Consider the following 224,451-nt stretch of genomic DNA (forward strand, 5'->3'; position numbering starts at 1 on the left):
TCAGTTCCGCCTACGGCACCATGGTCGACGGGTCGTACCGGCCGGAGAAGGACTCCGCCTCCGGTCGGATGCTCATCGTGGCCGACGAACCGGCCCACGGCATCATCAAGAAACCCATCAAGACCAGCGGTTTCAGTCGGGCGATGCTGGCCCGCATCGGCGAGACCGTCCGGCGCAACATCCGCGACGCGCTGGGTCAGCTGTCGGTGGGCGACCGCCTCGACTTCAGCACCGTCGTGGCGCCCGCGCTGCCCAAGGGCGTGCTGGAGGTGCTCTTCGGCATCGGCCCGGACGACGCCACCACCCTGCTGGACCACACCCGGGTGATGATCGGCTACCGCGACCAGGCCTACGTCGGGGACTCCCCGTTGGACTCGCTTGTCGACGCCCAGCTCGACGTCCTGGACTTCATCGACGACCTGATCGGCCAGCGGCTGCGCACCGGCGACGACCAGGACATGATCGGCTTCCTGGCGCAGTGCGTCGCCTCCGGCCAGCTGACCCGGGACGTGGCGCTGCTCAACGGCCTGAACGTGGCCGTCGGCGGCAACGAGACCACCCCGCACACGGCAAGCCTCTGCGTGAGCACCATTCACGACGAGCCCGCGCAGTGGCGCAAACTGGTCGACGGAAACGTCTCCAGCGACGTCGCCACCAACGAGTTCCTGCGCTGGACCTCGACAAACAGTTATGTCCAGCGGTTGACGGTTTCCGATGTCGAGATAGGTGGGTACACCATCCCCGCCGACAGCTTCGTCACCCTGTGGAACATGTCGGCCAACCGCGATTCGACGGTGTTCGACAACCCCGACTCGTTCATAATCGACCGACCCGACAACAAGCAGATCGCCTTCGGCGCGGGGGTGCACCGCTGCATCGGCGCACCGGCGGCGACCTTGGAGATTCAGATGTTCCTCGAGGAACTGGCCGCCTGGGACAAGGCATTCACCGTGGTGGGCACCCCGCAACGGTTGCACTCCAACTTCATGCTGGGCCTGACCGAACTGCCGGTCGAGGTGGTCAAGGCCCGGGACCTCGGCGCATGAGCCCGCATGCCGACCCCGTGGACCTGGTCGCCGCGTTCCCGGCGGCCGGCTCCGGCGGCACCACCCTGGAGCAGGTGGAGAAACTCGCCGCCCGGCGCGGCCTGGTGTACCTGGCCCTGGCCAACCCCGACTCGGTCGACGCGGTCGAGTCGGGGCGGTGGCGGGCGGCCACCGTCGAGCGGCTGCGGCAGGCCACCGCGGATCACCCGGTCGGCCGGGTGCTGCTGTTCGGCCACTGCATGGGTGGGCTCTCCGCGGTCCGGATCGCCGACGGCCTCGCCGCTGCGCTGGGGCTGCCGGTGCGGGTGCTGGCCGTCAACACCCCCTGCCCGGACCAGGCCGGCCGCATCCCGACCATGACCGACCTCTCCGACGCCGAGATCGGCACCCTGCTGGCCCACGACGGCTTCCCGCAGGACCTGCTCGACGACGAGGACATGCTCGCCGAGATCGCCGACGGGCTGCGCGACGAGGCCCGGGTCGCCGACCGGCTGGCCGAGCAGGTGGCCGCCGGCGACGCCGTCGCCACCCTGCACCTGCTGTCCATGCGCGGCGACGCGTTCATCCCACCCGAGCGGTGCGTCGACTGGTGGCGGCGGGTCGACGGCGACTTCCAGGTGATCGTCACCGACGGCGGCCACGGCATCGACGAGACATCGGTAGGGCTGCTCGAACGGGTGGTCACCGGAGCCCTGACCGACCAGGTGGAGCGGGTGTGAGCGATCTTCAGCGGAGGATGGGCGGTACGGTCGGCACCTTCGTGGCGCTGGCCACCATCCTGGGCAGCGGGATGATGATCCTGCCCGGCACCAGCTACCACGAGCTGGGCCGGTCGGCGTGGATACCCTGGGCCGTCGCGGCGGTCTCGGTCGTCCCGCTGCTCTACTGCTACGCCTGGCTCGGCCGGCACCACCCGTCGGCCTCCGGGGTCGCGCACTACTCCGGGATCACCTTCGGCCCGGCGGTCGGCCGTACCGCCGGGATGCTGGCCGCCCTGGCGCTGGTAGCCGGCATCCCGGCGACCGCCATCACCGGTGGCCGCTACGTCGCCGAGTTCTCCGGCGTGGCCAGCCTCAACTGGGTGTTCCCGGTGGCCGTGCTGGTCGGTGCCACGGTGGTGGCGTGCCTGGGCGCCAACGTGTCGGGCCGGCTGCAGGTCGGCCTGATCGTCGCGCTGTTCGCCCTGGTGCTCTGCACCGCGGTCTTCGCGCTGAAGGCCAACGGGGTGACCGCACCGGCCACCACGCTGCCCCGCTTCGGCACCCTCGGCGCGGTGCTCACCGCCGTGTACGTGGCCTTCACCGGCTGGGAGACGGTGGCGTTCACCTTCGAGGAACACAAGCGGCCCGACCTCATCCCGCGGATCTTCGCCGCCTCGTACGTGATCGTGGTGGCGCTCTACGCGCTGCTGCTGTTGAGCCTCTTCGCCGTGGTGGACCCCGCCGAGAAGGCCCTGGAGTCGGCGCCGCTGCTGATCCTCGCCCAGCACGCCCTCGGTGACCTGGGCCGGCCGATCATGCTGCTGCTGGCCGTCGCGTGCATCACCGCCAACGTCTGCGCCTCGGTGTTCGCGTTGTCCCGGCTGGTCTTCGGCATGGCCCGCAGCGGCTACCTGCCCGCGCCGCTGAGCCGGGTCCGCGAGCACGACCGCAACCCGGTCACCGCGGTCCTGGCGGTCGGGGCGGCCCTGACCGCGATCGTGGTGCTCTCCACCAGCGGACTGGTCGGCTTCCAGGTGCTGTTCGTCGTCTCCGGCGGCATCTACTTCGTGCTGTACGGCGTCGGCGCCGCCGCGTTCGCCAAACTGGCCTCCGGCGAGCTGGCCCGGTGGGTGAGCGTGGCCTGCGCGGTGACGGTGCTCGCCGTGACCCTGCTGGCCGGCCCGCCGATGTGGCTGTGCTGGGCCCTGTTCGCCCTGCTCTGCCTGGCGTTCCTGCGGCTGCGCCGGCGACCGGCGGCACCGGTGACCTCCCCGGCCGGGAGGTGACCGTGGACGACATCGCGATCTTCTGCGGCGCCGGTTCCTTCGGCGGCGAGTTCCAGCCCCTGGTCGACGCGGTCGGCGCCGGGGCGTGGCTGGTGCGCTACCCGGGCCGCACCGGGCGTGGCTTCGGCGTGCCGGCGGAGTCGTTCGACGCCCTCGTCGACGGCTGCGCGAAGCAGATCGTCGACCGGGGGGCCGCCGGCACGGTGCTGCTCGGGCACAGTTTCGGCGCCTACGTCGCGTACGCCACCGCCCTGCGCCTGCCCCCGACCGTGCGGGTCAGTGCCCTGGTGCCGGTCGGCGCCACCGCACCCGCGCTGCTGGAGGTGCCGACGCGGGCCACCGGCACCCCCGCCGACGCGGCGGCGTACCTGGCCGACATCGACCCCGACGCGCTGGCCGCCGCTCCGTCGGACGACTGGCGCGAGATCGTCGCCGAGACGGTGGTGACCGACATGCGGCTGCTCACCGGTTTCGACACCACCGCCGCAGCCCGGCTGCCGGTCCCGATCCTCGCCGCCCGGGGCGACACCGACACGTTGGCCCCGGCCGACGGCGTCACCGCCTGGCGGCGGCACACCGAGCAGCCCTGCACGGTGCGCAGCTTCCCCGGCGGCCACTCCGGGGTCCTGCGCACGTCGGCGTTCGTGTCCTGGCTGGGTGAGCTGGTCGGCACCGGCGAGAGGAGACTGCCATGACCGTCGTGGACCACCCCGACGGCACCGTCGCGCCGGAGCCCCCCGCCGCGTCGGACCGGTCGCTCTGGCACAACCAGGACTTCCTCAAGTTCTGGTCCGGCGAGGCGCTGTCGCTGTTCGGCAGCCAGATCACCAACCTGGCCCTGCCGCTGACCGCGGTGATCTACTTCAACGCCACCGCCCAGCAGGTGGGTCTGCTGCGGTTCCTGCAGTGGGCGCCGTACCTGTTCCTGGCGATGCTCTTCGGCGTCTGGGTGGACCGCTACCGGCGAAAGCCGATCATGCTGCTGGCCAACAGCGTCCGGCTGGTCGCGATCGCGATGGTGCCGCTGCTGGCCTTCTACGACCTGCTGCCCATCGGCGGCCTGATGGTCATCGCCTGTGTGGTCGGGATCTTCTCGGTGCTGTTCGAGGTGAGCTGGCTGTCGTTCGTGCCCACCCTGGTCAAGCACCCGACGCGGTTCGTCGAGGCCAACCAGAAGATGGGCGTCACCCAGTCCACCGCCGACGTGGCCGGCCCCGGCGCGGCCGGGGTGCTGATCGGCTGGCTCGGCCCGCCCACCGCGCTGGTGGTCGACGCCCTGTCGTACCTGGCCTCGCTGGCCATGCTGCTCTGGATCCGGACCCCGGAGCCGGCCCCGCCTCGGGCGGCGCAACGCCACGTCGGCCGGGAACTCCTCGAGGGTGTGCGCTGGGTGTTCGGCCACCGGCTGCTGCGGCCGCTGGCCCTGCTGGCCCCGTTCACCAACTTCTCCCTCACCTGCGTGTCGACGCTGTTCCTGCTCTACGCCGTGCGGGACAAGGGCCTGAACGCGGCCACCGTCGGGTTGATCCTGTCGGTGTCGGCGGTCGGTGCGCTGGTGGGTGCCCTGGTCTCCCGGGCGATCATCCGCCTGTTTCCGGTCGGCCTGGTCTACGGGGTGGCCCTGGCCGCCATCTACACCACCCCGCTGCTGATCCCGCTTGCCGACGGCCCCCGGCCGGTGGTGGTCGGCCTGTTCATGCTCTCGCTGCTGCTGGGCTACCTCGGCTCGGGGCTGTCCAACGTGGTGCAGCTGACCATCCGCCAGACCAGCACCCCGACCGCGCTGATGGGCCGGATGAACGCGGCCTTCCGCACCCTGCTGTTCGGCGGGGCGGCGCTCGGCGGCCTGGTCGCCGGCCTGATCGGTGGCGCGATGAGCCTGCGTGCCGCGCTGACCGTGGTGGCGGTCGGCTCGGCGGCGATGGTCGTACCGCTGGCCCTGTCGTCGGTGGTGCGGCTACGCACGATGCCCGAACCGGTAGGCGACCCCGCGCCGGCCGGCACCGACTGACCCAAGGAGGACGACATGACGGTCGACATCGGATCCGACGACCGCCCCGACACCCGGGTCCGGCGGCTCTCCCTCGCCCAGGAACAACTGTGGTTCCTCGACCAACTCGCCCCCGGCGAGGCCACCTACACCGTGCTGATGGTGTGGCGGCTGCGCGGGCCGCTGCGGGTGGACCTGCTGCGCCGCGCCCTGACGCTGGTGGTGGCCCGGCACGAGGCGCTGCGGGTGACCATCGACCACGTCGAGGGCGAGCCGTACCAGCGGGTGACCCCCGCCGGCGAGGTGCCGCTGCCGGTGACGGACCTGCGTACGCTGCCGCCGGCCGAGCGGGAGCAGCGGGTCCGGGCCGAGATCGACGCCCGCCGCGACGAGCCGTTCGACCTGGCCGCCGGGCCGCTGTGCCGGTTCGCGCTGCTGCGGGTGGCCGACGACGAGTACGTGTTCTGCCAGGGCTTCCACCACATCGTCACCGACGGCTGGTCGGCCGCGGTGGTCAACACCGAGCTGGCCGGGGCGTACCGGAGCCTGCACGCCGGCGGCGAGCCCACCTTCGACGACGCCGACCTGGACTTCACCGGCTACGCCCAGGCCCAGCGGGACCGGCTCACCGGTGCGGTGCTCGCCGAGGAGCTGGCGTTCTGGCGGGAGCGGCTGGCCGGCCTGCCGGTGCTGGACCTGCCGGCCGACCGGCCCCGCCCGGGCGCAGCCGAGCACCGGGGCGCGACGCTGATCCGGCAGTTCCCCGCCGACCTGCGCGGGCTCGTCCAGCGGCTGGCCGACGACCACAACGCCTCGCCCTTCATGGTGCTCGCCGCCGCGTTCGACCTGGTGCTCTCCCGCTACACCGGCGCGGTGGACGTACCGGTCGGGGTGCCCATGCTGGGCCGGCCGGAACCGGAGCTCGAGGCGCTGGTCGGTATGTTCGTCAACATGACGGTGCTGCGCACCGACCTGTCCGGGGACCCGACCTTCGGCGAGCTGATCGACCGGGTCGCCGACGGCACGCTGGAGCTCTACGAGCACCAGGAGGTCGCGTTCAACCAGGTGGTCGACGCGGTACGCCCGGTGCGTGACGCCGACCGCAACCCGTTGTTCGACGTCAGCCTCCAACTGCTCGGCGAGAGCAACTCGGGGGAGAACCTGGACCTGCCCGAGGTGACCGCCGAGTACGTGCCGCTGGAGTCGCGCACCTCCCGCTTCGACATGGCGATCAACCTCATCGACACCGGCGACGGACTGCGGGCCAACGTCGAGTACGCCAGCGACCTGTTCGACAGGTGGCGCATCGAGGCGCTGCTCGGCCACCTGGAGACGGTCCTGCGCGGCGCCGCCGCCGACCCGGACCGGCGGTTGTCGCAGCTGGCGCTGGTGACCGGCGCCGAGGCCGAGCAGCTCCTCGCCGCCGGCCGGGACGCCGACGCGACCGGACCGGTCTACGTCGTCGACCCGACGCTGAACCTGCTGCCCCGGGGGGTGCCCGGTGAGCTGCTGCGCGTCGTCGAGCCGACCGGCACCGACCCGCAGGCCGTCGCCGACCCGTTCCGCCCCGGCGGGTACGTCGTGCGCACCGGTGAGCGGGTGCGGTGGAGCGCCGACCTGCGCCTGGAAACCCTGGAGGGGCCCGGCGACGGTGCCGCCCCGGCTGGTCCGACGGCCGACGCCGCAGACGACGCGCCCCGGACGCCGACCGAGCAGCGGGTGGCCGACATCTTCGGCGAGGTGCTCTCCCGCGACGGCGTCGGCGCGCAGGAGTCCTTCTTCGCCGTCGGCGGCAACTCGTTGCAGGCGATGCGGGTGGTCAGCCGGATCAACAAGGGCTTCGGCATCAAGCTCAGCGTCCGGACGATGTACGGCAACCCGACCGTGCGGGCGGTCGCGGCGGCGGTCGACCAGAAGACGGGGGGCAGCGGGGCGTGACGACGTCACTCGACCTCGACCGGATCGTCCCGCTGGCCACCGGCGGCAGCGGGACACCCCTGTTCTGCGTGCACCCCGGCTCCGGGTCGGCGTACCCGTACCAGCCGCTGGCCGGGATCCTCGGCGACGACCGCCCGGTGTACGGCATCGAGGCCCCCGGCTTCGACGACGACCGCGAGCCGGTGACCTCGCTGCCCGCGCTCTGCGCCGAGTACGCCGACACCCTGCGGGCGTTCCGGCCGGCCGGGGACTTCCTGCTGCTCGGCTGGTCGCTCGGCGGGGTCATCGCCCTGGACCTGGCAAAACGGCTCACCGCGGCCGGGGCGCGGGTGCCCCGGGTGGTGCTGGTCGACGTCAGTGTGCCGCACCTCGCCGCGCTGCCGGACGAACGGGAGATCGCCGAGCGGTTCCTGCACGACCTGCTCGCCGCCGGCGGGACACCACCACCGTCGTTGGACGGCGTCCTGACCGGGCTGCCGGCCGACGCCGACGCGGCGGCGGTCTTCACCGCGGCGGTACGCGCCGGCGTCGTGCCGCCGGATCTGGACGAGGAACTGCTGACCGGGCGGTACGCGGTGTTCCACGCCCACGTCGAGGCGTCCTACGGCTACCAGGTGACCGGCGCGTACCACGGCCCGGTGGTGCACCTGGTCGCCGCGGACTCGGACGGGCCGCACCTGCGGTGGGCGCCGACCGTGACCGACCTGACCGAACACCTGGTACCCGGCACCCACCACTCGATCTGGGCCGGCGACGGGCTGCGCCGGCTGGCCGGGCTGGTCCGCTCGGCCCTGGCGGGCACCTGAGCGACCTCCACGCCTGCCGGGTTGACATCAACCGCGGTTGAGGTCGGAGGCTGGGCGGGTCAGGACACCGGACCGCAGAGGGGACGCCATGCCGCAGCTCGACGCCACGATGATCTGGTTGCGGCCCGGACAGGTGGCCGAGCGGGCCGGGGTGGCCGTCTCGGCGCTGCACTACTACGAGCGGCTCGGGTTGATCCGCAGCCGCCGGACCAGTGCGAACCGGCGCGAGTACCGGCGCGACACGCTGCGGGTCATCGCCTTCATCCGCACCGCCCAGCGGCTCGGGGTGCCGCTGCGCCGGGTCAAGGAGGCCCTCGACCAGTTCCCCGAGGGACAGGTGGCCACCGCCCGGGACTGGGCCCGGATCTCCCGGCAGTGGCGCGACGAGCTGACCGGCCGGATCGAGGAACTCACCGCGCTGCGGGACCGCTTCGCCGACTGCATCGGCTGCGGCTGTCTGTCGCTGACCTCGTGCCCGTACTCCAATCCCGACGACGTGCTCGGCCTACAGGGTGCCGGCGCCCGCCGGTTCCCCGACCACGGCCGCACCGACTGCCGGCCGACTCTCGACGTGGCCGGGACGTGCCGCTGACGACGGCCGGCGGGAGAGTTCCTGGCCGAACAGGTTTGCCCGACCGACGGGGTGGGGCAAGCAGACCGGACAGGACGCGGCAGGGTCGCGGGTCCGGTCGACGGAGGGGGAGCAGGTCCATGACCAGATCCAGATTGGTCGGAGCGTTCGTCGCACTCTCCCTTGTGGGGTTGGTCGGCTGCAGCTCCGGTGAGAGCGTCGACGTCGGGGGAGCCGACCCGACCGGCGGCACCGGAGGGATCCTCAACGCCGCCATCGGCGGCGAACCGGACCAGCTCGACCCGCACCGCACCTCTGCCTACTACAGCTTCCAGGTGCTGGAGAACGTCTACGACACCCTGGTCGAGCCGGACGCCGACCTGAAGATGGCACCGGCGTTGGCGACGAGGTGGACCACCAGCGACGACCAGTTGACCTGGACCTTCACCCTGCGTGAGGGGGTGCGGTTCTCCGACGGCTCACCGCTGACCGCCGACGACGTGGTCTACTCGTACACCCGGATCATCGACGGGAAGCTCAACGCCGCGTACAAGTTCGAGACCGTCCGGTCGGTGACCGCCACCGACCCGGCCACCGTGGTGGTCACCCTGACCGCGCCCACCCCGAACCTGCTGGCCAACCTCGGTGGCTTCAAGGGCGTGGCGATCGTCAAGAAGTCCAACGTCGAGTCCGGCGAGATCACCACCAAGCCGGTCGGCACCGGGCCGTTCGCGGTGGCGAGCTACACCTCCGGCGACAGCATCCAGCTGACCCGCAACGAGCACTACTGGGCGGGCCCGACCCGGCTCGACGGGGTGCGGTTCACCTTCGTCTCCGACCCGACGGTGGCCCTGCAGAACCTGCGCGGCGGCGAGGTCGACTGGACCGACAACCTGCCCCCGCAGCAGGTCGACTCGCTCAAACAGGACGACCGGCTCACCGTGGAGTCGGCGCCCTCGACCGACTACTGGTACCTCGCCCTCAACCAGGGCCGGGCCCCCTTCGACAACGTGGCGGTCCGCCGGGCCGTCGCCTTCGCCCTGGACCGGGAGGCGATCACCCGGGCGGCCAAGTTCGGTCAGGCCACGGCGAACCAGACCGCCATCCCGCAGGGCAGCAACTGGTACTACGAGTACGCGCCGTACCGCCACGACGTCGCCCAGGCCCGTCAGCTGCTGGACCAGGCCGGCGTGCGCGACCTGAGCCTGGACCTGATGGTGACCAGCGAGTACCCCGAGACGGTCAGCGCCGCGCAGGTCATCGCGTCCCAGCTCGGCGAGATCGGGATCGACGTCAAGATCCGCACCCTGGACTTCGCCCAGTGGCTCGACGAACAGGGCAAGGGCACCTTCGACGCGTTCCTGCTGGGCTGGCTCGGCAACATCGACCCGGACGAGTTCTACTACGCCCAGCACCGCACCGGCGGGACGTTCAACTTCCACAAGTACAGCAACCCGGCCGTGGACCGGCTGCTCGACCAGGCCCGTACCCAGACCGACGAGGCGGCCCGCAGGCAGACGTACCAGCAGGCGGCGAAGCAGATCGTCGACGACGCCAGCTACGTCTACCTGTACAACCCGAACGTGGTGCAGGGCTGGTCGACGCAGGTGAGCGGCTACCAGGTCCGCACCGACCGGGCTATCCGGTTCCGCGACGTCGGCCTGACCGGCTGAGTCGGCGGGGAGACGCGACGTGGGTCGGTTCATCCTCCGTCGACTGTTGCAGTCGGCCGTCGTGCTGCTCGGGGTGACGCTCGTCGTCTTCCTGCTGCTGCAACTGGTCCCGGGCGATCCCGTCCGGGTGGCGCTCGGGACCCGGTTCGACCAGGAGACGTACGACGCGCTGCGGGAACGCTCCGGGCTGGACCGGCCCCTGGTGGAGCAGTACCTCAGCTATGTCGCGCACGCCCTCACCGGTGACCTCGGCGTCAGCTTCCGCAGCGGGCAGCCGGTCACCACCATCGTCCTGGACCGGCTGCCCGCGACGCTCTCCCTGGCGGTGACCGCGGTGCTGCTGGCCCTGCTGGTCGCCGTCCCGCTGGGCGTGCTCTCCGCGGTGCGCAGCGGCTCGCTGCTGGACCACGCCGCCCGGGTGTTCAGCCAGTTCGGGGTCTCGGTGCCGGACTTCTGGATGGGCATCATGGCGATCCTGCTCTTCGCCGGCGTCCTCGGCTGGCTTCCCCCGTCGGGGTACGTGGCGTTGACCGACGACCCGCTGCGGTGGGCCTCCCACGTGATCCTGCCGGCGGCCTCGGTCGGGCTGGTGACCGCCTCGATCCTGACCCGCTTCATCCGGTCCTCGGTCCTGGAGGTGCTCTCCGAGGACTACGTACGCACCGCGGAGGCCAAGGGTCTGCGGCCCCGGGTGGTGGTGTCACGGCACGTGCTGCGCAACGCGTTGATCCCGGTGGTGACCGTGGTGGCGGTGCAGGTGGCCAGCCTGGTGGGCGGGGTGATCGTGATCGAGGTGCTGTTCGCCTGGCCGGGCGTCGGCCGGCTGACCTACGACGCGGTCCAGGCCCGCGACTATCCGGTGCTGCAGGGCGCCGTGCTCTTCGTCGCCAGCCTGTTCCTGCTGGTGAACCTGCTGGTGGACATCCTCTACGCCCGCCTCGACCCGCGGATCACCCTCCGATGACCGGCCACCGCGACGCCGCGTCGACCGGCCCCGACGACGGCACCTGGCGCCGGGTGTTGACGGCGCTGCGCCATGACCCGCTCGCCCTGGGCGGCGCCCTGGTGCTGCTGGTCCTGCTCGTGGTCGGGGTGGCCGGGCAGTGGCTCGCCCCGGCCGGGATCAACGAGGTCGACGTGGACCGGATGTTGCAACCGCCCAGCCTGGACCACCCGTTCGGCACCGACGAACTCGGCCGCGACGTGCTCAGTCGGGTGCTGGTCGCCGCCCGGGTGTCGTTGCAGGTCGGCCTGGTCAGCGTGGGCATCGCGCTGACCGTCGGGGTCACCGTCGGGCTGCTGGCCGGGTACTACCGGGGCTGGGCCGACAACGTGCTGATGCGCGGCATGGACGTGTTGTTCGCGTTCCCGGTGCTGCTGCTGGCCGTGGCCATCGTGGCGGTGCTCGGGCCCGGCCTGCGTACCGCGATGGTGGCGATCGGGGTGGTCTACACGCCGATCTTCGCCCGGGTCACCCGGGCCAGCGTGCTGGCGGTCCGGGAGCAGGACTTCGTCCGGGCCGCCATCTCCATCGGCACCTCCGACCTGCGCATCATGCGCCGGCACGTGCTGCCGAACGTGGCGGCGCCGCTGATCGTGCAGACCTCGCTGTCGCTGGCCTTCGCGATCCTCTCCGAGGCCGCGCTCTCCTTCCTCGGCCTCGGCATCCAGCCACCCGACCCGGCCTGGGGGCGGATGCTCTTCGACGGCCGGGGGTTCGTCACCGACGCCTGGTGGCTGGGGTTCTTCCCCGGCGCCGCGATCTTCCTCACCGTGCTGGCGTTCAACCTGGTCGGTGACGCGCTGCGCGACGTGCTGGACCCGCGTCAGCTCACCGTCAACGAGGCCAGAAGGAGCAGCCGATGACGACCACCCGGGAGGTACTCGCCATCGAGGGTCTGACGGTGACCCTGGGCACCCGTCGTGGCCCGGCCCACGCGGTCGCCGGCGTCGACTGGTCGGTACGGGCCGGGCAGACCCTCGCCCTGGTCGGCGAGTCCGGCAGCGGCAAGAGCATGACGGTGCTGGCCGCGACCGGTCTGGCACCCCGCACGGCCCGGGTCACCGGGCAGGTCCGGCTGCTCGGCGAGGAGTTCACCACCCTGCCCGAGCAGCGGCGACGCCGGATGCGCGGTCGGCACGTCGGGTTCGTCTTCCAGGACCCGATGACCTCGCTCAACCCGGTGCTGACCGTCGGCCGGCAGGTCGCCGAGGCCGGCGAGGAACACCTGGGGCTGACCCGTCGGCAGGCCCGCCGACGGGCGGTGGAACTGCTCGACCTGGTCGGTATCCCCTCGGCGGACCGGCGGGTCGACGAGCACCCGCACCAGTTCTCCGGGGGGATGCGGCAGCGGGCCGTCATCGCCATGGCGTTGGCCTGCGAACCGGACCTGCTGATCGCCGACGAGCCGACCACCGCCCTGGACGTCACCACCCAGGCCCAGATCATCGAACTCGTCGCCGACCTGCAACGCCGACTCGGTACCGCGGTCGTCTGGATCACCCACGACCTGGGGGTGGTGGCCGGGGTCGCCGACACCGTGGCGGTCATGTACGGCGGACGGATCGTCGAGCAGGGCACGGTCGACGAGGTGTTCGCCAGTCCGTCGCACCCGTACACCCGGGCGTTGCTGGCCGCCCGGCCCGACCCGGCGCGCTCCGGTGGTGACCTGCCGGCCATCCAGGGCTCCCCACCGAACCCACTGGACCTCCCCGCCGGCTGCGCGTTCTGGCCCCGCTGCCCGGTACGCGGCGACGCCCGCTGCGAAAACGAGCTGCCGCCGCTGACCGAGATCAGCCCGGGCCACCGGGTCCGTACCTTCTATCCACGGTCGGAGGCGTGATGAGCACCGCGGCCGAGGCGGCGCACGTCGCCGAGCTCGACGACCTCAAGGTGTGGTTCCCGGTGCGCGGCGGCCCGCCGGTACGCGCCGTCGACGGGGTCTCACTGCGCATCCGGCGGGGGGAGACCCTCGGGCTGGTCGGGGAGTCCGGCAGCGGCAAGTCGACCACCGGGCTGGCGTTGCTGCGGCTGGTCGACCCGAGCGCCGGCCTGATCCGGGTGGCGGGCCAGGACGTCACCGGGTGGTCCCGACGTCGGCTGCGGGGGCTGCGCCGCCGGGTGGCGATGGTCTTCCAGGACCCGCAGGCGTCGCTGGACCCGCGCCGCACCATCGGCGAGAGCATCGCCGAGCCGCTGGTCGTGCACCGGCTGGCCGACTCCGCCCAGGCGCGTCGGCGTCGGGTCGGTGAGCTGCTGGACCTGGTGGGTCTACGCGCCGAGGTGGCCGGGCGGCACCCGCACGAGCTCTCGGGTGGGCAACGGCAGCGGGTCGGCATCGCCCGTGCCCTGGCCGGTGAGCCGGACCTGATCGTCCTGGACGAGCCGATCGCCTCGCTCGATCTCAGCGTCCAGGCGCAGAGCATGAACCTGCTGCGCAGCCTGCAACGGGACCTGTCGTTGACGTACCTGTTCATCGCCCACGACCTGGCGGCCGTGGAGCACATGAGCGACCGGGTCGCGGTGATGTACCTGGGTCGGATCGTGGAGACCGGCACCCCGGCGCAGCTGTACCGGGCGCCCGCCCACCCGTACACCGCCGCGTTGCTCTCGGCGATCCCGGTCGCCGATCCGCAGGTCGAACGGCACCGGCGGCGGATCATCCTGCATGGTGACATCCCCAGTCCGACGAACCCGCCCAGCGGCTGCCGGTTCCGTACCCGCTGCCCGCAGGCCCGGGCGGACTGCGCCGACACCGAACCGCTGCTCGCCCCGGTGACCGACGGACACCGGGTGGCCTGCCACTACGCCGGTACGGCGGTCGAGGCGATGCGCGCCGACGAGGGCTGAACGTGACCGACGAGTCGCTGTGACCGTGCTTACTCCGGAAAGCGGGAATCAGCGCGCGGGTCGAGGATTTGCAGCAGAGTGTGACTGTTGCGCTGATCCCCACCGGACGCCGGCTTCCCGCCGGTACCCCTGACCCATGGTCGGAGCCGAGCCGATGACCGCACCGAGCAAGACCGTCGGCCCGCCGGCGGCGGCGCCGACCCCGGGTGAGCTGATGAGCACCGGGCAGCGGTTGCGCCTGGTCCTGGTGCTCGGCTCGCTGGTGGCGCTGGGCCCGCTGACCATCGACATGTACCTGCCCGCGTTCCCGGCGATCGTCGAGGACTTCCGGACCACCTCGGCGGCGGTGCAGCTGACCCTCACCGGCACCCTGGCGGGGTTGGCGGTCGGCCAGTTGCTGATCGGCCCGCTCTCCGACGCGGTCGGGCGGCGCCGGCCGCTGATCGCCGGCATCGTGCTGCACGTCGTGGCCTCGCTGCTCTGCGTGGTCGCGCCGACCATCGCGGTGCTCGGCGCGCTGCGGGTGGTGCAGGGTCTCGGGGTGGCGGCGACCTCGGTGGTGGCGATGGCCGTGGTACGGGACCTGTTCGGTGGGGTGGCCTTCGCCCGCCTGCTGTCCCGGCTGCTGCTGGTGATGGGTGCGGCACCGGTGCTCGCCCCGACCCTCGGCGGTGGGCTGCTGCGCTGGACGAACTGGCAGGGCGTGTTCGTCGCGCTGGCCGTCTTCGGGTTGCTGCTGGTAGGGGTCGCCGTGGTCGGCCTGGCCGAGACGCTGCCGCCGGCCCGACGACGGCGTGGGGGAGTGGTGGCGACCGCCCGGGTGTACGGCTCGCTGCTGCGTGACCGTACCTTCGTGGGTCTGGTCCTGGTCGCCGGGCTGGCCATGGCGGCGCTGTTCGCCTACGTCTCCGGGTCGTCGTTCGTGCTGCAGGGACAGTACGGGCTCAACGAACAGGAGTTCGGACTGGCCTTCGGCGCGGGCGCGGTCGGGTTGATCGGGGCGACCCAGTTCAACGTGCGGCTGCTGCGGTGGTGGTCGCCGCAGCGGATCCTGATGGTGGCCCTGGGCGTCGGCACCGGCGCCGGATTGGTGCTGCTCGCGGTGGCCGCGACCGGGTTCGGTGGGCTGCCGAGTCTGTTGGTGTCGTTGTGGGTGGTACTGGCGGCGGCGGGTCTGGCCATGCCGAACGCGCCGGCCCTGGCGTTGTCCCGGCACGGTGAGGCGGCCGGCACCGCCTCGGCCCTGCTCGGGGCGGTGCAGTTCGGGGTGGGCGCGCTGGCGGCCCCGCTGGTGGGGGTGCTGGGCACCGGGGCGACGGCGATGGCCGTCGTGGTGGCCGGCGGAATGCTGGCCGCCACCGCGGTCCTGCTGGTCGTGGTGCGACCCGGTCGGCTCGCCGGCCTGGAGCCGGATCCGGTGGCCGTGCCCGCGCACTGAGCGGCGCGGCACCGAGCCGGCTCCGCCGGGCCGTCCGTGCGCCGAAGGTACCTGGGCGTCGCGGCGGTGCCGGTCAGGCGCCCGCCGTGCCGCCGGCGAGGACCTGGCGCGCCGATTCCCCCATCGGGTCGTCGCGCGTGGGCAGGCCCCGCACGATCGGCAGCATCTCCTCCTGGAACACCCCGTAGAGGCGCCGCAACTCCCGGGCCGGGTCGTCGGCGTCGTCGACCCGCAGGTCCCACAGCGGGTACGGCTCCTCGGAGATGACCGTGATGGTCGCCGAGCCGGCCCCCTTGCGGTCCCCGCCGCTGTCCTCGCCGGCCTCGATGGCGCAGAGCAACCGTTCGACCAGGTCGGCCTCCGGGTCCTGCTGGTAGCCGCGGACGATGGCCGCCAGGGTCTCGGGGCCGGCCAACCGGTTGCCCTGGGCGGCGAAACCGGACCCGACGTGCTGGCCCGACCAGGGCAGCGTCCTGGCACCGGTGAACGCGTGGGAGCGGCCCTGGGCGTCGACGACACCGGCCTGGCGGACGTCCCGTCCCGGGTCGTTGGCCAGCAGTTCGTCGAAGACCTCGCGGGGGGACCGTCCCTCGGCGAGCATCGGCAGGCCGTCGTAGGCCAGGAAGGGGTTGTGGGTGGCCTGGGTGGCCACCGCCCCGGCACCGTTGCGCACGTGGGAGAGCAGCTTGCCCACCCCGGCGGTGGCGGTCAGGGCCGCCACCCCGAGCTGGCCGGTACGGGGACAGCGGGCGACGATGGAGAAGGTCATGGCCCCTCCCTACCCGCCCGGTGGGAATCCCATACGTGGCGGCGGTCCCACCCGGCTCGGTGGGCCGACCGGGATCGGGCAGGATGGTCGGCATGCCCGGTGACCGCAGAACCGTCGTCGACCCGGCCCGGAGCCTGGCGATCCTCTGGCGCACCCGGGAGCCGGTCAGCCGGGGCGGCGGCCCGGCGCTCAGCGTCGACCGGATCGTCCGCCAGGGCATCGAGATCGCCGATGCCGAAGGCCTCGGCGCCCTCACCATGCGGCGGGTGAGCGACGCCCTCGCCGTCGGCACCATGTCGGTCTACACCTACGTGCCGGGCAAGGCCGAACTGCTCGACGTCATGGTCGACACCGTGTACGCCGAGACCGCACGACCGGCCGAGCCGACCGGCTGGCGGGCCCGGCTGGAGCAGGTGGCCCGGGAGAACTGGGCGCTGTACCGACGTCACCCGTGGCTGCTGCAGGCCGAGACGTCCCGTCCGGTGCTCGGCCCCAACCTGATGGCCAAGTACGACTACGAACTACGCGCCGTCGACGGCGTCGGCCTGACCGACCTGGAGATGGACAGCGTGCTCACCCTGGTGCTCGGGCACGTCAAGAGCGCCGCCCGGGCCGCCTGGGACCAGGTGAACCTGGAACGCGACACCGGCCTGACCGAGGGACAGTGGTGGCAGTCGCACGCCCCCTACCTGAAGCGGTACGTCGGCGACGACACCTATCCCACCGCGACCCGGGTGGGCACCGCCGCCGGCCAGGCCCACGGCGCGGCCTACCACCCGGAGCACGCCTTCGAGTTCGGCCTGCAGCGGGTGCTCGACGGCATCGCCGTGGTGGTCGAGACCCGTACCACCGACACCGCGGGCCCGGCGAGCTGAGTCGACACCGCTCGACGCCTCACCGGGCGACGTGCGGGTTCCCGGCGGTCAACCGCAGCGTGAACCCACCGGGACCCCGCTGCATCGTGACGTGGTTGCAGGACTGGTAGGTGATCCACAGGCCGAGCCCACCCGGGGCGTCACCGCCGGCCGGCAGGAGCCCGACGAACGGGTCCTTCGGACCGTCGCCGGCGTCGGCGACGGTGACGACCATCCGGTCGGGGGCCCGCCAGAGCCGGAACCGGACCGGCGGCTGGCCATGGCGCAGGGCGTTGGTCACCGCCTCGCTCACCGCCACCACCAGATCCTCGACGTCGTCGACCGGCAGCCGACCGTCATCGGCGGCGTAGACCGCCGCGCGGGCCTGCACCGGGGTCGGGTCGGTCAACTCCGCGACCGGCGTCGACTGCTGCACCGGGTCGGCCAGCACCGGTCGCGGCTGGCCGAGGTACGTCACCGGGTCCTGGTAACCGGGGCTCGGCACGTGCCGGCCGTCGGCCGTGGCCACCCGGGGATGGGTGCGGGCGACGTCGTCGAGCACCGCGGGGGGAGTGGTGCGCAGGTCGTACGCGCACATGCTCCACAACGGGAACTCGTCATAGGCGTGGTTGATCGCCGACTCGTACCGCGCCCACCAGTCCCAGGTGGGGCCGAGCGCGACCGTCGGCACCTCGCCGACGACGCGGATCTGCCGGGCCCCCTCGGCCACAAACGAGCCGAACAGCCGCTGATAGGACCGGATCGCGGCGGTGGGACGGGCGTACATCCGTCCACCGGGCAGGTAGGTGACCGCACAGTCGGCCGGCAGCTCCGCCCGGACCAACGCGGCGGTGCGCTCGCCCAGGGCGACCATCGTCGGCTCACCCGCCGCCACCCCGCCGAGCAGGAACGGCACCACCACGGCGAGCAGGTCCTCGTCGCCGGCGTAGCGGACCGCCTCGTGGTAGTAGCCCTGGTGTCCGGCCGCCGCCCCGGTCCTCATCGCGCCGTCTCCACCCGGACGCGGGACAGGCTCAGCACCTCGACCAGGCGCGCGGCGGCGGTGCGCGAGGTCCGCAGCACCGCGGTCACCCCGTGCCGGCCGGCGTGCTCGTCCAGGTGGATCAGGGACCGGTGGTCGATGTAGCGCAGCTCGGCGGCGCTCACCTCCAACCGGCCGTCGACGCCGCGGGGATCGGCGTGTGTCAGCGCGGCCCGGAACAACTCGTGGTTGGTCGGATCCAACTCACCCACCAGGGCGCACTCCTCACCGGGCCCGGCGGCGAACAGCCGGAACAGCACCGACGCGTTGGTCTCGGGATGCAGGCAGGCCAGCTCGTCGACCGCCCGGTCACCGAGCACCCGCCGGTCGAAGGCACACAGCGCGGACATCGGTCGGGCCCGCATGTACCGGTCGACCAGGTGCTCGTACCGGGCGAACGCGGCACGCTCCGCCGGCCCCCGCACCAGCGAGGTCACGTCGGCCACCACCCGCAACCCGGTGAAGCCGGCGGCCAGCGCCTGCTCGGTGAGCGCCGCGTAGGCGCTCACCTGGGCCTGCGGGTCGACCCGGCGGGCACCGAGGTAGGTGGTCGACAGCGGGACGACCCGGACGGCGTCGCGTCGGATCGCCTCGGTCAGGCCGGCGAGCCGACGCAGCGCGGGTGGCGGACCGTCGTCGGCCACGTACCAGACGCGTTGCCCGGTGGTCAGCCCCTCGTCGACGAACTCCCCGGCGCGGGCCACGAAGGCGGACGGGTCGTCGTAGGCCCAGCAGAGGTGACCGTACGACCCGGTCGGTGCCTGGTCGATCACCGCGAACGCCTCACGCCCGACAGTTTATGCCCTCACCGGTCGGGACCTCGACGGCCACGTGCCCGGCACCGGTTCAGCCGACGGCCGTGGCGGACGGTTCGGCGCTGCCGCCGCGCGGCGCGGTACCGGCCATCAACGCGACGATCGCGGCCTGGTCGGCCGCCGACGGCAGCCCCCACTCCGGCTGGTAGCCGTACACCTGCCGCAGCGGGGTCGAGGAGGTACGCCCGTCGAGCATCTCCACCGAGTCGGTGCCGATCAGGCCCGGATGCTCCACCCCGCACGCCTCGGCCACCTTGATCAGGTCCCGGCGCAGGGTCCGCAGGTAGTTCGCCGCCCGGACCGCCTTCGACCTCGGGTCCAGGCCCCGGGTCAGCCACCGGTTCTGGGTGGCCACCCCGGTCGGGCAGGAGTCGGCGTGGCACTGCTGGGCCTGGATGCAGCCGATCGCCAGCATCGCCTCCCGGCCCACCGAGACCAGGTCACAGCCGAGGGCGAAGGCCACCACCGCGTTGTCCGGCAGGCCCAGTTTGCCGCTGCCGGAGAAGACCACGTCCTCGTGCAGGCCGCGTTCGGCGAAGGTCCGGTACACCCGGGCGAAGCCCTGCTGGAACGGCAGCGACACCGAGTCGGTGAAGATCAGTGGGGCGGCGCCGGTGCCGCCCTCGCCGCCGTCGACGTTCACGTAGTCCACGCCCCGGCCGGTGTCGCGCATCAGGTCGGCCAGCTCCGTCCAGAAACCCAGGTCACCGACGGCGGACTTGATCCCCACCGGCAGACCGGTCTCGGCGGCCAGCAGCTCCACCCAGTCGAGCAGGCTGTCGCAGTCGGAGAACTCGGCGTGCCGTGACGGGCTGACGCAGTCCTGCCCGGCCGGGATGCCCCGGGTGGCGGCGATCTCCGCCGACACCTTCGCCCCGGGCAGCAGCCCACCGAGGCTGGGTTTGGCACCCTGGCTCAGTTTGATCTCCAACGCGCGTACCGGGGCGCCGGCCACCACGTCCTTGAGCCGGTCGAGGCTGAACCGGCCGCGCTCGTCCCGGCAACCGAAGTACGCCGTACCGAGCTGGAAGACCAGCTCCCCGCCCCGCCGGTGGTACGGCGACAGCCCGCCCTCGCCGGTGTTGTGCAGGCAGCCGGCCAGCCCCGCGCCTTCGTTGAGCGCCGCGACCGCTGGACCGGACAGCGAGCCGAAGCTCATCCCGGCGATGTTCACCACCGAGGCCGGGCGGAAGGCCCGGGCCCGGCCCCGCGCCCCACCGAGCACCTTGGCGCACGGCAGCCGCACGTCCTGGCCGGCGGCGGGCGCTGACGGCGGCGCGGTCCGGCCGAACGTCCGGTGCATGATCACCGGGTAGCCGGAGGTGTGCTCGACGTCGTTGTCGGTGCCGAACCCGAAGTAGTTGTTCTCCTGTTTGGCCGAGGCGTAGACCCAGCGCCGCTGGTCCCGGGTGAACGGGCGTTCCTCGTCGTTGCCGGCGACGATGTACTGGCGCAGCTCCGGGCCGATCGACTCCAGCAGGTACCGGGCCCGGCCGACGAGGGGATAGTTGCGCAGCAGGGCGTGGTCGCGCTGGAGCAGGTCACGGGCGGCGAGCCCGGCCAGGGCGGCGAGGGTGACAGGGATGGCACGGTTGACCCACTTCATGCAGGCCATCCTGCCCGCCATCGCCGTGACCTGCACGGTCACCGTAGGCGGCGCATCGACGGTCGTCGGGCCGGAATGTCGTACCCCGGGCGCACCATGGGGTCATGGTTGCCCACGCCCTTCCCCATGCCGCCGGTCAGCCCCACGCCCTGCCGTTGCGTGAGGTCCGCACCCGGCTGACCCAGCTCGTCGCGATGGCCGAGCTGACCGACACCGTCACGACGATCACCCGGGACCGGGACAGCCGGCCGGTCGCCGCGATCGTCCCGGCCGGCGCGGCCCGCACCCAGGCCCAGGCCCGCGCCGACGCCGAACGCCTCGCAACGGTGACCGCCGGCTGGGCCCGCCGCCTCGACGCCAGCCACCAGCAGAGCGTCCGCCGACACGCGGCCGAGCTGCGGGCGGTCACCGAGGCGCTCGCCGAGGCCTGGGCCGAGCTCGACCGCAGGTCCACACCGGGCGGTGACCCGACGCTGGACCGCCTCCGCGCCGCCCACGCCGACCTGCTGGGCCGGTGATCCCGACCGCCCTACGCCGCCACCGTCGGCCGGCCGGGCGCCGGGCCCCTACCGGTCGCGGTGTCCGGCGAAGAAGTCGGCGAGCACCCGGGTGTGGGTGGAGAAGGCGAGCTCGACCGGTTCGGTGACGACCAGCCACTCGGTCGCCTCCTCGGTCGGCGCCGACGGCGGCAGCTCGTCCGCGTCGCGCTCGGGCAGCGTGCCGAAGATCATGATGGTGCCGCCGGCGGGAGCGCCGTGCACCGCGAAGAGGCGGGCCTGTCCGGCCGGGGCGAGCAGACCGGTCTCTTCCCGCAGCTCCCGGACCAGCGCCTCGGACCACTCCTCGCCGTACTCGATGAAGCCTCCGGGCAGGGCCAGTTCACCCCGGGCCGGTTCGATGTCGCGGCGGACCAGCACCACGCCCAGTCCGGTGGCGGTGCGGACCGGCAGGACGGCGACCGCGACCGGCAGCGGGTTGCGCCACACGGTCTGGCCGCAGGTCGCGCAGACCCGCGGCCAGCCGGCGGCCGCCGGGTATCCGGTGCCGCAGTAGGAGCAGTGGGAGAACGGTACGGCGGTCACGCCGCAGCACGTTACCCGTCCGACCCGCCAACGGCATCCGCCCGGCCGTGCCCTTCTCAGGCGGGCTCGGCACCGGTGTAGAAGGCAGCCGTCCGGGCCGCCGCCGCGTGCGCCTTCGCCGGGTCGCTGCCGCCGGCGGCGTCCGCCTCGCCCCACCGCTCGGCGGCCGCGGTGATGAAGCCCCGCCCCTGCTCGGAGGCGGTCCAGGTGGCGACCTCGGCCGGGTCGACGGGCGCGCCGCCGCCGGTGAGGTGCAACGCGAGCCCGAGCAACCCCAGCTCCCAGCCAACTCCCACCGCAGCCGGGCCGAACTGGTCCCACCGCTCGTCGTCGACGTGGGCGATGTGTTCAAGTTCGAACAGGGTGCCCCCGTCGGGGGAGCTGGTGAGGCGCAACTCGATCCAGCTGACTTCGCCGCCCAACTCCCAGGTGGCGGTGAAGCCCTTCGGCGGGTCGCACCGTTCTATGGTGCCCCCGGCGTTGCCCGCGAGCTGGTAGCGGCCGTGCAGGCGTAGGTCACCGGTGACCGGCAGGAACCAGCGGGGGATCCGTTCGGGGTTGGTGCAGGCGTCCCAGACGTCCTCCGGCGCGGCGTCGTAGGTCCGGCTGATGGTGCTCACCCGGGCCTGCCCGGCGGGCAGCGTACGGGTGCCGACCCGCCGCTGGACGGCGCTGACCTGGTACGTCACATCGATCATGATTCTCCTGTCGAAGGTTCGTCGCTGTTCTGCCTGTCGGCCTCGGCGCGCAGCCGGCGTTCCCGCCGACCCCGGGCCAACTCGGTGTCGAGGGCGAGCAGTGGCGGCGTCCAGAACCGGCGGAAGCTGTCCAGCCAACTGTCGATCTCCCGCAGCGGTTGCGGGTTCATCGCGTACAGCCGGCGGGTGCCCTCCGGTCGCACGGTGGCGAAGCCGTTGTCGCGCAGCACCCGCAGGTGCTGGGAGACCGCCGGCTGGGAGATCCGGAACTCCCGGCCGATGGCGGCGCTGACCGCACCGGCGGTCAGCTCGCCCTCGGCGAGCAACTCGAGGATCCGCCGCCGCACCGGGTCACCGAGAACGTCGAACGCGTGCACCCGAGCTTTCTATCACGCACGGCTTATATAAGCCAACCTTGACTCTCGACTCGCGGCCGGTCTGTGCGGGGTCGGGCCACGTTCCGGGGAGTGCCTACTTACCGACCACGGCGGGTCGCTCTCTTCACCTAGTGTCCTAGGATGCCTTAGCGGATATGAGCCCCCGCTCACCAACCCCGGCAGGTTTCCGGCAAGCCGGCACCGGGAACCCAGAACAACAACGAAACAAGCACCCTTGACCAGGGAGCGGACCGAGGGAGGCGACATGGGTTTCACCGACAAGGCGAAGAACAAGGCCGACGAGCTGACCGGCGCCGCCAAGGAGCGCATCGGCGACGCGACCGACAACGACCGGCTGCAGGCCGAGGGCGCCGCCCAGCAGGGTGAGGCGCGGGCCCGGCAGGCCGGCGAGCACGTCAAGGACGCCGGGCGCGACGTACGCGACGCGTTCACGAAGTAGTAGTCACCGCAACGCGGCGGCCCCGGAGGATCGATCCTCCGGGGCCGCCGCGTCGTGTCTGGTGCCGGGTCAGTCGTCGCGGTGTTCGTGCCACCACTGCCGGCCGGTGTCGGGCAGGGTGTCGATCGGGTCGTAGTAGGCGTAGCGCTTCTCCAGGGCCGTCAGGTCGGCGGACTCGATGGAGGTGCGGTAATTCTTGGTCCAGTAGGAGATCCCGCGTTCGCGGTCGTACTCGGTGAGCATGTGCACCCAGCGTTTGCCGACGAACGGGACGTCGCAGACCATCCGTGGGGTGGCGTATCCGGGCAGGTAGCCCATGATGTCGTGCTGGAGCTGCTGGGCCTGCCAGACCGGGACCCGCCAGTGTTCCGCGTTGGGGATCATGTCGCACAGGTAGAAGTAGTACGGCAGGATCCCGGCCTCACCCTGCAGGGCGAAGCAGAGGTCGAGCAGGTCGGCGCTGGTGTCGTTGACGCCGCGCAGTAGGACGCCCTGGTTGCGTACGTCGCGGACGCCGACGTCGAGGGCGGTCTGGGCGGCCCTGGCGACCAGGGGGGTCAGCGACTGGGCGTGGTTGACGTGGGTGTGGATGGCGAGGTTGACGCCGCGGCGGGCGGCGGTGCGGGCGACCCGCTCCAGGCCCTCGACGACGTCGGGCTGCAGCCAGTGCTGGGGCAGGCCCATCAGCGCCTTGGTGGCGAGCCGGATGTCGCGGACGGTTTCGATGCCCAGCAGCCGCATCAGGTACGACTCCAGGTTGCGCCAGGGGACGTTGGCGACGTCACCGCCGGAGACGACGACGTCGCGTACCCCGGGGTGGGCCTTGAGGTAGGTGATGTGGGCGTCGTAGCGGTCGACGGGTTTGAGGGTGAGCTTGAGTTTGTCGACGGCGGGGGTGGAGTTGCCTACCAGGTCCATCCGGGTGCAGTGCCCGCAGTACTGGGGGCAGGTGGAGAGCAGTTCGGCGAGGACCTTGGTGGGGTAGCGGTGGGTGAGGCCTTCGGCGACCCACATGTCGTGTTCGTGCAGCGAGTCGCGGCTGGCGTAGGGGTGTGAGGGCCAGTCGGTGCGCCGGTCGGAGGCGACCGGGATCATGTAGCGGCGGATCGGGTCGGCGTGGAAGGCCTCGGTGGTCGGTGGCGCGGACGGCACCATGGTGTTGAGCATCTGGGGGGTCACCAGCATGGACATGGTGGCCAGGGCGTGTTGGTCGGCGGCGAGGTCGGTGTAGAAGCTTTCGTCGACGGTGTCGCCGAGGACGGCGCGTAGCTGGGTGGGGTTCTTGACGCAGTTGACGCGTTGCCATTGGGCGGATTCCCACTGGTCGCGGGTTACCTGGCGCCAGCCGGGGAAGCGGGTCCAGTCGGGTTCGACCAGGGGGGCGCGGCGGTATTCGTAGGGTTGGCCGGCGGCGGGGGTCAGGTGGGGCCCGGGGATGGTCTCCGCCGGTTGGGTCTGGGTCACGGCCCCTCCTCTGGTGGTGTGTGGCGAGTTCGTAGGGTACTGGAAATTATTCGGTTGAGAAATTAGTCTGCCGTAAGTTTTCCCGCTGTGCGAGCCTGGGGCGGGGTTTCGGTCGGCTGGGGGAGGTTGGCGTGACGTCACCGGTTGGTCTGCACCGGGTCGTGGAGCCGGTGGGCGTGCTGCCGCAGGCGGCGTGGCGGTTGGACGCCGACCCCGCGGTCGGGGCGAACGAGGTACGGGTCCGGGTGCAGCGGTTGAACCTGGACGCGGCGAGCTTTCGCCAGCTCTGGGAATCCCATGGCGGGGATGGGGAGAAGGTCCGCGCCGAGGTGCGGGAGATCATCGCGGCCCGGGGCAAGATGCAGAACCCGGTGACCGGTTCGGGTGGGATGTTGATCGGCACGGTCGAGGAGGTCGGCCGGCGGTCACCGTTGGGGTTGCGGCCCGGGGACCGGGTGGCGACGTTGGTGTCGTTGACCTGGACACCCTTGACGATCACCGACGACCTCGTCGGGTGGGACGGCTGCAGCGAGCAGGTGCCGTGCGACGGCTACGCCATCCTGTTCGCGCGGTCTCTGGCGGCGGTGTTGCCGGCGGATCTCGACCCGGAGCTGTCGCTGTCGGTGTTGGACGTGTGTGGGGCGCCGGCGTTGACCGCGCGGGTGGTCGCCGAGCAGGTGGCCCGGCGGGAGCGCGAGGGGGATGCGCGTCCGGTGTCGGTGGCGGTGATCGGTGGTGCCGGTAAGAGCGGGTCGCTGTCGTTGGCGGCGGCGCGGCGGGCGGGTGCGGGTCGTACCGTCGGGGTGGTGCCGGTGGCGGCGCAGCGCGACGCGCTGGTGGCGGCGGGCCTGGCGTCGGTGGTGGCGGTGGCCGACGCGCGGGATCCGGTGGCGTTGTCGACGGCGGTGACCACGGCGTTGGGGACGCCGGCGGACGTGACCGTGGTCTGTGTGGACGTGCCGGGGTGTGAGCACGGCGCGGTGTTGGCCACGGCGGACGGCGGCACGGTGGTGTTCTTCTCGATGGCGACGAGTTTCGCGGCGGCCGCGCTGGGTGCCGAGGGGTTGGCGGCGGACGTGACGATGCTGGTGGGCAACGGGTACGTCCCGGGGCACGCGGAGTTGGCGTTGGAGTTGGTGCGCGCGGAGCCGGGGGTGCGTGGGCTCTTCGAGGCGCGGTTGGCGGCAGACTGACCGCCATGACGATTGCCTCGACGTTGTACCGCGGTGGAGTGCTGCACTGTCCGGCGGAGCCTGGCGCGACGGCGCTGTTGGTGCGTGATGGTCGGATCGCCTGGTTGGGGGTGGACGCCGACGCGCCGGTGGCGGACCGGGTGGTGGAGTTGGACGGGGCGTTGGTGACGCCGGCGTTCGTGGACGCGCATGTGCACGTGACGGACACGGGGTTGGTGTTGTCGGGCCTGGACCTGTCGGCGGTGCGGTCGGCGGGGCAGTTGTTGGACGCGGTGGCGGTGTTCGCGGCGGTGCTGCCGGCCGACGCGGTGGTGTTGGGTCATGGCTGGGACGAGTCGCGGTGGGCTGACGCGGTGTTGCCGGATGCCGATGCGGTGGGTCGGGCGGCGGGTGGTCGGCGGGTGTATCTGTCGCAGGCCTCGATTCACTCGGCGTTGGTGTCGCGGGCGTTGTTGGCGGCGTGTCCGCAGGTGGTGGGGGTGGCGGGGTACGACGTGTCGGGGTGGTTGCGGCGGGACGCGCATCACGTGGTGCGGGCGGCGGCGCAGGGTGCGGTGTCGCGGGCGCAGCGGGTGGCGGCGCAGCGGGTGGCGTTGCGGCAGGCGGCGTCGGTGGGGATCGCGGCGGTGCACGAGTGTGGTGGTCCGGAGATCTCCGACGAGGAGGATTTCACGGGTCTGTTGGCGTTGTCGGGGGTCGGGGTGCCGGAGGTGTACGGGTACTGGGGTGAGTGGGGTGGTGCGCGGCGGGCCCGGGAGTTGGGTGCGGTGGGTGCGGGTGGGGATCTGTTCGTGGACGGGGCGTTGGGGGCGCGCACGGCGCAGTTGTCGGTGCCGTATGTCGACGGTGGGGGTTGTGGGCACGGTTATCTGAGTGCCGAGCAGGTTCGTGATCATTTGTTGGGGTGTGCGGAGTACGGGTTGCAGGGTGGTTTCCACGCGATCGGTGACGCGGCGTTGTCGACGGTGTTGGCGGGGTTGGCGGGGGCGGCGCAGCGGTTGGGTACGGATCGGGTGCGGGCGGCGCGGCATCGGGTGGAGCACGCGGAGTTGGCGGACCGGCGGTTGATCGCGGGGTTCGTGGAGTTCGGGGTGGTGGCGTCGATGCAGCCGGCGTTCGACCGGTTGTGGGGTGGTGCGGGTCGGATGTACGAGTCGCGGTTGGGGTTGGCGCGGTCGTTGGCGTCGAATCCGGTGGGTGCGATGCATTCGGTGGGGGTGGCGTTGGCGTTCGGGTCGGATTCGCCGGTGACGCCGTTGGATCCGTGGGGTTCGGTGCGGGCGGCGGTGGCGCATCACAGTGCGGCGCAGCGGATGAGTGTGCGGGCGGCGTTCGCGGCGCATACCCGGGGTGGGTGGCGGGCGGTGCGGATGGATCGTGAGGGGGTGTTGGCGTTGGGTGCGCCGGCGACGTTCGCGGTGTGGTCGACGCCGGCGGGGGTGTCCGGTGGTCTGCCGGTGTTGGAGGCGGCGGATCCGGAGGTGCGGGGGGTGGGGGATCCGACGCCGTTGCCGGTGTGTCGGGCCACGGTGTTGCGGGGTGACGTGATCTATCAGGAGGGGGTGTCGTGACGGGCAAGCTGGGGCTGGATCCGGTGGTGGTGGGCCGGGCGCGGGAGTTGGCGCGTCGGGTGGGGCAGCCGGTGGTGGATCTGGCGCGTAGCCACACGACGGTGTCGGTGGAGCGGGCGGTGTTGCGGCTGGCGGGGGTGTCGGGGGCGGATCCGGATGGTATTCCGTGGGTGAACCGGCTGGTGGACGCGGTGGTGGCCGATGTGGGGTTGGGTAGCGGGGTGGCGTTGCCGGTGTTCGACGCGCTGGCGCGGGAGGGCGTCGGGGATGTGACGTTGTTGGCGCAGTTGGCGGCGTCCGGGTCGGTGCGGTTCGAGGTGCCGGTCGGGAAGGCCGCGACGGTGGCGCGGCGGGTGTCGCGGCGGGCGGTGGCGGCGGGGGTCCGGCGGATCGACAGGCGTCGGGTGGAGCGGGATCGCCTGGTCAAGCGGTTCGGGGATCCGCCGCGGCGGCCGTGGATCTATCTGATCGTGGCGACGGGGGACATCTACGAGGACATTCCGCAGGCGCAGGCGGCGGCGCGGGCGGGTGCGGACGTGATCGCGGTGATCCGGTCGACGGGGCAGTCGTTGTTGGACTATGTGCCGGAGGGGGCGACCCGGGAGGGGTTCGCCGGGACGTACGCGACGCAGGAGAACTTCCGGTTGATGCGGGCGGCGCTGGACGAGACGTCGAAGGAGCTGGGCCGGTACGTGCGGCTGACGAACTACGCGTCGGGGCTGTGCATGCCGGAGATGGCGACGTTGGCGGGTCTGGAGCGGCTGGACATGATGCTCAACGATTCGATGTACGGGATTCTGTTCCGCGACATCAACCCGATCCGCACGTTCGTGGACCAGCGGTTCTCGCGGCAGGTGCACGCGCGGGCGGGGATCATCATCAACACCGGTGAGGACAACTACCTCACGACCGCGGACGCGGTCGAGGAGGCGCACACGGTGACGGTGTCGCAGCTGTTGAACGAGTTCTTCGCGCACGAGGCGGGGCTGACCGACGACCTGCTGGGGTTGGGGCACGCGTTCGAGATCAACCCGGATGTGCCGGAGTCGTTGCGGTTGGAGTTGGCGCACGCGTTGTTGGCGCGGGAGTTGTTTCCGGATGCACCGTTGAAGTGGATGCCGCCGACGAAGCACATGACCGGTGACGTGTTCCGGGGGAATCTGCTGGACGGGTTCTTCAATCTGGTGGGTGCCATGACCGGTCAGGGCATCCTGCTGGTGGGGATGATGACCGAGGCGGTGGTGACGCCGTGGTTGTCGGATCGGGACATCGCGTTGCAGAACGTGCGGTACGTGTTGGGCGCGGCGGGTGGGTTGCATGAGGATTTCGTGCCGGCGCCGGGCGGGTTCGTCCAGCAGCGGGCGCACCGGGTGCTCGCCGACGCGGTGGAGTTGCTGGAGCGGATCGGGCAGCAGTCGTTGTTGACGGCGATCGCCGAGGGCACGTTCGGGATCATGAAGCGGCCGGCGGACCGGGGCAAGGGCCTCGACGGTGTCGCGCGGCACGAGGACGGCTACTACAACCCGGCCACGGAGATCCTGGAGTGCCCCTCATGAGTGAGCGCAGCGGGGGTGAGAAGCGGGTGGTGCGGCCGTACGGGGACACCACCGGTGACGGGATGGTGCAGGTGTCGTTCACGTTGCCGGTGGCGCATGACAAGCGGGCCGAGGGTGCGGCGGTGCAGTTGGCCAACCGGATGGGCCTGGACCCGGCGATGTTGGTGCACGCCAAGCCGATCGGTGACGGGTTCACGTTCTTCGTGGTGTACGGGCGGGTGAACCACCTGGTGGATCTGAACGCGGTGCAGGTGGTGGAGCGGGACTTTCCGTTGTTGGGCGCCAAGGAGGTCAACGCGGTGGTGAAGCGGCGGTTGCGGCGCAAGTTGTCGGTGGTGGGGGCGTGTATCGGTACGGACGCGCACACGGTGGGCATCGACGCGATCCTGAACGTCAAGGGCATCGCGGGGGAGAAGGGGCTGGAGTACTACCGGGAGTTGAAGGTGACGAATCTGGGCGCGCAGGTCAGTGTGCCGGAGTTGGTGGAGGCGGCCCGGGTGGAGCGGGCGGACGCGGTGTTGGTGTCGCAGGTGGTGACGCAGCGGGACGCGCATCTGCACAACACGCGGGAGATGTCGGCGGCGTTCCGGGAGGCGATGCCGACGGGGCGGCGGCCGTTGCTGATCGTGGGTGGTCCGCGGTTCGACGAGACGATGACCGGGGAGCTGGGGGTGGATCGGATCTTCGGTCGGGGCACCACCCCGGGTGAGGTCGCCAGTTACCTCGTCCACGCGTTGATCACGAGCAGGAAGGTCACGGCATGAGCGAGCGCACCGAGCGTAGCGAGGGCCACGAGTCCAGGCCCGACCAGCACGGCATGAGCGAGCGCACCGAGGGCCACGAGTCCGTGCCCGGTCAGCACCCCGTGGGTGATCCTCGGCTGGGTCTGACGGTCACCCATCGCCGGTACGTGCCGTACTCGCATGCGCACTATGCGGGGAACCTGGTCGATGGGGCGTACGTGTTGGGGTTGTTCGGGGATGTGGCCACAGAGGTGTGTATCCGTACCGATGGTGATGAGGGGTTGTTCGCCTCGTACGCGGATGTGCAGTTCCGGGCGGCGGTGCGCGCCGGTGACGTGGTGGAGGTGACGGCGACGGTGACGCGGGTGGGTTCGCGTAGTCGGGTGGTGGAGTTCGTGGCGCGGGTGGTGTGTCGGGGCAGTGGTGGGTCGGCGGCGCAGGTGCTGGTGCCGCCGTTGGTGGCGGTGACGGCGACCGGCACGGTGGTCGTGGCGGCGGCGTGAGGGTCGCGGTCTGCGCGGATGTGGGGTCGACGTTCACGAAGGTCGTGGTGGTCGACCTGGATGCCGGTGTGCTGGTGGGTGCGGCGTCGGTGCCGACGACGTCGGGTACGGATGTGCTGCACGGCCTGGACGCGGCGGTGGTGGCGGCGGGTGGGGGCCGGCCGGGTGGTGACGTGCCGTGGTACGTGTGTTCGTCGGCCGGTGGTGGGTTGCGGTTGGCGGTGGTGGGTCACGAGGAGTTGGTGACCGCGCGGGCGGGTCGGCGGGTGGGGTTGTCCGCGGGTGCGGATGTGGTGCACGTGGCGGCGGGGCGGTTGGGGGCGGCGCAGCTGTCGGCGTTGCGGGCGGCGCGTCCGGATGTGGTGTTGTTGACCGGCGGCACCGATGGTGGTGACGCGGAGGTGGTGACGCACAACGCGACGCGGTTGGCGCGGGCCCGGTGGCGGGTGCCGGTGGTGGTGGCCGGTAACGCGGCGGTGGGTGGGGCGTTGGGGCAGCTGTTGGCCGGTGCGGGGGTGCCGGTGACGGTGGCCGGGAACGTGTTGCCCCGGATCGGGGTGTTGGCGCCGGATTCGGCGCGAGCGGCGATCCGGGAGGTGTTCCTGCGGCATGTCATCGGTGGTAAGCGGCTGTCGCGGGGGTCGCGGTTCGCGCGGTTGGTGCGGGCGGCGACGCCGGATGCGGTGTTGACCGGGGTGGAGGTGCTCGCCGGGGTGGTGGGTGGGGATCTGCTGGTGGTGGATGTCGGTGGGGCGACCACGGACGTGTACTCGGTGTTGGTGCCGGATGAGCGGGCCGGTGGTCCGGGGCGGCAGGTGGCGGGGGCGTGGTGGCGGGCCCGGACGGTCGAGGGGGACCTGGGGGTGCGGTGGAGTGCGCCTCAGGTGGTGCGGGCGGCGGTGCGGGAGCGGCTGGTGGACGCCGACGAGCAGGTGGTGTTGGCCGCGGCGGCGCAGGCGCGGGCCGCGGAGGTGGGGTTCGTGCCGGTGGAGCCGGCGCAGCGGGCGGTGGACCGGCGGTTGGCGCAGTTGGCGGCGGTGGTGGCGGTGCGCCGGCATGCCCGGGGTGCCGCGGGTGGGGAGCGGTGGGGTCGGGATCTGCGGGATGTGCGGGTGGTGGTGGCCTCGGGTGGGGTGGTGCGCCATGCCGGCGGTGACGGGGTGCAGGTGGTGGCGGGGGTGCTCGCGGATCACGCCGGGGGGTGGGCGGTGCCGCGGGCGGCGCGGCCGGTGGTGGATGTGGAGTACGTGTTGGCGGCTGCGGGGTTGTTGGCGGTGGATCATCCGCAGGTGGCGCGGGAGTTGGTGGGTTGGGGGTTGCGCCGGTGAGCGGTTCGCCGCGGGCGAAGGTGGTGCGACACGCCGTGGCGCGGCACACGACAGGCCGGTGTGGGTTGACAACGGCGGGGGTCGGGGTCGTACCGTCTTTGAGTCCTACCACGGGAAGCGGCTGTTGTTCGCTTCGTCTCTTCGTCCGCTGGCCGAGCGACACGGTGCGATGTGTCGCGGCGGCCAGGTCCAGCGGGCGGGGGTCGGCGGGGCGGCGCGAACCGGTCGCGGTTACCGGTGTACGGGCAGGGTGAGGTGCACGGCCAGTAGACAACGGCCAGGCGTGGGGCAGCCAGTCCACGTCGGGTCGGTCCGAAGGTCGGCGTGCCGCATTCTCGCCCCACCGGCCGGGAAGGGCCTGGGAGCATCGGGGCGCGGCGTATGCCGCGCCCCGATTTCGTGTCCGTGGGGGCGCTCGGCGGGTGAGGTGGGGGCGGGTAATCTTCGGCCGGTGACGGTCGGGGAACGCGACGCGGTGCGGGTCGGGCGGGATGTGGCGTCGGTGGCGGGTGGCCCGGCGGGTCCCGTGCCGGTGTGGTGGGCGGTGCCGGGTGCGGTGTTGTCCGGGTTGGCGTTGTTGGTGGCGTTCCCGCCGTACGGGTGGTGGCCGTTGGCGCCGGTGGGGGTTGCCCTGTTGGCGGCGGTGACGCACCGGCGGCGGTTGCCGGCGGCGGCGGGTCTGGGGTTCCTGACCGGTGTGGTGTTCTTCGCGCCGTTGTTGGCGTGGACGAACCTGCACACCGGTTATCTGCCGTGGGTGTTGTTGTCGGTGTTCCAGGCCGGGTATGTGGCGGTGTTGGCGGTGGCCTCGGCATGGGTGTCGCCGGTGGTGGACCGGCTGCGGTGGGGTTGGCCGGTGGTGACCGGGGTGTTGTGGGTGGGTCAGGAGGCGCTGCGGGGTCGGGTGCCGTTCGGTGGGTTCCCGTGGGGGCGGTTGGCGTTCGGTCAGGACGACTCGCCGGTGCTGCGGTTGGCGGCGGTGGGTGGTGCGCCGTTGGTGACGTTCACGGTGGCGGTGCTCGGCGGGTTGCTGGTGTGGTTGGGGTGGCGGCGGTGGCCTGCGGGTGCGCGGGCGTGGCGGTCGGTGGCGGCGGTGGCCGTGGCGGTGGTGGCGGTGGCCGGGGTGGGGCTGCTGGTGCCGGTGGGGGTGCGTGGCGGTGGTGACCGGGTGACGGTGGCGATCGTGCAGGGCAACGTGCCGCGGTTGGGGTTGGATTTCAACGCCCAGCGGCAGGCGGTGTTGACCAACCATGTCGAGGCGACGTTGCGGTTGGCCGCGCGGGTCGACGGGGGTACGCAGCAGCGTCCGGACCTGGTGGTGTGGCCGGAGAACTCCAGTGACATCGACCCGTTGCGGGACGCCGGCGCGGGGGCGCGGATCTCGCAGGCCGCCGACGCGGTGGGCGCGCCGATCCTGGTGGGTGCGGTGTTGGCCGGTGACCAGCCGGGGCAGGTCCGCAACGCGGGCATCCTGTGGCGGCCGGGCAGCGGCGCCGATCTGGGGCAGGTGTACACGAAGCGGCATCCGGTGCCGTTTGCCGAGTACGTGCCGATGCGCCGGTTGGCGCGGATGGTCAGTGCGCAGGTCGATCGGGTGCGGGCGGATTTCGTGGCGGGTACGGAGCCGGGGGTGTTGGCCACGGGGCCGGCGGTGGTCGGTGACGTGATCTGTTTCGAGGTGGCCTACGACGCCCTGGTGCGGGACACGGTGGTCGGTGGGGCGCAGTTGTTGGTGGTGCAGACCAACAACGCCACGTTCGACGTGGCCGAGGCCCGTCAGCAGTTGGCGATGGTGCGGTTGCGGGCGGTGGAGCACGGCCGGGCGGCGTTGATGGCGTCCACGGTCGGTGTGTCCGGGTTCGTGACCCCCGACGGGCGGGTACTCGACGCCACCGGGTTCAACACCGAGGCGGTGGTGGTCCGGCAGATGCAGCTCGGTGACGGGCGGACGGTGGCCACCCGGGTGGGGGTGTGGCCGGAGGTGGCGTTGACCGTGTCAGCGTGCGCGGTGCTGGTGGCCGCGGCGGTGCTGCGGCGCCGGGCGGGCCGGGTGCGGTAGCCGACGACGGTGCCGTGCCGCCAGCCCCAGGCGTGGCCGGTGATCGACCGGCGGAGGCGGAGGAGTGGTGGGCGGAACGCACGGTCAGCCGGCGGTGGGCCACCTCGGGGTGGGGCGGGTGTTGGTGGTCATCCCGACCTACGACGAGGCCGACAACCTGCCGTCGGTGGTGGCGCGGCTGCACCGGGCGGCGCCGCAGGTGGAGGTGTTGGTCGCCGACGACAACAGTCCCGACGGCACCGGGCGGATAGCCGAGGCGATGGCGGCGGCCGACCGGCGGGTGCACGTGTTGCACCGGCGGGGCAAGGAGGGGCTGGGGGCGGCGTATCTGGCCGGGTTCGCGTGGGCGCGTGAGCGCGGGTACGACGCGGTGGTGGAGATGGACGCCGACGGGTCGCACGCGCCGGAGGATCTGCCCCGGTTGCTGGCCGCGGCCCGGGACGCCGATGTGGTGATCGGGTCGCGGTGGACCGCCGGGGCGCGGGTGGTGAACTGGCCGGTGCGGCGGTTGTTGCTGTCGCGGGGTGGCAACCTGTATGCGCGGTGGGCGTTGGGGGTGCCGGTGTCGGATGCCACGGGTGGGTACCGGGTGTACCGCAGTGCGGCGTTGTCGGCGCTGAACCTGGAGTCGGTGTGTTCGCAGGGGTACTCGTTCCAGGTGGAGTTGTGCCGGTTGGCGCATCGGGCGGGGTTGCGGATCGTGGAGGTGCCGATCACGTTCGCCGAGCGGGAGCGGGGGGCCAGCAAGATGAGCCCGTTGATCGTCGCGGAGGCGTTGTGGCGGATCACCGGGTGGGCGGTGCGGGACCGGCGGCGTGCTCCGGTCCGGCAGGTGCGGTGGCCGTGAGGCACGGCGTGTCATGCTGGAGGGGCGAGGACGTCGACGCAGATGAGGTGACATGCGCCGAGGACTGAGGTTCGTGCCGCTGGGGATGCTGCTGGTGGTGGTCGCGGAGGTGGCGGTTTTCGTCGCGGTGGGCCGGTGGATCGGGTACCCGTCGGCGTTGCTGCTGGTGTTCGCGGCGTCGTTGGTGGGTCTGGTGTTGCTGCGCCGTGAGGGGATGCGGGCGTGGCGGGGGTTCCGGGCGGCTGCGGAGTCGGGTCAGCCGCCGGGTCGGCAGGTCACCGACGGCCTGTTGGGGTTGTCGGGGGCGTTGTTGTTGGCCACGCCGGGGTTGTTCAGTGGTGTGGTGGGGTTGGTGTTGCTGGTGCCGCCGGTGCGGCGGCTGGCCGGTGTCGGGGTGCAGCGGGCCGCGGAGCGTCGGGTGTCGTCGATGGTGGCCGGTGACCTGTTCGGGCCGCGCAAGGTGCGGGTGTACCGGGGTGCCGCCGAGGAGCAGCCGGTGGCGCCGGAGCCGGTGGTCGACGCGGGTCGGGCCATCGAGGGTGAGATCGTCGAGCCCGGCCGGCACTGAGGCTGGCACCGGGCTGCCTGCCCGCAGATGCGTCTCGCCCCGGACAGCGGTGCTGTCCGGGGCGAGGGTGTGCTGGCGGTCAGGCGCGGCCGCGGCGGGTGCGGACCTCCTGCAGCCGCTCGGCGAGGATGTCTTCCAGTTCGGCGACGGATCGCCGTTCCAGGAGCATGTCCCAGTGGGTGCGTGGCGGCTTGGCCTTCTTCTGCTCCGGCTCGTTGCCGTCGACCAGCCGGGCCACGCTGCCGTCGAACTTGCATTCCCAGGTCACCGGGACCTCGGCGTCGACGGCGAACGGCACCTCGAACTGGTGGCCCTTGGCGCAGAGGTACTCCCGGGTCTGGCGCGGCGCGAGCTCCGTGTTGCGGTCGGATTCGTAGCTGACCGCACCCAGACGGCTGCCGCGCAGCATGCGCTCGCCCATGATCGACTTCCCCTCGTTCGTGGTGCTGGACTTCTCGGTGTAACGGTGCGTGGTCGTCGGGCCATTCCCGCCCACGGTGATGGTCGTCGTGTCGCGCGGGCCCACCCCAGGGTAGCCGGCCCGCGCCGTCGGCGGCGGATCAGCCGGGTCGGGGCGCACCGAGCCGCGCCAGGGCCGAGGCCAGGTCACTGACCTGGTCGACCAGTTGCGCGGTGCGTCGGGTGGCCTGGTCCCGGTCGTCCTCGGCCGCACGCAGCCGGGCCTGCAGGTCACCCAGGCGCTGCTCGGCGGCGGCGGCGGCCTGCCGGGCCAGGCTCAGGTCGGCGGCGAGTCCGTCGGCGCGGGCCGTGGCCGTGGCGACCTCGACGCGGGCCTGCTCGGCCTCGGCGCGGGCGGTGTCGCGGGCCGCACCGGCCTGCGCCACGGCGTCGGTGGCCTCGGCGACGTGCTGGCGCAGCCGGTCGGCCTCGGCGCGCACCGTGGCGATCTCGGCGGTCAGGTCGGCGGCGTCGGTGCGCGCGGCGGCCAGGTCGGCGTGGGCCTGGGTGAGCGCGGCGCGTACCTGCTCGGCGTGGCCGGTGGCCTCGTCGGCCACGGCGGTCACCCGGGCGACCTCGGCGCGGGCGGTGTCGCGTTCGGTGGTCAGCTCGGCGGTGCGGTGCCGCTCGGTGTCGACCTCGGCGCGCACGGTACGCAGCTCGTGGCGGGCGGCGTCACGGTCGCGTTCGGCCTGCACCCGCAGCGCCTGCGCGGCGCTGGTCTCGCGGTGGGCGGTGTCGCGGGCCTGCTCGGCCTGCTCGGCCCGGTCGACGGCCGCGGCGGCCCGGGCGGTGGCCTGGTCGGCGGCCTGGCGGGCGTCGGCGGCCTCGGCTACGGCGGCCTCGGCCTGCTGGCGGGCCTTCGTGGCGTCGGCGCGGGCGGTGTCGGCGTCGGTGCGGGCCTCGTCGCGTTCGGTGTGTGCCTGGGCGATCTGCGCGGCGGCCTCGGCGCGTAGCTGGGCGAGTTGCCGTTCCACGCCGGTGGGGGACAGCTCGGCGTGCAGGGTTTCGGTGAGGGTCGCCACGATCTGGTCGAGGCGGTCGACGGCCTCCCAGGTGCGGGCCACCTGCCCGGGCAGGCCGGGGGCGTGGCGGTGACGCATCCGGGTGTTGCGGGAGGCCCGCTGGCAGGCGCCGTCGTTGTCGCGGCAGTACCGGAACGGGCGGCCCGCGCCGACGCGCTGCGGCACGTCACGTCCACAGTGGGCGCAGGGGCGGGTGTCGGTGGTGGGGTGCGGGTCGTCCATCGGGGTCGAAGTCTAGCGCCGGTGGTCGACGCCCGGGCGGGGCGCGGGTCAGCCGGTGGCCACGGCGGCCCGGGACCGGTCGGTGGCGATGCGGACCGCCAGGGCGGCCAGGACGCTGCCCATGACGTAGCGCTGCACGCGCAGCCAGCCGGGGCGGGTGGCCAGGAAGGCGGCGATGGTGCCGGCGCCGAGCACGATCAGCGTGTTGACGGTCAACGCCACGACGATCTGGGTGGCGCCGAGGATGAGGCTCTGCACCGCCACCGGGGCGCCCTGCGGGTCGATGAACTGGGGCAGCAGCGACACGTACAGGATGGCGATCTTCGGGTTGAGCAGGTTGGTGACCAGGCCCATGGTGAACAGCCGGCGGGCCGGGTCGGCCGGCAGGGGTGTCGGGGTGAACACCGAGGTGCCGCCGGGGCGCAGGGTGCGCCAGGCCAGCCAGAGCAGGTAGCCGGCGCCGGCCAGTTTGACCACCAGGTACAGGGTGGGGACCAGCACGAAGACGGTGGCGATGCCGGCCACGGCGGCGAGCAGGTAGACCCCGAAGCCGGCGGCGACGCCGAGCAGGGAGACCAGTCCGGCGCGGCGGCTCTGGGCCACCGAGCGGGAGACCAGGTAGACCATGTTGGGCCCGGGGGTCAGCACCATGCCGAGGGCGACCAGTGCGATGCCCACCATCGCTGCCGTGCTGACCATCGCGACGCCCCGCTTTCCCCGCCGGTGTGTGCCGGTGGTGACTCTACCGACGACGACCGACGCTTCAGCGTGGCCGCGGCCAACGCCCTGGAGCTGACGGTGACCGAGGCGATCGCCCTGGGACACAACTACGTCGGCTGTGAACACCTGCTGCTCGGGTTGGTCACCGAGCCCGACGGGGCCGCCGGGCAGGTGCTGCGCACCGCCGGCGCCGAGGCGCGACTGACCCACCGGGCGGTCACCGCGGCCCTGGCCGGCTACGCGCACCTGCGCGCCCAGGCACCGGCGCCCACCCCGGCCGGCGACCCGGCGCGGCTGCTCGCCGCCCTCGACGAGCGCCTGCGTCCCCTGCTGGCACGCATCGACGGGCTGGAACGACGCCTGGACTCCCACCGGCCATGACCGACACCGGAAGGGAACTCCGGTGACCACCCGGATCCTGATGCTGGCCACCGGCGACACCATGGCCCACGCCCGCCGTGGCGACACACCGGTGGTGCTCACCGGCGCCGAACTGCTGGCCACGGCCGGCCCACCCCCGCCGGGCACCGAGGTCGACGTGCGGGACCTGACCGTCGGCCCCAGCTGGGACCTCGACAGCGGCGACCAGCTCACCCTGGCCCGGCGGGTCCGCGCCGGACTGCTCGACGACGGCCACGACGCGGTGGTGCTCACCCACGGCATCGACACCGTCGAGGAGACCGCCTTCCTGACCGACCTGCTGCTGGCCCCGGACCTGCCCGGCACGGTGGTGCTGGCCACCGCCGTACGGCGCGCCCACCAGCGTGACGCCGACGCACCGGCCGCCCTGCGTACCGCGCTCACCGCCGCCGCCGACCCGGCGCTGCGCCACCACGGGGTGCTGGTGTGCGCCGACGGTGACCTGCACGCCGCCCGTTGGGTCACCACCGGCGGCCACACCGCCCTGACCTCCGCACCGCACCCACCGGTGGCCCGCCTCGACGACGGCCGGATCCGCATCGTCGGCACGCCGCCGCCACGCCCACCGGGCCCATCCGGGCAGCCTGCCCGCGACGTGGCGCTGATCAGGTGCTACCCCGGCATCGACGCGACCCTGGTGACCGCGGCCGTCGACGCCGGAGCCGCCGGCATCGTGCTGGAGGGCACCGGGGTCGGCAACGTGCCGGTCGGCCTGCTGGGCGCGGTCGCCGAGTGCACCGAGTGGGGCATCCCCGCCGGTGGTGGCCGCCCGCCGCCGAAGCGACGGCCACGACTGGGGCGACCTGCTGCCCCCCGACGGGCTCGCCGCCGGCATGGGTGCCATCCACGCCCGGGACCTGCCCGCCGGCAAGGCCCGCCTGGCGTTGATGGTGGCCCTCGGCGGCGGTGGGGTCGAGGCGGTGCGGCAGTGGTTCAGCCAGCTGTGACCGGCACCGCCGGTGGGCCGGGCCGCACCGGAGCGGCGGTGCTGTCGCGTACGGTCAACCGTGGTGCCAGCAGAGTGGCCGGCGGCACCACCTCGTCACGCAGCTTGCCCATCAGCAGGTGCACCGCCTGACGGGCCAGCTCCTCGGCCGGCACCGGCACCGAGGTGACCATCGGGCTGGCCTGCTCGGCGAACTGGTCCGGGCAGATGCCCACCACCGAGACGTCCTGCGGCACCCGTCGACCCAGCCCCGGCAACGCGGCCAACACCGGGCCGACCGCCGCCTCGTTCTGCACCACCAGCGCCGACAGGTCCGGATGCTGCTCCCACAGCTCCACCAACGTCTGGCGCACCGCCGCCGCGCCCTCCTCGCAGGGCCGGGCCACCGCCTGCACACCACACGCCGCGGCGGCCTCGACGACACCGGCCCGGGTACGGTGGGCAAACCCGGTGCCCCGGTCGTAGACGGCAGCCGGGGCGCCCAACAGGGCGATCCGCCGGTGTCCCAGCCCCGCCAGGTGCTGCACGCAGAGCTGACCGGCCTGGTGGAAGTCCAGGTCCACGCAGGTCAACCCGGCGGCGTCGGCGGGAAAGCCGATCAGCACACTGGGCCGGGCCAGCTCCCGCAGCAGCGGCACCCGGCAGTCGTCCAGCTCCACGTCCATCAGCACGATGCCGTCGACCATGGCGCTGGCCGCGATGCGCCGCAGTCCGGCCGGGCCCTCGTCGGAGGTCACCAGCAGCACGTCGTGGTCGAAGCCCCGGGCGGTGGTCACCACCGCCATGGCGAACTGCATCACCACCGGCACCTGCATCCCGGAGCGCAGCGGCAGCACCAACGCGATCACGTTGGCCCGGCGGCTGGCCAGGGCCCGTGCCCCGGCGTTGGGGTGGTACCCCAACGCCCGGACGCTGGCCAGCACCCGGTTGCGGGTGACCTCGGAGATGGCCCGTTTGCCGCTGAGCACGTACGACACGGTGCTGCCGGCCACCCCGGCGTGCCGGGCGACGTCGGCGATGGTGACCTGGTCGGGTGACTTCACCGGCCGCACCGCCGAGCGGTCGTGGGGCTCACCGCTGGCCGCCGCTGCGCATCGCCGGCACGACCTCGGTCCGGGTCGCCGGTTCGTCGGCCCGGACCGCGACCGTGCCGACCAGCCGCACGTCCCGGCAGGAGCGGCCGACCAGGACACTGTGGGTGGCGGTCTCCACCACGTGGGCCTCGCGGGACTCGTCCCAGTAGCCCAGGTCCGCCGCGCGCAGCCGCAGCCGGACCACCCGCCGCTGCCCGGGATCCAGGCTGACCCGGGCGAAGTCACGTAGCTGCCGCAACGGCTGTTTGACCGCCGAGCGGCGCTGGCGGGTGTAGAGCTGCACCACTTCCTCGCCGGGGCGGCTCCCGCTGTTGGTGACCTCGACGCTCACCACGACCTCCTCACCCACGGTCATCGTCGTCGCGCTCAGGTGAAGATCAGCGTAGTCGACGGTGGTGTAGCTCAGCCCGTGGCCGAACGGGTACAGCGGGTCGCCCCGGTGGTACAGGTAGGTGGCGTCGGCGCCGATGACGTCGTAGTCGAGCAGGTCGGGCAGGTCTGCGGCGTCGGCGTACCAGGTCTGGGTGAGCCGGCCGGCCGGCTCGGTCTCGCCGGTCAGCACCGCCGCCACCCCCGTGCCGTGTTCCTGGCCGCCGTGGGCCGACCAGAGCACCGCCGGCACGTGCCGGTCGGCCCAGCCGACGGCGTAGGGGTAGCTGCTGGTGAGCACCAGCACGGTACGGGGGTTGGCCGCGCGTACCGCCCGCAGCAGCGCCTCCTGCGCCGCGGGCAACGCCAGGTCGACGCGGTCCTCGGTCTCCCGTCCGTTGACCATCGGATGGTTGCCCAGCGCCACCACGGCCACGTCGGCCGTGGCGGCCACCGCGGCGGCCTCGGCGGCGCCGTCGACGAGCAGGTCGACGGCGAACGCGGTGGCCTCGTGCGGCCCGGTGGCGTCGGCGCGCAGCACACCGTCGGTGCCGACGGTGACGTACCGGTCGCCGGCCACGTGGTGCAGCAGGACGGTGTGGTCGGGGCGGCGGTGCCAGCGGAACGTCTCCCGCACCACCCAGCCGCCGGGCCCCGGGCGGTCGTTGACCAGCCGCGCGTCGTCGTCGACGCCGACGTGCCGGCCGTTGGCCACCGACCGCAGCGCCAGCAGCCCGGCACCCCAGTCGAACACGTCGAAGCCGGCCGGGTCGGCGCCGAGGGTCAACGGGCCGCCGTCGGCGCCGGCCGGGCCGCCGACGTGCCGGTCGCCGAGGCGTAACGCGATCCGGTCCGCCCCGGCGTGGGTGGTCACCGCGGGCAGCCGCTGGGCCAGCCCGGCGTAGGTGGTGACCGCGTACGGCGGGGTGCCGCTGTACCAGTCCTGGTACACCGTGTCGGCGAGCGGGCCGAGCACCGCCACCTGACCGGTGGTGGCCGGGTCCAGGGGCAGCAGCCCGTCGTTGCGCAGCAGCACGACCGACCGGGCGGCGGCGGTACGCGCCAACTGCCGGTGCGCCGGACCGTCGAGCGCCTGCGGTGCCGGGTGGGCCCACGGGTCGTCGGTGTCGGGGCCCAGGTCGCCCAGGTGGGCCCGGACGGTCAGGATCCGCCGGACGGCCCGGTCCACGTCGGCCTCGGTGACCAGGTCGCGGCGCAGCGCCTCGGTCAGCCGGTTGATGGTGGGTGCGCTGTCGGTGTCGTCCTCGGTGAAGCTGTCGATGCCGGCGCGTAGCGCGGCGGCGAACCCGGCGACGTGGTCGGGCAGGTGGGCCTGCACGCCGGCGATGTTGGTCACCGCGCCGGCGTCGCCGACGACCATGATCTCCGTCGGCGCCCACCGGCGCAGCTGCTGGGCGATCAGCGGGCTCAGGTGCGCCGGGATCCCGTTGACCAGGTTGTAGGAGGCCATCACCGCCACCGCCGCGCCGGCGGCCAGGGGGGCGCGGAAGGCCGGTAGTTCGTACTCGTGCAGCACCCGGGCGGGCAGGTCGCTGCTGGTGGTGGCCCGGTCGGTCTCGTTGTTGTAGCCGCAGAAGTGCTTCAGGGTGGGTGCGGTACGCCACCGGTGGGGGTCCTCGCCGCGCAGGCCCCGGGCGTAGGCGGTGGCGAGCAGGCCGGTCAGCCACGGGTCCTCGGCCCAGCCCTCCTCGTTGCGGCCCCAGCGGGGGTCGCGCAGCGGGTTGACCACCGGCGCCCACACGTTGAGCCCGACCCTGTCGGGGTCGTGGTGGTGTCTGACGCGTACCTCGGTGCCGACGGCGGCGCCCACGGCCCGGATCAGCTCGGCGTCCCAGGTGCTGGCCAGGCCGATCACCTGGGGGAAGACCGTGGCCGGGCCGAGCCAAGCCACCCCGTGCAGGGCCTCGGTGCCGGTGCGGAACGGCGGCAGGCCGAGCCGGTCCACCGGCGCCTGCCACTGGTGCAGCAGACCGAGTTTCTCCGGCAGGGTGAGCTGGCCCAGCAGGTCGTCGACCCGGGCGGCGGGCCACGGGTCGGTGCTGCGGTCGGTGTGGTCGGTCATGGCGGTTGCCTTCCGTGCTCGCCGCACGTCCGGCGCGGTGTCGAAGCGCTTCGACGGGCGTCGTGACGAGGTGGCATCGCGGTGTGGTGGTCGGACCGTCGACGGTGGACGCGGTGAAGCGCTTCGACGGCCCGGTGGAACCAGCCGACCCGGGTTGCCCGGACGACGGGGCGGCGCTTCGAGGTTGGCACCACCGTGCCGATGTGGTCAAGGGCCGGCGACCGGCGGATCCGGTGCCCCGGCGGTGCCTCACCGCGCCGGAAGTCGACCACTTTCGATGGCTGCGAGTGCGGCGGTCGCCCCACCCAGGGCGGTGGCCTGCGCGCCCAGCACCGAGGCGGCCAACCGGCAACCGCCCACAGCTCGGTCGGCGAGCTCCTGGCGCGCGGTGGGCAGCAGCCAGGCGCCCAGGGTCGCGAAGTGCCCGCCGACCACCACCACCTCCGGATCGACCAGGTTGGCCACCATCGACACCGCGTGGCCCAGGTGCCGGCCGATCCCGGCCAGCTGCGCCAGCACCGCCGGATCACCCTGACGGGCCAGCGTCTCGACCCGGTCGAGCTCCGGCAGGAAGTCGGTCACCGGGCCGTCGGCGACGGAGTCGGGCAACACCCGGGCGATCACCGCGGGCAGCCCGACCCACGCCTCCACACACCCGCTACGCCCACAGGCGCACCACGGCCCCTCGGCGGCCAACGGCAGGTGGCCGAGTTCGCCGGCCAACCCCCGGCCACCCCGCAGCAGCCGTCCGGCGCAGATGATCCCGGCGCCGACCCCGGTGCCGCCGGTGAGGTGCACCAGGTGACCGGTGCCGGCGTACGCGCCGTGGCGGTGCTCGGCCAGGGCGGCCAGGTTCGCCTCGTTGTCCACGCCGACGACGTACTCCGGGTCACCCAGGGCGGCCCGCAGCTCACCGGCCAGGTCGACCCCCCGCCACCGCAGGGCGGTGGACAGCTCGACCCGACCGGCGGCGTCGACCAGTCCGGGCACCCCGACGGTGAGGCCGAGCACCGTGCGGCCCTGACCGGTGACCCGGTTCAGCGCCCGGCGGGCCAACGCGGCCAGCGCGCGCACCGTGTCACCGGGAGCCGCCGCCGGCGCGGCGAAGGCCCGCCGCCAGGTCAGCAGCCGGGTGCCGGCCAGGTCGATCGCGACGACGGTCAGCTCGTCGCCGCCGATCTCCATGCCCAACGCCGCGTACGGCTCACCGTCGAGCACCAGCATGGTGGCGGGCCGGCCGATCCGGTGCTCGGTCAGCCCGGTCTCGCGGACCAGCCGGCCCTCGATCAGCTCGGTGACCAGGCTGGAGACGGTGGCCTTGTTCAGTCCGGTGTGGGCGGCGATGTCCGCCCGCGAGCAGGGCGCGTGCACGCGCACGTGGCGCAGGACCACGGCCCGGTTGGCCATCCGGACGTCACCGAGCTCCGTCGGCTGTGGTTCGTTGTGGACGCTGATCACAGTCTGCCCGCTCCCTGCACCGGTGGGCGCGACCCCGGCGGTGCCGGTACGGCCGTCACCGCTCCCTTGTGGGTCGCATCACCGTCGATTAGTTTGTTCGGCTAGAACACCAACTAATCCTAGCCGGACGAACCTGCTCCGCAAACCCGTCCCCAACCGATGAAGGGAGTGCGCCGTGACACCGTCCCCACCGGGCGCATCCACCGACCGCCGTACCGTGCTGCGTCTGATCGGCCTCGGCGCCGCCGCCACGATCGGTGGCACCACCCTGGCCGGCTGCAGCAAGGAGGTGGGCAGCCAGGGCAGCGCCACCAAGGCCGACGCGATCAAGGCGGTGCTGCCCGCGTACCAGCCCGCCGAGCTGCTCAAGCCGGACATCCCCGGCGAGGGCTCGATCCCCAGCGGCTACCTGAAATACCCCACCGACCTGGTCGACGCGGTCACCGAACAGCCCATCCGCAGCGGACAGCCGATCCGGGCCATCAGCCCCTGGTGGGGACCGACCCCACCGGCCAACGACCGCAACGCCTACATGCAGGCCATCAACGCCAAGCTCGGCGGCGAGATGGTGGTCAGCGTCCAGGACGGCAACACCTTCGCCGACAAGCTCAGCGCCCTGCTCGGCGCCCGCGACGTGCCCGACCTGCTCAGCGTCCCCAACTGGGAGGTCGACAAGATCGCCCGGTTCTCCGACGCCACCAAGGCACTCTTCGAGGACCTCACCGACCACCTGCAGGGCGACAAGGCAGCCGCCTACCCGTACCTGGCGGCCCTGCCCACCAGCAGCTGGGAGTACTGCGTCTGGGGCGGCCGCCTCTACGCCGCCCCGTTCCCACCCGACGGTCCGTTCGCCTGGCTGCTGTTCCAGCGCAAGGACCTCGTCGACGCCGCCGGCCTGGGCACCCCCACCTCGATCGACGAACTGTACGAGTTCGGCAAGAAGGCCACCAACGCCGACCGGGGCGTCTGGGCCTTCGGCACGGTCTTCGACATGGTGCAGCAGTTCCACGGCTGCCACCAGACCTGGCGCAAGAAGCCCGACGGCGGCCTGGAACACAAGTACGAGACCGCCGAGTTCACCGCCGCCCTGGAGTTCACCGCCCGGCTGTTCGCCGAGGGGCTGGTACACCCCGACACCGTGGCCAGCAAGGGCGCCGACGAGAAACAACTCTTCAACGGCGGCAAGATCCTCATGTTCCAGGACGGCGCCGGCGCCTGGGAGGGCATGCAGGGCGAACAGTCCAAGGTCACCCCCGGCTACACCATGCAGCCCGTGCCGCTGTTCGGCGTCGGCGGCAAGGACCCGGTCGTGTGGGGCAAGGACATCCCGGTCTTCTACACCTTCGTCAAGAAGGGCCTGGGCACCGAACGGGTGCAGGAACTGCTACGGGTGATGAACTGGTGCGCGGCACCCTTCGGCAGCCGCGAGTTCGAACTGCGCGAGTACGGCGTGCAGGGCACCCACTTCACCCGGGGCGCCGACGGCACCCCCGCGTCCACCGAACAGTTCCGCAAGGAGTTCGCCGGACAGGTCAACGGCCTGGCCGGACGCCCCCCGGTCAAGATCCGCCGCAGCGACGCCCCCACCTACGTCCAGGAGTACATCGAGTACCACAAGAAGTTCATCGGCCTGCGCGAGACCGACCTGTTCGCCGGGATCAAACTGGAACTGCCGGCCAACTGGTCCAAGCAGCTGCAGCCCACCGACGACAAGATCCGCGACATCCTGCGCGGCCGGCGTCCCCTGACCGACATGGCCCAGGTGACCAAGGAGTTCCTCTCCGGCGGCGGCGAAGAGGGGCGGGCCTTCCACGAGAAGGCCCTGTCCGACAACGGCCGATGAGTCGCACCGACACACCCGCGCCGTCCCCGGTCGACCGGCACCTGCCGGCCGGGGACGGCCCGGCCACCACCACGCCCACCCGGACCCGCCGCACCCTGGGCGCACGGCTGCGCCGGGACTGGCCGCTGCTGGCGATGACCGCCCCGGCCGCCGTACTGCTGCTGGTCTTCCACTACCTGCCCACCCTGGGCAACGTCATCGCCTTCCAGGACTACAACCCGTTCCTCGGCGAGGATCCCCTGGAGGCGTTCCTCTACAGCCAGTGGGTAGGCTTCGGCAACTTCGAGATCCTCTTCCGCGACCCGCTGTTCTGGGACGCCGTGCGCAACACCCTGACCATCACCGCGTTCCAGCTGGTCTTCTTCTTCCCCCTGCCGATCTTCCTGGCCATCCTGCTCAACAGCGTGCTCTCCGGCCGGATCCGCGGCTTCGTGCAGAGCGTGGTCTACCTGCCGCACTTCTTCAGCTGGGTGCTGGTCGTCACGTTCTTCGTGCAGATGTTCGGCGGCGCCGGCCTCCTGGCCCAGGAGATGCGCCAGGCCGGGCTGGAACCCTGGAACATCATGACCAACCCCGACACCTTCATCCTGCTGGTCACCGCCGAGTCGGTCTGGAAGGACGTCGGCTGGGGCGCCATCGTCTTCCTCGCCGCGCTGTCGGCGATCGACCCCAACCTGTACGAGGCGGCCGCCGCCGACGGCGCCGGACGGTGGCGCAGGCTCTGGCACATCACCCTGCCGGGCCTGCGACCGGTGATCGTCCTGCTGCTCATCCTGCGCCTGGGCGACGCCCTGTCGGTCGGCTTCGAACAGTTCATCCTGCAACGCGACGCGGTGGGCCGGCAGGCCGCCGAGGTCCTGGACACCTTCGTCTACCACAACGCGATCGCCACCCAGCAGTGGGGACAGGGCGCCGCCGCCGGACTGTTCAAGGCCGTGATCGGCCTGATCCTCATCGTCGCGGCCAACAAGATGGCCCACAAGCTGGGCGAACAGGGGGTCTACTCCCGCTCATGAGCACCCAGATCAGCCCCGCCGGCCCGGTGCCGGCCGGCCCCACCCCCACCGCACGCCTGCCCCGGCGGCGCACCGGCCGCCCCGCCTGGGAAGAACCTCCCACCGCCGCCGGACAGGCCGGCAAGGGCGCGATGCTCACCCTGCTCGTCCTGGCGGTGCTGTTTCCCATGTGGTCGGTGGTGGTCACCAGCCTGTCCTCCCGCCAGACCATCAACGACACCGGTGGCATGGTCGTGGTACCCCGCGAGTTCGACCCGTCGGCGTACATCTCGATCTTCTCCGGTGGCACCATCACCCAGGCGGTGTGGATCAGCACCCTGGTCACCGTCGTCGGTACCGCCGTCAGCCTGGTGCTGACCGTCCTGGCCGCGTACGGGCTGTCCCGGCCCGGCTCGGTGGCCCACCGCAGCCTGCTGTTCCTGTTCCTCGGCACCTTCCTGATCTTCCCCGGGCTGGTGCCCAGCTACCTGGTCGTCACCGGACTGGGCCTCAAGGACAGCCTCTGGTCGCTGATCCTGCCCAGCGCGATCAGCGTGTTCAACCTGGTGGTGATCCGGGCGTTCTTCATGAACGTCCCCGGTGAGCTGCTCGACAGCGCCCGCATCGACGGGGCGGGGGAGTTCCGCGTCCTGTGGCAGATCATGCTGCCGCTGTCGCGGGCGGTGATCGCCGTCGTCGGCCTCTTCTACGCCGTCGGCTACTGGAACGCCTACTTCAACTCGGTGCTCTACATCGACGACAACAGCAAGTTCCCCATCCAGCGGGTCCTGCAGTCCTACATCCTGGCCGGCCAGTCCCCGAACGTCTCCGGGGCCTCGGTCAGCCTGCCCGGTGTCACCGCCTACCCACCCACCCTGGCGGTCAAGATGGCCGTGGTGGTGGTGACCGTGCTGCCGGCGGTCATCGCGTACCCGTTCGTGCAACGCCACTTCACCAAGGGCGTCATCACCGGCGCGGTCAAGGGCTGACCCGGCGCGCGGGACGCCCCGACGTCCCGCGCGCCGGCCCACCACTCTCGACGGCGGGGTGGGTGAAGGTGAGCCGTCGTCGGGCCAGCAGCGCAGCCGACATGACGATCGCCGCCGCGACGGCCGCGATGATCGCCGCTGTGGCCAGCGTCGTCCAGTCCGCGTTCGGCCCGCCGCCGTACATGGCGATGGCGAGTTGCGCGGCCAGCGGATGCAGCCACAGCATGCCGACCGGGCCGAGCAGCACCAGCAGTGCCCACGCGCCACGAAGGTCGTGGCGCACCGCCAGCCCCACGCCGACCAGCACCGTCACCACGAGAAGTGCCGTCCCGACGCCCGGCAGGACCTGCCCGGCGGGCCAGCCGTAGTACCCACGGAGCAGGCCGCCACCGTCACGGGCGAATGTCACCGCTACCGGTAGCGCCACGGCGGCACCGGCGACGGGCAGCAGTCGTAGCCACCCGGGCGGCCGGCCGGGAACGCCGAGCGCCACGAATCCGAGGCTGACCTGGGCGAGCAGGACGAACAGCGGAGGCCGGGACCGGTCGACGACGGCGGCAAGCGGTACGACGGCGACGGTGAGGACCAGGGCGAGACCGATCGCCAGGCGCGTCCACCGGCCGGGTGTCACCACCTGCACCACCGCGGCGAGCAGCCATGCCGCCCACACGCCGAGACCGATCGAGACCGACGTGCCGTGCTGTGCGAAGCCGAGCCACGGCGTCGTCCACGGATTGAGCTCCAGCATGGCCCAGCCGCCGGCGAGGGTCGTGGCGGTCACCAACGCCAGCGTCGCGGCCAGCCGCACGCCGGGGCCGATTCCGCTGGCACCGGTCGCGCGCAGGCGTTGGCGTAGCCCGCCGCCGGCCACGTCGGTCACGTCGGCGACCGAAGGCCACCGCCGGTCCGGCGAGGACAGCGCGAGGTACGTGCCCACGATCTCGGTGCCGCGCGCGTCACGGTAGCCGGCCGGGTAGCAGATCCTGACCAGTCGCCGGTAGCGGCGTTCCAGGTCGCTCATGCGATCCCTCCACTGAGTCGGGGTGCGCCTCGACGGGTACGTGTGGTCAGCCGGGCGGTTGCCGCCTCGACGTTGCGGCGCATCCGCTCGGTCTCGTTGGCGAGCAGCTCACCGCCGGGCTCGGTGAGCCGGTAGTAGCGGCGCAGCCGGCTGTCCACCACTTCCTCCCGCTCGACGGTGACCAGACCCGCGTCGAGTAGCCGGTCGAGGGCGCCGTAGAGCGTGCCGGGGCGCAGCGACACGCGGCCGTCGGACAGCCGGGCCACCTCGGTGATCAGTCCGTAGCCGTGCAGCGGCTGCGCGGCCAACGCCGTGAGAATCAGAAACGTGGGTTCGCGTACCGGTGTCTCCACGCCCTCAATATATCGGCTGCGAAGGTATACCGGCGGATTGCCGGTTCCGGCCGGTGAGCCCCCGGGTGCACACGCCGAGCGCGTGCTTCCGGGATCCGCGCGGCGAGGGTCGTACCCCGGGCGCGGGGTGGGGATCAGCCGAGGGTGAGGCCGCGTAGGCCGAGCCGCGCCAACGCGGCGGACTCGTCCGGGTCGACCGGTGTGCGGCCGGTGGTCTTGCGCAGCAGGGTCACCGGGTCCCAGTCGAGGGTGTCGACGGCGGACCGCCAGCGCGGGCCGAAGAGCAGCCGTTGCAGGTGGTGGGCGGCCGGTGTGGTCAGCCACGGTGGCTGCCGTAGCGCATCGGCGACGTCCAGTCCGTGTACGGCGACCTCGACCAGGCGGGTGGTGAGGAAGTCGGTCAGCAGCATGGCGTCGCCGTGCCGGGTCCGCACGATCCGGCCGGGAGGTTCCTGACGGCAGGTCGTGACCACGGTGGTCAGCGTCGCGGACAGGTCCCGCACGAGCAGCGTGGGCTCGACATCGGTCGCGCGAGCGCACGCGGTGGTGATCCGGTCGTCGTTGGACGTGGCGCTGAACCGGTGGTCGGGGCGGTAGTAGTCGGTGGCGGTGGTGTCCGGCCGGTGCGGTCGCGCTCCGGCGGTGGCGTCGGCCACCCGGGCCAGCACGGTGACGACGTGACCCACCATGTCCCGGACCGTCCAGGGTGCACAGCGGGTGGGTTGCTCCCAGTCCGGCGGGCCCAGCCGGTCGAGGACCGCGACGAGAGCGGCGGTTTCGGCCCGCAAGGCGGTCAGCACGTCGTCGGCACCCGTCATCGGACTCCCTTCCCGGGGGTTCACCCCATCAGTGTCCCTCCGCCCGTCCCTCCACACCGCCCCGCAATAAACGAATTACCGGTAAAACCAATACGGAAATCAAACCCAACTAAAGCGGACATACCGTCAACACATCATAATGACTGTTCTTGTGCGTAATGACTTACGCTGGTGCATCCGTAGGGTGAGCCGAAGCACCCGCAGGTGCCGAGCACCGCGGCACGCAGCCGACACCGGCCCTGGGCTCACGGTCTCCGCCGGGGCACGGTGTCGGCTGAACAGGGGAGCTAGGACAGGGCTGCCGCAAGGTCGGTGGCGGCCTCGTACGCGGCAGCGGCCCGGGTGGCGTCGTCCGCGCTCAACGCGACATGGTCCACGCGGGCCAGCATCTCGACTGCCGTGGCCGGATCGTTCAGGACCATCGCCACCTCAGCGCGGTAGACGAGCACCTCCACCAACGCGACCGGGTCGTCATCCGCCTCGGGACGAGCCAACGCGCTGTCAAGGATCCGCGCCGCCTGTCGGGCGTCCCCTCGGGAGTCTGACTGCACGACGGCGTTCGCCATCGCCCTGCCCAGCCGCCCGGTCCGCTCCGGCGCGGGGGAGGCCGGGGTTTTCTGGAAGACGCGGATCCAGTTGCCGCCCGGGTCGATGACGCTGAAGCCGCTCAGCCCGTCGGCGTTCCTGCGCGCCCGGGGCCGGGTCATCCGCGGCATCCCGGAGACCAGCACCTTGCCGTACGCGGCGCGCATTCCCGCCGCGAAGGCCCGGTACAGCTGTCCGGTGTCCGGGGTCAGCACGACACACGAACCGTAGGACTGCGCCGGATCGAAGCCCGCGATCTCGAAGAACTGCAGATGCAGGTCCTCGCGTTGCAACCCCACGGCCGGGTTGGGCTTGCGCTGCTGGTAGGTGGTGTGGAAGCCGAGCACCTGGTAGAAGGCGACGATGTCGTCGACAGACGGGCAGGGCAGCAGGGGGACGGTCATCTCGTTGGCCACCCGTACTTCGTAGCCGTCGTGAATGGGCGCCCGCACATGGAAATGGCAGGTTGTCGGCCACCGACGACCGATCGGCCGATGCTGCGGGCGGGCCCCGCCTCGGTCAGGAACCCCGCCCGTACGACGCGCGCGCCTCGGCCACCTGCGCGGCCTGCCGTTCCCGCCACCGCCGCTGGGCCTCCCGGTTGCAGACCCGGCAGACCCGCCGCAGCCGGCCCGTGGCCGGATCGACCTCCCGGTCATGACCGTTGCGGCACTGCGGGCGCTGGGTGCGCTCGCGGCAGTTGTCCGCGTGGGTGACCTGACGCAGGTGGGTCGGCTCGATGCAGTCGGGCACTCCGCAGTCGTGGTGGACCTCCAGGCTCGGGTCGTAGCCGCCGACGAAGACCACGTACGCCGCGATGTGCGCCCACGCCCGGCCGGCGACCTTCTGGTACACCCCGCGCTGGTCGCCGTAGCCGCGCACGACCAGGCAGCCGTTGTCGGCCCGGGTCGCGCGGTCGAGCAGGTACGCCCGCAGGGTGTCCGCGGTGAAGTGGCGGGACAACCCGGTGATCGCAGACAGCACCGGGTCAGGGTAGGACCCGGGTGTGACGCCGGTCGACTTGACGGCGGCGGCGCGGCGCGCTACATAAAGAGGGGAGGACTTGAGTCACCTCGACTCAACTCGACACCTTCGGCACAGGAGAACCGAGGAGGCACCGCCATGCTGATGCGTACCGACCCGTTCCGGGAGATCGACCGGCTGACCGAGCAGTTCTTCGGCACCACCGCCCGTCCGGCCGTGATGCACCTGGACGCCTACCGCGACGGCGAGCACTTCTACGCCGCGTTCGACCTGCCCGGGGTGGACCCGGACAGCATCGACTGCACCGTCGAGCGCAACGTGCTGACCGTACGCGCCGAGCGCCGCCGGCCCGCCGGTGAGGCCGTCGAGATGGTCGCCGCCGAACGGCCGATGGGCACCTTCACCCGTCAACTGTTCCTCGGCGACACCCTGGACACCGACAACCTGCAGGCCAGCTACGACAACGGGGTGTTGACGTTGCGCATCCCGGTGGCCGAGCGGGCCAAGCCGCGCCGGGTCGCCATCGCCGCGGCCGGTAACGGCCGCCGGCAGATCGACGCCTGAGCCGCGACCGCCCCACCGGGCGGACCCGACCACCACCGGTCGGTGTCGCGGGCGACGCAACGGCCCGCGACACCGACCGGCGGGAGGGCACGTACCTCCGGCGGCGCGGCGGATGGCGTTGCGCCGCAAGGGCTGAGAACATTTTTCACATGTGGTCTTCGCATGTTCCGGCGCGCTCGTCGACCCGCCTCGCCGTGGGCGACGGCCCGGCCGACTTCACCGAGGCGTGGCTGCGTAACCGGCGGCTGTCCGACCACACCCGCGACGCCTACCGCCGCGACATCACCGGCTGGCTCACCTGGTGCGCCACCCGCGGCCTGGACCCACTGCGGGCCAGCTTCCTCGACGTCAACGACTACGGCCGGCACCTGGAGTCCACCCTCGGCGCGCGCAGCGGCCGACCGTTGACCCCGGCCACCGTGGCCCGCCGCCTGTCCGCCCTGTCCAGCTGGTACGACTTCCTGGTCAAACTCCGCGCGGTCGAGGCCAACCCGGTCTCCGGCGCCGACCGCCCGCGCATCGACCGCGACCACTCCAACACGGTCGGGCTCAGCCCCGACGAGGTCGACGCGCTGCTGGCCGCCGCCGACGCCGACACCGGACCGACCGCCGCCCGCAACCGGGCCGCCATCGCCCTGCTGGCCGACCTGGGCCTACGGGTGGGGGAGCTGGTGTCGCTGGACCTGGCCGACCTGGGCGCCGAACGCGGCCACCGCAGCATCCGGTTCGTCGGCAAGGGCGGCCGGGCCCGCCGCCGCGCCCTGACCCCCGGCACCGCGTACGCCGTCGACGCCTACCTCACCGCCCGCGCCACCGCCCAGCAGACGACGGTGGCCGAGCTGACCGGGCCCCTGCTGGTCACCGCCCGCGGTGGCCGCCTGGACCGGCACGCGGTGTTCCGGCTGGTGCGCCGCCTCGCCCAGACCGCCGGGCTGCCCGCCTGGGCGAAACTGTCCCCACACTCGCTGCGGCACGCCTTCGCCACCACCGCCCGCGCCGAAGGCGTACCGCTGGAGGACGTCCAGGACGCCATGGGCCACGCCGACCCGCGCACCACCCGCCGCTACGACCGCGACCGGCACAACCTCGACCGCGACCCGGCGTACGTCATCTGGGCCGCCCGCGCCCGCCGCCGCAGCTGACCGGCGCTCAACACACCGCACGTCGAGGCCATGATGGGCCTCGACGTGCGGTGTCGTCGCGGCGCAGGTCCGGGCGACCGGGCCAAGTCGCTGCGCCCGGCCCCGGGGGTTCTCTACGGTCGTAAGGCGTGGGGGAGACCGGCTGGGTCCGACCGGCCCGACGGCGACGGCCGCTGCGGGCCGGTCTGCTGCTGGCCGGCTGCGCGGTGGCGCTGTGCTGCGTCGGCGTGGCCGGACTGGGGCTGTGGAACGTGCAGGTCGTCCGGCAGGCAAGCGGCCCGGCCCGGGAGGCCGCCGACGGGTTCCTGCGGGAGTTGGCCGCCGGCGACACCGACGCCGCCTACGAACGGCTCTGCGCCGAGACCCGTACCCGGTGGAGCCGGCTCGGGTTCGACCAGTGGGTGCGGACCCCGCCGCTGCTCACCGGCCACCAGATCCGGCAGGTGTCGGTGAACACCCGCGACGGACGGCCCCGGGTCACGGTAACCGCCCGGCTGGACCGCGACAGCGGCCGCGCCGAGGACCGGGACCTGACGGTGGTCCGCGACGGCGACGGCTGGAAGGTCTGCGGCGACCCCTACTGACCACCGAGGTCACCGGTGCGGTGGTGACGTCGGCACAGCACCTGGTAGCGCACCTGCCCGGTGGGCACCGTGTCACCGATGACGACCTGCGCACCGGAGCGCACCACCTCACCGTCGACGACCCGGGCGTTGAGCAGCCCCTCCCGACCACACCAGCACAGCACCTCGACCTGGATCCGGGCCACCTTGTCGGCCAGTTCGAACAGCCGCTGCGCGGCCGGGAACAGACACGACCGGAAGTCGGTGGCCAGACCGAAGGCGTACACGTCGACGTCGTACCGGTCGACCAGCTCGGCCATCTGCTCGACGTGCGCCACCTCGTAGAAGCTGGCCTCGTCGCAGATCAGGTAGTCCACCCGTACCCCGTCGTCGCGGGCCTGACGCACCAGCGTGCGCAGGTCGAGGGTGTCGGTGACCTCGATGGCGGTGTGCGCCAGGCCGATGCGGGTGGTGACCTGCGGACCCAACGACCTGTCGATGCGGGTGGTGACCAGACCCCGGCGGCCCTGCCGGGCGTGGTTGTAGTTCATCTGCAACGCCATCGTGGACTTGCCGCAGTCCATCGGCCCCCAGAAGAACGTCAGCGCCGCGGCGTGCCGTGGACGGCCGTCGGCACCCCGCCCACCGGGGTCGCCGACCGAGCCGGACAGCCCTCGGGCCAGGCAGGTCGGTGCGGTGGCGGCGTCGTCGGTCACGGTCGGGCAGCCTAGCTCATCGACGCATGCGGATCGTTCGGGTCGTCACAGCACCCGGGGCGGGGTGTTGCCGGCGGCCAGGATCGCCCGACGCACCGGCACCGCGGCCAGCAGCGCGAACCCGACCACGAAGAAGATCAGCAGGGAGACCAGACCCACCCGGTAGGAGTTGGTGAGCTGGAACACCAGCCCGAAGGCCAACGGACCCAACCAACTGGTGCCCTTGTCGCTGATCTCGTAGAAGCCGTAGTACTCGCCCTCCTTGCCGGCCGGGATGAGCTGACTGAACAACGACCGGCTCAACGCCTGACTGCCGCCCAGGACCAGACCGATCGCCGCACCGAGGACCATGAACGGCACCGGCGCCTCGGCGGGCAACCAGAACGCGCCGAGGATCACCCCGGTCCACAGCACCAGGCTCAGCAGGATCGTCTTCCACGCCCCGATCCGCCCGGCCAATGCCCCCAGCAGCAACGCCCCACCGAAGGCCAGGAACTGCACCAGCAGGATCGTCACGATCAGGGTGCCCTGGTCCAGCCGCAGCTCCTCGGTGCCGTACTGGCTGGCCAGGGCGATCACCGTCTGGATGCCGTCGTTGTAGACCAGGAACGCCAGCAGGAAGAACAGCGTCAACGGGTACGCCCTGATCTGGCGCAGCGTACGACCCAACTGCCGGAACCCGTCGGTGACCGGGTTACCGCCGGCCAGGGCCCCCGCGCTCGGGTGCTCGCGCAGCCAGCGCAGCGGCAGCAGGGTGAACGCCGCCCACCACAGCCCGGCCGACACGATCGAGGCCCGGGCCAGGTCCAGGGTCCGCTGGTCGTCACCGTCGCGGCTGAACATCATCACCACGACCAGGTTCAACGCCAGCAGCAACCCACCACCGAGATAACCCAACGCCCAGCCCCGGCTGGAGATCGCGTCCCGCTCGTCCGGGCCACCCAACTGCGGCAGGAACGAGTTGTACACCACCACCCCGGCACCGAAGGCGATGTTGGCGACCACGAACAGGGCGCCGCCGAGCAGGTACCGGTCGCCGGTGACGAAGACCATCGCGACGGTGGCGGCCGCGCCGGTGAACGCCGCGGCACCCAGCAGCCGCTTCTTGTGCGCCGACCGGTCGGCGATCGCGCCGACGACCGGCAGCACGAACACGGTCAACAACACCGACAACGACACCAGGTACGGAAAGTACGACCCGGCGGCCACCTTGATCCCCAACGGGTACACGTACCCGGTGCAGTCCGGCGCACCCAACGCGCACCCGGCGGCCTGCTTCGCCACCGTGGTCAGGAACGGGCCGAGGAAGACCGTCAACACGGTGGTGGAGAACGCCGACATGGCCCAGTCGTAGAGGTACCAGCCGCTGCGTTCCCGGCGGGTGCTGGCCGGCTCGCACCGGCTGGGGGTGACCGTCTCGGCCATCGGTCTCCTCGGTTCTCTGTGTGGTTCAGCGGGCGCGCGGACGGTACCGGTGGGTGCGGCTGGTGTCGACCGGCCGGCTGGGATCGACGTGCCGCGGGCCCTCGGGCTCGTCGCGGCGCAACGGCACCAGCGCGTCGGTGATCGCGTCGATGATCCGGTCGGTGGCGCGCCGGGCCGCGCCGGGGGAGTCGGCGGGCAGGTCCGCCAGCGCCACCGCGGGCCCGAAGTGCACCCGGATCACCGGCCGGCGCCACAGCGCCCGGGTGATGCCCCGCAGCACCGCCCCGGCGGTGGTGCGGTAGGGCAGCACCTCGTGGGAGCCCCACTGGGCGACCGGCACCACCGGCGCGCCGCTGGCCAGGGCGAGCCGGGCGGTGCCGGTCTTGCCGCGTTCGGGCCACAGGTGCGGGTCCAGGCCGATGCGCCCCTCCGGGTAGACCAGCACCGCCGAGTCGCTGGCCGCCTCGGCGGCGGCCACCAGGGCCCGGCTGACCGCGGCGGTGCCCCGGTCGACCCGGATGTGTCCGGCGTGGCGCATCGCCGCGCCCAGCAGGGGAGCGCGGAACAGCCCGCCGGTGGCCATGAACCGGGGGGCGACCCCCCGGGCGCGGCAGGCCGCGGCCAGCACGATCGGGTCGAACGGGTTGATGTGGTTGGCGGCCAGGATCAGCGGCCCCCGCCGCCACGACTCGGGTACGTCGCCGGTGACCCGCAGCCGGGCGAGCAGGGCCACGACGCAGCGGGCGAGCAGCAGCGCGGCCCGCCACAGCAGGGGCGGGCGCCAGGGGGAGCGCGGGGTGTCCATCAGCGCTCGATGCTGCCATGTCGAGGCACGCGGTGGGCTCGGCCGGTCGTCCGACGTTCACCGGCGCCGGCCGTAGGTGATCAAGGTCATTGGTCCCGGTCGGGTTCGGGACCTCCGCCCCTGCCCAGACTTCTACGACGGCAGGTAGTATTTACTACGTCCTGTAGTAAGCAGACCTGGGGGTCCTGGTGGACGCGTTGGACGTCGCCCGCTGGCAGTTCGGTGTCACCACCGTCTACCACTTTCTCTTCGTACCACTGACCATCGGACTCTCCGTCCTGGTCGCCATCCTGCAGACCCTCTGGCACCGCACCGGCAACGAAAAATACCTCAAACTCACCAAGTTCTACGGCAAACTCTTCCTCATCAACTTCGCCATGGGCGTCGTCACCGGCATCGTGCAGGAATTCCAGTTCGGCATGAACTGGAGCGACTACTCCCGCTTCGTCGGCGACATCTTCGGCGCCCCCCTGGCCATCGAAGCCCTCGTCGCCTTCTTCCTCGAATCCACCTTCATCGGCCTGTGGATCTTCGGCTGGGACCGGCTACCCCGACGCCTGCACCTGGCCAGCATCTGGGCCGCCGCCATCGGCAGCAACCTCAGCGCCTACTTCATCCTCGCCGCCAACTCCTGGATGCAGAACCCCGTCGGCTACCGCATCAACCCCGACACCGGCCGCGCCGAACTCACCGACTTCGTCGCCGTCCTGACCAACAAGGTCGCCCTCATCACCTTCCCCCACACCATCGCCGGCAGCTTCCTCGTCGCCGGCAGCCTGCTCGTCGCCGTCGCCGTCTGGCACCTGGTGCGCCGCCCGGACAACCCCGACACCCCGGCCTACCGCTTCGCCGCCAAGATGGGCGCCCTGGTCGCCCTGGTCTCCACCGCCGGGCTCCTGGTCACCGGCGACATCCAGAGCAAGATCATGACCGAGGTGCAGCCCATGAAGATGGCCGCCGCCGAAGGCCTCTACACCACCGAAAGCCCCGCCGCCTTCTCCGTACTCACCGTCGGCAGCCTCGACGGCAGCCGGGAGGTCTTCGCCCTGAAGATCCCCCACCTGCTCTCCTTCCTCAGCACCGGGGACCCCGACGGCACCGTCCACGGCATCAACGACCTCCAGGCCCAGTACGCCGCCCAGTACGGCCCCGGCAACTACGCCCCGATCATCCCCGTCGCCTACTGGAGCTTCCGCTTCATGATCGGGTTCGGGCTCGCCGCCGCCGCCATCGCCCTCTGGGTGCTCTGGGCCCAGCGCCGAGGCCGCACCCCACGCAGCCGGTGGCTGCTGCGCGCCGCCGTGATCATGCCGATCCTGCCCCTGCTGGCCAACTCCTTCGGCTGGATCTTCACCGAGATGGGCCGTCAACCCTGGATCGTCTTCGGGGAGATGCTCACCCGCGACGGGGTATCCCGCAGCGTCAGCCTCGCCGAGGTCCTCACCAGCTTCGCCGCCTTCACCCTCATCTACGCCACCCTCGCCGTCATCGAGGTCAAGCTCCTGCTCCGCTACGCCAGAGCCGGCGTACCCGAGATCACCGAACCACCCGACACCCACGACACCGACGACGACACCGACCGCCCCCTCGCCTTCGCCTACTGACCCCGGAGCCCCACCGTGGACCTCACCACCGTCTGGTTTCTCCTCATCGCCGTACTCTTCACCGGCTACTTCATCCTCGAAGGCTTCGACTTCGGCGTCGGCATGCTGCTGCCCGTCCTCGGCCGCGACGACCGCGAACGCCGAGTCATGATCAACACCATCGGGCCCGTCTGGGACGGCAACGAGGTCTGGCTCATCACCGCCGCCGGCGCCATGTTCGCCGCCTTCCCCGAGTGGTACGCCACCCTCTTCTCCGGCTTCTACCTACCCCTACTCCTCATCCTGCTCGCCCTCATCGCCCGCGGCGTCGCCTTCGAATACCGCCACAAACGCCCCGAAGCCACCTGGAAACACCGCTGGGACACCGCCATCGTGGTCGGCTCCCTCATCCCCGCGATCCTCTGGGGAATCACCTTCGCCAACATCCTGCGCGGCGTACCCCTGGACGCCGACCACGAATACATCGGCGGCCTGCTCGACCTGCTGAACCCCTACGCCCTACTCGGCGGCACCACCACCGCCGCCCTCTTCCTCACCCACGGCGCCGTCTTCATCGCCCTCAAAACCGTCGGCGACATCCGCCACCGCGCCCGCCGACTCGCCACCCGGCTCGCCATCGGCACCGCCGGACTCACCATCACCTTCCTCACCTGGACCCTCACCATCCGCTCCAGCACCACCGCCGTCATCCTCGCCGTGGCCGCCACCCTCGCCCTACTCGCCGGACTCGCCGCCGCCCACGCCCACCGCGAAGGCCGGGCCTTCACCGGCACCGCCCTGGCCATCGGCCTCACCGTCGCCACCCTCTTCGCCGCACTCTTCCCCAACGTACTGCCCTCCACCGCCGACCCCACCGGCACCCTCACCGCCACCAACGCCGCCTCCACCGGCTACACCCTGACGATCATGACCTGGGTCGCCGTCCTGTTCACCCCGATCGTCCTGGCCTACCAGGGCTGGACCTACTGGGTCTTCCGCAAACGCATCGGCGTCGCCCACATCCCACCCCACTGACCCCGCCAGGCGTCGACACCCACCGCTAGCCTTCGCCCATGAACCACACCTACCAGACCACCGTCACCTGGACCGGAAACCTCGGCACCGGCACCAACGGCTACCGCACCTACCGCCGCGACCACGACATCACCACCGACGGCCGCCCACCCATCCCCGGCAGCTCCGACCCCACCTTCCGCGGCGACCCCACCCGCTGGAACCCCGAACAACTCCTCCTCGCCGCCCTCTCCCAATGCCACATGCTCGCCTACCTGCACCTCTGCGCCGACAACGGCATCATCGTCACCCACTACACCGACCACGCCACCGGCACCATGACCACCGACCGCACCGGAAACGGCCACTTCACCGAGGCCACCCTCCACCCCCACGTCACCATCACCCACACCACCGACACCACCACCGCCACCGCCCTGCACGACGAAGCCCACCGCCTCTGCTTCATCGCCAACTCCGTCAACTTCCCCGTCCACCACCAACCCACCACCCACACCACCTGACACGACGAAGCCCGGGACAACACGCCCCGGGCCCCGCCACACCCTCAACTCAACCCGCCTCGCGCAACTCCGCCAACCGGGCCTCGATCTCGGCCAACTCCGCCCGCAACTTCTCCGCCTGCTGCTCGGCCTCCGACCGCTCCGCCGACAGAATCTGCTCCACCGCCTCCTGCACCCCCGGCACATCCACCAACGCCACCATCCGCAACGCCTCCGCCGGCTTCACCACGTACGGCTTCGCCAACGACTTGCTGCCCTGCTGCGCCGCCACCGTCCACTCACCATCGGCATACGCCAACGTCACCGTCAGCCCCGTCGGCGCCTTCGCCTTCACCGCCTTCACCGGCCGACGCGCCGGCTTCGCCGCCTCCACCACCGGCGACTGCGGCTCCTCCCGCCGCTGCCGGGGCGGCTGCTGATCCAACACGAACTCCGGCTCGACCACCGCAGCCACCACCGCCTCCGCCTCCGGTTCAGCCTCGGCCTCCGCCTTCGGCTCCGCCACCCGACGCCCCGCACCCCGCGGCACCACCGCCACGTCGGCAGGGGAGAAGGGCAACTCGTCCCGCCCGAAGCGCACCACCACGAACTCGTCCGACACCGCCGGATCGGTCAACTCCACCACCTGGCCCACCTGACCGGCGATCTGACCCGCCGACGCGGTGAACACCACCTTCGGCTTCCGCCCCGCCGCCAACGCCTCCCGGATGCCCTGCACCTCGTCAGTGGACAAACCCTGGCCCGCAGCACCCATCAGCAACCTCTTCCGTACACCTGTCTGAACCCTGCCTTGATACCAGCCCATCGCGACACCGGACCCGGCGGGACCACCACGCGCTACATTGGCCTCCCACCACACCGCAGGAGCACAACCGTGGCACCCGTCACCGTCATCACCGGCGGCAGCCGAGGCATCGGCGCCGCCACCGCCCGCCGACTCGCCCACCAGGGCCACGACATCGCCTTCTGCTACCGCCGCGACCACCACTCCGCCCGACAGGTCCTGGCCGACATCCACGCCACCGGCCGACGCGGCATCGCCCTGGCCGTCGACACCACCGACCCCGACCAGGTCACCGGCCTCTTCGACGCCGCCGCCGACCTCGGCGACCTCACCGGCCTGGTCAACAACGCCGGCGTCACCAGCCCCATCGGCCCCTTCACCGACCTGCGCGTCGACGACCTGCGCACCGTCGTCGAGGTCAACCTCGTCGGCTACGTCCTCTGCGCCCAACAGGCCGCCCGCCGCATGAACACCGGCGGTGCCGTCGTCAACGTCTCCTCCGCCGCCGCCACCCTCGGCGGCCCGGGGGAGTACATCCACTACGCCGCCGTCAAAGCCGCCACCGACACCCTCACCATCGGCCTCGCCAAGGAACTCGCCCCCCGCGGCATCCGAGTCAACGCCGTCGCCCCCGGCATCATCCGCACCGACATCCACGCCGTCTCCGGCATGCCCGACCGCCCCGAGCGCGCCGCCGACCGCATCCCGCTGGGCCGCGCCGGCGACGCCACCGAGGTCGCCGGCGCCATCGCCTTCCTGCTCGGCCCGGACGCCTCATACACCACCGGCACCGTGCTGCGCGTCGCCGGCGGCCTGTGACCCGCGCCGGTCGCATCGGCCATCTGCTCGACGGTTGCTCGGTGAGCCGACCCGGACACCATCGAGCCAGGTTCGATAATGCACATTATGTAAAGTTGAGCGGAAAAGGCATCCCCCGGGCCGGGGTTCGCCGGTCCTCACGAATCCCGACCACCGGCGGAGACGACAGACCTCCGGGTGCCGTCCGAACCCGAGGCTTCGTCGGCCGCTCGCACCACGCCAGCGGCCGACGCCGGGCGCGGCAGCCACGACGTCCGTCAGCACGCCAGCGGGACCACCGGGTGCGGCCGGGCTTCGGCGCGGACGTCTGACATGGTCGGCCGTGGGCCACCGCGCCGCAGTCGCGCCCCGCGCTGGCGGGCACCCCGCCGCGCCTCAGACCGTCACGTCCGACCGAGGAGCGCGTGCCACCAGCACCGGCCGGCCCTCCGGCAGGGTCGATCACGCTCGACGGGATCGACTCCGACCCCTGCAACGGCGGGGCCGGTCCCCTGTCGACGGTCTCCCCTTCCACATAAGAATCATGCATAATATCCCTTATGCATGAAGAACGGGATGAATCGGTGGAGCGGCTCATCGAGGAGTTCCTGACCGCCCGGGCCACCCGTAAGCCCTCCCCCCACACCCTGCAGGCCTACCGGCGGGATCTACGTACCGTGGCCGCCCTGGCCGGCGCGCAGGCCGAGCCCGCCGTCGCTCTCGACCAGGTCGTGATCACCGACCTCTCCCCCCGCCTGCTGCGGGCGGCGTTCGCCCGGTTCGCCACTCCCCGGGCGGCGGCGTCGGTGCACCGCGCCTGGTCCAGTTGGAACGCGTTCTTCACGTTCCTGGTCGCTGAGGGCGTCGTGGCCGGTAATCCGATGCCGGCGGTGGGGCGGCCGAAGGCCCCGCTCCCCCAGCCGAAACCGTTACGCGGTGAGGACACCCCCGAGCAGTTGCTGGCGTCGGTGGCGCGCCAGGACGGTCGGCAGCGGGACCCCTGGCCGGAACGGGACGTGGCGGTGCTCGCGTTGGCGCTCTGTGCGGGGTTGCGGTTGGCGGAGTTGTTGGCGTTGCGGGTGGCCTCGGTGACCGGGCGGGACGGTGAGCGGCGGGTGCAGGTGGCCGGCAAGGGTGGTCGGCCCCGGGTGGTGCCGGTCGAGCCGGAGTTGGATCGGTTGGTGGTGGCGTACCTGCAGAGCCGGGCCCGACGCTTCGGGGCCCGTAGTGTCCGTCCGGACTCGCCGTTGCTTGTCGACCGGCGGGGTGCGGCGTTGCGTCGGGGTGGTCTGCAGTATCTGGTGGACTCCTGTTACCGGCGGGCGGGCATCGGTGACCGGGTGCCGGCGGGGGCGCGGTTGCACGCGTTGCGGCACACCTTCGCTACCCGGTTGGCCGAGGACGGGGCGAGCGCGGCGGAGATCATGCGGTTGTTGGGGCATGCGTCGTTGGCGTCGTCGCAGACGTATATCGAGGTCACCGCGGGCCAGCAGCGGGCGGCGGTGCGGTCGAATCGGACGCACCGGGTGTTGTCGGGGTTGTTGGCGGTCGGGGCGTGACGGGGTTCAGGGCTGCGTGCGGGCGCAGGGTGTCCTCGGCGGGGCTGCCGGTGGCTTCGGTGCGGACGTGGTGCCGTCGTTGCCGCTGCGGGAGGGGGCGGGGCTGGCGGGTCGGGTGGTATGTGGAGGGTTGACGGTGGTCAGCCGAGGTCGACGACGAGGGGGCGGTGGTCGGAGATGGTCGAGGGTGGGGTGGTGGTGTGGGTGACCGGTGGGAGGCGGTGGCGGCCGTGGGGGTCGGCGAGGATGTGGTCGAGTTGGACGCGGGGTAGGTGTGCGGGGTAGGTGGGGTGGCGGGCCAGGGGGTGCCAGCCGGTGACGAGGTGGGCGGGGCCGGCGGGGAGGTTGAGGTCGCCGAGCAGGATGCGGGGGGCGGGTAGGGCGCGCAGGGCGCGGACGACCTGGCGGAGTTGGTGGATGTTCCAGCCGGGGACGAAGGACAGGTGGGTGGCGGCGACGGTGATGCGGCCGTGGGGGGTGTCGAGGACGGCGGCGAGGACGACGCGGGGTTCGTCGCGCAGGAGGACGGGTCCGCCGCCGGGGCCGGGTAGGTAGACCGGGGAGCGTACGGGGGCGGGGCGTAGTCGGGTGATGTGCCAGCTGTGGACGGGGTGGCGGGTGACGAGGCCGACGCCGTAGCAGGGTTCGCCGTGTCCGTCGTCGTCGTGGCGTAGGGGGCGGAAGTGGGCGCCGGGGGTGCCGACGAGGGCGGCGGCGAAGCGGTGGTGGTCGGCGTCGAGGGCGTGGGCGGCGACGGTGGTGAGGTCGAGGTGGCCGCTGCGGTGTTGGTCGCGGTCGACTTCCTGGAGGGCGAGGATGTCGGCGTCGAGGGCGGTGACGGCGGCGGTGAGGCGGTCGGGGTCGACGAGGCCGTCGGTGGCGGATCGGCCGTGCAGGACGTTGAAGGTGGCCAGGCGCACGTGTGCACCTTACGTGGCGGTGGGAGGGTGTCGGGATGTTCAGGTTGGTGTGCTGTTCGGTGCTGGTGTTCGTGGCGGTGGCGGGGGTGGGTGTGTGGTTGCGGTCGTGGCGTGGGCGGTGAGGGGTCAGCGGGGGCGGGAGTGGTAGCGGCCGGCGCGGATTTCGCGTAGGGCGCGGCGTCGGGTGTCGCCGTGGAGGGTGTCGACGTAGAGCCGGCCGCGGAGGTGGTCGGTTTCGTGTTGGAGGGCGCGGGCGAGGAAGCCGTTGCCGGTGATGGTGACGGGTTGGCCGTGTTGGTCGAGGCCGTGGGCGGTGGCGTGGCGGGCGCGGCGGGTCGGGAAGTACAGGCCGGGGATGGACAGGCAGCCTTCGTCGTCGTCTTCGGTGTCGTCGGAGAGGTCGAGGGTGGGGTTGACGAGGTGGCCGCGGTGGCCGTCGGCGTCGTAGACGAAGACCTGGGCGCTGATGCCGATCTGGGGTGCGGCGACGCCGGCGCGGCCGGGGGCGCCGAGCAGGGTGTCCATGAGGTCGGTGACGAGGTTGCGGAGTTCGGTGTCGAAGGTGGTGATTTGTTCGGCGGGGGTGCGTAGGACGGGGTCGCCGATGGTTCGGATGGCGCGCATGGTCATGTCTGGGAGGGTATCGCCGGCGTGGTGGTGGGGTCAGGCGGTGGTGAGGGTGGCGCGTAGGGGTGCGGCTTTGGCGGCGGCTTCGGCGACTTCGGCGGTGGGGTCGCTGTGCCAGGTGATGCCGCCGCCGGCCCAGAGGTGGAGGCGGTGGGTGTCGGCGGCGGCGGTGCGGATGGTGAGGCCGAGGTCGAGGTGGCCGGGGGTGATCCAGCCGAGGGCGCCCATGCTGGCGCCGCGGCCGACGGGTTCGAGGGTGGCGATCTGGTGGAGGGCGGCGTGTTTGGGTGCGCCGGTGACGGATCCGCCGGGGCAGATGGCGCGGAGGAGGTCGGCGAGGCCGAGGCCGTCGGCGAGGGTGGCGGAGATGGTGGATTCGGCTTGCCAGAGGTTGCACCAGCGGCGGATGGCGTAGAGGTCGTCGACGGTGACGGTGCCGGTGCGGGCGACGCGGGCGAGGTCGTTGCGTTCGAGGTCGACGATCATGATGTGTTCGGCGCGTTCTTTGGTGGAGGTGAGGAGGTCGTGGCGGCCGGTGGGGGTGGCGGGTCGGGTGCCTTTGATGGGTCGGGTGGTGAGGCGGGTGCCGGTGATTTCGATGAGGGTTTCCGGGGAGGCGCAGCCGAGGGCCCAGCCGGGGCCGGTGAGGGTGCCGCCGTAGCGGGCGCCGGGTAGGGCGCCGAGGCGGGTGAGGGCGGGTAGGGGGTCGCCGGTGTAGGGGGCGCTGGCGTGGCCGACGAGGTTGGTCTGGTAGACGGTGCCGTGGCTGATGGCGGTGCGGACGGTGTCGATGGCGTGGGCGTGGGTGGTGGGGGTCCAGCTGGGTGTCCAGTCGCCGAGGGTCCAGGGGCGGCGGGTGGTGGGGTTGGTGGGTGGGGTGGGGGTGTCGGTGTGGTGGTAGACGATGGCGACGATGTCGGGTAGTGCGGGTATGGGGGTGGGTGCGCCGGTGGGTGCGTGGGCGAGGTGGGCGCCGGCGGCGGCGGAGACGTAGAGGGCGGCGCCGCAGGTGCGGCGGGTGTGGTGGTGGGTGGTGGTGGGGCGGGTGAGGTCGTGTAGGGGTAGGTCGTGGGCGGCGAGGAAGGTTTCGAGGTCTCCGGCGGGGTTGCCGCCGTCGTGTAGGTGCCATTGCCAGCGGGTGTGTTCGGTGAGCCGGTGGCGGCAGTTCACCGGTGCGGCGGGGACGTCAATCAATCGCTGTGGGAGCGTTTCCACGCCAGTCGGCCCGACCTTCCTCGTCCGTTCAGTGGATTTCGGTGGCGCCACGGCGGAAGCCGGTCGATACGGCGCGCGGGGGCTTGGTACTGTGCGTCACTGGTCATGTGAACCATGACACAGTGCCCCCACAGTCCGGAGAACCCGATGTGCCAGCACCAAACCACCTGCCCCTCCGCTGACGCCACCGACCGGGAGGCCGCGCGGGTCATCGCCTGTTTTCCCGAGCAGGGCTGGAGTCTGCTCTGCAACGGCGTCATTCTCTTCGAGGACACCGGCGAGTTGTTGCCTGACGGCAGTTCCATCGCCCCGCACCGTGGCCCGGCCCGACATGCTCTGGTCGCCTGACCGGTCACTGTCGGTGATCGTGGTGTGACGTGGTCCGTTTCGGTCGTGCTCCCCGCCCGGGGCGGCCCGACGGATCGTGGTGTCCTGCGGCGCAGCGTACGTCAGTCCTCGTAGGCCTGGGGTGACGGGCAGGAGCAGACGAGGTTCCGGTCACCGTAGGCGCCGTCGATGCGGCGTACCGGTGGCCAGTACTTGTTCTTGGGGTCCACGCCGTCGGGGTAGGCGCCGACGGACCGTGGGTAGGGGTGTGGCCAGTGGTCGGCGGTGACCATGGCGGCGGTGTGGGGGGCGTTGCGTAGGGGGTTGTCCTGGGCTGGCCATCCGCCGGTGGCGACCTGGTCGATTTCGGCGCGGATGGCGATCATGGCGTCGCAGAAGCGGTCCAGTTCGCCGAGGTTTTCGCTTTCGGTGGGTTCGACCATGAGGGTGCCGGCGACCGGGAACGACATGGTGGGGGCGTGGAAGCCGTAGTCCATGAGGCGTTTGGCCACGTCGTCGACGGTGATTCCGGTGGTTTTGGTCAGCGGCCGCAGGTCCAGGACGCATTCGTGGGCGACCAGGCCCTTGTTGCCGGTGTAGAGCACCGGGTAGTGGGCGCGTAGGCGGGTGGCGACGTAGTTGGCGGCCAGGACGGCCACGGCGGTGGCGCGGGTCAGGCCGGTGGGGCCCATCATCCGCAGGTACGCCCACGGGATGGGCAGGATGCCCGCTGATCCGTGCCGGGCCGCGGAGATCGCCGGCCGGTCGGTGCCGTGGTCGCCGGTGGGGTCGCCGGGTAGGTACGGGGCGAGGTGGGCGCGTACGGCGACGGGTCCGACGCCGGGTCCGCCGCCGCCGTGTGGGATGCAGAAGGTCTTGTGCAGGTTGAGGTGGGACACGTCGGCGCCGAAGTGGCCCGGTCGGGCGTAGCCGAGTAGGGCGTTGAGGTTGGCGCCGTCGACGTAGACCTGTCCGCCGGCGTCGTGGACCTTGGCGCAGAGGGCGGCGATGCCGGGTTCGTACACGCCGTGGGTGGACGGGTAGGTGACCATGATCGCGGCGAGGGCGTCCCGGTGGGTGTCGATCTTGGTGTCGAGGTCGGTCAGGTCGACGTTGCCGTCGGTGTCGCAGCCGACCACGACCACCCGCATGCCGGCCATCACCGCCGACGCGGCGTTGGTGCCGTGGGCCGACGACGGGATGAGGCACACGTCGCGGTGGCCGTGGCCGCGTTGGACGTGGTAGGCGCGGATGGCCAGTAGGCCGGCCAACTCCCCCTGGGAGCCGGCGTTGGGTTGCACGCTTACCGCGTCGTAGCCGGTGACCTCGGCCAGCCAGCCTTCCAGTTGGGCGATGAGCCGCTGGTAGCCGGTGGTCTGGTGGGCCGGCGCGAAGGGGTGCACGTCGGCGAACGCGGGCCAGCTGATCGGTTCCATCTCGGTGGTGGCGTTGAGTTTCATGGTGCACGAGCCCAGCGGGATCATGCCGCGGTCCAGGGCGAAGTCGAGGTCGGCCAGTCGGCGCAGGTAGCGCAGCATGGCCGTCTCGCTGTGGTGGGCGCCGAAGACGGGGTGGGTGAGGAAGTCGCTGGTGCGTAGCAGCGTCGCCGGCAGGGCGGTGGGTGGGGCGTCGGGAAGGTCGGCGACACCGGTGGTGCCGGTGGTGTCGGCGAAGGCCCGCCACACCTGACGCAGGTGCGCGTCGGTGGTGGTCTCGTCGCAGGCGATCCCGACGTGGTCGGCGTCGACCAGCCGCAGGTTGACGCCGTGGTCGGCGGCGGCGGTGACCACGGCCTCGGCCCGCCCGGGTACCCGGGCCAGTACGGTGTCGAAGAACTCGTGGTGGACGACGTGGACGCCGTCGAGGGCACGTAGGCCGGCGGCCAGGCGGGTGGCCGTGGTGTGGGTGTGCCGGGCGATGGCCCGTAGGCCGTCCGGGCCGTGGTAGACGGCGTACATGCCGGCGACCACGGCCAGCAGCACCTGTGCGGTGCAGATGTTGCTGGTGGCCTTCTCCCGTCGGATGTGCTGTTCGCGGGTCTGCAACGCCAGCCGGTAGGCAGGGTCACCGGCGGCGTCGCGGGACAGGCCGACCAGCCGGCCGGGCAGCATCCGTTCCAGGCCGGCGCGGACCGCCAGGTAGCCGGCGTGTGGTCCGCCGAATCCCATCGGCACGCCGAAGCGTTGGGTGGTGCCAGCGGCGATGTCCGCGCCGATCTCACCCGGGGGGCGCAGCAGCGTCAACGCCAGCAGGTCGGCGGCCACGCACACCAGTGCGCCGCCGGTGTGGGCGGCGTCGACCAGCTTCTGGTGGTCGCGGACCGCGCCGCTTGCTCCCGGGTACTGCAGGTGCAGGCCGAAGTAGTCCGCCGGCAGGGCCTCGGTGTCGAGGTCGAGCACGCGTACCTGGATGCCCAGGGGGGCGGCGCGGCTGGTGATGACGGCGATGGTCTGCGGCAGGGTGTCGGCGTCGACGACGTACACCGGGCTGCGGTTGGTCGAGGCCCGCCGGGCCAGGGTCATCGCCTCGGCCGCGGCGGTGCCCTCGTCGAGCATGGAGGCGTTGGCGGTGGTCAGGCCGGTCAGGTCGGCGACCATGGTCTGGAAGTTCAGCAGTGCCTCCAGCCGGCCCTGGCTGATCTCCGGCTGGTAGGGGGTGTAGGCGGTGTACCAGGCGGGGTTCTCCAGCACGTTGCGGCGGATCACCGCCGGGGTGTGGGTGCCGTGGTAGCCCAGGCCGATCATCGACACCGCGACGGTGTTGTCGGCGGCCAGGGCCCGTAGTTCGGCGGTGGCCTCGGCTTCGCTGGCCGCGGGGGGCAGGTCGAGTTGGCCGTGCCAGCGGATGGTCTCGGGGATGGCGGCGTCCATCAGGTCATCGACGGTGGCGTAGCCGACGGCTTCCAGCATGCGGGCTTCGGCGTCGGGGTCGGGGCCGATGTGCCGGTCGGCGAACTGCTCTACGGACATGGGTTGCGCTCCCAGCGGGTGAGGTCGACACGTCGGCCTCCCCCTGAGTCACACCGCCGCGGGCTGCGCTGGTGTTCCACAGTGCCTGCCCACGAGGTCCTTTTGCCTGAGAGGTTCCGGGGAGGATATGCCCCTTCGGCGCCGCCGGTGTTTCTCGGGCGGTCTCTCCCCCGTGGGTGGTACCGGCATGGTCAACGCTACCAGCGCCGTGGTGGCCGGTGCCGGTGCTCCCCCACCGCCGGCTGTCACACGGTTGCGGGGGTGGGTGCCGGGTCGGCGGCGACGCCGGTGGTGAGCCGGTCGGTCAGGGCCGGCAGGACGGTGCCCAGCGGGGCGTTCAGGATGTGCCGGGCGTATCGGTCGCCGCGGGTCGGCCCCTGGTTGACGATCACCACCGGAATGTCCTGTTTCGCGGCCTGGATGACGAATCGGCGGCCGGAGAGCACCGTCAACGACGAGCCGAGCACCAGCACGGCGTGGGCCCGCTCGACCAGGGCCGTGCAGTGGGCCACCCGGGCCGGTGGCACGGTCTCGCCGAAGAACACCACGTCCGGTTTGAGTGGCCCGCTGCCGCAGTCCGCGCAGTCGACGGTGCGGAACGTGGCCACCTGTTCGTCGGGGAGATCCACGTCACCGTCGGGGTTGACCGCCGCGTCGGCGGCGGTGAAGCCGGGGTTGGCCGCGAGTAGCCGCCGGTGCAGCTGGGCGCGGCTGCCCCGCCGGCCGCAGGCCAGGCAGACCACCTGGTCGAGGCGGCCGTGCAGCTCCACCACCGGGTCGCTGCCGGCGGCGGTGTGCAGGCCGTCGACGTTCTGGGTGAGCACCACCGGGACCAGGCCGGCGTGTTGCAGCCGGGCCACCGCCCGGTGTCCGGCGTTCGGCCTGGCCCGGGTCATCAGGTGCCAACCCAGGTGGCTGCGCGCCCAGTAGCGTTGTCGGGCCGCGGGGTCACCGCGGAACGTCTGGTACGTCATCGGGGTGTGCCGCCGGGCCACCGCGCCGGGTCCCCGGTAGTCGGGGATGCCGGAGTCGGTGGACAGGCCCGCGCCGCTGAGCACCACCACCTCACCGGCTGCCAGCAGCCGGATCACCGCCTCGAAGGTCCGTTCCACCCGTCCATGGTGCCTCACGCACCGTCGGCGGTACCCCGGTCACCACGGGCGGTGACCGGGGTGGGTTCACCGTTGCTGGTGGCGCGGCAGGGCCGGCGGGGTCGTCGTGCCCACCGACGCCACCGGCGTCGACTGCTGGTGCAGCCGGTCCATCGTGCGGGCCAGCTGCTGGCTGCCGTCGTCGAGGTGGCGTGCCGCGGCCTGCATGTGCGACATCATCATCTCGCCGAAGATCCGCAGCGCCTCCCGGGTGGCCACCTGGTCGTCGAAGCCCGCCCCGGCCGAGCTGCGGTACTCCTGCACCGCCCGCTGCGCCTCGGCCTTGGCCTCCTCGGCGGCGGCCTGCAGGTACGCCTCGTACTGGGTGCGGGCGTACTCGGCGACCCGGCGGGCGTAGTCGTGGGCCTGGGCGATGATCTGCTCGGCCTCGCGTTGGGCCGCCGAGAGCAGGTTGACCTCCTTGGCCGCCGGTGGTTTCGCCGCGCCCGCGCTGGGGATCACCCCGTGCCGGTGCAGCTCGACGTGGTCGTTGAGGCGTTCGTTCTCGGCGCGCAGGTTCGCGATCTGCGTGGACAGCAGGTCCAGTTCGTCGGCCACCTGCATGCGGAAGCGGTCCACGTCGGTGTGGTCGTAGCCGCGTCGGGTGAACGACGCCGAGCCGAACTCCCACCGGCGTACCCGGTCGGAGGTCATCCGTACCTGCACGCCACCGGACACCTGCACCCCGTCGTAGCTGCCGATTGGGGTCGCACTCACCGCGCACCTCCGGAACTGTCGGGGACGGAGCCTGCCTGCGCGATCCGCCACGTCGGGCCGTACCACTGGGTGCCGAGGCCTTCGTGGTGGACCTGGGATTCGTGGTAGCCCGCCCGGGTCAACGTCGACACCGCGTGCGACACCATCGCGTCGGCGCCGCAGACGAACACCTGCCGGGACCGCCAGTCGGCGTCGGCCAGGGCCCGGTCCACCGCGTGGGTGAACTCACCCGGGCGGCGGGCGTCGGCGGCCACCACCTGGGTGACCGACAGCCACGGGCAGGACGCCGCCAACTTGTCGATGCCGTCGGCGTCGTAGAACTCGCTGGCCGAGCGGGCGCCCACGTACAACGCCACCTGCCGGCCGGTGTCCTCGGCCGCGACCTGTTCCACCAGGGCTTTCACCGGCGCCCATCCGGTGCCGGCGGCCAGCAGCAGCAGGTCCGACGAGCCGGCCGACCACAGGGTCAGGCGCTGCCCCACCGGTGCGGCCAGGTGCAGCTGGTCGCCCACGGCGCAGCCGTACACCAGTCGCGACGACACCGCACCGCCGGGTGCGGCCCGGACGTGGAACTCCAGGGTGCCGTCGGCGCGGGGGGCGTTGGCCGGTGAGTAGTACCGCCACGACCGCACCGCCGGATGTGACACTCCGACCGACTGGCCCGCCGCGAACGGCAGCAGGTACTGCGGGCGGACGGTCAGCACCGCCACGTCGAAGGCCCGCCGCTCGTGGGCGACGATCTCGGCCACCCACCATGGTGGGGTCTGCGCCTCGGCCGCCTGCGCCGCCTCGGTCATCACCTTGGCGATCAGGGTGTACGCCGCGGACCAGTCCCGGGCCAGGTCCTCGGTCCACCGCTCGGCCAGGAAGTGCCGCAGCGTGGCCAGCAGCGCCTCACCGACGGCCGGGTAGTGCTCGGCGCGTACCGCGAACTTGCGGTGGTCGGCGCCCAGTTCCCGCAGGAAACCGACCAGGTGGTCGACCTGGTCGACGTGGGACACGATGTGCCCCAACGCGCCGACCAGACGATCGCGTTGCCCGGCCATGTTGGTCGGGAACATCTGCCGGGTTTCGGGGTGGGCCAGGAACAACGTCGAGTAGAAGTACAACGGAACCTGGTCGCCGTGGGCGGCGACCAGGTTCCAACTCTGTTTGAGTGCCGCCGGGTCCACCGCTCAGACGCCCGGTCGGGTCCCGGTGGCCACCACCTGGTCCTGTACCTGGGCCAGCACGTCCGCCACGTACGCCAGCGTGTCCGCCGGCACGCCCAGCTGCGTCAGCGTCGCCGTCAGGTGCCCGCCGACGGTGGCGTACTGCGCCTCGGTGATGCCCAGCGGCTGGTGGGCCTGGGCCAGGTCACGGCCGGTGTACTCGTTGGGTCCGCCGAGCACCACCGTCAGCATCGCCGCCAGGTGTCGCCGCTGACCGGTCATGTTCACGTCGGTGAAGTATCCGGCCACCTCGGGGTCGGCCAGCACCCGGTCGTAGAACAGGTCCACGGCGGCCTTGACCGAGGCGGCGCCGCCGATGCGTTCGTAGTGCGACGTGGGGGTGGTCTCTTCGGTAACCGTCACGGTGGTTCCTTCCGGAGGAGGGGATCCTGCCCGGTCCACCCGTCGCCGTCGACGAACGGGCCACAGCGGACCGTCGTCGGACCATAGCGTGTCGATCCTTTCCGGCCATCGCCGCCCTATCGGGTTCCCGACAGCATCCTCACCCTCGGTGATTGTGGCTGCTCAGGGAGGCCTGCCGCGGGTGAGACATCATCCACTGCGGATGGACCAGATGGGCAGAAGTCACCGGCGGCCAGCGGCGCGAACCGCGGCGCGGGCCGGTCCCGCCGGCCGGACCCGACGTGGCCGGCGACCATGACCGACGGTCACCGCCGCCGGTGGTGTCTAGCCCGCTCGACGTCGGGCCCGGCGCGCGGCCAGCTCGTCACCGGCCGGCTGCGACACCACCGGCTCCGGATCACCGGTCGCGGCGGGCTCCGCCGGCAGGTGCGACAACGAGCCCTGGATCTCCTTGAACGCCCCGCCGATGGCGATGCCGAAGACTCCCTGGCCGCCCTGCAGCAGGTCGACGACCTCCTCGGTCGAGCGGCACTCGTACACCGTCGTGCCGTCGGAGATCAACGTGATCCCGGCCAGGTCGGCCACCCCACGCGAGCGCAGGGCCTCGATCGCCTTGCGGATGTTCTGCAGGGACACCCCCGCGTCCAGCAGCCGTTTCACGACCTTCAACACCACCAGGTCGCGGAACGAGTACAGCCGGGACGTTCCCGAGCCGGAGGCGTCGCGCACACTCGGCACCACCAACGCCGTACGCGCCCAGTAGTCCAACTGCCGGTAGCTGATGCCCACCGCGTGACACGCCGTCACACCCCGGTAGCCCACCGAACCGTCACCGTCAGCCAGCCCGTCCACCGGCACCACACCCGGGGCCCCTTGCGGACCACCCGGATCGGAATCATGCGGCTCATGCATCCGGCCACCCTCCCCGCCAGTGCGGTGACACGCCGTTTCCACGCACGCGCACCCCTCGACACGGCAACCCTATAGCGACCTTGAAGAGTTACCGTGGAGAAACCGGCGCGACACGCCGCGCAGCGACACTCCCCGGTCGCCGACAGACGACCGGACCCCCGCGCCGGGGGCCGGTCGGACCGGGAGCGGACTCAACCCGCGAAGTCCTCCGGACTCACCTGCTCCAGGAACTCGCGGAACTTCTCCACCTCGTCCTCCTGCTCGTCCGGGATGACGATCCCCGCCTCGCTGAGGACCTGCTCGGCACAACGAATCGGCGCCCCCACCCGCAACGCCAACGCGATCGAGTCACTGGGCCGCGCGGACACCCGCACCCCGTCACCCAGCAGCAGATCCGCGTAGAAGACGCTCTCCTTCAGCTCGGTGATCTCCACCGCCCGCAACGGCGCCTCCAGCGCCGCCAACACGTCCCGCAGCAGGTCGTGCGTCAACGGCCGTGCCGGCTTGACGCCCTGCTGCTCGTAGGCGATCGCGGTGGCCTCGACCGCACCGATCCAGATCGGCAGATAACGGTCGCCCTCGACCTCCCTGAGCAGGACGATCGGCTGGTTGCTGGGCAGCTCCACCCGAACTCCGACCACGCTCAGCTCGCGCACCGCCGCCTCCGTGTCGTTGTCACCTACGCCCGCCCCGCCCTTCGCCTGAACGGTACACGGGCCGCGAACCGGCCGGGCAACGCGCCGCCACCGCCGCCCGCCGCATCGGCGAAGGGTTACCCCGGCAAGCCTACGACACGCGTGCCGGGACAGATCACCGCGCACGAGCCGACGGCACTCAGCGGCCCAACGTCGACCGTAACCCCACCCGCACCAACGCCGCGTGCAACTGCTGCGACAACGTCACCAGCTCACGGGCCGTCTCCGCCGCCCGCGCCCGCGCCGCCGGATCGCTCTGGCGCGCCAACGGCGCCACCAGCTGGGCGAACAACCCGACCTCCCGGTCCGCGGCCGTACGGTACCCGCGCAGGTGACGCGGCTGGATGCCGTACTCGGCCAGCCCCGCCACCGCCCGGGCGATGATCAACGCGTCGCCGTCGTACCAGCCCGGCGGATCGGACACCAGCACCCCGAGCCGCTCCAACTCGCCCAACGTCGACTCGTTGATCCCACTACGCGCGACCAGGTCCACCCGACCCATCCGCACCTGCGACGACTCCGCCGGCGCCTCGACGGCCGGCCGACCCGGCACCGCACCGTCCGGGCCCACCGCCACCAACGTCGGGCGCGGCGGACCCGGACCGTCGGCCGAGGCGTCCCACTGCGTCAACTGCTCACGGATCACCCGCAACGGCAGGTACTGGTCGCGCTGCGCGGTCAACACGAACCGCAGCCGCGCCACATCGTCCCAGCTGTACTTGCGGTAACCCGAAGCCGTCCGTTCCGGCTCCACCAGCCCCTCGGCCTCCAGGAACCGCAACTTCGAGATGGTGATGTCCGGGAACTCCACCCGCAGCTGGGCCAGCACCTCGCCGATGCTCATCAGCGGGTGTGACCGGGCCGCTCCCGGCGCAATGGAAGCCGCAGGCTCGTTCACCCCCGGCCGGCCTCCTCCTCCGGACGCGGACCGGCGATGAACACCACCCGGAACTTGCCGATCTGCACCTCGTCACCATTGCTCAACGTCGCTGCCTCCACCCGCTCGCGATTGACGTACGTGCCGTTCAGGCTACCCACGTCCCGCACCGTGAACGTGCCACCGTCGCGGTGGAACTCCGCGTGCCGCCGCGACACCGTCACGTCGTCGAGGAAGATGTCGCTGTCGGGGTGCCGACCGCTGGTCGTCACGTCGTGGTCGAGCAGGAACCGGGCGCCGGCGTTCGGACCGCGCCGTACCACCAGCAACGCCATTCCCGGCGGCAACGAACCGGACATCCGGCTCGGCACCACATCGGTGTCCGGGCCCTCCAGCACTTCGTCGAGCGAGCCGAGATTGAGCGTCGAAGTGACGTCGAGTGGGGGGAACTCGTCGTCTGGCCGCGTCATGGGACCACCTCACGGATCTTGATCGGTCGGCGTCGGGTGGTGGCGGGTCTGGCCGCCGGGCAGTCACACACCCGGCGGCTGGCTCCCCGTGCCAGGGAAGGCAATTCCACAACGCTCAACTATTGGGTTCTCGGTCGACTGGGCGAGCCTAGCCAGCGCCGAAATGCAGGGCAACCGGACGCGCGGAGACAAGCCCCACCACGACCGGCCGGCAACTCAGTTCTCCGTAAGCTCGCGGTAGGCGTGAGCGGTCAGCAGGGTCCGCACCACCGCCGGATCGTCACACGCGATCTCCACCAGCCAACCCGCACCGTACGGATCGGTGTTGATCACCTCAGGGGTGTCGGCCAACGCGACGTTGCGCGCCGTCACCCTACCGCCCACCGGCGCGTAGATCTCCGACACGCTCTTGGTCGACTCGATCTCACCCAGCGACTCACCGGCGGCGACCACCGCGCCCTCGTCGGGCAGCTGGACGTACACGATGTCCCCAAGGGCATCCTGCGCGAAATGGGTGATACCGATCCGCACCGTCCCGGCGTCATCACCAGCCACCCACTCGTGCTCGGCGGTGTAACGCAGCTGTTCAGGAATCACCAGACGCGTCCTCATCCATCAGTGCACCGGTCACCCGGCGCCAGCCGCGCCGGTCAGGTGACCGGACGGGCGTGCTCCAGCTCGATCGGATCGTGCAGCGCCGACACCTCGACAACCTCACGCTCCTCGACGATCACGTTACCGCCGGCCCGCTCCACCGCCGAGACCACCCCGCCGGGAATCCGCAACGCCGTGCGCATCGTGTCCGGATCACCGATCACCAGGATCGTCAACGGCCCCGACAACCGCCGGCCGTCCACCACCAGACCACCACCGGAGGCATCGAGGAAGTACGTGGAGGCGATCACCCGCACCCCGGCGCCACCGGCACCGGAGATCTGCATCGCCTCGGCCCCGGCGCCCCGAAGCTCCTGCACCGCGTCCAGGATCCGAAACGCCTCCACCGGGCCGGCCACCGACTCGAACCGCACCGACAACCCCGGGCCCTTCGCCGGTAACGTACCCGCCAGGATCCCCAGCTCGTCGGCGCGCCGCCGGGCCTCCTCCAACGCCGCCTGCCTGCCCTCCACGCCCGAGGTCAACTGCCGTTGGCTGTCCTCCAACGCGGCGATGTCCTGCCGCAGCCGGCTCTCCCGCTGGTCCAGGTCCGACAGGATCCGCACCAGGTCCTCCTGCCGGGCCGCCGACAACGACGGATCCGTCGAGGTCGTCTTCAACTGCACCACCAGGGTGAAGCCCAGCAACGCCAGCAGCACCGCGATCACCACCCCGGCCGAGGACAACCGCCGCGACGGCGCCACCGGCGGCGGCAGCACCACCGTCGTGGCCGCGCTGTCGTCGGTGGCCGGCGGTGGCTCGGCCGGCCGCGGCGGATCGGCCGGCTCGGCCTCCGGCCGCGGCGCCGGCTCGCGCGGCGCCAACGGACTCAGCTCGTCCGGGTCCTCGGAGTCCGGCCGGGGATCCGCCGGCGTGGCCGGCGCCGGCCACGCCGGCGGCACCGGCCAACCCGTGCCCGTCTCGGTGTGTTCCTCGCTCACGCCACCAACCTACGCCCGGAACAGGTGCCGGCGGATCGCCGCCACGTTGCCGAAGATCCGCACCCCCAGCACGACCACCACACCGGTGGACAACTGCCCACCCACCCCCAACTGGTCACCCAGGTACACGATCAGTCCCGCGACCAGCACGTTGGAGATGAACGAGATCACGAACTGCTTGTCGTCGAAGATCCGGTCCAGTTTCGCCCGGACCCCACCGAACACCGCGTCCAACGCCGCGACCACGGCGATCGGCAGATACGGCTGCAACGCCGACGGAACGGTGGGATCGAGATACACCCCGAGCACCACACCGGCGAGCAACGCCAACACCGCGATCACCGGCCACCTCCACTGGGGCTGGGAGACGTCCGCGCATCGGACGACTCAGGACTGGTTCGCTCATCCGCCGCCGTCGGCGACGGACCCGGACTCACCGGCGGACGGGCGTAGCGTAGCCGCGGCTCGGCGGCGGCCGGCAGGGTCAGCTCCCGCGCCGTGCGCACCCCGAACGAGATGCCCGTGGTGTCGGCCACCCGGCGCATCAACGCCGCCGTGGTGCTGTCCTCGAAACGCTGCCGCAGGTCCCGCCCGCCGATCGCCGACACCTCGTAGGGCCCCGTCACCGGCCGGAAGTCCACCAGGATCGCGTCACCGGCCGACCGGATCGTCGAGGTGGCCGTCAACCGCTGACCGTTGATCGCCACCGCCTCGGCGCCCACCCCCCACAGGCCGTTGGCGACCCGCTGCAGGTCGCTGTAGATCACCCGGTCCGGACCGTTGGCGCCGTCGCCGCCGGTGACGGCGTTCGGGTTCTCCGGCGGGTCGGCCAACCGGACCACCACCCCGTCACCGCGTACCCGGCCCACCCCGGTGCCCGCCTCCAGCTCCCGCAGCCGCGCCGCGTCGGAGCCGCTCAACGCCAACCCCCGCAGCCGGGTGACCTCGTCGCGCAACTCGTCGGCACGCGTGGTCAACTCGTCGGACTGCTGCTGCCGCTGGTTGATCTGCTCCACCAACCCGGCCCGGGCCTGGCTGCGCCCCGGCTCCTCGGCCACGGTCTGGCGGTAGGCCACCGCGAACAGGAACCCCAACGCCACCAGCACCACCACGCTGACCAGCCGCGCCGACCAGCCGACACCGCCGGTGGGCCGCGGCCGGGCCGCCGCCTCGGCGTAACCCGGATCCAGCGGGTTACGGAACAACTCGGTCAGGAAATCCGGCACGTACACGCGTTCGGTGGCGGGTTCCCGGTCCTCACCGGCCGGCCCGGTCACGACCGGCCCGCCGACCGGGCCCGCACCAGACGCCCCGCCTGCACCACGTACAACGCCCCGGCCACCCAATACAGCACCAGCCCCCACCAGGCAAGCGACCAACCGGCCGCCGCCGCCACGGTGGCCGTGCCCGGCACCGCCGCGGCCAGCAGCAACAGCGGAAACGCCGCGAGCAGCAGGAACGTGGCGGACTTACCCACGTAGTGCACCGGCGGCGGACCGTACCCGTGGCGACGCAGCACCGTCAGCGACCCCAACAGCAGCAGCTCCCGGGCCAGCAGCGCCACGGTGAACTGCCACGGCACCACCTCCCGCACGGTGAACGCCAGCAGGGTGGCCAGGATGTACAGCCGGTCGGCGAACGGGTCGAGCAACTCCCCCAGCCGGCTGACCTGACCCAGCCGCCGCGCCGCCCAGCCGTCCACCCAGTCGGTGGTGCCGCCCACGGCCAACACCACGATCGCGGCCACATCCGCCTCGACGACCAGGAAGAGGTACAGGAACAGGGGCACCCCGAGCAGCCGTACGAAACTGATCACATTGGGCACGGTCAACACCCGACCCGCCGGGCCCAGCTGCCCGGATTCGGCGGTCGGTCGATGCTCCGCCCGAGCGGGCCAACGCGACACCGTGCCTCCCCCCGCGGGCGTGCGCGCCTCGCCCGCGGACAGCGGACACGCGATCGCACGTGCGTGACGCCGCGCCCACCGTGCCTGCCGGCCCCGGGCGGCACCTGCGCCTGAATGCGGCCCACGATCGGTCGATCGCGGGCCGGTGACTTGCGCTGCCACTATAACGGGCGTTGTCGCACCCCCCGGCCGGTGACGGTGACGGTCACCGCGGGTGACAGCACTCAACAGCGAAGGTCAGGCCGTGCGGGCGGTGTTCTCCGGCGCGGCCGCGGGCACCTCGACGGCCTGACCGAAGGCCAGCAACGCCAGCAGCAGCTCGTGCTGGGCCCGCCCCGGCATCCGGTCCAACACCGCCTGCACCGCCCGGTGCCGCCGCTGTTTGACCTCACCCAACAACGTCTCGGCCGCCGCGGTGGGCACCAACCGGACCTCGCGGCGGTCCCGGGGATCGGCCACCCGCCGCACCAGCCCGGTGGCCTCCAACCGGTCACAGAGCCGACTGGCCGAGGACGGCACCACGTCGAGCAGCTCCGCCAGGCGGTTGACGTTCAACTCCGGCCGGGTGCTGATCAACGCCAACACCCGCAGCTGCGTCGGTGAGACGGTCAGGTCGTGCCGGGTCACCGCCGACTCCAGCACACCGACCAACGCCTCGGCTGCCGCCTCGATCGCCACGGCAAGGTTCGGAGGTCGCTCCACCCGGTGTCCCCTGCGATCGTCCCGCTCGTTCTCGACCGACAACTCGACTACCGCCCGCATCAGCCGGCCTGGTCGTGCGTGCCGTGCCAGTCGAGGCAGACCACGACCGCGTCGTCACGCAGATCCGCATCGGCATGGTAGGCGTGCAGCTCCCGCATCACCGTACCAACCGCCTCGGTCGCCGGCTGCAGCCGCGTGGCCCGCATCGCCCGCGCCATGGCCCGCTGCCCGTACGGCTCCGCCCCGCCCGGTGACGCGGCGTAGACACCGTCGGAGACGACGAACAGCCGGTCCCCGGCGACCAGGTCGAACTCCTGCACGTCGTAGCGGGTCTCGGCGAACATGCCCAGCGGCAGCTGCTGCTCCAGGGTGATCGCCGTCACGGCACCGCCGCGTAGCCGCAGCACGTGCGGGGAACCGGCGTCGACCGCCCGCACCCGCCCGGCGCGCACGTCGACCTCCAACAGCAGCGTCGCCACGTGCCGGCCACCCCGGTGCTGGTAGAAGATCGTGTCCGAGGCCAACTCGGCCTGCTCGACCAGCGCACCCCCGGACCGTCGGGCATTGCGCATCGCGTTGACCGTCACCGCCGTCAACAACGCCGACGGCAGGCCACTGCCCGCCCCGTTGAGCACCGTGACCGTCAACCGGTCACCGTCCAGGGACCAGTCGAAGTGGTCACCGCCGACGGTGTACGCCGGCTCCAACTGGCCGGCCAACAGAAACCCCGGCTGGTCGACGCTGCGCCCCGGCAGCAGGTCCCACTGCATCTCCGCGGCCATGCTCAACCGCTCGCGGCGCCGTACCCGCCGGTACCGGTCGGTCTCCCGGTCCGCCGCGCGTAACGCCACCGCCAGCTCACCGGCGACGTCACCGAGCTGCTCGACGGTGTCGGCCCCCGGCACCCGGGGCAGCTCCACCAGCAGCGCACCGAGGCGCTCCCCCCACACCGACAACGGCACGAACACCCGGCACCGGCCGTCCTCACCGGTGTCCAACACCGGCTGTTGGCTGCTGAAACACCGCTGGGCCAGCTGCTGGCCGGCATCGGTCAACGGCCCGCCCAGCACCGGCCACAGGCCGCTGATCTGGTAGTCGGCGATGAACACGTCGGTGCGGCAGGCCGCCAACGCCAGACGGATCGCGGCGTCGGCGGCCTCGGCCAACTGGTCGGGCGGCGCCGCCCGCAGCGCACGCGACACCCCTGCGGGCGCATCCGGCATGGTCGTCCTCCGCACATGTTCTTGCCGTAGGGCAAGCATCATACGGACGGTGGCCCACCGACCGCCGCCGGCACTGGCCGTCTCCGTCCGGGCGTCGCCGGCCGGCCACCCGACACCCCAGGAGGCACCGGTGCCCCGGTATCGGCCCGGCGACACCACGGCGACGGCGATACTGACCCCCGGAACCCAGGTGGGCAGGAGGTGACCGGTGAACTCGGCACACAACGCGGCGGTGGTCGTCGGCGTGGACGGCTCACCGCAGGCACTGCGGGCCGTCGGCCTGGCCGCCACCCAGGCCCACCGCCACCAACGGCCACTGCGGGTGGTACACGCCTTCATCTGGCCGAGGCTGCACCTGCCCACCGGTGGCCCATCCGGCAGCGCACTGCGCCCCCAGGCCGAACAGCTGGTCACCGAGGCCGTCGACACCGCCCGACGCACCATACCGGACCTGCCCGTCACCGGGGAGATCATCGACGGTGAGGCCTCGGCGGTCCTGCTCGGCGAAGCCCCCACCGCGGCGATGATCGTGCTCGGCGACCGGGGTCTCGGCGGCTTCGGGGCCCTGCTCGTCGGCTCCGTCGCCGTCCAGGTCACCACCTACGCCCCCGGCCCGGTGCTCATCGCCCGGGGCGCCGACCACCCCCACGGACCCGTCGTCGTCGGCGTCGACGGCTCACCGGTCTCCGCCGCCGCCGTCGACTTCGCCGCCCAGGAGGCCACCCTGCGCGGCACCGACCTCGTCGCGCTGCACGCCTACCGGCATCCCACCGCCACCTCCCCCGGCGACATGCAACCGGTCGTCTACGACAAGCAACGACTACGCCAGATCCACGACCAGATCGTCGCCGACGCCGTCGCCGACCTCACCCACCGCCTGCCCGACCTGACCGTCCACCGCCACCCGGTGCCCGCCCGCACCCGCACCGCCCTGCTCGACGCCTCCCGGCAGGCGCAACTGCTGGTCGTCGGCGGCCACGGCCACGGCGCGCTCGGCGGGCTGCTGCTCGGCTCGGTCAGCCAGGCGGTACTACACCACAGCGCCTGCCCGGTCGCCGTGGTCCGCGCCCCGCACTGACCCGCGCCCACCACACCCGGGCATGGGTGCGCCCCCGCCGGGTAGACCCACCGCGGCACACGCACACCACCCACGGGGAGGCCCACCATGGCGGGACCACGACCAGGCAGCAACGCCTACGACAAACAACGCGCGCGGCTGCGTACCGCCGTCGAGAACTCCGGACGCGCCACCGACAGCGAGGCCAACGACGTGGCCAACCAGGTGCTGCGCGAGGACCGCGGCCAACGCGGCGTGGTCCGCGGCGACCGCACCTACGGCCCCAAGGGCGAACGGGAAGCCGGCGACCCCAAGTGACCTGCCGTACCGGCCCACGCCGCTGAGCACCACCGACACGGGATACCCGCCGCGGACACCGGCATCGCGGCCGCCCCGGCGGGTACCCACCGGACATGACCGACCCGCACCGCACCGCCCGGGCCCTGCTGGACCGCCACGGCCGCACCTTCGCCGACGACGCCGGCATCACCCTCACCGACCGGCCCACCCCGCTGTACCAGCTACTGGTGCTCACCACCCTGCTCAGCACCCGCATCCGGGCATCCCTGGCGGTCAGCGCCGCCCGGCACCTGTTCGCCGCCGGCTACCGCACCCCGCACGCCATGGCCGCGGCGAGCTGGTCCGACCGCGTCGACGCCCTCGGGGCGGCCCACTACCGCCGCTACGACGAACGCACCGCCACCATGCTCGGCACCGCCGCCACACACTGCCAGCAGCGCTGGCACGGCGACCTGCGGCGGCTACACGCCGACACCGGCGCCGACCGCACGGCGCTGCGCCGCGCGCTCACCGAATTCCCCGGCATCGGACCCACCGGCGCCGACATCTTCCTCCGCGAGGCCCAGAGCGTCTGGCCGGACCTGCGGCCCTTCCTGGACCGCCGGGCCCTCGCCGGTGCCCGCCGGCTGGGCCTGCCCACCTCCGCGCCACAGCTGGCCCACCTGGTCGCACCCGCCGACCTCGGCCGCCTCGCCAGCGCCCTGGTCCGCGTCACCCTCGACGAGAAGGCCGCCACCGACATCAGCCGCCAGGTGACCGCCTAGGCGGCGTTACCCGGCCGGGTCAGATACCACACCAGCAACGCCGCGAGCAGCGCCAACACGATCAGCCCACCGGAGACCCCGGCCGGCTCGTCCGGCCCCCGCCCGGTGGTACCGAAGTAGATCACCGCGAGCCCGGCGAGCACCGCGAAGAAGGTACGCCACCCCCGGTCATTCACCCACCCGACGATACGACTTCACCTGCCACTTCTGTCCGATTCGGCAGAGGTGTCCTCCGGACGGGGGAAACCCGTCAGTCGACCTCCAGATCGTCCAACGAGATCGCATGGGTCATCAACCACCGCGCCAACGCCGGCATCCCGAACAACCACAACGGCGCCGACTCGGTCGTACCGTTGGTCGCCACCACCGCGAACCGCAGATCCGGCACCCGGTACGCCTCGATCCGCCACCGGTGGTTACGGTCCCGCCAGACCGCCGAAGGGTCCACCACCTGACCCTAACCACCACCGCAGACCCCCGCCGGCGAACCTCAACCCACCACCGACCGACTGTCGTCGGCATGCCGACGGGTCACCCCCGTGGCATCCAACAACTCCAACAACGGCACCGCCACCCGACGGGTGGTGTCCAACGCCCGCCGCGCCGCACCGACCGTGAACGGCTGCGGCAGACCCGCCAACACCCGCGCCGCCTCCTGCGGCACCCCCGGCAACAACACCACGTTGCCCGGCAACCGCAGCAACACCCCGGCCCGCACCGCCGCGGCCACCTCCCGCGGCCCCAACCCCCACCCGGCCAACCGGTCGGCCTCCGGCGCCCGGAACCGACACCCGGCGAACTCCACCCGCAACCGGTCCACCGCCCGCGCCACCGGCACCGGCAACCCACCGGCACCCTCGGCCACCACCCGACCGTCGACCACCCGCAACGGCGCCCGCACCAACGCCACCACCAACACCCGCTCCGGCAACCCCAGACGCCGCCGCAGCACCTCCACCGGCGGCCCCGGCTCCAACGGCCGCTCCCGCCCGTACCGCTCGACCTCCACCGCCAACGCCACCCGACACCGCGCCCAGTAGTCGACGTCGGCCAACCAGTCACCGGCCACCGGCACCGCACCCGCCGTCGACACCCCCATCCGGCGCAGGTCCCCCGCCCGCACCAGACGACGCCGCCGCACCTCCCCCACCAGATCCGCAACCCCGTCCACATCGGCCAACACCACCGCCCGGGCCGCCGCCGCACCCCGACGACGCAACACCGGCGGATCGGTGTCCAACACCCGCACCCCGGCGACCACACACCGCCGACCCGGATCCCGCAACAACGCCCGGTCCCCCACCAGCACCGGCAACGGCCGATCCAACCGCAGCCGCACCGTGTCCACACCCAACGGCCGCAACCGCACCGCCACCTGCGCCGACCCGACGTGCACCATCGCCGTCGCCGGCAACTGCGCCACCGGCACACCGCTGAGACGCACATCCCACACCGAGCTCAAGGCGAACCGGCCCGGACTCAACAACGCATCCCCCCGACCCACCCGCTCCCGGGGAACCCCACGCAGGTTCACCGCCACCCGCGCCACCGCCGACACCTCCGACCGCGCCACCCCCAACGACTGCAACCCCCGCACCCGCACCGGCGCGCCCAGCCCCGTCACCTCCAGGACGTCGTCCACCCGCAGCCGACCCGCGGCAAGGGTGCCGGTGACCACCGTGCCCGCCCCCCGCACCGTGAACGACCGATCCACCCACAGGCGCACCGGCGCATCGACCACCGGCGGCGCCATGCCGGCCACCAACCGCCCCAACGCCTCCCGCAACCGTGGCAGCCCCGCGCCGGTCACCGCGCTGACCGCCACCGCCTCCACACCCGCCAACGACGTACCGGCAAGCTCCTCCCGGGCCCGCGTCAACGCCATCCGAGGATCGGCCAGATCGGCACGCGTCACCACCAGCAGCCCCGCCGACACCCCCAGCGCGTCCAACGCCGCCAGATGCTCCGCCGACTGCGGCATCCACCCCTCGTCAGCGGCCACCACCACCAGCACCGCCGGCACCGGCCCCACCCCGGCCAGCATGTTCGGCACGAACCGCTCATGCCCCGGCACATCCACGAACGCCACCGTCGCCCCACCAGGCAGCGTCGTCCACGCGAACCCCAGGTCGATGGTCATCCCCCGGCGACGCTCCTCAGCCCACCGGTCCGGCTCCATCCCCGTCAACGCCCGCACCAACGTCGACTTCCCGTGATCGACATGACCGGCGGTGGCCACCACCCACATGTCAACCCGCCGGCCAGGCCCGCAACACCGCGTCGAGGACCACCCGGTCGGCCTCCACCGGCACACACCGCAGATCCACCAACAACCGCCCCCGCGACACCCGACCCACCACCGGCGGCGACCCGGTCCGCAACGGCCCCGCCACCTGCTCCGGCACACTCACCGCCCACGACTCCAGCCGTACCCCCGGCGCCCCACCACCACCGACCACCGCCACACTCGCCACCACCTCAGCCGGCCGACCCGCCGCCACCAAACCGGCACACAACCCCTGCGACCGCCGCCGCAACACACCCACATCGGCGTGCAACGCCGCCGACACCGGCGTCACCGGCGCACCCACCGTCGCCGCCAACGCCGCCAACGTCAACTTGTCCACCCGCAACGCCCGCGCCAACGGATGCCGCCGCAACCGCTGGACCACCTCCACCGCACCCAACAACAACCCGGCCTGCGGCCCACCCAACAACTTGTCCCCACTGGCGGTCACCAACGTCGCCCCCGCAGCCAGGACACTGGCCGCATCCGGCTCGTCAGGCAACAACGCGTCAGGGGCCAACAACCCCGAACCGATGTCCACCACCACCGGCACACCCAACGAGGCCAACTCCCGCACCGACACCTGCCCGGTGAACCCCGACACCACGAAATTCGACGGATGCACCTTCAACACGAAACCCGTCCCCGCACCCACCGCAGCCGCATAATCGGCCAACGTCGTCCGATTGGTGGTCCCCACCTCACGCAACCGGGCACCCGTGCTGACCAGCAGATCCGGCAACCGGAACCCGTCACCGATCTCCACCAGCTCACCCCGGCTCACCACGATCTCACCACCCGAGGCCAACACCGTCGCCGCCAACACCAACGCCGCCGCCCCGTTGTTCACCACATGCACCGCACCCGCCGCCGGCACCGCCGCCGCCAACGCCGCCACCGCGTCCCGACCCCGCCGCGCCCGCCCACCCGCGACCAGATCGAACTCCACATCGGTGTACCCGGCCGCAGCCACCACCGCCTCCACCGCCGCAGCCGACAACGGCGCCCGACCCAGATTCGTGTGCACCACCACACCCGTGGCGTTCAACACCGCCCGCGGCCCCGCCGGCAGCTCCGCCACCGCCGCCTCCACCACCGCACCCGGGTCGATCTCACCCCGCCGGGCCCGCTGCTGCGCCCGCCCGATCGCCTGCTTGACCCGCTCCCGACCCACCACCGCCACCGCCGCGGCCAACCGCGGCTCCACCAACAACACGTCGGTACGCGGCACCCGACGGCGCACATCACCCACCGCGACAGCACCCCCGAATCACCAGCTGACGGAGACGGACGGGAATCGAACCCGCCTGGCCCGGATCCCGGACCACACCGGTGTTGAAGACCGGGAGGGGCACCAGCCGCCTGAACGCCTCCACGCAGCAGTGAACCACAACCCGACCCGGCCCGCCGCTCAGGAACCCGAACCGGCCCCCGCCACCCGCCGCGCCAACCGCTGCCGCTGCGGCACCACCGTGTACCGCGGATCCCGCGCCGACACCACCCCCGCGTGGAACACCCCGAACCGGGTCGCCACCGACGCCGCCAACAACGCCACCCCCGACACCACCGACACCACCCGGCTACGCCGACCAGCCACCGCACCCACCGCACCCAGCACCGTCAACACCCTGGCGGCCCGCAACAACCGGCCCGCCACCCCCGACCGGTACGGCTCACTGAGCAAACCCAACCGGGTCTCCACCCGATGCGCACCCACCAACTCCAACGCCGCCCCGGCCACCGCCATCCGCCGCGCCGGACCACTCTCACCCGACGGCGCCGCCACCAACCCCACCCCCGCGCCACTGGCCAACGCGCTACCAGCGAAAATCACCGGCAACTCCGGATACGCCTCATGCCACGACGGCACCGCCGTGTCCGCCAACAACACCCCCGTGTACGTCGCCAACGCCGGCGCCGTCACCGCCGCCACCCACCCCGCGGCATGCCCCACCGGCGGCACCACCCGACGCCCCACCCCGGACACCCCCCGATCCGGCAACCAGGGCACCACCTCGGCCACCGCCGCCACCCCCGCCGCCGGACCGAACACACTCAGGATCCACGTCCCCACCGACATCGGCGACGTCGGCTTCACCACCCGCAACATGTGATGGAACCGCGCCGGCCGCCCCAGATCCGCCACCAGCAACACCCCACTGGCCACCACCCCCGCCAACGCCGCCACCCGCCCCACCCGACGCAACGCCGGCCGACCCGTCACCTGCGCACCCGCCGCCAACACCGACGACCCGGCCGCCAACCCACCCGTGAACAGATACGCCGCGATCTCCCACGTCCACACCGGCGGCTTCAACACCGGCCGCCCGTAGTACGAGGTGAACTCCGCCGCCGGCACCGCCAACGCCTCCCCACCACCACCGGAACGCCGCCGCCGACCCGCCCCACCCGACACCGTCACGACGACCCCCCGACAAACGCGGCCACCGCCGCCGCCACCATCGCCAACCCCGCCCACCCCGCCCGCCGCCACATCGCCGGCAGATCCCGCGTCGTCACCCGCGGATCCGGCGGCAACCCGTACACCTCCGGCTCATCCAACAACAGGAAGAACGCACCGTCACCACCCACACCATCCGCCGGATCATGACCGTACAACCGGGCCTGCGGCACCCCCCGCCCGCGCAACACCGACACCCGCTCCGCCGCCCGCTGACGCAACTCCTCCAACGGCCCGTACTGGATCGACTCCGTCGGACACGCCTGCGCACACGCCGGCGTCAACCCCGCACCCAACCGGTCATAACACAACGTGCACTTCCACGCCCGCCCATCACCCGCCCGCCGATCGATCACCCCGTACGGACACGCCGACACGCAGTACCCACACCCGTTGCAGATGTCCTCCTGCACCACCACCGACCCGAACTCCGTCCGGAACAACGCCCCCGTCGGACACACATCCAGACACGCCGCATCCGTGCAGTGCTTACAGACATCCGACATCATCAACCAGCGGAAATCCGTCCGCCCCGCCACCCCGGACTCCCGCCCCGGCGGCCCCGAACCCGGCATCCCCACAAACTGCGCCCCACCCGAGGCCACCGACGCCGACCCCGCAACCGCCGGCTGCTCCACGAACGCCACATGCCGCCACGAATCCGCCGTCAACGCCCCCGTGTTGTCATACGACATGCCCAGCAGGTCGAACCCCGACCCCGGCACGTCATTCCACTCCTTGCACGCCACCTCACACGCCTTACACCCGATACAGACACTCGTATCGGTGAAGAACCCCATCCGGGGCGCGGCACCGGACCAACCCGCCTCCCCCGCCGGATCCCGCCCACCGGCAACCTCAACCATCCCGCCCACCCTCCCCCGCCACCGACCCACGACCACCCCGGTCACTCTCATCCGCCGACCGGGACGTCTCGACCCACCCCGGCCCGGTCGTCAGAACCGGCGGCACCCCCGGCGGCACCAACCCCGCCCGACGCTGGTAGTCCACCACCAGATCCCGCAACCCAGGCCCCCTCGGCCGCCGCCCCGGCCGCACATCACACGTACCGACCTTGCTCTCCTGGATCAACACGTTCGGATCCAACGTGATCCCGAACAGATCATTCGCCGAATCACCCGTCACCAACCCCGCCGACCCGAAGTGATACGGCAACCACACCTGATGGATCACCCGACCATCCACCCGCAACGGCCGCAACCGCTCCGTCACCAACACCCGCGCCTCGATCACCGACCGCGCACTGACCAGATGCGCCCACCCCAGATGCGCCAACCCCACCAACCCCGCCACCTCCGGCGACACCTCCACGAACATCTCCGGCTGCAACTCCGCCAACGGCGCCACCGTCCGACTCATCCCACCCGCCGTGTGATGCTCCGTCAGCCGACTCACCGTGAACACGAACGGAAACACCCCGGCATGCGGCTGCGGCGGACTCGGATTCATCGGATTCACCGGATGGTCGTACACCTTCCGCGTCGGATTCGCCTGCTGGCCGTACAACGGATTACGCAACGGCGACTCCGCCGGCTCGTAGTGCGTCGGCAACGGCCCGTCCAACACCCCACTCGGCGCGAACAACCACGCCTTCCCGTCACCCTGCATCACGAACGGATCGTCACCAGCGATACCCGCCACCCCCGACGCCCCCACCGGCGGCCGGTACGACGGCGGCTTCGTCCGCTCGAAATCCGGCACGTCGTACCCCGTCCACTCCCCACGCCCGGCGTCCCACCACACATACCGCTTACGCTCACTCCACGGCCGCCCCTGCGGATCAGCCGACGCCCGGTTGTACAACATCCGCCGATTCGCCGGCCACGCCCAACCCCACTCCGCAGCCACCCAGTCCTGCTCCCGGCCCGGCCGACGACGCGCCGCCTGATTCACCCCGTCGGCGAAAACCCCGCAGTAGATCCAACACCCCACCGCCGTCGACCCGTCGTCCCGCGCCTCCGCGAACGACGACAACGGCCGACCCGACACCACATCGAAACCGTTGATCTCCCGCAACACCGCCTCCGCGCTCGGCTCCGCGTACGGCCCATGCGTCGGATAGTCCCACGCCAGATCCAACAACGCCCGATCCCTCGGCAACGTCGAGGCCGCCAACTTCTCCCGCAGCACCCGCCCCAGATGGAAGAAGAACCACAACTCCGACCGACAGTCACCCGGCGGATCCACCGCCTTCTCCCGCCACTGCACCAACCGCTGCGTCTGGGTGAACGTGCCCTCCTTCTCCACGTGCGAGGCCGCCGGCAACAGAAACACCTCGGTACGACACTCCGCCGGCACGATCTCCCCGGTGGCCACCTCCGGCGAATCCCGCCAGAAACTGGCACTCTCGATCTCGAACAGATCCCGCACCACCAGCCAGTCCAGATTCGCCATCCCCAGCCGCTGCGCCCGCCCGTGCGCCGAACCCACCGCCGGATTCTGCCCCAACAGGAAGTACCCCTTCACCTTCCCGTCGATCATGTTCAACACCTGCTGGTACGTGCCGTGATCACCGGTCATCCGCGGCAACCAGCCATACCCGAAATCGTTCTCCGGCGTCGCCGCGTCCCCCCAGTACGCCTTCAACAAACTCGCCGCGTACGCCCGCGCGTTACCCCAGAAACCCCTCTGCCCCGGACGGACGATGCTGCCCACCCAGTCGTCGAAAGTCCGATGATCCGCCGCATGCGGCATCGGAAGATACCCCGGCAACAGATTGAACAACGTCGGAATGTCCGTCGACCCCTGAATACTGGCGTGCCCCCGCAACGCCAGAATCCCACCACCCGGCCGACCCATGTTGCCCAACAACGTCTGAATGATCGCCCCGGTCCGGATGTACTGCACCCCGACACTGTGCTGCGTCCACCCCACCGAATACACCAACGCCCCGGTCCGCTCCCGACCCGAGTTCTCCGCCCACGCCCGCGCCAACCGCAGGAACATCTCCTGCGGAACACCACAGACCCGCTCCACCATCTCCGGCGTGTACCGCGCGAAATGCCGCTTCAGGATCTGGTACACACACCGCGGATGCTGCAACGTGTCATCCCGCAACCGCTCCCCCGACACCTCCGCACCATGCGACTCGTGCTCCAACCCCGCCGCCGAATCCCGCTCCTTGGCCGTGTGCCCACTACCCGAGGCCGACTCCTGCCCCGCGTACTGCCAACTGTCCTGCACATAACTCAACGTCTCCGGATCGAACCCCGAGAAGATGCCGTCGTTGTCCTCCGCGTCCACGAACGACTCACTCACGATCGCCGACGCGTTGGTGTAGGCCAACACGTACTCCCGGAAATCCAACTCGTTGTCCAGGATGTACCGCACCACCCCACCCAACAACGCGATATCCGTACCCGCCCGGATCGGCACGAACTCATCAGCCAACGCACTCGTCCGGGTGAACCGCGGATCCACGTGAAAAACCGTCGCACCGCGCTTCTTGGCCTCCATCACCCACTGGAAACCCACCGGATGGGCCTCAGCCATGTTGGAACCCTGAATGACGATGACGTCAGCGTTGACCAGATCCTGCTGAAAATCCGTCGCACCGCCGCGACCGAAGGAAGCCCCCAGACCGGGGACGGTGGCGGAGTGTCAAATACGCGCCTGATTCTCGATCTGCAACGCCCCCAACGCGGTGAACAACTTCTTGATGAGGTAGTTCTCCTCGTTGTCCAGCGTCGCCCCACCCAGGCTGGCCACACCCAACGTACGGTTCAACGGCCGCCCCTGCGCGTCAGCGTCCTCCCAGGTCTGCGCCCGGGCCGCCAACACCCGATCAGCGATCATGTCCAAGGCGACGTCGAGCTCCAGATCCTCCCACTCGGTGCCGTACGGCCGCCGGTAACGAACCTTCGTCACCCGCAACGGACTCGTCACCAGACTCCGACTCGCCGCGCCCTTCGGACAGAGCCGCCCCCGCGAGATCGGACTGTCCGGATCACCCTCGATCTGGGTGACCCGCCCCTCGGAGTGGAACACCCGCTGCCCACACCCCACCGCACAGTACGGACAGACCGACCGCGCCACCCCCTCGGCGGCCTCGGTACGGGCAGTCAACGCCGCCGACCGCGGCGACTGCGCCGCCGCACCCCGCCCCAGCGGATCCGTACCGGTCAGCTGCCGGTAGACCGGCCAGCCCGAGATGAACGTCCGAAACCCCACGACGTCACCCCCTCTGCCACCGGCCGACCCCTCCGACCATAGGTCACCGGACACCAGTACGCGAGCACACCGACCCAACCTGGTTTGCCACCTGCCAGGACGGCAACCCCGCCACCATGTCGGTACTGACCCCGGCCCTGCTCCTGAGCGCCACCGCCCTGGCCACCACCGCCCTGGGCCTGCCCACCGCCCGCCGGCTGCCCCGCCCCTGGCGCACCACCGTCACCGCCGGCACGCTGGGCAGCGCCCTGCTACTGCTCACCACACCCCTGACCGGCACACCCGGGCGCACTACGACGACCCTGCTGCCGATCGGACTGCTCTGGTGGTTCCTGCTCGCCTCGGCCGTCTGCCACACCGCCCGGGACCGACGACGGGGCCGCCCCGGACCACCCCCGCCACCGCGCTGACCGACAGGCCACCCGCGCATCCCACCTGCGGCGCTACCCTGACAGCATGCAGGGCGTCGTACCCGTCGCGGCCGGCGTGGCCCACCTGGCCCGCCCCGGCCGCCCCGCCGTCGTGACCCGGACCCTCGCCGAGCTCACCGGCCCCACCCACGGCCTGGTCGAGCTGCCGGTCCGCCTGATGTGGCACGCCGACCGCACCTTCGACCTCACCGACCCCGACCAGCTGCTCTGGATGTACGAGAACGTCCTGCGGGAGAGCACCCGCGCCGGCGACCTCCGCGAGTTGATCAACGGCGGGGTGCTGCGTCGCCGGTGGCGCGCCCTCAACCTCCCCCGCGGCGTACGCCAGGCGTGGGAGAGCCGGCACCGGACCCTGCGCACCACGTGACCGCCAGTCACCCGCACGATTTCTACCGCGAGGTGGCCCGGGTGGCCCTGACCGCCGCCGGCCCGCACCGCTTCGTCCTCGGCGGTGGCGTGGCCTGGGCGGCACACGGCCTGGTCACCCGCCCCACCGAGGACGTCGACCTGTTCGCCGACGTACCGGGAGCGGCGCTGGCCGCCGCCACCGAGGTCCGCACCGCCCTGCACCGGGCCGGCTTCCAGGTCGTCGACGCCGACCCGGACAGCGACCTGGCCGACCTGTTCGACGGCTTCGCGCAGGACATGAAGGACTTCCTGGTCAGCCGGGACGGGCGACGGATCCGGTTGAGCCTGGCCCGGCTCGACCGGCACCGCAGCCCGGTGGTGATGGATCTCGGGCCGGTGATGGACGTCCACGACCTGGTCGCGAACAAGACCGCCGCCCTGGTCAACCGCCGGGAGGTACGCGACTTCATCGACGTCGCCGCCGCCCTGGACCACTACCCCGTGGGTGAGCTGCTCCGGCTGGCCCGACAGCTCGACCCGGGCCTGGACGACGAGGACGTCCGGGCCGCCGGGCGGTACCTCGACCGGCTCCCCGATCGCCGGTTCGCCCGGTACGGACTGGACGAGGCCCAGGTGCGGCGGCTACGCCGCCGGCTGGGCGACTGGCCTCGATAGGTTCTTCCGGTTTCTGCTGTTGCGGTTCTGGGCGTGACTGGTGGGTGGGGTCACCACCTGTACGGCGTCCTAGGATGCTAGGTGTCTACCGGGCGGCTTGCCGCCGGCGGGCATCTTCGGCACGACACCGGGTACCCGCGCGGCGCGTGCCGCCGGTGCTGCCCGGGCGGCTCGGAGTCGAAGGAGGCGGGGCCATGCCGCAGGTGCAGTTGTCAGACCTCGAACTGCTCGTCTACGAGGCGGTGGCCACGCTGGAGACGCGCGGCCAGGTGCCCTACCCCGAGCTGATCGCCGAGGAGGCGGGGCTGACCGAGGAGCAGGTCCACGCGCCCCTGCGCCAGCTCACCGAGCGCAACCTGCTGCACCGGGAGGACTCCCCGCTGGCCGGCCTGGACTTCGGCCCCCGGTGGTGTGCCCGTCAGCTGGCGTGACCGGCACCGGTACCCGGCCCGACGGGGCCGACCGGCGACGGTGGCAGGCGCTCGGCGTCGGCCTGGTCGCGGCGTTCATGACCCTGCTCGACGTCAGCATCGTCAACGTCGCCGTGCCGTCGATCGACCGCGCGCTCGGTGCCACCACGAGCGACCTGCAGTGGGTGCTGTCGGGGTACGCGCTGACCTTCGGTCTGGTCCTGGTCCCCGCCGGACGCTTCGGCGACCTGCGGGGCCGCCGCGGTGCCTTCGTCTGCGGGGTCGCGCTGTTCACCGTGACCAGCGCGCTGGCCGGCCTGGCCCGCTCCCCCGAGTGGCTGGTGGCCGCCCGGCTGCTGCAGGGCGCCGCCGCCGGGGTGGTGAACCCCCAGGTCACGGGAATGATCCAGGAGCTGTTCCGGGGGCCGGAACGGGCCCGCCCGTTCGGTCTGCTCGGGGCCACCATCGGGGTGTCCACCGCGGTGGGTCCGCTGCTGGGAGGCATGCTCATCGCTCTCGGCGGGGAGCAGCAGGGCTGGCGTTGGGTCTTCTTCGTCAACGTGCCGGTGGGGGTGGTCGCGGTCCTGCTCGGTTGGCGGCTCGTCCCGGGCCGGCCAGCCGGCCGGCCCGAGGGGCGGGGACTGGATCCGGTCGGGGTCGGGCTGCTCGGACTCGGTGTCGTCGCGCTGCTGCTGCCCCTGGTGCAGCGCGAGCAGTGGCAGAGTCCGGCGAAGTGGCTACTGGTGCCGCTCGGGCTGGCGACCCTGGTCGCCTTCGGGTTCTGGGAACGTCACTATGCCCGAACCCGCAGCCCCCTGTTCGACCTGCGTCTGCTGCGGATCCGGTCGTACCTGCTGGGCGCGTTGATCGCCCTGGCCTACTTCGGCGGCTTCACCGCGGTCTTCTTCATCTTCACCCTCTACCTGCAGAACGGGCTGGGCTACAGCGCCCTGGTCGCCGGCCTGGCGATCACCCCGTTCGCGCTGGGTTCGGCGGTCACCTCCGCCCTCGGTGGCCGGATCGTCAACCGGCGCGGCCGGCCACTTGTCGCCGTCGGTCTGGTCGTGGTGGTGCTCGGGCTGGGCGCCGTGCTCGGGTTGTCCCGGCTCGCACCCGACGCGCCCGTGCCGCTGGTACTCGCCGCGCCGCTGCTGGTCGCCGGGCTCGGCAGCGGGCTGGTGATCTCGCCGAACCAGACGCTCACCCTGGCCCGGGTGCCGGTGCCCCAGGCCGGCAGCGGCGCGGGCATGCTCCAGACCGGACAACGGATCGGCTCGGCCACCGGCATCGCCGCGGTCGGTACGGTCCTGTTCGGCAACCTCGCCGCCACCGGTGACTGGACCACCGCCTTCCGCCACGCGCTGCTGTTGGCCACCGGCATCATCGCGGTGGCCCTGGTCGCCGCCCTGCTGGACATCCGGGTCGCACGCGCACACCCGTCAGCGTCGGGTGACAGCGGGCGGTAGCCGGCGGAGAGCGGCACGCCGACGGCGTCCACCACATGCCGTGGTGGACGCCGTCGGCGGTGTTCCGGGCCCTGCCCGGCCTCACCGGGGGAGGTCAGTCACCCGCCGAGCCGAAGCGGCTGCGCCGGCGCCAGGCCAGGGTCAGCAGCATCAGGACGGCTCCCGCGCCGACCAGGCCACCACCGACCTTCACCGGGGTGCCGACGTTGTCGCCGGTCACCGGCAGCCAGCCACCCTTGTGCGGCGGCTTGCCACCGTGGTGCGGCGGCCAGGTGTGGCTGGGCGAGGGCTGCGGTCGGGGCAGCACCCGCAGGGTGGTCGACGCGGTCCGACCGGAGGTCTGACCCACCGCGGTGAAGGTGTACGTGCCCTCGATGGTGGGGGTGTAGGGCACCGAGAACCGGCCGTTGGCGTCGGCCACCACGGTGATCGACGGCAGCACCGGGTTGACCGTGACGCTGATGACCACGGTCTCGCCGGGCAGGAACCCGGCACCGGTGAGGGTGACGGTGTTACCGACGGTGGTGGTGGTCGGGGTCACCGTCAGGGCCGGTGGCTGGGGCGGGTAGTCCGTGGGCGAGACGCTCTGTGACGGTGTCGGCTGCGGCGCTGCCGCGGCCGCCACGGCCGGTGCGGCCACCACGGCCAGACCGACCGTGAGCGCCATGATGATGCGGGTTAGCCGCATGATGGTTCCCTCCTACTAGTGACAGGCTGGTGCGGTATCTATCTGGGTGGTCCACGGGGTGGCGGTGGGTGTGTGCCAGAGGTGCGCCGTGCCGACGGTGGTGTCCACCGCGGTCAGCAGGTCGACCTCGAGGGTCCGGGACTTTCCCGGGCCCAGCTCTACGTTGGCGACGACGACGTGCCGTCCCCGTTCGGTGCCGCTGCCGAGCGCCACCTCGGTCCCGTCGAGCCGTCCGCCCAGCACCGTGCCGCCTGCTGGACTGAAGACGTTGACCAGCGTGCGGACGGTGTACGGCGGGACGTGTTTCGCCGGCCCGAGCACCGAGGAGGTGAGTCCGTCGCGCGGTACCGACGAGTGCAGGGTGAGCCGCAGCCGAAGCGAACGCCTACCGTCGGGACGGCACGCGCCGACCGTCAGGTTCGCCGTCTGCGTGAGGTAGTAGCTGAGCTTCGCGCCCGTGCCGTCGTTGAGGAAGACACCGACGGTCGGCTCCTTCTCCTGCTCCGGCAACGTCCCGGCCACCCGGCTGGTGGTCAGGATCTGCTGCTCCGCTGCCCTGGCACTCCAAAACAATATCCGGCGTTCATGTACGGAACGGCTCAATGCCGACAAAACACCCGGAAGGCTTACCTGGCGCGCCAGCAGGCTGTTGAACACCGCCGACGCCGCGGCCGAGAAGAACTCGTCCTGCTCGACGGTGTCGAGGCGCAGGTAGGCGTCGGAGAGCAGGGTGCGGACCGCGGTCTGCGCGGTCAGTTTCGGGCCGTCCGGCACGGTGACCGGTCCGGTGGCCGCCAGCAGGTACGACAGCGCGACCGGATCCACCGCCAGCACCCCGTCGACAGTGGTACCGGTCCGCCGCCGGACCATCTCCCGGTAGAGCTTCGCCGCCGTCGGGAAGTGTGGGGTGAGGTTCACGTCGCCCGGGAAGACCCCGGGCAGGTCGGTGTACAGGTGCCGCATCTCGGTGCTGAGCAGGTCGACAGGTGGGTCGAACCGCAGCAGGGTCGCCGAGGAACTGCCCTGGGAGACGATGCGTACCCGGCCGTCGTCGGCCCGGATCAACGCGTACGCCCCCAGCATGCCGCCGGTGGCCCGGACCTCGGCCAGGTTCTGGGAGACCAGCAGATAGGACCGCGGCCCGTCGGCGCCCAGCAGGGCGGGCAGCACCCGGGCGCCCTGGCTGGCCGTCGCGGTCAGCTGCGACAACCGGTCCGTCTCCTGCCGTAGCGCGGTCAGCGCGGCACCGACCTGGGGCAGCAGACCGTCGGTGGACAGACCCGCCAACCTGGCCCGGTTCCGCTGTACCGCCTCGTCCCCGGCGGTCAGCGGACCGGCGACCGCTTTGAGCGCGGAGAGGTCGAGTTTCCCGCCCCGGGGCAGTAGCGCGGTGAGGTCCACCCGCAGCAGCGACGGGAACGCGTGCCGGGACAGGTCGTCGATCACCGCCGCGATCTGCCCGACCGTGTCCAGGTCGTCGCCGACGTACGGCAGCCACCCGGCGATCGACCAGGTCGGACCCGCGGTCGCGGCGCGGGCCTGGCGGGCCTGTTCCTGCAGGGCCGAGAGGGTCCGTTGGGCCCGGTCGGTGTCGCCCTGGGTCAGCTGGGCGCTGAGTTCCTGGGCGAGTTCGGCGGCGTTGAGCAGGTGGGCGCGGGCTTGCCAACCACGCAGGCCCACCCAGCCGACGGACACCACCAGCAGGCAGCACGCGACCAGAGTGGCGAGCAGCGCCCGGCGACGCCGGATCCGCCGGCGACGCCGGGACAGGCGTGGCCTCGGGGTCGTCCACCGCACCACCGTCACCCTCCGATCCGAAAAGCATGCAAAAAGTAGTCAGTCAGTCCGCTACTTCATAACATGTCCGGTACGTGATTATCAGTTACATCGGTGACTAATGTTGCAGTTGAGAGCTTTTCTCCATTGACTCGGTGGCGACCTCGTGCAGCAGGCGCTCGACGCGGTCCACCCCGGCCCGCAGCGACATCTGCCGCAGATAGGCGTCCCGACCCCGCCGCCCCATCTCCAGACGGGCGCTGGCCGGGATCGCGGCGGCCAGCCAGAACCGGTCGGCCAACGCCGCCCAGTCCTCCGGCGGGCAGGACAGCCCGGCCCGGGCGGACTCGACGAACTCGGCCGTGTCGCCACCGGCGGAGACCACGACCGGCGCGGCACAGGCCAACGCTGCCGGCAGCTTCGTCGGTACGGTGCCGGACAGCTCGGGCAGATCACGGGTCGCCACGAGCTGGTAGTCGGCGGCGGCGTACCACTCGGGCATCTCCAGCGCCGGCCGGCGGGGCACGAACCGTACGTTGCGCGCCCCCACCTCGGCGGCGAACTCCCGGACCCGTTGTTCCCGCTCCCCCGAGCCGACCAGGACCAGCTCCATGGTCCGCTCCAGCGGCACCGCCGCCCGTATCGCGGTCTCCAGACGCTGCCCGGCGCCGATGGTGCCGGCGTGCAGCACCACACAGCGACCATCCCCACCGACCAGCCGGCGGACCTCCGGGCTCGCGCTGACCGGCCGGAACAGACGCTCGTCGGTCCAGCTGAGCACCACCCGGACCCGGTCCTCGCGAGCACCGTCGGCGACCACCAGGTCCCGCATGGCCGACGTGCCCACCACGACCCGGTCCGCCGACCGGTACGCCCCCCGGGTGGCCGTGGCGAGCCGGTCCGCCCAACGCCCCGGGGTGTCGGCGGCCCACGCCCCCGGCCAGAGCCCCTGTACGTGCAGCACGGTCGGCACCGCGCCCAGTACCCGGCGGACCGCGGCGGTGGCGAACACGCCCGCCGGATGCTGGCAGACGTACAACGCGTCGACGCCCCGCAGGAACCGTCGGGCGACCCCCGCCGCGCTGGCGGCGAAGGAGAGGTGGCTCACCAGCGGGCCCCGGGTCGTGCCGTCACCGGTGAGCCGGGGCACCCGACGGACGGTCAGCCCCTGACTGTGCGTCTCGTGGTGCCACCGCTGCCGCCAGCCCGGGTAGACGTGCCCGCCGGGGTAGTCGGGGAAGCCGGTCAACACCCGTACCTGGTGTCCGCGCGCGGCCAGCTCCTCGGCCAGGCTGCCCGCCAGGAAGGCCGGCTCCGGCGGAAAGTGGTACGACAGCATCCCGATTCTCACCGGTCCGCTCTCCTTCCCGGCGCGGCGGGGCCCGGCTCCCGGCGCGCCGGCGCATACGATGCCGGCATCCCCTCACCGACCGACCGGAGGCCGCCGAGCCACGCCGACCGGTCGACGACGCCTCGTTCGACCGCACCGTGGAGAGGGGCCCCGATGGTCGACCGGATCCTGTTCGTGTGCCACGCCAACCTGTGCCGCTCGCCGATGGCCGAGTACCTCGCCGCCGACCTGCTTGCCAAGCTGCCGGTCGCGGTGGCCAGCGCCGGCACCCACGCCGTCGAGGGCCGGCCGATGCATCCGTACGCCGCCGAGGTCGCCGCCGGCACCGGTGCGGTGCCGGCGGACTTCCGCAGCCGCCGGGTCGCCCCCGGGCAGCTCCTGGAGGCGGCGCTGGTGCTGACCGCCACCCGCAACCAACGCTCGGCCTGCGTCGCGCTGGCGCCCGCGGCGCTGCACCGGGTGTTCACGCTGCGCCAGTTCGCCCGGCTGGCCGAGCTGGCGCCGCGACCGGAGGCCGCCACCGGCCAGCCGCTACGGGCGGCGGTACGCGCCGCCGCCCAGGCGCGGGGGCGGCTGCAGCCGGCCGCTCCCGCCGACGACGACCTGGCCGACCCGCTCGGCGGCCCGCTCGCGGATTTCCGCCAGTGTGCGCGCGTGATAGAGCGGTGCGTGCTGCCGGTCGCGGCGCTCATCGAGGCAGCCGGGTGAGCTCCTGGGTCGGATCGGCGACCCGGTCCGGCCCGAGGAACGCGCCGTGCTGGCCGGACGGGGCCGACCGGGCGGCGGGCACCTCGATCCGGTAGCTCTCGTACCGGTACGCGTCGGCCTTGCCCAGCTTCGCCTGGTTGAGCACGCAGCCGAGCAGCCGCACGGAGACCGACTGCAGGGCGTGCGCCGCCGCACTGACCTGGCCCCGGTCGGTGCGACCGTGCTGGCTGACCAGCAGGGCGCCGTCGGCCTGGACGGCGACCACCACTCCGTCGGTGACGCTGCTCAGCGGCGCGGTGTCGATGATCACGATGTCGGCGGACTCCCTCAGCACCACCAACAGGTCCGCCATCGCCTTGGACCCGAGCAGCTCACTGGGGTTCGGCGGGGTCGACCCGCTGGGCAGCACCAGCAGCGACTTGTCACCCCAGCGCTGCACCACGTCGCCGACCTGCACGTCACCGACGAGCACGTCGGTGAGCCCGACGCTGGACTCCAGGTTCAGGTATTCGGCGACCTTGGGGCGACGCAGGTCGGCGTCGACCAGCGCGACCCGCCAGCCGGCCTCGGCCAGGGCGATCGCCAGGTTGCAGCTGATGGTGGTCTTGCCCTCGCCCTGCAGGGCGCTGGTCACCGCGATGACCCGGGCGGGTTCGTGCACGTCGACGAAGCGCAGGTTGGTACGCAGCTTCCGGATCGCCTCGGCGCGGGGGGAGTTGGCGGCCTCGCCGACGATCAACGGATCGGTCCGGGCGGTGCCGTCGAAGGGGATCTCGCCCAACAGCGGGCTACCGGTGGCGCGTTGCAGGCTGATGGCGTCGCGCAGCCGGGTGTCGAGTTTGGTCCGCAGCACCGCCAGCGCGACCCCGGCGAGCAGCCCGCCCAGCGTGCCGAGTCCGTAGTTGCGCAGCGGTTGCGGGGAGACCGGGGTGGAGCCGACCCGGGGGCCGCCGATCACCTCGACCTTGATCGGGGCGGTGCGCCCCTCCGGTGGGGTCTCCACCTGCTTGATCAGTTCGACGAAGCCCGCCGCCACCGCCTCGGTCAGCCGCAGCGCCCGGGTCGCGTCGGTGTCGGTCACCGTGGCCCGCAGCAGCACCGTGTCGGGGACGGTCTGCGCCGCGATCCGGCTGCGCACCCCCTCGGCCGTCAGGCCCAGCGGCTGGCGCTCCACCACGCTGGCCGCCAACCGGTCGCTCTGCAACAGGTCGACGTAGGACTTGACCCGCTGCTGCATGAAGATGCTGCCCTGGTACGCCTCGCTGACGCCCTGGTTGGGGGTGGTGACGAAGAAGGTCACCGAGGCGGCGTACCGGGGTTGTGCGCGCAGCGTGACCAGGGTGGTGAGGCCCAGCGCCACCATGACCGTGACCAGCACGATCCACCAGTGGCGGCGAACCGCGTGCAAGTAGTCACGAACATCCATCAGCTGTACCTCCTCGAGCCGACACCGGCGGCCGGGAAATCCCCCGGAACACCCCATGTCTATGACAAAGTTCATGACGGGCTTTGATTGATAACTAATGCCCCGTTACCGGACGAAACGAATGTAGACGATGCGGCACCTCACCCGGCCGTAAACCACTCATCCGGGCCTAGAAGCCGAGGGCAGAGCATGGACACCGCAGCACCGACCACACCCGCAGCAACCGGTGACCGGCGCCGTCGCCCGGTCCCGCGCCGCCGCGGTGCCCTGTCCTGGTTAACGCTGGACACCCTCGCCTGGTGCGGGGGACTGTCGACCGCCGCATGGACCCGCTTCGAGTTCACGCTCACCGCCGGCCAGTGCGGGTGGGTGCTGGTCACCGCACTGGCCTGCGCGGCGGTGCACGCCAGCATCGGTCAGGTCCGCCGCAGCCTGCGCGGGCACGACCCGGTGGGCAGCCTCGACGAGGCCCGCGAGCTGGCCGGCACCGCCGCGCTGGCGGCCGCCAGCGCGCTGCTGGTGATCCTGCCGATGCCGGAGCGGCCGGTGCCCGCCACCACCCCCGTGGTCGGTGCGGTCATCGCACTGTTGATCATGGCGGTCGGTCGGTCGGCCTACCGGTACCACCGGGACCGGCACCCGGGGACGAGTCAGCCGGCAACCCGCGCGCTGATCTACGGCGTGGACGCCACCACCGCCCGGCTGGTGCGGGCGCTGCGCGCCGACCCGCTCGGCCGGTACCTGCCGGTCGGGCTGCTCGACGACGAACTCGGCAAGCGGGACCTGCGACTCGACGGCGTACGGGTACTCGGCGGCCGGCACCAGATCGGCGCGGCCCTGCAGCGCACCGGAGCCGACACGGTGATCTTCTGCATGGTCGGCTCCGACACCGGCCTGCTCCGCGACGTACGCGACCGGACCGTGCGCGCCGGCGCCACCTTCAAGGTGCTGCCGCCGCTGCACGACCTGCTGGACCGCCCGCCGGCGGTCACCGACGTACGCGACATCCAGCTCACCGACCTGCTCGGCCGGGCCCCACGGGCGGTCGCGCCGACCCGCGAACGCAACGGTCTGCGCGGTCGCCGGGTGCTGGTCACCGGAGCCGGTGGCTCCATCGGCAGCGAACTGTGCCAGCAGATCGCCCGCTGCGAACCGGGTGAGCTGATGATGCTCGACCGTGACGAGTCGGCGCTGCACGCCTTGCAGATGTCACTGTACGGGCGGGCGTTGCTCGACGGTCCGGAGCTGATCCTGGCCGACATCCGCGACGCCGAGCAGGTCAGTCGGATCATCGCCGAACGCCGGCCGGAGATCGTCTTCCACGCCGCGGCGCTGAAGCACCTGCCCCTGCTGCAACGGCACCCGGGAGAGGCGGTCAAGACCAACATCCTGGGCACCCTGAACGTGCTGGAGGCCTGCCGCGACGTCGCCGAGTTCGTCAACATCTCCACCGACAAGGCGGCCGACCCGATCAGTGTGCTCGGCTACTCCAAGCGGCTGACCGAACAGCTGACCGCCCACTACGCCGCCCGCTCCGGCGCCCGGTACCTCAGCGTCCGGTTCGGCAACGTGCTCAGCAGCCGGGGCTCGGTGCTGACCGCCTTCCGGTCCCAGCTGGCGGCCGGACTGCCGATCACGGTGACCCACCCCGACGTCACCCGCTACTTCATGACCAAGCAGGAGGCGGTGCACCTGGTGTTGCAGGCCGCCACGATCGGCCGGGGCGGCGAGGCCCTCGTGCTCGACATGGGCGAACCGGTCCGCATCGCCGACGTCGCCCGCCGGCTGGCCGACGAGTCCGCCACCAACGCCGGGATCGTCTTCACCGGGCTGCGGCCCGGTGAGAAGCTGCACGAGGACCTCTTCGGCGCCGACGAGATCGACACCCGGCCCATCCACCCGCTCATCTCGCACGTCGGCGTGCCCCCGCTCAGCCCGCAGGACGCCCGGCGACTCGACCCGTACGCGGCGGTCGACGACCTGATCGCCCAGTTGGCCGCGCTCTGCGCCCAGCGGCCCGCGCTGAGTACCCTGGCCACCCCCCGGTGAGGCCGGGTGAGACGAGCCTCCCACGCCGCCCGGCTCGCCCACCCGGCCCCGGGTGGCTAGAGTCTGACCTGGTGTGCCGGGAAGTCTGGTCGGCGATGGCTACGACCGTTCCCGACAGCAAGGCGGCCCACCACCATGACCGAACCCCGTCCGAGTCCCGACCGCCCCCGGGGCATCGGCCGACTGTTCCGACGTACCTCCTGGCCGGAGGCCCGCTTCCTGGCCGACATCCTGCGCACCGAGACCGTCGGCGGCGGGCTGCTGCTGGCCGGCGCGGTGATCGCCCTGGTCTGGGCGAACTCCCCCTGGGGGGACCGGTACGCCGACCTCGGCGCCTGGGTGCCGCTACCCGGCGCGGACGGCCTGCACCTGGACCTGTCGCTGTCCGCGTGGGCCGCCGACGGTCTGCTGGCGATCTTCTTCTTCGTGGTGGGCCTGGAGCTCAAACGCGAGTTCGTCGCCGGTGAGCTGCGCGACCCCCGCCGCGCGGCGCTGCCCGTGGTGGCCGCGGTCGGCGGCATGGTGGCCCCCGCGCTGATCTACGTCGCGGTCAACCTCGCCGCCGGCGGCGACGCGCTGGAGGGCTGGGCGATCCCCACCGCTACCGACATCGCCTTCGCGCTGGCGGTGCTGGCCGTGGTCGGGGCGTACCTGCCGCAGGGACTGCGGGCCTTCCTGCTCACCCTGGCCGTGGTCGACGACCTGCTGGCGATCAGCATCATCGCGATCTTCTACACCGCCGACTTCAGCCCGCTGCCGCTGCTGGCCGCACTGCTGCCGATCGCCGCCTTCGGCCTCCTGGTGCAGCGGCGACGCACCTGGTGGTGGGCGTTGCTGCCGCTGGCGTTCACCGCCTGGACGCTGGTGCACGCCTCCGGGGTGCACGCCACCGTCGCCGGTGTCCTGCTCGGCTTCACCGTCCCGGTGCTCGGCGACCGTCGCGGCAAGGTCGGGCCGCCCGGCGGGGAGCACCGACCCGGGCTCGCCGAGCACCTGGAGCACCGGTGGCGGCCGATCTCGGCCGGCTTCGCGGTGCCGGTCTTCGCCTTCTTCGCCGCCGGGGTGTCGCTGCGCGACGCCGACCTGGCCGCGGTGCTCACCGACCCGATCGTGCTCGGCGTCGTCGCCGGCCTGGTGCTGGGCAAGCCGCTGGGCATCCTCGGCTCGACCTACCTGCTGGCCAGGTTCACCCGCGCCAAGCTCGACGAGGACATCGGCTGGTGGGACCTGCTCGGGGTGGCGCTGCTGGCCGGGATCGGCTTCACCGTGTCGCTGCTCATCGGCGAACTGGCCTTCGGCAGCGGCAGCCTGGCCGACGACCACGTCAAGACCGCGGTGCTGGCCGGCTCGGTGCTCTCGGCGACGCTGGCCGCGGTGGTGCTCAGCCGGCGCAACCGCGCCTACCGGCGCATCGCCCTGCGCGAGCGGGTCGACGCCGACGGCGACGGGGTGCCCGACGTCTACCAGGACCGCCCGAACGGTCACTGACCCGTCGGTGGGGTGCGCCGCCGGCGCACCCCACCGACGGAACTCAGGTCAGCTCCCGGACGGCCTCCAGGATCAGCCAGAGACCGCAGATGGTGAAGAGCGCCGCCGCACCGTACTTGATGGTGCGCTCCGGCAGCTTCCTGCCGAGCAACCGGCCGACCAGGATGGCCAACGCGTCCGCGACGACCATGCCGACGGTCGAGCCGATCCAGGTGCCGAACCAGCCGTACTGGGTGGCCAGGGTGATGGTGGCCAGCATCGTCTTGTCACCCAGCTCGGCCAGGAAGAAGGCGATACCGACGGTGACGATGGCGGACTTGGTCGACCGCTCGGCCTTGCGCTTCTCCTCCTCGGTGAGGCTGTCTCCGCGCAGGGTCCACGCGCCGAAGCCGAGGAACGCCAGGCCGGCGACCAGCGAGATCCACCCGGTGGGCAGGGTCGCGCCCAGGCCGTAGCCGATGGCCACCGAGACCAGGTGCACCACCGCGGTGGCGATGGTGATGCCGATCAACACCGGCACCGTCTTGAACCGGGTCGCGAACGTCAGTGCCATGAGCTGGGACTTGTCCCCCAGCTCCGCGACGAAGATCACGCCGAAGCTGACCACCAGCGCGACGAAGAAGCCTTCCACAGGAACACCTTCCCGATCCAGGCCGGGAAGAGGATCACAGGCGCCCTCGACCCGGCTGCGACAGCCTGAGTCGAAGGTCTCGCCCGCCCTGGGAACAGGGCCGCGTGGCCGGACGCGGAACGCGCCAGTATGTCGACCACGACATTGGGGGCTACTCCCCTTCGCGCCGTCAGCCTAGCCCACCCCGGCCCGCCAGAAGGCCCCTGGGTGAAGGGCGTCACCCCGGGGGCCTGGCGCGAGTCAGTCCGCCCGGGCGAGAGTCACCCCGAACAGCCCTTCGGGATCGGTCCAGTGCTGCTCGGCGGCGAACCCCGCGCCGGTCAGCTCCGCGGCGATGCCCGCCGGACGGAACTTCGCCGACACCTCGGTACGCAGTTCCTCCCCGGCGGCGAAGTCGACGCTCAGGTCGAGCACCCGGACCCGCATCGCCCGCCGGGCCCGCAACCGCATCTCGATCCACTCCCGCTCGGCGTCCCAGAGCGCGACGTGGTCGAAGGCCTCCGGCTCGAAGTCCGCCCCGAGTTCCCGGTTGAGCACCCGCAACACGTTGCGGTTGAACTCGGCCGTCACCCCCGCCGCGTCGTCGTAGGCCGGGACCACCACCTGCGGGTCCTTGACCAGGTCGGTACCGATCAGCAGCCAGTCCCCGGCCTCCAGGCCGGCCCGGGTGGCGGCCAGGAAGGCGGCCCGCTCGGCCGGCAGCAGGTTGCCGATGGTGCCGCCGAGGAAGACCACCAGCCGTCGGCCACCGGTGGGCATCCGGTCGAGATGCCGGGTGAAGTCGCCGACGATGCCGCGTACCCGCAGGCCCGGATAGTCGGTGGCGATCTGCTCGGTGGACTGCCGCAGCGCGCTCACCGAGACGTCCAGCGGCACGAAGGTGCCCAACCCGCCGCGCCGGGTGAACGCGTCCAGCAGCAGCCGGGTCTTCTCCGACGATCCCGAACCCAACTCGATCAGGGTCTTCGCCCCGGTCAGCCCGGCGATCTCGGCGGCCCGCCGCTGCAGGACCGCGCGTTCGGCCCGGGTCGGGTAGTACTCGGGCAGCCGGGTGATCTCCTCGAACAGCTCACTGCCCCGGGCGTCGTAGAACCACTTCGGCGGCAGCCACTTCGGGCTGGCGGTCAGGCCGGTCCGCACGTCGTGGCGCAGACCGCGGTCGAGGTCCCGCTCCTCCAGATAGATCTCCAGTGGCTCCGCGTTCATCTCCGGCCCCTTCCGTGTGGTCTGTGTCGGTTGGACGGCCCGCCGGTGCCGGCAGGGCCCGAAAGCGCAGCCCGCCCGCGGTGGCGAGCACCAACTGCCCGTCCGGCACACCGCGCCAGCCGGGCTCGTCATCGGTGGGTTCCGAGGCCAGCAGCACCGCGCCCGCGCCGGCCCGCACCGACAGCGCGTGGCCGGCCACACTGGCCACCACCTGCCGCCCGTCGGTCAACAACAGGTTCAGCCGGGACCCCGGCGCCGCAGCCGCGACGGCGGCCACCGTGTCGGCCACCGCCCGCGCCGGCTCCTCGCCGGCGCGCAGTCGGTGCCGGACCAGCGCCCAGAGCAGGGCGGCGTCGGTCGGGGCGTCCAGCGTCAGCAGGTCGGTCACCGGCAGGTCACCGGCCAACCCGGCCACCGAGTCCGGCCACCCCCGGACCACCCCGTTGTGGCTGAACAACCAGGGTCCGTCGGCGAACGGGGCGGCGGCGGTCTCCAGCACCGGCATGCCGACCGTCGCCGACCGGACCGCGGCCAGCACCCCACCGGCCGTGGTCACCGCGGCCAACTCCGCCAACGTGGTGTCGGTCCAGAACGGCTGCGCCCGCCGGTAGCGCAGCGCCGCGGTGCCGGCCGACGCCGTCGGGTACCAGCCGACGCCGAACCCGTCGGCGTTGACCGTCCCGCCGCCGCGCATGTCCCGGGGTGCCCAGGACTGGCGCAGCAGGGAGTGCGGCGGGTCGTACAGCAACGCCCGCAGGGTCACCGGCGGACCCAGGTACGCCAGGTGCCGGCACATCAGCGCGGACCGCCGCTCACCCGCGCACCTCGGCGTCCGTGGCGTCGCGGGCACACCGGAAACCGCTGAAGATCTGCCGTCGGATCGGGTAGTCCCAGTTGCGGAAGGTGCCCCGGCAGGCCGCCCGGTCGGTGCCGAACGAACCACCCCGCAGCACCCGGTGGTCCGGTCCGAAGAACACCTGCGAGTATTCCTGGTACGGGAAGGCGGCGAAGCCCGGATACCCCCGGAAGGTCGAGGCGGTCCACTCCCAGACGTCGCCGATCAGCTGGTGCACGCCCAGCGGCGAGGCGCCGGCCGGGTAGGCACCCACCGGCGCCGGCCACAGGTGCCGCTGCCCCAGGTTGGCGTGCTCGGTGGTCGGGTCGGCGTCGCCCCAGGGCCAACGGCGGGAACGCCCGGTCGCCGGGTCCCACCGGGCCGCCTTCTCCCATTCGGCCTCGGTGGGCAGCCGCTTGCCGGCCCAGGTGGCGTAGGCCTGCGCCTCGTGGAAGCTGACGTGCACCACCGGCTCGTCGTCGCGCACCGGCGACCACCGGCCGAAGCGTCGGTACGCCCACCCGCTGCCGTCGGGCCGCCAGTGCAACGGGGCGGTCAAGCCCGCCTCGTGACGGTGCTGCCAGCCGGCCTCGCTCCACCAACGGGGGTCGTCGTACCCGCCGTCGGCGATGAACGCCCGGTACGCCCCGTTGGTCACCGGCGCGGCGTCGATGACGTACGCGGGCAGGTCGACGCGGTGCGCGGGGCGTTCGTTGTCCAACGCCCAGGCGTCGGTGCTGGTACCCATGGTGAACGGCCCGGCGGGCACCAGCACCTCGTCGGCGACCCGGACCCGCGGCTGCGGTGGCGGCGGCGCGGTCAACGCCGGTGCTCCGGCGCGCAGCTGGTGGGTGGCGAGCATGGTCTCGTCGTGCTGCTGCTCGTGCTGCACGATCATGCCGAAGGCGAACCCGTCGGTGACCAACGGACGGTCGGTGAACCGGATCCCGTCCAGCAGGTCGAGGACCTTGTCCCGGACGGTACCCAGGTAGGCGCGGGCCTCGGTGGGGGCCAGCAGCGGCAGGCGGGGCCGGTCCCGGCGGGGCTGTTTGAACGCGTCGTACAACTCGTCGATGTCACACCGGACCGGCTCCCGGCCGCCCACGTCCCGGACCAGCCAGAGCTCCTCCTGGTTGCCCACGTGGGCGAGGTCCCAGACCAGTGGGGACATCAGCGGCGAGTGCTGCCGGGTCAGCTCGTCGTCGTCGACGGCGCTGGTCAGCAGCACGGTCCGGGCCCGGGTGCGGTCCAGTTCCGCGGCGATGCGGTCACGCAGCCGCGCGACGTCCAGGTCGGCGGTGGTCGTCGTCTCGGTCACCGGGGTCCCCTCTCCGCGACGGTGTGCCGCCGCTGGATCGCTCGTTGCATCCGCTGGTGCAGCGCCGCCGGCAGGTCCAGCCGGGGCAGGGCCGTCAGGGCCAGGTCGAACAGGGCGGTCGCCGCCCGGGCCAGTGGCCGGTCACGCAGGCCGTACCGGGCGGCGGCGTGCCAACGGTCGGCCACCGCGGCGCCGGCGACCCGGGCGGCGCGGACCGTGGCCGGATCGGCGAAGAGCGCGGCCAGCACCGTCGCCGGCACCTGCCAGTCCGGGCCCGGCTGGGTGTCCAGGTACCGCAGCTCCAGGTAGCCACGGGGGCGCACCGGTGGGAACAGGGTGCTCAGGTGGTACTCCAGGTCGTCGGTGGTGGGTGGCTGCGGCAACGCGCCGTCGATCCAGTCGGCGAAGGTGACCCCCGCGGGGGGTGTCCAGTCGGGGCCGTCGTGCCGGAGGCAGAGCAGGGGTGCGCCGAGGGCGTACCCGGTCCAGTCCGCCACCGGGTCCGGTCGCGGGTCGTCAGGTGTCCAGGCCGGCCGGGTCCGGGCCGGGTCGATGCCCAGCCAGGCGGCCATCCGGGCCGACGCCCACCCGGTGCGCCGGCCGGCGTGGTCACCGGCGGTGGCGAAGGCGGCCAGCAGCGGCGGCCCCACGGCGTGCGCCGCGGCCCACCGGTCGCCCAGCTCCGCCGGCTCGCCCGCGTCCAGGCAGACCTGCAGGCCGGCGGTGCTGTACATCATGGTGGCCCCGTGCGGGCCGTGGCGGTCGAAGACGCAGCGCATGGCCCGGTAGCGGGGTGTCTCGACGACCGGGCGGGGTGGTCGGTACGGGTCGATGCCGGTGTCACCGAGCATCAACCCGGCGGCGGCGAGCAGGCCACGCACCTGGTCGATGTCGGCGTCCGTGGCGGTGATCAGCGCGCCGACCGAGTCCTGTGGCGCGGTGGATATCTCAAGCTGCCCGCCCGGCTCGACGGTCACGGTGCTGCCGTGCCGGAGCTGTTGGGCGGGGCTGGTCGGATGGATGGTGACGGGGCTGTGGCCCCCCAGTGCCGCCCGTAGCCGCTCCCGGTCGACCGGGCGGGTGGGGTCGGCGGCGTCGTGCACGGTCCATTCCAGTTCGACACCGGTGAATCTCGGTGGCCCGGTCTTGAAACAGATCCGGCCGATGTGCCCGGCGGCGGCCTCCACCTGCCGGATCACCGTCGTGCGGTCCAACCCGGGTGACATCACCACGAGCGGGCCCTCCTCCCCAGCGCTGGTCCGACCTCACCGACCGTTGCCGACCGGAGTGGTCATGGCCCCACCATCTTCTGTCTAGCAGAAGAATTCCGCTGACCCGAGCCGAACCTTTTTCTCCGCCGCGGTCCGCCCGGTCGGTGCGCCGCAGGCCCGCGCGCCGCCGATCCGGGCGCCGCCGATCCGGGCGCCGCCGATCCGGGCGCCGCCGATCCGGGCGCCGCCGATCCGGGCGCCGTGGGGTCCGCGGCCGCAGCTCAGTCGTCGGCCGACGCCGAGCGGGTGGGAGAGGGGCTCGCCGACGCGGACCGGGTCGCGGACGGGCTATCCGCCGAGGGGGCCGCGGGGCTGGTCGAGGTCAGCGCCCGGCAGTACTCCTCGACCCGGTCGGCGCCGCCGGCGGCCGTCACCAGGCCGGCGAAGCCGGGGCTCTGCAGCGCCCGTTGCCGTTGCGCGGGTTTCTTGGACAGGTAGGCGTTGCAGTGACCGCGCAGCTGGCCGACGTTACCGGGGGTCACCGACCCGGTCGGGGTGGGCGAGTCGGTCCGGCTGGGCGCGGGGGTCGGCGACGGCGAGGGGGTCGGGGACGCCGGAGGGCGGCTCGGGGTGGGTTCACCCTCCTGGCCCGCCGTCGACGGTGCGGAGGCGGGCTCCGAGACCGGGGCGCTCGGACGGGGCGGCGGTACCGGTGGGTCGTCGCGGCGGTCGATGGTGGCCGCCGCGACAGCCACCCCCGCCGTCGCGGTCGCGGCGAGCGCGGCGAGCCAGGCCACGATCCCGACCCGGCGGGTCCGGCGGCGAGGACCCGTGGCGACCGGGGCGACATCGCGGGCGGCACGGAAGGCCGCGAGCGCGGCATCCTCCCCGGTCAGCTCGTCGGGACGGGCCGGGGCCGCTGCCGCGGACAGCAACCCGGCCAGTGGGTCACCGGGGCGCGGTGGGTCCCCGGCCCGGGCGGCGTCGAGCAGCCGGTCGGTCTCGGACCGGCTCGCGGGCCGGCCGGACCGGTCAGACCGGCCACCGTTCATCCAGTCTCCCCTCACGTCAACCGTCCGCCGACTCGGCCCGGGAGGCCTCCGGTCGCGGCCGGGAAGCGGTACGTGGGCCCGGCAGCGCCCGCGGGCTGGGAGCTGGTGGGGAGGCCGGCTCGGATCGTTGCAGCAGGGCGGCGAGGCGACGCAGCCCGCGGTGGGCGGCGGTGCGCACCGCCCCCGGACGCCGGCCGAGGACCCGGCCGGCGGTCTCGGCGTCCAGGCCGACCACCGCCCGTAGCAGCACCGCCTCGGCCTCGCGGGGCGGCAGGGTGGCGATCAGCGCCAGCGCGTTCTCGGTGCCGAGGGTCTCACCGACGCGTTGCTCGGTGTCGGCGTCGTCGGCCAGGTCGGTCAGCGCGTGCACCGGCACCGGCAGGGAGGGGCGGCGGCGTTGCCGGCGAAGATGGTCCAGGGCGCGGTTGCGGGCGATGGTGACGGTCCAGGCGCGGAACTCGCCGCCGGCGAAACCGGGCAGGTCGCGGGAGACCTGCAGCCAGGTCTCCGAGGCGACGTCCTCGGCGTCGGCGCCGACCAGCGCGGTGAGGTACCTCAACAGTCCGGGTTGCAGGCTGCGGTACAGGAAACGGAACGCCTCCTCGTCGCCGGCCTGGGCGGCGAGGACCGCCTCGGTGAGCTCGGCGCTCATGACCGGTCCGGTCCCGCCGCCCGGCGGTCCGGGCCGGATCCGGCGACTCGGCGGTCCGGGCCGGATCCGGCCGCCCGTCCCGCGTCGAATCGACCCGGTGTCCGGGCCCACTTCCCCACCATCAGCCCCCCGCTGCCCTGGTCGTGCCCGGCACCGTGCGGACCGGGCGGCGGTGTGCCGGGCGTCTGCCGGGGCGGGTGCCCGTCGGATCCGGTCGTGCCACCGCGTCCTCGGTGGGCCCGGGTCGGGCCAACGGTAGGAGCGGATCGCTGAACGGACAAGGTGGCATGGCTCCGGATGAGAGTGACAAATATCCAGCCGGCTGCGCGGCGAGTCAACGTAACACCAGGTCCGCCGGGGACGCCATCGGCGGTTGCCGTGGGCCGGCGGCTCGGCGCACGGCCGCCCGATGGACAGGTCGGATCACCCTGTGCCGTCGGTTCGTCACCCGCCGGGCGGTATCGTTCGGTAAGGTCGGCACCGCAGGCGCACCGACAGACGTCGGCGGCCACCCTTGCGGGTGCGCCGCCGTCAGCCGCTGTGGGTACCGTAGGGCCGTGTTGTCTTCGGAGGTCGTACTCAGCGGTCGCTACCGGCTGGACGAACGCGTCGCCACCGGCGGTATGGGTGATGTCTGGCTCGCGACGGACGTGGTGCTCGGCCGGCAGGTCGCGGTCAAGGTCCTGCTGCCCGCGCTGGTGTCCGACCCGGACTTCATCGCCCGGTTCCGGGCCGAGGCCCGGATCATGGCCGCGTTGCGCCACCCCGGCATCGTGCAGGTCTACGACGTCGGCGAGGACCGGCTCGACGACGGTGGCCGGGCCGACTACCTGGTGATGGAGTTCGTCGAGGGCCAGCCGTTGTCCAAGCGGATCGAGGCCGCCGGTCGACTCGACGTCGCCGAGACGATGTCGGTGGTCAGCCAGGCCGGCCAGGCCCTGCACGCCGCGCACAACGGCGGGATCGTGCACCGCGACGTCAAGCCGAGCAACCTGCTGGTCCAGGCCGACGGCACGGTCGTGCTCGTCGACTTCGGAGTGGCCCGCTCGACCAACGTGACCAGCATCACCAGCACCAACGCGGTGCCCGGCACCGCCCTGTACATGGCCCCCGAGCAGGCGGCGGGCCGGCCGGTCACCGGCGCGACCGACATCTACGCCCTCGGCGCCGTCGCCTACTGCTGCCTCACCGGCGGCCCGCCGTTCACCGGCGACAACCCGCTCCAGGTGGCCGTGCGGCACCTCGACGACGAGCCACCTCCGCTGCCCGAGGAGATCCCGGCGGCGGTCCGCGCGCTGGTGACCCGGGCCCTGGCCAAGGACCCGGCGGACCGGTTCGACACCGGCGCCCAGATGGCCGAGGCGGCCCGGGCCGCGTTGGCCGGCGACGCGGCGGCCACGGCGGTGGTCGCGGCACCGGTGCGGCTGCGGGGTTCCACCGGGCCGGGCACCCGGGCCGAACGCCCGGTCGGCGCGGCGGTGGCCACCGGTGGCGCCCACAGCCGCCGGGGCACCCTGATCGGCGCGGCCGTGGCCGTCCTGGTCGCGCTGGGTGCGCTCGGCGCGGCACTGGGCGCGACCGGCGGCAACCGCGACGAGTCGCCCCGCGGGGTGGAGATCCAGGACACCGCACCCGCCGTGGTGCCCAGCAGCGCGCCGGAGCAGAGCACCGCCACCCAGGCGCCCACCACCGGCGGGGACCGGCCGGTCCGGCCCGCCGAGCCGACCGGCCGGGAATCAGCCGAGCCCAGCCCGTCGGCCGAGCCCAGCCCGTCGGCGGAGCCGGAGCCGGAGCCGAGCCAGCTCCCCACCCGCCCGCCGACCAGCTCGTCGGCGCCGTCGTCGCCTCCGCCGGCCCCGACCGAGGAGCCGCCGGCACCGTCCACGACACCGCCGACCAACGATCCGCCGCCGACCAACGACTCCGGTGCGGGCTCCGGCGGGGGCGAGTGACCACCCCACCAGCCTCAATAACCCCAAAACCGACATAGGATCATCGACGCCGCTCTAGGGTGAAAAGCAGGATGCTTCACTCCTGCTGCCGGAGGGCTCGGATGAACGCGGACAAGCTGGTCGTCATCGGCCAGGGCTACGTGGGCCTGCCCCTGGCCATGCGGGCCGTCGAGGCGGGGTTGGACGTGGTGGGCCTCGACGTCGACGCCGGTCGGATCAAGCGGCTCACCGTCGGCGAGTCGTTCGTCGAGGACGTCGGTGCCGACCGGCTGGGCCGGGCGCTGTCCAGCGGCCGGTACCACCCGAGCACCGAGTACGCCGACGCCGAGGGCTTCGACATCTGCGTGATCACCGTGCCGACGCCGCTGCGCGACGGCACCCCGGACCTGAGCTTCGTGGAACAGGCAGGCCTCGGCATCGGCCCGTACGTCCGACGCGGCTGCACCGTGGTGCTGGAGTCGACGACGTACCCCGGCACCACCGACGAACTGCTGCGTCCACTGCTGGAGACAGCCAGCGGGCTGCACAGCCCCGGCGACTTCCACCTCGGCTACAGCCCGGAGCGCATCGACCCGGGCAACCCGGTGTGGCGGCTGGAGAACACCCCGAAGGTGGTCTCCGGCCTCGACGACGCGGCGCTGCACCGGGTGGACGAGTTCTACCGGCGGCTGGTGGAGCGCACCGTGCCGGTGGGCTCCACCCGGGTGGCCGAGCTGACCAAGCTGATCGAGAACACCTTCCGGCAGGTGAACATCGCGCTGATCAACGAGCTGACGATGCTGTCGCACCCGCTGGACGTCGACGTCTGGCAGGCCATCGAGGCCGCCGGCACCAAGCCGTTCGGGTTCATGTCGTTCCAGCCCGGCCCGGGGGTGGGCGGGCACTGCCTGCCCATCGACCCCTGCTACCTGTCCTGGCAGGTACGCCGGAAACTGGGTAGGCAGTTCCGCTTCATCGAGCTGGCCAACGACATCAACCACGAGATGCCCGAGCACGTCGCCCAACGGGTGATGACCGGACTGAACCGGACCGGCCGGGCGGTCAGCGGAGCCCGGCTGCTGCTGCTCGGGTTGGCGTACAAGAAGAACACGGGTGACCTGCGCGACTCCCCCGCCGTCGAGGTGGCCCGCCGGCTGCGGGCGCTCGGCGCGCAGGTGCACGCGGTGGAGCCGTACGCCGAGGCGCACCTGCTGCCCGACGGGGTGGTCGTGGTGGAGCTGACCGAGCAGGAGCTGCGCCAGGCCGACGCGGTGGTGGTGGTCACCGACCACGACAGCATCGACTACGACCTGGTCACCCGGCACGCCCGGTACGTCTTCGACACCCGCAACCGCTGCCACGGCCCGACGGTCGAGCGGCTCTGAACCCCCGCACCGGCACCGGAGGCGTCAGCTCATGCTCGATCTGCGGCAGGCCGCCCGACGTTTCGGCCGCCGGTGGGTGTTCGACGGGCTCGACCTGTCGGTGCCGGCCGGCACCCAACTGTTCCTGAGCGGGCCGAACGGGGCCGGCAAGACCACCCTGCTGCGGTGTCTGTCCGGGACGCTCGCGCTGAGCGCCGGGCGGGCCACCGTCGCCGGTCACCCGGTCGGATCGTTGGCCGCCCGGCGGCTCACCGGTGTCTGCCTCGCCCCGGAACAGGGTCTCTACGGCACGCTCACCGCCCGGGACAACCTCGCCCTGGTGGCTCGGCTCCGGTTGCCCTGGCGGGCGGCCCGCACCGCGGTGGCCCGGGTGGAGGAGGAGCTGGACATCACCGGTTACGCCACCGTCCCGGCGGGGCGCTGTTCGGCCGGCATGCGGGCCCGGGTGAGCATCGCCCGGGCCCTGTTGGGCGAACCCGCCCTGCTGATCCTCGACGAGCCCGACCGGTCGCTGGACGAGGGGTCCCGCGAACGGCTCTGGCAGGCCCTGGCCCATCGCACCGGGACGACCTGCGTGATCGCCTCCCACCACCGGGCCCACCGGGGCCCACGCCAGCAGGATCTCGTCCTGACCGGCCACCGATGACCGAACCCGGACCGGGGCTGATCGGGCGCCTACCGCCCGGTCAGGGTTCCCCGGCGGCGGCGAGCCAGGCCGGCGGGGCGGGGCGGCGCAGGATCTCGGTCATCGCCGCCGCCTCGCCGTCGGGTTCCCCGTCCAGCCAGGCGTGGGCGTGGAAGCCCGTGCTCGGCGCGGTCACCCCGATCACCACCGTACGGGCGATGCGCTGACCGCCGTACCAGCGTTGCAGGACCAGCGACCGCTCCAGGCAGTTGGCCTCGCTGCGACGCAGCGCGCCGAGCAGCACCGTCCGCTGCCCGGCGGCTCCGGGCGGCGGCGCCGGCAGGTGGACCTCGGCCATCGTCCGGCGGACGAGCTGCCGCCGGACCAGCCGCACCGACCGGACGGCCGAAGCGCGGTACGCACCGCCGGCATCCCGCCCCGACGATGCATCCGCAGCACCGCCCCGGGTGTCCGCACCATGCGGCGGACCAGGTCAGTCACGACCGGACCATCGGATCAGCTGTCGTACCGGGCACAGCGCGCAGAGCGTCCTAGGCAGCTGGGTCAGTCCGCACCCGGACCGCCCGCTGCCTGGCGCCACCTGTTCCACGCTGGTTCAACGAGTGGAGGACCGTTTCGGCTCGGTCACCGCCGGGCCGACCGGATGCCGGCGGAGCAGGGCGGCTGCCGTCCGGTGGGTGATCTGGTGGTGTTGCGCCGTGGTGAGGCCGGCGCGGGTGAGGGCGTCGACGACCCGGGTACGGTCGGCCGGGCGGTCGGGCACCGGCCAGTCACTGCCGGCCACCACGTGATCCGCGCCGAGCAGCTCCACGGCGAACCGGATCGCCGCCGGGGCGAAGCCCATCGTGTCGACGTACACGTGCCAGCGCTCCGTCGGCGCGACCCCGGCGGCGATCCGTTCCACGGCGTCGGAGCCGGCCGCCAGGTGCAGGCCGGCGGCGCCGAGCATCGGGAAGACCACCCGTAGACCGGGTACCGCGTCGAGGGTGCCGGCCCCCAGCAGCGCCAGCAGGCTCGCCGAGACGGCCGTACCCCGGGCCAGGGAGGTGCCGGGGCGGCCGAGCGGGCGCAGGTCGGCGGCGAGCGCGGCGGGGCTGACCGGGTGGACGAAGACCACCAGCCCGGCCTCGGCGGCGGCCTCCAGGGTGGGCCGGCACCGCGGATCGTCCAGGTAGCGGCCCTGGTGGGCGCAGTCGACCACGATCCCGCCGAGCCCGGCGGCGACGGCGTCGGCCACGGTACGGGCCCCGGCCCGTCCGGCGTAGGCGTCGACGGTGGCCAACCCGGCGAACCGGTCGGGGTTCGCGGCGACCACCTCGGCCAGGTGGTCGTTGAGCACGCCGACGGTCCGCGGGGTGATCGTCGTACCGTCGGGGGTGACCATCGCCGGTGGGGCGCTGAGCACCCGGCGGGTGATGCCGAGGCGGTCCATCCCGGTAAGCGTCGCCCCGACGTCGCCGACGGCCCGGGCCACCCGCCGCCAGGAACGGCGCAACTCGTCGCCGGCGCCGACCGGCACCACGGCCGGTACGCCCGGGGCCACGTGGTGGCTGTGGAAGTCGACAACCGGCACCGGTCCGGTCCCGGTCTCAGCCATCGGTGTGGAACACGTACCGGAAGGCGTCGCCGTCGCGGACGACCCGGCCGGCGGTGGGGACCGGGAAGTGGGCGGGGATGAGGATCGTCGCGGTGTCGGCGATCGAGTCGAGCAGCGCCCGACGCTGCGCGGCGGACCCGTGGCCGTCCACACAGTACCGGGTGCTCCACTCCGGGTGGGCCAGCTGCACGGCGTGGTGGATGCCGTCGCCGGCGTAGACGGCCCGTTCGCCCCGCGAGGCGATCTCGACGAAGAGGTTGCCCGGGGTGTGCCCGAAGGCCGGCACGAGGCGTACCTCGGGGGTGAGGGTGAGGTCGGGGGCGACGAAGTCGAGGACTCCGGCGGTGTGCAGCGGCAGGACGCTGTCGGCGACGTAGTCGCCGGTGCGCTCCAGGCCCGCCCGCCCGCCGGGGCCGGTCCAGAAGTCGAACTCCTGTCGGGTCAGCAGGTAGCGGGCGTTGCGGAAGGACGGCACCCAGCCGTCGCCGTCGGCGGTGGTGGCGAAGCCGACGTGGTCGACGTGCAGGTGGGTCAGGACGACGGTGTCGACGTCGTCGGGGGTCAGGCCGAGCCGGGAGAAGTTGTCCCAGAAGGGCCGTTGTCGCAGGTGGAAGCCGGGCGAGGTGCGGACCTTGCCGTTGCCGCCACCGGTGTCCAGCAGGATCACCCGGTCGCCGGTCAGCACCAGCAGGGGCTGGATGTTGAGCACGATCTGCCCGGTGGCGGCGTCCACGTGCGGTGGCTGCAGGTACCACGCGTCGGCCGGTTGGGGGTCCTCGTCGAGCTGCGGAAAGAACACGTGGGGCGCGGCGAGGTAGCGGGGCTCCTCGACCAGCGGGTGGATGGTGACGTCGCCGATCCGGATCGGGGCGGGCACGTCGAGGCTCATCGGGGTTCTCCTGGTTCGGGTACACTCTCCGCGGCGACGAGCCGGAACACCTCGCTGCGCAGCGCGGCGAAGCGGGCGTCGGCGCGGGTGGTGAGCTGGTCGCGCTCGGTGGGCAGGTCGACGGTGAGGTCGGCGCGGATGGTGGCCGGCGCCCGGCTGAGCACGAGCACCCGCTCACCGAGGTAGACCGACTCGTCGATGTCGTGGGTGACGAACAGCACGGTGATGCCCAGCCGCTGCCAGAGGGCCCGGACCAGGTCCTCCAGGTCGGCGCGGGTCTGGGCGTCGACCGCGGCGAACGGCTCGTCCATCAGCAGGACCCGGGGTTCGCCGACGAGCGCCCGGGCGATCGCCACCCGCTGCTGCATCCCGCCGGAGAGCTGCCAGGGATAGGCGCGGGCGGCGTCGGCCAGCCCGACGGAGGTCAGCGCCGCCTCGGCCCGCCGGTGCCGCTGCGCGCGGGACAGCCGGCGGGGCAGCAACGGCAGGGCCACGTTGTCCCGGACGGTCTTCCACGGGTAGAGGCTGCGTCCGTACTCCTGGAAGACCACGGCGAGCCCGGGCACCGGTCCGGTGACGGCGACCCCGTCGAGCAGGACCTGGCCGGCGGTCGGTGGGAGCAGTCCGGAGACCATCTTGAGCAGGGTGGACTTGCCGCCGCCGGAGGGGCCCACCACGCAGACGAACTCGCCGGCGGCCACGTCGAGGGTGAGCCCGTCGACGGCGACCACCGGCCGGGTGGACGAGGGGTAGACCTTGCGCAGCCGGTCGACGCGCAGCAGCGGCCCGGCGGCGGTCACGACGGGCTCCCGGTGGCCCGGCGCACCCCGTGGTGCCAGGCCAGCACCCGGCGTTCGACGACCTCGAGGGCCTTGGCGAGCAGGAAACCGAGTAGACCCAGGAAGATCATTCCACTCCACATCTCGGGCAGGGCGAAGCTGCGTTGGAAGCGCACCACCGCGTGGCCGAGGCCGTCGGTGCTGACCACCATCTCGCTGACCACCATGAGGATGATCCCGATGCCGAGGGCCTGCCGGATGCCGGCGGCGATCTGCGGGGACGCCGAGGGCAGCACCAGGTGACCGAAGGTGGCCGTGCGGGACAGCCCGCAGACCCGGGCGGCGTCGAGCTGGAGCTGGTCGGTGCCGCGTACCCCGTCGACGGTGTTGAGCAGCACCGGCCAGAGGCAGCCGAACGCGATCACGGCGATCTTCATGGCGTCGCCGACGCCGACGAGCACCAGGAGCACCGGCACCAGGACCGGGGAGGGCAGCGCGCGGAAGAACGCCAGTGCGGGCTCCAGCAGCGTGCGCAACACCCGCGAGGAGCCGACGAGCAGTCCGGCGCCGACCCCGACCAGCACCGCGAGCAGCAGCCCGAGGGCGAAGCGACGCAGGCTGGGCAGGACGTCGAGCAGGAACCGGTCGGAGAACCAGACCCGCCCGAAGGCATCCAGGACGGTCGACAGCGGCGGGTAGAACGGGTTGGTGCTGCCGGCGCTGGCCACCCACCACAGGGCCACCAGGAACACCGGCAGGCCGAGGGCGGTCAGCAGCCGACCGGCCCGGTGCCGCAGCGGGTGCCCCGAGGGTGTCGCGGTCATCCGGTGGCCACCTCCCGACGTACCGAGACGTGCCAGTGCAGCAGCCGACGCTCGGCCAGCCGGACCAGCGCGTTCACGCCGACGCCGAGGACCCCGGTGACCAGGATCAGGCCGTACATGCCGGGGATGTCGGCACCGGCCTGGGCGAGCCAGATCTCCCGACCCAGTCCCGGGGAGCCGATCACCAGACCGGCGGTGACGGTGAGCACCAACGCCACCGACGCGGCCAGCCGCAACCCGGTGACCAGGTACGGCAGCACGGTGGGCCAGACCAGGTGGCGCAGTTGGGCGAGGCGTCCCAGGCCGGCCGAGCGCGCCGCGTCGCGGGCGACCGGATCGACGTCGCGGACCCCGTAGAGCACCTGGATCAGCACCAGCCAGAAGCAGGCGTAGCCGACCAGGAAGAGGGTGGCGCCGAGGCCGGCACCGGCGAGCAGCACCACCAGCGGGATGAAGACCACCGACGGGATCGGGCGGAGGAAGTCGATGGTGGAGGCGGTGGCGGCCCGCAGCACGTCGATCGACCCGACGACCAGGCCCACGGCTACCGCCGCGACGACGGCGAGCAGCAGTCCGAGCGACCACCCTGCGACGGTGGCGCCGACGGTGCGCCACAGCTGCGGCCCGCCGGCCCGCTCGGCGAGTGCGGCGACGACGGTGCTCAGCGGCGGCAGGTGCTCGCCGGAGACCAGGCCGGCGCGGGGCACGACCTCGAAGGCGACCGCGAGACCGGCCGCGCCGAGCAGACCGCGCAGCCGGTCGGCACGCGCGGCACTCACGGCAGTACGAGCGCGGAGAGGTCGGGCTTGGTGGTGATCACCTTGTCCCGCAGGGCGTAGTCGGCGAGCTTGTCGAGCGCGTCCACGCTCACCTCGTCCTGCCAACCGGTGATGGTGATCTTCGCGGCGAGTTCGGGCTTGATGGTGGTGAAGGTGGGGATGATCTCCCGGACCGCGGCCTCGTTGTCCCGGGCGTGGGCGAAGGACTCCCGTACCGCGCTGCGGAAGTCCCGCACCAGCTCCGGGTTCTTCTCGGCGAACGCGCCGGAGGTGAAGTACGCCGAGACGGTCAGGTCGTCGGCGAGGTCGCTGAAGCCCCAGCCGATCTCCTTCGCCCCCTGGCTCTTGGCCAGGGTGAGGAACGGCTCGACCAGCCAGGCGGCGTCGACCTTCCCGGCGGCGAGCGCGGCCGGCGCGTCGGGGAAGGGCAGTTCGAGCAGCTTGACGCTGGACTCGTCGCCGCCGTCGGCGCGTACCGCCTCGCGGGCGGCCGCGGCAGCGATGTTGGTCAGGCTGTTCGCCGAGACGGTCCGCCCGGCGAGCTGCCGGGGCCGGTCGATGCCGCTGTCGGCGGCGACCACCAGGGCGCCGTAGTCCTTGCCCGCGCCGCGCTGGCCGGTGGAGGCCGAGGCGGGCACGATCGCCTTGACGTCCAGGCCCTGCGAGGTGGCGGCGACCAGCGTGGTGAGGTCACCGGTGGCGATGTCGACCTTGCCGGCCAGCACCGACGGGACCGAGAGCAGGTCGGCGTTGGTGGTGTCCCACTCCAGCGCGATCCGGTGTTTGGCGAAGATGCCCTGCTTCTCCCCCACGTAGAGCGCGGAGAGGTGGGACAGCGGCGAGGAGGCGATCCGCAGGGTCCGTACCCCGTCGGCGTCGGCGGCGGCGGTCGCGCCGGCCCCGTCGGCCGACCCGCAGCCGGCGGCCGCCAGGGCGAGCAGGCCGGCGAGCAGTCCGGCGGTACGGCGGCGGGCGGTGGTGCTGTTCATGGTGGGTGTCTCCAGTACGGGTGAGGGGTAGGGGTCTGGTCGGGGATCAGAAGGCGAGCGGCTTCTCGTGCCGTGCGGCGGCCGGCAGGTCGGCCGGGCCACCGAGGGCGGTCGAGGCCAGGGTGGAGACCGCCGCCTCCTCGATGGCGACCACCAGCCGCGCGGCATGTCCGGCGTCGGTGCCGGCCACCAGCAGGCCGTGGTTGGCCAGCAGGACCGCCTGGGTACGCGGGTGCCGGGCGAAGGTGTCGACGATGCCCTGGACCGCCTCGGCACTGCCGCGGGGTCCCCAGGGCGCCACCGGCACGTCCACCGGCTGCCCGTGGACGATCAGTGCCTCGTAGCGGGCCGGTAACGGGGTGGCCGCGATGGCGTACCCGGTGGCCTGCGGCGAGTGGGTGTGGATGATCGCGCCGACGTCCGGACGCAGCCGGTAGACCTCGGTGTGCATCCGGGTGATGCCGGCGGTGAACCGACCCGGTTCACCGAGGACCACCCGGCCGTCGAGGTCGACCACCACCACGTCGGAGCTGATCACCCGCTGCCCGGCGGTCGGGTCACCGGCGGCCGGGGTGACCAGCAGGTCACCCCGGTTGAGCACGACGTGCTCCGGGGAGGCGGCGAGCCGGACGCTGATGTTGCCGTGCCCGCTGTGGGACATCACCCCGGCGGCGAAGAGGGTACGGACGGCGCGGACCAGGTCCGCTCGGGCCCGGTCGACGTCGGTGAGGTCGAAGGTGGTGTCGCCGGGCGACGGCTGCTCCACGGACATGCTTGGCCTTCCCTGCCGGTTCCCCGTACGCGCGTCGGCGCACCGGTCACTGTCGGTGATCGGCGCAGGTCGGCGGCCGATCTCACCGAGGAGGCTAACCCATAAAACCTATCTACTAAATAGGGATTGAAAGTGAGGTGGATCATCTACCAACCGCGCTGACCTGGGCTGGAAGGAGGATTGACGGCGCAGCCGACGGCCGACCGCCGTGCGGATCAGTCGTCGAGCAGCTCGCCCATCCGGACGATCTCGACGCGCTGCTCGGCGACGACCGCGTCGGCGAACTCGCGCAGGGTCCGGTCCACACCGACCCTGAGCAGGTCGCGGGCCATCTCGACGGCCCCCCGGTGGTGCGCACCCATCATCTGCACGAACAACCGGTCGAAGTCCGCGCCCCGGGCGTCGGCGAGCCGCCGCAGCGCCGCCGCCGACTGCATGCCCCGCATCGTGGCGTGGTCGTGCCCGGCCACCTCCCGAGGTAGACCCCGGGCGTCCAGCCAGCTCTCCAGCACCCCGATCTCCGGCCCCTGGGCGCTGCGGACCCGCTCGGCCAGGGCCCGCACCCGCGGGTCGGCCGCCCGCTGCGGGGCCAGCGCGGCCATCTCCAGGGCCTGGCCGTGGTGCGGGATCATCATCCGGACGAACCAGACGTCCAGCGCGGTGTAGCGGGGAGTCGCCGCGTCCCGCAGGGCCGAGCCGTCCATCGTGGCGGCCGGCTCACCGGGCAGACCGGGCACGATCACGGGCCGGTCCCCGCCGGCCGGTGGCGGTGGGCTGACCGACGGCGGGGTGCCGGCCGCCGTGCCGGACGCCGCGCCGGACGGGGCGGTGCCGACGGGTGCCGGTGGCCGGCGCAGGGCCACGAACGCGACCAGCAGCAGGACCGCGAGGACGGCCACCAGCGCCCCGGTACGTCGAGCGGTCACCCGCACCCCTCCCGTCGGGGCCACCACGGACGGAGCCGGTGTCGCACAGTCCGTAACGCGGAGGACACCACATCGATGGCGATGATAGATATGGTGACGATACCGCCACACTCCGCATCGAAGGGTGTCGTCGATGAGCAGATCCTCCCCGCCTCGCCTCCGCCAGCTCCGCGTGACCGGCGCGGCCGCCGCCGGGCTCCTGCTGGCCGCCCTGCTCGCCGTCGCACCGGGCGGCGCCACCCCGGGCAGTGCCGCACCGGGCGGTGCCGCGCTCAGCGGCGCCACCCCGGGCCGGGTCACCGGCGCGTCGACGGCGGTACCGGCGGCCGTCCCCGGCGTCGACGAGATCTCCAGCAGCCCCAACCTGCGCCAGGTGGCAAACCTGCCCAAGCAGGCGCCGTTCGACACCACCTCCGCCCTCGGCACCGACATCGCCTTCCAGGGTCGGTACGCGTTCGTCGGCAACTACCAGGGCTTCGTCATCTACGACATCGCCCGGCCCAGCGCGCCGACGATCGTCTCCCAGGTGCACTGCCCCGGCTCGCAGAACGACATCTCCATCTACGGTGACCTGCTCTTCCTCTCCACCGACGAGGGACGCAGCGACGCCAGCTGCGCCAGCGCGCCGTTGCCCGCGACCGAGCCGCAGTCCTGGGAGGGCATCAAGATCTTCGACATCAGCGACAAGGCCACCCCGCGCTACCTCAAGGCCGTCGAGACCGCCTGCGGCTCGCACACCCACACCCTGGTCCCGGCGCGCGACCGGAGGTCGGTCTACCTCTACGTCTCGTCGTACCGGCCCCGGGAGGACTACCCGGACTGCCGGCCGCCGCACGACTCGATCTCCATCGTGCGGGTGCCGCTGCGCACGCCCACCGACGCCGCCGTGGTGGCCACGCCGAACCTCTTCCCCGACGGTGGCAACCCCGCCGGCGGATACTCCGCCGAGACCAGCGGCTGCCACGACATCACGGCGTACCCGGCGAAGAACCTGGCCGCCGGCGCCTGCATGGGTGACGGGGTGCTGCTGGACATCACCCGGCCGGAGGCCCCCCGGGTGATCAACCGGGTCCGGGACACCGAGAACTTCGCCTTCTGGCACTCGGCCACGTTCAACAACGCCGGCACCAAGGTCGTCTTCACCGACGAGCTGGGTGGCGGCGGGGGTGCCACCTGCAACGAGGCCATCGGGCCACAGCGGGGTGCCAACGCCATCTACGACCTCACCGGCCGGGGCGACGCCCGCAAACTCGTCTTCCGCAGCTACTACAAGATCCCCCGGGTCAACACCGACACCGAGAACTGCGTGGCCCACAACGGCTCGCTGGTGCCGGTCCTCGGACGCGACGTCATGGTCCAGGCGTGGTACCAGGGTGGCGTCTCGGTCTGGGACTTCACCGACTCGACCCGGCCGACGGAGATCGCCTTCTGGGAGCGCGGCCCGCTGTCGGAGACCCAGCGGATCACCGGCGGGGCCTGGTCGACGTACTACTACAACGGGTACATCTACTCCAGCGACATCCAGAAGGGACTTGACGTGCTGGAGCTGCGCGACTGGCGTACCTGGTCGGCCCACCTGACCCGGTACGACGAGTTCAACGCGCAGACCCAGCCGACGTACCTGAGCTGGTAGTCGGCGCGGCGGGTGACCCGGGGCCGGGCACCCGCCGCGACCGCGCCGGCCGGCGGTCCGCCGCGGTCAACGCCGTCACCGGTGGGTCGCCGACGGGCCGTCCGACGGCACCTGCAAGGATCGTCGGACGTGAAGGTCACCGGCGGTACCCCATCCGCCACCGCTGGTCGTGTCCGCCCGCACCCGCTGGACCTGGTGGCGATCGTGCTCGCCGTCGCCGGCGCCGGGTGTGTGCTGTCCGGGCTGCTGCCCCACGCCGAGGCCACCGCGACCGTGCGGCGGATCCTGCCGCTGCTGCTGTTCCTGGCCACCGTGGTGGTGCTGGCCGAGCTGACCGCGGCGGCCGGGGTCTTCGACGTGCTGGCCACCCGACTGGCCATCGCCGCCCGGGGGGACCGTCGGACGCTCTTCCTGCTCTGTGTCGGCTTCGCTGCGGTCACCACCGTCCTGCTCAACCTGGACACCACGGCGGTGCTGCTCACCCCGGTGTTGCTGGCCCTGGCCCGCCGGATCGGGGCGGCGCCCCTGCCGCTGGCGGTGACCACCGTCTGGCTGGCCAACACCGCCAGCCTGCTGTTGCCGGTGTCCAACCTGACGAACCTGCTCGCCGCCGACCGACTCGACCTGACCCCGCTGGCGTACGCGTCCCGGATGTGGGCCCCGCAGCTCGCCGCGATCGCGGTCACCGCGGTCCTGCTCTGGTGCTGGTACTGGCGCACCGCTCCCCGCCGGTTCGACGTCCCGGCTTCGCCGGTGATTCCCGACCGCCCGCTGTACCGGATGACGGTGCTGGGCTGTCTGCTCTTCGTGGCCGGCATCGTCACCGGGGTGGAGATCGGGATCGCCTCGGCGGTGGCCGCCGCCGTGGTGCTGGCCGCCTTCGGCGTCCGGTCCCGGGCCACCCTGCGTCCGGCGCTGCTGCCGTGGCGGCTGCTGCTGCTGGTGACCGGGCTGTTCCTGGTCGTGCAGACCCTCGGCCGGGCCGGTCTGGACGACGTGGTGGGCGCCCTGGTCGGCGCCGGCGGCTCGGCGGCGGCGACGGTACGCGCCGGTGGTACCGGGGCGCTGCTGGCCAACCTGGTGAACAACCTGCCGGCGTACCTGGCCGGGGAGGCGGCGATCGCCGCCGACGACCACACCCGTCTGCTGGCGTTGCTGATCGGCACGAACGTGGGCGCGTTGGCGGCACCGTGGGCGTCGCTGGCCACCCTGCTCTGGTATGAGCGGTGCCGGGCCGCCGGGGTACGGGTGCCGCTGCTGCGGTTCGTGGCGGCCAGTGCGACCGTGGCGGTCACCGCCACCCTGGCCGCCCTCGGCGCGCTGGTGCTGACCGGCTGACGCCCGGGGCCCTACACCCCCATCTCGGCCTCGTAGGCGCGGCGCAGGCGGCGGCGGGCGGTCGGGGCGAGACAGACGTGCCAGGCCGACCCCTGGTCGATCAGGTTGATCTCGCCGGCGGCCTGCCGTGCCCGCAGGATGCCGGCGAGGGTGTCCCGGGCGCCGAAGCGGGCGAACCAGTCGAGTTCCAGGTCGACGGCGTACCCCTGGCTGTGCGCGCCGGAGCGCCAGGTGGGCGCGCCGAGGCGGCGCAGCCGGTGCTGGTGCTCGACGCTGTGCGCCAGGTCGGTTACCCAGAGCGGCGGGGTGCCCGGCGGGGCGCCCGCGGCGAACTCGCGGGCGAGGTCGTTGAGCAGCGCGATGATCTCCCGGCGGCCCCGCCGGAACGGCAGGCCGGCGGTCCGGGGCGCGGCGTGCGGTCGGAGCCCGCGGTGTGCCGCGCGCAGTCCCCGGCCGAGCGGGGAGACCGGCTGTTGCCGGTAGCCGAAACCGATCAGGCCCCGACGGCGCAGCCACTCCAGGTCGACCAGCTCCGGACTGGTGTGCACGGCGGTGTCGGTGGCGAAGGCCGCCACGTCGGCCCACCACACCGCGTCGATCCGGGAGAGCAGGTGGCCACGGACCAGTCCGGCCAGCCCGCTCAGGTCGGCCTCCGGACGTTGTCGGGCCAGCTCCAGCAACAGGGTCTCCCGGGTGCCGACCAGGCCCTGCGGGGTGGCGTCGAGCACCGTGGCCAGGTCGGGTCGGCGGAGCCGTTCGTCGAGCAGCCGCTGCCGGGCCGCACCTGACATGGCGTCGGCCAGGGCGCCCAGTTCGGTGCTCAGCTCCGCCACGGCGTCCCGGTAGCCGGCGAGGTCGGTCGGGGCGCAGGGGCCCGGAGTGGGCCGGGGGCCGTGGCTTCGGCTCGGCACTCGCATGGTCGACCCCCTGTCCCGGTACGCCACGGTGCGGACTCGATGCTGGCCACGATATGCCCACAAAAAGCAGCAAAGTGCGAGAAAGCTTCCCGGTACCTCCAAAGGTCTCCGTAACGACGAACGGCACCGGCCGACCGGGTCCGGCAGGCCCCCGGACGGTGTTTGGCCGGTCGCCGCAACCGGCCGCGAGGGGTGATGAAAAGCTTTACCCATGAGTTCCGCACCCGTGCCGACCGAATCCACCATCCCCGGCGACTCCGAGGAGGCGAACGCCTTCGCGGATCTCGGGCTACGCGCCGAGCTGCTCGGCGCGCTCGCCGCGCTCGGCTACGAGGAGCCGACACCGATCCAGCGGGAGGCCATCCCGCCTCTGCTCGCCGGCCGTGACCTGCTGGGCCAGGCGGCCACCGGCACGGGCAAGACCGCCGCGTTCGCGCTGCCGCTGCTGCAGCGGATGGCCACGGGCGGCTCGAACGCCGGGCCGGTGGCGCTGGTGCTGGTGCCCACCCGGGAGCTGGCCGTGCAGGTCTCCGAGGCCTTCCACCGGTACGGCAAGGACCTCGGCACCCGGGTGCTGCCGATCTACGGCGGCCAGCCGATCGGCCGCCAGCTGCGCGCCCTGGACCTGGGCGTCGACGTGGTGGTGGCCACCCCGGGTCGGGCGCTGGACCACATCGCCCGGGGCACCCTGCGCCTGGGTGGCCTGGCCACGGTGGTGCTGGACGAGGCCGACGAGATGCTCGACATGGGCTTCGCCGAGGACATCGAGGCGATCCTGGAGCACGCCCCGGCGCAGCGGCAGACCGTGCTCTTCTCGGCCACCATGCCGTCGAGGATCGACGGGATGGCCCGCCAGCACCTGACCGACCCGGTACGCATCCAGATCGGCCGGCAACAGCCGATGGCCGGCGAGGCGCCCCTGGTACGCCAGAGCGCGTACCTGGTCGCCCGGGCACACAAGCCGGCGGCCCTGGGCCGGGTGCTGGACGTGGAGTCACCGACCGCGGCGATCGTGTTCTGCCGCAGCCGTGAGGAGGTGGACCGGCTCACCGAGACGATGAACGGGCGCGGCTACCGGGCCGAGGCGCTGCACGGCGGGATGAGCCAGGAGCAGCGGGACCGGGTGATGGGTCGACTGCGCGCCGGCACGGCCGACCTGCTGGTGGCCACCGACGTGGCGGCCCGGGGGCTGGACGTCGAGCAACTCACCCACGTGGTCAACTACGACGTGCCGTCAGCCCCGGAGTCGTACGTGCACCGCATCGGTCGGGTGGGACGGGCCGGCCGGGAGGGGGTGGCGATCACCCTGGCTGAGCCGCGCGAGCACCGCATGCTCAAGACCATCGAGCGGGTCACCGGGCAGCGCATCGTCATCGACAAGATCCCCACGGCGGCGGACCTGCGTACCCGGCGGTTGGAGCTGACCCAGGCGGCGCTGCGGGAGTCGCTGCTGGAGGACGACCTGGACCCGTTCCGGGTGATCGTGGAGTCGTTGTCCGACGAGTTCGACCTGATGGAGGTGGCCCTCGCCGCGGTGAAGCTGGCCCACGAGGCCGCCTCGCCGGGCTCCGACGAGGACCAGGAGGAGATCCCGCAGGTAGCGGTCCGCCCGCAACGGGAGAGCCGCTCCGGCGGTGACCCGCGCGGCGGTGACCGCCGTGGCTCCCGGGCCCGCTCGGGGGGTGCCACCACGCAGGTGTTCATCGGGTTGGGCCGGCGGGCCGGGGTACGCCCGCAGGACCTCGTCGGGGCGATCACCGGCGAGACCGGGATCAACGGACGTGACATCGGCTCGATCGAGATCGCCGACCGGTTCTCGCTGGTGGAGGTGCCGAACGCGGTGGCCGACGAGGTGATCGCCGGACTACGCGGCAGCACCATCAAGGGCCGCAAGACGACCGTCCGCCGCGACCGCGGCGCCGAAACCCGCTGATGGTGTAAGGAAGGGCCCCCTCTTATCGCTTCCGGTAGAGAGGGGCACCCCGCTCACACCCCCCGAACCGACGGGCAGCCAGTTCGGGGGGCGGTGCGGCCGGTGGCTGGGCGGTCGCCCCGTCAGAGCGGGTACGGCCCGAAGCGGCCCCAGGCGACGACCGCCGACAGGATCAGCAGCACGACGGTCATCGCGGTGACCGGGTGCTCCTTGGCTCGCAGGTGCACCACGATCGCGCCGACCATCACGATCGCCAGCCCGACGGCGGCCAGCGGGGTGAGCACCGTGGCGATGCCGGTGAGGCCGGGTAGGACCAGCCCGACCGCGGCCAGCACCTCGGCCGCGCCGAGGGCCTTGACCTGGCTGGGGGGCACGTTCCTGACCCAGCTCATCCGGTCGAGCAGCTTCTCCTTGGGTTGGGTCAGCTTGGTCAGCCCCGCGCCGGCGAAGAGCCCGGCGAGCAGGACCTGCAGGATCCACAGAAACACGTTCACGGGTGAGTCGCCTCCGAGCGGTCAGGCTGGTCTTCGGGAATTCACGCCCAAGGCTACGGGCGCCGACGCCGCGCTCCGCACCGCCCAGCACCGCCGAGCACCGCCCGGCAGCCGCCGAGAACCGCCCAGCACCGCCCGGCAGCCGCCGCATACCGCCCAGCACCGCCGAGCACCGCCCGGCAGCCGCCGCGCATCGCCGAGCACCCGCCGTACACCGACGGGCCGGCAGCCCCGGGCCCCGCCGCCGGGACGACAGGGGCCGGGGAAGCCGGTCAGGCGGCGCTGAGTGGCTGACCGCCGAGGGTCCCGGCGTCGACCCCGCCGAGGGTCCCGGCGTCGACCTCAGCCGGGCGTAGCGCCAGCGCGAGCACGTCGGCGACGTCGGCGAGGACGTGCACGGTGAGCGCCTCGCGGACCTCGGCGGGCAGGTCGTCGAGGTCCGGCTCGTTGCGGGCCGGGATGATCACCTCGGTCAGGCCGGCCCGGTGGGCGGCGAGCAGCTTCTGCTTCACCCCGCCGATGGGCAGCACCCGGCCGGAGAGAGTCACCTCGCCGGTCATCCCGAACTCGGGGCGGACCGGCCGGCCGCTGGCCAGCGAGGCCAGGGCGGTGACCATGGTGATCCCGGCGCTGGGGCCGTCCTTGGGCACCGCCCCGGCCGGCACGTGCAGGTGGATCCGCCGCCCGGCGAGGGCGTTGGGGTCCAGTCCCAGTCGGCGACCGTTGGAGCGCAGGTAGGAGAGGGCGATCTGCGCCGACTCCTTCATCACCTCGCCGAGTTGCCCGGTGAGGGTCAGCCCCGGCTCCCCCGGCATGCTGGTGGCCTCGATGAAGAGCACGTCGCCACCGGCACCGGTGACCGCCAGGCCGGTGGCCACCCCGGCGACCGCGGTACGTTCGGCCGACTCCGGGGTGAACCGGGGGCGGCCCAGATAACGGGCGAGGTCGTCGGCGTCCACCCGGACCGGGGTCGGGTCGGTGGCCAGGGCCACGGCCACCTTGCGCAGGATCTTCGCCAGGGCACGCTCCAACTGCCGGACACCGGCCTCCCGGGTGTGTTCCCCGGCGATGCGGGCCAGCGCCCCGTCGGCGACGGTGACCTCGTCGGCGGTCAGCCCGGCCCGCTGCAGCTGCCGGGGCAGCAGGTGGTCCCGGGCGATGGCGACCTTCTCGTCCTCGGTGTACCCGTCCAGGGTGACCAGTTCCATCCGGTCCAGCAACGGGCCGGGGATCGACTCCACCACGTTGGCGGTGGCCAGGAAGAGCACGTCGGACAGGTCGAGGTCGACCTCCAGGTAGTGGTCCCGGAAGGTGTGGTTCTGCGCCGGGTCGAGCACCTCCAGGAGGGCGGCGGCGGGATCACCGGCGTAGCCGGTGGCCAGCTTGTCGACCTCGTCGAGCAGGATCACCGGGTTCATCGACCCGGCCTCGCGCAGGGCCCGGACGATCCGCCCGGGCAACGCGCCCACGTAGGTGCGTCGGTGACCGCGGATCTCCGCCTCGTCCCGGACACCGCCGAGCGAGACCCGGACGAAGTTGCGGCCGAGCGCCCGGGCGACGGACTCACCGAGGCTGGTCTTGCCGACTCCGGGCGGGCCGGCGAGGGCGAGCACCGCTCCGGAACCGCGCCCGCCGACCACGCCGAGGTTGCGCTCGGCCCGGCGGTTGCGCACCGCGAGGTACTCCAGGATCCGGTCCTTGACGTCGGCCAGGCCGGCGTGGTCGGCGTCGAGCACCGCGCGGGCCGCGCCGAGGTCGGTGTGGTCGGCGGTACGCACGCCCCACGGCATCTCCAGGACGGTGTCCAACCAGGTACGGATCCAGCCCGACTCCGGGGACGCGTCGCTGGCCCGCTCCAGCTTGCCCACCTCACGAAGCGCCGCCTCGCGGATCTTCTCCGGCAGGTCGGCGGACTCCACCCGGGACCGGTAGTCGGCGGAGCCGTCCGGCTCGTCCTCGCCCAGCTCCTTGCGGATCGCGGCGAGCTGCTGGCGGAGCAGGAACTCCCGCTGGGACTTCTCCAACCCCTCCCGGACGTCGGTGTTGATCTGCTCGGTGACCTCCTGCTCGGCCAGGTGTTCCCGGACCCAGCCGACCAGCAGCTCCAGCCGGGCGGTGACGTCGGCGGCGGCGAGCAGCTCGGTCTTCTGCGCCAGGCTGAGCCAGGGCGCGTAGCCGGCCGCGTCGGCCAGCTCGGAGAGGTCGGTCATCCGCTCCATGGCGTCGATGACCTGCCACGCGCCCCGCTGCTGCAGGACCGAGGTCATCAGGGCGCGATACTCACGGGCAAGGTCCCGGGCCCGGCCGGCCGGGGCGGGCTCGGACAGTTCGGTCGCCTCGACCCAGAGGGCGGCACCGGGGCCGGGGACACCGGAACCGATGCGGGCCCGGGACAGCCCTCGAATCACCGCGGCGGGCTCGCCACTGGGCAGCCGGCCGGTCTTCTCGATGGTGGCGACCACGCCGACCGGGCCGTACTCGCCGTCGATGCGGGGTACGGCCAGGAGCTGACGGTCACCACTGGCGCGGGCCGCGTCCACGGCGGCCTGGGTGCTCGGGTCGAGGGTCACCGGGATGACCATGCCGGGCAACAGGACGGCGTCGGTAAGCGGAAGTACCGGAAGAGTAGCCATCGGACACCTGCCATCAGATTGACTTGAGCGTGTCTGACTCAAGTAACCGATCGTTCCTGTTGTTCCGGGGTGTGACCCACGACACCAGCAGGCCCCGGCAGGGGTCCACCGCCCCGCCTGCCTGCGTGGCTATTGCGTCAGCGGCGATGAACTTTCCACGCCCACGTCGACCCGAGGACCCGGCAAACCGCGACCCGCCGATTCGAATACGCCGCATATTGTTGCGGATTTGCCCGGTGGTGGGTCAGACTTTTACCCACACCAGCCACACACAAGGAGTAATCGGCGATGGCCAGGAAAGTAATCACTGTTCTGACCGACGATCTCGACGGCGGAAAGGCCGATCGCACCGTCGAGTTCAGTCTGGACGGCGTCGCGTACACCATCGACGTGTCCGACGAGAACGCCGGGGTGCTGCGGAAGGCGCTCGACCCCTACATCAATGCCGGTCGGCGGGTCGGTCGCGCGCCGGCCGAGGCTGCCCGGACCAGCCGGCGAGCTGGCCGTCCCATCTCCGGAATGGACCGCGAGCAGAACCGGGCCATCCGGGAATGGGCGGCCAAGAACGGCTACGAAATCTCCGAGCGGGGGCGGATCCCGGTCTCGGTGGTCGAGGCGTACAAGAGCCGCTGAGCCGGGGGTTCGACGGCACCGGGGCCGGGGCCAGGGCTGAGAAATCAGCGCTGCCCCGGCGGGATTCGGCGCGCAATTTCCACCGCTGGCGCACTGCGGCCGGCAGAATATCCACCAACCCACTCGCGTACGGTGCGGGCATACGGCGCCGGTCGGACCAGCCAAGGGCGTGAGCCAATCCCGGCCCGGGACGGTTCCGATCCCACTCGCGACGACCAACGGGGCCGTCCGGGGATTCCCCGGACGGCCCCGCCGTCACTACTCCCGGCCGCGCCGGCTCAGTTGACTTCGATCCGGACCACGTCGAAGGCCGGGGTCTGGTTGGCCCGCTCCATCATCGGCAGCCGGTGGGAACCGTCGCCGGCCCAGACCGCACACTGCGCGGTGCCCTGCTGCGGCAGTCCGGCCACCTGGATCGCCACCTCGTCGGGGTTGCGACCGCCGCCGCCGTCCTCGGTCGCCACGAAGAACGCCGGGGCGGGTGCCGGGTCGGGTGCCTGGTCGGTGTTGCCGAGCATCCGGCAGGCGGTGTGGAAGTGACCTCGGGTCAGCCCCTCACCGTTGAGCACCGAGCTCTCCAGGTAGTACCCGCCCTGGCCGGCCGCGAGGAAGCGGTCCCGCACCAGGTTGCGGGTCGAGATCCGCAGGGTGAAGGCCTGGTTGGCCTGCACCTGCTGGGGGAACTCGGTGATCAACAACGAGGGGTTGTTGCCGGCGGCGCCGACCTCACCGAACGCGGTGCTGATGCACCGGTTGCCGTTCTGGAAGCCGTCGTGCGGCTGCAACCGGCTGTTCTCACAGTTCTGGGCCAGCACGTCGAGGCCGTTGTTGGGGTTGTTGTTGCCACCCCCGTTGTTACCGCCCCCGTTGTTGCCACCGTTGTTGTTGCCGTTACCGCCGTTGTTGCCGTTGCCGCCGCCGTTGTTGCCGTTGTTCGGGTTGGCGTTGACCACGGTGCAGGTGGCCAGCTCGTCGAGGCCCTGCGGGCGGTCGGCGACCCGGCCGATGGCGGTGGCGATCCGGTTCAGCGTCGCCCGCCGCTTGTCCGCCAGCGGACCGAGGATCGCATTGTTGATGAAGGCCTGCCCGTTGCGCCCCTCCGCCGCCAGCCGCCGGTTGGCGTCGTTGATCTGGCTGCCGAGCAGGGTCAGGTTGCGCGAGACCTCGTTCTGGGCACGGGCCGGGATCTCCCGGGGCAGCTTCGCGGTCACGTCCGGGCAGCTGATCGTGGACACCGCGTTACCGGCCCGCAGCGAACGGCATTCCGCGACGGACATCTGACCGTCACCCCAGTAGTTGCGGACGTCCCGCCCGTTCTGCTGGTTGACCGTGACCCCCGCGGCACTGCTGGCGGTGGCCCCGGGGCTCGGCGCGACGCACTCGGCAGCGACCGTCCGGGTACGCGACGGCTTGTCTCCGGCGGACGAGATCTGGGTAACGGCGACGATGCCGCCGAAGACCGCAAGCGTACCGACCGCGGCGATCACCCGCTTGCTCCGCGCGTTACCGGATGACCGTCGCGCCCGTGTGGACCTGCGCATCGAATTGTTCTCCTTCTCGATCCGGTAGTTGACTCGTGTCCTCGGCGGACCGACGGGAATTCAGGTGAACGCCGCGTCGAGGAGCACTGCGACACCTCCGGCCGCACGTCGATGACCGACGATGCCCTTTCCGCACCGTCGCCCACGCCTGGGGCGCGGGTGGAAGATCCTGTCCATTCGCGCATGAGTACGGAGCCACGGCGGCCAGGGTTCAACCCGTACCCGCGATCCTCGGAGGAATTTTCGGCGCGCCCGCCGCCGGCCGCGAACGGGCCGGTTCTCACCCCCGGTGACCTGGGACGCTCACCCGGAGGTGGTGATCAGTCCACGCAGAGATGTTCGAAGGCGAAGCCGTCGGCGAACTCGTCCCGCCGCGACCGCAACGCCAGGATGTCGGCCCGCAACTGCGACCGGGAGACCACATCCGTCGGCACGGTGTCGAACCCACGCAGCCGTTCGCCGATCGCCACGGCCGCCAGGTCCTCGGCCAACCGGGCGGTCGGCACCCCCCGGACGACCCGGTGGTCACGCACCGACACCCGTTCCACCAGACAGGAGTCCGGCCCCACCGTGACCCAGCTCCACCCCTCGGCCGGCCCGTCGGTCCACCGCACGTGCAGACCACGCACGATCGGGTCGACCAGGTGACCGCTGACGTACGCCTCGACGGCCGCGGCCCGGGCCAGCGCGCCCAGGTCGTTGACGGGGCCGCTGCGCCCGTCCGGCAGCCGGCCGAGGATGTCGCGGAACCCCACCGGCGGCGGGCTGTGCGGGGTCGGTGTCACCGGCTCCGCGGACGTGAGCGCCGCGTAGTGCCGGGCATCGAGCAGGTACCCGACGATCTGCCGACCGTGCGACCCGGCACGCAGCGTCGGCGAGCTGATCCGCAGCAGCGGCAGGCCGACGGCCGCACAGACCACGTCGGTCATCCGCCGCTCCCGCTGCTGCGCACCACCGGGCACCGCCGGCGGGCCGACCTCGACGGCGAACCTCGGGTGCCCGGTGTCGGCGGCGCAGACGACCAGGTCGAGCCCCGCCCGCACGGCCGCGCTCCACTGGTTACCGGTCACCCCGGGTGGACGGCGGTGCACCAGCTCACCGAGTCGCCGGTCGGTGTGCACCAGGTGCCCGTGGCGGCGCAGCACCGGGCCACGTCCGGTGTCGTCGGGCAGCGCGCGCAACCACGCGCCGTCGTCACTGTCGGTGCGCGCCATCCGCCTGGTCCATTCGTGTGCCGTCGACCGGCCCGAGTCTAGGCCCCGGATCATGGCCGAGGCGGCACGGGCGCGGCGGCCCGTTAGGCTCGCGGGGTGCTGCCCCATGGACCGGTCCCCGATCGACTGACCAAGCGCAGCCTGGTCACCGTTTCGCATGCCATCGAACAGGCCGCGCTGGCCACTGCCGAGGACGGTCCGCTGGTCGTCTTCGCGCTGTTCCAGCGCCTGCCGTACTTCGACCGGGAGCGACGCCGCTACGCGCGGATCGCCGCCCGGTCGGCGGTCACCGTCGTCGGCATGGTCGGTGGCGCCCCACCGCAACTGCCCGCCGGGGTGTCCGGCGTGACTGTCGACGAGCAGCACGAGCTGGCCCGGGAGTGGACAGTGCTGGCGCTGACCCCGCGCTTCGGGGCGGTGCTGGTGGCCCACGACCTCGGTGAGGTGGCCCCGGACGCGGTCACCCTGGAGGCGGGGCGGCTGTTCGCCGGCGGCTGGAGCTTTCGCCGGGACGAGGCACTGCACGAGGTGCTGCGGCTACGCGAACTCTTCGACGACCAACTGCCCGCTCCGGTCCGGTCCGTGGTGGACGAGACGGTCAGCCGGGTCCGGGACCTGCCCGCCACCCCGGGTGAGACCCGGGCCGAGGCGGCGGTACGGCTGCTGGCCGGACGGGTAGGCGGAGCCCGCCCCGCCGCGACGGCGTCAGCGGAGACTACCGACGAGCCGACCCGGCTGCTCGACGAGCCGGCGATGGCCCGCTGGACCTCCGCCGACGGGGTGACCGCCTCCGGCGTCCTGCCGGTGGCGCTGATCGGCGTCCGGGTCGACGATCCGGCCGGCTCACCGGACCGGGTGATCCGACGCAGCGTCGCCCGGGAGACCCAGGCGGTGCTCGGCGCGCTGACCGCCACGCTCGGCCCGGCCGACCGGGCGGTACGCCTCGACGAACGGGAGTACCTGCTGGTCCTGCCGGCGCTGACCGAGGAGCAGGCGGTCGGAGCCGCGCACCGGGTACACGAGTCACTGGCCGGACTGGCCCGGTCGTACCCGTTCGTCACCTTCGCCGTGCACACCGTGGTCGCCGTGACGGCCCGGCGGCCGCTGCCGGTGGCCGACGTGCGGCACGCGCTGCGGTGGGCGGTACGCGAGGGCGTACCGGTGGCCACCGTCGCCGCCGCCCCCACCGGCGTCACCGTCGACGGGCGCTGACGCCGGGCGAGGTCGAGGCGATCCGGACCCCGACGGGGTCGAGGCGATCCGGACCCCGACGGGGTCGAGGCGATCCGGACCCCGACGGGGTCGACTGCCCCGGGAACCACGGGTCGAAGGTCCCGGCGGACACCGGCCCGGTCGGCCCTGCCCGAGGACCCCGCGGCGGCGTGTGATGGGGGTGTGCCACCCGACGTGCGGGGCGCGGCACAGGAAGGGACGTGGAAACCATGACCGCCACCATCGAGCGGACCACCACCGCCAGCGGAGCCACGACGGTCGAGCACCCCCGGCAGCGGGCCGCCCGGTACGTCTTCGCGGGCATCCGGATCGCCCTGGGCTGGACGTTCCTGTGGGCCTTCGTCGACAAGCTGTTCGGCCTGGGCTTCGCCACCGGGTCGGAGAACGCCTGGCTCAACGGCGGCAGCCCCACCAAGGGTTTCCTCGGCTTCGCCGCCAGCGGCCCCTTCCAGGGGCTCTACCAGGGCATCGCCGGTGCGGCCTGGGCCGACTGGCTGTTCATGGCGGGGCTCGCCGGCATCGGCACGGCCCTGCTGCTCGGCATCGGCATGCGGGTCGCGGCGGTCGCCGGTGGGCTGCTCTACGTGCTGATGTGGACCGCCGTACTACCTCCGGAGAACAACCCCTTCATGGACGAGCACCTGGTGAACGCGGCGTTGCTGGCCGGCCTGGCGCTGGTCGACGCCGGTGACACGCTCGGCCTGGGCCGGGTCTGGGCAAATCTGCCCCTGGTACGGCGCCTGCCCTGGCTGCGCTGAACCGGCCGGTGCCCTGCCCGGCGGGGCGGGTTCCGTTCGGTGGTGGGCGTCACCTGCGGGTGGCGCCCACCATCGACGGTTGCCGGGATGCCGCCGGGGATCGGTGGTTCACGATCGGGCAGGATCAACCGTGACGGATCAGACGGATCGAGGTAGGAGGCCCACGCATGGACAAGCCCGAGGTAGGCCCGATCGAGGGCGCGCCACCGGCCGACCTCGTGATCGAGGACATCACTGTCGGCGAGGGGCCGGAGGCCCGCGCCGGACAGACCGCCCGGGTGCACTACGTCGGGGTGGCCCACTCCACCGGCGGCGAGTTCGACGCCTCGTGGAACCGGGGCCAGCCCTTCGAGTTCCCGCTGGGTGGCGGACGGGTCATCGCCGGCTGGGACCAGGGTGTCGTCGGGATGCGGGTCGGCGGTCGCCGCCGGCTGACCATCCCGCCGCATCTGGGCTACGGCAACCAGGGCGCCGGCGGCCTGATCAAGCCGGGCGAGACCCTGGTCTTCGTGGTCGACCTGCTCGACGTGCGCTGAGCGCAGCGAACACCACAAGACGCTGAGCGCAACGCACACCACAGACGCTGAGCGCAGCGAACACCGCAGGTACCGAGCGCACGGACCGGACGGGTCCGATCACCCGCGGCGGTCGGTGGGTCAGGCGGCGGCCAGGGCGCAGTCCCTGGCCGCCGTCGTGCTCGTCTCGATCGGGATGACCCGGTGCAGGCCGGTGGCGCGCAGCACCCGGCTGACCACCGGATCCGGGTCGACCAGCACCAACTCGCCGCCGCGGGCCCGGATCCGCAGGTGCGCAGCGACCAGAGCCCGGACCCCGGTGGCCGAGAGCAGGCGCACGCCGGACAGGTGCAGCCGCAGCACCGGCCGGGCCGGTGCGGCCCACAGCGCGCCGCGCAGCTGGCCGACCGTGGCCAGGTCGACCTCGCCGACCGCCCACACGTCCACCACGTGGTCGCCGATCCTCGTCCGCACGTCGAACCGGTCCTCGGTGCGCTCTGCCATGGCAAAAACCTATCCTCGACCACCGACAGTTCCACCCGTCCACGGGCCGAATTCAGGGTCCACCCCGGGTAGACCCTGAACACCCCCGGTCTCCTCCGCAGGGATGACCCTGGTCAGCAGGCTGTCGGGGTCAACCCCCGCCCCGCCGCCGCAGTCAACGGGACACCGTCGTCCGGGTAGGACCCGCCCGGGTCAGCCGCCGGACGCGGAGGGACAGGACCCGCCCGGGTCAGCCGCCGGACGCGGAGGGACAGGACCCGCCCGGGTCAGCCGCCGGACGCGGAGGGGACCGGTGCCGGCGAGCCGCCGGCCATCTTGCCCGGGTCGCCCTGGCTGGGCGCGGACGGTTGCAGCCCGGCCGGCACCGGCAGGGCGCTGCCCTTGACGTACTCGTCCCAGCTGACGTTCCAGGCGGTCCAGCCGTTGCCGGGTTGCAGCGGCACCTCGGTGCCCTTGACGGTGATCAGGTCACCGACCTGGGTCACCCCCATCAGCCAGTCGGCGGCGCTGGAGGAGACGTTGGCGCAGCCGTGCGAGACGTTGGTGTTGCCCTGGTCGCCCTCGGACCAGGGTGCGGCGTGGATGAACTCCCCACCCCAGGTGTACCGCTGGGCGTCCTCGACGTCGACGACGTAGCCGCCGTCCGGTTCACCCCGGGTGTCGAAGGTGGTGAACTCGTGCTTCTCCATGATCACCATCTTGCCGCTGGAGCTGGGGGTGCTCGGCTTGCCGAGGCTGACCGGGATCCTGCGGGCGAGCTTGCCGTCCTGGAAGACCGACATCTGCTTGGTGGCGTTGTCGACCTCCAGGGAGACCTGCCTGCCGATCTTCGAGGTGGCGGTGCGGTCGGCGTCGCCGACCAGGTTCTTGCCGATCGGCAGGCCCTGCAACGCCGACCGGACGCTGATCCGGGTGCCGGTCCGCCAGAAGTCCGGCGCGCGGTAGTAGACCTGGGTGCCGTCGCCGATCCAGGACCAGACACCGGGTTGCGGGGGGTCGGTCTTGACGAACAACCGTCGTTGTACGTCCGCCCGGGCTTCCTTGGGAATGGGCGGGTCGAATGCCACCGTCACCGGCATCGCGGTGCCGTACGTCCGGTTACCGACGAAATAGAGCGTACTGGTGACCGCCGGTTTCGACGATTCCGCCATGGTGGTGAAAGTGGTCTTCCGGGTGGTGGTCCGCCCGGAGTCGCCTGTCGCGGTGACCTCGGCGGTATAGGTGCGTTTGGGTTTCAGGGGCTGGTTCGGCACCCAGGTCGAGCCGTCCTCGCGGGGCTCGGCAGGCACCTGCCCGCCCTTGTCGTCGGTGATCCGCACGCCGGTGATCCGACCTCCGGTCACGGTGGCGCCCACCTCGGCGGTGACCGGAGTGTCCCGGGACCGGTCGGCCGGTGTCACCTCGCTGACCTCAGGCGGTTTCGCCTCGGCCTCGGCCCGCTCGGCGCCGCCGCGCTGCACGGTGCACCCGGCGACCGCCGACGGTGCGACCACGATCGCCACCGTCAGTAGACCCAACCGCCGCCTCAATCGCATGACATCCCCCCGTCTCACTGCCGTCCCGCTCATTGTCGCGACCATCGGGGGCCACCGTTGCAGGTTTTACACATTTACCGCAGTGATTAGATCCGACAATTGCCCGATTGTCCGGGAAAGCGAGGCGACGACGGTCTGGCGTCACAGGTCCGGTTCGGTGTGGTTGCGGTCCCACCGGCCGCCCACCGGTGGGGTGTCCAGTCGGACGGCCTGCTCGGCGTTGCCGGCCAGGTCGTTGTCCTCCACCCGGCAGCCCACGAAGCTGCCCCGCTCGGTGACCCACAGGCCGTGCGTCTGGGTGCGCTGCGCGTGGTTGTCCCACATCCGGTTGCCCCGCACCGTCGCCGAGTCCACCGGCGCGTTGACGGTGACACCGGCGCGTACCGACGGCGACGCCGGCAGCTCGTACCCGGTGCCGGGCAGCGGGGTGTCACCGCTCCACGCGGTCAGCCCGTCGGGGCGTACCGGGGCGAGGGTCAACTCGGTGCCGGTGTTGGCGGCCACCACCGCGGTACGCCCGCCGACCCGTAGCACCTTGCCCCGGTGGGCGTCGTGCGGCCAGTCCGCCATCCGGTCCACCAGGGAGCGCTCGCTGTAGCGGACCGAGTCTCCCCCACCGGCGTACGCCTGCGCGCACTGCCGGCCGTTGTTGCGGATCCGGTTGTTGAGCAGCACGGTGTCGGTCATCGGGCGGTCGATGCGGATCCCGTCCAGGCCGTTGCCCCAGAGGTCGTTGCTCTCGATCACCACGTCCATCGCCGGGTCCTGGTAGCCGTGGCCGAGGTTGTGCTGGTGGAAGCCGTAGGCTCCGTTGCCGGTGATCCGGTTGCCCCGCACCGTGTACGGCCCCGGGGTGTTGCCCATGCTCACCCCGTCGCGGATGTTGCCGTCGATCACGCAGTCGGTCAGCAGCCCACCACGACCGGCGACCCCGGCGGTGCCCTCGGCGGAGACGTCGAAACCGGCCTCCAGGTTGCCGGTCATCGTGCAGGCCGAGACGATCAGGCCGTCGGCGCCCCAGTCGGAGATGCCGAACCGGTTGCCCTGGCTGTGGCAGCCGATGATCCGGTAACCGCGCGGTGGGGTCCAGTAGTCCTTCTGCAGCTCCAGGAAGATGCCGTTGGTGCCGTTGCCCACGGTGGTGCAGTTGGCGATGGTGAGCCGCTCGGCCGAACCCCAGCCACCGATGCCCACCCCGATGCCCGCGCCGCCCATCTCCTCACCGTTGTCCAGCCGGCCGCAGCCGACCACCACCACCGACTCGATCACGCTGTCCTGCAGGAAGTCGCAGCCCAGGCCGGTGGCGGCGGTGTGGTGGATGTAGAGGTTGCGGAACACCCCACGCGCCACGTACTGCAGCCCCAGCCCCTTGGCCAGGTAGTTGTACTCGGCCATGGCCACGCCGGAGCCGTCGATCTCGAAGTCGGCGAAGGTGCAGTCGGCGATGTGCCGGTCCCGGTCGGCGCCGTGCTGCACGGTGGTCCAGAAGGCCAGCGGGGTCGGCTCGGCGCGGTTACCCTCGTTGCTGAGCAGGAACCGGGTCGCCCCCGGACCGGCACCGACCAGGGACACCCCGCTGCGCCAGATGGTGCCGGCGTCCCGGATGGAGTAGATCCCCGGCGGGCAGTGGATGACCCGGGCCCGTCCGTCGGCGGCGTAACCGTCGCCGAGCCGGTCCACCAGCGCGGCCAGCGCCGGCTGGTCGTTCGTGACCCCGTCTCCGACGAGGCCGTACGCGGTCGCGTCGCAGTACAGCGGTGCCCCGGCAACGGCCGCCCGAAGCTCCCGTACCGACGGGCGCAGTCCCTCAAACGGCATCGACGTGCCCCCTCCCGACGACGCGCGGCCCGGCACGGGCCGCCACGACCGGGTCGGCCGCGCCAGGGGTTTCCCCGCCCTCGTCGCGGGAAACCGACCGCCGACGCCCGGACGACGGCTGCGGTCGACGCCCGGCGGGGCCGACGGCCCGAACGGGCCGTGCGCTCACCGGCCTCGCAGAGTAACGACCATCACCCTTCGCCGTTCTGTCGAACCATTGCCTCGACGGCACCGTTGAGAGGCACGCACACGTCGCGACAACCTGTCCGGCCGGGCAGCCTGGCTGCCCGCCCCGAGGCCCCACCGAAGGAACGAAGGAACACCGCACCGATGACTGACCGTGACATGGACGACTGGACCCCTGTCTCCTCCCGTTCCGCGTACCACCGACCACGGCAGGCCGCGTCGCCCGACGATCGCCAATGGCAGACCTCCCTGGTTGCCACCATGCGGTCGGACCGCCCCGCGCACCCGCGAGCCACCGAGGACAGCCGCCCACGGCGGTCACCGGCGCAGCACCACCAGGAGCAGGGGCGAGGCCGGGGACAGCGGCAAGGCCGGACACTGCGGCCCACGCACTGACGGGTCCGAGCGCTGCCGAGGTGCTCCGGTCCCCCGCTCCGACCCCTGGGGCGGGAGGACGGAACGGGGAACCGGGGGCGCAGGTGGGTCAGACGGCGGCGATCAGCAACGCCGGTCGCTCGACGCAGTCGGCGACGTGCCGCAGGAAGCCGCCGGCCACCCCGCCGTCGCAGACCCGGTGGTCGAAGGTGAGGCTGAGCTGGGTGACCTTGCGGACCGCGAGCTGCCCGTCGACCACCCAGGGCTTGTCCACGATGCGCCCCACCCCGAGCAGCGCCGCCTCCGGGTGGTTGATGATCGGGGTGGAGCCGTCGACCCCGAACACGCCGTAGTTGTTGAGGGTGAAGGTGCCACCGGTGAGCCGGGCCGGCGGCAGCGTGCCGGCCCGCGCCGCGGCGGTGGTGTCGGCCAACTCGGCGGCGAGCTCACCGGTGGTGAGCTGGTGCGCGTCGCGCAGCACCGGCACCAGCAGCCCCCGGTCGGTCTGGCAGGCGATGCCCAGGTGCACCGCACGGGACTGCACGATCCGCCCTCCGGCGGTGTCGACGTGCGCGTTGAGTTGCGGGAACCTCCGTAGGCCGGCGAGGCAGACCCGGGCCAGCAGGGCCAGGATGCTGACCGGCTGCCCGGGACGGGCCGCGTTGATCGCCGTCCGGGTGGCCAGCAGCTCGGTGGCGTCCACGTCGACCCAGATGGTCACCTCGGGGATCTCCCGCCGGCTGCGGGATAGCTTGTCGGCGATCACCCGGCGGATGCCGGTCAGCTCGATGACCAGGTCACCGGGGTCACCCGGGTCGGCCGGCTCGGGCGCGGCCGGGAGGTCCGGGACGGCCGCCAGCCGGGCACCGGCCGGGTCGGCGGCCTCCACGTCGGCACGGCGTACGACACCACCGGGGCCGGTACCGGTAAGCGTGCCCAGGTCGACGCCGCGTTCCCGCGCCAGCCGGCGCACGATCGGAGAGATGACCAGGGCCGGCGTCGGTGCCGCCGACGCTACGACTGCCGGGGTCGGTGGCAGCGGTCCGGACGACGTGGCCGGGACGGTCGACGCCCCGGCGGCCGGAGCCGGAACAGCGGGGGTTTCCGCCGAGGCGACGGCGAGCGTCCGCCGGCGACGTCGGGCGGGACCACCGTGACCGGTGCCGTACCCGATCAGCACGTTGCCGGAGCCGGCCCGTTCCTCCTCGCGGTAGGTGGCGTGCCCGGCGGGCTCGTCGGTGTCGGCGGCGATGGTGATCAGCGGCTGGCCGACCGGGCGGACCTCACCCTCCGCGCCGTGCAGGGTGACCACCCGGCCGGCGTACGGGCAGGGCACGTCGACCACGGCCTTGGCGGTCTCCACCTCGACCACGCTCTGGTCCACGCCGACCGCATCGCCGACGGCCACCCGCCACCGCACGATCTCCGCCTCGCTCAACCCCTCCCCCAGGTCCGGCAGGAGGAAAACCTGCTCGCTCATGCCGCCACCTCGCTACGCTCGCCGACGGCACGAGGACCTGCGTCGATGATTCGCTCGCGATGCTCGTTCATGCCGCCACCCAGCGGGAATCGGGCTGGTCGTCCCACTGCAGCCGGGCCACCGCGTCGAGGACCCGGTCGACGCTTGGCAGGTGGGTGTGCTCCAGCATCGGTGCCGGGTACGGGATGTCCAGGCCGCTGACCCGCAGCACCGGGGCGTGCAGCGCGTGGAAGCAACGCTCCTGCACCCGGGCGGCGATCTCCGCGCCCACCCCGGCGAAGCCCTGCGCCTCGGTGACCACCACGGCGCGGCCGGTCCGGCGGACCGACCCGGTGACCGTGGCGTCGTCGAACGGCACGATGCTGCGCACGTCGACCACCTCCAGGTCCCAGCCCTCGGCGCGGGCCGCCTCGGCGGACTCCAGCGCGACCGGCACCGACGGGCCGTACGCGATCAGCGTGGCGTCACGGCCCGGACGGCGTACCACCGCCCGGCCGATGGGCTCGCAGCTGGCGGGCAGCTGGGCCTCGGCGCTGGAGAAGTAGAGCTTCTTCGGCTCCAGGAACACCACCGGGTCCGGGTCGTCGATCGCCGCCCGCAGCAGCGAGTACGCGTCGGCGACCGTGGCCGGGGTGACCACCTTCAACCCGGGGGTGTGCGCGTAGTACGCCTCGGAGGAGTCGCAGTGGTGCTCCACCCCGCCGATGCCGCCGGCGTACGGCACCCGGATCACCATCGGCACGCTGAGCGCGCCCCGGGTCCGGTTGCGCAGCTTCGCCACGTGCGAGGCGATCTGCTCGAAGGCCGGGTACGCGAACGCGTCGAACTGCATCTCCACCACCGGACGCAGTCCGGACATGGCCAGTCCGACGGCGAAGCCGACGATGCCGGCCTCGGCCAGCGGGGTGTCGAAGCAGCGCCGGTCGCCGAAGCGGGCCTGCAGGCCGTCGGTGATCCGGAAGACCCCGCCGAGCTGCCCGACGTCCTCGCCGAAGACCAGCACCCGGTCGTCGGCAGCCAGCGCGTCGGCGAGCGCGGCGTTGAGCGCCTTGGCCATCGTGGTCGGTGCCATCAGTGTCCGGCCTCCTCGGCCGCCGCGGCCAGCTCCGCGCGCACCTGGTCGCGCTGCTCGACCAGCTGCGGGGTGGGCTCGGCGTAGACGTGGTCGAACAGGCTCATCGGGTCGACCGTGGGGGTGGCGTTCATCCGCTCCCGCAGCGTGGCCGCGTACGCCTCGGCCTCGTCGGCCACCGCGGCCACCGCGGCGTCGTCGAGGGCGTCGGTGGCCCGCAGGTACGCCTCCAGCCGGGCGATCGGGTCCCGGTCGCGCCAGGCGTCGACCTCGGCGGCGTCGCGGTAACGGGTGGCGTCGTCGGCGTTGGTGTGCGGCTCCATCCGGTAGGTGTGCGCCTCGATCAGGAACGGGCCCCGACCGGAGCGGGCGTGCTCGACGGCCCGGGTGAGCACGGCGAGCACGGCCGCCGGGTCGTTGCCGTCGACCTGCTCGGCGGGCACCCCGTAGCCGACGCCCTTGTCCGCCAGGCTGGCGGCGGCGGTCTGCCGGGACAACGGCACGCTGATCGCGTACTTGTTGTTCTGCACCAGGTAGACCACGGGGGCCTTGAACACGGCGGCGAAGTTCAACCCCTCGTGGAAGTCACCCTCGCTGGTCGCGCCGTCGCCGATGAAGGCCAGCGCCACGGTGTCCCGTCCCTGGTACGCCTCGCCGTGGGCGAGCCCGGCGGCGTGTACGCACTGGGTCGCCAGCGGGGTGCACTGGGGTGCGGTACGCACCGCCGCCGCGTCGTACCCGCAGTGCCAGTCGCCGCGCAGCAGGGTGAGCACCTCGACCGGGTCGAGGCCCCGGCTGACCAGCGCCATCGACTCCCGGTAGGTGGGGAAGACCCAGTCGGTGTCGCGCAGGGCCAGCATCGGCGCGACCTGGCAGGCCTCCTGCCCCCGGGCCGACGGGTAGACGGCCAGCCGGCCCTGCTTGGTGAGCGCGGTGGCCTGGGTGTCGAAGCGGCGTCCGACGACCATGCGGCGGTACAGCTCGCGCAGCGCGTCGGCGGCGGGCACCGGATAGTCGGCGCGGGCCGGCAGCACGGTGCCGTCGGGATCGAGCAGCCGGACCGGCTCGGCGGCGGACAGCCCGCCGGTCTGCTCGGCCTCGACAGCGGTGGCCGTCTTCTTCGCCGGGCGGCGGGTGCGCGGGGATGCCCTGCGGACCGCCTGGGGTGTGGTCGTCACGGCGGGGACCTCCTGGACGTGTGGTGGGCCTATGGTCCAGCTGTTGGATGATTGACTCAACATCCGCCGGGAAGGCGGGACGAATGGCACCGGAAGGAGGCTCTGATGGGCCAGGAGACCACCGATATGGCTGCCGTGCCCGGCGAGGCGGGACGTTCGGCCGGGCCGCTGGACGAGGTGGACCGGCGGATCGTCGCCGAGCTGGCCCGCGACGGCCGGCTGTCGGTGCGGACCCTGGCCGAGCGGGTACACGTCTCGCGCACCAACGCGTACGCCCGGCTGGAGCGACTGCTGCGCGACCAGGTGATCACCGGCTTCCGGGCGCAGGTCGCCCCGGAGCAGGCCGGGCTGGGCACCTCGGCGTACGTGGCGCTGACCATCGAGCAGAACACCTGGCGGGAGGTGTCGGCGGAGTTGGCGCAGGTGCGCTACATCGAACACGCCGCGCTGCTCGGCGGCGACCACGACGTGCTGGCGCTGGTCCGGGCCCCGGACAACGCCGCCCTGCGCGACGTGGTGCTGGGCCGGATCCAGGGCATCGCCGGGGTGCTGTCCACGCGTACCTGGCTGGTCTTCGAGGAGTTCGACGGCACGCTGAGCCCCTGGACGTGAGCCGGGGTCAGGGCTTGCGGGCCACCCCGCCGTACTGCGGGACGCTGGTGTCGTCGCCCTCGACCGGTCGCCACCGGGCGCAGGAGACCAGACCCGGCTCGACCCAGTCCAGTCCGGCGAAGAAGCCGGCGATCTCGGCGCCGGTACGGGCCCGGATCGGCGGGGCGGCGTGCTCGTTCCAGAACGCCATCGCCGCCACGTTCGCCTCGCCGCCCAACTCGACGGTGGGATGGGTCAAAGCCAGGAAACTACCGGCCGGCAGCGCGTCCATCAGCCGGCGCACGATCGCCGTGGCCTGGTCGGTGTCGGCGACGAAGTTGAGGATGCCCAGCAGCATCACCGCCACCGGCCGGTCGAGGTCCAGGGTCCGGGCGGCGGCGGCGAGGATCTGCTCGGGGCGGTGCACGTCGGCGTCGAGGTAGTCGGTGGCGCCCTCGGCGGAGCTGGTCAGCAGGGCCCGGGCGTGCACCAGCACCATCGGGTCGTTGTCCACGTAGACGACCCGGGACTCCGGCGCGATCCGCTGGGCGAGTTGGTGGGTGTTGTCGGCGGTGGGCAGGCCGGTGCCGATGTCGAGGAACTGCCGGACGCCCCGCTCGGCGGCGAGGAACCGGACCACCCGGGCGAGGAACCGCCGGTCGGCCCGGGCGACGTCGCCGATGACCGGGAACACCGTGCGGATGTGGTCACCGACGGCCCGGTCGGACGCGAAGTTGTCCTTGCCGCCCAGCCAGTAGTTCCACACCCGGGCGTTGTGCGCCACCTCGGGGTCCAGGCGGTGCGCCCCGCCTGCGGTGCGGCTGTCGACGCCGTCGGGCTGGGACACGAGCGCTCCTCGGTTGTCTGCGGGGCCCGGTCAGAGTAGCGGAACACCGGTGTCCACACCGGAGCGTCGCCGGTCACCCTCGGTCGACGGCCCCGGTCCGGCGACCCGGCCCGGCGGGATGGCCCGGACGGCGGCGGGCGGGATGACCTGGGCGGGGCCGGCGGGATGGCCCGGACGGCGGGTTACCGGCCCGGCCCGGCGGGTACCGGGGACGGCATGGCGGAACTGTCGACGCTCTGGATCGTCCGGCACGGCGAGAGCACAGCGAACGTCGCGGCCACCACGGCCGAGACGGCGGGCGCCGAGGAGATCGAGCTGACCCACTCCGACGCCGAGGTGCCGCTGTCGGCCACCGGCGAGGAGCAGGCCCGGGCAACCGGGCGGTGGTTGGCCGGGCTTCCCCAGCGGCAGCGCCCGGACCTGGCCGTGGTCTCGCCGTACCTGCGGGCGGTGCGCACCGCCGAGCTGGCGCTGACCGGCACCGACATCCCGCTCCGCCGCGACGAGCGGCTGCGCGACCGGGACCTGGGCGTGCTGGACGGGCTGACCGCGCACGGGGTACGGCAGCGCTTCGGCACCGAGGCGGCCCGGCGGGACCGGCTGGGCAAGTTCTACTACCGGCCGCCGGGCGGCGAGTCCTGGACGGACGTGGCGCTGCGGCTGCGGGCCCTCCTCGGTGACCTGCGCCGCGACCACGCCGGGCAGCGGGTGCTGCTCTTCGGCCACGACGCGTTGGTCTTCCTGCTCCGTTATCTGGTGGAGGAGTTGACCGAGGCGGAGCTGATGGCGTTGACCCGACGACACGTGATCGCCAACTGCTCGGTCACCGGCTGGTCCGCCGACGCCGCGGGGCGGTTGACCCCGGACAGCTTCAACGACATCGGGCACCTGCGCCAGCAGGGTGCGGAACCGACCAGGGAGGACGAGGTCCATGCCGAGCCGGTCTGAGACCAGGGTGATCACCGCCGGGCTGCTGCGGGAGTGGGCGCTGCCGGTGCCCTCCGGCGGCAAGCAGGCCCGGGGCACCGTCCTGGTGGTGGGTGGGGCCCGCTTCACCCCGGGCGCGGTGCTGTTGGCCGGGGTGGCCGCGCTGCGGGCCGGGGCCGGGGTGCTGCAACTGGCCGCGGCCGAGTCCACCGCGGCGGCGTTGAGCATCCAGGTGCCCGAGGCGATGGTGGTGGGGCTGCCGGAGACCGCCGACGGTGAGGTCGCCGGGCGGGCCAGCCAGCAGCTCGGCGAGCTGGTGGCCGCCGCCGACGTGGTGGCCGTCGGGCCGGGACTCACCGACATCGACCAGACCCGTGAGCTGCTGCGCCTGGTGCTCGACGCGGCCGACCGGCAGACCGCCCTGGTGCTCGACGCGTACGCGCTGGGGGCCCTGAGCCACAGTCCGGACCTGCTGGTCGGCTCGGGCCGTCCGGCGGTGCTCACCCCCAACCTGACCGAGGCCCGGCACCTGCTCGACCGGGAGCCCGGCGACGATCTGGACGCCGACGCGGCCGAGCTGGCCCGGCGCTACGACGCGGTGGTCTCGCTGTACGGCCACATCGCCACCCCGGACGGACGCGGCTGGCGGGAGGAGAGCGGCGATGCCGGACTGGGCACCTCCGGCAGCGGTGACGTCCGGGCCGGGCTGCTGGCCGGGCTGCTCTCCCGGGGCGCGCAGCCGGACCAGGCCGCCTGCTGGGCCGCGTACGCGCACGCCGTCAGTGGCCAACGCCTGGTCCCCCGGTACGGGCGGATCGGGTTCCTGGCCCGGGAGCTGCTCGACGAGATCCCACCCACCCTGGCTGCGGTCTGAGCCAGGGGCGGGTCAGGGTGGTGGGGCGGGCAGGATGCGGCGCAGCTGCCCCGGCGGGGTGGCCCGCTTGCGCCACTCCCGGGGGTAGCCGACCGAGACCTCCTCGAAGCGCACCCCGTCGTGCCAGGTGGTCCGCGGGATGTGCAGGTGACCGTAGACGACCACGGTGGCGTCGAAGCGCAGGTGCCAGTCGGCGGTGGCCTCGGTGCCACACCACTGGGCGAAGACCGGGTAGTACAGCACCCGGGTCGGCTCCCGGACCAGCGGATAGTGGTTGACCAGGACGGTGGGTAGCGCCGGGTCGCGCTCGGCCAGTCGTCGCGCGGTCTGGGCCACCCGGGCCGCGCTCCAGGCCGACCGGCTCGGGTACGGGTCCGGGTGGAGCAGGAACTCGTCGGTGCAGACCACCCCCGTCCGGTACGCCTCGGCCAGCGCCGTCTCGGGGGTGTCGAACCCCTCCGGCAACCAGGTGTAGTCGTAGAGCAGGAAGAGCGGGGCCACCAGCGCCGGGCCGCCGGCACCGGTCCAGACCGGATACTCGTCCTCCGGGCTGACCACGCCCAACCCCCGACACAGCTCGACCAGCCGCTGGTAGCGTGCCACGCCGCGCAGGGTGACCGGGTCGGTAGGCGGCGTCCAGAGCTCGTGGTTGCCCGGCGCCCAGACCACCTTCGCGAACCGCTCGACGAGCAGCCCGAGCACCCACTCCACGTCGGCCAGGGTGTCGGCGACGTCCCCGGCGACCAGCAGCCAGTCATCAGGTGTCTCGGGGCGCAGCCCCTCGACCACCGCCCGGTTCTCCGGGTGCCCGACGTGCAGGTCGCTGATGGCGAGCAACCGCCCGCCCTCCTCCCCGGCCATGGCGACGATCCTAGGCAACGACCCGACCTGCCGCGAGCCCGCGCCCGGACGTCGGGGTCGGGAACCGGTAGGATGACCGGTGGACCGTGACTGGCGCGTGAAGATGGAGAACCATCGGGGAGCGGTCCCGTCACACGGACGTACGCCGAGCGCCTGGGCCTTCTTCACCATCACCAGGAGGTCGCATGTCGTCGTCGAGCGCCGAGTCCACCGCCTTCCGCAGTGCCCTTGAGGTGGTCCGCTCCGTCGAGCCCCGGGTCGCCGCGGCGATCGGGGCGGAGCTCACCGACCAGCGGGAGTCGCTCAAGCTGATCGCCAGCGAGAACTACGCCTCCCCGGCCACCCTGCTGGCCATGGGCAACTGGTTCAGCGACAAGTACGCCGAGGGCACCGTCGGCCGCCGGTTCTACGCCGGGTGCCAGAACGTCGACACCGTCGAGGCGCTCGCCGCCGAGCACGCCCGCGAACTGTTCGGGGCGGCGCACGCCTACGTGCAGCCGCACTCGGGCATCGACGCCAACCTGGTGGCGTTCTGGGCGGTGCTGGCCGACCGGGTGGAGGCCCCGGCGCTGCGCCGGGCGCAGGCCAGGCACGTCAACGACCTGACCGAGCAGGACTGGTACGCGCTGCGTCGGGAGCTGGGCAACCAGCGGATGCTGGGCATGTCGCTGGACGCCGGCGGGCACCTGACCCACGGGTTCCGGCCCAACATCTCCGGCAAGATGTTCGACCAGCGCAGCTACGGCACCGACCCGGCCACCGGGCTGATCGACTACGACAAGGTCGCCGAGACCGCCCGGGAGTTCAAGCCGTTGATCCTGGTCGGCGGCTACTCCGCGTACCCGCGGAAGGTCAACTTCCGGATCCTGCGGGAGATCGCCGACTCGGTGGGCGCGACCTTCATGGTGGACATGGCCCACTTCGCCGGCCTGGTCGCCGGGAAGGTCTTCACCGGCGACTTCGACCCGGTGCCGCACGCGCACATCGTCACCACCACCACCCACAAGTCGCTGCGTGGCCCGCGCGGCGGCATGGTGCTCTGCGGCCCGGAGCTGGCCGACCAGGTCGACCGGGGCTGCCCGATGGTGCTCGGCGGTCCGCTGCCGCACGTGATGGCCGCCAAGGCGGTCGCGCTGGCCGAGGCCCGCCGCCCCGACTTCGCCGACTACGCCCAGCGGATCGTAAACAACGCCCAGGCGCTGGCCGACGGGCTGCTGCGCCGGGGCGCGAAGCTGGTCACCGGTGGCACCGACAACCACCTGGTGCTCATCGACGTCACCTCGTACGGGCTGACCGGCCGGCAGGCCGAGCAGGCGCTGCTGGACTCGGGGATCGTCACCAACCGCAACGCGGTGCCGCAGGACCCCAACGGCGCGTGGTACACCTCCGGCATCCGGATCGGCACCCCGGCGCTGACCACCCGGGGGCTGGGCACGGCGCAGATGGACGAGACCGCCGAGCTGATCCACACCGTGCTCGGCCAGACCACCCCGGGCGCGGGCGCCGACGGCACCGCCTCCAAGGCCAAGTACGTCCTTGACGACGCCGTGGCCGAGAAGGTCAGTCAGCGGGCCGGCGAGCTGCTCGCCGCCTTCCCGCTCTACCCCTCGGTCGAGCTGTCCTGAGGCGACGCCGCCCCGGGGCCGGCAGGCACGAGCGCTGCCGGCCCCGGGGCACGCCACCGCTCAGTCGAGCGGGCGTTGGAGAGTGGTATGGGGCCGCTCAGTCGAGCGGGCGTTTGAGGTGGTAACGGTGCACCTCGGTGCTGCCCTGCACGTTGTTGACGTCCTCGGCGGCCGAGACCAGCTCCCAGCCCTCCCGGCCGGCCCGGTTGAGGTGCGCGATGGCGGTGTCGCCGTACGCGGTGATGTCCAGTCGGGACCCGTCCGGGCCGTACCAGATGAACGAGACACTGAAGCTGCGGCCCTGCCCCTGGTAGCGGCGGACCAGTAGGGCGTATTCCCAGGTAACCATGGCGCACATTATGGCCGTCCAAGCTGGATCTTGACAGACCCCCGGTCATGCTCCGTCGTGTGACGCACACCCTCGGTCAACGGCAGCGGGTCGTGCCCACCGCGTCACCGTTGAAGGCCACCGCCGGGTGGGCCCGCGGGAGTGTGCCCGGATCCGGGGATCGACCAGTGGGTCGGGGCCACGGGCGGCAGCCCCGGCGGGGCGGCGCCGACCGGCCCGCCGGGCGCGTGGGTGAGCTGGGCGGCCTCGGCGCGGAGGTGGTCTGTCCGCCGGATGTCCGACACCGTGCCGTCGGGGCCGTGGATCAGTGAGTACGTTCCGGCGGGCAGGCGGCGACGCCGCTCGTACCATCTCAGCTCCTCCTCGGTGACGTACTGCCCAAGGGCGGCGGTGGACCCTCCGTGCGAGTTGACGTAGGCGGCGAGACCCATCGGGGTGAGTTCCGCACTGGCCGGGAGATTCATCCGCACCCCGACGATGGCGGCGTTGGGGCCCTCCCGTCGGAAGGCGAGGCCCTCGGGGAGAAGGCGGTGCTCGCGCTCGAACTCCCGTAGGTGCGCGTTGGTGAACCGCCCCTGCTTGACCTTCAGGTCGGGACGGTACAGGCTCCAGTCGATCTTTCGCCGGCTGGCCCACTGCCGCAGCGTATCCCGCGAGGGGGTGATCGTGGGAATGAGGCTGCTACCGTCGCCACCGGCGGCAAGGTCGGCCTGCCGGTCCCCGTGCAGGCCGGTCAGGAACTCGTCGTAGCTGGTCACGCTCCTACTACGGGACCGGAGGCGGCTGGTTCAATCCGTCGTACCGAAGGACACCGGCGTGCGCGGGACCGGGACCGGGGTCTGGGCGTGGATGTGGAAGCGCAGGGAGCGGGCGTCGGTGAAACAGTCCCGCATCGGCCGGACCAGGTCCCGGTGCTCCGGGCTGCGTTCCCACGCCTCGAAGTCGCTCAGGGCGGCCCACTCGCTGGTGATCAGCCACTGCTCCGGGTCGGTGGCCGAACGGCAGACCTGGTCGACCAGGTGGCCGGGGACGCCCGCGGCGACCAGGTGCCGCACCTGCTCGTAGGCCCGCAGGAAGTCCGCGGTGCGGGCCTCGGGCACCCGGACCAGGAAGACCACTCGGGCTCGGTGTTCGGTCATGCTTCCTCCTGTCGTGGTGCTGGTGCGCCACGCAACACCAACGCGCTGTTGAATCCGTCGAATCCCCGCGCGCCGAGCAGCGCCACCCGGGTACGCGGCCGACGCGGCTCGCGCAGGAAGTCCAGCTCGCAGCCGGCGGCGGGCTGCCGCGGCCCGGCCGAGGCGGGCAGGGTGTCGTGCCGGAAGGCGAGCAGTGCGGTCGCCACGTCCAGCGCCGAACCACCCTGGTGGGCCCGGCCGGTCAACGGCTTCGCGGTGCTCACCGGCACGGGCCGGTCGCCGAAGACGGCCCGCAGCGCGTCGGCCTCGGCCCGGTCGTACCGGGGCACCCCCACCGCGTCGGGCAGCACCACGTCCACCTCGTCCGGGGTGGACCCGGCCCGCTGCAGCGCCTGCCGTAGGGCGTGCGCGTACCAGGTCGGGTCGACCGCCCCGGGGTCACCGGCGTCGGTGTGGCGGGCGTCGTGGGTGGCCGCCCAGCCGGTGATCTCGCCGTACACCCGGGCGCCCCGGGCCAGGGCGTGCCCGAGGTCCTCCACCACGAAGACCGCTCCCCCCTCGGCCGGGACGTAGCCGCTGGCGGCGGCGTCGAACGGCAGGTACGCGTCGTTCGGCTCGGTCACCTCGCTGAGCAGCCCGGAGGCCAGCTGACAGGCGAGCGCGTACGGGCTCAGTGGACACTCGGTGGCTCCGGCGATCACCACCGGGGTGCCCCGGCGCACGGTACGCGCGGCGTGGGCCAGGCTGTCCAGCCCACCGGCGGACTCGGCGACCAGCACCCCGCACGGGCCCTTGAACTGGTGGTGGATGGAGAGTTGCCCGACACTCGCCGCGTAGAACCAGGCGATCGACTGGTACGCCCCGACGGTGCGCGCGGCACCACCCCAGAGGCGTTGCAGCTCCCGTTGGCCGAACAGGTTGCCGCCGGAGGAACTGGCCAGGGTGATCCCGTAGCCGTACGGGTCGGGGGCGCGCTCGGGCAGACCGGCGTCGGCCAGGGCCAGCCGGGTGGCCGCGAAGCCCAGGTGGGTCCAGCGGTCGGTCTGCACCAGTTGCCGGGTGTCGGCGTACCCGCCGGCGTCGAAACCGGCGACCTCACCGGCGACCCGGGTGGGGTAGCCGGCGGCGTCGAAGAGGGTGACCGGGCCGGTGCGCCGGGTGCCGTCACACACCGTACGCCAGTGCGCGGCCGCCCCGATGCCGCTCGGGGCGACCACCCCGATGCCGGTGACCACGGCCCGGGCGGTCACGCCGCGCCCACCCGCTGGAACACCATCGCGGACTGGAAGCCACCGAAGCCGCTGCCGACCGAGAGTGCCACGTCCACCGGCACCTCCCGGCCCTCGTTCGGCACGTAGTCCAGGTCGCACTCCGGGTCCCGGGTGGTCCAGTTGGCCGTCGGGGGCACCACCCCGTACTCGATGGCCAGCGCGCAGGCGGCCATCTCGATCGAGCCGATCGCGCCGAGCGAGTGCCCGACCATCGACTTGATCGAGCTGACCGGGATCCGGTACACCGCCTCGCCCAGGGCCCGTTTGAACGCGGCCGTCTCGTGCCTGTCGTTCTGCCGGGTGCCGGAGCCGTGGGCGCTGATGTAGGAGACCTGCTCCGGGGCGAGCCGGGCCTGACGCATGGCGTCGGCGATGGCCAGGCCCATCTCCAGACCGTCCGGGCGCAGACCGGTCATGTGGTAGCCGTTGCTGCGGTTGGCGTAGCCGGCGACCTCGCAGTAGACGTGCGCGCCGCGCCGCCGGGCGTGCCCGGCCTCCTCCAGCACCAGCACCGCCGCCCCCTCGGCCAGGACGAACCCGTGCCGGTCGGCGTCGAACGGCCGGGAGGCGTGGGCCGGGTCGTCGTTGTCCGGGCTGGTCGCCCTGATCGCGTCGAAGGAGGCGACGGTGACCGGGGAGATCGGCGAGTCGGCCGCCCCGGCCAGGGCGATCTCCGCCTCGCCGTCGACGATCAGCTGGTGGGCGTAGCCGATGGCGTCGATGCCGGAGGTGCAGCCGGTGGAGACCACCTGGGCGGGGCCGTGCAGGTCGTGCCGGCAGGCCACGTCGGCGGCCAGGCTGCTGGGCACCAGCGCCTGGTAGAGGTACGGCCCGCCGAGACGGTGGTCGACCAGCCAGCGCCGGCCGGAGTCGCTTACCGTGACGTACTCCTGTTCCAGGGCCATGGTGCCGCCGACCGCGCTGCCCAGCACCACCGCGGTGGCGGCCCGCTCGGCGTCGGTGAGGTCCAGCCCGCTGTCGGCCAGCGCCTCGGCGGAGCAGGCCAGGGCGAACTGGACGTACCGGTCGGCGCGTTGGCGTTCGGCGAGGGTGATCCCGGCGGCGTCCGGGTCGAAGTCGCACTCGGCGGCGATCTGGGACCGGAACGGCGACGGGTCGAAGAAGCTGATCCGCCGGGTGGCGGTGCGCCCCTCGGTGATCGTCTTCCAGAACCGGTCCCGGGTGACGCCGCCCGGTGCGACCACGCCGATCCCGGTCACCACCGCCCGGCGCCCGGTCACGACGGGCTCCGCTGGGTGGCGACCTCGGTGTCGACGTGCCCCAGTTCGGGGCGGGGTGCCAACGGTCCGAGGTGGAACACCACCTCGGCCGGGATGTCGCCGGTGTTGCGCAGCCGGTGCCGGACGTTCACCGGCACGTACAGCCCCTCGCCGGCGTGCAGCGGCGTCGGCCGGTCGTCGAGGTCCACGGTGATCCGGCCCGCGGCGACGTAGAGGAACTCCTCGCTGTAGGGGTGGTAGTGCTCGGCGATCCGCTCCCCCGGTTCGAGGCTGGCCACGCCGAGGAAACCCGAGGTGCTGCCGACGGTACGGGGACCGAGCAGCACCCGGATCGCGCCGCCGCGGCGGCGGTCGGCCGGTACGTCGGCCAGGGCGACCGTACGGGCGGTGGGCTCACTCATCGTCGACTCCCGTCGCGGCGGCCCGCTGCCGGGCCACCTGTTCGATCCGGTCCTTGATGACCGCCAACTGGACGCGGCTGTTGGTGTTGATCCGCTCGGTCATGCCGGCGTTGGACAGTGGCGCCTGCGGGCGCATCGCGAAGTCCTGCACCCAGGTCATCCGGGTGCCGTCGGGTTCGCTGTCGTAGCACCAGTGGATGCGCATGTACTCGAACGGACCGGTCTCCACCCGGTGCGCGCGTACCTCGCGCTTCTCCCAGTCGACGGTGCGTTCGCTCACCCAGCTCCACACCGTGCCGTCGGCGTCCGGGTGCATGGTCAACCGGAACCGCACGGTACGGCCGTCGCGTTCGAGGATCTGCACCGAGGCGTACTCGGTGAACAGGTCCGGCCAGTTCGCCACGTCGTTGGTCAGCTCCCAGACCAGGCTCAGCGGGGCGGCGATGACGATGCTGTTCTCGGTGTGCCCGGGCGGGTCGGCCGGCGGCGCACCGGCCTCGGCGACCAGGTCGGCGATGGCGGGAATGCTCAGCTGGGCGGCCTGCTCGGGGATCCGGGCCTGGTACCGGTCGGCGACCACGGCGGTGAGTTCCAGCAGGGCCAGCGAGTCCATGCCCAGCTCCTCCAGCGAGGCCGCCGGCGCCCGGGCGGCGGCGTCGGGGTCCAGGCCGCAGTGGGTCACCAGGATGTCGGTGATCTCGGCGGTCAGCGGGTGGCCACGGGTGACGGTCATCGGGCTCTCCTCTCAGTCGGTGGGTGCTGCCGGGACGGCAGCGGCGGGGGTGGGCACGGTTGGGCCGGGGTCGACCGGGCGGGCCGGCGACGGCGGCGCGACAGCACCGGTGGCGTCGGCGGCCAGCAGCCGGTCGACCAGGCCGGTGGTGTGCCGGCCGGCCCGGAACGCCTGATCGGTCAGGACCCGGCGGACGAACGGGATGGTGGTCCGCACCCCCGGTCCGGCGATGTCGAACTCGGCAAGCGCCCGGTCCAGCCGGTCGAGCGCCAACTGGCGGTCCGGGGCCCAGACCACCACCTTGGCCAGGAGGGAGTCGTAGTCCGGGCCGACCCGGTAGCCGACCCGACCGTGGGTGTCGACCCGGGTGAACGGCCCCCCGGGTGGCTGGAACCGGTCCAGCCGCCCGGGGGTGGGCGCGAAGTCACGCTCCGGGTCCTCCACGTTGACCCGGCACTCCACCGCCACCCCGGTCAGGCGGACGTCGGACTGACGGCACCGCAACGGCGCCCCGGTGGCGATGGACAACTGTTCGTGTACGACGTCGATGCCGGTGACCATCTCGGTGACCGGATGCTCGACCTGGATCCGGGAGTTGATCTCCAGGAAGTGGATGCCGTCGGCCGCGTCGACCAGGAACTCCACCGTGCCGGCACCGGTGAAACCGACGTCCAGCACCCCGCGCAACGCCAGCTCGGCGAGGGTCTGCAGGGTCGACTCGGCCAGGCCGGGCGCGGGAGCCTCCTCGACCAGCTTCTGGTGCCGGCGCTGCACCGAGCAGTCCCGGGTGCCCAGGTGCACGCCGTTGCCGTGGCCGTCGCAGAGCACCTGCACCTCGACGTGCCGGGCGTCGGTCAGGTACCGCTCCAGGTAGACCCGGTCGTCGCCGAAGGCGACCTGCGCCGCGGCCCGGGTGCGGGCGTACGCCCGGGGCAGTTCGGCGGCCGAGCCGACCACGGTCATGCCCCGGCCACCGCCACCGGCCGCCGCCTTGACGATCACCGGGTACCCGATGGCGTCGGCCACCTCCAGCGCGTGGGCCAGCGTCGAGATGGTCTGCACGCTGCCCTGCGGCAGGGGCAGGCCGGCCCGCTGCATCAGCGCCCGCGCGGTGGACTTGTCGGCCAACGCGGCCATCACGTGCGGCGGCGGACCGACGAAGACCAGCCCGTTGTCCGCGCAGATCTCGGCGAAGTCGGCGTCCTCGGAGAGGAAACCGTAGCCGGGGTGCACCGCCTGGGCACCGGTCTGCCGGGCCGCCTCGACGATCGCCGCCGCGTTGAGGTAGCTGCGTCGGCTCGCGGCCGGCCCGATCTGGACCGTCTCGTCGGCCAGTCGTACCGCCGCCGAGTCGGCGTCCACCGTGGAGTGCACCACCACCGTCTGGATGCCCAGTTCCCGGCAGGCCCGCAGCACCCGCAGCGCGATCTCGCCCCGGTTGGCGATCAGCACCTTGTCGAACATCGCCGCACCCGGGGCCCTCACGCCGGCGCCACGGCGACCAGCGGCTGGTCGTACTCGACGGGTTGGCCGTCGGCGGCGACCAGCTCGACCACCCGGCCGGCGGTGTCGGTGACCACCTCGTTCATCAGCTTCATCGCCTCGACGATGCCGACCACCTGGCCGGCGCGGACCAGGTCACCGACGGCGACGAAAGGGGCGGCACCCGGCTCCGGGCAGCGGTAGAAGGTCCCCACCACCGGCGCCCGGACCACCACCGCAGCCACCGCCTGCCCCGCCGCGGGTGTCACGGCGGTCGAGGGGCCGTCGGGTGGCTCCTCGGTCGGGGCCACGGCCGGCTCGGTACGGGGTGCCGGCACCGGCTGGCCCGTACCGTGCCACTCCACCTCCAGGGTGGTCTGTCCGCTGCGTACCCGCACCCGGCGGACCGGGCCGGCCAGTTCGGCGACCAGGTATCGGACCTGCCGACGCAGCTCGGCCAGGACGGCGTCGTCGGCCGGGGCGCTCACCGCGAGGTCCCCGAGGACGTGCTGCGGGCCGCACCGAACCGGCGGAACCGGGCCCGGCGACTGCGTACCAACGTCGTGGGTGCCACCTCCAGCAGCGGCAGCAGGTTCGCCAGCAGCATCCCGCGCAGCGCCTGCGCGGCGGCGGCCGGATCCTGGTGGGCCGCCGGCGTCGGTTCGGGCACCACGTCGTCGACGATGCCCAGCCGGCACAGGTCCCCGGCGGTGAGCCGCAACGCGCGGGCCGCCTGCGGGGCCGCCGACCGGTCCGGCCAGAGGATCGCCGCGCAGCCCTCCGGGCTGATCACCGAGTAGACCGCGTGCTGCAGCATCAGCACCCGGTCGGCCACCGCGAACGCCAGCGCGCCACCGCTGCCGCCCTCCCCCGTGATCACCGCGACCACCGGGACGGGCAGGCAGCTCATGGTCAGGATGTTCTCGGCGATCGCGGCTGCCTGACCGTGCTCCTCGGCGGCGACCCCGGGATCGGCGCCGGGGGTGTCGACGAGGGTGACCACCGGCAGACCCAGCCGGGCGGCGAGCCGCATCAGCCGCAACGCCTTGCGGTGCCCGGCCGGACTGGCCATGCCGAAGTTGCGGGCCACCAACTCGGCGGTGGTGTGCCCCTTCTGGTGACCGATCACCATCAGGTGCCGGTCGTCCAGCCGGGCCAGGCCGCCGACCACCGCCGGGCAGTCCCCGCCCAGCCGGTCGCCGTGCAGCTCGACGAAGCCGTCGAAGACACTGTCCAGGTAGTCCAGGGTGGTCGGCCGGCCCGGATGCCGGGCGGTGCGTACCGTCTCCCAGGCGTCACCGGACGGGGCCGACCGCGCGCCGCCGGCGGGGGCCGGCACCGGCGCGGACCCGGTCGGTGGTGCGGCGGAGACCGTCGGGGCCCCGGGTCCGCCGGTCCGGGGGCCGGTGGGTCGGACGGTCGCGGCGAGCAGCGCCGTCAGCCGGCCCCGCAGGGCCCGCCGGGGCACCACCATGTCGACCTGACCGTGGCGCAGCAGGAAGTCGGCGGTCTGGAACCCCTCGGGCAACCCCCGGCCGGTGACCTGCCGGATGACCCGGGGACCGGCGAAGCCCATCCGCGCCCCGGACTCGGCAAGCACCAGGTCGGTGTTGGTGGCGAACGACGCCGCCACCCCGCCGTACGTCGGATCGGTGAGCACGCTGACGGTCAGCACGCCGGCCTCCCGCAGCGCGGCCACCGCCTGGCTGACCGTGGCCATCTGCATCAGCGACAGCGCGCCCTCCTGCATCCGCGCCCCACCGCTGGCGGTGACCAGCACCAGCGGGATCCGCTCGGCCAGCGCCCGCTCGGCGGTCCGGGTGATCAGCTCACCCACCGCGCAGCCGAGACTGCCGCCGAGGAACCGGAAGTCCATCACCGCCAGCGCGACCCGGTGCCCGCCGACCGCGGCGGTGCCGACCAGCACCGCCTCGGCCAACCCGGTGGCGGCGCGGGCCGCGCTTACCCGGTGCGGGTACGGCAGCACGTCGACGAAGTCGATCGGGTCCACGTCGGGGGTACGCTCCGGCAACGCCACGAAGGTGGCCGGGTCGACCAGCTGCCGCAGCCGTTCCGGGGCACCGAGCCGGGCCGGCACCCCGCACTCGGGACAGACGTCGAGATTGCGCAGCAGCCGTTTGCGGTACAGCAGGCTGGCGCAGCCGGCGCAGCGGGACCAGAGCTGCCCGTCGTGGGGCGCGGTGGCGGTCACGGTTGCCGCCCGGCGTCCGGGGCGTCCCACTGGTAGAACCGGTGGGCCATCGCGTCGCGGGGCGCCCGCCAGGTCGACAGGTACGGCGAGACGTAGGGCCGCAGCCGGGCGCTGACCCGGGCGAACTCGGGGTGTTCCCGGACCGCCTCCACCGCCCCGTGGCCCGGCAGCTCGGTCTCCAGCAGGTGGACGTAGAGGTCGTGCAGGCGGTAGAGCGACCGGCGGCGGACCCCGGCCAGCCGCGGCAGTTCGGTCGCGTCGGACTCGGCGAAGATCTCGGCCACCTGCTCCTCCGCGGTCGGGACCACCTTCGCGATGATCAGCGAACGCTCCATGAACGGCACCCCCACGGCACGTCGGTGGGCGTGACCCGGGCGGGTCACGTCGGACGGATCGCGTGACCCGGCGGGCCACCTCGGACGGTCAGGCCACGATGCGCGGACCGCCGTCACCGCGGCGTCACCACCGGCCGCCGTGGAGCCACCCGATCTGGTGACGTTGCGTTGACGCAAGCTATGAACAATCCCTGCCCCAGCTGTGCACCGCTTCGACGCGGGGAGACTTCTTCGCTGTTCAGAGCGGGTACGCCGGTCGACGGCACCGGTCACAAGTCCGACCAGTACGTTGACTCAGCGTAACTGCGGTTGTTAGGGTTCGTCACGGCCAGCCCGGCGGCCACTCACCCGTCGGTGCGGTGTCGCCCCGACAGTGGGGTCGGCGACACCGCGACGGGGACACAGGAGAGTCGGGACTCCGGTTCCGCTGCAGGGGGTGCCGCGTCCGTGAGCCGTGATCCGCGCCCGTCCGTCCGCGACCAGCCGGTGTCGCTGCACCTGCTCGGCGGGTTCCGCCTGCTGCGTGCCGGCGCGCCGGTGGTGGTGCCGCGTGGCCTGCAACGGGTCATCGCCCTGATCGGGCTACGCCCGGACGCCACCCGCAGCAACCTGGCCGGCCTGCTCTGGCCGGAGGCACCCGAGGAGCGGGCCCTCTCCTCACTGCGTACCGCCCTGTGGCGGTTACGGCAGGACCCGTGCTGCCCGCTGGTGGCCACCGGTGACACCGTCCGCCTCGACCCGGTGGTCCAGCTCGACGTCGACGACCTGGTGCACACCGCCGCCCGGGTCCGCGACGGCGCCGACGCGCAGATCGCCGCCGGGGCGCTGGCCGCCGGCCGGCACGACCTGCTGCCCGGCTGGTACGACGACTGGGTGCTGCTGGAGCGGGAACGACTGCGGCAGCTCCGGCTGCACATGCTGGAGCAGGTCGCCGGGCACCACCTGGCCGCCGGCCGGCACGGTGACGCCCTGGAGGCGGCCCTGGAGGCGATGGCCGCCGAACCGCTGCGGGAGACCCCGCACCGGCTGGTGGTCCGGATCCACCTGGCCGAGGGCAACGCCTTCGAGGCGGTGCACGCCTTCTACGTCTACCGTGACCTGCTCCTGCGGGAACTGCACCTGGAGCCCTCCGCGGCGATGGCCGCGCTGCTCGACGAGACCCTCGCGCCGATCCGGCAGGCCACCCGCGCGGGCACCGGCCGGCCGCCCGGCAACCCGGCGGACCGCCGCGCACCCCGCCCCCGCTGAACACCCGCAACCACCGGTGCGGTGCGGATCGGCCGGCGGCGTCACCGTTGCGGTGGTATCCGTGACGACCGGGTGACTGGCCGCTGGGCAGAGTGACGGCACAGGTGTCCGTGGCACCGGCGATCCGGTCGGCGGCGCCAACGACAGGAAGGACTGTCATGAGTCGTCTACTGATCGTCAGCCGGATCATCCCGGGTTCGGAGGGGCGGGTGGCCCAGATCTTCAACGAGTCCGACGCGACCGACCTACCCGGCCTGACCGGGGTACGGCACCGTTCCCTGTACTGCCTGCACGACCTGTGCGTACACCTGATGGAGACCGCCGACGTGGCCCCCGACGCGCTGGCCGAGGCCCGCAACCACCCGCTGTTCCGCGAGGTCAACGAGCGGCTGTCCGCGCACACCTCGCCGTACCTGCCGACCTGGCGCTCACCGCGCGACGCGATCGCCGGGTGTTTCTACACCTGGAACGCAAGCGACGCGGTGACCACGACCGGCGCTGCCGGCTGAGCGGGGTGGACGCGGTGAGGCCGGCCAGGCCACCCCGGGTCCTGGTGATCGGCGCCGGCACCGGGGGGCTGTGCCTGGCCCACGGGCTGCGCCGGGCCGGCATCGACGTAGCGGTGTACGAGCGGTACCGCACCCGCACCGACGGCCTGCTCAGTTACCGGATCGGCATCGGCCCCACCGGCAGCTCGGCGCTGCGGGAGTGCCTGCCGCCGGAGCTGTTCGACGTCTTCCTCGCCACCTGCGCGCGGTCCCCCCGGTACTTCAACGTGATCACCGAGCGGCTCCGCGAGACCGCCTCGTTCACGCTGCGCCCGGACACCGACCCGGTGAAGACCGAACGCTCGGTGGCCCGGATGACCCTGCGGCAGGTCCTGCTCACCGGCATGGAGGACGTGGTCCACTTCGACAAGACCTGCACCCACTACGTCCAGCACGACAACGGGACCGTCACGGCGTACTTCGACGACGGCGACACCGCGGTCGGCGACCTGCTGGTAGGCGCGGACGGCACCCACTCGGTGATCCGCCGCCAGTACCTGCCTGAGGCGGTCGTCTCCGACGCCGGCACGGTCAACATCGCGGTACGGATCCCGCTCACCGACCACACCCGGAGCCTGGTGCCCGAGCGGATCCGGCAGGGCATCTCACTGATCTTCGCCACCGGCGGGATCATGGGCGTGCTGCACGTGATGGAGTTCAAGTGGGACGGTGCCGGCCGGCTCAAGCCGGACGTCGATCCGGCCGACGCCGAACTGCTCGCCCGCTGGCCGGGGCTGCGTCACGACACCACCCGCGACTACCTCAACATCGTCATCTGGAGCACCGCGCGGCGGTTCCCCGCCGACGTCATGCGGATGCGGGGCGGGGAGCTGATCGCGCTGGCCCTCGACCTCACCCAGGGCTGGCATCCGCATCTGCGTGAGCTGCTGGCCCGCGCCGACCCGGCCAGCGCCATGCCGATCAGGGTGTCCACCTCGGAGCCGGTGGCACCGTGGCCGGCCAGCTCGGTCACCCTGCTCGGCGACGCCATCCACACCATGACCCCGGGACGCGGGGTCGGCGCGAACACCGCCCTGCGCGACGCCGCGCTGCTCTGCCGGCAGCTCGCCCAGGCAGCGGCCGGCGGCAAGACGCTGCTCGACGCGGTGGCCGACTACGAGCGCCTGATGCTGCCGTACGGCTTCGCGCGGGTCGCCGACTCACTGGCCCGCAACGGCACCAACGGTGACGACCGGTTGTACCGTCCGGTGTTCGGCCGGCTGGCGCTGCTCGGCGCGCGCGGCTACTTCCGGGTCACCAGCCGGGTGCCGCCGCTGCGGCGCAAGTTCGTCGACGACTTCTACACCTACCGCGGCGAGGACGACTGAGCCTTCCCGCCCGTCCGGTCACCGTACGTCGCCGGTCGGAGACCCTGGCCGAAACAGACCCCCGCACCGGTACGTGTCGCGGTGAGCCGCGCTGTCACCCGGGTCGTCGGTATGCGAAGCTGCCCCGAGTTTTCTTCGCGACTTTCGACCAAGGTGAGGGCGGTTCTCCCGTGGCGTTGACTTTCGGGCACATACTGACGGCGATCCTGGCACTGGCTGTCGGGCTGGTCGGTGGCTGGTACCTGCGTGGACGGCAGGACACCCGTCCCGCCGAGCACTCCATCGTGGACGGTGACCCGGTCGCCGGCATCACCTCGTTCGGTGGGGTGCCGGCCACCACCCCGGCCGACACCGAACCGCCGGTCGCCGCCGTCGCCACCGAGCCCCGGGCCGCCACGGTCGACCCGGTGCCCGTGCCGGCCACCGTCGACACCGAGCAGCCGAAGGCCGTGGTCGACCGGGAGCCGACCGAGGACGAGAGCACGCCGGACACCGCGACCACCGATGCGGTCACCCCGGACACCGCCCCCGACCGGACCACCACCACCGCACCCGAACCCACCTCGACCGCGACCACCGACAAGCCGGTCGCCACCGAACCCGTCGCCGGCGAGCCCGTCACCACCGAACCCGTCGCCACCGAGCCGGTCGTCGGCGAGCCGGTCGCCACCGAGCCCGTCGCCACCGAGCCCGTCGCCACCGAGCCGGTCGCCACCGAGCCGGTCGCCACCGAGCCGGTCGTCGGCGAGCCGGGAACGACCGGGGGCGACAGCAGCGCTGCCGCGACCACCGAGGTGCCCCGGCCGCGCCGGTCGTCCGACCTGCGCACCGACGAGGCACCGGCCCCGGACGGCACCGCCGACGACGCGCCGGCACCGGAGACGTCCGTCGACGCGCCGGCACCCGCCGCGACGTCCGGCGGCGTACCGGAGACCGACCCCGCGGGCACCGACGGCCCGGCGGCCCCCGGATCGGACATCGCCGCGCAGGCGACCGGGACCTCGGATGCAGCCCCGACCCCGGTGACCGGGGCACGCGTGCCGGAGACGCCGGTCGCCGAGGCCGAGCCGGTCGAGCCCCGGCCGGCACCGCCCACCACCGGCGAGACCGGAGTCGACGCCACCCCGGTGGTGCCCACGACCGCCGAGCAGGAGGCGGAGCCGGTCGACGACTTCCGCCGGATCCAGGGCATCGGGCCGAAACTGGCCACCGCCCTGCAGGCTGCCGGCATCCGCACCTACCGGCAGCTTGCCTCGTTGGACGAGGCGGCGCTGCGGGAGACCGTCCGGGCCGCCGGGCTACGCGGTGCTCCGGGCCTGGCCACCTGGCCGCAACAGGCCAAGGTCCTGGCCGGCGCCCGAACCGAGGCGGAGCAGATCCTTCCCTGAGCCGAGGCGCTGTCGGCAATTGTCCCCGGCGGGGCGCGGCACCGTTAGCCGCCCGCCACGACTGGGTACAACCCGGCTCATCTCAATCAGCGCAAGCAAATCGGGAGGCAGCCATGCGTCGTGGCCCGTCGTTCTTGGGGATCATCCTCGTCATCTGGCTCATCATCGGAGCCATCGCCGCCGGCCAGCGGGGCTACTACAGCGGCAACGACGAGACCAACTGTGCCGAGTTGGGCACCATCCTGGTGACCATCGTGGCGGGGCCACTGAACTACGTCGGTGCCAACCCCAAGGTCGACTGTGAGCTGCCGCAGCCGTCGCAGTAGGCGGCGGCCCGGCACGCGCGGCCAGCAACTGACCCACGGTAGCCGGCTGCGCGGGGCCGGAGGTTCGTGAGCACGAAGCCGGTGCGGGCCGGCCGACTCCCCCCGGGTCGACCGGCCCCACCAGCCCCCTGGACCGACCACCTGTCCCCCGGTGGTCGGTCCTTTCCCCCTGCCCCCGACCTTCCCCCCGTCGGGGACGTCGTCGATGTCCCCGCGCCCCGTGGTGCCAGGGCGCGGGGACCCCCCGTCCCGACTACTGCAACAGCGCCCCGAGGGGCGAGAGCAGCAGCCGACCGAACGACGCGGCGGTCTGGTCCAGCCGGGCCCGCTCACCGTCACGGGCGTGCGGATCGTGCCGGCACCGCCAGATCTTCTGCGCGTTGCGCCAGGCGACGTCGCGGGTGTACTCCACCAACTCGCCCTGGTACCAGTCGTCGAAGTCACCGTTGAGCATGTCGATGATCAGCTGCCAGCGGTCCAGGTAGCCCCGGCGCAACATCGGGATCCGGTCGGCGAAGATCGCGTTGATCTCCAGATAGTCCCGGTGCTGGTCACTGCCGTCGACCGGCTCGGACTCCAGGTGGTCGAAGGTGGTGACCAGGGCGAAGGGCAGGTCGAAGTTGATGTGCGCGTTGACCCCGGCGGCAGCCGAGGGCAACGGTCGGGCGTCCGGGCCCCGCATCCGCTCGAACAGGCACGCCCAGGCCTGGGGCGTGGTCGAGCTGGACTCGGTCCAGAGCCGCAACGCGTCGAAGTAGCGGGCCGCGAACTCGACGTCCAGGCGGGACAGGAACACCGGGTCGGCGAAGCGCCCGTCGTACAGGCCGTCCAGCACGCTTTCGGTGATCACCAGATACAGCCGGTTGAAGTCGGCCAACGGACAGCTCGCCTCCAGCGGAGGCAGCCGGACGAGGAGGTCCTGCAACTTCGTGAGGTGATCGACCACCGCCGGCACGTCCGCCGGATGATCGGCAAGCAGGTCGACGATGTCCCGGTGAACGGGTCCCCACACCGGTTCGGCCATTTTTTCCTCCACTGTGTCCGGGGCACCCCCGTGCCGGCGGCGACGCTGGACAGCCTCGCAGGCGGCACCCACCGACGGGATCAGTAGAATGACGTATTGCGAACACCGGATGACGATTACCGCCGGTTGTGGCGCGACTACTCCGGACGATTGCGCAGGAAGATGGCGCTGGCCTGGACCCGGGTGCGTACCTGGAGCTTGTCGAAGATGTGTGACACGTGCACCCCGATGGTGCGTTCGCTGATGAACAACCGCTGACCGATCTCCTTGTTGGTCAGCCCCTCCGCGACCGCGGCGAGCACCTCGCGTTCCCGGCTGGTCAGCCCGGCCAGGTCGTCACCGCCGGAGTCGGCCGGCGACGCGGCCGCGCCGGACCGCCGGTCCGTGCCCGGGTCGCGCTCGGCCAGGGTCACCCGGCCCCGGGCGGCCAGGTCCCTGATCTCCGAGGTCAGTGGCACGGCTCCCAGGTTCTGTGCGATCTGGTGTGCCTCGCGCAGCAGCCTGCTGGCGGTGGCCGGGCGGGCCCGCCGGGCCAGCAGGGCCTCGGCCTGCCGCAGCCGCGAGTACGCCGCCGGATACGGGTGGTTGTCCCGGTCCCAGGCCAGCGCCGACCGGGCCCACAGCTCCGGGTCGCTGCCGCCGTCGAAACGGCTGATCTCCGCGGCGCAGAGCGCCAGGAAGTTGTCCACCACGCTACGCACCTGCCGGGACGCGCCGGCGCTGCGCGCGGCGATCCGGTCCATCGCCTCCCGCAGCCGCCGCACCGCCGTCCGGTCGACCGCCACGGTACGGCTGGCGTGGGCCTCCGCCTCGGCCCGCAATCCGTGCCACACCAGCGCGGCGAGGATCACCACGTCGTCCGAGCGGCTCTCGGTAAGGCCCCGCTGCACCGCCTGCCGGGCCACGTCGTGTCGGCCCTGCCACATCGCCAGGCCGGCCCGCAGCGTCAACATCGGCAGCACGTGCCGTGCCCCGCCACCGGCCAGGACGGTGGCGACCGCGTCGAGGTCCCGGTCGGCGGCCTCGATGTCGCCGTAGCCCACCGACAACCGGCACCGGGCCAGCAGCAGCTCCACCGCGTCGGCCCCGGACGGACGGTGGCGCAACGCCGCCGCGACGACCTTCTCCGCCTCGGCCCACTGCCCCACCCGGAACAACCCGTTGGTGGCGATGGCCAGCAGCCGGGTCTCGTACGTGCGCCCCAACCCCAGCTCGGCGACCCGCTCGGCACCCCGGCGGGCCACCACCACACCCTCCTCGATCACGTTCAGCGGACCGGTCAGGAACTCCGCCAGATGCAGGTACGCGCACGCCACGTCGTCCGGCCGACCGGAGCGCTCGGCCACGGTCAACGCCTCACGCATCACCAGCAGGCCGGCATCCGGGTCCTCCAGGTACGCCTCGCTGAACCCCAGCGCCGCACTGGCCCGGACCACCTCCGAGGTCGACCCCGCCACGTCCGCGCACAGCTGCAACGCCACCCGGGCCCGCTGCCCGGCGTCGGCGTACCGGCCCATCTGCACCAGCAGCTCCGCCAGGTACGCCGCGGCGGTGGCCCGTTCCCCCGGCGTGCAGTCCGGGTCCTCCAGGACCAGCCGGTACTCGGTCTCCGCCGGCGCCGAGCGGCCCGCCGCCGCCAGGTACCGCGCCCGCCGGATCCGCAACGAGCACGACGGCGGACCGGTGCCGACCGCCCCCAACTCCTCCAGCAGGGCCAGCGCCCGCGCGTGCTCACCGCACTGGTGCGCCGACTCGGCCGCGTGCTCCAGCAGGACGGCTCGGTCCACGTCCCGGGGCCCGTCCGCGCCGTCGGCCAGCTGCAACGCCACCGACCAGTGCCGATGCGCCTCGGCGTACCCGTGCAGGCGCTGCGCCTCACCGGCGGCGGCCATCGCGGCCGGCAACGCCCGGGCCGGCTCCCCGGCCAACCGCCAGTGGTGGGCCAACCGCGCCTGGTGCAGCTCCGCCTCGGCCGAGGTCAGCGCCTCGGCGTAGCGCCGGTGCAACACCCGACGCTCGGCCGGCAGCAGCTCGTGCGCCAGCACCTCGGCCACCAGCCGGTGCCGTAGCCGGTACCCCTCGTCGGCCCCGACCAGCAGCCGGTGCGCCACCGCCGCCCGGACCGCCTCGATCAGCTCCTCCTCCGGCAGCCGGACCACCCGGGCCAACAGCCAGTGCTCCACCGGCTCCACCCCGGCCGCGACCGCGTGCACCACCTGGTGCGCGTGCTCGGGCAGCGCATCCACCCGGGCCAGGAAGATCTCCCGCAATGTGTCGGAAAGCCCGTCCCGCCCATCCCGCACATCTCGGGCCAACTCCTCGGCCACGAACGGGTTGCCGCCACTGCGCTGCCAGACCAACTCGGCCGCCTCGGCGGTCAACGCCGGCCCCACCACCGCGGCGGCGAGCTGCTCGGTCCCGGCCCGGTCCAACGGCGCCAGGTCCACCACCCGCACCGAACGCAACCGCCGCAGCTCGGTCAGGACCCGCCGCAACGGGTGCGCACCCTGCAACGACTCCGCCCGCACCGCCGCCAACACCGACAGCTGCAGATCCCCCAACCCGGCGAGCAGGTACAGCAGCAACTGCCGGGTGGTCCGGTCGACCCACTGCAGATCGTCCAGCACCAGCACCAGGGGGCGACCCTCGGCGATCAGGTGCAGCCCCCGGGAGACCCGCTCCAGCAACGCGCCGGCACCGTCGGTGGGCGTCTCAGCAGCAAACATCTGCAGCATGCCGCGCACCGAGGAGGACGTCCGCGCGCCCGCGGCGGCGGTGTCGAGGCGACGCAGGGCCTGCAGCAACGGGTGCAGCGGTGAGGCGTCACCGATGTCGAGGCAGGAACCGGTCAGCACGAGCGCCCCCCGCTCACGCAGCAGGGCACCCACCTCGCGTAGTAGTCGGGTCTTGCCGACCCCGCTCTCCCCGGTGACGAAGACCGCCGCGGTGTGCCCCTGACGGACGTCGTCGAGGAGTGCGGATCGCAGCAGGGCCACCTGGTGGGCGCGGCCGACGAGCGGTGCGCTGTCCACATCGCTGGCCATGGAACGCAGCCTAGTCAACGGGCGCCGTAGCCCTCTACGGGCTTATCGCCCTTGTGGTACTCCCCGCGTCGACATTACGACCAAAGGTTACACCTGGCCGACATACGTCGTTCTGCCGATCCCCTGTCGGTCCAGGAATGGGAATCTCCTAGGGCCGTCAGGGACCACGCGGGGGAAAGGTGGTTGCGATGCCCACATCGATGATCGTCACCGGAACCGGGTTGGTGACGCCGAGCTGGCCGATACCGGAGGAGCGACGGACGGTCACCGTCCTCTTCGCCGACATCGTCGGATCGACCGCCCTGGTCGACCGGCTCGACCCGGAGGACGTCCGGTCGTTGCAGCAGGCCTACTTCGAGGCCGTCGCCCGGGTGCTGCACCGCTGGGACGGCGTGGTCGAGAAGTACGTCGGGGACGCGGTGATGGCCCTGTTCGGCGCCCGCCACTCCGACGGCTTCGACGCGTACCGGGCGGTGCGGGCCGGTCTGGAGATCCAGCGGGCCGTCGACCGGAAGCCACTGGCCACGGGCACCGCGGTACGCATCCGGGTCGGCGTCGCCACCGGGGAGGCGGTCGTCGACCTGCCGGGCAGCCGCGACGGTGGGCACGGCACGGCCAGCGGCGCGGTGATCACCCTGGCCGCCCGGCTGCAGGCGTACGCGCCCCCCGGCGCGGTCGTGTTCTGTGCGGCGACCCGCCGGGCCACCGCCGGGCTGACCATGGCACGGCGACTGCCACCGGTCACGGTGCCCGGCAAGGCCGCACCCCTCGAGCTCTGGCGGGCCGAGGATCCCGGCCGGACCGGGCCGGCCAAACACCGGGGACCGCTGGTGGGGCGGCGCCGGGAGTTGGCCGACGCCCGCGACCAGATCGTCCGCGCGGCACGCGAGCGCAGCCCGCGCTGGGTGTCCCTGATCGGCCCGATCGGCAGTGGCCGCAGCCGGCTGCTGCACGAGTTGGTGCGGGCCGTACCGGGCCCGGACGGCGGGTCGCCGCGCTGGTGCGTCGCGTACTGCCCGCCGTACGCCGAGCAGGTGTTGGCCCCGGTTGCGGACCTGGTGCGCGAGTTCGCCGCGATCCACCCGACCGACGGACCGGTCGCGGTGACCGCCCGGTTGACCGCCACCCTGGCCGACCTGGTGCCGGCGCACCGGCTTCCGTGCGCGGTACGGGCGTTGACCGCCCTGCTGACCGCACCCGACGGATCCGCCGCGGCGAGCGAGGGCGCCACGACGTTCCGGCAGGTGCTGCTCGCCCAGGCGGCTCGGCAACCGGTGGTGGTGGCCGTCGACGACCTGGACCGGGCCGACCCGAGGGTCGACGACTTCCTGCGGGACCTGTTCCTCTCGGCCACCTGGCGGAGCCTGCCCCTGGCGGTGGTGGTGACCAACCGCCCCCGCTGGGCCGACGTGCTGCCCGGCCCGGCCGGTCAGCGGCACCGGCACCGGCACCGGCACCGGATCGTGCTGGCTCCGCTGCCGACGGTGCAGACCGGACGGTTGCTGCGCCACCTGCTGGTCCGGGCCGGTCGGCCAGCGGTCCCGGTGGACCGGCTGCTGCCGCTGGTCGCCGGCAACCCGGGGCACGCCACCGCGTACGCCCGACTGGTCGCCGAGGACGGGCTCGACCCGGCGGCGGACCTGCCGATGCCCGAGTCGGTACGCCGCACCGCCGAGGCCCGCCTCGACCTCCTGGACGGCGGACAACGGGCCGTGTTCATGGCCGGTGCGAGCCTCGACGGTGACTTCCGGGCGGCCACGGTGGACCGGCTGCTGGACTGGCCGGCGGGCCGCAGCGCGCCGGTGCTGCGGGAGCTGGTTCTGCACGGGCTGCTGGTCCGCCGGCCGGGAGCCGGCGGGTACGCGATCGCCGAACCGGCGCTACGGCGGGTCGCCGTCGAACGGCTGCCCCGGTCGGTACGCGCGGAGTTCGCCCGCCGGGCGCTGACCGGGCCGGCCGGCACCGACGACGCGGACCAGGCCGGAGCGGACCTCGCCACGCCGGTGCCGGGAACCCGGGACGCCGCACCGCGCAAGACCCGCGACGCCGTGCTGACCGGCGCGCGCGGCACCGTACTACGCGAGACCCGCGGCACCGTACTACGCGAGACCCGCGACACCGTGCTGACCGAGACCCGCGACGCTCTGTCGACCGAGGCGCGCGGCGCTCTACTGACCAGAGCGCGCGGCGCCGGGGCGGACGCCACGCCACCGGCGGCCCGGACACCCGCCGGTTGCGACGCGGAACGGCCGGCCGGTGGCGACCGGCGGGGCGACGGCTACCCACTCGCCGACGGCCGGGACGACCGGGCGCCCGGCCGATCGGGTCTCGCACCGGGAGTCACCCGCACCGGTGCCCCGGTCGAGGAACATCCGGATCCGGTCCGCCCACTTGCCCCGGTGGTGCCACTCGGTCGGGCCGAGTCCCTGACGACGGCGACGAACGCGACGAAGGGCAGGCGCACGGCGGGACCCGTCGGCGGCCCCCGGCAGGCCGACCGCCCCCCACCGCCCTCGACTCGGCCGGCAGCCGCCTGACCGGCCGGCTCAGTCGGCCGGAGGCAGGCTCCGGCTGCGACCCCGGAACTCCGCGACCACCTCGTCGTCGCGGGTGACCGTGACGTCGTAGATGCCGCTGCGCCCGTACCGGGTGCGCTCGGTGGCCCGGGCGACGAGCAGGTCACCGGCGTGTGCCGGCCGGACGAAGGTGATCTCCCCACCGGCGGCGACGGTGACCGGTCCCCGGCTGTTGCAGGCAAGCGCGAAGGCCGTGTCGGCCAGCAGGAAGACGAAGCCACCGTGGGCGATGGCGTGACCGTTGAGCATCGCCGGGGTCACCCGCATCCGGGCCTGCGCCGTGCCGTCGGCGACGCCGACCAACTCGATGCCGAGCCCCCGCGAGGCCACGTCGGCGTCGAACATGTCGTGCGCGGCGGTCCGGAGCGTCGCCGACGGGTCACCACCGGCCGACTCCGGTGCGGGCTGCTCATCGTGCGACACCGGACCGACTCCTCTCCCCGGCACAGCCGGCACCGCCGGAACCTCCCGGCGCCGCCGGGCCACGCGGCACCACCCGGCGCCGCCCGGACACGGTACGCCGACCGTCGCCGTCGCCGGTTCACCCCCTGCCGCGCGGCTCCCCCATCGTCACGCAGAGGAACGGCACAATGACCCAGTGCCCCCGGTCGGGGCAGGCACTGTCCGGTCAGGTCGGAGGGAGACGCGAGTGGTACACGGTGGAGTCGCGGCGGCGACCGCGCAACTGTCCGGCCGGGAGATCCGGCGGCCGACCGCGCCCCCGGCCACCCGGTGCGAGGACCTGGTCACCGTCCTGCTCGCCGCCTGCCTGGTGGGCGGCGCGCTGGCCGACGGCTGGGCGCACACCAACGTGATCGAGACCATCGAGGGCTTCTTCACGCCCTGGCACGGCCTGCTGTACGCCGGTTTCGCCGCGACCGCGGCGTGGACGTTCTGGCTGGCGTACCGGCGTCGGATGGTCGCCCCCCGCTGGTGGCGCGACGGCTGGCCGGCGGGCTACCGGACCGGCGCGCTCGGCGTGGTCGCCTTCGGGCTGGCCGCCCTGGCCGACCTGACCTGGCACGAGACCCTGGGCGTGGAGGTGGGCCTGGACGCCTCCTTCAGCCCCAGTCACCTGCTGCTCGACGGCGCGGCCCTGCTGGTGGTCAGCAGCCCGCTGCGGTCCTGGTGGGCCCGGGGCGAGGGTGGTCTGCGCACGGTGACCGGGGTCGCCGCGCTGACCTTGGCGGCGATGACCCCCACCATCCTGCTCAGCCACTCGTCGGCGCTGCTCACCCTGGCCCCGACCCGACCGTTGGGTCCGACCACCGGACAGCTGGTGGCGGTGCTCGGGGTGGACGCGTACCTGGTCACCACGGTGCTGCTGGTGGTGCCGTACCTGCTGGTGCACCGCCATGGGGCCGTGCCCGGCACCGGGGTGGCGGTGGTCGCCGGAGTGGCCGTGTTCGCGTTGGGGATGTACGAGTTCCCGACCGTCCAGACCGTCGCGGCCCTCGGCGCGATCTGCGGAGCCGGCCTGGCCGACCTGCTGCTGCACCGGCTCGACGCGGTACGGGGCCGATCCGCCGCGCTGCGGCTGCCGGTGGCCGGGGCGGTCTTCGCCGGCCTGGTCTGGTCCGGTCACCTACTCGGGCTGGCCCTGGCCGACCAGGTGCGCTGGACCCCGGAGGTGGTCAGCGGGGTGGTCACCCTCAGCGCGATCCTCGGTGCCGTTCTCGGCGGGCTGGCGGCCCGCCCGCTGCCGGGCGGGCCGTCGACCGACGGGGCGCGGCCGCACCGGGTCTAGGCTGACCGGGACCGGTGCCCAGAGATCCGACGGAGTGGCGCGTGACCGGAGCACCCGAGCCCCGCATCGACCCGGACGTCGATCTCGGCCAGCCCGACGACCGGTCGGTGCCGCCCGGCCCGACGGCGGTGCTGCTGGCGGTGATCGCGGCCGGCGGCGTGCTGGGCGCGTTGGCCCGGGCCGGCGCGCAGGCGGCGGCACCGAATGCGGCCACCGGATTCGCCTGGGCGACCTTCGGCGTCAACGTGCTCGGCTGCCTGCTGATCGGGGTGCTGATGGTGCTGGTCGAGCGGTGTCGGGCCAACCCGCTGCTGCGGCCGTTCCTGGGTGTCGGGGTGTTGGGTGGCTTCACCAGCTTCTCCGCGTACGTCCTCGACGTGCACCGGGCGGCGCAGGCCGGGGCGTTCGGGGTCGCCGGCGGGTACCTGGTGGCCACCGTGCTCGGCGCGCTGGCGGCGGTCTGGCTCGGCGACGTCACGACGAACGCGCTGCTGGACCGCCGGGCGGCCCGGTGACCGGGCTACTGCAGCGCCGGGCGGTCCGGTGACCGGGCTGCTGCAGCGCCGGGCGGTCCGGTGGTGACCGCGCTGCTCGTGGCGCTGGGCGCGGCGGTCGGTGCACCGCTGCGGTACCTGGTCGACCGGGCGGTGCAGTCGGCGCACCGGACCCGGTTACCGCTGGGCACCCTGACCGTCAACGTGGCCGGTTCGTTCCTGCTCGGCGCGCTGGTCGGGGTGCCCGTCGCCCCGGCCCTCGGCGCGCTGCTCGGCACCGGCTTCTGCGGCGCGTTGACCACCTGGTCCACCTGCGGTTACGAGACGCTGCGGCTGGCCCGTACCGGGGCCCGGTCGGTGGCGTTGGCCAACATCGTCCTCAGCGTGACCGTCGGGCTCGGCGCGGCCTGGCTCGGCTTCGCTATCGCCCGGGCGCTCGCCGGGTAGGCCTCAGCGGCGGCGCTCGGGGTGGGCGCGGTTCCAGACCCGCATCCGCTCCGGGTAGCCGGTGCGCGCGGCCTCGTACAGCGGTACGGCATGCCGGTGCGCGAGCTTCGCCGCCACCTGCGGAGATCCGGTACGCCGCCGGATCCACTCCCCGTCGAAGGCGATCGCCATCACCGTGGTGTCGGTGGCGGTGGTCTCCGGCTCCAGGTAGAACTCCACCCCCTGCCGGCTGGTCACGAACTCCGCCAGGGCGGCCAGGTCCTCCGGGGTCGCCTCCCGGTCGAGTTTCGTCGGGATCGTCCCGTCGGACCGGGACCGTCGGTTCCACCAGGCCATCTCCGACTCCTCTGCTCGGCACCCCAGTGCAGCACGCCCACCTGCCAGCCGCCTGCGAGCCGGGTGGGAGGAACCTGGACGCCGGTCAACGGGCCGGTGGACGGACGGCGGGGACCAACGCCAGGGTGGGCAGCAGCAGCACCGGCACCACCAGCAACGCGTACCGGGTGCCCACCTGGTCACCGAGCAGACCGAGCAGCGGCGGGCCGGCCAGGAACGCGGTGTACCCGATCGCGGCGACCACGCTTACCCGGGCCGGGGCCCGGTCCTCGTCGTCGGCGGCGGCGCTCATCCCGACCGGGAAGCCCAACGACGCGCCGAGCCCCCAGACGGCGACCCCGGCGACGGCCACCGGGCCGTTGCCGCCCAACACCGCGACCGCGGCCCCCACGACGGCGAGCAGCGTGCAGGTCAGCAGCACCGGCACCCGCCCCCAGCGGTCGATGGCCACGGTCCCGGTGGTCCGCCCGACGGTCATCCCGACGACGAAGACCGCGAAGACCGCCGCGCCGGCCGCCTCGCTGAACCCGTACCCGTCGACGAAGGCGACCGCCAGCCAGTCGCTGGCGCTGCCCTCGGCGAACGCCGCCGCCAGCACCAGCAGACCGATGAGCAGGGTCCGGGGCTCCCGCCAGGCGGCCAGCAGGCCATCGGAGCGCCCGTGCGCCGCGGCGGTGTCCGGCTCCGCGGTGTCGGGCGTGGGCAGGAACGAACCGAGCGCCACCAGGATGCCGACCGCCACCACCACCGCCATGCCCACCAGGTGCGCGGCCACCGGCACGCCGGCCCCGGCGGCGAGGGCGCCGAGACCCGCGCCGACGACCGTACCGAGGCTGAAGGCGGCATGGAACCGGGGCATCACGGTCCGCCCGAGCCGACGCTCGACCGCCGCACCCTCGACGTTGATCGCCACCTCGCAGGTGCCGAAGCCGTACCCGAAGGCGAACAGGGCGACGGCGACCGCAGGCAGCCATCCGGTCAGTCCGGCGGCTGCCCCGGTGCCGGCCAGCCCACCGGCGATCAGCAGACCCGCGACGCCCACGGTACGGGCCGTGCCGAGCCGTTGGGTGGCCAGGCCGGCAGTGGCCAGCGCCACGATCGACCCGATCGACATGGCCAGCAACAGCAGGCCGAGCCGTCCGGCGCTGAGCGACAACGCGTCGCGTACCGCCGGCACCCGGGCGAACCAGGTGGCGATGGCCAGGCCGTTGAAAGCGAACACGGCCGCCACGGCGTTGCGGGCGTTGCGCACCTGGCGGGGCACGGCCGCAGGCCCGGGGATCTTGGCGGTGGGCCGGGCGTCGGCGTTGCGCACGTCACGCTCCCTCACGGTCACTCGGATCGAACGGTCGACACCGACGGGACAGTACCCGCCACCGACTCCGCCCCTTACCCGGAGCTGCCCGGCCCCGCCCCCTTACCGGGAGCTGCCCGGCCGGGCAGCGGAACCGGGCTCCGGCGGACCCGGGTCAGACCGCGGGCAGGCCGAGCGCCGCGTCGACCCGGGCGAGGATGACGGCGTCGTCGTCCGCGCCCACGCTGCGCAGCAGGTCGACCGCGGTGGACCGGACCTGCCCGACGATCATCGCCAGTTGCAGGGTCTGCCCGGGGGCGAAGAGCCGCCCGGCGACCTCGACGGCCTCCAGCGCGGCCCGCTCGGCCTGGCCGCAGCGTTGGTCGGCGACGTCCTGCCGGCCGTCGAGGTCGGCCGCGATGGTCTCCCCGGCGGCGTCCACCGCGTCGGCCAGCAGCCGCACCGCGCTTACCAGTTCGGCGGGGACCGGGTCGGTCAGGCGGATCAGGGTCACCCCGGCCCGCGCCAGCACCCGCACGTTGCGTACCGCGTAGTCGCACTGACCGATCGCGGCGTCCACCGCCCGCAACCGGCCCAGGTGCCGCCCGCGACGCAGGTGCAGGGTCAACGCCTCGCCCGCCGCGAGCACCCCGGTACGCAGCCGCTCCACCGCCGCGTCCATCCCGCGGGCCCGCTCCAGCGCGGCCCGGGCGGCGTTCTGGTCGCTCGCGTCGAGCGCGTCGGCCACCTCCCGCAGCGCCGTCGCCAGGTCGGCGAAGGTGGTACGGAACTCGGCCACCAGTGGGGCGAGGGGGTGCCGGACTGCGGCGAGCTGACTCACCACCAGCGCCACCGCCCCACCGATCAGCGCGTCGACGAACCGGAACGGGATCAGCGACTCCCCGGTGGGGAGATCACCACCAGGTACAGGGCGGAGACGGCGGCCTGCACCACGGCGACCCCGCTCGCGCCGATCGCCACCGCCCCGACGATGGTCAGCAGGATGACCGTGAAGACGGTCACCGTGCTGCGCGCACCGAGGGCCTGCACCACCACGTCGGCCACCAGCACCCCGGCGGCCACGCCGAGCACCACCTCGACCGCCCGCCGGGTGCGCTGCCCCCGGGCCTGACCGAGGACGATCAACGCCGCGGCGGGGGCGAAGAACGGCTGCGGATGGCTGACCAGCACGCTCGCCGCCACCCAGGCTCCGGTGGCGGCGAGCGTGCCCTCCACGATCTGTGGCCAGCCCCGCCACACCCGTACGGCGGCCTGACGCAACCACCCCCACCGCACCATCGCCGTCGCCTCCCTGTGCCCTGCGCACATCGTGCACCCGCTGCGGGGGACGAATCGGCCAGGGCCCCGGGAAGTGGGTCAAGCCACTCAGGACGACGGCCCGACCCCGACCAGGTGGCTGGGCGGGGCGGTCCGCTGTTCGGCGCGGCGGGCGGGGCGTCCGCTGGTCAGAGCACGTGGTCGCGGTGGGCCGCGATCGCCGCGGCGAGGATCTCCGGGCCGGGACGGGCCCACACCTCGGCGTTGAAGACCTCCACCTCGATCGGCCCGTGGTAGCCGGTCGCGTCGACCGCCCGCCGGAACCGACGCAGGTCGACGCAGCCGTCGCCGGGCAGTCCCCGGCCGAGCAGCACCCCCTCGGGCAGCGGGGTGATCCAGTCGGCCACCTGGAAGGCGGCGATCCGGCTACCGGCGCGATCGATCTGCTGGTAGACGGCGTCGTCCCACCACAGGTGGTACGTGTCGACCACCACCCCGACCGTGCCCGGGTCGAACCGTTCGGCGATGTCCAGGGCCTGTCCGAGGGTGGCCACGACACACCGGTCGGAGCAGAACATCGGGTGCAACGGCTCGATGGCGAGGGTCACCCCGGCGGCGGCGGCCTCCGGGGCCAGGTCGGCGACGGCATCGGCGACCATCCGCCGGGCACCGTCGAGGTCCCGGCTGCCGGCGGGCAGTCCGCCGGAGACCAGCACCAGCACGGAGGTGCCCAGGGTGGCGGCCTCCTCGATGGCGCGGCGGTTCTCGTCCCGCCAGCCGTCGGTGGTGAAGAAGCCGCCCCGGCACAGCGAGGTGACGCTCAGCCCGGCGTCCCGGACCAGTTTGGCCGCCCGCGCCAGGCCGTACTCCTGGACCGGTTCGCGCCACAGCCCGACGCCGGGCACCCCGGCGTCGACACAACCGGCCACCACCTCGGCCAGCGGCCAGTGCTTCGCGGTGGCCTGGTTGAACGAGAACCGCGCCAACCCACTCACTGGTTTGCCCCTTCGATCGGGACTGCGGGGCTCCGCTGCGCTGCACTCCTCGCCCTCACTGGACCACCCCGGCGAGGGTGAGGTAGGCGCGGGCGCGGGCGGCGGCGCGGTCGGCGTCGGGGAGCAGGCCGGCCTGGTCGGCCAGGACGAGCAGCCGGGCCAGGTGCGCCGGGGAACGACCGGCCTGCTGGCCACCGACCATGACGAAGTGGTCCTGGTGGCCGGCGAGCCAGGCCAGGAAGACGATCCCGGTCTTGTAGTGCCAGGTCGGTGCGGCGAACAGGTGCCGGGCCAGCGGCAGGGTGGGGCCGAAGGCCTCGTCGTAGCCGGTCAGGTCGCCGCGGTCCAGGGCGGCCAGGGCCGCCGCGGCGGCCGGGGCGATGGCGGCGAAGACCCCGAGCAGCGCGTCGGAGTGGCCCACTTCGTCGCCCCGGATCAGCTCCGGGTAGTTGAAGTCGTCGCCGGTGTAGAGCCGCACCCCGGCGGGCAGCCGACGGCGCAGCGCCACCTCCCGGTCGGCGTCGAGCAGGGAGACCTTGATCCCGTCGACCCGGTCGGCGTGGTCTTTGATCAACTGGAGCACCGTCTCGGTGGCCAGGTCCAGGTCGGTCGAGCCCCAGTAGCCGGCCAGCGCCGGGTCGAACATGTCGCCGAGCCAGTGCAGCACCACCGGCTGGTCGGTGGTGGTGAGCAGGTCGGCGTAGACCCGCAGGTAGTCCTCGGGGCCGTCGGCGGCGGCGGCCAGGTGCCGGCTGCACATCAGCACGGGCCGGGCACCGTCGGCGAGGGTGTCGGCGAGCTGCTCCCGGTACGCGCCGGTGATGGCGTCCAGGCTGGCCGGGCCGGGAGGCAGCTGGTCGGTGGCCACCCCGGCGACGATCCGGCCGCCGACTCCCCGCGCCTCGGCGGCGCTGCGCCGGATCAGCTCCCGGATGGCCGGGTAGTCAAGTCCCATGCCCCGCTGGGCGGTGTCCATCGCCTCGGCCACGCCCAACCCGTACGACCACAGGTGGTGCCGGAAGGCCAGGGTCCGGTCCCAGTCGACCACGGCCGGGGCACCGGGGGTGTTCTCCGCGGTGGGATCGGCGACCACGTGCGCGGCGGCGTACGCCACCCGGCTGGTGGCGGGGCCGGCGGGGCGAGCGAAGGCCGTGCCGCCGCGCAGCCGGTGCCGACTGCCGTCGGGGAGCCGGACCTCGGCGGTCACCGGCGCAGCTCCGGCACCTCGACGCGGCGGCCCTCGCGGGCCGAGCGCAGGCCCAGCTCAGCCAGTTGCACACCCCGGGCCCCGGCCAGGAAGTCCCACCGGAAGGGTTCACCGGCCACCACGTGGCGCAGGAACGCCTCCCACTGGACCTTGAACCCGTTGTCGAACTCCTCGTTGTCCGGCACGGCGGTCCACTGGTCCCGGAAGTTCTCGGTGGCCGGCAGGTCCGGGTTCCAGACCGGCTTCGGGGTGACCGCCCGGTGCTGGACCTTGCAGTTGCGCAGTCCGGCCACGGCGCTGCCCTCGGTGCCGTCGACCTGGAACTCGACGAGTTCGTCCCGGTTGACCCGCACGCACCAGGAGGAGTTGAGCTGGGCGACGATCCCGCCGGCCAGCTCGAAGGTGCCGTACGCGGCGTCGTCGGCGGTGGCCGGGTAGCCGCGGCCGGCCTCGTCGACGCGCTCGGGGATGTGGGTGGCGATCACGGCGCTGACCGCCCGGACCGGGCCGAACAGCTCCTCCAGCACGTAGTGCCAGTGCGGGAACATGTCGACCACGATGCCGCCGCCGTCCTCGGCCCGGTAGTTCCACGAGGGACGTTGGGCCGGCTGCCAGTCGCCCTCGAAGACCCAGTAGCCGAACTCGCCGCGCACCGACAGGATCCGGCCGAAGAAGCCACCGTCGACGAGCCGCTTGAGTTTGCGCAGGCCGGGCAGGAAGAGCTTGTCCTGCACCACGCCGGTGCGGATGCCGGCGGCGTCGGCGACCCGGGCCAGGTCCAGGGCGGCGTCGGTCTCCTCGGCCAGCGGCTTCTCCGTGTAGACGTGCTTGCCGGCCTCGATGGCCTGCCGGATCGCCTTCTCCCGCTGCTGGGTGACCTGGGAGTCGAAGTAGATCTCGACGTCGTCGCGGGCCAGCGCGGCGCTCAGGTCGGTGGTCCACTCGGTCAGGCCGTGCCGGGTCGCGACCTCACGCAGCTTGGCCTCGTTACGTCCGACCAGGACCGGCTCCGGCCAGATCCGGGTGCCGTCGGGCAGGGCGACGCCGCCCTGCTCGCGAATGGCCAACAGCGACCGGACCAGATGCTGGCGGTAGCCCATCCGGCCGGTGACGCCGTTGACGATGATGCCGATCGGCCTTCGGGTCATGGGGTTCCTTCCGTCGGCGCCGGCGACGCCGCACGCCGCCACAGGTAAGCGCTTTCCTGGAGCTTAGATGCCGGCCCGTACCCCCGGCAAGGCCCCGCCCGCCGTAGGACGGTTCGCAGGGCGTGATCACACCCGGGACGCTGCGGTAGCCTGTCGTCGCGACTGCGGGCGGCGCGGTCCGACAACGGTTCCGGGGGTGACCATGGCGACGCTCGCCGACGTCGCCCGTCGGGCGGGGGTCTCCCCCGCCACGGCGTCGCGGGTGATCAACGGCAGCAGCAAACCGGTCGCCGAGGAGCTGCGCGAACGGGTCCTGCGCGCCGTCGCCGACCTGCGGTACGTACCCAACGCGCACGCCCAGTTGTTGGCCCGGCCGCAGCGCACCGCGGTCGGCGTCATCGTGCACGACGTCTCCGACCCCTACTTCGCCGAGGTCACCAGGGGGCTGCAACGGGTGGCCATCGACCGCGGCCGGCTGGTCATCATCTGCAACAGCTACCGCGACCCGGAGCGCGAGCTGGAGTACGTCGAGTTGCTGCGCGGCCAGCAGGTGGCCGCGGTCGTCCTGGCCGGATCCGGCTACCACGACAGCGCCTTCACCGAACGGCTCAACGAGAAGCTGGCCGCCTACGAGGCGACCGGCGGCCGGGTGGCGGTGATCGGCCGGCACGACCACGCCGGCGACGCGGTGATGCCGGCCAACTCGGCCGGGGCGCGACTACTCGGGCGGGAGCTGCTCCGGCTCGGCCACCGGCGGATCGGGGTGATCGCCGGCCCCCGGGTGCTCACCACCACCACCGACCGGCTCGGCGGATTGCGTCAGGCGCTGGCCGAAGAGGGTGCCGACCTGCGCGAGGAGTGGATCCGCTACGCCGGGTTCGACCGCGACGGCGGCGCCCTGGCGATGGCGGAGCTGCTCGACGCGGCACCGCGGCTGACCGCGGTCGTCGCCCTGAACGACTCGATGGCCGTCGGCGCCCTCTCCGTGCTGCGCGCCCGGGGCATCGCGGTGCCCGAGCGGCTCTCCCTCGCCGGCTTCGACGACATGCCGATCGCCGCGGACGTCACCCCGGCGCTGACCACCGTCCGGTTGTCCATGGTCGAGCTGGGCGCACGGGCGATGACGATGGCCCTGGACCCGGCCGCCGACCGGCACCGGGTCGAGGTGCTGCCCGCCGAGTTGATCCGCCGCGACAGTGTCGGCGTCGCGCCGCCGGACTGACCCGGGCGACCCGCACCCGGCGGTGTTCACCGGGCCGCGTCGGGGGTGGACCAGTCCGGCGGTTCGAGGGCGGACCAGTCCTGGTCGGAGCGGTCGATGAGGTCGGCGCAGAGTGTGCGGTCCGGCGGCGGTGCGGTGTCCCCGGCCACCGCGAGGGTACGGGCCGCGCAGAGATGCCCCAGCCGCAGCGCGGCACGGGGGTCCAGGCCGCGCAGGACCGCCGACAGGTAGCCGGCGGCGAAGGCGTCCCCGGCGCCTACCGGCTCCACCACCGGCACCCGTAGCGCCGGCACGAACGTCTCCGGTCCGGTCCGGGGCAGTGCGGTGGCACCGACCGCGCCGTCCTTGACCACCACCGTCGCCGGGCCGGGCAGCAGCCGGCGGACCGCCTGCGGGTCGTCGGTGTGCCAGAGCCGCTGGGCCTCGTCCAGCCCGACCAGCACCAGGTCGGCGGCGTTGGCGAGCTGCCGCAGCACCGGGGCCGCGGTGGCCGCCGGCCAGAGCCGTACCCGGTGGTTGACGTCGAAGCTGACCAGCGCGCCTGGCAGCGGACGCCGGCCGAGGGTCTGCTCGACCAGCTCCCGGCAGGTGGTCGAGAGCGCGGCGGTGATCCCGGACAGGTGCACCAGCCGGGCACCGGCCAGCCGCGGGGCGTCCAGCGCCCCCGGGGCCAGCCGGGACGCCGCCGAGCCGGCCCGGTAGTAGTGGACCTCGGTGCCGGCCGGCCGGGGGTCCTTGAGGTAGAGCCCGGTCGGCGCGTCCGGGTCGACGTCGACCGACCCGACGTCGACCCCGGCGGCGGCGATCCGGCGGACCACCAGCTGGCCGAACGGGTCGTCGCCGACCCGACTCACCCAGGCCGTCGGGTGACCGAGGGCGGCCAGGCCCATGGCCACGTTGGACTCCGCGCCACCGACACCGACGGCGACCCGGTCGGCGTCGGCCAGGTTCCCCACCGGGTCCGGGCTCATCACCACCATGGTCTCCCCGACGGTCACCACCTCCGGGTTCACCGCCGGCCCTCCTCGTACTGGCCGGCGGCGGCCAGCATCGCCGCGGTGTCCCGGTCGACAAGCGTGTCGACAAGCGTTATCCGGTGGTGTCCCACTCGGCTGCCGCCGGCGGGGACCACCGCCGGCCGGTCGAACGCGAAAGCCACGCACACCCCCGGGTACATCGCGGTCCGCACGAACCACCGGTCGCCCGGCCCCAGGCCCGAGAAGACCAGGGTGTACGCCCCGCCGCCCGGCCCGGTGCCACCGAAGGCCAACCACGGCGCGGCACTGCCGTTCACCCGTTCCTCGCCCTCGGCCTCGGCGGTGAAGGTGACCGGGTCGACCGTCGGCGCGCAGCGCCAGAAGAACCCGCCGTACCCCGCCCCGCCGGGTCGGCCGTTGGTGGCCGGACTGCCCAGGTGCACGTCGGAGCCGGCCGGAGCGGTGAGGGTGTAGTCCACGGTCAACCGCCAGGCCCCCGGCACGCCGGCGAGACGGGTGGCGGTGAGCTGCCGCTGCTCGGTCAGCAGCACCCCACCGCTGCGGTCCCGCCACTGCAGCCGGTGGGCCAACCGGTCGGCGTCGCGGTGCAGCCAGTCGGTGTGGGCGATCCGGCCGTGGTCGTCGCGCCAGGTGTAGCCGGCGTCGCGGACGTAGGTCCGGCCGCCCCACAGGTTGGTGCCGTCGACGTCCTGCACGGCCAGCGAGGCCCCGAGGTGCCAGACGTGGTCGGCCGGCAGGGTGTCGGTGACCGGCGTCCCGCCGAGGGTACGCACCGGGTGCAGGTAGGGCCGGGGGCCGTGGCGCGGGTCCAGGTCGGGCTCGATCACGTAGCTGGCCACCGGCGTCGCGTCGACGCTCAGCACCGCCTCGTCGGCGGTCACGCCGCCACCCGCCGGTGCCGGGCCACCGCGTGCAGGGCGGCGACGGCGTACCCGAGCAGGATCGGCACCGCCACCGGATGGACCAGGACGGCGAGGAAGGCCACCAGCAGGGTGAGCCCGGACAACACCGCCCAGGTGCCGGGGCGGGCCGGACAGGTCCGGGCGGCGGTGCGGGCCGCCGCCCACCAGCCGAGCCCGCCGGTGCGGCCCACCTCGACCACCACCAGGGCGGCGTACCCGGTCAGGGCCACCGTCACCACGGCGGTGACCAGCAGGGCCGGGGTACCGCCGGGGACCCGGCCGCCGGCCAGCGCCAGCAGGTCGGCGGCGAGCAGCGCGACGATCACGCCGGTCACGGCGGTGACCGCCGCGCCGGGCAGCAGGGACCTGCCGAACCGCGACAGCGTACGCCGGGCCGACGGCCAACTGCCGGTGGTCGTCCAGTCGTGCACGGCGGCGCTGGCCGTGCCCACCGCGCCGGCGGCGGTCAGCACCGGCACCGAGGCCAGTACCACCACGATCCCGAGCAGGGCCAGGTCGGCGGCGTCGCGTACCAGGTCCCGCCAGTCCCGGGCCGCCGGGACAACCTCCACGGTCATGCGCTCAGCCCTTCAGCCCGCTGGTGTTGATGCCCTCGACGAGCATCCGTTGGAAGGCCAGGAAGAACAGGAAGACCGGCAGCAGCGACAGCACCGACATGGCGAACATCGGCCCGACCGCGCTGGCGCTGGTGGAGTCGATGAACAGGGTCAACGCCACCGGGACGGTGTAGTCCTTGAGGTCGGAGAGGAAGACCAGCTGCCGGAAGAAGTCGTTCCAGGTCCAGATGAATGAGAAGATCGCGGTGGTGACCAACGCCGGTCGGCTCAACGGCAGGATGACGTGCCGGAAGATGCCGAACGCGCTGGCACCGTCGATCTTGGCAGCCTCGTCGAGTTCACGGGGGATGCCCCGCATGAACTGCACCATCAGGAAGACGAAGAACGCCTCGGTGGCCAGGAACTGCGGAATCAGCAGCGGCAGGTACGGCCACTCGCCGCCGACCAGGCCCAGGCTGCGGAAGAGGATGTACTGCGGGATGATCAGCACGTGCCCGGGTAGCAGCAGGGTGCCGATCATCACGGCGAACCACATCCCGCGCAGCCGGAACCGCAGCCGGGCGAAGGCGTACGCGGCCAGCAGGCAGGAGATCGCGTTGCCGACCACGGTCAGCAGGCTGACCATCGCGCTGTTGAGGAAGAACCGCCCGAAGCTGAAGTCGAAGTTGGTCCACCCGGCGGTGTAGTTGCCGGGGGTGAACTCCTCCGGCAGCAGCCCGATGTTGTTGACGATCTCCGCCTGCGACTTGAACGAGGTGCCGATCATCCAGATCAGCGGGTAGAGCACCACCCCGACGATCGCGATCAGGACGAGCAGGCGTACCGCCTGGCGGCCGCCGGGTTTCCGGTCGGCCCGCCGGGGCACCGTCGAGGTCACCGCCACCATCACCGCTCTCCGTCCGAGTAGTGCACCCAGAACCGCCCGGTGCTGAAGAAGATCGCCGTGATCGCCGCGATGGCGATCAGGAACACCCACGCCATGGCGGAGGCGTAGCCCATCTCCAGGTCGGTGAAGCCTGCGATGTAGAGGTTCAACGTGTACATCAGGGTGGAGTCGACAGGTCCACCGGTGCCGTTGCTGAGCACGAAGGCCGCGGTGAAGCCCTGGAAGCCGTTGATGGTCTCCAGCACCAGGTTGAAGAAGATCACCGGGGAGAGCATCGGCAGGGTGACGTGCCAGAACTGGCTGAGCTTGCTGGCCCCGTCGACCGAGGCGGCCTCGTAGAGCTCGGTCGGCACCTGCTTGAGCCCGGCCAGGAAGATCACCATCGGTGCGCCGAACTGCCAGATGGCCAGCACCATCAGGGTCTGCAGGGCCCAGTCCGGGTCGTTCACCCAGGGCTTGCCCTGGATGCCGAAAAGGCTCAGGAAGGAGTTGAACGCGCCGTCGCGGTTGAACATGTTGACCCAGACGATGGCCAGCGCGACGCTGCCACCGAGCAACGACGGCAGGTAGAACAGGCTGCGGAACAGCCCGACGCCGCGCCAGGCCCGGTTGAGCAGCAGCGCCACCCCGAGCGCGGCGGCCAGCTTCAGCGGTACGGCGACCAGCGCGAACGTCAGCGTCACCCGGACCGCGTGCCAGTACGACGGGTCGCCGGTGAACATCCGCTCGTAGTTGGCCAGCCCCACCCACTCGACCTCACCCAGCGGGGTCAGGATGTCGTAGTTGGTGAAGCTGAGGTACAGCGACAACAGCATGGGGATCGCCGTCACGCCCATCAGACCGATGAGCCAGGGCGACAGAAAGACGTATCCGGCCAGACCTTCGCCGTGCCGGTCCCGTCCGGCCCCGCGCCGCTTGGCGGGGGGCCGGACGGAACCGTCACCACGTCGGGTCGGTCCGGGCACCGTGGTCAGGGCCACGAGCCGGCTCCTCTCCGAACCTCGGTGGTCAGGCGACCGCAGCCGTGGCGGCGGTGACGAACTGTTCGGCGGCCTTGGCGGGGGTGAGGCGACCGTACTGGGCCTCCTCGGCGGCCTTGATCAGCTCGGCGCGTACCTTGCTGTGGCCCTTGATCGGCACCTGGGGGGAGGCGCCGAAGCTCTCCGCGAGCGCGGTCTCCACCTCGATGGACTGCTTCATCGCCGGGTCGGTGATCTGGTCACCGACCGCCTTGCGCAGGTCCAGGTTGGACGGCAGTCCCCGGTCGGTGCCCAGGATCTTGACCGCCTCCGGATCGTTGACCAGGAAGTTGAGCACGTCGACCGCGGTGTCGGAGTGCTTGCTGCCCCGGAACACCGACCAGTACATGGAGGCCCGGGCCCACTGTGCGCTCGGGTCACCCGGGTAGGCGACCACGCCCAACTCGTCGTTGGTGTTCTTCTTCAGCTCCGGCATCTGGTTGACCCACACCCAGCTGGTGCCGGCCTTGCCGGTGACGACGAGCTGCTTGGTGATGTCGGTGGCGTTGCCCTCGTGGATCACGTCGGCGGTCGGGGTGGCCCCCCGGTCGCGGGCGCCCTTCCACAGCTCGAACCACTTGGTCACGTCCTCGGCGGTGAAGCCGAGCTGGTTGCCCTTGTAGAGGTCCTTGCCCTGCTGGCGCAGCCACACCCAGAAGGCCTTGTAGTCGGCGCTCGGGTCCATGGTGCCGGGGACCTTGGTCTTCTCCGCGACCTGCTGGGCCCAGGCGATGTGCTCCTCCCAGCTCTGGCCGGTGGTCGGCTCGGGCAGGCTGTTCTTGGTGAGCAGGGTCTTGTTGTAGACCAGGCCCTGGGTGTTCTCCCCGGCGGCCAGCCCGGCGAGCTTGCCGTCGACCACGCCGTACTGCCAGAGGCTCTCCGGGAACTTCGAGACGTCGAGCTTGCCGTTGTCCTTGGCCTCGGTCAGGTCGAGGGTGGTGTTGCGGGCGGCGTACTCGGCCAGGTAGTTGTCGTCGATCTGGAAGATGTCCGGCGGGCTGCCGCCGGCGGTGAGCGTGGCCAGCTTGTCGAAGTAACCCTGGTTGGCCTGCCAGGTCTTCTTGAAGGTGACGTTCGGGTTCTTCTGGGTGTAGAGCGCCAGCGCCTGCTCGGTGAGCTGGTTGCGGGCGTCACCGCCCCACCAGAAGATGGAGAGTTCGACCTTGCCGTCGGAGCCGGCCTCGTCGTCGCTGCCGCAGGCCACGGCCCCACCGAGCAGCAGTGGTACGGCCACGGCGGCGGCGACCAGCCGGCGCAGGAGTCGACGTCGGGGTACGGGGGTACCGTGTGGGGGCTCGGCGGACGCGCCGGTGGTGGGGGACGTTGCGGGGTGCATGTGCGCTCACTCCTTGGCGTTAGGAGGCGACTACCTCGCCGGTGGCCGCGCTTGGGCAGCCCGGGTCCGCAAGGCGATGCGGGCCCGGGCCGGCACCGGCGGCCTCGGCTCGGGGGCGACCGGCGGCTGGTGCCGGCCCGGTCGAGTCGCGGATGACCAACTCGGTCTGGAGCATTAACTGTGCGGTGGTACGTCGGTCGCCGGATGCCGTGCTCCGAGCGACACCCCGGCGTGGGGTGTCGGTGTCCTGTTGCAGCAGCATGTCGACGGCCGACCGGCCGGCGGCCCCGGTCGGGGTGGCCACCGTCGTCAACTTGGGCCGGGTGAGCCGGCTCAGGGCGATGTCGTCGATCCCGACGACGCTGATCTCCTGCGGCACCCGGACCCCGAGGGTGTCGAGCCCCTCGATGAGTCCGATCGCCAGCAGGTCGTTGTAGGCAAGCACCGCGGTCACCCCGCTGCGGCGGACCTGGTCGGCCTGTGCTCCGCCACCGGCCACGGTGGGCGGGTTGGGGCCGAGCAGGGTCAACTCCGCCCCACCGGAGCGGGCCGCCGCACCGGCGGCCCGGCGGATCTCGCGGTTGGTCCACGACCCCCGGGGGCCACCGAGCAGCCCGATCGCGCGGTGCCCGAGGCCGGTCAGGTGCTCGACGGCCGCCCGCGCGCCCTGACCGACGTCCATCATCACGCAGGGCAGCCCGGCCACCTGGCGGTTTATCACCACCAGCGGAACCTCCCGGCTGAGCTGCTCGATGAGGCTGTTGCTCATCCGCGGGCTGCACAGCAGCACCCCGTCGACCTGCTTGGCCAGGGCGTGGACCAGCTCCTCCTCGGTGGTCGGGTCCTCGTTGGTGTCGGCCACGAAGACGTGGTAGTCGCGGTGCCGCGCCTGGCTCTCCGCCGCCTTGATCAGCGGCGGGAAGAAGGGGTTGGCGATGTCGGCGATGATCAGCCCGATGTTGTGGGTACGCCCGGTGATCAGGGCCCGGGCTGCCCGGTTGGGCCGGTAGCCCAGGTCCTCCGCGCAGGCCAGCACCCGGACCCGGGTCTCCGGGTTGACCAGGTGTGGTGCGGAGAAGGTACGGGACACGGTGGAGATGTGGACACCGGAGGCCCGCGCGACGTCGCGGATGGTGACTGGCACGACGGCCCCCTCGTCCCGGTGTGGCTGCGGTCACTCAAGTGGGCCAATTAATGCAAACGGTTGCTCCAGTGTCAACGGCCGTTGATTACAGCTGTGTTTCGGCAGCGCGCTCACCATGCCCACCTATCCCCACTTTCTGGGGTAAAAGGGGCAGGATTCGTCCGCATCGTTGACGGCGGCCGATCGAACATGGTTACTTCACTGCAAACCTTTGCAGCGCTTGGAGGTCGTCGGAATGTCATCGAACAACCAGGCGCGGGTCCGGCACGCCGTCGTCGGCACCGGTGCGCGGGCCGAGATGTTCGTCCGCGCCCTGGTCCGCGAGCACGCCGCCACGGCGCAGCTGGTCGCCTTCGCCGACGTCAACCAGGCCCGGATGGACGCGCACAACCGGTGGCTCGGCGAGCTGGGCCACCCGCCGGTGCCGACGTACTCCGCCACCGACTTCGCCCACATGCTCGACAAGGAACGGGTCGACGTGGTGCTGGTGACCACCACCGACGTCACCCACGACGAGTACGTGGTGGCCGCCCTGCACGCCGGGTGCGACGTGGTCACCGAGAAGCCGATGACCGTCGACGCGCCACGCTGCCAGCGGATCCTGGACGCGGTAGAACGGACCGGCCGGAAGGTGTCGGTGGCCTTCAACTACCGGTACAACCCGCTGCACGAGCAGCTGCGCCGGCTGCTCGCCGAGGGAGCGGTCGGCGAGATCGGCTCGGTGCACTTCGAGTGGCTGCTCGACGTGCGTCACGGCGCGGACTACTTCCGTCGCTGGCACCGGGAGAAGGCCAACTCCGGTGGGCTGATGGTGCACAAGGCCAGTCACCACTTCGACCTGGTCAACTGGTGGCTCGACGCCACCCCGGTGCAGGTGTACGCCGCCGGCCGACTGTTCTTCTACGGCGAGCCCGGCCGGCGTCACGGCTACGCCCGGGACTACGACCGGGTGCACGGCTCCCCCACCGCCGCCGACGACCCGTTCGCGCTGCGGCTGGCCGAGCACCCCCGGCTGCGCGAGTTGTACCTCGACGCCGAGGGCGAGGACGGCTACCAGCGTGACCGCAACGTCTTCGCCCCCGGGGTGACCATCGAGGACGACATGGCGGTGCTGGCGACGTACTCCTCCGGCGCGACGATGACCTACCACCTGACCGCGTACGCGCCCTGGGAGGGCTACCGGGTGATGGTCAACGGCAGCCGGGGCCGGTTGGAGCTGGAGGTCGTCGAGAGCGAGTTCGTCAGCCCGGCCGCCGCCGGAGCGCTCAAGGGCGCCGCGCTGCACGGCACCGAGGCCGCCGCCGAGGGCGGGTCGGCGACGTTGACGCTGCGGCCGTACTGGGAACCGCCGCGGCGCATCGAGGTCGACGGCTACTCCCGGGAGGGCCACGGCGGCGCGGACGCCCGGATGACCGCGGTGCTCTTCGGCGGTCAGGCCGACCCGCTGGGCCGGGCCGCCACCGCCCGCGACGGCGCGCTCGCCCTGCTCACCGGCCTGGCCGCCAACCGGTCCTTCGAGACCGGGCAGGCCGTCCGGGTCGCCGACCTGATCACCCTCCGTTGAGTCCGCAAGGAGCCGTACCCGTGCCCGATCCCCGACAGGATCTGCTGTTCCCCGCCGACCCGGGCGTGCGTACGCTGGCCCGGCGCCTGCACGCGCTCGCCGCCGAGCAGCCGATCATCTCCCCGCACGGCCACGTCGACCCGGCCATCCTGGCCGAGGACCGGCCGTTCCCGGACCCGGCGCAGCTGCTCATCGTGCCCGACCACTACCTCACCCGGATGCTGCTCAGCCAGGGTGTGCCGCCGGGGCGTCTCGGCGTGCCGACGGTCGACGGCAGCCCGACCGAGACCGACGGCCGGGCCATCTGGCGGCTCTTCGCCGCGCACTGGCACCTGTTCCGGGGCACCCCGTCCCGGTTGTGGCTGGAGCAGACCTTCCGGGAGGTGTTCGGGCTGAGCACCGCGCTGAGCCCGGCGACCGCCGACGAGGTCTACGACGCCATCGCCGCCCGGCTGGCCGAGCCGGAGTTCCGCCCCCGGGCCCTGTTCGAGCGCTTCGGCATCGAGGTGCTGGCCACCACCGAGTCGCCCCTGGACGACCTGGCCTGGCACGCCAAACTGGCCGCCGACGGCTGGGGCGGCCCGGGTGGGCGGGTGATCACCACGTTCCGGCCGGACAACGTGGTGGACATGGAGTTCGAGGACTGGGCGGGCAACGTCGAACGGCTCGGCGCGATCGCCGGGGAGGACACCGGCACGTACGCCGGCTACCTGGCGGCGCTGCGCCGACGCCGGGAGGCCTTCGTCGCCGCCGGGGCGACCTGCTCCGACCACGGTCACCCCACCGCCCGTACCCTCGCGCTCGACCGGGCCGAGGCGGCGGCGCTGTACGACCGGGGCCGGCGGGGCACGGCCGACGCCGCCGACGCCGAGGCGTTCCGGGCCCACATGCTCGTGGAGTTCGCCCGGATGTCGATCGACGACGGGCTGGTGATGCAGCTGCACCCCGGCTCGGTGCGCAACCACAACCGTTGGCTGTACGCCCGGCACGGCCGCGACGTCGGCGGCGACATCCCGCAGGCCACCGAGTACCTGCACGCGCTCACCCCGCTGCTGGACGCGCACGGCAACGACCCCCGGCTGCGGGTGGTGGTCTACACCCTCGACGAGTACACCTTCACCCGGGAGCTGGCCCCCCTGGCCGGCGGCTACGCCGCGCTGTACCTCGGGGCGCCCTGGTGGTTCCTGGACTCCCCCGAGGTGCTGCGCCGCTTCCGCGAGTCGGTCACCGAGACCGCCGGTTTCTACAACACCGCCGGGTTCGTCGACGACACCCGCGCGTTCTGTTCCATCCCGGTACGCCACGACGTGGCCCGTCGGGTCGACGCGGGTTTCCTGGCCCGGCTGGTCGCCGAGCACCGCCTCGACGAGGACGAGGCCGCCGAGACCATCGTCGACCTGGCGTACCGGCTGCCCCGCAGGGTCTACAAGATCGGAGAACGTTCCCAGTGACCGTCACCATCACCTCCGTCGACGTGCACGACGTCCGGTTCCCCACCGCGGCGGCCGGCGACGGTTCCGACGCCATCAACAAGGGTGACTACTCGGCGACGTACGTCGAGTTGACCACCGACGCCGGAGTGACCGGGGCCGGGTTCACCTTCACCAACGGCCGGGGCAACGAGATCACCTGCGCGGCGGTACGGGCCCTGGCCCACCACGTGCGCGGCCGGACCGTCGAGGAGATCACCGCCGAGCCGGTGGCGTTCTGGCGCTCGCTCAGCGCCGACGTGCAGCTGCGCTGGCTGGGCCCGGAGAAGGGCGTCATCCACATGGCCACCGGCGCGCTTGTCAACGCCGTGTGGGACCTGCGGGCCAAACTCGCCGGCAAGCCGATGTGGCGGTTCCTCGCCGAGGCCCCCACCGAGGAGCTGGTGGCCAGCATCGACTTCCACCACATCACCGACGCGCTCACCCCGGACGAGGCCGCCGCGATCCTGGACAAGGGCCTCGACGGGGCGGCCGACCGGCTGGCCGTGCTGGAACGCGACGGTTTCCCCTCGTACACCACCTCGGTCGGGTGGCTCGGCTACCCCGACGACAAGGTCCGGGCGTTGACCCGCGAGGCGTACGCGCAGGGTTGGCGGGCGATGAAGATGAAGGTCGGCGGGCCGTTCGACGACGACGTGCGCCGGGCGACGATCATCCGGGAGGAGATCGGCCCGGACGCGCTGCTGATGATGGACGCCAACCAGGTGTGGGACGTCGACGAGGCGATCGGCAACATGGCGGCGTTGGCCGGAGCCGACCCGTACTGGATCGAGGAGCCGACGCACGCCGACGACATCCTCGGCCACGCCCGGATCGCCAAGGCGGTGACCGAGCTGACCGGCGGGCGGTGCCGGGTGGCCACCGGCGAGGTGGCGGCCAACCGGGTGATCTTCAAGCAGTTGCTGCAGGCCGAGGCGATCGGCGTGATGCAGATCGACGCCTGCCGGGTCGGCGGGGTCAACGAGGTGCTGGCCGAGATCGTGATGGCGGCCAAGTTCGGCGTACCGATCTGTCCGCACGCCGGCGGTGTCGGCCTGTGCGAGTACGTCCAGCACCTGGCGATCTTCGACTACCTGCGGGTCGGCACCAGCCTGGACGGTCGGATGGTCGAGTACGTCGACCACCTGCACGAGCACTTCGTCGACCCGGTACGCACCCGGGAAGGCCGCTACCTGCTGCCGACCAGCCCCGGCTACAGCGCCACCATGAAACCGGCGTCGATCGCCGAGTTCCGCTTCCCGGACGGCCCGGCATGGCGGTGACCGTCGGCGTGGACCGGCTCGGGCTCGGCACCCTGCACCGGTTGCCCGTGGAGAGCCGACCCCTGGTGCGTCCCGGTGAGGTGCCGGTCGGCATCGTCCACCTGGGCCTCGGCGCATTCCACCGGGCCCACCAGGCGGTCTACACCGAGGAGGCGCTCGGTGTCGCCGGCGGCGACTGGGGCATCGTCGGGGTCGCTCCGCGCAGCACCGACGTGGTCGAGACCCTGGCCGCCCAGGACTCGCTGTTCAGCGTGACCACCCTCGCCGCCACCGGCAGCAGCACCCGTGTGGTGGGGGCGCTGGCCGGGGTGCGGCACGCCGCCGGTGACCCGCAGGCCGTGGTGGACCTGCTGGCCGACCCGGCGGTACGGGTGGTCACCCTGACGGTGACCGAGAAGGCGTACCAGCTCGACCCGGCCACCGGGCGGCTGCGCCCCGACCCGGCGCTCGTCGCCGACCTGCGCGGTGACCGTCCGCCGACGACCGTGCCGGGGCTGCTGCTGCGCGGCCTGCAGGCCCGGGCGGCGGCGCAGGCCGGGCCGGTCGCGCTGGTCAGCTGCGACAACCTGCCGGCCAACGGCAGCCGGCTGCGTTCCCTGGTGTACCAGGGGCTGGAGCGGGCGCGGGTGCCCGACGGGCTGCTCGACTGGGTGTCCGGCCAGGTCACCTTCCCGGCGACCATGGTGGACCGGATCGTGCCGGCCAGCACGGCCGAGACGCTGACCGCCGCCCGGCAGGCCCTCGGGGTCAGCGACCTGGCCGCGGTGGCGGCGGAGCCGTACCGGCAGTGGGTGGTCGAGGACGACTTCCCCGGCGGCCGGCCGGCCTGGGAGCGGGCCGGCGCGGTGCTCACCGACGACGCCGGGGCGTGGGAGCGGTTGAAGCTGCGCACCCTCAACGGGGTGCACTCGGCCATCGCCTACCTGGGCGCGCTGGCCGGGTACGAGACGATCGCCGACGCGCTGGCCATGCCGCACCTGGGCACCGTGCTGCGGCGGCTGATCGACGAGGAGATCGCGGCGAGTTTCACCGGGCCGGAGGGGGTCTCGGTGACCGGGTACGGCGACGAGGTGCTGGCCCGCTTCGCCAACCCGGCGATCCGGCACCGCACCCTCCAGGTGGCCATGGACGGCTCGCAGAAGCTGCCCCAGCGGATCCTGCACACCGTGGCCGACCTGCGCGCCGCCGGCCGGTCGGCGCGGTGGGCGGCGTTGGTGGTGGCGGCCTGGATCCGGTTCGTCGGCGGGCGGGCCGACGACGGCACCGCACTGCCCCTGCAGGATCCGCTGGCCGAGCAGATCCGGGCGGCCCTGGCCGGGGCCGGCGACAGTCCGGCGCGGACGGTGCAGGCGCTGTTCGCCCTGGCCGAGGTCTTCCCCGCCGAGGTCGCCGCCGACGACCAGGTGTGTACCGACGTCACCGAGTGGCTGACCGCGCTGTCCCGGCACGGCGTCGAGGCGACCCTGGCCGGTGCGGCGTGACCCGCGACGCACCCGCCGGCACGCCCGGCCCGGTCACCCGGGTGGCGTTGATCGGCGCGAACGGGCACGGGCGGTCGCACCGTCGGGTGATCGCCGGATTGCAGGCCGCCGGCCGGGTACGGCTGGTCGGGCTGGTCGACGTGCGACCGGTCGAGGACGAGCCGGAGGCGCCGGTGCCCGCCGACACGCTGGTGGGCACCGACCACCGGGCGATGCTGGCCGCCGCCGAGCCGGACGTGGTGGTGCTCTGCACCCCACCGCACACCCATCTGCCGATCGCCTCGGACGTGCTGGCCGCCGGGGCCGACCTGCTGATGGAGAAGCCTCCGGTGCTGTCCATGGCGGAGCACCGGCGGCTGGTCGACCTGCTGGCCCGCACCGGTCGGGTCTGCCAGGTCGGGTTCCAGGCGCTCGGCTCGGCCGCCCTGGCCGAGTTGGCCGCCGCGATCGACGCCGGCCGGCTGGGCACGGTCACCGACATCAGCACCGTCGCCTCCTGGCAGCGCTCCGACGGCTACTACGCCCGCGCTCCGTGGGCGGGCCGGCGTACCCTCGACGGTCGGCCGGTGCTCGACGGCGCGTTGGCGAACCCGCTGGCGCACGCGGTCATGCAGTCCCTGGCCGTCGCCGAGCTGGCCACCGGCGCGCCGGTGGTCCCGGCCGAGATCGAGCTGGAACGCTACCGGGTCCGGCCGATCGAGGTCGACGACACCGCCACCCTGCGCGTGGTGCCGGTCGACGGGCCGCCCATCGTGGTCGCGGTGACCCTGGCCGGGGAGGACTTCATCCCCGGTGAGGTGATCGTGACCGGCACCGCCGGCCGGGCCGTGCTGGAGTACCCGACCGACCGACTGCGGCTGCCCGGTGAGGCCGGACTGCGGACCGTGCCGGGACGTCGCGGCCTGCTGGCGAACCTGCTCGACCACCGGGCCGACCCGGTCGGGGTGCCGCTGATCGCGCCGCTGGCACGCACCGCGCCGTTCACCGCCGTGCTGGAGGCGGTCACCGGTGCCCCCGAGCCGACCCTGCTCGACGACGACCGGCTGGTGACCACCGGCACCGGGGCGGACCGGGTACGCAGCATCCGGGGCGTCAACGCCGCCCTGCGTCAGGCGGCTGAGGGCGGCCTGCTGCTGTCGGAGCTGCCGGTGCCGTGGGCGGTCGGGCCGCACCGGGTTGACCTGACCGGATTTACTGCAACATAGCTGCACATAAAAGTCATTGACTCTTTTGAGCGTTTCTCCCTACCGCTAGACATCGAGGCACATCACTTCGAAACTCATCCCCGAGAAGCTCGGAGAACGCCCATGCGCCGTACCACCACCAGCGCGGCGATGGCCGCGGCCCTGCTCCTGACCAGCGCCGCGCCCGCCGCGGCGGCCGGGACCACCACCGCTGCCCGCACCGCGACGACCGGGACACACACCGCCGCGTCGGTCGCGGCACACACGGCCGCCGCAGGCGCGCAACCGAAGGTCCCCCTCGCCGCGCGGCTGCTCGGTCGCCAGGCACTGCCGGCCGGTGACGGCTGGGCCGCGGCCGGACCGGGCACCACCGGCGGTTCCACGGCCACCGCCGACCAGGTCCACCTGGTACGCGACCGGGCCGGACTGGTCCGGGCGCTCGGCGGTGACAACGCCACCAACCGGCTCAACGACACCCCGAAGATCATCTACGTCGAGGGGGCCGTCGACGGCTTCGAGGGCCCCGACGGCGCACCGCTGGGCTGCGACGACCTCGCCGACCCGGAGTACTCCCTGCCCGCCTACCTGGCCGCGTACGACCCGGCGGGCTGGGGACGGGTGGCGCCCAGCGGGCCGTTGGAGGCCGCCCGGGTGCGTTCGGTGGCCAACCAGACCCGGCAGACGCAGATCAACGTCGGGCCGAACACCACAATCGTGGGGCTGCGCGGGGCCACGTTGACCGGGCTGACCCTGATGATCGACACCGCGGACAACGTCATCGTGCGCAACCTCACCTTCGACGACGCCCGGGACTGCTTCCCGGCCTGGTCACCCACCGACGGTGAGACCGGCAACTGGAACTCCCAGTACGACCAGATCTCGGTGCGGCGCAGCGCGAACGTCTGGGTCGACCACAACACCTTCACCGACGGCGACAACCCGGACAGCGCCCAGCCGAGCTACTTCGGCCGGCCGTACCAGGTGCACGACGGGTCGCTGGACATCACCCACACCGCCAACCTGGTCACCGCCTCGTTCAACCGGTTCGTCGGGCGGGACAAGCTGATGCTGATCGGCTCCTCCAACACCGTCGGACCGGACGTCGGCCGGCTCAACGTCACCCTGCACCACAACGTCTTCGACGGCGTGCTGCAACGGCTGCCCCGGGTGCGCTTCGGCCAGGTGGACCTCTACAACAACTTCTACCGGCTGGCCGGCCCCGGCTTCGAGTACGCCGTCGGCGTCGGCGTGCAGTCGGCGGTGTACGCGGAGAACAACTACTTCGCCCTCGGCGCCGACATCGCCGCCGCGGACCTGCTGTACGACTGGGGCGGCACCGCGATCACCACCCGGGGCAACTGGGTACGCGCCACCGGTGACCGGGCCCGCCCGGTGGACCTGGTCGCGGCCTACAACGCCGCACACGAGCCGGACCTGGGCTCCGACGCCGGCTGGACCCCGACCCTGCGGGCCGGGCCGGTGCTGCCCGCGGCGCTGGTGCCGCTGACCGTACCGCTGCTGGCCGGCGCCGACCGACTGCCGGTCTGACTCCCGACGCCACGTCGCCGGGCCAGGGTCGGGCCGGCGATCCCCGCCGCGTCCCGCCGCTCGGTCCGCGTGGTCGCACCGGGCCGACACCGTCACGGTGTCGGCCCGGTGCGACCGTGGTGGCGACCGGAGACGGAACGTCGCCGACGTTCCCACCGGACCGGTGCGAGTCCGACGGGAGGAGGGGCGGGTTCCGGGCCGGGCGGCCACCGGACCGGCGCGGGACGGTGCGGGCCCGCGCCGAGGGTCAGTCCGAACGGGCGGCGGCCAGTCCGGCCAGGGCCTGGTCGCGTTCGTCGAAGGTGAGGAAGACGGTGTCCAGCCGCATGGTGTGCAGCACGGTGAGCACGAACCGCGACGGCGCCACCAGGCACAGCGGGAGACCCCGTTGCCGGGCGTCGTTGTGGGCCCGGACCAGGATGCCGAGCCCGGTGGAGTCGATCAGGTCCACCCGGGAGAGGTCGAGCAGCACCGGACGGTCGGCCGTGATCGCCTCGGCCAGCGCCTCGCGCAGCGGCTCGGCCACCGCCAGGTCGATGTCGCCGTTGGGCCGGACCACCACCGCCCCGGGCAGCCGGTCGACCGCCACCTGCCAGGTCCGCGCCTCGACCGGACCGGCCGACTGGCCCCCGGTCGGGGTGTCCAGCGGGCCGGTCGGGCAGCGCGGACAGCGGTGCGGCCCGGTGGCGAACGCGGACCCGCTCCAGGCGCTCTCGGCGATCACCGGCCAGACCAGGTCCGGCTCCCGCAGGTGCGTGGTGCGTTCGGTCTGGGTGTTGCCGCAACAGTCACAGATGAGCTGCACGGTGTCGGGGCGCAGGCCGGGTACGACAGTCATGTGGCACCTCCGGTGACGCGTCCGCCCACCCGGACCGGGTGGACGGTTGGTGCGTGGCGGGGCCGGCCCGAACCGGTGCCGTCCCCGCCCGGCACCCCTCGCGGGCCGCCGCCGGACGCGGTCAACCCCGGGTCTCCGCCCTCGAACCGACAGCCGTACCGTCGTGGCCGGTCGATGCGACCGCCCGTGCCGGTACGACGTACAGGACCTGGTCGACCTGGGCGACCTGGAGCAGCCGGCTCAGCCGGGACGACGGTGAGCGCAGGACGAGCCGGCCACCGAGGGAGAACATCCGGCGGTGCGCGTCGAGCAGCAGCGCGATACCGGCGGCGTCGATGTTGGCGCAGGAGGTCAGGTCGATCACCAACCGCGTCGGGCGTAGCGCGAGCACCCGGTCCAGGACCGCACCGAGTTCTGCCACGGCGGCCAGGTCGAGCGGCTCGGTCAACGCCACCTCGACCAGTTCGGTCGCGGGCGGCCGGGCCGGATCGATCCGTCCGGTGTTCCGGGCCCTGCTCATCCGCACCTCCCACGTCCGGCACGTCGTGACCACCGGCCGCCCGACCGTTGCTCGGCGGCTGCGCCGAGCTTGCGGCAGACATGTGGCAACGACCACGCAGAGATGTGACGGTTTCATGACAACCGGACGGCGGCGGACGAATCGGGGGCGATTTGGCCACACCACCGACGGCCCGGATGATGGCCAGATGACCGGAGTGCTGGTGATCGAGGACGATGACCGGATCCGCCTGTCGCTGCTGCTCGCCCTGGAGGACGAGGGCTACCAGGCACGGGGGGTCGCCACCGCCGAGGAGGGGCTGCTCGAGCAGCGCAGCCGGCCGGCGGAGACCGTTCTGGTGGACCTGATGCTGCCCGGAGTGGACGGTTTCGAGTGCATCCGGCAGCTACGCCGCAACGACGGCGTGGCCATCGTGGTGGTCAGCGCCCGCGACGACACCCACGACATCGTCGCGGCGCTGGAGGCCGGCGCCGACGACTACCTGGTCAAACCGGTGGCGATCAAGGAGTTGTCGGCCCGGCTGCGGGCCCTGCGCCGGCGCGGCCGGGTGGTCGGGGCACAGCCGACGGTGCCGAGCCTGGTCTTCGGCGAGTTGGAGATAGTCCCCGACGGCGGTGAGGTACGCCTACGCGGCGAGCCGGTGTCGGTCACCCGCACCGAGTTCCGGTTGCTCTGCGAGCTGGCCCAGCACCCGGGCCGGATCCTGTCCCGCCAGCAGCTGCTGCAACGGGTGTGGGACCACACCGTCGGCGACGAACGCCTGGTCGACGTGCACGTGGGCCGACTGCGGCAGAAGATCGAGCAGGACACCACCCGCCCCCGGTACCTGCTCACCGTCCGGGGCCTCGGCTACAAGTTGCAGCGGTGAGAAGCACCGGCCTGCGGACCCGGGTGACGGCCGGTTTCACCGCCGGCGCGTTGGCCCTGTCCACCGCGATCGCGCTGGTGAGCTACCAGGTGACCCGGGGCTCGCTGCTGGCCGAGCGGGAACGCACCGCCGTACAGGCGGCGTACCTGGACTCGACCGTGGTGCAGTCGGGCCTGGCCGCCGAGCAACCGGACATCCTGGAGATCCTGCGTTCGCTGGACACCGGCGGGGACCGGCGCGCGGTGCTGCACCGCGACGGCACCTGGTACGCGCGCAACCTGGACGCCGGCATCACCTCGGCCATCCCCGCCGCCCTGCAACAGCTCACCCAGCAGGGCGAGCCCGCCGTGCAACGGGTCCAGGCCGGCGGCGCGCCGGCCCTGGTGGTCGGGGTGCCGCTGGCCGACGGCACGACCTTCTACGAGGTGGACTCGCTGGCCGAGCTGCAGCACACCCTGCGGGTGCTGGCCATCGTGCTGACCCTGGTCGCGCTGAGCACCGCGGTCGCCGCCGCCGCCCTGGGCCGGCACGCCACCGGGTACGTGCTCCGGCCGTTGCGCTCGGTCACCGACGCGGCCGAGGAGATCACCTCCGGTAACCTGACCGCCCGGCTCGACCCCGCCACCGAGCCGGACCTGGCCCGGCTCACGGCCTCCTTCAACGGCATGGTCGACCAGCTCTCCGCCCGGATGCAACGGGACCGCCGGTTCGCCGCCGACGTCAGCCACGAGCTGCGTTCCCCGCTGCAGACCCTGGAGGCTGCGGCCAGTGTGCTCAGTCGTCGCCGGGACCGGCTCGACGAGCGCAGCGGCACCGCGGTGGACCTGGTGAACGCCGAGATCTCCCGGTTCCAGGCCCTGGTCAACGACCTGATCGAGCTGGCCCGCAGCGACCAGCCCCCCGACCGCCGACCGGTCGACATGGTGGACCTGGCCCGTCAGGTGTGCCAGTCGCAGGGCGTGCCGGGCGACGTGGTGACCCTCGACGGGGGCGCCGACCCGGTCTGGCGGGTCGACCGGCGACGGATCACCCAGCTGCTGTCCAACCTGGTCGACAACGCGCAGCGGTACGGCGGCTGGGTGTGCGCGGTCCGCCTCGGCACCGGACCTGACGACCACCTGCTGACCGTCGAGGACGAGGGGCCCGGCATCCGCCCGGAGGACCGTGAGGTGATCTTCGACCGGTTCGTCCGGGGGCGCGCCGCCCACGTGCGGGGCGCCGGCGACGGGACCGGCCTGGGGCTCGCCCTGGTGGCCCAGCACGCCGCCGCGCACGACGGCACCGCCCAGGTGACCGACCGGCCCGGCGGCGGCGCCCGCTTCCAGGTGCGCCTGGCCCGGGAGGGCGGATGAGGGCGCGGGCACGGGTGCACCCACGGCTGACCTGGGACCTGGGGCTGCTGGCGGTCACCGCGATGCTGCTGGCCGGCTGCGGGGTCTCGGCGGAGGACCGGCCCCGGGTCATCGACCGGCCCGGCGGCCCGCATCCGGTGGGCACCAGCCCGGCCGCCCAACCGACCGGGCAGTTGACCGAGACGATCTGTTTCGTCCGCGACGAGCAGCTCGTGCGGGTCGACCGACAGGTGTCGGACGCGGCGACGCCCGTCGACCAGATCCGGTTCCTCGCCGACGGGCCGACCAGCGCCGAACGCGAGGCGGGGTTGAGCACCGCGCTCACCGGAGCCAGCCGGATCACCGGGGTACGTCTGGTCGGCCGGGAGGCGTTGGTCGACGTCGCCGACGGGCTGGTCGACACCGGCCGCACCGACGAGATGCTCGCCTTCGGTCAGGTGGTCTGCACACTGACCGCCCGGCCGGACGTCGACGGGGTGTCCTTCCTGCACGACAGCCGCCGGCTGGGGGTGCCCCGGGCGGACGGGTCGCTCTCCACCGGCCCGCTCACCGTCTCCGACTATCCCGTGCACCGCTGACGGTGCGTACTGGGTTATAAGTTACGGATGGAATTCCCGGCGTACCTGGCCTCCATGCCGATGCACGCGATCACCGAGATCCACGGTGAGGCCGGCCTGCGGGCCCGGTTCGCCCTGGAGATCGCGGCGTTCGACCCGGCCGACCGGCAACGGCTGACCGAGGCGCTCGATCTCGCCGCCGAGCTGCACCGCGACGACCGGCGGGTCCGCGAGCCGTACCTCAACCACCTGCTGCGGGTGGCGATCCGGATGACGCACCACTACCAGGTGCGCGACGTGGACGTGATCGTGGCCGGGCTGCTGCACGACGCGGTCGAGGACCACCCGGCGGAGCTGGCCGCCCTCGACCCGGCCGGCGTCGCGGTGACGTCGGGGGCGCAGCCGGTCACCGCCCACGGCCCGGTCGACGCGGACACCGCCGGGGTCCGGGCCCGCACGGCGGCGCTGGCGGTGCTGGCCCGACGCTTCGGCCCCCGGGTCGCCCGGCTGGTCGCCGCGGTCACCAACCCGGTGTACGACCCGACCCGCGACCGCAACACCCAGTACCGCGAGCACGTGGCGGCCAGCCTGGACACCGAGCCGTGGGCCCGGGTCATCAAGCTCTCGGACTTCACCGACAACGGGGTCGGGGTGATCCACGCCGTCGGTCCCCGGGTGGCCCACTGGGCGGCCAAGTACCGCCCGCTGGTGCCGCTGCTGCGGGAGCTGGCCGGCCGGCCGGACACCCCCCTGTCCGCGCCGGTCAAGCAGCACATCTTCGACCAGCTCGACCTGGCCGAACAACGCTTCACCGCCATTTTGGAGTAAGGAAGGGCCCCCTCTTAACGCATCCGGTCGAGAGGGGTACCCCGCTCACCGCCCGACGCGTGCGGGCACGCGACTCGGCCCGGCCGCCACGTGAGCGGTCAGGTGGATCGGCCCAGCTGCCACGCGGGCATGGGCACGCGGGTCAGCCCCGCCGCGCGCGGGCATGGGCACGCGGGTCAGCCCGGCCGCGACGCGGGCAGGCACGCTGGTCAGGGGGTCAGGTCGCGGCGACGGAAGGCGACCAGTCCGGCCCCGGCCAGTGCCGCCGCGACCGCGGTCAGCACCACCAGCGGCAGCGCCGTCGCGTCGACCGCGGGTGCCGCCGGCACGTGGGTGAACGGGGAGACGTCGAGCACCGGCTGGGGCAGCTCCAACACCGCGCCGAGCTGCCCCACCAGCAGAAACAGCAGCAGCGTCGCCCAGGACAGCGGCACCGACCAGCGGGGCAGCACCCCGATCAGCACCACCACGATCCCGGCCAGCACCAGCAGCGCGGGCAGCCGGACCAGGGCCGCCGCGCTCAGGTCGACCGTCCGGCCCACCGGGTCCCCGGTGACCAGCCCCTGTCCGAGCCCGGTGCTGGCCCCACCGACCACCGTCAGCAGGGTGGCGCCGAGGACGGTGTTGAGCAGGTGCGCGCCGAGCCAGGCGTAGCGGTCGACCGAGGTGGCCAGCACCGCCTCCAACACCCCGTCGGTCTCCTCGGTACGCGCCCGCAGCAGCGCCTGCACCACGTACCCGCCGATGGTCAGGGCGAACAGCGCCAGCATCGCCGACAGGTACGCCTCGACGAGCACCGCGCCACCGCCGAGCTGGTTGACCATCTCGGCCGCCGTGGGGTTCTCCGCGACCATGTCGTCGATCTCGTCGGAGACCGCGCCCATCGCGAGGCCGAGCACCCCGATGCCGACCGCCCAGCCGAGCAGCACCCCGCGTTGCAGGTGCCAGGCCAGCCCGATCGGGCTGCGCATGGCCGCCGTGGCGGTGGCCGGGCCGGGCCGGTCGGCGAGCAGTCCCGCGCCGAGATCCCGCCGGTCGGTCAACCGGTACGCCGCCACCACCGCGACCACCAGCAACCCGACCGGCAGCAGCAGCACCCACCACCGTTCCCCGTCGAACGGGCGGAGCTGGTTGCCCCAACCGAGCGGGGAGAGCCAGGACGGCCAGCCGCTGGTGTAGCTCAACCCGTCCGGGCTGACCTGCCCGAAGACGTCACCGGCGGCGCGCAGCGCGAAGGCGACCCCGACGGCCAGCGCGGCGAGGGCGTTGGCGCCCCGGGACGTACCGGAGAACTGCGCGGTGAGGCCGGCGACCGCGGCGAACGAGATACCGATCGAGCCGACGGCCGCCGCGGCGGCGACCGAACCGGCCACCGGCAGTCCCGCGGCGACCAGCGCCACCGCGACCCCGACGGTGGTCAGCAGGTTCGCTCCGATCACCACCAGCAGGGCGGCGGTGAGCAACGCGTACCGGCCGACCACGGCGGAGCCGAGCAGTTCGGCCCGGCCGGTCTCCTCGTTCTGCCGGGTGTGCCGCACGACGGCGAAGGTGCTCAGCAGGGCGGCCAGCACCGACAGGGTGAGGAAGGACTCGGTGGTCACCACCGAGCCGAGGCTGGTGCCGTGTACCGGCCCGTTGAAGGCGCGGGCGACCAGGCTGCTGGTCGCGGTGCGGGCGTAGGCGACGCGTTCGGACTCACCGGGGTAGATCCCGGCGATGCTCGCGGCCAGCGCGTTGGCCAGCAGCGGCGTGCCGAACACCCAGAGGCCGAGCTTGACCCGGTCCCGGCGCAGCGCCAGCCGGACCAGCCGGCCGGTGCCGGTCACGGCGCTCACCGCTCACCCCGCACGTCCGCCGGTACGGCGGGCGGAGCTGGCGGCACCGGTGGGGGCGGCGTGGCCAGGTCGGGCCCCGGCCCGCCGTAGTGGCGCAGGAACAGCTCCTCCAGGGTCGGCGGGGTGCTGGTGAGCGTCCGGACGCCCAGCGGCAGCAGGTGGGCGAGAAGTCCGGCGAGGTGCTGCGGCTCCACCTCCAGGTGGGCGCGGTGGGCACCGGCGGTGGCCACGTTCACCCCGGTGAGCCGGTCCAGCCCGGTCAGTGGCCGGTCGGTCTCGACGGTGACCGAGGTACGGGTGAGGTGCCGCAGCTCGGCCAGGGTGCCGTGCTCGACGGTCCGGCCGTCGCGGATGATGCTCACCCGGTCGCAGAGCGCCTCCACCTCGGCCAGCACGTGGCTGGAGAGCAGGACCGTGCCGCCGGCCTGGCTGAACCGGCGTACCTCGGCCTGGAAGACCGACTCCATCAGCGGGTCGAGTCCGGAGGTCGGCTCGTCCAGCACCAGCAGCTCCACATCGGAGGCGAGGGCCGCGACGATCGCCACCTTCTGCCGGTTGCCCTTGGAGTACGCCCGGCACCTCTTCGTCGGGTCCAGCTCGAAGCGGCTCAGCAGCTCGTCCCGACGACGCCGGTCCAGGCCGCCGCGCAACGCGCCGAACAGGTCGATCGCCTGGCCTCCGGTGAGGTTCGGCCACAGGTTGACGTCGCCGGGCACGTACGCCAACCGCCGGTGCAGGGCGACCGCGTCCCGCCACGGGTCGCCGCCGAGCAGGCGGACCGTGCCGGAGTCGTGGCGCAGCAGGCCGAGCAGGATCCGGATGGTGGTCGACTTGCCGCTGCCGTTGGGGCCGAGGAAGCCGTGCACCTCCCCCGCCTCGACGTGCAGGTCGAGGCCGTCCAGGGCGCGGGTACGGCCGAAGCTCTTCACCAGGTCGTCGACTGAGATCACGGTCATGTGGCACTCCCCGTCGTGGTGGACCGGACACAGCCACGGTACTGACCGACGGTCAGGCATTTCAAGCACCGGTCAGCAAGCGGACTACGCTGGACCGGTGGACACCGCCCCACCCGACGACACCCGCAGCCGGATCCTGCGGGCCGCGTTGGAGCGCTTCGCCGAACAGGGGTACCAACGCACCTCGCTGCGCGAGATCGCCGACCGGCTCCGGCTGACCAAGGCCGCCATCCTCTACCACTTCCCCACCAAGGAACACCTGGTGCTCGACCTGGTCGAGCCGATGCTCACCGATCTGGAGGGGCTGCTGGTCGAGGCCGGGAGGCACGCGCCGGAGCGGGCCCGGTGGGTGCTCGTCGAGGGCTGGATCGACACCATGCTGCGGCACAGCCGGTCGCTGGGCATGCTCTTCCACGACATCAACATGCTCAGTCACGGCCCCACCTTCCAGCGGCTGATGCGCATCGCGATGCGCGCCAACGAGTTGGTCGCGGGCCCGAACGCCAGCCGTCGGGACCAGGTCCGGGCGGTGCAGGCGATCGCCATGTGCAGCGACCCGGTGGTCTTCTTCGACGACGTACCGGACGAGGTGTTGCGGGCCGACATGCTGGACGGCCCCCGCCGGCTCTTCGCCGACGGCCCGCCGGCGAGGACCGGCGGCGCGCCGGCGGCAACCGACGGCCCGCCGGCCCCGGCCGACGGTGCGCCCAGGTCACGGGCGGGGGCTGCGGTCGAGGTCAGGGTCGAGGCGACCGGGGCGGGCGACGGGGGCCGGAGCGCGACGCGCCCCGGCCCGGGGCCGGGCGGCGGCCGGCGGCGGTCCGGACGCCCCCCGGCGATGAGCCCCGCCCAGGTCGCCACGGCCCGCCGGATGTACGCCGACGGCGCGCACTCGGCCGACGAGATCGCGGCCCACCTGGGGGTCTCCCGGGCCACCGTCTACCGCCACCTCGCCGCCGGGTGAGACAGATTATGCGACGATTGTGAGACTATTCTGCGACAGCGGGTGGCGTCCCGGGCTGGCCGCCGGCCTGCAGCCGGGGGTCCGGCTCGCCGCCGGCCATCGCCAGCATCCCGCGCACGACCTTGAGCAGGGTGAGCAGGTCACGGGGCCGACGCCGGTCCAGGCCGGCGACAACCTGCTTGAGGATGCTCAGCTGGTCGAAGTAGACCCGCTCGGTGACCAGGTTCTCGTCGGCGTCGAAGATGAAGTAGGCGGTCATCCGGGTCCGGTGCCGGCCTCCGGTGGCCGGGATCTTGCCCAGTGGGCCGAGATGGGTGCCGGTCAGCCAGAACTCGACGATCACCGCGTCGTGGCTGTGCCGGATCGCGATGATCTCGTGATCCTGGTCGGGAAAGGCGACCCTGGTCTCGTGGTAGTAGTCCCGCACCGCCCGGTCGCCGTCGTGCACCCGCATCGAGGCGATCAACTCGTAGTGCGGGTGCGGGAACGTCGACAGCACCTGGTCCCAGTCCTGGCGGACCTCGTCGTGGAAGTGGTCGAGGACCAGCTTCTCCCGGGCCAGCAGTACGTGCTCGGGGGGAAGGGGTGGAACGGCCACGGAACTCCTCAGTGGATCAAGAGACGACGGTGGCCCTCATTCATACCCCATCCGACCGGTCAGGCGGGCTCCACGGTGTAGTGGATCGTCTGGGCCACGATCCACCCGTCCTCGATGACGAACGAGTCCGCGCCGTCGCGCACCCGGGCCCCGTCGGCCTGCGCCGTCCACTCCAGGAACGCGAACCGCCCGTCGACCAGCAGATTCTGGTACGTGTACCGGCCGCCCGGCAGCTCCTCGGCGAGCCACCGGGCCAGTTGCCGCGCCCCGCCGGGCCCCCGGAACACCCCCCGACGTTCCAGGATCACGCAGTCCGGGGCGAGGTTACGCTCGATATCCTCGACGAACCGGTGCTCCGCGGCCAACCGCAGATGCTCCCGGAACACCTCCTCCGCCGAGCGTCGCCGCAGCTCGTCGCCCATCCCGCACCTCCTCGACCCGGCCCGCACCCCGAGGGCCATCATGACGCCGCGGGTGCGCCGCCGTCCTCGGTTCACGCCGATGACCGGCCCCACCCCGAGCTTCTGCCGCTGGGCCCGCCGCGATCAGGAGTGCCAGGACGACGCCAGGCCCGCGCCCACCCGGTGTTCGTGGCGGGCCGCCAGCCAGTCGGACTGCGCCACCGAACCACCCGGGACACCCAGGCCGGTCCGGGCAGCCTGGTAGAAGGCGTCCCTGGCCCGATCGGCCCGGCCCTTCAGGTCGACGAGCCTCGTCCCGTGATCGTCCTGCCCGTTCGGGTCATGGGCCATCCGCTCGATCCGCCAGACCGCCTCCCGCCAGCCCCGGCCGGCCTCGACAGTGGCGGCGTCCCCGAGCAGCAGCACGTTCTCCCAGGCCAGGGTGTTCCGCACGTCCGCCTCGGCGAGCCGCGCCAACCCTTCCTCGCGTTCGATGGCGTGGCCCGACCGGTCCGGTCGCGCCGCGACGAGCATCCGCGTCGACACGGCGTGGATCTCCTTGACGGCCCGGGACAACTCGACGTACGCCTCCAGCCGGCGCTCGTCCCAGCGGACCCGCTGGCCACGCCGCCACCGGCCGCGGTCGGCCAGCGAGGTGGCGAGGATGGTCCCCAGCGTGCCGACCAGCACACCGAGTAGCGCGGGAAGCTGGGCAAGAAGAACATTCACGACGACGAGCCTGCCACCACCGGGCAACCGCCGGTGAAGCCGCTTTCGCCGTTCGTCGACCAACCACCCGACGCACTCGACACGCGGCTCGTACCCGCTCGGTTCGCCGGTGGGGTCAGCGGCGGGTGTCCGATGGGACGTCCGAGGTCCGGCGGGCGACGAGAGCGGCTGCGGCGTCGAGGCGGTCCCGTTCCACTCCGGTCAGTGCCGGATCGTGACGGCGCACCGCCACGGCCGGGGTGCAAGACCCGGCAACCGATGCTCCCAGTTTCCGAACCACCCTCCCCCGTCCCCCGTAGAGCGGGCAGAAGACCGTCCTGCACCTGGGAGAGCAGATGTCACCGAGTGCCGCCGAACAACCGGACCCACCGTCGCTTGTCGACCGGACCCGCAGGTTCCTCGACGAGGCGGTGCGGCAGGACCTCGATCGGCTTCCCTCCTGGGTGCAGCGGGAGGTGGCCCGCGACTCGGACGTACGTGCCAGGGTCAAGCAGCTCGAGCAGGACTGGGCGAGCCGGGAGTTGTGGACGACCGGGATCGTCCAGGACCTGGTCGACCTGCGGCGGGCGCAGCTCAACCGGGCCACGCTGGACAGCGCGATCCAGGAGTCCATCAGCACACTCAACGATCAGGTGGCAGAGCAGATCGTCATCAAACAGCTCACGTACGGGCCTCCCGTGCCGACGCCCGCTCAGCAGTCAGCCACCGCAGCAGCAGCTGCCGCCGCCATGGACTGGTTCGCGCGGAGACACCCTGACACATCGCCGCCGGCCGCCGGGAACTCCTCCGCACCGGCGACGCCCCCGCCCCTCCCACCCGATCGCTCCGGTCGCCGCTGCGCCGACGGAAACGGCCCACGACGCTGACCAGCGGCCCGCCCCCATGCCCGTACCACTGCGCCCTCTCAACCAGCGACGAGAAGCCCCGTTGGGGGGACCCGCGTCCACGCCCACGCCTCCAACGCCCGCCGATCGATCAGCAGGATGTCGAGCTGCTGGGCGAGTCGCACCCCGTCGCCAGCGGTGAAAAACCCATTCGTCACGATCATGCACAACTGGCCGCCGTGGATGTCCCGACACGTTCCGGCGAAACGCTGGATCGCCGCGCTGCCCACCCGGTTGTGCAGGCTCTGTCGCTTGCACTGGACCACCACCCGACGCCCGTCGGGCGTCTTCGCCACGACGTCGGCACCCCGGTCCCCCGCGCCCCCGCGGACCTGGACGTCGCGGAACCCGGACGCCTCCATCAACCGGGCGAACCAGTGCTCGAACTCGGACCCGGTCATCCCGTCGGTGACGCCGATAGCCCGGTCCCGCTCAAGCTGCTCGGCCCGACGCTGCGCCCGCCGCCCCGCGCGAGCCCGCAGAACCGCGACAGCACCAGCGACGATCAGCAACAGCAGGAAGATCGACCAGTACGGGTGCCGCTGCACGAAGTTCAGCACCGCGAGCAGGAGCAGCACGACCAGCCCGGCCGCGCCCAGCCAGGGCACCATGCTGCCGGTGGTGGCCGCACCGGCCCGGCCACGACGCCGGGTCGCCCCCGTGGCACGCCGCCGCTTGCGGTGGTGGGCACGGACCCGGGCACCATCTCGACGGGTATGTGCTCTGACGTACGGCACGAGGCACCTCCAAGGGGAAACCTCATCCTGCCGTCCCCATCGGACAGAACGACCCCGCTCGCACCGCCGCTGTCAGCTATCCGTCACCCGTCGGGGCCCTTGAGGACAGGGCCGCCCGCACTACGCGAGCGCAGTACGGAACAGACGCCGGATCTCGGCGAAACGGAACCGCACTTTGGCCGGGTCACCCGTGCCCTGGGAGCGCGATGTCCAGGCAGTTCATCGAACCCCCAGCGGTACGTTACAGTCACTCGTTGTCACGAGTGTCCACAGAGGGGGCCCGCGTGCGGGAGCGGACGATTCTGCCCGATGTGGTCCGGCAGCGGCGGTGACCAACCCGCTGATCGCCGCGGCGGCAGAGACCGGACCCGCCCCCTGGGCCGGCGTCTGGATCCTGGAGGACATCGAGCTCATCCACACCGGCATCCGCGACGGCAACTGGATCGACGGCACCCTCGGCGTCATCAGCGCCAGCCTCGACAGCCTCGCCCTGGTCTCCGACCCCCCCGGCGCCCTCCTGCAGTACGGCATCGCCTGGGGCTTGCGGAGAAATAAGTAGTAGCTTCGCGTATTTTGGTTCGTTGATCTGGTATGTCGATAACGGCTGATGTTCAACGAGTGCTCGCGGTGAAGCTTGGGGTGATCCTGCCGCATCTGAATGAGCGGCAGCGTCGTCTGTTGTTGGCGGCGGAGGCCCGGTCGTTGGGCCGTGGTGGGATCCGTGTGGTGGCGCGGGTGGCGGGGGTCCGGGAAGCGACCGTCTCGGTGGGAATCGACGAGTTGGACGCGGGTGCGCCGGTGTTGGGTCGGGTGCGCCGGGTCGGCGGTGGCCGGAAACGGGCCGTGGAAAAGGATCCGGGTCTGTTGCCGGCGTTGATGGCGTTGGTCGAACCGGACGAGCGGGGAGATCCCATGTCGCCGTTGCGGTGGACGACCGCGTCGACTCGACGCCTCGCCGAGACACTGACCCGGCAGGGGCATCGGGTCAGCGCGGCCACCGTGGGTGGCCTGTTACGGGAGCAGGGGTTCAGTCTGCAGGCCAACGCCAAAATTTTGGAAGGCCATCGGCATCCGGATCGCGACGAGCAGTTCCGCTACCTCAACGAGCAGGTCAAACAGCACCAGCACACGACCGATCCGGTGATCAGCGTGGACGCGAAGAAGAAGGAACAACTCGGCGATTACGCCAACCCCGGCCGACAGTGGCGCCCACGCGGACAACCGACCGCCACACGCAGCCACGACTTCCCCGATCCAGACGCCGGCAGGGCGGTGCCCTACGGAATCTACGACCTGACCGGCAACAACGGCTGGGTCAACGTCGGCACCGACCACGACACCGCCACGTTCGCCGTCGAGTCGATCCGCCGCTGGTGGGACAACCGCGGCCGCCACGACCACCCACACGCCCGCCGGCTCCTGATCACCGCCGACGCCGGCGGCTCCAACAGCTACCGCAACCGCACCTGGAAAGCCGAACTAGCCACACTGGCAGCACAAACCGGCCTGACCATCACCGTCTGCCACCTCCCACCCGGCACCTCCAAATGGAACAAGATCGAACACCGACTCTTCTCCCACATCACCCACAACTGGCGCGGCCAACCCCTCACCAGCCACCACGTCGTCGTCCAGTACATCGCCGCGACCACCACCCGCACCGGACTCCACGTCCAAGCCCACCTCGACACCAACACCTACGACCTCGGCAAAACCGTCAGCAACCACCAACTAGCCGCACTCCCACTACACCCCCACCACTGGCACCCCGACTGGAACTACACCCTGCAACCCCCACCAACCGACCAACCCCCCACACCACCACGACCACCACGAACCCACCCCGACCTGACCTGGCTCCACCACCCCGCCCTCACCGGCCACACCCCCACCGACTGGAACGACCTCATCACCATCCTCACCGCCCTCCACCACCAACACCCCACCCGCCGCGGCCCCGCACCCACACTCACCACCGCCGACCAGCTCCTGATCACCACCCTCCACCACCGATTCCGCCTATCCCAGATCACCCTCGCCACCCTGACCGGCATCCGCGCCGACACCCTCAACCGCCACATCCAACACACCCGCCGACTACTCCAACGAGCCGGACACACCACCCCCACCACCACACACCGAATCCACACCCTCGACGCCCTCTACACCTACGCAGCCGAACACGGCGCCACCCCACCCACCACAACCAAACCCACGAGTTAAATATTTACAACTCCTGGCTCATCGAACACGTCAAACCCCTCACCGAAGCCCTCGACTGGCTCGCCGGCGACCCCGCCCAGATCACCGCCCACGCCCACACCTGGCGCAACACCGCCGCCAGCCTCCACGACGACGCCGCCGACCTCACCCGCGACACCCGCACCGACCTCACCGACTGGCACGGCCCCGCCGCCACCGCCTACCGCACCTGGGCCCACCAACAACACCAGGCCATCACCGGCCTCGCCCACGCCGCCGACACCCTCGCCACCATCACCGAAACCAGCGCTGGCCTCGTCGCCGCCGTCCGACTCCTCGTCCGCGACGCCATCGCCACCTGCGTCTCCCGCCTCACCGTGTACGCCATCGAACTCGTCGCCACCGCCGGCCTCGCCACCCCCCTCGTCATCGAACAGGTCACCACCCTCGTCGCCGCCTGGGCCGCCCGCATCAGCAAACTCCTCCGCGCCCTCATCACCAGCCTCCGCCACCTCATCCCCACCACCCGCCGCCTCGCCGACCTCATCAACAACCTCAAACAAGCACTCCAACGGCTGGGGTCAGCGCCAGCCGACGTCGATACTCTGAGCAGGGTACGTAGAAGAGGCGCCGGGCCACGAATGCCGATGAACCTTCAGTCGGTGCAGACGATCGCAAGCAAGTACCACATCGATATCTCTGACATCCAGGTCAGTATCAACAACAGAATGTCGGGCGTATGCGGGGTAACGAAACCGGACCAATCCGTCACGCTTTGCCGCGATGCTTTCCGCAGCGAAGAAGACTTGGCCCGTACCCTTGAACACGAACGCTTCCACGTCTCGGAGCTTCGGAGCGGCCTCCCCTACCCGACAGCCAAGCAGGCCGAGGCCTTCGAGGACCGTGCCTACATCCATGAGCAACAGTGGTGGGAGAATCAGCCCCAGCGACCTGACGGGAGCCGTTGATGGCGAGTTTCGACGACTGGCTTGAAGCCTACGATCACGTCTACCGTACTTCGCCAGGTTCATCCGATCTGCCCTGCCCGAACTGCGGCCGCTCCACGCTACGGCTCGTTTTCACGGGACCGCCCGACATGGACGTCGGATACGCCTCTTTCTGGTGTGACACCTGTCTGGAGGGCATCCACATCTCACGGGCCGTCATACCTGCCGGTGCCATCGTCCGCTCCCTGGCTACCGCAGCTGCCGAACGCGTACCTGCGGTTCCGGACTATCACCTCGCGGTTTGATCACCGCGCCAGGTTGTCGTCAGCGCTGAGGCGCTTTCGGGGAGCAGTGCGAGCACGTTCCCATTGCCGGGAAGAGGCCGATCGGTCACAGCCCCGCGACCAGCAGTCGCATCGACCGGATGGCCGACCGGATCTCCTGGAGGTAGTGGGCGGCGGTGAGGGCCGGACCGGGTCGGCCGTTCATCATGCCCGCCGGGTCGACACCGATCGTCTCCACCGCACAGCCGTACGGGATGCCGAGCACCCGGATCGCGTCGGCATGCTGGAACGGCACGAAATGCTCCGTGGTGACCAGCAGGACCCGCTGTCCCGGTCCCAGCCGCCCCACCGACTCCGCCCAGAAGGTGCAGGTGTCGGCGGTGTTGGCCCGACGCCCCGGGTCGGAGGAGGGCGCGGCGAGGACCCGGATCCGCGTACCCCCCGGCGTCCGGTACTCCCGGGTCCGGCAGGAGTCCTGCGGCCGGTCGGCCACCATCGCCCCGGAGTCGCCACCGCGCACCGCGTCGGGAAAGCTCGCGCGCACGGCGATGTCCATGGCGTCGAACTCGTCGCCGCACTCCCCCAGCGCCCACTCCACCGCCATCGCCCGCTCCGGCGCGGTCAGCGGCCGGAAGCTGCCCAGCCCGCAGACCTCCGGACTGTCGATACTCCCGTCCAGCAGCCCGGCCGCGTGACCGGCCCGCGCCAGGCAACCCCGCAGCAGCCCGCCGTGGATCAGCACGTGATCGTAGGCCCGCCCGTCGGGCAGGTCACGGTGGCGCAACCCGAGCGCGGCAGCCGCCGCCACCACCCGCGCGGTCACCTCCACCGAAAATTCCGTGGGTACGGCCGCAGCCCGCTCCCGGCCACGCCGGAAGTCCCAGTGCCGGGCCGAGATCTCCTCCAGCCCGGTCAACACCGCGCCGATGTCACCGGTGGGCCACCGCTGCCCGAAGCACTCCACCAGATCCCGCAGCGCGGTGGAGGTCACCCAGTCGGTGATCTCCGCACGCAGGGTGTCGACGTCCGACTCGGCCCGTCCCCGCCACTGCGGCAGCCCCACCCGCACCCCGTTGACCATCAGCGCTACCTCTCGGATCGTCCCGTCCTCGGACACGAAGATCCAAAATACCCAAGCAGCTCACTCAGACCGACCTACCACGTCGCGCCCCGCTGGACCACCCGAAGCACTCGCCGGTCCACCCTCCCCACGCCCCCGCGAGGTGCCCGCCACCGGCTGACGGCCCCGACCCCGGCCCGATCGCCGCCCGTTGTGACACTCACCGAGCGCCGTGGGGCACCACCGTCACAGATGTCCCACAACAACCAGGATGTTGTCCCCACCTGTCCGCCCGAGACCACTACAACCAGGAAGCTGTCGCCTGCCGGCGCTGCCGGAGCGTCAGGGCTCGCGCGTCCACAGTCGAGGGTCGTTCACGAAGACGCCCTTGCCCTGGTGCCGCCGAATCACCCGCAACGCCTCCAGCCGGACGTAGACCATCTGGATCGTGGTGGTCCCGACGGCGTTGTCCGCCGCCAGTTGGGCGATCGAGGGCAGCTTCTCCCCGGGATTGAGCTGTTTGCTCTTGACGGCGGCGACGATGTCCTCGGCGATACGTATGTAGTCAGGGGTCGAAGGCATGGCGCTCCTCGGGAGTCGGCGCAGGCTGTCGTCCGCCCAGCCGAGGTATGCAGGTTTGGCCGAGCGAGGTTCAAGGTTCGCGCATCCACAGCCGGGGATCGTTCACGAACACGCCCTTGCCCTGGTGCCGCCGAATCACCCGCAACGCCTCCAGCCGCACGTAGGCCAACTGGACGGTCCCGTAGCTGACCCCGTAGCGCTTGCGGGTCTCGTCGACCGAGGGCAGGCGGTCACCTGGCTTGAGCCTGCCGGCCTGCACGTCGGTGATGACGTCGTCGGCGATGCGTAGATATCCGGCTGACTCGGGCATGTCACTCCTCGCGTGGCAACCCGATTCGACCACAACCAAAACATCTCCACAAAGTTCTTTGACTTCACCATGTTCCCTAGTTATGTTTACCGAGAGTCGTCCTCGCGTGGCAACGGGTACGGCTCACCCCCTCCGGTCGGGGCGGGTGCGTGCGTCGTGCCCGTACCCGTTCCGGCCGCTCAGGGCTGGCCGTGTGGTCGTACCGCCGATTGGGGCTGCGACGGCGTGGCCGGCGGGGCCGTCCGCAGCCGGCGGTGGACGGCCCCGCCTCCACCCCACCGCGTCACGTCCCGCGCTCCCCCATGCTCCGGAAAGGATCGTCGTGGCTCAGGTGTACCGCTCCGGCCAGCCCCTCGGGACCGGCCGGCCGGCCCGGCTGACGCCCCGCGAGGTGCGCTACCGGCGGTTCGAGCCGCGGTGGCGCGGCCTCGACCCCGCCGAGGTACGCGACTTCCAGGCCAGGCTGGCCGACGAGCCGGCCGCCCTGCACGAGGAGGTACGGCTGCTCGGTCAGGAGAACGATCGGCTCAAGCGGGCGCTGCGGGACTGGCAGACCATGCACGCCCGGGAGTGTCGCCCGCCGGAGGAGTTCACCCCGCCCCACCAGGGCCGCTGGTGAGTGGTGCGCCGACCCCGGCCCGCCCGCGCCCCGGTGACCTGCTGATCGTGGACCGTCGGGCCTCGGTGCAGTTCGCCGGGGCCCGCGCCCTCATCTTCCGCGTCGTCTCCGTCAGCGACCAGCCGACGTACCACGGCTGGGTCTGGCTGACCGGCTACGTCGTCGACCAGGCGGGCCTGGCCACCGCCAAACGCGAGATCTACGTCCAGTTCGCCGGCCTCCGCCCCGCCGCACCGCCACCCCTACCGACGCAGAGCAGGCGACGAGCCACCGACACGCTCGGCCCAACGCCCCACAAGACCCGTGCCGTCGATTAGCATCAATCGATAAAGCAGGGCACCCCCGTCTACCTAACGGACGGAAGATGCGACTACTGCGGGCCGACGGCGACACCGAGATCGAACGCACACTGGCACCGGCCGTCCTGGCCAGAGATGGCCTGGTGTTGGTCAAACAGTGCGCCGTGGCGGAGTTGACCGAGTTTCTCCAATCCTGGACTCGCCCCTTCAAGCATCCACACGAAACCAGAGCGGGGCTGACCGTCATCAGGGCCAGCCGTGGGGCCAGCGGATCGGCCAATCTGGCCGCGTTCTCCTGCGCCGCGCTGCGTCCACACACCGATCGCAGCCTTCATCCACGACCACCGGCAATCGTGGCCAGCGTGATGGTGCAACCCGCCTCGGTGGGCGGCCACGCCCTACTGGTAGACGGGGCGACTCTCTCTGCGTCTCTTGTGGACCGTTGTGGTTCTGCAACCGTCGCACGGTTGCGTCTGACGGATGCCAACGGCAGAGTCGGCCCGGTGATTGCGACGCTCGACTCCGACGGGCTCGCCCAGTTTCGGTACCGTGACGATGAGATCGCCCATCCGGACGGGCCGACCGACGCGGTGATGGCGCTACGGCAGCTCATCGCGCAGACCACGCGGCAGCTGACACTGCAGGTGGGCGAGGGCTACATTCTGCACAACCACCGGATCCTGCACGGTCGCACCGCCTTCACCGGTAGCCGCCAACTCATCCGGTTGCTCGGCACTGTCGACGACGATCACCCACACGCGTGGTTGAACCAAGGATTCCCGAGTGCGTACGCCTAGACCTCGGCAGTCTTCGCGCCGCCAGCCTGAGCACGTTGCCCTCACCACCGCCCTGGCCGGCGTGCCCGCCCCGGCGGACCGAGACTTTCCCCTGGCGATTCGGGCGGCCATCGAGCCCTTTCCGGACCCGGAGGCCGGCCTGCAGCGCATCGTCGACGACACCTCCGTCCGCCGACGGCTGCGCTTCGCCGCTCTGTACGCGCTCCTGCTCCGCCTTCGACAGGAGGAACGGGCCGGCGAGTACGCAAGCACGGTCCGCCGGTACGAGGACGAATTCGCCGACGAGCCGTACTTCCACACCTTCCGGGCCATCGTGGCTCGGACGCGCGGCGATCTCGCGTCCCTGCGCAGCGCGGTCGAATACTCCCGACAGGCGGTCGCCGCGATGCCGAAGGTGGCAGCGGTCGTGCACCAGCTCGCAGCCTTCTGGGTCGAGTATCTGGAGCGCCTGGAGAGTCCCGACGGCGGCGTCCGGGACCTTGACGAGGTGGAACGTAACGTCGACCGTGCGATCACCCTGTCCCAAGGCCGAGTAGCACACTACTTCGAGACGAAAGGCCGGGTGCTGGCGTTGCGTGGTGAGTTCGAGGCCGCGCGCTCGGCGGTCTCCCAGGCGATCGAGCTGGAGCCGCGCTCCTCCCGCGACCATCTACGCCGGATAACTCAGTACCAAACCACCCGGGTACGCATCGATCTTCTCGAGGAACGGGCCCGCTGGGCGCAGGCGCACTCCCGGTTCCGCACCGAACTCACCGAGTTCAAGGTGCAGCAGTTGCAGCTTCTCGGTCTGCTGGCCGCAGTCGTGGCCTTTCTCGCCACCGCCAGCAACCTGGCCGGGCAGGTGCGAGGCGTGGACGGCATCCGTCTGCTCCTCGTGGCGTCCGGTGCGATCGGCATCGTGTTCGGTACCTTTTCTCTGGTCAACAACAGCAGAGTCGGCCGGGTGGCCACTGCTGTCCTGTTCAGTTGTGGGCTGATCGGGATGGGTGTTTTCCTGCCGGTGACCTGGATGTCGTAAGAGACGGACCAGTGATGAGAGTGCGGGACTCGATCACCACCCCTGGTGGCACACGCCCGAACGAGGATCGGGTCGGTTACCGAGGCACCCTGGCCTGGGTGACCGACGGAGCCACCGATCTTTACCACGACGCCGTCCTGCCCGCCGAGAGCGACGTCCAATGGCTCGTCGACACCGTCGACGAGCTACTTGCCCAGGCAGGAGCCGGCCACTACCGGGGTCCGGCGGCAGCATTACTGAGCACGATCGCCGACGAGGTGGCCCGGCGACAGATCACGCTCGGCTTTCCCGACGAACGCGTGCCACCTGCCTGTTCCATCGTCCTCTGCGTCGACCAGGGCACGCATTACAACATCGGTCGCATCGGCGACGCCACCGCTGTCGTCACCGGTGCGGAATCCGCCGTACTCGCCACGGGGTACTTCGACCGGCGGGAGGCCACGGCCGTCGCCGCCGGTGGCGTGGACCGGGCGGAGGTGACCCGCGCCATGCACCAGCGGCGACTGCACACCATGGCTGCCGGGGACGTCGAATCTGTCTTCTCCGGGCATCCCCGCCGGGCCCTGCGCCCGTACAGCGTCGTCGGTCGGTGGGGCGTGGACACCGCCATCCTGCTCTGCACCGACGGATTCGCGCGGCTTGTCACCGACTACCACATCTGTGCCGACTGGCCGAAGGTTGTCGAGGTGAGCCTCCGGCAGGGCCTGGCATACCTGGAAAAACTCATCCGGGACGCCGAGGCCGCCCCCGGTGGCAGGGCTGGTCGGTTCAAACGCGCCGACGATGTCGCCGCCGTGTTGCTCCGACACGGCTGAATCTGGAAGGAATCCGATGACCGAACGTCCGCCATATCTGGTGCAGCGCGGCCCCGGGTACGTCGAGTACCAGCTTCCGATCTCGGTGAAGCTGGTCGTGGACCACCACGGTCGGGTGCCGCTGCTCCGCAACGAACGCGACGAGTGGGAGCTGCCCGGCGGCAAGCTGGAGGTCGGCGAGACGCCCGAGGACGGGGTCTGCCGGGAGGTCGCGGAAGAGCTCGGGCTGACCGTCACCACCGTCGACATCGTCGACACCTGGGTCTACGAGATCACGCCGACCCGACACGTCTTCATCGTCAGTTACGGGACCCGGTACCTCGGCGAGGAACCGCTCGTCTACTCCGCCGAGCACAAGGAGTTGGGCGTCTTCTCCTACGACGAGGTGCCGGCCCTGCGCATGCCCGAGCCGTACAAGCGGACCATCGCCCGCTGGCGGGACCGCCTCCAGGTGGGTTGACCGGTTGCCTCAGCCGGCGGTAGCGGGCGAGTGGGGCGGTGACGGCACGGTGTGATCGTCATCCACCGGCCCTCTCGCATTCCGCCGATCCTGGCCGCCGCCCGCCCGGCGACGTCGTGGCGACGCCAGGCAGGCGGCCCCGAGCTACACCCGGCCCGGCCCGCTCCGACCACCCTGGCCGGAGGCCGGCCCGCCGAACTGACCACCCGCCGGGCGGTACGGCACGTGCCCGCCGGGCTGCCGTCGGGTCGACGCCCTGCTGAGCAGTTTTTCCGCCGTGGCGTGCCTGGGTAGGCTTCGGTCGCCGCGGGGACGGTTGAAGGTGTCGATCGCGGCCTGGACCGTCTGACCGAGCGTCGTCTGCGCGCTACCGGCCTTCTCCAGGTGCTTCCGCATCTCCTGGAGGTAGTAGACGTTCCGGCGGTCCCGCTCCCTGGGCTCCAGCGGCAGGTCCCCCGTGACCGCCTCGTCTTCGGCCTCGTAGCCCTCCGTCGGTTTGTCACCGAGGTTGAGCTGGCCGACCAGCTCGTCGACCTTCGCCCGCGTCTCGGGATCCAGCGGGTTCAGTCCCCGCCGGAAGCCGATGACGACCTCCTTGACCCCCTCGTGGAAGCTGCGGCCCGACGGTTGGGGCTGCGGCTGCGGTGACTGCATGGTGGCGGCCTGGCTGACCTGTGGGGCGTCCCAGTCGGTGACGTCGAACGTGGGCAGGTCAGGTGGGGGTGGGCGGCATCTCGGGACTCCCTCGTGACGGATGCTGGCGCCGTCACTACGCGCGCCCACCGGTGACGGTTCAGTCACCGGTGGGCGCGGTAGCTCACACCCCGACGGCCGCCAGGATCGCATCCCGGGAGGCGGTGACCTCGGTGCGCAACTGGGCCGGGTCCACCCCCACCAGCTCACCCGCGGCCTTGCGGACCCGGCCCGCCACCAGCACCGTCTCGATGTTGCGGGCGTCCGCGCCGAGGACCAGGGTGCCGACGGCGTCGTTGAGCGGCATGGTGTTGACGGCCGCGGCGTCGACCACGATCAGGTCCGCCTGCCGGCCCGGGGTGAGCGAGCCGGTCACCTCGCCCAGACCGTTGGTACGGGCACCCTGCCGGGTGGCGAAGTCCAGCACGTCCCGAGTGGTGATCCGCTCCGGCACCGCGTCGGTGCCGTAGGCGGCGTTGACGGCGCGCATCCGCTGGATGGTGTGCAGGGTCCGCATCTGGGTGAACATGTCGCTGGCCAGGGCCACCTCGACGTCGATGCTGAGGCCGGGGCGGACGCCGACGGCGAGCGCCTCGTCGACCGCCGGGACCGCGGTCTCCAGGCCGATCTGGGCGTCCGAGGTCGGTGCCAGCGAGACGGTCGTACCGGTGTCGGCGATCGCCCGCCACGCGTCGGCGCTGAGCCCGGTGGCGTGGATCAGCGTCACCTGCGGGCCGAGCAGGCCGTCGCCGGCCCAGCGCAGGATCGCCGCCGACGAGGCCGCGCCGAAGACCGCGTCGATGCTGACGCCGATATCCAGGTCGCGGGCGACGGCGGCCAGTTCCCGACCGTACGCCGGTCGGGGTCCGGCGATCTCGTCGGTCGCCAGGGCCGCCAGCCGCAGGGTGACCAGCTCACCACCACCACCGTGGTACGCGGTGTGCAGCCGACCCAGGTCGGCGGGCCACTGCCGGTCCCAGTCGCCGAAGTGCGGGCCCATCGAGGCGTGCACGCCCCGGATACCGGTGTCCAACAGGGCCTGGACGGCGGCGTCGGAGTGGGCGGCGGTGCGCGAGTTGTGCGAGAAGTCGAGCATCGTGGTGATGCCGGCGTCGAGCGCGGTCAACGCGGCCAGCCGGGTGCCGACGTACATGTCGTGCGGGGAGTACGCCGGGGCGATCCGGCCGAGGGTCGACGTCACGTACGCGCCCAGGTCCCCCACGTCGGGGATGCTGCGGCGCAACTGGGCCTGCCAGGCATGCCGGTGGGTGTCGACGAGACCGGGGGCGACGATCCGGTCGGTGGTGTCAACGATCTCGGCGGTGGCGGCACCCGGATGGGAGGTGAGGTCGGTTCCGACGGCGACGATCCGGTCGCCGTCGACCAGCACGTCGCCACGGGCCAGGTCACCGACGGTGGGGTCCATGGTGACGACGGCGCCACCGGTGAAGAGCATCATGGTCGGTCTCCTATGGTCGTCACTTGCGGTGCAGGACGTAGCCGGCGTGGTGCAGCACCCCGTCGACGAACTCGCCGTACGCCCAGAAGCCCAGGTCGTCGAGGTAGACGATCCGGTCACCGGTGATCCAGAACGAACCCTGGTACGCGTGCGGCCGGCCGCCGCGGGTCTCGTCGTACCGGCCGTCGGCGGTCAACTCCTGGTGCAGGAAGCCGCTCTCGTCGATCCACATCCCGAGGTGGGGGCTCGTCACCTGGCGGGGCTGCCCCGACTCGCGGGCCACCGGGGGTTCGGTGACCAGGCGGCGGCCGTTGAGCGCGTGGAACCGGCCGTCGACGACGACGGCGGCGGCCTGCTCGTACCGCCAGACGAGCCGGTGCAGCGCGGAGGTCCCGGCGGGGGCGGCGGTGAGCACCGCGAAGGTGGCCGGGTTGCCGGGGGTCAGGGTGCCGACCCGGTCGGCGGCCCGGCTGCGCAGGCCGGCGAGGGCGACGCCGTCGGTGACGCCGGGCACGATGGTCAGGCCGGTGCAGTCCACGACGATGGCGTTGTCGTCGCCGGCGGCGGTGTGCAGGCCGGGGCCGACCCCGACCACGACGGCACCGCCGAGCAGCAGGTCCGCGCCGGTGAGGTCACCGATGAGCGGGTCGAGGGTGTGGATGGTCGCGTTGACGAAGAGCAGCGGCCGATGGTCGGCGGCGGCGATCTCGGTCAGGACGTTCTCGTCGAGCGGGGTCATGCCTCCACCCTCGGTGGGGCGGCCGGGACCGACCAGGGCGGACTGTTCCGGGGTGTGACGCACCCTGGCTGCCGGCGTCGCGTCCCGCCTACCGTGGGCGGTATGGCGGTCACCGTACTGGGGAGTTTCCTCACCGCCCGGCGGGCCCGGCTCCGGCCGGAGGACGTCGGGTTGGTCTCGCACCGCGCCCGCCGGGTGGCGGGCCTGCGCCGGGAGGAGGTCGCGGTGCTCGCCGGGGTGAGCGCCGACTACTATGCCCGGCTGGAACAGGGCCGGGAGCGGCACCCGTCGGCGTCGGTGCTGGGTGGGATCGCCCGCGCGCTGGACCTCGACGCCGACGCCCGGGAGCACCTGTTCCGGTTGGCCGGGGTACCGCTCGACAACCCGCCGGCGGCGGCCGTGGAGCACGTCGATGCGGGGCTGCGGCAGCTGCTCGACGCCTGGCCGGACCTGCCCGCGATCGTCCTCAACCGGCGGTTGGACCTGCTGGCCCACAACGCGATCGCGGGGGCGTTGTTCGCCGACTTCGCCGACACCGCCAACCTGGCCCGGATGACCTTTCTCGACCCTACCGGGCCGGTCTTCTTCGTCGACTGGCAGCGGGCCGCCGAGACGTGTGTGGCGAACCTGCGGCTCGCCCACGGGCACGACCCGACCGACCGGCGTACCGCTGAACTCGTCGCCGAGCTGGAATCGGCGAGCGGGACGTTCCGCCGGCTGTGGCGGCGCCACGACGTGCGGGGCAAGACCCACGAGGCGAAGACCTTCCGACACCGCGCGGTCGGCAAGCTGACGCTGGCGTACACCGCGTTCGATGTCCGTGGGACGACCGGCCAGCAGGTGATCGTCTACCGCGCGCAGCCACACAGCCGGGACGCCGACGCGCTACGACTGCTCACCATGCTGGCCGCCGCGCCCCGGCTCGACGCCGGGTCGACGCGCTCCGACGATCTGCCCCGGCGGCACCGGTGACGGCTGCGACGACGTCCCGGCCTCCGGTGTCGGCGCCGCCAGGACAGCCCCGCTGACCGCTTGGCCTGCGGGAGGCATCGCGAACTCCCACCCGAAACAGTGAAGGGAACTGACATGACCACCTCGAACAGGCGGGCCCTGCTGCTCTCGGCCTCCATCGCCACCGGGGCCGCGCTGGGGCTCTCGACCACCGCCAGTCCCGGCCACGCCGGCCCGCCCGGTACTCCCGACGGCAGTCCCGGCGGTGGTCGGGGCCGGGGCCGCGAGGAGCGCAACCGGCAGCTCGTCATGGCCGCCTTCGCCCGGCAGAACAGCGGTGGCAGCTTCTACGACATCCTCGCCGACGACGTGCGGTGGAGCATCGTCAACGGCCGGACCTACGACAGCAGGGCGGAGTTCCTCGCGGAGGGCTCCGCACCGATCCTCGACCGGCTCAGGACCATCCTGCGCATGCGCCCCCTGCAGGTCTGGACCGACGGGGACACGGTGATCGTCCACTTCGAGGCCGACGCCGTCGCCCTGGACGGCCTGGCGTACCACAACGAGTACTGCTGGATCCTGCGGATGCGGGCGAACCAGGTGTTCCGGGTGCATGCCTTCCTCGACATGGTGGCCGTCGCGAACCTCGTCGACCGGGTGAAACTCCCCGCCGGACGGTAGCCCGGCGGGTCTGCGGCGGGTCAGCGGGCGGGTCAGCGGGCGGCGGTGAGGCTGGCGCAGTCGGTCTCGTCGGGCAGCAGGGGGCGGAAGGTCAGCGTCCAGCGCCTGCCGTCCGAGATCCACCCGGTGGCCGCGTTGGCCCCGGCAGCGGCCTGCCGTACCTGCTCCAGCGCGGCCCCGGTGACCGTCACGCAGCCCAGGTCGCCGCTCGGTCCGATCTCCTGCCCGGGCAGGCCCGGACCGGGCCAGGCGAGGACCTGCGGTGCCGCGATTCCCTCAGGCTCGACCCACGGCTGCGCGACGACCGCCAGCCCGGTCGCCTGGTACGCGGTCGTCTCGACCGGCTCAGCACCGCCGACGGTCGGCGGCGTGGCCGGCGGGGCATCGCCGACGGTGGGCGGCGTGACCGGCGGGGCACCCTCGACAGCAGCCGGTGTGGTCAGCGACTCCGCGAAGGTCCGCAGTCGCTGGCGGGCCTGGCGTTGCGCGGCGGTCAGCTCGGTCTCCGCCTCCGGCCCGGCCAGCAGCGCCTCGACCTCGGTCTCCTCGACGCCGGTGGCACCGGACAGTTGGAACCTGGTGGTGGGCAGGTCGGTGACGTTCGGGCTGCCCAGGTCGGCGGCGCTGCCCACCCCGGCGGCACGGGCCCGCTCGACCAGGTCGGCCACCTGATCG

The 224,451-nt window shown here is 72.5% G+C and carries 221 protein-coding genes, 1 tRNA gene, 4 pseudogenes and 2 riboswitches (2 of these 228 running past the window's edge); of the genes and pseudogenes, 99 read left to right on the forward strand and 127 right to left on the reverse strand.

Annotated features, from left to right (window positions below; translation table 11 throughout):
• The 14 genes from ACN28G_RS10965 to ACN28G_RS11030 form a co-directional block, all read left to right on the forward strand.
• On the forward strand, nt 1-1,046 hold the 3' portion of the coding sequence (locus ACN28G_RS10965) for a cytochrome P450 (protein ID WP_091438254.1). It extends 187 nt beyond the left edge of the window; only the last 1,046 of its 1,233 coding nucleotides appear in the window; its start codon lies beyond the left edge, outside the window; its stop codon occupies nt 1,044-1,046.
• Nucleotides 1,043-1,765: a thioesterase II family protein gene (locus ACN28G_RS10970; protein ID WP_091438257.1), complete on the forward strand. Its 723-nt coding sequence runs from the start codon at nt 1,043-1,045 to the stop codon at nt 1,763-1,765. The genes ACN28G_RS10965 and ACN28G_RS10970 overlap by 4 nt, the downstream gene beginning before the upstream one ends.
• Nucleotides 1,762-3,033 (forward strand): APC family permease, encoded by a 1,272-nt coding sequence (locus tag ACN28G_RS10975; RefSeq protein ID WP_421479040.1) that lies wholly within the window; start codon nt 1,762-1,764, stop codon nt 3,031-3,033. Before ACN28G_RS10970 ends, ACN28G_RS10975 begins: the two co-directional genes overlap by 4 nt.
• A gap of 2 nt (nt 3,034-3,035) precedes the next feature.
• Nucleotides 3,036-3,728 (forward strand): thioesterase II family protein, encoded by a 693-nt coding sequence (locus ACN28G_RS10980; RefSeq protein WP_175440549.1) that lies wholly within the window; start codon nt 3,036-3,038, stop codon nt 3,726-3,728.
• Nucleotides 3,725-5,044, forward strand: coding sequence for an MFS transporter (locus ACN28G_RS10985; RefSeq protein WP_421479041.1), 1,320 nt, complete (start codon nt 3,725-3,727; stop codon nt 5,042-5,044). Before ACN28G_RS10980 ends, ACN28G_RS10985 begins: the two co-directional genes overlap by 4 nt.
• A 15-nt stretch (nt 5,045-5,059) precedes the next feature.
• Entirely contained in the window at nt 5,060-6,961 is a 1,902-nt protein-coding gene (locus ACN28G_RS10990; protein WP_421479042.1) for a condensation domain-containing protein, read from the forward strand.
• On the forward strand, nt 6,958-7,767 hold the full coding sequence (locus ACN28G_RS10995) for an alpha/beta fold hydrolase (RefSeq protein ID WP_091438276.1): 810 nt from the start codon (nt 6,958-6,960) through the stop codon (nt 7,765-7,767). The genes ACN28G_RS10990 and ACN28G_RS10995 overlap by 4 nt, the downstream gene beginning before the upstream one ends.
• A gap of 88 nt (nt 7,768-7,855) precedes the next feature.
• On the forward strand, nt 7,856-8,359 hold the full coding sequence (gene soxR, locus ACN28G_RS11000) for a redox-sensitive transcriptional activator SoxR (protein ID WP_091438280.1): 504 nt from the start codon (nt 7,856-7,858) through the stop codon (nt 8,357-8,359).
• A 119-nt stretch (nt 8,360-8,478) separates the two neighbouring features.
• A complete protein-coding gene (locus ACN28G_RS11005; RefSeq protein WP_091438285.1) occupies nt 8,479-10,011 on the forward strand; it encodes an ABC transporter substrate-binding protein in 1,533 nt (510 codons plus the stop codon).
• A 19-nt stretch (nt 10,012-10,030) separates the two neighbouring features.
• Nucleotides 10,031-10,975, forward strand: a complete 945-nt coding sequence (locus ACN28G_RS11010; RefSeq protein WP_091438289.1) for an ABC transporter permease — start codon at nt 10,031-10,033, stop codon at nt 10,973-10,975.
• A complete protein-coding gene (locus tag ACN28G_RS11015; RefSeq protein WP_091438292.1) occupies nt 10,972-11,877 on the forward strand; it encodes an ABC transporter permease in 906 nt (301 codons plus the stop codon). The genes ACN28G_RS11010 and ACN28G_RS11015 overlap by 4 nt, the downstream gene beginning before the upstream one ends.
• Entirely contained in the window at nt 11,874-12,854 is a 981-nt protein-coding gene (locus ACN28G_RS11020; protein WP_091438296.1) for an ABC transporter ATP-binding protein, read from the forward strand. Before ACN28G_RS11015 ends, ACN28G_RS11020 begins: the two co-directional genes overlap by 4 nt.
• On the forward strand, nt 12,854-13,861 hold the full coding sequence (locus ACN28G_RS11025) for an ABC transporter ATP-binding protein (protein WP_421479043.1): 1,008 nt from the start codon (nt 12,854-12,856) through the stop codon (nt 13,859-13,861). Before ACN28G_RS11020 ends, ACN28G_RS11025 begins: the two co-directional genes overlap by 1 nt.
• A gap of 214 nt (nt 13,862-14,075) precedes the next feature.
• Nucleotides 14,076-15,299, forward strand: a complete 1,224-nt coding sequence (locus ACN28G_RS11030; RefSeq protein WP_421480890.1) for a multidrug effflux MFS transporter — start codon at nt 14,076-14,078, stop codon at nt 15,297-15,299.
• 73 nt (nt 15,300-15,372) lie between these two features.
• Here the strand turns inward: ACN28G_RS11030 and ACN28G_RS11035 are convergent, their stop codons facing one another.
• Complete coding sequence (locus ACN28G_RS11035) at nt 15,373-16,068, reverse strand: DUF1028 domain-containing protein (RefSeq protein ID WP_421479044.1); 696 nt, start codon at nt 16,066-16,068, stop codon at nt 15,373-15,375.
• Nucleotides 16,069-16,160: 92 nt separating this feature from the next.
• On the opposite strand from ACN28G_RS11035, the gene ACN28G_RS11040 reads away from it, so the two are divergent.
• Entirely contained in the window at nt 16,161-16,943 is a 783-nt protein-coding gene (locus ACN28G_RS11040) for a TetR/AcrR family transcriptional regulator (protein WP_421479045.1), read from the forward strand.
• Between the two features lie 19 nt (nt 16,944-16,962).
• Here the strand turns inward: ACN28G_RS11040 and ACN28G_RS11045 are convergent, their stop codons facing one another.
• The 3 genes from ACN28G_RS11045 to ACN28G_RS11055 form a co-directional block, all read right to left on the reverse strand.
• On the reverse strand, nt 16,963-17,925 hold the full coding sequence (locus ACN28G_RS11045; RefSeq protein ID WP_421479046.1) for an anti-sigma factor RsbA family regulatory protein: 963 nt from the start codon (nt 17,923-17,925) through the stop codon (nt 16,963-16,965).
• Nucleotides 17,922-18,737 (reverse strand): MEDS domain-containing protein, encoded by an 816-nt coding sequence (locus ACN28G_RS11050; RefSeq protein WP_217628824.1) that lies wholly within the window; start codon nt 18,735-18,737, stop codon nt 17,922-17,924. The genes ACN28G_RS11045 and ACN28G_RS11050 overlap by 4 nt, the downstream gene beginning before the upstream one ends.
• A gap of 73 nt (nt 18,738-18,810) precedes the next feature.
• A complete protein-coding gene (locus tag ACN28G_RS11055; protein WP_091446470.1) occupies nt 18,811-20,385 on the reverse strand; it encodes an FMN-binding glutamate synthase family protein in 1,575 nt (524 codons plus the stop codon).
• A 104-nt stretch (nt 20,386-20,489) separates the two neighbouring features.
• On the opposite strand from ACN28G_RS11055, the gene ACN28G_RS11060 reads away from it, so the two are divergent.
• Nucleotides 20,490-20,903, forward strand: coding sequence for a type II toxin-antitoxin system Phd/YefM family antitoxin (locus ACN28G_RS11060; RefSeq protein WP_421479047.1), 414 nt, complete (start codon nt 20,490-20,492; stop codon nt 20,901-20,903).
• Between the two features lie 48 nt (nt 20,904-20,951).
• On the opposite strand, the gene ACN28G_RS11065 is transcribed toward ACN28G_RS11060, so the two are convergent.
• From ACN28G_RS11065 to ACN28G_RS11075, 3 genes are read right to left on the reverse strand one after another with little or no spacing between them, the layout of a single operon-like run.
• Nucleotides 20,952-21,467 carry an NUDIX domain-containing protein gene (locus tag ACN28G_RS11065; protein ID WP_091438313.1) on the reverse strand — a complete coding sequence of 172 codons (516 nt, stop codon included), beginning with the start codon at nt 21,465-21,467 and terminating at the stop codon, nt 20,952-20,954.
• Nucleotides 21,468-21,523: 56 nt separating this feature from the next.
• Nucleotides 21,524-22,165, reverse strand: coding sequence for an SRPBCC domain-containing protein (locus tag ACN28G_RS11070; protein ID WP_421479048.1), 642 nt, complete (start codon nt 22,163-22,165; stop codon nt 21,524-21,526).
• Entirely contained in the window at nt 22,162-22,542 is a 381-nt protein-coding gene (locus ACN28G_RS11075) for an ArsR/SmtB family transcription factor (RefSeq protein WP_091438319.1), read from the reverse strand. The genes ACN28G_RS11070 and ACN28G_RS11075 overlap by 4 nt, the downstream gene beginning before the upstream one ends.
• 265 nt (nt 22,543-22,807) lie before the next feature.
• Between ACN28G_RS11075 and ACN28G_RS11080 the strand changes: the two genes are divergently transcribed.
• Nucleotides 22,808-23,002 carry a CsbD family protein gene (locus tag ACN28G_RS11080; RefSeq protein WP_091438322.1) on the forward strand — a complete coding sequence of 65 codons (195 nt, stop codon included), beginning with the start codon at nt 22,808-22,810 and terminating at the stop codon, nt 23,000-23,002.
• Nucleotides 23,003-23,071: 69 nt separating this feature from the next.
• Here ACN28G_RS11080 and ACN28G_RS11085 read toward each other — a convergent pair whose 3' ends face one another.
• The gene (locus ACN28G_RS11085) at nt 23,072-24,466 is read right to left on the reverse strand and encodes a KamA family radical SAM protein (protein ID WP_421479049.1); all 1,395 of its coding nucleotides are present in this window, start codon (nt 24,464-24,466) and stop codon (nt 23,072-23,074) included.
• A gap of 131 nt (nt 24,467-24,597) precedes the next feature.
• On the opposite strand from ACN28G_RS11085, the gene ACN28G_RS11090 reads away from it, so the two are divergent.
• From ACN28G_RS11090 to ACN28G_RS11130, 9 genes are all read left to right on the forward strand, one after another.
• Complete coding sequence (locus ACN28G_RS11090) at nt 24,598-25,659, forward strand: zinc-binding alcohol dehydrogenase (RefSeq protein ID WP_091438327.1); 1,062 nt, start codon at nt 24,598-24,600, stop codon at nt 25,657-25,659.
• A gap of 5 nt (nt 25,660-25,664) precedes the next feature.
• Nucleotides 25,665-27,230, forward strand: a complete 1,566-nt coding sequence (locus ACN28G_RS11095) for an amidohydrolase (protein WP_421479050.1) — start codon at nt 25,665-25,667, stop codon at nt 27,228-27,230.
• On the forward strand, nt 27,227-28,786 hold the full coding sequence (locus ACN28G_RS11100; RefSeq protein ID WP_421479051.1) for a lysine 5,6-aminomutase subunit alpha: 1,560 nt from the start codon (nt 27,227-27,229) through the stop codon (nt 28,784-28,786). The genes ACN28G_RS11095 and ACN28G_RS11100 overlap by 4 nt, the downstream gene beginning before the upstream one ends.
• Nucleotides 28,783-29,550, forward strand: coding sequence for an OAM dimerization domain-containing protein (locus ACN28G_RS11105; protein ID WP_421479052.1), 768 nt, complete (start codon nt 28,783-28,785; stop codon nt 29,548-29,550). The genes ACN28G_RS11100 and ACN28G_RS11105 overlap by 4 nt, the downstream gene beginning before the upstream one ends.
• Nucleotides 29,551-29,651: 101 nt before the next feature.
• Nucleotides 29,652-30,032 (forward strand): hotdog domain-containing protein, encoded by a 381-nt coding sequence (locus ACN28G_RS11110; RefSeq protein WP_091446477.1) that lies wholly within the window; start codon nt 29,652-29,654, stop codon nt 30,030-30,032.
• Nucleotides 30,029-31,360: a glutamate mutase L gene (locus ACN28G_RS11115; RefSeq protein ID WP_421479053.1), complete on the forward strand. Its 1,332-nt coding sequence runs from the start codon at nt 30,029-30,031 to the stop codon at nt 31,358-31,360. The genes ACN28G_RS11110 and ACN28G_RS11115 overlap by 4 nt, the downstream gene beginning before the upstream one ends.
• A gap of 451 nt (nt 31,361-31,811) precedes the next feature.
• Nucleotides 31,812-33,419, forward strand: a complete 1,608-nt coding sequence (gene lnt, locus ACN28G_RS11120) for an apolipoprotein N-acyltransferase (RefSeq protein ID WP_421479054.1) — start codon at nt 31,812-31,814, stop codon at nt 33,417-33,419.
• A gap of 67 nt (nt 33,420-33,486) precedes the next feature.
• The gene (locus tag ACN28G_RS11125; RefSeq protein ID WP_139135681.1) at nt 33,487-34,266 is read left to right on the forward strand and encodes a polyprenol monophosphomannose synthase; all 780 of its coding nucleotides are present in this window, start codon (nt 33,487-33,489) and stop codon (nt 34,264-34,266) included.
• 52 nt (nt 34,267-34,318) lie between these two features.
• Nucleotides 34,319-34,834, forward strand: a complete 516-nt coding sequence (locus tag ACN28G_RS11130; protein WP_091438347.1) for an FxsA family protein — start codon at nt 34,319-34,321, stop codon at nt 34,832-34,834.
• Nucleotides 34,835-34,913: 79 nt separating this feature from the next.
• Here the strand turns inward: ACN28G_RS11130 and ACN28G_RS11135 are convergent, their stop codons facing one another.
• The 3 genes from ACN28G_RS11135 to ACN28G_RS11145 all read right to left on the reverse strand — a co-directional run bounded on the left by ACN28G_RS11135 (nt 34,914) and on the right by ACN28G_RS11145 (nt 37,239).
• On the reverse strand, nt 34,914-35,255 hold the full coding sequence (locus ACN28G_RS11135) for an RNA polymerase-binding protein RbpA (RefSeq protein WP_091446481.1): 342 nt from the start codon (nt 35,253-35,255) through the stop codon (nt 34,914-34,916).
• A 139-nt stretch (nt 35,256-35,394) separates the two neighbouring features.
• The gene (locus tag ACN28G_RS11140) at nt 35,395-36,540 is read right to left on the reverse strand and encodes a hypothetical protein (RefSeq protein WP_421479055.1); all 1,146 of its coding nucleotides are present in this window, start codon (nt 36,538-36,540) and stop codon (nt 35,395-35,397) included.
• Between the two features lie 48 nt (nt 36,541-36,588).
• Nucleotides 36,589-37,239, reverse strand: a complete 651-nt coding sequence (locus ACN28G_RS11145) for a LysE family translocator (protein WP_421479056.1) — start codon at nt 37,237-37,239, stop codon at nt 36,589-36,591.
• Between the two features lie 69 nt (nt 37,240-37,308).
• Here ACN28G_RS11145 and ACN28G_RS11150 point away from each other — a divergent pair, with 69 nt between their 5' ends.
• Nucleotides 37,309-37,641 carry a Clp protease N-terminal domain-containing protein gene (locus ACN28G_RS11150; RefSeq protein ID WP_421479057.1) on the forward strand — a complete coding sequence of 111 codons (333 nt, stop codon included), beginning with the start codon at nt 37,309-37,311 and terminating at the stop codon, nt 37,639-37,641.
• A 61-nt stretch (nt 37,642-37,702) separates the two neighbouring features.
• A pseudogene (locus ACN28G_RS11155) lies at nt 37,703-38,374 on the forward strand (asparaginase domain-containing protein); the annotation flags it as partial.
• A 239-nt stretch (nt 38,375-38,613) separates the two neighbouring features.
• Here the strand turns inward: ACN28G_RS11155 and ACN28G_RS11160 are convergent.
• From ACN28G_RS11160 to ACN28G_RS11170, 3 genes are all read right to left on the reverse strand, one after another.
• Nucleotides 38,614-39,669 carry a LacI family DNA-binding transcriptional regulator gene (locus tag ACN28G_RS11160; protein ID WP_421479058.1) on the reverse strand — a complete coding sequence of 352 codons (1,056 nt, stop codon included), beginning with the start codon at nt 39,667-39,669 and terminating at the stop codon, nt 38,614-38,616.
• 28 nt (nt 39,670-39,697) lie between these two features.
• A complete protein-coding gene (locus ACN28G_RS11165; protein ID WP_421479059.1) occupies nt 39,698-42,172 on the reverse strand; it encodes a beta-glucosidase family protein in 2,475 nt (824 codons plus the stop codon).
• 249 nt (nt 42,173-42,421) lie between these two features.
• Nucleotides 42,422-43,630: an ROK family transcriptional regulator gene (locus tag ACN28G_RS11170; protein WP_421479060.1), complete on the reverse strand. Its 1,209-nt coding sequence runs from the start codon at nt 43,628-43,630 to the stop codon at nt 42,422-42,424.
• A 175-nt stretch (nt 43,631-43,805) separates the two neighbouring features.
• Here ACN28G_RS11170 and ACN28G_RS11175 point away from each other — a divergent pair, with 175 nt between their 5' ends.
• The 3 genes from ACN28G_RS11175 to ACN28G_RS11185 are packed head-to-tail and all read left to right on the forward strand — an operon-like array spanning nt 43,806 to nt 47,457.
• Nucleotides 43,806-45,473, forward strand: a complete 1,668-nt coding sequence (locus tag ACN28G_RS11175; protein ID WP_091438368.1) for an extracellular solute-binding protein — start codon at nt 43,806-43,808, stop codon at nt 45,471-45,473.
• Nucleotides 45,470-46,489, forward strand: a complete 1,020-nt coding sequence (locus ACN28G_RS11180; RefSeq protein WP_091438371.1) for an ABC transporter permease — start codon at nt 45,470-45,472, stop codon at nt 46,487-46,489. The genes ACN28G_RS11175 and ACN28G_RS11180 overlap by 4 nt, the downstream gene beginning before the upstream one ends.
• A complete protein-coding gene (locus tag ACN28G_RS11185; RefSeq protein ID WP_091438375.1) occupies nt 46,486-47,457 on the forward strand; it encodes a carbohydrate ABC transporter permease in 972 nt (323 codons plus the stop codon). The genes ACN28G_RS11180 and ACN28G_RS11185 overlap by 4 nt, the downstream gene beginning before the upstream one ends.
• Here ACN28G_RS11185 and ACN28G_RS11190 read toward each other — a convergent pair.
• The 5 genes from ACN28G_RS11190 to ACN28G_RS11210 all read right to left on the reverse strand — a co-directional run bounded on the left by ACN28G_RS11190 (nt 47,447) and on the right by ACN28G_RS11210 (nt 51,218).
• Nucleotides 47,447-48,478, reverse strand: a complete 1,032-nt coding sequence (locus ACN28G_RS11190) for a hypothetical protein (protein ID WP_421479061.1) — start codon at nt 48,476-48,478, stop codon at nt 47,447-47,449. The two genes, ACN28G_RS11185 and ACN28G_RS11190, sit on opposite strands and share 11 nt — an antisense overlap.
• A complete protein-coding gene (locus ACN28G_RS11195; protein WP_421479062.1) occupies nt 48,475-48,831 on the reverse strand; it encodes a PadR family transcriptional regulator in 357 nt (118 codons plus the stop codon). Before ACN28G_RS11195 ends, ACN28G_RS11190 begins: the two co-directional genes overlap by 4 nt.
• 134 nt (nt 48,832-48,965) lie before the next feature.
• A complete protein-coding gene (locus ACN28G_RS11200) occupies nt 48,966-49,649 on the reverse strand; it encodes a maleylpyruvate isomerase family mycothiol-dependent enzyme (RefSeq protein ID WP_421479063.1) in 684 nt (227 codons plus the stop codon).
• A gap of 287 nt (nt 49,650-49,936) precedes the next feature.
• Complete coding sequence (locus ACN28G_RS11205; protein WP_091446487.1) at nt 49,937-50,650, reverse strand: hypothetical protein; 714 nt, start codon at nt 50,648-50,650, stop codon at nt 49,937-49,939.
• Nucleotides 50,651-50,753: 103 nt separating this feature from the next.
• A complete protein-coding gene (locus ACN28G_RS11210; RefSeq protein ID WP_091438384.1) occupies nt 50,754-51,218 on the reverse strand; it encodes an HNH endonuclease in 465 nt (154 codons plus the stop codon).
• A 138-nt stretch (nt 51,219-51,356) separates the two neighbouring features.
• On the opposite strand from ACN28G_RS11210, the gene ACN28G_RS11215 reads away from it, so the two are divergent.
• From ACN28G_RS11215 to ACN28G_RS11225, 3 genes are all read left to right on the forward strand, one after another.
• Nucleotides 51,357-51,782, forward strand: coding sequence for an Hsp20/alpha crystallin family protein (locus tag ACN28G_RS11215; protein WP_091438386.1), 426 nt, complete (start codon nt 51,357-51,359; stop codon nt 51,780-51,782).
• A gap of 149 nt (nt 51,783-51,931) precedes the next feature.
• On the forward strand, nt 51,932-52,924 hold the full coding sequence (locus ACN28G_RS11220) for a tyrosine-type recombinase/integrase (protein WP_091438390.1): 993 nt from the start codon (nt 51,932-51,934) through the stop codon (nt 52,922-52,924).
• A gap of 128 nt (nt 52,925-53,052) precedes the next feature.
• Entirely contained in the window at nt 53,053-53,508 is a 456-nt protein-coding gene (locus ACN28G_RS11225; protein WP_421479064.1) for a hypothetical protein, read from the forward strand.
• Here the strand turns inward: ACN28G_RS11225 and ACN28G_RS11230 are convergent.
• From ACN28G_RS11230 to ACN28G_RS11240, 3 genes are read right to left on the reverse strand one after another with little or no spacing between them, the layout of a single operon-like run.
• Complete coding sequence (locus tag ACN28G_RS11230; protein ID WP_091438395.1) at nt 53,502-54,203, reverse strand: thymidine kinase; 702 nt, start codon at nt 54,201-54,203, stop codon at nt 53,502-53,504. The genes ACN28G_RS11225 and ACN28G_RS11230 overlap by 7 nt on opposite strands.
• Before the next feature lie 45 nt (nt 54,204-54,248).
• Nucleotides 54,249-55,628: an MFS transporter gene (locus ACN28G_RS11235; protein ID WP_091438398.1), complete on the reverse strand. Its 1,380-nt coding sequence runs from the start codon at nt 55,626-55,628 to the stop codon at nt 54,249-54,251.
• A gap of 25 nt (nt 55,629-55,653) precedes the next feature.
• Complete coding sequence (locus tag ACN28G_RS11240; RefSeq protein ID WP_421479065.1) at nt 55,654-56,433, reverse strand: lysophospholipid acyltransferase family protein; 780 nt, start codon at nt 56,431-56,433, stop codon at nt 55,654-55,656.
• Nucleotides 56,434-56,621: 188 nt separating this feature from the next.
• Between ACN28G_RS11240 and ACN28G_RS11245 the strand changes: the two genes are divergently transcribed.
• From ACN28G_RS11245 to ACN28G_RS11255, 3 genes are read left to right on the forward strand one after another with little or no spacing between them, the layout of a single operon-like run.
• Nucleotides 56,622-58,037, forward strand: a complete 1,416-nt coding sequence (locus tag ACN28G_RS11245) for a cytochrome ubiquinol oxidase subunit I (RefSeq protein ID WP_421479066.1) — start codon at nt 56,622-56,624, stop codon at nt 58,035-58,037.
• Nucleotides 58,038-58,052: 15 nt separating this feature from the next.
• Complete coding sequence (cydB, locus tag ACN28G_RS11250; RefSeq protein WP_421479067.1) at nt 58,053-59,051, forward strand: cytochrome d ubiquinol oxidase subunit II; 999 nt, start codon at nt 58,053-58,055, stop codon at nt 59,049-59,051.
• Between the two features lie 38 nt (nt 59,052-59,089).
• Nucleotides 59,090-59,554: an OsmC family protein gene (locus ACN28G_RS11255; RefSeq protein WP_421479068.1), complete on the forward strand. Its 465-nt coding sequence runs from the start codon at nt 59,090-59,092 to the stop codon at nt 59,552-59,554.
• Between the two features lie 49 nt (nt 59,555-59,603).
• Here the strand turns inward: ACN28G_RS11255 and ACN28G_RS11260 are convergent, their stop codons facing one another.
• Nucleotides 59,604-60,308, reverse strand: a complete 705-nt coding sequence (locus ACN28G_RS11260; protein WP_421479069.1) for a hypothetical protein — start codon at nt 60,306-60,308, stop codon at nt 59,604-59,606.
• Nucleotides 60,309-60,428: 120 nt separating this feature from the next.
• Between ACN28G_RS11260 and ACN28G_RS11265 the strand changes: the two genes are divergently transcribed.
• Nucleotides 60,429-61,157, forward strand: coding sequence for an SDR family oxidoreductase (locus ACN28G_RS11265; protein WP_421479070.1), 729 nt, complete (start codon nt 60,429-60,431; stop codon nt 61,155-61,157).
• Nucleotides 61,158-61,696: 539 nt separating this feature from the next.
• Complete coding sequence (locus tag ACN28G_RS11270) at nt 61,697-62,695, forward strand: tyrosine-type recombinase/integrase (RefSeq protein WP_091438417.1); 999 nt, start codon at nt 61,697-61,699, stop codon at nt 62,693-62,695.
• Between the two features lie 140 nt (nt 62,696-62,835).
• Here the strand turns inward: ACN28G_RS11270 and ACN28G_RS11275 are convergent, their stop codons facing one another.
• The 3 genes from ACN28G_RS11275 to ACN28G_RS11285 form a co-directional block, all read right to left on the reverse strand.
• Complete coding sequence (locus tag ACN28G_RS11275; protein WP_091438419.1) at nt 62,836-63,615, reverse strand: endonuclease/exonuclease/phosphatase family protein; 780 nt, start codon at nt 63,613-63,615, stop codon at nt 62,836-62,838.
• A gap of 126 nt (nt 63,616-63,741) precedes the next feature.
• The gene (gene def / locus ACN28G_RS11280; RefSeq protein WP_421479071.1) at nt 63,742-64,245 is read right to left on the reverse strand and encodes a peptide deformylase; all 504 of its coding nucleotides are present in this window, start codon (nt 64,243-64,245) and stop codon (nt 63,742-63,744) included.
• Between the two features lie 33 nt (nt 64,246-64,278).
• Nucleotides 64,279-65,436, reverse strand: a complete 1,158-nt coding sequence (locus tag ACN28G_RS11285; RefSeq protein ID WP_421479072.1) for a chorismate-binding protein — start codon at nt 65,434-65,436, stop codon at nt 64,279-64,281.
• Nucleotides 65,437-65,604: 168 nt separating this feature from the next.
• Here ACN28G_RS11285 and ACN28G_RS11290 point away from each other — a divergent pair, with 168 nt between their 5' ends.
• The gene (locus ACN28G_RS11290; RefSeq protein ID WP_091438428.1) at nt 65,605-65,805 is read left to right on the forward strand and encodes a DUF5999 family protein; all 201 of its coding nucleotides are present in this window, start codon (nt 65,605-65,607) and stop codon (nt 65,803-65,805) included.
• Nucleotides 65,806-65,906: 101 nt separating this feature from the next.
• Here the strand turns inward: ACN28G_RS11290 and gcvP are convergent, their stop codons facing one another.
• The 16 genes from gcvP to ACN28G_RS11370 all read right to left on the reverse strand — a co-directional run bounded on the left by gcvP (nt 65,907) and on the right by ACN28G_RS11370 (nt 80,575).
• Nucleotides 65,907-68,753 (reverse strand): aminomethyl-transferring glycine dehydrogenase, encoded by a 2,847-nt coding sequence (gene gcvP / locus ACN28G_RS11295; protein WP_421479073.1) that lies wholly within the window; start codon nt 68,751-68,753, stop codon nt 65,907-65,909.
• Between the two features lie 84 nt (nt 68,754-68,837).
• A riboswitch (glycine riboswitch) is annotated at nt 68,838-68,934 on the reverse strand.
• A 64-nt stretch (nt 68,935-68,998) separates the two neighbouring features.
• Nucleotides 68,999-69,865, reverse strand: coding sequence for an NAD-dependent protein deacetylase (locus ACN28G_RS11300; RefSeq protein WP_421479074.1), 867 nt, complete (start codon nt 69,863-69,865; stop codon nt 68,999-69,001).
• Between the two features lie 66 nt (nt 69,866-69,931).
• A complete protein-coding gene (locus tag ACN28G_RS11305; RefSeq protein WP_091438435.1) occupies nt 69,932-70,621 on the reverse strand; it encodes a DivIVA domain-containing protein in 690 nt (229 codons plus the stop codon).
• The gene (locus ACN28G_RS11310; RefSeq protein ID WP_091438438.1) at nt 70,618-71,793 is read right to left on the reverse strand and encodes a globin domain-containing protein; all 1,176 of its coding nucleotides are present in this window, start codon (nt 71,791-71,793) and stop codon (nt 70,618-70,620) included. Before ACN28G_RS11310 ends, ACN28G_RS11305 begins: the two co-directional genes overlap by 4 nt.
• A gap of 3 nt (nt 71,794-71,796) precedes the next feature.
• Entirely contained in the window at nt 71,797-72,195 is a 399-nt protein-coding gene (locus tag ACN28G_RS11315) for a group I truncated hemoglobin (protein ID WP_091438441.1), read from the reverse strand.
• Between the two features lie 324 nt (nt 72,196-72,519).
• Nucleotides 72,520-73,107: a MerR family transcriptional regulator gene (locus ACN28G_RS11320; RefSeq protein WP_175440550.1), complete on the reverse strand. Its 588-nt coding sequence runs from the start codon at nt 73,105-73,107 to the stop codon at nt 72,520-72,522.
• Nucleotides 73,108-73,298: 191 nt separating this feature from the next.
• Nucleotides 73,299-73,763, reverse strand: coding sequence for a bifunctional nuclease family protein (locus ACN28G_RS11325; RefSeq protein WP_091438447.1), 465 nt, complete (start codon nt 73,761-73,763; stop codon nt 73,299-73,301).
• Between the two features lie 178 nt (nt 73,764-73,941).
• A complete protein-coding gene (locus ACN28G_RS11330) occupies nt 73,942-74,646 on the reverse strand; it encodes a MerR family transcriptional regulator (RefSeq protein WP_421479075.1) in 705 nt (234 codons plus the stop codon).
• A gap of 50 nt (nt 74,647-74,696) precedes the next feature.
• A complete protein-coding gene (gene odhI / locus ACN28G_RS11335; protein ID WP_007071101.1) occupies nt 74,697-75,149 on the reverse strand; it encodes an oxoglutarate dehydrogenase inhibitor Odhl in 453 nt (150 codons plus the stop codon).
• Between the two features lie 216 nt (nt 75,150-75,365).
• The gene (gene gcvH / locus ACN28G_RS11340) at nt 75,366-75,746 is read right to left on the reverse strand and encodes a glycine cleavage system protein GcvH (protein WP_421479076.1); all 381 of its coding nucleotides are present in this window, start codon (nt 75,744-75,746) and stop codon (nt 75,366-75,368) included.
• A 53-nt stretch (nt 75,747-75,799) separates the two neighbouring features.
• Nucleotides 75,800-76,744, reverse strand: a complete 945-nt coding sequence (locus ACN28G_RS11345) for a DUF881 domain-containing protein (protein WP_421479077.1) — start codon at nt 76,742-76,744, stop codon at nt 75,800-75,802.
• Nucleotides 76,745-76,753: 9 nt separating this feature from the next.
• Complete coding sequence (locus ACN28G_RS11350; RefSeq protein ID WP_091438458.1) at nt 76,754-77,086, reverse strand: small basic family protein; 333 nt, start codon at nt 77,084-77,086, stop codon at nt 76,754-76,756.
• On the reverse strand, nt 77,083-78,021 hold the full coding sequence (locus ACN28G_RS11355) for a DUF881 domain-containing protein (RefSeq protein WP_091438461.1): 939 nt from the start codon (nt 78,019-78,021) through the stop codon (nt 77,083-77,085). Before ACN28G_RS11355 ends, ACN28G_RS11350 begins: the two co-directional genes overlap by 4 nt.
• Nucleotides 78,018-78,596 carry a CDP-alcohol phosphatidyltransferase family protein gene (locus tag ACN28G_RS11360; RefSeq protein ID WP_229688376.1) on the reverse strand — a complete coding sequence of 193 codons (579 nt, stop codon included), beginning with the start codon at nt 78,594-78,596 and terminating at the stop codon, nt 78,018-78,020. Before ACN28G_RS11360 ends, ACN28G_RS11355 begins: the two co-directional genes overlap by 4 nt.
• Before the next feature lie 291 nt (nt 78,597-78,887).
• A complete protein-coding gene (locus ACN28G_RS11365; protein WP_091446489.1) occupies nt 78,888-79,352 on the reverse strand; it encodes a MarR family transcriptional regulator in 465 nt (154 codons plus the stop codon).
• A 59-nt stretch (nt 79,353-79,411) separates the two neighbouring features.
• Entirely contained in the window at nt 79,412-80,575 is a 1,164-nt protein-coding gene (locus ACN28G_RS11370) for a PP2C family protein-serine/threonine phosphatase (protein WP_091438466.1), read from the reverse strand.
• Nucleotides 80,576-80,783: 208 nt separating this feature from the next.
• Here ACN28G_RS11370 and ACN28G_RS11375 point away from each other — a divergent pair, with 208 nt between their 5' ends.
• From ACN28G_RS11375 to ACN28G_RS11385, 3 genes are all read left to right on the forward strand, one after another.
• Entirely contained in the window at nt 80,784-81,653 is an 870-nt protein-coding gene (locus tag ACN28G_RS11375; RefSeq protein ID WP_091438470.1) for a universal stress protein, read from the forward strand.
• 87 nt (nt 81,654-81,740) lie between these two features.
• On the forward strand, nt 81,741-81,950 hold the full coding sequence (locus tag ACN28G_RS11380; protein WP_421479078.1) for a phosphatidylethanolamine-binding protein: 210 nt from the start codon (nt 81,741-81,743) through the stop codon (nt 81,948-81,950).
• A 95-nt stretch (nt 81,951-82,045) separates the two neighbouring features.
• A complete protein-coding gene (locus tag ACN28G_RS11385; RefSeq protein ID WP_421479079.1) occupies nt 82,046-82,696 on the forward strand; it encodes a hypothetical protein in 651 nt (216 codons plus the stop codon).
• Here ACN28G_RS11385 and ACN28G_RS11390 read toward each other — a convergent pair.
• From ACN28G_RS11390 to fdh, 8 genes are all read right to left on the reverse strand, one after another.
• On the reverse strand, nt 82,693-82,872 hold the full coding sequence (locus ACN28G_RS11390; RefSeq protein WP_091438481.1) for a hypothetical protein: 180 nt from the start codon (nt 82,870-82,872) through the stop codon (nt 82,693-82,695). The two genes, ACN28G_RS11385 and ACN28G_RS11390, sit on opposite strands and share 4 nt — an antisense overlap.
• A 74-nt stretch (nt 82,873-82,946) precedes the next feature.
• Nucleotides 82,947-83,144 (reverse strand): hypothetical protein, encoded by a 198-nt coding sequence (locus tag ACN28G_RS11395; RefSeq protein WP_091446491.1) that lies wholly within the window; start codon nt 83,142-83,144, stop codon nt 82,947-82,949.
• Nucleotides 83,145-83,186: 42 nt separating this feature from the next.
• A complete protein-coding gene (gene selB, locus ACN28G_RS11400; RefSeq protein WP_421479080.1) occupies nt 83,187-84,944 on the reverse strand; it encodes a selenocysteine-specific translation elongation factor in 1,758 nt (585 codons plus the stop codon).
• Between the two features lies 1 nt (nt 84,945).
• On the reverse strand, nt 84,946-86,235 hold the full coding sequence (selA, locus tag ACN28G_RS11405; RefSeq protein WP_421479081.1) for an L-seryl-tRNA(Sec) selenium transferase: 1,290 nt from the start codon (nt 86,233-86,235) through the stop codon (nt 84,946-84,948).
• Nucleotides 86,236-86,264: 29 nt separating this feature from the next.
• Nucleotides 86,265-86,357: transfer RNA gene (locus tag ACN28G_RS11410), tRNA-Sec, on the reverse strand.
• A gap of 37 nt (nt 86,358-86,394) precedes the next feature.
• Nucleotides 86,395-87,399, reverse strand: coding sequence for an NrfD/PsrC family molybdoenzyme membrane anchor subunit (gene nrfD / locus ACN28G_RS11415; RefSeq protein ID WP_421480891.1), 1,005 nt, complete (start codon nt 87,397-87,399; stop codon nt 86,395-86,397).
• Between the two features lie 2 nt (nt 87,400-87,401).
• Nucleotides 87,402-88,310, reverse strand: coding sequence for a 4Fe-4S dicluster domain-containing protein (locus ACN28G_RS11420; protein WP_091446492.1), 909 nt, complete (start codon nt 88,308-88,310; stop codon nt 87,402-87,404).
• Nucleotides 88,303-91,635, reverse strand: a complete 3,333-nt coding sequence (gene fdh / locus ACN28G_RS11425) for a formate dehydrogenase (RefSeq protein ID WP_421479082.1) — start codon at nt 91,633-91,635, stop codon at nt 88,303-88,305. Before fdh ends, ACN28G_RS11420 begins: the two co-directional genes overlap by 8 nt.
• A gap of 116 nt (nt 91,636-91,751) precedes the next feature.
• On the opposite strand from fdh, the gene ACN28G_RS11430 reads away from it, so the two are divergent.
• From ACN28G_RS11430 to ACN28G_RS11450, 5 genes are all read left to right on the forward strand, one after another.
• Nucleotides 91,752-92,045: a hypothetical protein gene (locus ACN28G_RS11430; protein WP_421479083.1), complete on the forward strand. Its 294-nt coding sequence runs from the start codon at nt 91,752-91,754 to the stop codon at nt 92,043-92,045.
• A gap of 46 nt (nt 92,046-92,091) precedes the next feature.
• Nucleotides 92,092-92,433 (forward strand): hypothetical protein, encoded by a 342-nt coding sequence (locus ACN28G_RS11435; protein WP_421479084.1) that lies wholly within the window; start codon nt 92,092-92,094, stop codon nt 92,431-92,433.
• The gene (locus ACN28G_RS11440; RefSeq protein ID WP_421479085.1) at nt 92,430-93,089 is read left to right on the forward strand and encodes a nucleotidyl transferase AbiEii/AbiGii toxin family protein; all 660 of its coding nucleotides are present in this window, start codon (nt 92,430-92,432) and stop codon (nt 93,087-93,089) included. The genes ACN28G_RS11435 and ACN28G_RS11440 overlap by 4 nt, the downstream gene beginning before the upstream one ends.
• Before the next feature lie 194 nt (nt 93,090-93,283).
• Nucleotides 93,284-93,520, forward strand: coding sequence for a hypothetical protein (locus ACN28G_RS11445; RefSeq protein WP_091438535.1), 237 nt, complete (start codon nt 93,284-93,286; stop codon nt 93,518-93,520).
• Nucleotides 93,517-94,965 (forward strand): MFS transporter, encoded by a 1,449-nt coding sequence (locus ACN28G_RS11450; RefSeq protein WP_229688351.1) that lies wholly within the window; start codon nt 93,517-93,519, stop codon nt 94,963-94,965. Before ACN28G_RS11445 ends, ACN28G_RS11450 begins: the two co-directional genes overlap by 4 nt.
• A gap of 94 nt (nt 94,966-95,059) precedes the next feature.
• Here the strand turns inward: ACN28G_RS11450 and ACN28G_RS11455 are convergent, their stop codons facing one another.
• The 3 genes from ACN28G_RS11455 to ACN28G_RS11465 form a co-directional block, all read right to left on the reverse strand.
• Complete coding sequence (locus ACN28G_RS11455) at nt 95,060-95,653, reverse strand: hypothetical protein (protein ID WP_091438538.1); 594 nt, start codon at nt 95,651-95,653, stop codon at nt 95,060-95,062.
• 15 nt (nt 95,654-95,668) lie between these two features.
• Nucleotides 95,669-97,450: a DUF4012 domain-containing protein gene (locus ACN28G_RS11460; RefSeq protein ID WP_229688350.1), complete on the reverse strand. Its 1,782-nt coding sequence runs from the start codon at nt 97,448-97,450 to the stop codon at nt 95,669-95,671.
• 97 nt (nt 97,451-97,547) lie between these two features.
• A complete protein-coding gene (locus ACN28G_RS11465; RefSeq protein WP_091438544.1) occupies nt 97,548-98,780 on the reverse strand; it encodes a glycosyltransferase family 4 protein in 1,233 nt (410 codons plus the stop codon).
• Nucleotides 98,781-98,933: 153 nt separating this feature from the next.
• Between ACN28G_RS11465 and ACN28G_RS11470 the strand changes: the two genes are divergently transcribed.
• On the forward strand, nt 98,934-99,488 hold the full coding sequence (locus ACN28G_RS11470; RefSeq protein ID WP_421479086.1) for a low molecular weight phosphatase family protein: 555 nt from the start codon (nt 98,934-98,936) through the stop codon (nt 99,486-99,488).
• Here ACN28G_RS11470 and ACN28G_RS11475 read toward each other — a convergent pair.
• The gene (locus tag ACN28G_RS11475; RefSeq protein WP_091438551.1) at nt 99,469-100,914 is read right to left on the reverse strand and encodes a polysaccharide biosynthesis tyrosine autokinase; all 1,446 of its coding nucleotides are present in this window, start codon (nt 100,912-100,914) and stop codon (nt 99,469-99,471) included. The genes ACN28G_RS11470 and ACN28G_RS11475 overlap by 20 nt on opposite strands.
• Nucleotides 100,915-101,103: 189 nt before the next feature.
• Between ACN28G_RS11475 and ACN28G_RS11480 the strand changes: the two genes are divergently transcribed.
• Together ACN28G_RS11480 and nhaA are read left to right on the forward strand one after the other, a co-directional pair.
• A complete protein-coding gene (locus ACN28G_RS11480; RefSeq protein ID WP_091438554.1) occupies nt 101,104-102,963 on the forward strand; it encodes a nucleoside-diphosphate sugar epimerase/dehydratase in 1,860 nt (619 codons plus the stop codon).
• A 135-nt stretch (nt 102,964-103,098) separates the two neighbouring features.
• On the forward strand, nt 103,099-104,451 hold the full coding sequence (nhaA, locus tag ACN28G_RS11485; RefSeq protein ID WP_091438557.1) for a Na+/H+ antiporter NhaA: 1,353 nt from the start codon (nt 103,099-103,101) through the stop codon (nt 104,449-104,451).
• 43 nt (nt 104,452-104,494) lie between these two features.
• Here nhaA and ACN28G_RS11490 read toward each other — a convergent pair whose 3' ends face one another.
• From ACN28G_RS11490 to ACN28G_RS11520, 7 genes and pseudogenes are all read right to left on the reverse strand, one after another.
• Nucleotides 104,495-105,082, reverse strand: coding sequence for a TMEM165/GDT1 family protein (locus ACN28G_RS11490; protein WP_091438561.1), 588 nt, complete (start codon nt 105,080-105,082; stop codon nt 104,495-104,497).
• A gap of 240 nt (nt 105,083-105,322) precedes the next feature.
• A complete protein-coding gene (gene egtD / locus ACN28G_RS11495) occupies nt 105,323-106,288 on the reverse strand; it encodes an L-histidine N(alpha)-methyltransferase (RefSeq protein WP_421479087.1) in 966 nt (321 codons plus the stop codon).
• Nucleotides 106,289-106,334: 46 nt separating this feature from the next.
• Nucleotides 106,335-107,084 (reverse strand): annotated as a pseudogene (gene egtC, locus ACN28G_RS11500) (ergothioneine biosynthesis protein EgtC); the annotation flags it as partial.
• Between the two features lie 16 nt (nt 107,085-107,100).
• Nucleotides 107,101-108,441, reverse strand: coding sequence for an ergothioneine biosynthesis protein EgtB (gene egtB / locus ACN28G_RS11505; RefSeq protein ID WP_175440554.1), 1,341 nt, complete (start codon nt 108,439-108,441; stop codon nt 107,101-107,103).
• On the reverse strand, nt 108,438-109,673 hold the full coding sequence (egtA, locus tag ACN28G_RS11510; RefSeq protein ID WP_091438567.1) for an ergothioneine biosynthesis glutamate--cysteine ligase EgtA: 1,236 nt from the start codon (nt 109,671-109,673) through the stop codon (nt 108,438-108,440). The genes egtB and egtA overlap by 4 nt, the downstream gene beginning before the upstream one ends.
• Nucleotides 109,674-109,933: 260 nt before the next feature.
• Nucleotides 109,934-110,704 (reverse strand): hypothetical protein, encoded by a 771-nt coding sequence (locus ACN28G_RS11515; RefSeq protein WP_421479088.1) that lies wholly within the window; start codon nt 110,702-110,704, stop codon nt 109,934-109,936.
• A gap of 16 nt (nt 110,705-110,720) precedes the next feature.
• Nucleotides 110,721-111,356 carry an RNA polymerase sigma factor gene (locus ACN28G_RS11520; RefSeq protein WP_091446502.1) on the reverse strand — a complete coding sequence of 212 codons (636 nt, stop codon included), beginning with the start codon at nt 111,354-111,356 and terminating at the stop codon, nt 110,721-110,723.
• A gap of 557 nt (nt 111,357-111,913) precedes the next feature.
• Here ACN28G_RS11520 and ACN28G_RS11525 point away from each other — a divergent pair.
• From ACN28G_RS11525 to ACN28G_RS11535, 3 genes are all read left to right on the forward strand, one after another.
• Complete coding sequence (locus ACN28G_RS11525) at nt 111,914-113,308, forward strand: serine/threonine-protein kinase (protein WP_091438576.1); 1,395 nt, start codon at nt 111,914-111,916, stop codon at nt 113,306-113,308.
• A 101-nt stretch (nt 113,309-113,409) separates the two neighbouring features.
• Entirely contained in the window at nt 113,410-114,672 is a 1,263-nt protein-coding gene (locus ACN28G_RS11530; protein ID WP_091438580.1) for a nucleotide sugar dehydrogenase, read from the forward strand.
• A 31-nt stretch (nt 114,673-114,703) separates the two neighbouring features.
• Nucleotides 114,704-115,318, forward strand: a complete 615-nt coding sequence (locus ACN28G_RS11535; RefSeq protein WP_091438583.1) for an ABC transporter ATP-binding protein — start codon at nt 114,704-114,706, stop codon at nt 115,316-115,318.
• 40 nt (nt 115,319-115,358) lie between these two features.
• On the opposite strand, the pseudogene ACN28G_RS11540 reads toward ACN28G_RS11535, so the two are convergent.
• From ACN28G_RS11540 to ACN28G_RS11580, 9 genes and pseudogenes are all read right to left on the reverse strand, one after another.
• Nucleotides 115,359-115,697: pseudogene (locus ACN28G_RS11540) on the reverse strand (lasso peptide biosynthesis B2 protein); the annotation flags it as partial.
• 216 nt (nt 115,698-115,913) lie between these two features.
• The gene (locus ACN28G_RS11545) at nt 115,914-116,915 is read right to left on the reverse strand and encodes an amidohydrolase family protein (RefSeq protein WP_091438590.1); all 1,002 of its coding nucleotides are present in this window, start codon (nt 116,913-116,915) and stop codon (nt 115,914-115,916) included.
• Entirely contained in the window at nt 116,908-117,804 is an 897-nt protein-coding gene (locus ACN28G_RS11550; protein WP_091438593.1) for an MBL fold metallo-hydrolase, read from the reverse strand. The genes ACN28G_RS11545 and ACN28G_RS11550 overlap by 8 nt, the downstream gene beginning before the upstream one ends.
• Entirely contained in the window at nt 117,801-118,604 is an 804-nt protein-coding gene (locus ACN28G_RS11555; protein WP_421479089.1) for an ABC transporter ATP-binding protein, read from the reverse strand. Before ACN28G_RS11555 ends, ACN28G_RS11550 begins: the two co-directional genes overlap by 4 nt.
• A complete protein-coding gene (locus ACN28G_RS11560) occupies nt 118,601-119,407 on the reverse strand; it encodes an ABC transporter permease (protein WP_091438597.1) in 807 nt (268 codons plus the stop codon). Before ACN28G_RS11560 ends, ACN28G_RS11555 begins: the two co-directional genes overlap by 4 nt.
• Entirely contained in the window at nt 119,404-120,186 is a 783-nt protein-coding gene (locus ACN28G_RS11565) for an ABC transporter permease (RefSeq protein ID WP_091438602.1), read from the reverse strand. Before ACN28G_RS11565 ends, ACN28G_RS11560 begins: the two co-directional genes overlap by 4 nt.
• Nucleotides 120,183-121,175, reverse strand: coding sequence for an ABC transporter substrate-binding protein (locus ACN28G_RS11570; RefSeq protein ID WP_175440556.1), 993 nt, complete (start codon nt 121,173-121,175; stop codon nt 120,183-120,185). The genes ACN28G_RS11565 and ACN28G_RS11570 overlap by 4 nt, the downstream gene beginning before the upstream one ends.
• 46 nt (nt 121,176-121,221) lie before the next feature.
• On the reverse strand, nt 121,222-121,947 hold the full coding sequence (locus ACN28G_RS11575) for a class II aldolase/adducin family protein (RefSeq protein WP_091438611.1): 726 nt from the start codon (nt 121,945-121,947) through the stop codon (nt 121,222-121,224).
• Between the two features lie 215 nt (nt 121,948-122,162).
• The gene (locus ACN28G_RS11580) at nt 122,163-122,873 is read right to left on the reverse strand and encodes a DUF305 domain-containing protein (RefSeq protein ID WP_421479090.1); all 711 of its coding nucleotides are present in this window, start codon (nt 122,871-122,873) and stop codon (nt 122,163-122,165) included.
• A 133-nt stretch (nt 122,874-123,006) separates the two neighbouring features.
• Here ACN28G_RS11580 and ACN28G_RS11585 point away from each other — a divergent pair, with 133 nt between their 5' ends.
• Entirely contained in the window at nt 123,007-124,506 is a 1,500-nt protein-coding gene (locus ACN28G_RS11585) for an LVIVD repeat-containing protein (RefSeq protein WP_091438613.1), read from the forward strand.
• A 129-nt stretch (nt 124,507-124,635) separates the two neighbouring features.
• Nucleotides 124,636-125,844: an SLC13 family permease gene (locus ACN28G_RS11590; RefSeq protein ID WP_421479091.1), complete on the forward strand. Its 1,209-nt coding sequence runs from the start codon at nt 124,636-124,638 to the stop codon at nt 125,842-125,844.
• An 11-nt stretch (nt 125,845-125,855) separates the two neighbouring features.
• Here ACN28G_RS11590 and ACN28G_RS11595 read toward each other — a convergent pair whose 3' ends face one another.
• Nucleotides 125,856-126,761, reverse strand: a complete 906-nt coding sequence (locus ACN28G_RS11595; protein WP_091438619.1) for a hypothetical protein — start codon at nt 126,759-126,761, stop codon at nt 125,856-125,858.
• A gap of 211 nt (nt 126,762-126,972) precedes the next feature.
• Here ACN28G_RS11595 and ACN28G_RS11600 point away from each other — a divergent pair, with 211 nt between their 5' ends.
• Entirely contained in the window at nt 126,973-128,694 is a 1,722-nt protein-coding gene (locus ACN28G_RS11600; protein WP_421479092.1) for a DEAD/DEAH box helicase, read from the forward strand.
• A 122-nt stretch (nt 128,695-128,816) separates the two neighbouring features.
• On the opposite strand, the gene ACN28G_RS11605 is transcribed toward ACN28G_RS11600, so the two are convergent.
• Both ACN28G_RS11605 and lon read right to left on the reverse strand, forming a co-directional pair.
• Nucleotides 128,817-129,188 (reverse strand): DoxX family protein, encoded by a 372-nt coding sequence (locus tag ACN28G_RS11605; protein WP_091438625.1) that lies wholly within the window; start codon nt 129,186-129,188, stop codon nt 128,817-128,819.
• A gap of 272 nt (nt 129,189-129,460) precedes the next feature.
• On the reverse strand, nt 129,461-131,821 hold the full coding sequence (lon, locus tag ACN28G_RS11610) for an endopeptidase La (RefSeq protein ID WP_421479093.1): 2,361 nt from the start codon (nt 131,819-131,821) through the stop codon (nt 129,461-129,463).
• Between the two features lie 288 nt (nt 131,822-132,109).
• Here lon and ACN28G_RS11615 point away from each other — a divergent pair, with 288 nt between their 5' ends.
• Nucleotides 132,110-132,454 carry a histone-like nucleoid-structuring protein Lsr2 gene (locus ACN28G_RS11615; RefSeq protein ID WP_091438630.1) on the forward strand — a complete coding sequence of 115 codons (345 nt, stop codon included), beginning with the start codon at nt 132,110-132,112 and terminating at the stop codon, nt 132,452-132,454.
• Between the two features lie 278 nt (nt 132,455-132,732).
• Here the strand turns inward: ACN28G_RS11615 and ACN28G_RS11620 are convergent, their stop codons facing one another.
• Together ACN28G_RS11620 and ACN28G_RS11625 are read right to left on the reverse strand one after the other, a co-directional pair.
• Nucleotides 132,733-133,995, reverse strand: coding sequence for a hypothetical protein (locus ACN28G_RS11620; protein ID WP_091438633.1), 1,263 nt, complete (start codon nt 133,993-133,995; stop codon nt 132,733-132,735).
• A 320-nt stretch (nt 133,996-134,315) separates the two neighbouring features.
• Nucleotides 134,316-135,209, reverse strand: coding sequence for a hypothetical protein (locus tag ACN28G_RS11625; RefSeq protein ID WP_421479094.1), 894 nt, complete (start codon nt 135,207-135,209; stop codon nt 134,316-134,318).
• A gap of 96 nt (nt 135,210-135,305) precedes the next feature.
• On the opposite strand from ACN28G_RS11625, the gene ACN28G_RS11630 reads away from it, so the two are divergent.
• From ACN28G_RS11630 to ACN28G_RS11640, 3 genes are all read left to right on the forward strand, one after another.
• Entirely contained in the window at nt 135,306-136,421 is a 1,116-nt protein-coding gene (locus tag ACN28G_RS11630) for a DICT sensory domain-containing protein (RefSeq protein ID WP_421479095.1), read from the forward strand.
• A gap of 221 nt (nt 136,422-136,642) precedes the next feature.
• Complete coding sequence (locus ACN28G_RS11635) at nt 136,643-137,200, forward strand: hypothetical protein (RefSeq protein WP_091438640.1); 558 nt, start codon at nt 136,643-136,645, stop codon at nt 137,198-137,200.
• 167 nt (nt 137,201-137,367) lie between these two features.
• Nucleotides 137,368-137,736, forward strand: a complete 369-nt coding sequence (locus ACN28G_RS11640) for an FKBP-type peptidyl-prolyl cis-trans isomerase (protein ID WP_091438643.1) — start codon at nt 137,368-137,370, stop codon at nt 137,734-137,736.
• A gap of 120 nt (nt 137,737-137,856) precedes the next feature.
• Here ACN28G_RS11640 and ACN28G_RS11645 read toward each other — a convergent pair whose 3' ends face one another.
• The 6 genes from ACN28G_RS11645 to pdhA all read right to left on the reverse strand — a co-directional run bounded on the left by ACN28G_RS11645 (nt 137,857) and on the right by pdhA (nt 145,896).
• Complete coding sequence (locus ACN28G_RS11645) at nt 137,857-138,219, reverse strand: STAS domain-containing protein (RefSeq protein WP_091438646.1); 363 nt, start codon at nt 138,217-138,219, stop codon at nt 137,857-137,859.
• A 266-nt stretch (nt 138,220-138,485) separates the two neighbouring features.
• On the reverse strand, nt 138,486-139,754 hold the full coding sequence (locus tag ACN28G_RS11650; RefSeq protein WP_421479096.1) for an Ig-like domain-containing protein: 1,269 nt from the start codon (nt 139,752-139,754) through the stop codon (nt 138,486-138,488).
• A gap of 141 nt (nt 139,755-139,895) precedes the next feature.
• Nucleotides 139,896-141,572 (reverse strand): right-handed parallel beta-helix repeat-containing protein, encoded by a 1,677-nt coding sequence (locus ACN28G_RS11655; RefSeq protein ID WP_421479097.1) that lies wholly within the window; start codon nt 141,570-141,572, stop codon nt 139,896-139,898.
• Nucleotides 141,573-142,242: 670 nt separating this feature from the next.
• On the reverse strand, nt 142,243-143,613 hold the full coding sequence (locus tag ACN28G_RS11660) for a dihydrolipoamide acetyltransferase family protein (protein WP_421479098.1): 1,371 nt from the start codon (nt 143,611-143,613) through the stop codon (nt 142,243-142,245).
• A 67-nt stretch (nt 143,614-143,680) separates the two neighbouring features.
• Nucleotides 143,681-144,685 carry an alpha-ketoacid dehydrogenase subunit beta gene (locus ACN28G_RS11665; RefSeq protein WP_091438661.1) on the reverse strand — a complete coding sequence of 335 codons (1,005 nt, stop codon included), beginning with the start codon at nt 144,683-144,685 and terminating at the stop codon, nt 143,681-143,683.
• Nucleotides 144,685-145,896, reverse strand: a complete 1,212-nt coding sequence (gene pdhA, locus ACN28G_RS11670) for a pyruvate dehydrogenase (acetyl-transferring) E1 component subunit alpha (protein WP_175440774.1) — start codon at nt 145,894-145,896, stop codon at nt 144,685-144,687. The genes ACN28G_RS11665 and pdhA overlap by 1 nt, the downstream gene beginning before the upstream one ends.
• Nucleotides 145,897-145,989: 93 nt before the next feature.
• Here pdhA and ACN28G_RS11675 point away from each other — a divergent pair, with 93 nt between their 5' ends.
• Nucleotides 145,990-146,475 (forward strand): Lrp/AsnC family transcriptional regulator, encoded by a 486-nt coding sequence (locus tag ACN28G_RS11675; RefSeq protein ID WP_229688374.1) that lies wholly within the window; start codon nt 145,990-145,992, stop codon nt 146,473-146,475.
• Nucleotides 146,476-146,482: 7 nt separating this feature from the next.
• Here the strand turns inward: ACN28G_RS11675 and ACN28G_RS11680 are convergent, their stop codons facing one another.
• Complete coding sequence (locus ACN28G_RS11680; protein ID WP_421479099.1) at nt 146,483-147,301, reverse strand: SAM-dependent methyltransferase; 819 nt, start codon at nt 147,299-147,301, stop codon at nt 146,483-146,485.
• 216 nt (nt 147,302-147,517) lie between these two features.
• Between ACN28G_RS11680 and ACN28G_RS11685 the strand changes: the two genes are divergently transcribed.
• Together ACN28G_RS11685 and ACN28G_RS11690 are read left to right on the forward strand one after the other, a co-directional pair.
• Nucleotides 147,518-148,249 carry a histidine phosphatase family protein gene (locus ACN28G_RS11685; RefSeq protein ID WP_091446511.1) on the forward strand — a complete coding sequence of 244 codons (732 nt, stop codon included), beginning with the start codon at nt 147,518-147,520 and terminating at the stop codon, nt 148,247-148,249.
• Complete coding sequence (locus ACN28G_RS11690; protein WP_421479100.1) at nt 148,233-149,102, forward strand: NAD(P)H-hydrate dehydratase; 870 nt, start codon at nt 148,233-148,235, stop codon at nt 149,100-149,102. The genes ACN28G_RS11685 and ACN28G_RS11690 overlap by 17 nt, the downstream gene beginning before the upstream one ends.
• 12 nt (nt 149,103-149,114) lie before the next feature.
• On the opposite strand, the gene ACN28G_RS11695 is transcribed toward ACN28G_RS11690, so the two are convergent.
• Nucleotides 149,115-149,963 (reverse strand): metallophosphoesterase family protein, encoded by an 849-nt coding sequence (locus ACN28G_RS11695; RefSeq protein WP_091438678.1) that lies wholly within the window; start codon nt 149,961-149,963, stop codon nt 149,115-149,117.
• Between the two features lie 76 nt (nt 149,964-150,039).
• Nucleotides 150,040-150,129, forward strand: a riboswitch (ZMP/ZTP riboswitch).
• Between the two features lie 19 nt (nt 150,130-150,148).
• Here ACN28G_RS11695 and ACN28G_RS11700 point away from each other — a divergent pair.
• On the forward strand, nt 150,149-151,588 hold the full coding sequence (locus tag ACN28G_RS11700) for a glycine hydroxymethyltransferase (protein WP_091438680.1): 1,440 nt from the start codon (nt 150,149-150,151) through the stop codon (nt 151,586-151,588).
• 97 nt (nt 151,589-151,685) lie between these two features.
• Here the strand turns inward: ACN28G_RS11700 and ACN28G_RS11705 are convergent, their stop codons facing one another.
• The 11 genes and pseudogenes from ACN28G_RS11705 to ACN28G_RS11755 form a co-directional block, all read right to left on the reverse strand.
• Complete coding sequence (locus ACN28G_RS11705) at nt 151,686-151,946, reverse strand: hypothetical protein (protein WP_091438684.1); 261 nt, start codon at nt 151,944-151,946, stop codon at nt 151,686-151,688.
• 95 nt (nt 151,947-152,041) lie between these two features.
• Entirely contained in the window at nt 152,042-152,695 is a 654-nt protein-coding gene (locus ACN28G_RS11710) for a hypothetical protein (RefSeq protein WP_421479101.1), read from the reverse strand.
• 30 nt (nt 152,696-152,725) lie between these two features.
• A complete protein-coding gene (locus ACN28G_RS11715; protein WP_091438691.1) occupies nt 152,726-153,076 on the reverse strand; it encodes an antibiotic biosynthesis monooxygenase family protein in 351 nt (116 codons plus the stop codon).
• Nucleotides 153,073-154,326: a beta-ketoacyl synthase N-terminal-like domain-containing protein gene (locus ACN28G_RS11720; protein WP_091438695.1), complete on the reverse strand. Its 1,254-nt coding sequence runs from the start codon at nt 154,324-154,326 to the stop codon at nt 153,073-153,075. Before ACN28G_RS11720 ends, ACN28G_RS11715 begins: the two co-directional genes overlap by 4 nt.
• Nucleotides 154,323-155,588, reverse strand: coding sequence for a beta-ketoacyl-[acyl-carrier-protein] synthase family protein (locus ACN28G_RS11725; protein WP_091438698.1), 1,266 nt, complete (start codon nt 155,586-155,588; stop codon nt 154,323-154,325). The genes ACN28G_RS11720 and ACN28G_RS11725 overlap by 4 nt, the downstream gene beginning before the upstream one ends.
• A complete protein-coding gene (locus tag ACN28G_RS11730; protein ID WP_091438701.1) occupies nt 155,585-155,989 on the reverse strand; it encodes a cupin domain-containing protein in 405 nt (134 codons plus the stop codon). Before ACN28G_RS11730 ends, ACN28G_RS11725 begins: the two co-directional genes overlap by 4 nt.
• On the reverse strand, nt 155,982-156,722 hold the full coding sequence (locus ACN28G_RS11735) for an SRPBCC family protein (RefSeq protein WP_091438704.1): 741 nt from the start codon (nt 156,720-156,722) through the stop codon (nt 155,982-155,984). The genes ACN28G_RS11730 and ACN28G_RS11735 overlap by 8 nt, the downstream gene beginning before the upstream one ends.
• A gap of 12 nt (nt 156,723-156,734) precedes the next feature.
• Complete coding sequence (locus ACN28G_RS11740) at nt 156,735-158,186, reverse strand: acetyl-CoA carboxylase biotin carboxylase subunit (RefSeq protein ID WP_421479102.1); 1,452 nt, start codon at nt 158,184-158,186, stop codon at nt 156,735-156,737.
• A gap of 17 nt (nt 158,187-158,203) precedes the next feature.
• Nucleotides 158,204-158,794: pseudogene (locus ACN28G_RS11745) on the reverse strand (acetyl-CoA carboxylase biotin carboxyl carrier protein); the annotation flags it as partial.
• Nucleotides 158,689-160,416 (reverse strand): acetyl-CoA carboxylase carboxyltransferase subunit alpha, encoded by a 1,728-nt coding sequence (locus ACN28G_RS11750; protein ID WP_091438716.1) that lies wholly within the window; start codon nt 160,414-160,416, stop codon nt 158,689-158,691. The gene ACN28G_RS11750 and the pseudogene ACN28G_RS11745, both read right to left, overlap by 106 nt.
• Complete coding sequence (locus ACN28G_RS11755; protein ID WP_421479103.1) at nt 160,413-160,751, reverse strand: TcmI family type II polyketide cyclase; 339 nt, start codon at nt 160,749-160,751, stop codon at nt 160,413-160,415. Before ACN28G_RS11755 ends, ACN28G_RS11750 begins: the two co-directional genes overlap by 4 nt.
• Before the next feature lie 447 nt (nt 160,752-161,198).
• On the opposite strand from ACN28G_RS11755, the gene ACN28G_RS11760 reads away from it, so the two are divergent.
• From ACN28G_RS11760 to ACN28G_RS11780, 5 genes are all read left to right on the forward strand, one after another.
• The gene (locus tag ACN28G_RS11760) at nt 161,199-161,999 is read left to right on the forward strand and encodes an AfsR/SARP family transcriptional regulator (RefSeq protein WP_091438718.1); all 801 of its coding nucleotides are present in this window, start codon (nt 161,199-161,201) and stop codon (nt 161,997-161,999) included.
• A gap of 158 nt (nt 162,000-162,157) precedes the next feature.
• Nucleotides 162,158-162,508 carry a TcmI family type II polyketide cyclase gene (locus ACN28G_RS11765; RefSeq protein ID WP_091438722.1) on the forward strand — a complete coding sequence of 117 codons (351 nt, stop codon included), beginning with the start codon at nt 162,158-162,160 and terminating at the stop codon, nt 162,506-162,508.
• A gap of 14 nt (nt 162,509-162,522) precedes the next feature.
• Entirely contained in the window at nt 162,523-163,875 is a 1,353-nt protein-coding gene (locus tag ACN28G_RS11770; RefSeq protein ID WP_421480892.1) for an FAD-dependent oxidoreductase, read from the forward strand.
• Nucleotides 163,876-164,045: 170 nt separating this feature from the next.
• A complete protein-coding gene (locus ACN28G_RS11775) occupies nt 164,046-165,263 on the forward strand; it encodes a helix-hairpin-helix domain-containing protein (RefSeq protein ID WP_421479104.1) in 1,218 nt (405 codons plus the stop codon).
• 113 nt (nt 165,264-165,376) lie between these two features.
• Nucleotides 165,377-165,589 carry a hypothetical protein gene (locus tag ACN28G_RS11780; protein WP_091438725.1) on the forward strand — a complete coding sequence of 71 codons (213 nt, stop codon included), beginning with the start codon at nt 165,377-165,379 and terminating at the stop codon, nt 165,587-165,589.
• 253 nt (nt 165,590-165,842) lie between these two features.
• On the opposite strand, the gene ACN28G_RS11785 is transcribed toward ACN28G_RS11780, so the two are convergent.
• Both ACN28G_RS11785 and ACN28G_RS11790 read right to left on the reverse strand, forming a co-directional pair.
• Nucleotides 165,843-166,613, reverse strand: a complete 771-nt coding sequence (locus ACN28G_RS11785; RefSeq protein WP_091438728.1) for a DUF5995 family protein — start codon at nt 166,611-166,613, stop codon at nt 165,843-165,845.
• Between the two features lie 137 nt (nt 166,614-166,750).
• Nucleotides 166,751-169,657 carry a helix-turn-helix transcriptional regulator gene (locus ACN28G_RS11790; RefSeq protein ID WP_421479105.1) on the reverse strand — a complete coding sequence of 969 codons (2,907 nt, stop codon included), beginning with the start codon at nt 169,655-169,657 and terminating at the stop codon, nt 166,751-166,753.
• Nucleotides 169,658-169,845: 188 nt separating this feature from the next.
• Here ACN28G_RS11790 and ACN28G_RS11795 point away from each other — a divergent pair, with 188 nt between their 5' ends.
• Nucleotides 169,846-172,194 (forward strand): AAA family ATPase, encoded by a 2,349-nt coding sequence (locus tag ACN28G_RS11795; protein WP_421479106.1) that lies wholly within the window; start codon nt 169,846-169,848, stop codon nt 172,192-172,194.
• A gap of 9 nt (nt 172,195-172,203) precedes the next feature.
• Here the strand turns inward: ACN28G_RS11795 and paaI are convergent, their stop codons facing one another.
• A complete protein-coding gene (gene paaI / locus ACN28G_RS11800; protein WP_091446516.1) occupies nt 172,204-172,578 on the reverse strand; it encodes a hydroxyphenylacetyl-CoA thioesterase PaaI in 375 nt (124 codons plus the stop codon).
• 304 nt (nt 172,579-172,882) lie between these two features.
• On the opposite strand from paaI, the gene ACN28G_RS11805 reads away from it, so the two are divergent.
• The 3 genes from ACN28G_RS11805 (at nt 172,883) to crcB (ending at nt 174,921) form a co-directional block, all read left to right on the forward strand.
• Nucleotides 172,883-173,980 carry a hypothetical protein gene (locus ACN28G_RS11805; protein ID WP_421479107.1) on the forward strand — a complete coding sequence of 366 codons (1,098 nt, stop codon included), beginning with the start codon at nt 172,883-172,885 and terminating at the stop codon, nt 173,978-173,980.
• 41 nt (nt 173,981-174,021) lie between these two features.
• On the forward strand, nt 174,022-174,495 hold the full coding sequence (locus tag ACN28G_RS11810) for a fluoride efflux transporter FluC (protein WP_421479108.1): 474 nt from the start codon (nt 174,022-174,024) through the stop codon (nt 174,493-174,495).
• Between the two features lie 63 nt (nt 174,496-174,558).
• Nucleotides 174,559-174,921, forward strand: coding sequence for a fluoride efflux transporter CrcB (crcB, locus tag ACN28G_RS11815; protein WP_421479109.1), 363 nt, complete (start codon nt 174,559-174,561; stop codon nt 174,919-174,921).
• A gap of 3 nt (nt 174,922-174,924) precedes the next feature.
• Here crcB and ACN28G_RS11820 read toward each other — a convergent pair whose 3' ends face one another.
• The 7 genes from ACN28G_RS11820 to ACN28G_RS11850 all read right to left on the reverse strand — a co-directional run bounded on the left by ACN28G_RS11820 (nt 174,925) and on the right by ACN28G_RS11850 (nt 181,179).
• Complete coding sequence (locus ACN28G_RS11820; protein ID WP_091438741.1) at nt 174,925-175,257, reverse strand: hypothetical protein; 333 nt, start codon at nt 175,255-175,257, stop codon at nt 174,925-174,927.
• A gap of 85 nt (nt 175,258-175,342) precedes the next feature.
• Entirely contained in the window at nt 175,343-176,539 is a 1,197-nt protein-coding gene (locus tag ACN28G_RS11825; RefSeq protein ID WP_421480893.1) for an MFS transporter, read from the reverse strand.
• A gap of 187 nt (nt 176,540-176,726) precedes the next feature.
• On the reverse strand, nt 176,727-177,404 hold the full coding sequence (locus tag ACN28G_RS11830) for a hypothetical protein (RefSeq protein ID WP_421479110.1): 678 nt from the start codon (nt 177,402-177,404) through the stop codon (nt 176,727-176,729).
• Nucleotides 177,405-177,442: 38 nt separating this feature from the next.
• The gene (locus ACN28G_RS11835) at nt 177,443-177,850 is read right to left on the reverse strand and encodes an FUSC family protein (protein WP_421479111.1); all 408 of its coding nucleotides are present in this window, start codon (nt 177,848-177,850) and stop codon (nt 177,443-177,445) included.
• 167 nt (nt 177,851-178,017) lie between these two features.
• Nucleotides 178,018-178,815, reverse strand: coding sequence for a sugar phosphate isomerase/epimerase family protein (locus ACN28G_RS11840; RefSeq protein WP_421480894.1), 798 nt, complete (start codon nt 178,813-178,815; stop codon nt 178,018-178,020).
• Nucleotides 178,816-178,879: 64 nt separating this feature from the next.
• Entirely contained in the window at nt 178,880-180,031 is a 1,152-nt protein-coding gene (locus ACN28G_RS11845; protein WP_421479112.1) for a dihydrodipicolinate synthase family protein, read from the reverse strand.
• On the reverse strand, nt 180,028-181,179 hold the full coding sequence (locus tag ACN28G_RS11850; protein WP_091438750.1) for a Gfo/Idh/MocA family protein: 1,152 nt from the start codon (nt 181,177-181,179) through the stop codon (nt 180,028-180,030). Before ACN28G_RS11850 ends, ACN28G_RS11845 begins: the two co-directional genes overlap by 4 nt.
• Nucleotides 181,180-181,381: 202 nt before the next feature.
• Between ACN28G_RS11850 and ACN28G_RS11855 the strand changes: the two genes are divergently transcribed.
• Nucleotides 181,382-182,401, forward strand: coding sequence for a LacI family DNA-binding transcriptional regulator (locus ACN28G_RS11855; protein ID WP_091446523.1), 1,020 nt, complete (start codon nt 181,382-181,384; stop codon nt 182,399-182,401).
• 26 nt (nt 182,402-182,427) lie between these two features.
• On the opposite strand, the gene ACN28G_RS11860 is transcribed toward ACN28G_RS11855, so the two are convergent.
• Genes ACN28G_RS11860 through ACN28G_RS11890 form a run of 7 tightly spaced genes read right to left on the reverse strand, consistent with a single transcriptional unit; the run spans nt 182,428 to nt 189,264 of the window.
• Nucleotides 182,428-183,414 (reverse strand): sugar kinase, encoded by a 987-nt coding sequence (locus ACN28G_RS11860; protein ID WP_421479113.1) that lies wholly within the window; start codon nt 183,412-183,414, stop codon nt 182,428-182,430.
• Nucleotides 183,411-184,280: a PmoA family protein gene (locus ACN28G_RS11865; protein ID WP_421479114.1), complete on the reverse strand. Its 870-nt coding sequence runs from the start codon at nt 184,278-184,280 to the stop codon at nt 183,411-183,413. The genes ACN28G_RS11860 and ACN28G_RS11865 overlap by 4 nt, the downstream gene beginning before the upstream one ends.
• Nucleotides 184,277-184,879, reverse strand: coding sequence for a hypothetical protein (locus tag ACN28G_RS11870; protein ID WP_421479115.1), 603 nt, complete (start codon nt 184,877-184,879; stop codon nt 184,277-184,279). Before ACN28G_RS11870 ends, ACN28G_RS11865 begins: the two co-directional genes overlap by 4 nt.
• 4 nt (nt 184,880-184,883) lie before the next feature.
• Entirely contained in the window at nt 184,884-185,765 is an 882-nt protein-coding gene (locus ACN28G_RS11875; RefSeq protein ID WP_421479116.1) for a carbohydrate ABC transporter permease, read from the reverse strand.
• Entirely contained in the window at nt 185,765-186,745 is a 981-nt protein-coding gene (locus ACN28G_RS11880) for a carbohydrate ABC transporter permease (protein ID WP_091438758.1), read from the reverse strand. The genes ACN28G_RS11875 and ACN28G_RS11880 overlap by 1 nt, the downstream gene beginning before the upstream one ends.
• Nucleotides 186,746-186,773: 28 nt before the next feature.
• Nucleotides 186,774-188,120 (reverse strand): ABC transporter substrate-binding protein, encoded by a 1,347-nt coding sequence (locus tag ACN28G_RS11885; protein WP_091438763.1) that lies wholly within the window; start codon nt 188,118-188,120, stop codon nt 186,774-186,776.
• A 19-nt stretch (nt 188,121-188,139) separates the two neighbouring features.
• Nucleotides 188,140-189,264, reverse strand: coding sequence for a LacI family DNA-binding transcriptional regulator (locus tag ACN28G_RS11890; RefSeq protein WP_091438767.1), 1,125 nt, complete (start codon nt 189,262-189,264; stop codon nt 188,140-188,142).
• A 235-nt stretch (nt 189,265-189,499) separates the two neighbouring features.
• Between ACN28G_RS11890 and ACN28G_RS11895 the strand changes: the two genes are divergently transcribed.
• The 6 genes from ACN28G_RS11895 (at nt 189,500) to ACN28G_RS11920 (ending at nt 197,793) form a co-directional block, all read left to right on the forward strand.
• A complete protein-coding gene (locus tag ACN28G_RS11895; RefSeq protein WP_421479117.1) occupies nt 189,500-190,828 on the forward strand; it encodes a Gfo/Idh/MocA family protein in 1,329 nt (442 codons plus the stop codon).
• 20 nt (nt 190,829-190,848) lie between these two features.
• Entirely contained in the window at nt 190,849-192,279 is a 1,431-nt protein-coding gene (uxaC, locus tag ACN28G_RS11900; RefSeq protein WP_421479118.1) for a glucuronate isomerase, read from the forward strand.
• Entirely contained in the window at nt 192,276-193,580 is a 1,305-nt protein-coding gene (locus tag ACN28G_RS11905; RefSeq protein WP_421479119.1) for an enolase C-terminal domain-like protein, read from the forward strand. The genes uxaC and ACN28G_RS11905 overlap by 4 nt, the downstream gene beginning before the upstream one ends.
• Nucleotides 193,571-195,061: a mannitol dehydrogenase family protein gene (locus ACN28G_RS11910; RefSeq protein WP_421479120.1), complete on the forward strand. Its 1,491-nt coding sequence runs from the start codon at nt 193,571-193,573 to the stop codon at nt 195,059-195,061. The genes ACN28G_RS11905 and ACN28G_RS11910 overlap by 10 nt, the downstream gene beginning before the upstream one ends.
• A complete protein-coding gene (locus ACN28G_RS11915) occupies nt 195,058-196,266 on the forward strand; it encodes a Gfo/Idh/MocA family protein (RefSeq protein ID WP_421479121.1) in 1,209 nt (402 codons plus the stop codon). The genes ACN28G_RS11910 and ACN28G_RS11915 overlap by 4 nt, the downstream gene beginning before the upstream one ends.
• A gap of 102 nt (nt 196,267-196,368) precedes the next feature.
• The gene (locus ACN28G_RS11920) at nt 196,369-197,793 is read left to right on the forward strand and encodes a pectate lyase family protein (RefSeq protein WP_421479122.1); all 1,425 of its coding nucleotides are present in this window, start codon (nt 196,369-196,371) and stop codon (nt 197,791-197,793) included.
• A 247-nt stretch (nt 197,794-198,040) separates the two neighbouring features.
• Here the strand turns inward: ACN28G_RS11920 and ACN28G_RS11925 are convergent, their stop codons facing one another.
• On the reverse strand, nt 198,041-198,631 hold the full coding sequence (locus ACN28G_RS11925; protein ID WP_091438795.1) for an STAS domain-containing protein: 591 nt from the start codon (nt 198,629-198,631) through the stop codon (nt 198,041-198,043).
• Between the two features lie 121 nt (nt 198,632-198,752).
• Nucleotides 198,753-199,151 (reverse strand): STAS domain-containing protein, encoded by a 399-nt coding sequence (locus ACN28G_RS11930; RefSeq protein WP_175440559.1) that lies wholly within the window; start codon nt 199,149-199,151, stop codon nt 198,753-198,755.
• A 187-nt stretch (nt 199,152-199,338) separates the two neighbouring features.
• Here ACN28G_RS11930 and ACN28G_RS11935 point away from each other — a divergent pair, with 187 nt between their 5' ends.
• The 4 genes from ACN28G_RS11935 to ACN28G_RS11950 are packed head-to-tail and all read left to right on the forward strand — an operon-like array spanning nt 199,339 to nt 202,756.
• Nucleotides 199,339-200,019, forward strand: coding sequence for a response regulator transcription factor (locus ACN28G_RS11935; protein WP_091438802.1), 681 nt, complete (start codon nt 199,339-199,341; stop codon nt 200,017-200,019).
• The gene (locus ACN28G_RS11940) at nt 200,016-201,371 is read left to right on the forward strand and encodes a sensor histidine kinase (RefSeq protein ID WP_421479123.1); all 1,356 of its coding nucleotides are present in this window, start codon (nt 200,016-200,018) and stop codon (nt 201,369-201,371) included. Before ACN28G_RS11935 ends, ACN28G_RS11940 begins: the two co-directional genes overlap by 4 nt.
• Nucleotides 201,368-201,949, forward strand: coding sequence for a GerMN domain-containing protein (locus ACN28G_RS11945; protein WP_421479124.1), 582 nt, complete (start codon nt 201,368-201,370; stop codon nt 201,947-201,949). The genes ACN28G_RS11940 and ACN28G_RS11945 overlap by 4 nt, the downstream gene beginning before the upstream one ends.
• A 27-nt stretch (nt 201,950-201,976) precedes the next feature.
• The gene (locus ACN28G_RS11950) at nt 201,977-202,756 is read left to right on the forward strand and encodes an HD domain-containing protein (RefSeq protein WP_091438814.1); all 780 of its coding nucleotides are present in this window, start codon (nt 201,977-201,979) and stop codon (nt 202,754-202,756) included.
• Between the two features lie 209 nt (nt 202,757-202,965).
• On the opposite strand, the gene ACN28G_RS11955 is transcribed toward ACN28G_RS11950, so the two are convergent.
• Nucleotides 202,966-204,591 (reverse strand): ABC transporter permease, encoded by a 1,626-nt coding sequence (locus tag ACN28G_RS11955; protein WP_091438817.1) that lies wholly within the window; start codon nt 204,589-204,591, stop codon nt 202,966-202,968.
• Nucleotides 204,588-205,547, reverse strand: a complete 960-nt coding sequence (locus ACN28G_RS11960; protein WP_421479125.1) for an ABC transporter ATP-binding protein — start codon at nt 205,545-205,547, stop codon at nt 204,588-204,590. Before ACN28G_RS11960 ends, ACN28G_RS11955 begins: the two co-directional genes overlap by 4 nt.
• Before the next feature lie 97 nt (nt 205,548-205,644).
• On the opposite strand from ACN28G_RS11960, the gene ACN28G_RS11965 reads away from it, so the two are divergent.
• Nucleotides 205,645-206,511, forward strand: coding sequence for a TetR family transcriptional regulator (locus ACN28G_RS11965; RefSeq protein ID WP_421479126.1), 867 nt, complete (start codon nt 205,645-205,647; stop codon nt 206,509-206,511).
• Between the two features lie 25 nt (nt 206,512-206,536).
• On the opposite strand, the gene ACN28G_RS11970 is transcribed toward ACN28G_RS11965, so the two are convergent.
• The 3 genes from ACN28G_RS11970 to ACN28G_RS11980 form a co-directional block, all read right to left on the reverse strand.
• A complete protein-coding gene (locus ACN28G_RS11970; protein WP_091438827.1) occupies nt 206,537-207,109 on the reverse strand; it encodes an ester cyclase in 573 nt (190 codons plus the stop codon).
• 59 nt (nt 207,110-207,168) lie between these two features.
• On the reverse strand, nt 207,169-207,531 hold the full coding sequence (locus ACN28G_RS11975) for a nuclear transport factor 2 family protein (protein WP_421479127.1): 363 nt from the start codon (nt 207,529-207,531) through the stop codon (nt 207,169-207,171).
• A gap of 123 nt (nt 207,532-207,654) precedes the next feature.
• Complete coding sequence (locus tag ACN28G_RS11980; RefSeq protein ID WP_421479128.1) at nt 207,655-208,239, reverse strand: hypothetical protein; 585 nt, start codon at nt 208,237-208,239, stop codon at nt 207,655-207,657.
• Nucleotides 208,240-208,574: 335 nt separating this feature from the next.
• Here ACN28G_RS11980 and ACN28G_RS11985 point away from each other — a divergent pair, with 335 nt between their 5' ends.
• Nucleotides 208,575-209,105, forward strand: coding sequence for a hypothetical protein (locus ACN28G_RS11985; protein WP_421479129.1), 531 nt, complete (start codon nt 208,575-208,577; stop codon nt 209,103-209,105).
• 38 nt (nt 209,106-209,143) lie between these two features.
• Here the strand turns inward: ACN28G_RS11985 and ACN28G_RS11990 are convergent, their stop codons facing one another.
• On the reverse strand, nt 209,144-209,734 hold the full coding sequence (locus ACN28G_RS11990; RefSeq protein ID WP_091438836.1) for a restriction endonuclease: 591 nt from the start codon (nt 209,732-209,734) through the stop codon (nt 209,144-209,146).
• A gap of 454 nt (nt 209,735-210,188) precedes the next feature.
• Here ACN28G_RS11990 and ACN28G_RS11995 point away from each other — a divergent pair, with 454 nt between their 5' ends.
• Both ACN28G_RS11995 and ACN28G_RS12000 read left to right on the forward strand, forming a co-directional pair.
• Nucleotides 210,189-210,419 carry a hypothetical protein gene (locus tag ACN28G_RS11995; protein ID WP_421479130.1) on the forward strand — a complete coding sequence of 77 codons (231 nt, stop codon included), beginning with the start codon at nt 210,189-210,191 and terminating at the stop codon, nt 210,417-210,419.
• Nucleotides 210,420-210,451: 32 nt separating this feature from the next.
• Nucleotides 210,452-212,083, forward strand: coding sequence for an ISAzo13 family transposase (locus ACN28G_RS12000; RefSeq protein WP_421479131.1), 1,632 nt, complete (start codon nt 210,452-210,454; stop codon nt 212,081-212,083).
• Here ACN28G_RS12000 and ACN28G_RS12005 read toward each other — a convergent pair.
• The gene (locus tag ACN28G_RS12005) at nt 212,080-212,625 is read right to left on the reverse strand and encodes a hypothetical protein (RefSeq protein ID WP_421479132.1); all 546 of its coding nucleotides are present in this window, start codon (nt 212,623-212,625) and stop codon (nt 212,080-212,082) included. The genes ACN28G_RS12000 and ACN28G_RS12005 overlap by 4 nt on opposite strands.
• 99 nt (nt 212,626-212,724) lie before the next feature.
• Between ACN28G_RS12005 and ACN28G_RS12010 the strand changes: the two genes are divergently transcribed.
• Nucleotides 212,725-213,030, forward strand: coding sequence for a hypothetical protein (locus tag ACN28G_RS12010; protein ID WP_421479133.1), 306 nt, complete (start codon nt 212,725-212,727; stop codon nt 213,028-213,030).
• Nucleotides 213,030-213,314 (forward strand): hypothetical protein, encoded by a 285-nt coding sequence (locus ACN28G_RS12015; RefSeq protein WP_091438838.1) that lies wholly within the window; start codon nt 213,030-213,032, stop codon nt 213,312-213,314. The genes ACN28G_RS12010 and ACN28G_RS12015 overlap by 1 nt, the downstream gene beginning before the upstream one ends.
• Before the next feature lie 85 nt (nt 213,315-213,399).
• On the opposite strand, the gene ACN28G_RS12020 is transcribed toward ACN28G_RS12015, so the two are convergent.
• The 3 genes from ACN28G_RS12020 to ACN28G_RS12030 form a co-directional block, all read right to left on the reverse strand.
• Nucleotides 213,400-214,410: a hypothetical protein gene (locus ACN28G_RS12020; RefSeq protein WP_421479134.1), complete on the reverse strand. Its 1,011-nt coding sequence runs from the start codon at nt 214,408-214,410 to the stop codon at nt 213,400-213,402.
• Between the two features lie 285 nt (nt 214,411-214,695).
• Nucleotides 214,696-214,935 (reverse strand): winged helix-turn-helix domain-containing protein, encoded by a 240-nt coding sequence (locus ACN28G_RS12025; RefSeq protein WP_421479135.1) that lies wholly within the window; start codon nt 214,933-214,935, stop codon nt 214,696-214,698.
• A gap of 70 nt (nt 214,936-215,005) precedes the next feature.
• Nucleotides 215,006-215,245 carry a winged helix-turn-helix domain-containing protein gene (locus ACN28G_RS12030; protein WP_091438848.1) on the reverse strand — a complete coding sequence of 80 codons (240 nt, stop codon included), beginning with the start codon at nt 215,243-215,245 and terminating at the stop codon, nt 215,006-215,008.
• Nucleotides 215,246-215,567: 322 nt separating this feature from the next.
• Here ACN28G_RS12030 and ACN28G_RS12035 point away from each other — a divergent pair, with 322 nt between their 5' ends.
• The 6 genes from ACN28G_RS12035 (at nt 215,568) to ACN28G_RS12060 (ending at nt 219,253) form a co-directional block, all read left to right on the forward strand.
• Nucleotides 215,568-215,864, forward strand: coding sequence for a DivIVA domain-containing protein (locus ACN28G_RS12035; protein WP_421479136.1), 297 nt, complete (start codon nt 215,568-215,570; stop codon nt 215,862-215,864).
• Complete coding sequence (locus tag ACN28G_RS12040) at nt 215,861-216,181, forward strand: hypothetical protein (protein WP_421479137.1); 321 nt, start codon at nt 215,861-215,863, stop codon at nt 216,179-216,181. The genes ACN28G_RS12035 and ACN28G_RS12040 overlap by 4 nt, the downstream gene beginning before the upstream one ends.
• A 47-nt stretch (nt 216,182-216,228) precedes the next feature.
• Complete coding sequence (locus ACN28G_RS12045) at nt 216,229-216,960, forward strand: TauD/TfdA family dioxygenase (RefSeq protein ID WP_421479138.1); 732 nt, start codon at nt 216,229-216,231, stop codon at nt 216,958-216,960.
• Nucleotides 216,947-217,978, forward strand: a complete 1,032-nt coding sequence (locus tag ACN28G_RS12050; RefSeq protein WP_421479139.1) for a hypothetical protein — start codon at nt 216,947-216,949, stop codon at nt 217,976-217,978. Before ACN28G_RS12045 ends, ACN28G_RS12050 begins: the two co-directional genes overlap by 14 nt.
• A gap of 98 nt (nt 217,979-218,076) precedes the next feature.
• Nucleotides 218,077-218,793: a hypothetical protein gene (locus ACN28G_RS12055; protein WP_229688340.1), complete on the forward strand. Its 717-nt coding sequence runs from the start codon at nt 218,077-218,079 to the stop codon at nt 218,791-218,793.
• 16 nt (nt 218,794-218,809) lie between these two features.
• Complete coding sequence (locus tag ACN28G_RS12060) at nt 218,810-219,253, forward strand: NUDIX hydrolase (RefSeq protein WP_091438856.1); 444 nt, start codon at nt 218,810-218,812, stop codon at nt 219,251-219,253.
• A 144-nt stretch (nt 219,254-219,397) separates the two neighbouring features.
• Here the strand turns inward: ACN28G_RS12060 and ACN28G_RS12065 are convergent, their stop codons facing one another.
• The 3 genes from ACN28G_RS12065 to ACN28G_RS12075 are packed head-to-tail and all read right to left on the reverse strand — an operon-like array spanning nt 219,398 to nt 222,144.
• Nucleotides 219,398-220,054 (reverse strand): hypothetical protein, encoded by a 657-nt coding sequence (locus tag ACN28G_RS12065; protein ID WP_421479140.1) that lies wholly within the window; start codon nt 220,052-220,054, stop codon nt 219,398-219,400.
• Between the two features lie 16 nt (nt 220,055-220,070).
• Entirely contained in the window at nt 220,071-221,405 is a 1,335-nt protein-coding gene (locus ACN28G_RS12070; RefSeq protein ID WP_421479141.1) for an amidohydrolase family protein, read from the reverse strand.
• 19 nt (nt 221,406-221,424) lie between these two features.
• Nucleotides 221,425-222,144: an Atu4866 domain-containing protein gene (locus tag ACN28G_RS12075; protein ID WP_421479142.1), complete on the reverse strand. Its 720-nt coding sequence runs from the start codon at nt 222,142-222,144 to the stop codon at nt 221,425-221,427.
• Between the two features lie 102 nt (nt 222,145-222,246).
• Between ACN28G_RS12075 and ACN28G_RS12080 the strand changes: the two genes are divergently transcribed.
• Nucleotides 222,247-223,116 (forward strand): helix-turn-helix domain-containing protein, encoded by an 870-nt coding sequence (locus ACN28G_RS12080; protein WP_091438864.1) that lies wholly within the window; start codon nt 222,247-222,249, stop codon nt 223,114-223,116.
• A gap of 114 nt (nt 223,117-223,230) precedes the next feature.
• On the forward strand, nt 223,231-223,776 hold the full coding sequence (locus tag ACN28G_RS12085; protein ID WP_139135685.1) for a nuclear transport factor 2 family protein: 546 nt from the start codon (nt 223,231-223,233) through the stop codon (nt 223,774-223,776).
• Nucleotides 223,777-223,808: 32 nt separating this feature from the next.
• Here the strand turns inward: ACN28G_RS12085 and ACN28G_RS12090 are convergent, their stop codons facing one another.
• On the reverse strand, nt 223,809-224,451 hold the 3' portion of the coding sequence (locus tag ACN28G_RS12090) for a hypothetical protein (protein ID WP_421479143.1). It continues 299 nt past the right edge of the window; only the last 643 of its 942 coding nucleotides appear in the window; its start codon lies beyond the right edge, outside the window — the gene reads right to left on this strand; the stop codon is at nt 223,809-223,811.

It is taken from the genome of Micromonospora sp. WMMA1923, assembly GCF_049179195.1.
GTDB classification, from domain to species: Bacteria; Actinomycetota; Actinomycetes; order Mycobacteriales; family Micromonosporaceae; genus Micromonospora; species Micromonospora yangpuensis.

Excerpts from the sequence above, each read along its gene's own strand:
- ACN28G_RS11445 (WP_091438535.1), top strand. The coding sequence starts at position 93,284 with ATGCCGCAGGTGCAGTTGTCAGACCTCGAACTGCTCGTCTACGAGGCG.
- ACN28G_RS11035 (WP_421479044.1), bottom strand. The coding sequence starts at position 16,068 with ATGACCTTCTCCATCGTCGCCCGCTGTCCCCGTACCGGCCAGCTCGGG.
- ACN28G_RS11105 (WP_421479052.1), top strand. The coding sequence starts at position 28,783 with ATGAGTGAGCGCAGCGGGGGTGAGAAGCGGGTGGTGCGGCCGTACGGG.
- ACN28G_RS11950 (WP_091438814.1), top strand. The coding sequence starts at position 201,977 with ATGGAATTCCCGGCGTACCTGGCCTCCATGCCGATGCACGCGATCACC.
- ACN28G_RS11895 (WP_421479117.1), top strand. The coding sequence starts at position 189,500 with ATGTCATCGAACAACCAGGCGCGGGTCCGGCACGCCGTCGTCGGCACC.
- ACN28G_RS12070 (WP_421479141.1), bottom strand. The coding sequence starts at position 221,405 with ATGATGCTCTTCACCGGTGGCGCCGTCGTCACCATGGACCCCACCGTC.
- ACN28G_RS11045 (WP_421479046.1), bottom strand. The coding sequence starts at position 17,925 with ATGAGGACCGGGGCGGCGGCCGGACACCAGGGCTACTACCACGAGGCG.
- ACN28G_RS11990 (WP_091438836.1), bottom strand. The coding sequence starts at position 209,734 with ATGGTGCCCTGGCTGGGCGCGGCCGGGCTGGTCGTGCTGCTCCTGCTC.
- ACN28G_RS11660 (WP_421479098.1), bottom strand. The coding sequence starts at position 143,613 with ATGAGCGAGCAGGTTTTCCTCCTGCCGGACCTGGGGGAGGGGTTGAGC.
- ACN28G_RS11005 (WP_091438285.1), top strand. The coding sequence starts at position 8,479 with ATGACCAGATCCAGATTGGTCGGAGCGTTCGTCGCACTCTCCCTTGTG.
- ACN28G_RS11055 (WP_091446470.1), bottom strand. The coding sequence starts at position 20,385 with ATGAAGTGGGTCAACCGTGCCATCCCTGTCACCCTCGCCGCCCTGGCC.
- paaI (WP_091446516.1), bottom strand. The coding sequence starts at position 172,578 with ATGTTCGACGCCGACGTGGCCTCGCGGGGGCTCGGCATCGAGTTGGTC.
- ACN28G_RS11740 (WP_421479102.1), bottom strand. The coding sequence starts at position 158,186 with ATGTTCGACAAGGTGCTGATCGCCAACCGGGGCGAGATCGCGCTGCGG.
- ACN28G_RS11060 (WP_421479047.1), top strand. The coding sequence starts at position 20,490 with ATGGTTGCCCACGCCCTTCCCCATGCCGCCGGTCAGCCCCACGCCCTG.
- ACN28G_RS11620 (WP_091438633.1), bottom strand. The coding sequence starts at position 133,995 with ATGCGCAGGTCCACACGGGCGCGACGGTCATCCGGTAACGCGCGGAGC.
- ACN28G_RS11520 (WP_091446502.1), bottom strand. The coding sequence starts at position 111,356 with ATGAGCGCCGAGCTCACCGAGGCGGTCCTCGCCGCCCAGGCCGGCGAC.
- ACN28G_RS11140 (WP_421479055.1), bottom strand. The coding sequence starts at position 36,540 with ATGGACGACCCGCACCCCACCACCGACACCCGCCCCTGCGCCCACTGT.
- lon (WP_421479093.1), bottom strand. The coding sequence starts at position 131,821 with ATGGCTACTCTTCCGGTACTTCCGCTTACCGACGCCGTCCTGTTGCCC.
- ACN28G_RS11535 (WP_091438583.1), top strand. The coding sequence starts at position 114,704 with ATGCTCGATCTGCGGCAGGCCGCCCGACGTTTCGGCCGCCGGTGGGTG.
- ACN28G_RS11380 (WP_421479078.1), top strand. The coding sequence starts at position 81,741 with ATGGCGGGACCACGACCAGGCAGCAACGCCTACGACAAACAACGCGCG.
- ACN28G_RS11685 (WP_091446511.1), top strand. The coding sequence starts at position 147,518 with ATGGCGGAACTGTCGACGCTCTGGATCGTCCGGCACGGCGAGAGCACA.
- ACN28G_RS11705 (WP_091438684.1), bottom strand. The coding sequence starts at position 151,946 with ATGTGCGCCATGGTTACCTGGGAATACGCCCTACTGGTCCGCCGCTAC.
- ACN28G_RS11215 (WP_091438386.1), top strand. The coding sequence starts at position 51,357 with ATGCTGATGCGTACCGACCCGTTCCGGGAGATCGACCGGCTGACCGAG.
- ACN28G_RS11975 (WP_421479127.1), bottom strand. The coding sequence starts at position 207,531 with ATGGGCGACGAGCTGCGGCGACGCTCGGCGGAGGAGGTGTTCCGGGAG.
- ACN28G_RS11385 (WP_421479079.1), top strand. The coding sequence starts at position 82,046 with ATGACCGACCCGCACCGCACCGCCCGGGCCCTGCTGGACCGCCACGGC.
- ACN28G_RS11320 (WP_175440550.1), bottom strand. The coding sequence starts at position 73,107 with ATGCATGAGCCGCATGATTCCGATCCGGGTGGTCCGCAAGGGGCCCCG.
- ACN28G_RS11790 (WP_421479105.1), bottom strand. The coding sequence starts at position 169,657 with ATGGCCAGCGATGTGGACAGCGCACCGCTCGTCGGCCGCGCCCACCAG.
- ACN28G_RS11785 (WP_091438728.1), bottom strand. The coding sequence starts at position 166,613 with ATGGCCGAACCGGTGTGGGGACCCGTTCACCGGGACATCGTCGACCTG.
- ACN28G_RS11625 (WP_421479094.1), bottom strand. The coding sequence starts at position 135,209 with ATGGCGCGCACCGACAGTGACGACGGCGCGTGGTTGCGCGCGCTGCCC.
- ACN28G_RS11240 (WP_421479065.1), bottom strand. The coding sequence starts at position 56,433 with ATGGACACCCCGCGCTCCCCCTGGCGCCCGCCCCTGCTGTGGCGGGCC.
- ACN28G_RS11855 (WP_091446523.1), top strand. The coding sequence starts at position 181,382 with ATGGCGACGCTCGCCGACGTCGCCCGTCGGGCGGGGGTCTCCCCCGCC.
- egtD (WP_421479087.1), bottom strand. The coding sequence starts at position 106,288 with ATGAACGCGGAGCCACTGGAGATCTATCTGGAGGAGCGGGACCTCGAC.
- ACN28G_RS11925 (WP_091438795.1), bottom strand. The coding sequence starts at position 198,631 with ATGACTGTCGTACCCGGCCTGCGCCCCGACACCGTGCAGCTCATCTGT.
- ACN28G_RS11435 (WP_421479084.1), top strand. The coding sequence starts at position 92,092 with ATGCAGGGCGTCGTACCCGTCGCGGCCGGCGTGGCCCACCTGGCCCGC.
- ACN28G_RS11885 (WP_091438763.1), bottom strand. The coding sequence starts at position 188,120 with ATGCACCCCGCAACGTCCCCCACCACCGGCGCGTCCGCCGAGCCCCCA.
- ACN28G_RS11655 (WP_421479097.1), bottom strand. The coding sequence starts at position 141,572 with ATGCCGTTTGAGGGACTGCGCCCGTCGGTACGGGAGCTTCGGGCGGCC.
- ACN28G_RS11475 (WP_091438551.1), bottom strand. The coding sequence starts at position 100,914 with ATGGATGTTCGTGACTACTTGCACGCGGTTCGCCGCCACTGGTGGATC.
- ACN28G_RS11270 (WP_091438417.1), top strand. The coding sequence starts at position 61,697 with ATGCATGAAGAACGGGATGAATCGGTGGAGCGGCTCATCGAGGAGTTC.
- ACN28G_RS12045 (WP_421479138.1), top strand. The coding sequence starts at position 216,229 with ATGCGACTACTGCGGGCCGACGGCGACACCGAGATCGAACGCACACTG.
- ACN28G_RS11820 (WP_091438741.1), bottom strand. The coding sequence starts at position 175,257 with ATGGCCTGGTGGAACCGACGGTCCCGGTCCGACGGGACGATCCCGACG.
- ACN28G_RS11480 (WP_091438554.1), top strand. The coding sequence starts at position 101,104 with ATGGACACCGCAGCACCGACCACACCCGCAGCAACCGGTGACCGGCGC.
- ACN28G_RS11030 (WP_421480890.1), top strand. The coding sequence starts at position 14,076 with ATGAGCACCGGGCAGCGGTTGCGCCTGGTCCTGGTGCTCGGCTCGCTG.
- ACN28G_RS11455 (WP_091438538.1), bottom strand. The coding sequence starts at position 95,653 with ATGCGGCTAACCCGCATCATCATGGCGCTCACGGTCGGTCTGGCCGTG.
- ACN28G_RS11515 (WP_421479088.1), bottom strand. The coding sequence starts at position 110,704 with ATGAACGGTGGCCGGTCTGACCGGTCCGGCCGGCCCGCGAGCCGGTCC.
- ACN28G_RS10990 (WP_421479042.1), top strand. The coding sequence starts at position 5,060 with ATGACGGTCGACATCGGATCCGACGACCGCCCCGACACCCGGGTCCGG.
- ACN28G_RS11560 (WP_091438597.1), bottom strand. The coding sequence starts at position 119,407 with ATGACCGCGACACCCTCGGGGCACCCGCTGCGGCACCGGGCCGGTCGG.
- ACN28G_RS11700 (WP_091438680.1), top strand. The coding sequence starts at position 150,149 with ATGTCGTCGTCGAGCGCCGAGTCCACCGCCTTCCGCAGTGCCCTTGAG.
- ACN28G_RS11945 (WP_421479124.1), top strand. The coding sequence starts at position 201,368 with ATGAGGGCGCGGGCACGGGTGCACCCACGGCTGACCTGGGACCTGGGG.
- ACN28G_RS12025 (WP_421479135.1), bottom strand. The coding sequence starts at position 214,935 with ATGCCTTCGACCCCTGACTACATACGTATCGCCGAGGACATCGTCGCC.
- ACN28G_RS11130 (WP_091438347.1), top strand. The coding sequence starts at position 34,319 with ATGCGCCGAGGACTGAGGTTCGTGCCGCTGGGGATGCTGCTGGTGGTG.
- ACN28G_RS11715 (WP_091438691.1), bottom strand. The coding sequence starts at position 153,076 with ATGACCGAACACCGAGCCCGAGTGGTCTTCCTGGTCCGGGTGCCCGAG.
- ACN28G_RS11910 (WP_421479120.1), top strand. The coding sequence starts at position 193,571 with ATGGCGGTGACCGTCGGCGTGGACCGGCTCGGGCTCGGCACCCTGCAC.
- ACN28G_RS11690 (WP_421479100.1), top strand. The coding sequence starts at position 148,233 with ATGCCGAGCCGGTCTGAGACCAGGGTGATCACCGCCGGGCTGCTGCGG.
- ACN28G_RS11145 (WP_421479056.1), bottom strand. The coding sequence starts at position 37,239 with ATGGTCAGCACGGCAGCGATGGTGGGCATCGCACTGGTCGCCCTCGGC.
- ACN28G_RS11260 (WP_421479069.1), bottom strand. The coding sequence starts at position 60,308 with ATGGGTGCTGCGGGCCAGGGTTTGTCCACTGACGAGGTGCAGGGCATC.
- ACN28G_RS11180 (WP_091438371.1), top strand. The coding sequence starts at position 45,470 with ATGAGTCGCACCGACACACCCGCGCCGTCCCCGGTCGACCGGCACCTG.
- ACN28G_RS11290 (WP_091438428.1), top strand. The coding sequence starts at position 65,605 with ATGTGCCAGCACCAAACCACCTGCCCCTCCGCTGACGCCACCGACCGG.
- ACN28G_RS11220 (WP_091438390.1), top strand. The coding sequence starts at position 51,932 with ATGTGGTCTTCGCATGTTCCGGCGCGCTCGTCGACCCGCCTCGCCGTG.
- ACN28G_RS11920 (WP_421479122.1), top strand. The coding sequence starts at position 196,369 with ATGCGCCGTACCACCACCAGCGCGGCGATGGCCGCGGCCCTGCTCCTG.
- ACN28G_RS11850 (WP_091438750.1), bottom strand. The coding sequence starts at position 181,179 with ATGACCCGAAGGCCGATCGGCATCATCGTCAACGGCGTCACCGGCCGG.
- odhI (WP_007071101.1), bottom strand. The coding sequence starts at position 75,149 with ATGACGCGGCCAGACGACGAGTTCCCCCCACTCGACGTCACTTCGACG.
- ACN28G_RS12030 (WP_091438848.1), bottom strand. The coding sequence starts at position 215,245 with ATGCCCGAGTCAGCCGGATATCTACGCATCGCCGACGACGTCATCACC.
- ACN28G_RS12085 (WP_139135685.1), top strand. The coding sequence starts at position 223,231 with ATGACCACCTCGAACAGGCGGGCCCTGCTGCTCTCGGCCTCCATCGCC.
- ACN28G_RS11255 (WP_421479068.1), top strand. The coding sequence starts at position 59,090 with ATGAACCACACCTACCAGACCACCGTCACCTGGACCGGAAACCTCGGC.
- ACN28G_RS11765 (WP_091438722.1), top strand. The coding sequence starts at position 162,158 with ATGAGTCGTCTACTGATCGTCAGCCGGATCATCCCGGGTTCGGAGGGG.
- ACN28G_RS11530 (WP_091438580.1), top strand. The coding sequence starts at position 113,410 with ATGAACGCGGACAAGCTGGTCGTCATCGGCCAGGGCTACGTGGGCCTG.
- ACN28G_RS11930 (WP_175440559.1), bottom strand. The coding sequence starts at position 199,151 with ATGAGCAGGGCCCGGAACACCGGACGGATCGATCCGGCCCGGCCGCCC.
- gcvP (WP_421479073.1), bottom strand. The coding sequence starts at position 68,753 with ATGTCCGTAGAGCAGTTCGCCGACCGGCACATCGGCCCCGACCCCGAC.
- ACN28G_RS11545 (WP_091438590.1), bottom strand. The coding sequence starts at position 116,915 with ATGGCTGAGACCGGGACCGGACCGGTGCCGGTTGTCGACTTCCACAGC.
- ACN28G_RS11015 (WP_091438292.1), top strand. The coding sequence starts at position 10,972 with ATGACCGGCCACCGCGACGCCGCGTCGACCGGCCCCGACGACGGCACC.
- ACN28G_RS11575 (WP_091438611.1), bottom strand. The coding sequence starts at position 121,947 with ATGTCCGTGGAGCAGCCGTCGCCCGGCGACACCACCTTCGACCTCACC.
- ACN28G_RS11095 (WP_421479050.1), top strand. The coding sequence starts at position 25,665 with ATGACGATTGCCTCGACGTTGTACCGCGGTGGAGTGCTGCACTGTCCG.
- ACN28G_RS11645 (WP_091438646.1), bottom strand. The coding sequence starts at position 138,219 with ATGGCAGAGCGCACCGAGGACCGGTTCGACGTGCGGACGAGGATCGGC.
- ACN28G_RS11780 (WP_091438725.1), top strand. The coding sequence starts at position 165,377 with ATGCGTCGTGGCCCGTCGTTCTTGGGGATCATCCTCGTCATCTGGCTC.
- ACN28G_RS10970 (WP_091438257.1), top strand. The coding sequence starts at position 1,043 with ATGAGCCCGCATGCCGACCCCGTGGACCTGGTCGCCGCGTTCCCGGCG.
- ACN28G_RS11730 (WP_091438701.1), bottom strand. The coding sequence starts at position 155,989 with ATGAGTGAGCCCACCGCCCGTACGGTCGCCCTGGCCGACGTACCGGCC.
- ACN28G_RS11430 (WP_421479083.1), top strand. The coding sequence starts at position 91,752 with ATGTCGGTACTGACCCCGGCCCTGCTCCTGAGCGCCACCGCCCTGGCC.
- ACN28G_RS11570 (WP_175440556.1), bottom strand. The coding sequence starts at position 121,175 with ATGAACAGCACCACCGCCCGCCGCCGTACCGCCGGACTGCTCGCCGGC.
- ACN28G_RS11165 (WP_421479059.1), bottom strand. The coding sequence starts at position 42,172 with ATGACCGACCACACCGACCGCAGCACCGACCCGTGGCCCGCCGCCCGG.
- ACN28G_RS11190 (WP_421479061.1), bottom strand. The coding sequence starts at position 48,478 with ATGAGCGACCTGGAACGCCGCTACCGGCGACTGGTCAGGATCTGCTAC.
- soxR (WP_091438280.1), top strand. The coding sequence starts at position 7,856 with ATGCCGCAGCTCGACGCCACGATGATCTGGTTGCGGCCCGGACAGGTG.
- ACN28G_RS11185 (WP_091438375.1), top strand. The coding sequence starts at position 46,486 with ATGAGCACCCAGATCAGCCCCGCCGGCCCGGTGCCGGCCGGCCCCACC.
- ACN28G_RS11650 (WP_421479096.1), bottom strand. The coding sequence starts at position 139,754 with ATGCGATTGAGGCGGCGGTTGGGTCTACTGACGGTGGCGATCGTGGTC.
- ACN28G_RS11040 (WP_421479045.1), top strand. The coding sequence starts at position 16,161 with ATGCCCGGTGACCGCAGAACCGTCGTCGACCCGGCCCGGAGCCTGGCG.
- def (WP_421479071.1), bottom strand. The coding sequence starts at position 64,245 with ATGACCATGCGCGCCATCCGAACCATCGGCGACCCCGTCCTACGCACC.
- ACN28G_RS11135 (WP_091446481.1), bottom strand. The coding sequence starts at position 35,255 with ATGGGCGAGCGCATGCTGCGCGGCAGCCGTCTGGGTGCGGTCAGCTAC.
- ACN28G_RS11735 (WP_091438704.1), bottom strand. The coding sequence starts at position 156,722 with ATGACCGTCACCCGTGGCCACCCGCTGACCGCCGAGATCACCGACATC.
- ACN28G_RS11595 (WP_091438619.1), bottom strand. The coding sequence starts at position 126,761 with ATGCGAGTGCCGAGCCGAAGCCACGGCCCCCGGCCCACTCCGGGCCCC.
- ACN28G_RS11870 (WP_421479115.1), bottom strand. The coding sequence starts at position 184,879 with ATGACCGTGGAGGTTGTCCCGGCGGCCCGGGACTGGCGGGACCTGGTA.
- ACN28G_RS11080 (WP_091438322.1), top strand. The coding sequence starts at position 22,808 with ATGGGTTTCACCGACAAGGCGAAGAACAAGGCCGACGAGCTGACCGGC.
- ACN28G_RS11600 (WP_421479092.1), top strand. The coding sequence starts at position 126,973 with ATGAGTTCCGCACCCGTGCCGACCGAATCCACCATCCCCGGCGACTCC.
- ACN28G_RS12000 (WP_421479131.1), top strand. The coding sequence starts at position 210,452 with ATGTCGATAACGGCTGATGTTCAACGAGTGCTCGCGGTGAAGCTTGGG.
- ACN28G_RS11835 (WP_421479111.1), bottom strand. The coding sequence starts at position 177,850 with ATGGTGCGGTGGGGGTGGTTGCGTCAGGCCGCCGTACGGGTGTGGCGG.
- ACN28G_RS12060 (WP_091438856.1), top strand. The coding sequence starts at position 218,810 with ATGACCGAACGTCCGCCATATCTGGTGCAGCGCGGCCCCGGGTACGTC.
- ACN28G_RS11795 (WP_421479106.1), top strand. The coding sequence starts at position 169,846 with ATGCCCACATCGATGATCGTCACCGGAACCGGGTTGGTGACGCCGAGC.
- ACN28G_RS11960 (WP_421479125.1), bottom strand. The coding sequence starts at position 205,547 with ATGACCGTGATCTCAGTCGACGACCTGGTGAAGAGCTTCGGCCGTACC.
- ACN28G_RS11675 (WP_229688374.1), top strand. The coding sequence starts at position 145,990 with ATGGCTGCCGTGCCCGGCGAGGCGGGACGTTCGGCCGGGCCGCTGGAC.
- selB (WP_421479080.1), bottom strand. The coding sequence starts at position 84,944 with ATGTGGGTGGTGGCCACCGCCGGTCATGTCGATCACGGGAAGTCGACG.
- ACN28G_RS11615 (WP_091438630.1), top strand. The coding sequence starts at position 132,110 with ATGGCCAGGAAAGTAATCACTGTTCTGACCGACGATCTCGACGGCGGA.
- ACN28G_RS11875 (WP_421479116.1), bottom strand. The coding sequence starts at position 185,765 with ATGGTGGCGGTGACCTCGACGGTGCCCCGGCGGGCCGACCGGAAACCC.
- ACN28G_RS11550 (WP_091438593.1), bottom strand. The coding sequence starts at position 117,804 with ATGAGCCTCGACGTGCCCGCCCCGATCCGGATCGGCGACGTCACCATC.
- ACN28G_RS11025 (WP_421479043.1), top strand. The coding sequence starts at position 12,854 with ATGAGCACCGCGGCCGAGGCGGCGCACGTCGCCGAGCTCGACGACCTC.
- ACN28G_RS11235 (WP_091438398.1), bottom strand. The coding sequence starts at position 55,628 with ATGGCCGAGACGGTCACCCCCAGCCGGTGCGAGCCGGCCAGCACCCGC.
- nhaA (WP_091438557.1), top strand. The coding sequence starts at position 103,099 with ATGACCGAACCCCGTCCGAGTCCCGACCGCCCCCGGGGCATCGGCCGA.
- ACN28G_RS11020 (WP_091438296.1), top strand. The coding sequence starts at position 11,874 with ATGACGACCACCCGGGAGGTACTCGCCATCGAGGGTCTGACGGTGACC.
- ACN28G_RS10985 (WP_421479041.1), top strand. The coding sequence starts at position 3,725 with ATGACCGTCGTGGACCACCCCGACGGCACCGTCGCGCCGGAGCCCCCC.
- ACN28G_RS11585 (WP_091438613.1), top strand. The coding sequence starts at position 123,007 with ATGAGCAGATCCTCCCCGCCTCGCCTCCGCCAGCTCCGCGTGACCGGC.
- ACN28G_RS12080 (WP_091438864.1), top strand. The coding sequence starts at position 222,247 with ATGGCGGTCACCGTACTGGGGAGTTTCCTCACCGCCCGGCGGGCCCGG.
- ACN28G_RS11200 (WP_421479063.1), bottom strand. The coding sequence starts at position 49,649 with ATGACGGGTGCCGACGACGTGCTGACCGCCTTGCGGGCCGAAACCGCC.
- ACN28G_RS11370 (WP_091438466.1), bottom strand. The coding sequence starts at position 80,575 with ATGCCGGATGCGCCCGCAGGGGTGTCGCGTGCGCTGCGGGCGGCGCCG.
- ACN28G_RS11420 (WP_091446492.1), bottom strand. The coding sequence starts at position 88,310 with ATGGTTGAGGTTGCCGGTGGGCGGGATCCGGCGGGGGAGGCGGGTTGG.
- ACN28G_RS11695 (WP_091438678.1), bottom strand. The coding sequence starts at position 149,963 with ATGGCCGGGGAGGAGGGCGGGCGGTTGCTCGCCATCAGCGACCTGCAC.
- ACN28G_RS12015 (WP_091438838.1), top strand. The coding sequence starts at position 213,030 with ATGGCGAGTTTCGACGACTGGCTTGAAGCCTACGATCACGTCTACCGT.
- ACN28G_RS11640 (WP_091438643.1), top strand. The coding sequence starts at position 137,368 with ATGGACAAGCCCGAGGTAGGCCCGATCGAGGGCGCGCCACCGGCCGAC.
- ACN28G_RS11755 (WP_421479103.1), bottom strand. The coding sequence starts at position 160,751 with ATGGAGCGTTCGCTGATCATCGCGAAGGTGGTCCCGACCGCGGAGGAG.
- ACN28G_RS11935 (WP_091438802.1), top strand. The coding sequence starts at position 199,339 with ATGACCGGAGTGCTGGTGATCGAGGACGATGACCGGATCCGCCTGTCG.
- ACN28G_RS11330 (WP_421479075.1), bottom strand. The coding sequence starts at position 74,646 with ATGAGCATCGGCGAGGTGCTGGCCCAGCTGCGGGTGGAGTTCCCGGAC.
- ACN28G_RS12075 (WP_421479142.1), bottom strand. The coding sequence starts at position 222,144 with ATGACCCCGCTCGACGAGAACGTCCTGACCGAGATCGCCGCCGCCGAC.
- ACN28G_RS11665 (WP_091438661.1), bottom strand. The coding sequence starts at position 144,685 with ATGGCACCGACCACGATGGCCAAGGCGCTCAACGCCGCGCTCGCCGAC.
- ACN28G_RS11470 (WP_421479086.1), top strand. The coding sequence starts at position 98,934 with ATGGTCGACCGGATCCTGTTCGTGTGCCACGCCAACCTGTGCCGCTCG.
- ACN28G_RS11985 (WP_421479129.1), top strand. The coding sequence starts at position 208,575 with ATGTCACCGAGTGCCGCCGAACAACCGGACCCACCGTCGCTTGTCGAC.
- ACN28G_RS11070 (WP_421479048.1), bottom strand. The coding sequence starts at position 22,165 with ATGATCGATGTGACGTACCAGGTCAGCGCCGTCCAGCGGCGGGTCGGC.